The following is a 198,991-nucleotide window of genomic DNA, read 5'->3' on the forward strand; positions in this document are numbered from 1 at the left end:
ACCGAAATCGCCATTGCCGAGATCTGGAAAGGCTTGCTGCACCTGGATCAGGTCGGCCGCCACGACGGCTTCCTCGAACTGGGCGGCCACTCCCTGCTGGCCGTGCAATTGCTTTCGCGGCTGCGCCGCAAGCTGGGTGCGCGGATCAGCCTGCGCGAGCTGTTCGAAGCACCGACCGTGCGCGGCCTTGCCGCGCTGGTCAACGCCGCGTCGCCCAGCGAATCGGCATCGATTCCCCTGGCCAATCGCTCGGGACGCCTGCCGCTGTCGTTCTCCCAGCAACGCCTGTGGTTCCTCGATCATCTGGATCACGCGGCGGGCGCCGCCTATCACCTGCCGCTGGCCTTGCGCCTGAAAGGGCCGCTGGACAAGTCCGCCCTGCAGGCCACCCTGGACCGCCTGGTGGCGCGCCATGAAACCCTGCGCACCCGTTTCGAACTGGTGGATGGCGAACCGGTACAGAAGATCGCTCCAGCCGATTACCGCTTCCAACTGGAGCAACAAGACCTGCGCTCGCTGCCGGCCGACGAACGCAGCGCCACGCTGGAACGCCTCGGCCAGGTGAATGCGACGCAACTGTTCGACCTGAACCGGGGACCATTGATGCGCGGCCATCTGGTGCAATTGGCGGATGAAGAGCATGTGTTGTTCATGACCTTGCACCACATCGTGTCCGACGGCTGGTCCAACAGTGTACTGGCCCGTGAAGTGAGCGCGCTCTACAGCGCCTTCAGTCAGGGGCACAAAGACCCGCTGCCGCCCCTGGCGCTGCAATACGTGGATTACGCCGCCTGGCAGCGCAAGTCCCTGGAAGGCCCGGCGCTGCAGGCGCAGATCGATTTCTGGCGACAACACCTGGAGGGCGCGCCCGCGCTGTTGAACCTGCCGTTGGATCGCCCGCGCCCGGCGATCCAGAGCTATGCCGGCGGTATCGTCGAGTGCGCGTTCACACCGGCACTCAGTGCGCAGTTGCGCGCGTTCAGCCAGGCCCGGGGCACCACGTTGTTCATGGTGCTGCTGGGCGGTTGGGCAGTGCTGATGAGCCACCTGAGCGGCCAGTACGATGTGGTGGTCGGCACCCCTGTCGCCAATCGCCAACGCCCCGAGCTGGAGGCACTGATCGGCTTTTTTGCCAATACCCTGGCATTGCGGGTCGACACCGGGCGCGACAGCCGTGTCGAAAACCTGTTGGAACGCATCAAGCAGCAGACACTGGCGGCCTACAGTCATCAGGACCTGCCTTTCGAACAGGTGGTCAGCGCCCTGCAACCAACCCGCAGCATGAGTCACAGCCCGTTGTTCCAGGTGATGCTGAGCCTGGACAACACGCCGCCGTCACCGCTGCAACTGCCAGGGCTGGACGTGCAGACCCTGGAAAGCCCACACAACACCACTCAGTTCGACCTGTCCCTGTCGTTGATCGACAACGGCGAGCGCATCGGTGGCAGCCTGCAGTACGCCAACGACCTGTTCGACCGCGTCACCGTGCAGAACATCGCCGGACTGTTCGCCACGGTCCTGGAACAGCTGGTCGCCGATCCCCGCCAGTCCCTCGGCCAGTTGCTGGACAACCTCCCGATGCTGGTGCGCTCGGCCAGCGCCACGCAGCAGCCGGAAAGCCTCGCGGACAGCCCGGTCCAGGCCCTGCCCTACGAGGCGCCGCAAGGCGATACCGAGATCGCCATCGCGGCGCTCTGGCAGGACCTGTTCAAGCTGGAACAGGTCAGCCGGCATGACGATTTCTTCAGCCTCGGCGGCATTTCGTTGATGGCGGTGCAGATGGCTTCGCGGCTGCGCAAGGTGCTGGGCAAACCCATCGCGGTGCGTGACCTGTTCGTCGAGCCGACCATCGCCGGTTTCGCCAGGACACTCGACGGCCAGGCACGACCGGGCGCCCACGGCAATCTGGTGCCGATCCGGCGGACCGGCTCCCAGCGGCCATTGTTCCTGGTGCATCCGTTGGGCGGTGAGGTCCAGTATGCGCGGGACCTGGCGTCGGCACTCGATCCCCAGATGCCGGTCTACGGCCTGGCCGCCAGCGGCCTGGTGGCGGGGGAGGCGCCGCTGTCGGATGTCGGCGCCATGGCCACGCGCTACCTGGCCGCCATCCGCCAGGTCCAGCCGCAAGGGCCGTACCGGATCGCCGGTTGGTCGGCCGGTGGGCTGATCGCCTATGAAATGGCACGCCAGCTCCAGGCCGGTGGTGAAGCCCTGGAGTTCCTCGGCATCATCGACGCATCGGCACGCCCTGATCCGGTCCCGGCGCCGGCGGTGAGCGAGGCTCAGTTCCTGATGGCCTGGCTGCCCGAGCAGATCGACCCCGACCTGTCCCGGCAACTGACGGCGCTGGCCGAGGACTGCGCCATCGAGGCGATGCTGGCGCTGTGCACAGCCAATCGCCTGTTGCCCGAGGAGCTGCCTCACGACATCGATGCCGGCCTGTTGCGCACGCACCTGGCGGTGGCCTATGCGACACGGCAGGCCATCGGTGCCTATGTCAGCCCGCCGAGCCCGCTCAAGGTGTCGTTGTTCACAGCCAGTGACCAGCAACGCAGCGATCCGACCCTGGGCTGGCGCGCACTGCTCCAGGATCGGGTGAGCGTCACGGCCCTTCCCGGCACTCACAACACCGTGGTCAAGGCTCCCCATGTCACCGGGCTGGGCGAGGCGATTTCCCGGGAGCTGAGGACTGCCATGGCGTCATGACCCACCCAGTGGGCGTGGTCCAGCCTGCAGGGCGATGGCCCGGTCAGTCTCGACGATGACCGGGCCATCGCCGCGCGGGTTTGCCTGCGACGGCAATGGCCCAGACAGCTGCAAGGTGTCTGGCTCGACACTTTCGAAGGTCGGCCCGCCGTCACGAGGCTCCCATGGCCTGGCAACTGTCCCGGTTTTCCGCCACAGACTTTTCCCGCCGGGCCATGCTTAATAACCACCAAGGCTGAATCGTTTTAGTGGCTGGAGTCCACGAACGCTCATCCGTTGCGTAACCCACGATCACTCTGGAGGGAGCCTTATGCATGTGATCATTACGGCCGTCGGCTCAGCCGGTGACGTCCATCCTTTTGTCGGCATCGGTCGCACCCTTGCGGCGCGCGGGCATCGGATCACGTTTTGCGCCAGCGCCGCGTTCGCCCCATTGATAGAACGCTGCGGCTTCGAGTTCCTGCCCTTGGGCACCCGTGAAGAATATGACGAAGTCATGGCCGACCCGGCCCTCTGGCACCCGCGGACTTCGTTGCCGACGCTCTGGAAAACCATCGCCAGCACCCTGCGTGAACAGTATCGACTGCTGGAACAGGCCTGCGACGACGAAACCGTCATGCTGGGTTCCTTGTGGGCGTTTTCGGCGCGTCTGCTGCATGAGAAGCACGGCATTCCCCTGGTCACCGCCCAGGTCTCGCCATTCGGCTTCTGGTCCGCCGCGGCGCCTTCGACCCATCCACCAGGCACCAACCTGCCAGGCTTCGTGCCTTATCGGATGAAGCGCCTGCTGCTGGGCCTCATCGAACGAGCGTTCCTGGATCGGGTCATGGCGCCGCAACTCAACAGTTTCCGTCAGGAGCTGGGATTGCCTGCGGTCAAACGCATCATCAGCCAATGGATTTCCTCGCCGGATCGGGTACTGGGGCTGTTCCCGCAGTGGTTCGCCCCGGTGCAGCATGACTGGCCCGCGCAGACGGTGCTGACCGGCTTTCCGCTGTTCGATGAGTCGGGCTTCCAGCAGATGGACGCCGAACTGCAAGACTTCCTGGACGAGGACAATCCGGTGGTGTTCACCCCGGGCTCGACCATGGTCAACAGCGAGCAGTATTTCACTGCGGCGGTCCAGGCCCTGAAGCAAGTGAATCGGCGCGGCGTATTCCTCACCAGCCAGCCAGTCGACCCGGCGGTGTCCGCCCAAGGCCGGATCCTGGTGCGGCGCTATGTACCGATGAGTCGCATCCTGCCCCAGAGTGCGGCCCTGGTGCATCACGGAGGCGTCGGGACCACGGCGCTGGCCATGGCGGCCGGCGTGCCGCAGATCGCCACGCCGTTCGCCCACGACCAGTTCGACAACGCCGCGCGGATGGAGCGACTGGGTTGCGGTTTGCGCGTATTTCCGCCCGCCTCCGCCGAATCGCTGGCCGCGGCGCTGGACAAGGTCTTGAACAGCCCCGACGTGCGCGCCAGCTGTGATCGCTATCGCGCGCTGATCGCCAGTGGCGACAGCGCCTGTGAAGCGGCGGCGCAGCAAGTCGAAGCCCTCGCCCGCCGGGCCACGCACGGCACCGCGCCGAAACGCTACCAGGTCGCATAAGCCCACCCAGGCACAGCGTGCGCAGGGATGAACCCGCCACCGACAGCAAGCGCCCGGATGCCTGCTGTCGGCTTTGAAAAGGACAACGGACATGGACGTGCTTTACCCGCTTACCGCCCCGCAACTGGACATCTGGCTGGATCAGGTGCTGCATGGAGACAGTCCGCTGTACAACATCGGCGGCTACGCGCGCATCAATGGCGCGGTGGATGCCTCGAGACTGCGACAGGCCATCGACCAGGTGGTCGCCCGCCACGATGCCCTGCGCATCCATCTGGTGCCCGGTTCGGCCGAACATCCCATGCCGCGCCAGCGCTTCCTGGCGTCGGCGAGCGTACCGCTGGCCCTGCACGACGTGTCGACGCAAGCCGATCCGCAAGCCAGCGCCCTGGCCTTGTTGCAAGGGAACCTGCAAACGCCGTTTTCCTTCGACAGCGGGCTGCTGTTTCGCGCCGTCCTGATCAAGGTCCGCGAAGACCTTCATTACTTCTTCATCAATTGCCATCACCTGATCATCGACGGCTGGTCCTTCGCCATGATCGGCCGGGCCATCAGCCAGGCCTACACCGACCTTTCGGTGTCGCCGGCCCCCCTGGAACCAGCGCCGACCTATCAAGCGTACATCGAGCAACAGCGAGCCGACAGGGACTCACCGGCCTTCCAACGCCAACGCCAGTACTGGCTGGACAAATACAGGACGGTGCCCGAACCCTTGCTCGCGCCTCGTTACCAGGTCCAGTCCGGCCAGCGCCTGGCCCCCAGCCGAAACCATGCCTGGCGCCTGCCGCGAGCGTTGTACGACCGTCTTGGCGAGCGGGCGAAGGCCTGCGGACAAGCGACGGTGTTCCACGCCATGCTGGGCCTGTTGTACAGCTACTTTGCCCGAGTGACCCTGCGCGATGAAATCGTGATCGGGCTGCCGATCCTCAACCGCGCCAATGCCGCGCACAAGGCCACGGTGGGGCTGTTTGTCGGCATGAGCCCGGTACGCCTGAGCCTGGGTACCGAGTCAAGCTTCAGCGAGCTGGTCTCAAGGATCGCCCTGACACTCAAGCAGGACTACCGCCATCAACGTTTTCCCTTGAGCGAACTGAACCGGGAACTGGGCTTGCAGCATCAGGGCCGCCGGCAGCTGTTCGACCTGGTGGTGTCCTACGAACAGGACCAGGACACCTGGTACGCAACGGCCCCCGCGCAGCCGGTCAAGCTCAGCAACGGCTACGAACAGATGCCCCTGGCGATGCACATCCGCGAAGCGGCGCCGGACGACGATGTGTCGATGCATTTCATCTACAACGAAGCCTACTTCGATGCCACGCAGATCGAGGCGATGCAACAGCGCTTCATGCATATGCTGCAGGGCGTGGTCGATGATTTCGACGTGCCGGTCAAGGCTCTCGACCTCATGCCACCGGCCGAACACCAGTTGCTGGCGCAGTGGAACCGCACAGCCGTCGACTACCCCAGGGACGTGCTGCTGCACGGGCTGATCGAAGCCCAGGTGGCCGCGCGCCCGGAAGCGATAGCGGTACGTTTCGAGAGCCGGGCACTGACCTATGATGCGCTGAACCAACAGGCCAACCGGTTGGCCCATGCCCTGATCGAGCAAGGCATCGGCCCCGACGCCCGAGTCGCCATCTGCCTGGAGCGGAGCCTGGAAATGGTGGTGGGCCTGCTGGGGATCCTCAAGGCGGGCGCTGCCTATGTCCCCCTGGACCCCGGATATCCCGCCGACCGCCTGGACCACATGCTCAAGGACAGCGCTCCCGGCGTGCTTGTCACCACCCGGGGGTTGCTGGCGAACCTGCCCATGGTGGATGTGCCTGTGCTGTGCCTGGACACCGACCTCGACCGCCTGGCCCGGCAACCGACGCACAACCCGGACGCCAGGGCCCTGGGCCTGACACCCCGGCACCTGGCCTACGTGATCTACACCTCAGGCTCCACCGGCCTGCCCAAAGGCGTCATGAACCAGCATGACGGCGTCGTGAACCGCCTGCTCTGGGCTCGCGATACTTACCGGGTGGACGAGCACAGTCGGATCCTGCAGAAAACCCCCTTCAGTTTCGACGTCTCCGTCTGGGAATTCTTCCTGCCCTTGCTGAGCGGCGCGCAACTGGTGGTCGCGGCCCCCGGCGGTCACCAGGATCCCCGCTACCTGATGGACATCATGGCTGGCGCCGGCATCACGTTGCTGCATTTCGTGCCGTCGATGCTGCAAGTGTTCCTGGACCAGGTCGAGCCCCAGCGCCTGTCGGCCCTGCAGCAAGTGCTGTGCAGTGGCGAAGCCTTGCCCCATGCCCTGCAGGTGCGGTTTTTCGAGCATTTGCCGCAGGTGCGACTGCACAACCTGTATGGCCCCACCGAAGCGGCCATCGACGTCACTGCCTGGCAGTGCCGGCCCGACGTACACCCCGGCATCGTCCCGATCGGACAGCCGATCGCCAATATCCAGCTGTATGTCCTCGACGCGAACCTGCAACCGCTGCCGCCCGGCATCGCCGGCGAGCTGCATATCGGCGGCATCGGTGTGGCGCGAGGTTACTTCAACCGGCCGCAGCTCACCGCCGAGCGGTTCGTCGGCGACCCGTTCCAGGCCGATCCCCAGGCGCGGCTGTACAAGACCGGCGACCTGGCTCGCTGGCTGCCCGATGGCAGTCTCGAATACCTGGGGCGCAACGACTTCCAGGTGAAAATCCGCGGCCTGCGGATCGAACTCGGCGAACTGGAGGCGCGCCTCGTTACCTGCGAAGGCGTGAAGGAAGCGGTCGTGATCGCTCGCCAGGCAGGTGAAGGCGATGCGTACCTCAGCGCCTACCTGGTGGGCGAACCCGGGCACGAACTCTGCCCGCAGGCCCTGCGCGAGGCCTTGCGCCGACAGGTGCCCGACTACATGGTGCCCCGGCACCTGATCCAGCTTGAACGACTGCCCCTGAACGTCAACGGCAAGCTGGACCGAAAGGCCCTGCCCGAGCCCGAACAGACCTTCGGCAGCAGCGATGCGACGGCGCCGCGTACCCCCCTGGAACGGATGCTGGCCGACCTCTGGGCAGAGAACCTGGACCGGCCGGCGCCGGGCATCCACGACAACTACTTCATGCTGGGCGGCGACTCGCTGAAAGTCATCCATTTGCAGATCAAGGCACGTGAACAAGGGATCGGCCTGACACTGGCCCAGGTCTATCAGCACCCGACCATCGCGCAGCTGGCCCACAGCATCCAGGCCCAGGCCATCTCGCCGATCCCCCTGCTGCCGTCGATGCACGTGGCACCGTTCGCCCAGGTCCCCGAGGCGATTCGCCTGGCCCACGAAGGCGAGTTCGACGATGTGTACGCGGCCTCGCAGTTGCAGGTCGGGATGATCTATCACTCGATGATGCATCCGGACTCGGCGATCTATCACGATATCTTCCGCTATCGCCTGCGCCTGCACTGGGATCCGATGGCCTGGCAGCGTGCCTGCCAGGCGCTGATCCAGCGCCACCCGGCGTTGCGCATGTCGTTCGACATCGGTCACGCCGAAGTGCCCATGGCCCGGGTACACCCCGTGGTCGAAGCCCCCGTGCAGGTTGTCGATGCACGCTCGCTGAGCCCCGATGCCCGCGCCCAGGCCATCGCCCGCTATGTGGATGAACGCAAGCGTTATCGCGAGGATTGGCAGCAGGCCCCGTTGTATCAGTTCTGTGTCTTCGTGGCGGCGCAGGAAATCGACCTGGTGCTGAGTTTCCACCATGCGATTCTCGACGGTTGGAGCGTGGCGACCCTCATGCGCGACCTGATCACGCTCTACACCTCGACGCAAGGCTCGGACGCCCTGCCCGCGCTGACGACCACGCCGGCCGATTTCATCGTCCTGGAGCGGGAGGCCATGGCCGATGATGCCCATCGCCAGTTCTGGAGCGAATACCTGCGCGAGGCGCCCACCGCGTCCATGACCAGCTGGGTGCCCGTGGCGGCCCCGGATACGACGCCGCACCGCTCGGCCTACCGGGAGCTGCCTGGTGCGGATCTGGCGCGGCTCGAAGCGTTCTGCCGCGACCAGGACCTGCCGTTGCGCGCCGTGCTGCTGGCCGCCCACGGTTTCGCGCAAGCCATCATGTCCAACCAGAAAGAAGTGCTGTGCGGTGTCATCAGCCATGGCCGGCCGGAGTTCGAGGACGCGGCCTCGGTCCTGGGCCTGTTCCTCAACACCCTGCCCCTGCGCTTCAACGCCCAGGGCCAGAGTTGGCTGGAGATGATCCGAGGGTTGATCGGCGAGGAGCAGCAGGTCTTCCCCCATCGGCGTTATCCGTTCGCCCTGATTCATCGCGACACCGCCGTTGCGCTGAACGTGGTGTTCAACTACGTCGACTTCTATGTACTCAAGGACATGCTGACCCAGGGTGACGAGATCCTGGTGGAATGGGACACCACGGAAGCCAGCAACTACGACTTGCTGACCACCATGGGCCGCCACCCGGGCAATGGTTCGCTGATGCTGAAAATGGACTATTGCACGGCCCGCGTCGCCACGAGCCAGGTCGAGGCCTATGCCGAATACCTGTTGCGCACCCTTGAGTCGATCGTCGCCGAGCCCACTGCGGTGCCCCGCATTCCAGCCTGGCTTCCCCAGATCGAACAAGCCACGCCGGTGACCGCTCCCCGGCACAATCTGTCGACCCTGCTGCAGGAGAGCCTGGGTCGCCACGACGAGCAGATCGCCCTGAGCTTCGAGCAGACCCGCCTGTCCTACCGTGAGCTGCGCAACGGTTGTGCGCAGCTCACGCAGTGGCTGCACCGGCAGGGTATCGGCCAGGGCGATCGGGTGGCGATCATGATGCCCCGCTCCCCCGAGCTGATCGTCGCCCTGCTGGGTGTCGTCCAGGCCGGCGCGGCCTATGTGCCGATCGACCTGAGTTACCCCCACGACCGCATCCGGCTGATCCTGGAAGACTCTCAGCCCAGCCTGGTGCTGTTCGCCGACGCCTCGGCGCACCTGGCGCCCCTGGCCAGCCAGGGAGTGAAGCGCCATTGGGACAGTGTCGTCAGCGAGTTCGACGATGACCTTGCACGCCACCTCGCGCTGGTTTCCACCCTCGCCGCCACCATCGCCGACGAAGATAACGCCTACGTGCTCTATACCTCGGGCTCGACGGGACGGCCCAAGGGCGTGGCGATGCCTCACCGCGCACTGACCAACATGATCCTCTGGCAGAACCGCCGACAGGACGAGGACAGCAGCGCCGCACCGCTGAAAACCTTGCAGTACTCGCCCATTTCGTTCGACGTGTCGTTCCAGGAAATCTTCTCGACCCTGTGCTGCGGCGCGCAACTGGTCTTGATCGATGAAGGGCTGCGCTACGACTTCATCCGCCTGCTGAAATTCATCGGCGAGCACGCGGTCAATCGCCTGTTCCTGCCCTACGTCGCCTTCCAGGGCCTGGCGGAAGTGGCCCAGCAACTGGGCATTCGCCCCGTATCGCTGCGCCAGATCAGCGTGGCTGGCGAACAACTGAAGATCACCGGCGAAATCCGCGCCCTGATCGATGGCCTCGACGATTGCCGGGTGGAAAACCACTACGGCCCGACCGAAGCCCACGTGGTCACGAGCCTGAAGCTCGAAGGCGCCACCGCGACCTGGCCGAGCATGCCGCCCATCGGTGCGCCAATCGACGGGGTTCGCATGCATGTGCTGGACGCAGCGGGCGAAGCCTGCCCGGTCGGGGTCATGGGCGACCTGTACATCGAGGGCACCTGCCTGGCGAACGGCTACTGGAATCGACCCGACCTGACTGACGAGCGCTTCGTCTATCGCCAGCTGGACGGCCGGACCCGGCGCCTGTACGAAACTGGAGACATCGGTTTCTACCTGCCCTGGGGCGACCTGGTCTACCAGGGACGCAGCGACGCCCAGGTCAAGATCCGCGGCTATCGCGTCGAGCTGGGCGAGATCGAACTGGCGATGCTCGGCTCCGCCCGGTTCGGCGCGGACATTCAACAGGTGGCGGTCATCGACAAGACCGCCGCCGACGGCACGCGCTACCTGGTGGGCTTCGTCCAGGCCATGCCGGGGTGCCAGCCGGATCTCGACCAGCTCAAGGCCGAAATGCGCCTGGCCCTGCCCGACTACATGGTGCCGAACACCCTGGTCGGCATCGCCCGGATACCCCTCGGCCCCACCGGCAAGATTGACCGGCGACGCTTGCAGGAAGTCGATGTGCAGCACACCTCCCAACGTCCGTTCACCGGCCCTCGCACGGTCGCCGAGGACCTGCTGCAAGCCTACTGGCAGGAAACCCTCGGCCTGGAACGGATCAGCGTGCACGACAACTTCTTCGAGCTGGGTGGCAACTCCCTCAAGGCCGTGCAGCTGGTCGCCATGCTGACCCGGCACCAGGGCTTCGCGCCGTCGCTGTCCGATTTCATCCAGGCACCGACCATCGCCGAATTTGCCCAGGTGCTGCAACAGGCCGGTACCGCGCCCGCCGAAACCGGCGCGCTGGTGGACTTCAAGAACGCCAGCCGGGCACCGACGCTGTTCCTGGTCCACCCCATCGGCGGGCATGTGCTCTGCTATGCCGCCCTGGCCCGGGTGCTCAAGGACCAGGTCCATCTCTATGCGCTGCAGGCTCCGGGCACCTGGGATGAGCGTGGCCCGTTGCACTCGGTACGGGCCCAGGCGGTGCATTACGCCGACGCCATCGAACAGATCGCGCCCCAGGGCCCGCTCAATATCGGTGGCTGGTCCTACGGCGGGGTCGTGGCGTATGAACTGGCGAGCGAGCTGCAACGGCGCGGCCGGCGCCTGCACAACGTGTTTCTGCTGGACACCATCGTGCGCGTCAAGCAAGGCGACGTGCAGATCGAGCGCAGCGAATTCATGAACTGGTTCATGTGGGAACTGCTCAGCGGCGATGGCCAGAAAGAATACGACTACCAGGCGCTCGACTTCTCTGCCATGCAAGACCAGCAAGCCTTCGAGGCGATCAGGCGGCACGCCATCGACCGCGGCGTTTTCGACCAGACCCTGACCCTGGCCACCCTGGACCAGTTGTTCCGGGTCTTCCATGCGAACTGGCAGTCGTTGCTGGACTACCGCTTTGCGCCACTGGATCTGCCGATCACGCTGTTCGCCGCGGATGTGCAGTTGCCCGAGGTGCTGCAAGCCCCCCACGAACTGGTGGGCACCGCCTTCGACGATCCGTATCGCGGCTGGCGCTCGATCGCCCCCCAGGTACAACGGATCGCCGTGGAGGGCGACCACCTGACCATGATGCGTGAACCGCACATCGTCCGGGTCGGTGAATTCATCAAGCTACGCATGGACGCGGCCCGGACCGAGCACATCGGATCCCGGACGGCAATCGTTTGAACGCCCCTAAGCGGCTCGAGAAAGGTGAAACAGCATGACTGAACCCAGGAAAGCCATCGTGGCGGGCGCCGGCATCGGCGGGCTGACCGCCGCCATCGCCCTGCAGCGGGCCGGTTGGCAGGTCAAGGTCTTCGAAGCGGCCCAGACGCTGCGTACCGGTGGTACCGGCCTGTCCATCATGGCCAATGCCATGGCGGCGCTGCACGCCATCGATGCCCATGTCCCGGTGGAACAGGCGGGCCAGGCCATCAAACGGTTTTTCTTCAAGAAACAGACCGGCACGCCCATCACCAGCATGCCGATCCATGAGATCGGCGAACAGCTGGGCCACCCCAGCGTGAATATCCAGCGTCCCTTGCTGCTGCAGGCCTTGGCCCGCCAGCTTGCCCCCGACACCCTGACCACAGGGTTGCGCTGCGTGGGTTACGCCCATCGCCCGAATGGCGTGACGGTACGCTTCGAGGATGGCAGCAGCCAGGAGGCCGACCTGTTGATCGGCGCCGATGGCCTGAACTCGGTGGTGCGCCAGCAGATGCTGGGGAAAACACCGACACGAGCCTCGGGCTACATCGCCTGGCTGGCGGTGACGCCGTTCAGTCACCCGGTGATGAGCGAAGGGTATGTGGCGCATTACTGGGGTCGCGGCAAACGCTTCGGCTTGTGCGACGTGGGGGACGGCCAGGCTTACTGGTGGGGCACCTGCAACAGCGACAACGCGGCGGATGCCGCCTTGAACATCGACAAGCAGGAAGTGCTGGCGGCCTATGCCGGCTGGGCGCCGGAAGTCGTCGCGGCCATCGCGGCCACCCCCGAAAGTGCGCTGCTGAAAATGCATGCCCGGGATCGCCAGCCGGTGAAGCAGTTCTGCGACGGCCACGTCGTGTTGCTGGGCGATGCGGCGCATCCGATGTTGCCCAGCCTGGGCCAGGGCGCGGCGCAGGCGATCGAAGATGCCGTGGTGCTGGCCGACCGTCTGACGCAGACGCCGGACCTGCGTACCGCACTGGCCCAATACCAGGAATACCGGCTCCCACGGGCCAACGGAATCGTCAATGCCGCGCGCTTCATGAGTGGTATCGAGCAAGCCGAGTCAGCGCTCGCCTGCTGGTTCCGGGAATGGTATTTCCGCCTGGTCCCGCAAAGCAGCTGGCGCAAGAAGAACCTGGATATCCTGTCGTTCAAGGGCGGTTGACCGCAGGTTTGCACCTACGTCAATGACAAAAACGGACTCACCCATAGACAAAAAATGAAAAAAAATTCAAAAAATTGAATTGTCCTACATACTTGAACGCGCAATTCTGTGGCCATTGGGGGATAGCAAACGGCCTGCTGAGCCGCCAGAAAACAGACGGATTACTCGTAGGAGCCGCTAGCGAACTCCCTATTCGTTTGTTTTCAAAAGGGTATTTCCATCGCCGAAAAAGCAGCCATTCAGCAATGAGGATGTCGTTGACCGGAAGCGTTTTGCCAGCAAGCAGGGAAGGATCGGTTGGACAGTGCTACCCGGTTGCCCCCGGATTGTCCCTGTTTTCCCTTACAGACTTTTCCTACATGCGAATGCTTATATAGTCCTACCGGCTGAATCGTTTTTTATGTGAATGGATTCACAGGTGATATTTGATCCTCAGGTATTAATCCAGAAAGGCTTCAGCATTTTGGGAAGCGGTCGGATTTTCCTCCGTCAACGATCACTGAAATGCAGAGCAGTTTCGATATGCAGGATAAGCATATGAATCGACATGCGGTTTTTGGAGGTGCGCAAAACACGCACATCTACGCGGAGCTAGGAAGGCTGATTTCAAGTGTCGGACACGAGAGTTTCTTGACCAACATGCACCAGCTGATCGAACCCTCGGTGCCGATCGGTCGACTCGAACTGAGTGAGTGGACGGTGGACGACAACCAGACGACTGTCCTCGATGTGCAATTGCTGGGCGAGGCTGGCCAGCAGAAAAGCCCGGAGATGCAATCGGTCTGCCCTACCACGGCAATCCAGCGCAACGACCATCCCCTGGTGAAACGAGTACTGGAAGTCGATGACGCCCTGTTGATCCACCTGGGCGCCCGACTGAAGGACGAACGAGGCAATACCTGCCTGGGCACGTCCCACCAGTGCAGCCTGATTTCCCGCAAAGGCAACCGCCGCTGCGTGATCTCATTGCACCGCCCCCAGCTGCATCGCGACTTTTCCCTTCAGGAACTGTCGTTTTTGAAATACCTCTCCGAAACCCTGCTGCCCCTGGCCGAGCGCCATGCCCATCTGAACCGCCAGTCCAGTGTCAAGGCGCATGGCGGTGCATCGAGCCACGCGCTCAATGCGGCTGAGCAGACGCAGTTGCAGCGCGACTTCAACGAACGGTTGAGTCCCTGCGACGTCACCCTTTCGGTGCGGGAGAAAGAGGTGTGCCTGGGGCTGCTGGCCGGGGGTACCGTCCCGGAGATCGCGGAAAAGCTTCGGGTCAAGAACAGCTCCATCGAAACCTATCTCAAACGCGCCGCCGCCAAGCTTGGCGTCAGCGGACGCCATGGGCTGGCGAAGTGGATGATCGGATCATGACCGACCGGCGCGGGCAACCGCGCCCCCAACCGAACCCGCCTGCCCCCGCCTGTGGGCCCTGAGCAGGCATCTTGATGAGACAGGTCGATGCATAAACTCCTGAGCCCCCTGACGGCCGCGGCTTTGCTGCTTGGTGGCTGTTCGCTGATCCCGGACTACCAGCGCCCCGATGCCCCCGTCGCCGCGCAGTACTCGCAGACGTCGGCCTATGCCCCGGCCTTGCAAGGGCCCCTGGCCGCCGACCAGGGTTGGCGCGACCTGTTCCGCGACCCGACGCTGCAACAACTCATCGAGAAAGCCTTGCTCAACAACCGCGACTTGCGGGTGGCGGCATTGAATGTCGAGGCCTATCAGGCGCAGTACCGGATCCAGCGCGCGGATATGTTCCCGGCGGTCAGTGCCAACGGCTCGGGGTCGCGCCAGCGAGTGCCGGCCAGTATCACCCAGACCGGCGATTCGACGATCAGCAGCTCGTACTCCGCCACCCTGGGCATCAGTGCCTATGAGCTGGACCTGTTCGGACGCATACGCAGCCTCAGCGACCAGGCGTCCCTCATCTACCTGTCCAGCGAAGAAGCCCGTCGCAGCACCCAGTTGAGCCTGGTGGCCAGCGTGGCCAGCGCCTACCTGACCTGGCGGGCCGACCAGGAGCTGCTGAAACTGACCCAGGATACGCTCCAGTCCTTTGAACAAAGCCTGCGCCTGACCGAGCGCAGCAACCAGGTCGGCACCGCCTCGGCCCTGGACCTGAGCCAATCGCGCACCTCGGTGGAAAGCGCCAGGGCCAGCCTGGCGAAATTCCAGCGACAAGTGGCCCAGGACTTCAACAACCTCACCCTGCTGGTCGGCACGTCGGTAGACGATGAGCTGCCTGGCCTGGCGCTGGCGGACGATCTGCTGGCCGAAGTCCCGGCGGGCCTGCCCTCGGACCTGCTGCAACGGCGTCCGGATATTCTCGAGGCCGAATACCTGCTGCAGTCGGCCAATGCCAACATCGGCGCGGCCCGGGCCGCGTTCTTCCCCAGCATCAGCCTGACGGCCAATGCCGGCAGTTCCAGCAACGAGCTGTCGGGCCTGTTCAAGGGCGGCTCCGGCAGCTGGTTGTTCCAGCCACAGATCAACCTGCCGATTTTCAATGCCGGCAGCCTCAGGGCGAGCCTGGACTATTCGAAAATCCAGAAAGACATTCGCGTCTCGCAGTATGAAAAATCGATCCAGACCGCCTTCCAGGAAGTGTCCGATGGCCTGGCGGCACGCAAGACCTACAAGGATCAACTGATCGCCCAGAACGATCTGGTGCAGGCCAACCAGGACTACTACAGGCTCGCCGAGCGCCGCTATCGCATCGGCGTCGATAGCAGCCTGACGTTTCTCGATGCGCAACGCTCGCTGTTCAGTGCCCGCCAGACCCTCATCGTCGACCGCCTGGCGCAGCTGTTGGCCGAAGTCAATCTGTACAAGGCGCTGGGCGGGGGCTGGATCGAAAGCACAAACAAGATAACCGCGAGGTGACTGAAAATGGGGACGTTCGAGCCCGGGACACGGGTCCGTTTGCGCTCGGGAGGCAAGACGATGGTGGTCAAGCACGCCTCGTCGATCTCCCAACTGCCCGATACCCTGTTGCTGCTGTGCGAGTACCGGGCCAAGAAACGCCTGGTGCAGGGTTTCTATGCGATACGCGACCTGATCCCGGCCTCGACGGAGCCCGACGACGACAGGAGCTGACGGCTGGCAGCTTCCCCCACCCTCTGATGCCCCATCAGACCGTACGCGAATACTGGATCGTCGGGGCAGCCTCAAGGTAGGCATCGAAGGCCATCGCGACACTGCGCATCATCAGTTGTCCCTGGGGCAACAGCTCCAGTGCGTCAGGGCGAATCTGCAACAGCCCATCGCCCGCCTGTTCCTGGAGACGAGCCAGCGAGTCGGCGAAATATTCGTTGAAACGTATGCCATGGACCGCCTCCACCCGACCGAAGTCGACCCGGCCGTGGCACATCAGCTCGCTGATGACCTCGCGCCGCAGCCGGTCATCGTCACTCAGGCGATAGCCGCGCTGCACCGGCAGCAGGCCCTGGTCCAGGCGCGCGTAGTACTGGGAAAGCTCCTTGACGTTCTGGTTGTAGCTGTCGCCGACCTTGCCGATCGAGGACACCCCCAGGCCGATCAAATCGCAATCGGCATGGGTGGAATAGCCCTGGAAATTGCGCTGCAACGTGCCCTGGACGCGGGCGCGCACCAGTTCATCGTCCGGCAGGGCGAAATGGTCCATGCCGATGTAGACATATCCGGCCTCGGTCAGGCGGTTGATGGTCAGCTCCAGCAGTTCCAGCTTGCGCTCCGGCGGCGGCATGTCCTCGGGCCGGATCATCCGCTGCGCTCGCACCCGCTGGGGCAGATGCGCGTAGCTGTAGGCCGCGATCCGGTCGGGACGCAGCGCGATGATCTTGCTCAGGGTGACATCGAAACTGGCAATGGTCTGCAGCGGCAGGCCATAGATCAGATCGACACTGACCGACTTGAAACGCGCCAGGCGGGCCGCCGTGACCAGCTCCGCGACCTGTGCCTCGCTCTGCACCCGATTGACGGCCTGTTGCACCTGGGCATCGAAATCCTGGACACCGAAGCTCAGGCGGTTGAATCCCAGCTGGCGCAGGCCCCGGATCTGCGCGGCACCGATGGTGCGCGGGTCGACCTCGATGGAGAACTCATGTTCGTCGCTGTCGTCCATGTCGAACCACTGGTGCAGGCAGTCCATCAGCTCGGCCAGCTGCTCATGGGTCAGGTAGGTGGGGGTGCCGCCCCCCAGGTGCAACTGGGTCAGTTTGCGCGTGCGGTCGAACAGCGCCGCCTGCAAGGCAATTTCCCGCTTGAGGTACGTCAGGTATTCGGCCGCGCGATGGGTCTTGCGCGTGATGATCTTGTTGCACGCGCAGTAATAGCAAAGGCTCTGGCAGAACGGCACGTGGATGTACACCGACAATGGCTTGGGCGCCGGCGCCTGGTTACTGCGCTGCGCCGCCTGGCGGTATTCATCCATGGCAAACGCCTGGTGGAACTGCGGTGACGTGGGATAGGAGGTGTAGCGCGGTCCCGGACGATCGTATTTCTCGACCAGGGCCCGATTGAAACCGGAGGAAGGCGTCATGATGGATTCAACTTTTCAAAGGTCTGGTCAGGTATCGGCTCGAAGGGCGCGCTGCGCGCTGCGTCCGGGCGCGGATCGAACAGGTCGCAGATCGCGTCCACGTCTAGTCGCCCGGCCGGCAGGATGCCGATGAAGCGGCTCGACAAATCGATCGAGCCCTTGGCATGCAGGGCCTCCAGCTGCGGCCAGATCGAGGCGAAATGCTCGCGAAACACCAGCCCGAAGCGGGCTTCGATGGCGGGGATATCCAGCTCCAGGTCGCAGGACAGTTGTTCGGTCACGCTGGCCCGGACCAGGTCCCGGGCCTCGCAACGCCAACCCCGGTAGATGGGTAACTGTCCGGCATCCAGGGCCTGGCGGTAGTGCGACAGATCGTCGGTGTTCTGCACGTACAGGTGCTCGATCTGGGTGACGGCGGACAAGCCGAACCCCACATGATCGCAACAGCCATGCCGGGTGAACCCTTGGCAATTGCGGTGCAGGCGCCCATGTTCCTGGGCGACCGCCAGGTCGTCGTCGGTCCTGACGAACTGCCCCTGGCCAATGTAGTGATAACCCGCCGCGATCAGTTGCTCGCAGCAGATCCGGCCCATCGCATCCTTGTCGGCCTGGCTGCAAAAGGCCCCGGCGCCCGGGGCATGGGCCAGGCGGTAGCGCCAGGGGGCGCGGGCGTAATCGAACACATGCAGCCGGTCCGGCTCCAGCTCGATCAAAGTGGCCAGCTTCGCGGCGAAACTGTGGGGTGTCTGCCAGGCATGGCCGTAGCCCAGGTCAATGTTGACCGAGCGGAAACCGAAGGTGCGCGCCGCATCGATCAACGAATGGATCGGTGCCGGGTTCTGGTAGCAATCCACCGAGAGATCGGCATCGGGCCCCATATCGGGAACGCCGATGCTGACGTGGCTGAAGCCCTGGTCCCGGATCAGGCCCATGGTCGACCAATCGGTGTGATGCAGGTCCACCTCGATACTGTGGTCGCCGCTCTCACAGAAATCGAAGCGCTTGTGCAGTTCCTCCATCAGTCGTTGCAGATGGACGATCACCGGTGTGCCACCGGTCAGGTAGAACTGCTCGACTCGCCGCCCAGCCCCCAGATGGCAGCCCACCAGCCCCATTTCGTAGGTCAGGTGCTGCAGGTAGACGTCGATCTCGGCGCACCGGCAGACGCTGGCAAGGGGTGAACATGACGCCAGCCTCAGGCGCGAAGGCAGGTGCACCGACAACGACAGTGGGCGTCGCTTCTGGCGGCTGTTGCGCAAGCCCCGGAGCAGGTCGAGGGAACCGACGCCGCCGTGGAATTTATGGAACAGGTCGAACATGACGATCTCCGAGTGGCTGCCGGGCCATTGTCCGATGTGATCCGCCAGGCCACCTTGACCTGTATCAAGCGCCCGGAACACATGCCCCCATCGCTACCAGGTCACGTAGAACATGGCCTTGGCCAGCAGCACGATGGCCACCAGGTGCAGGAACACCCGGGTATGAATGATCCGTACGTAACGGGCATTCATCCGTCCACGCTTGAACAGCCACATGGCCCAGAGGAAATGCCCCAGCACGCTGGCGGCCAGCCCGATCTTGAGCCCCAGCAGCAAGCCGAACGGTGATTGCAGGGGCGACATCAGCGCCGGCCAGTAGCGCAGCCAGACCATGGCGGCGCCCGCACCGAACAGCGCCAGCAGCACCCAGGGCATCAATTGCCGGGCGCGCCGACTGATGCCCTGCTCCAGCAGCACCATGACCTTGCCGGGCAGTTGCCGGCGGATGCTTTCCAGGAACAGCACCTCGAAGAACACCGTGCCGATAAAGACCAGCGCGGCGAACAGGTGCAACGTCAGAAACAGCGGATAGCTCATGGGGCTACTTCATCACCGGGCGACCTTTGTTCGAGGCTACCGCGGGCGCTCGGCCCCGGGCTTGATGCCAATCAACAAAGGCAGCAATGGCCGCTCCAGGACGCCGCAGGCGTCAATGGACCGTTGTTTTCGTTTCGACCGTCGATCCGGTAGTCCGGCTTTTTGACACTTGCCCGATATGCGGTCACAACTTTCTCGCTCCACCGGGTCATAACTGCGTGGTTGCCGATGGAATATTGGCATTTACCGTGGTTCCAGCCCGATACGGAGATAAGCTCATGATTTTCAACGTACAAAATTTTGGCGCCAAAGGAGACGGTATTACCGATGACACCGCGGCCATCCAGGCTGCGATCGACGCGGCGGCCGCTGCGGGTGGGGGCCAGGTCTACATGCCGACCGGCACCTATATCGTTTCGGGTGGAGAGGAACCTTCAGACGGCTGCCTGATGCTCAAGAGCAACGTCTATCTGTACGGCGACGGCATGGGCGACACCACGGTCAAGCTGGCCGATGGCTCCGACACCAAGATCACCGGCATCATCCGCTCGGCCTATGGCGAGGAAACCCACGATTTCGGCGTCAGCAACCTCACCATCGACGGCAACCGCGACAGCACCACCGGCAAGGTCGACGGTTGGTTCAACGGCTATATCCCCGGCGAAGAAGGCTACGATTCCAACGTCACCCTCGACAGCGTCGAGATCAAGGATTGCTCCGGGTACGGCTTCGACCCCCACGAGCAGACCGTGAACATGGTCATCAAGAACAGCGTGTCCCACGGCAACGGCCTGGATGGCTTCGTGGCGGACTTCCTCAGTGACAGCACGTTCGAAAACAACGTCGCCTACAACAACGACCGCCACGGCTTCAACGTCGTCACCAGCACCCATGATTTCACCCTGACCAACAACATCGCCTACGACAACGGCGGCAATGGCATCGTGGTCCAGCGCGGCAGCGAGGACATCCCCTCCCCCAGCAACATCACCATCACCGGTGGCGAGGTCTATGGCAACGGCGCCGAAGGGGTGCTGATCAAGCTGTCCAGCGAAGTGACGGTCAGCGGCGTGGACATCCACGACAACGCCAGCGCCGGCATTCGCATCTACGGCAGCAACCACGTCGAGGTCATCGATAACACCCTCAACAACAACTCCCTGGGCGCACCGGTGCCGGAAATCATCATCCAGTCCTACGACGACACGCTGGGGGTCTCCGGGAAGTACTTCAACGGCAGCGACAACACGATCCAGGGCAACCTCATCACCGGCAGCGACCTGTCGACCTACGGCGTCGCCGAGCGCAACGAGGACGGCACCGACCGCAACGCCATCATCGCCAACACCATCAGCCACACCAGCAAGGGCGCCACGCTGGTCTATGGCGACGGCAGCTACGTCAGTGCTACGGTGCCCATGACCACGGTACAAGGCACTGCCGGCAACGACACCCTGCTGGGCAGCGCCGCCAGCGAGATTTTCTATGGCGGCGCGGGCAACGACACCATCAATGGCGCGGCCGGTGGCGACATTCTCGTCGGCGGCGCGGGCGTCGACAAGCTCACCGGCGGCACCGGGGCCGATACCTTCCGCTTCGGCAGCCAGTCCGACAGCTATCGCAACGCCACCACCAGCTTCGACGACACCATCACCGACTTCGACGTCACCCAGGACAAGATCGATCTCGCCGGCCTCGGTTTCACCGGCCTGGGCAACGGTCGTGGCGGCACCTTGCAAGTCAGCTACAACGCCAGCAGCGACCGCACCTACATCAAGGACTTCGACGCCGATGCCAGCGGCAATCGCTTCGAGCTGATCCTTTCGGGCAACCTGGCCAGCACCCTGACGGCGAGCAATTTCATCTTCAATCGCGTAATCACCGGTACCAGCGCCAGCGACTCGTTGCTGGGCAGCGATGCGGCCGACACCCTGCTGGGCCTGGCCGGCAACGACAGCCTCAGCGCCGGCGCGGGGGACGACAAGCTCGACGGCGGCGCCGGCATGGATACCCTCAGTGGCGGTACCGGGGCGGACACCTTCGTGTTCGCCAACCGCCTGGACAGCTACCGCAACTACAACACCGGCGGCGCCAACCTGGGAGACCTGATCACCGACTTCAACGTCAGTGCCGACAAGCTCGACCTCTCGGCCATGGGCTTCACCGGCCTGGGCGACGGCAAGAACAACACCGTCTATCTGGTGCTCAACAGCGCCGGCACCAAGACCTACGTCAAATCCCTGGAGGCCGACGCCAACGGCAACCGCTTCGAAGTGGCGCTGGAGGGTAACTACCTCAACACCTTGACCAGCGCCAATTTCGTCTTCGCCACGACCTCACCGACCAACCAGGCCCCTGTGCTGGCCACGCCCTTGCTGGACCAGAACGCCACCGAGAACACCCCGTTCAGCTACGTCGTACCGGCCACCAGCTTCACCGACCCGGACAACGACAGCCTCAGCTACACCGCCAGGCTCGCCAATGGCAACCCGCTGCCCGCCTGGCTGACCTTCGATGCCGCCACACGCACCTTCAACGGCACGCCTCCCGATACGGCATCGGGCACCTACTCGATCCAGGTCACCGCCACCGACGGCAGCAACGCCACGGTCAGTGACAGCTTCACCCTCGCCGTACAGGACGTGCCCACCGCCATTGTCATCAATGGCACGCCGAACAACGACACCCTGACTGGCACAGCGGCCAATGAACAGCTGTTCGGCGGCGCGGGCAACGACACCCTCAATGGCGGTGCCGGCAACGACATCCTGGTGGGCGGCACTGGCGTCGACAAACTCACCGGCGGCACAGGGGCCGATGTGTTCCGCTACACCTCGAAGCTCGACAGCTACCGCACCAGCTCCACCAGCGCCAGTGACCAGATCCTCGATTTCGACGTGGCCGCCGACAAGATCGATGTATCGGCCCTGGGCTATACCGGCCTGGGCAACGGGCTCAACGGCACCTTGCAGGTCACCTACAGTTCCTCCACCAACCGGACCTATCTCAAGGACCTGACGGTCGACGCCAACGGCAACCGGTTCGAGATCTCCATGGCGGGCAACCTCGCCAGCAGCCTGACGGCCAGTCACTTCGTCTTCGCCGACCAGACCACCCCCACCAACGTGGCGCCGGTGGTGGCCATCCCGCTCCTGGACCAGACGGCCAGTGAAAGCACGCCATTCACCTACACGGTGGCGAACAACAGCTTCACCGACGCCAACCAGGATGTGCTGACCTATACCGCCACCCTGGCCAACGGCAGCGCCCTGCCCGCCTGGCTGACATTCAATGCCACCAGCCTGACCTTCAGCGGTACGCCCACCAGTACCGCCGCGGGGACCTACGACGTACTGGTCAAGGCCACCGACCCGGCGGGCGCATCGGTCAGCGACAACTTCAGCCTGGCAGTGGCGGATGCCCCCGCCAACACCATCACCGGCACCAGCAATGGCGACAGCCTCAACGGTACGGCGGGCGCGGACCTGATCCTCGGCCTGGGCGGCGCCGACACGATCAAGGCCGGGACCGGTGCGGACATCATCGACGGTGGCGCCGGACGGGACTCGCTGTACGGTGGCGATGGGGTCGACACCTTCCGCTACAACAACCTGTCCGACAGTTATCGCGACTACGACACCGGCGGTGTCACGGCCACCGACACGATCTATGACTTCACCGTGGGCGTCGACAAGATCGACGTTTCGGGGCTGGGTTTGCTCGGCCTCGGCGATGGCAGCAACGGCACGCTGTACATGACCCTGAACGCGGCCGGCGACAAGACCTACATCAAGTCCGCCGAAGCCGACGCCGATGGCAATCGCTTCGAGATCGCCCTCAACGGCAACTACCTCAACACCCTCACCGCCAACGACTTCGTCTTCGGCGAGCGTGCCCAGCAGGACATCCTCTACCTGCCCACCCTTGGCCAATCCAATGCGCGCCTGCTGCGCATGACCGAGGACGACGACCAGTCCGGCACCTCGATGCTGGTCAATGACCTGAACCGCTACACCACCTACGACGTGCGCAGCCAGTTCACCGATGCCGATGGCAACGGCATCGACATCGCGGTCGGTGGCAGCACGGTCAACGGTCTGTCCACACTCAGCCCCGAGGAACTCCAGCTGTGCTGGTGGCTGACAGACACCAACCAACCCGGGCCGGCACTGTTGCGAGCGGTGACGTTGCTGCGCGACCAGCGCACCGAACTGCAGGCGATCGACAACGTCACCATGGGCATCATCTGGGGCCAGGGCGAGGAAGCCGCCCAGGAGATCGCCCGTTCCACCGACAAGGCCGCGGCGGCTGCGGCGTACAAGGCCGCGACCTTGAAAGTCTTCGATTACCTGCACGCCCAGTTCGGCAATTTCAATGTGTACCTGATGGAGACCGGCCACTACGAGCAGGACGCGGCCCGGGCCCGCGGCTATTCGCAAGAGAAGATCGCTTCCATCGTCGAAGGCGTCGGTTATGTCCGCGCCGCCCAGGAAGCCATCGCCGCCGAACGTGCCGACGTCAAGCTGGCGGTGGACTACAACGATCTGCCCCTGCGCTATGAAGTCGATCCACTGGTGTACCCGGACGATGTCTGGCACCTGCACGAGGAATCGGCGGAGATCGTCGGCCAGCGCCTGGCGGATTACATTGCCAATGACCTGGGCTTCCAGGGCAACCCCAACGACAACAACAGCGTGCAGGACATTTTCGACGGTGCCCAGAACGAAGGCGGGATGATCTCCGGCACTGACCAGGACGACACCCTGGTGGGCAGCTCGGGCAATGACACCCTCGATGGCGACCTGGGCGCCGACACCCTGACCGGGGGCGATGGCAACGACATCTATGTGGTCGACAATGCCCTCGACAGCGTGGTGGAAACCAACACCTCGACCGCGCAGATCGATACAGTGCAGGCCTCGGTCAGTTGGACCCTGGGAGCCAATCTCGAGAACCTGGTGCTCACCGGTGTGTCGCAGATCGACGGTACCGGCAATGAACGCCGCAACTTCATCACCGGCAATGCCGCCAACAACGTGCTGGACGGCGCCGCCGGGGCCGACAGCATGAGCGGTGGCGACGGCAACGACGGTTACTTTGTCGACAACGTCGACGACAGCGTGATCGAGACCAACGGCAATGCGCTGACAGGCGGGATCGACAGCGTGCACAGCAGCCTGGCGACCTATACCTTGGGCAACAACGTCGAGAACCTGTATGTCGATGGCACCGGCGCCGCCAACGGCACCGGTAATGCCCTGGACAATACGCTGTTCGCTGGCGCCGGCAACAACGTCCTGGATGGACGCGACGGCAATGACACGGCCAGTTTTGAACGCACCTTGTCCGGCGTAACCGTCAACCTCTCGACGTCTGCGCAACAGAACACCGTGGGCTCGGGGCTCGATACCTTGAAATTCATCGAGAACCTGAAAGGAAGCGCCTACGCCGACACGCTGTCGGGAAACAGTGCGGCGAACATCCTGGATGGAGGGGCCGGCAACGATACGCTGGTGGGCGGTTCGGGCGATGACCGGCTGATCGGCGGCGCGGGCACCGACAACCTAACCGGTGGCACGGGCGCCGACACCTACGCGTTTGGTGCGCTGTCGGACATGGGCGTCGGGGCTCTGCGCGATGTGATCAGCGGCTTCAAGAGCGCGGAGTTCGACAAGTTGGACCTCACCGGCCTGGACGCCAATCCGTTGACCGCCACGGTCGATGCCTTCACCTTCATCGGCAGCAATGCCTTCGATGCCAGCAACGCCACCGGCCAATTGCGCTTCGCCGATGGCATTCTCTACGGCAGTGTCGACGCCGACGCCACCGCCGAGTTCGAGTTCGAACTGGTGGGGGTCAAGGAGCTGCATGCCAGCGACTTCACCGCCTGAATCAAGCCCCCAGGTCAAACGGTGGGGCGAGCTTGCTCGCAATGAACGGCGGCAGATCCAGCATGGATGCTGACTGACCCACCGCTATCGCGAGCAAGCTCGCTTCCACAGGGGGCCTGCTGTGCCTGAAAACCTGAAGGCAGGCACGGCGCCTGGACGGTTTTCTTGTGGCGAACCTGACCCCTGGACTGTCTAGAACAGGCCTTGCACCTGCGCCAGTACCGCGCGATTCATCTGGCCGGTATGGGTGTGCAGGCTGACGTAGCTTTGCAGCATGTCGAGCTTGGTGTCGAGCAGGTCTCGACGGGCCTGGAAGACGCGCTGCTGGGCATCGAGGATGTCCACGGTGGAACGCACGCCGCCCTGGAAACCTTTTTCTGTCGAGGTCAATGCCCGCTGGTTGGACTCCACCGCCCTTTGCATCGCCTTGCTCTTGGCGAACCCGGCCACCACGCCCATGTAGTCGGTTTCGATATCCTCGGCCAGTTGCTGGCGCTGTACGTCATAGTCCGACTGGGCGCCGGCCAGTTGCGCTTCGGCCTTGGCCACCGAGGCGCGTACCGCGCCGCCGCGATACAACGGGATATCCAGCTGCACACCAACGTAATAGGTGTCCTGGCGAGGATCGAGCTCCTGGTATTGACGGGTTTCCCGACGGGTCAGCTGAGTGGTCAGCGACAAGGTCGGATAATGCCCGGCGCGCTGGCTCTCGGCCTGCGCCTCGGCCACCTTGACCGCCGCCAGCCGGGCCGCCAGCTCGGGGCTGGCCTGGCGGGCGATGGCGGTCCAGTAGCCCAGGTCCTGCTCGGGCGGCAGCGGGCTGCTGGCGGCCAGCTCCTCGCGCATCGGCTGGATGTCTTCGATGGGCACGCTGGCCCGGCCCGACAACGCCCGCAGCGCAGCCACCCGTCGTGCCTGTGCCTCGGCTTCCTGGGCCTCGACCAGGTCCAGGCGGGCCTGGGCTTCATCGATATCGGTCACCGCCCCCTGCCCCCCCTGGAACAGCTTCTTGCTCTGTATGACCAGCCCATTGATGGCGGCCTTCTGCTGGGCGATCAGCTTGATTTCGTTCTCGGCCCGGGCGACGTCGAAGTAGGCCTTGGCGACCCGGTCGTACAGGGCCTGGTCAGCGACATCGAACTGTTGGCTGCCCAACTGACCACGGGCCTTGCCTTCCTGGTAGGCCGCCCAGCGGGCCTTGTCGTAGAGCGGCTGCTGCGCCGCCAGGGTGACGTTGTTGGCCTGGTAGTCGTTGCTGTTGACGTAGGTGCTGTCATCGCCACCATCGGTGCGTCCGCCATAACCATAACGGGAAGTCAGGGACACCTGCGGATAGAGCCCGCCACGCCCGATCGCCTCTTCATGGCGCGAGGCTTCGAATGCGTGGGCCGCCGACTGCACGGTCGGATCGTTGAGACGCGAAGCATCGTACGCCGCGATCAGGCTCAGGCCGTCCTCGGCGGCCCACGAGGGGCTGATCGCCGCCCAACCGCTGCACCACAGGCTCAACAGCATCCGGCGACGATAAAGCCAACGGTCAGTCATGCTCATTCCTCCTTGAAGGCCGCCAGCAAGCGTTCGCGCAAAGGTTTCATCAGGTAATTCATCAGGGTTCGCTCGCCGGTCACCACGGTGACGTCGGCCAGCATGCCGGGGCGCACCTGCAACCCGGCGGCCTGCAGCGCGGCGACCGTGTCGGCGGCGATCTCGACCTTGGCGGAGAAGTACGGCAGGTGCGTCTGCTCATCGATCAACTGGTCCGCCGACACCGTACTCACCGTGCCCGTCACCGTCGGGGTGTCCACCCGTTGCAGGGCGGTGAAATGCACATGCACCGGCAAGCCCGGTCGCAGCTTGTTGGCCATCAGCGGCTCGAAGCGGGCAGTGATGGCCATGGGCGCATCCAGCGGTACCACCTGCATCAGGGTCTGGCCGGCCTGGGCGACGCCACCGACCGTGTGAATGTTCAGGTCCATGACCTGCCCGGCCGCCGGCGCGCGGATGGCACCGTTATCGACTTCGAACTGCAAGGCACGGATCTGGTCGGCGTATCCCGCGACTTCGGCAGACACTTCGCTGAGCTGGGTCTCGGCGTCGCGACGAAACTCCTGTTGCGCCTGCAAGGCCTTGAGCCGACTCTCGTTGATGGCCTGCCGGGTCCTGCCGATGTCGCCGACCCCGGAGGCGATCTGGCCGGCCAGTTGCGCCGCGTTGCGCTCGGCCTCGAAGAGTTTGTTGCGCGGGACATAACCTTCACGGGCCAGGTCACGCAGGCCTTCCAGTTCCTGTTGCTGGAACCGCATCTGCGCGTCGTAGTTGCGCTTCACGCCCTCATAGCCGAGCAATTGCTGCTGCAACGCGGCCACTTCGTGTTCGATGATCTGCAAGCGGCTGCCCAACTCTGCGCGACGGGTCAGGAACAACTGGCTCTGCAGTGCCATGGCGGCCTTGACTCGAGGCTCTTCGGCGCGCTCCAGCAATTGCGTCGGCCATTGAATCTGCGAAGCGCCCAGGCGCTCGGCGATCAAGCGTGCCTCGATGCTCCGGCCGTTGAGCAGCTTGCCCAGGGTCACGTCCAGTTGCGACTGCGCCTGCACCGTGTTGAGCTGCATCAGCAATTGGCCCTGGCTGACACGATCGCCATCGCTCACCAGCAGTTTTTCCACCACGCCCCCCACCAGCGACTGCACCGCCTTGCGCTCGCCCGCCACCACCACGGTGCCGCTGCCCACCACGCCCTGGTCCAGCGGTGCCAGGCAGGCCCAGAGCAAGGCGCCGCCGAGTGCCAGCACCAGGAACCCCATGCCATATCGCGCCGCCGCACCGGCATCGGTGCTGGCGCCGGGCAGCACACTGACGTTGCGCACGCTCATCCCATGCTCGCTGTACACCTGTTTCCCCGGAGTCAGATCACGCATCTTCGCCGGCCTCCTTGACCGGGGCCGGTCGCGGCCCCGGCATCAGCGCCTTGAGCACCCGGTCACGGGGCCCGAACGCCTGTTGGATCCCGTCCTTGAGCACCAGGATGTGATCGACCACCGCCAGTACGGTGGGTCGATGGGTGATCAGCACCACGGTGCTGCCGGAAGACTTCAACGCGTTGATGGCCTGCACCAGCGCCAGCTCGCCGGCTTCATCGAGATTGGAATTGGGTTCGTCGAGCACGACCAGGGACGGGTGCCCATACAATGCCCGGGCCAGGCCGAGGCGTTGTTTCTGTCCACCGGACAAGCCAAGCCCGCCGGGGCCCAGCGGCGTGTCATAGCCCAGGGGGAATCTCAGGATCATTTCGTGGATGCCGGCGTGGCGGCTGGCGGCGATGATCTTGTCGGCGTCCTGCTCGCCGAAGCGCGCGATGTTGTCCGCCACGCTGCCGTCGAACAGTTCGATGTCCTGCGGCAGATAACCCAGGTGCGGGCCCAGGGCGTCGGCGGACCACTGACTGATCTCGGCGTTGTCCAGGCGCACCGAGCCGCCCAGGGGCGGCCATACTCCAACCAGTGCCCTGGCCAGGGTCGACTTGCCGCTGGCGCTGGGCCCGACCACCGCGAGCACGTCCCCTTTGTTCAAGCTGAAGTTGATCCCCCGCACTATCGGCTGAGAAGCCCCGGGCGCCCCGACATACAGTTGCTCCAGGCGCACCGCGCCGGTCGGCGGTGGCAACGGCATGCGCAGGCGCTCGCGCGGATGCTGGGCCAGCAACTGGCTCAGGCGCTGGTAGCTCTGGCGTCCGGCATTGAACTGCTTCCACGAACCGATGGCGATTTCCACCGGTGCCAGGGCTCGACCCAGCAGCAGCGACATCGCGATCATCATGCCCGCCGACAGTTGCCCTTCGAGCACCAGCAACGCGCCCAGCCCCAAGGCCAGGGACTGTCCGGAGATGCGCACGAAACGGGTTGTCGATGTGATACGGGCACTGCGGTCGCTGGCGTGGGCCTGGGCGGCAATGATGCGTTGCTGCAACAGGCTCCAGCGCTGACGCAATGGCCCAAGCATGCCCAGGGCCTGGATCACTTCGGCGTTATGCAGCGTGCTGTTGACGTAGACCGCCGACTGCACGCCCAGCCGGTTGGCTTCGCCCAGGCGCGCCCGCGTCGCCAGTTCGCCCCACAGCGCCAGACCGATGAGCACCAGGGCCAGCACCAGCGTGAGCACGCCGAACCAGGGATGGAAGATGAACGCCACCAGCAGGAAGATCGGCAGCCAGGGCGCATCGAGCAAGGCGATCAGCCCCTGGCCGGTAATCAGCTGCCGCAGCGTGGCCAGGTCGCTGAGCACCTGGGCCGGGTTGGCGTTGTGCTCGCGCAGGCTACGGGCGAACGCGGCGTCGAAGATCCGCTCGCCCAGGGCATCGTCGAGCCCGGCGCTCATGCGGATCATCACCTCGCCGCGGACCCACTCGATCAAGGCACTGAACATGAACAGCCCCAGGGCGATCAGGGTCAGCATGAACAACGTGGTTTCGTTGCGACTGGTCAGGACACGGTCGTAGACCTGCATCATGTACAGCGAAGGCACCAGTACCAGCAGGTTGATCACCCCACTGAACAGTGCCAGAGCCCAGAACACGCGGCGATAACTCAACAAGGCGGCATCGATGTCATGCCGCGGATCGAGAAGCAAACCCATAGTTGTGCAACCCGCAAAAGGAATAGTCGGTCCAGGACGCAATCCATCGCGAGTTATTTGCCCGAAGGCGCGTGTGCCCCATGCAGCTGACGTGCCGCCATCAGGCGCGATCCTCATCGCCATAGGCGCCAATTACTGACAACGCAAGCACGGGTTAGTGCCGGTTCGCAGGGTGGGGTTTCAAATGCGGGTGACGGGCGGATGCCGGGCACCCGAGAGCTGTTTCAGGGTTGAAACAGCTTGGGGACGAAGGCCCCGACAGGGCCTTCGCAGTGTGTAGGTTACGAACCCAGGGAAACGGCGCCTTTCGCCTGGGAATGCTGCCGCGATGTCACCAGCCCGATGAAGGAAATGGCCAGCGCCAGGCCCAGGGTCGTGCTCACTTCGCTACGGTGTTCTGGGGTGATCATCATGACGGCCAGCGCCGCCGAGATGAACACGATGACCAGCCAGGTCAGCCAGGGAAACAACCACATGCGAAAGGACAACTCGACGTTCTGGCGACGCAGCATGCGGCGCATGCGCAGTTGCGAGATGGCGATCACCAGGTACACCAGCAAGGCGATGGCCCCGGAACTGGCGAGCAGGAACTGGAACAGCCCGGCGGGCATGAAGTAGCTGAACAGCGTGATGCCGGCGCCCAGCACGGTGCTGGCAATGACTGCCGCCCTCGGCACGCCCTGGGAGGATGTCACCTTCAGCGACTTCGGCGCATCGCCGCGCCGGCCCAGGGAGTACAGCATGCGCGAGGCAATGTAGATCGAGGAATTCATGCAACTGGCCACGGCGATCAGCACCACCGCATCCACCAGGAACTTGGCATGGGGAATGTTCATCAGCTCCAGGGCGCGTTGGTAGGAACCCACCGAAGCCAGCTGCGGATCGTTCCAGGGCACCACGGAGATGACCACGAAGATCGACAGCAGGTAGAACACCCCGATGCGCCAGATCACCGAGCGGGTCGCCTTGGCGATGTTCTGCGCGGGATTATCGGATTCGGCCGCGGCGATGGTCACCGCCTCCGTGCCGATGAAACTGAACATGATGGTGATGAAAGCCCCTACCACCGCCGACAGGCCGTTGGGGGCGAAACCGCCGTGCTCCTGCATCAGACGACTCAAGCCGCTGGCTTCCCGCTCCGGGATCCAGCCCATCAGCACGGCGAACCCCAGGGAAATGAAACCGATGATCGCCACGACCTTGGCCATCGCGAACCAGAACTCGAACTCGCCATACTTGGATACGCTGAACAGGTTCGTCACCGCCAGCGCGACAATCGACACCGAGGCGAAGAACCAGGCGTCGATGGAGGGAAACCATTGGTTCAATACATGCCCGGCGGCCAGGGCCTCGATGGGGATCACCAGCACCCAGAACCACCAATAGAGCCACCCGATGGTGAACCCCGCCCAGCGCCCGATGGCCTGGTCGGCGTAGGTTGAAAAGGAGCCGGTGTCCGGGCGTGCCACCGCCATCTCCCCGAGCATCCGCATCACCAGTACCACCAGCAGGCCGGAAAACAGATAGGCCAGCAGGACGGCGGGCCCCGCCGCCGCGATGGCGTGTCCCGATCCCACGAATAAACCGGCGCCGATAATCCCGGCGATGGAGAGCATGGTGACGTGACGAGGCTTGAAGCCCTGCGCCAGGTGGCCGTTCGAATCCTTGAAACTGGGGCTGGTCATTTTCTTATTCTCTTGTGGCGGCATGAGGCGTGCAGGGCAATGGTCGGTGCCTGAGTACTCGCTCCTCCTGAAAAGCGGCACCTGAATGAGTATTCGCCACCGTCTCGTACGGGCGCACGGCGGTGGAAGCTGCGCCACGGTACCTGTCTTTCCTCACCAGTCAGTTAGCTGTATGCGTCGGGTTTGTGCCTGTTCTCGCCACTCAATACATGGCATTTTGCCCCGGCTGGTAGGGTCGAATGCCCCTATAATCCCCGTGGCCGGCGGGCTCGTGTCGAAATAATCGCTTTAAATACTTTATCGGGTTAAGTATTTTGAAAAGATCCCCGGGGCCATTCGATGCCAGTCTCGCGTCCACAGGTTGCGCAAATCCCGACTGACCATCGCACCACCCTGCTCTACCCAACGACAAGGATTCTTCGTGAGCGGATTGCGTGAACGACAAAAAGCCGAACGACGCCAGGCCATCAGCAAGGCGGCCATCGAACTGTTCGAGCGCCAAGGCTTCCAGGACACCACCATCGAGCAGATCGCCAGCCAGGCCGGCGTGTCGGCCCCCACGGTGTTCAAGTACTTCGGCAACAAGCAGGAGATCATCCTCGAGATCCTGCACGAGGCCGACCAGCGAGCCCTCAAGGACACTCGCAGCCGGATGCCTGAAATAGAGGATCCGGTGGAAGCCCTTTGTTATCTGGAACGCTTGCTGACCGGGTACGCCCTGGAAGTCATGCACCCCAGCCTCTGGCGCGAATTGCTGCCACTGATCCTGTTCGGTGGTGACAACGGATTGCCGGAAGGCTATCGAGCCATGAACGACGCGCTCAGGGCCGAGATCAGCGGGCTGATCAGGGCGTTGCAGCAGGCCGGCAAGCTGCGCGCCGACCTCGACGTCGAACTGGCCGCCTTCCTGCTGAACGACTATTCGCACCTGCAATTGTACCGACTGGTCAACCAGGAGCAACCGGATGTCGAGGCTCATTCCACCCAGGTCAGGCGCATCACCGAACTGCTGTTCCAGGGGATGCGCGCCTGAAGCGGGATGATCCGCGGGGTCATGGCGGGCCCGGCGGTACAAGCCGGGCCGCGGGGCTCAACGCCGGGTCTTGATGGCGGTCCAGGTGCGAGTGCGAATCCGCTCCACCGCTGCCGGCACGGGCTCCAGGGCGAACAGGGTCTTGCGCGCGTCGTCCGGTATATACATCGCCGGGTCGTTGCGGATTTCGGCATTCACCAGCGCCGTGGCGTCCTTGTTGGGGTTGGGGTAGCCGATCTTGTTGCTGATCCGGGCGATGACATCCGGGCGCAGGATGTAGTTGATGAAGGCGTAGGCTTCCTGGGTGTGGGGAGCGTTGGTGGGCACCATCATCACGTCCGACCACATCGGCGCGCCTTCCCTGGGCAACGCCATTTCCACCTTGACCCCTTTGCCGGCCGCGTCGGCCAGTCGCCTGGCCAGGGCGACACCACCCGACCAGCCCACCCCGACGCAGATTTCACCATTGGCCAGGTCCATGCCATAGCGCGATGAATTGAAATAGGTGATGTAGGGACGGACCTTGAGCATTGCCGCCTGGGCCCGTGGGTAGTCCTCGCGTTTCTGGCTGTTGGGATCCAGGCCCTGGTAGTGCAGGGCAATCGGTACGATTTCATTGGCGGCGTCGAGCAACCCGACACCACAACTGGCCAGCCTGACCATATTCTCTTCCTTGAAGAGGATGTCCCAGGTGTTCATCTGCACGTCAGCACCCAGTACTTTGCGGACCATGTCGACGTTGTAGCCGATCAATGTCGTGCCCCACAGGTACGGCGTCGCGTAACGGTTGCCCGGGTCACCCACCGCTTCGAGGGACTTCATGAATTCCGGGTCCAGGTGCTGCCAGTTCGGCAATTGGCTGCGATCCAGGGGCTGGACCGCTCCGGCGGCGATCAGGTGACTGATGTTGGAACTGCTCGGGTACACCACGTCGTACCCGGAGTTGCCGGTCAACAGTTTCGACTCCAGGGTCTCGACGCTGTCGAAGACGTCGTAGATCGGCCGAATCCCGGTTTCTTCCTGGAAGCTCTTCAGGATTTCGGGCGGCAGGTACTCGATCCAGTTGTAGATCCGCACCGTCCGTTCCTCGGCAAGGGTCGCCCCACATACCGACAAGGAAACGGCTGCACCCAGCAAGGTGTTACGCAAAAATCTGTTCATGATCAGACACTCCAACGCGGCCCCGGGGCTCGCGGCACTTAATAGCGATAGGTGAGATAGAGTTCCAGCGCGCTGAATTTGCGGTCGTCTCCGAACACTTGCCTGGCCGCGGCCATTGGCTTGACCCAGTTATAGGAGAGCGAGGTGGAGAGCGATTTCGACGCCGCCCAATCCAGGAACACGACGCTCTCGTCGGCGAAGCGCCGATCACTGACCGCGGCTCCCATGTAGTTTTTTTCGTCCAGCCAGAACTGGTAGTGAATCGCCCCGAGCGTCAGGGTTTCGTTCAGATGCGTCTTGAGGGAAAACTGCTGGACGTTTTCGTTGCTGTTGAACAGCAGGTAATTGCCGACGACATCTCCCACCAGCCACGTCCCCCAGTCGATGAAGCCTTTGCTGAGGGGATCCCAGGACGCCTGGCGGTTATCGGTGAGGTCGCTGTCACCGGAAAAGCTGGCGTAGCGATAACCCAGGACCGGCGTCAACGGCAAGGTGTCGAAGGCATAGTCCGCCTGGCCATACCAGGCCTTGGCGGCGTAATCGACCCCGGCCCCGCTGCCGCGCTGCAGTGCGTATTCGGCATTGAGCGTCAGCGCTGGCAGGCCCGGCACCTTGGCATTGAGCGTCCGGACGTTGTAGACCCGCATGCCATCCCGGCTCAAGGGCGTCGAACCCTGGGGGGCCAGGGAGTCGATCTTCATGGCCATGGCGCCCAGCGTCACCCGGTCATCGAGGTTGTAGTCCAGGTTGACGCCGGTCATCCGCAAATCACCCATGTCATCATCGGTGCGCAAGGTGAATGCCTGGGTTTTCAACGCACCGTGATCCCAGGCCAGGATCGCGGAATCCTTGAAGGCCGTCCTGGGGGCGAGCCAATAGGCACCGTCCTCGAGCTGGTCGAGATTACCGTCCATGACAATGAAGCCATTGCCGATCATGTAGTTCTGCCGGCCAGCGGTGAATGTCCACTCCCCGGCCCGGAAACCGCCGTACAGTTCCTCGAGGGCCACATCACCATCGGAGCTGCGGGTGAAACCGCCGGCATCGCCATCGCCAAGGGTGGTGGCCGCCACGAGCGAACCACCGGCCAGCAGGCTGAAGTCCGGCTGCAAGGCGTAGTCCAGCGTGGCACCGGGCTTGACGTAGAACTCCTGCCAGTCGATTTTCGTGCCGCCGTTGCTTCGGCTGCGCATGTCCACCCGGCCACTGCCGAAGTTGACGTTGCGCGTAGAGAGGGTCGCCGCACCGGCGGTCAGGTTGACTTCGCCCTTGAGGGCGCCCTCCTCGAAGGTATAGCCCGCCCAGGCAACCTGGGCGGCCAGGGGTAAGCCGAACGCCAAGAGCGTCCGGGACCAACGTGTCATGCAAACCATATGAAGCTCCTGTTTGATTTATTGTTGTTACAGGGCAGTGAATGGCGGCGCAGGGCCTCGCCAACACCTGGCCAGGCCAGGTGAACGGAACGCGAATTCTTGTAATAGAGGGATGTGGTCAGCGAGTCAGGTGCGCGGCGATGGCTCGCAGCATGCGCACGCTGTCCCCGTCGAACGGGCTGACGGCTTCGCTGAGGGACGATTGCTTGACGATCACCACACCGGACGGTTTGTCGACGAACAGGTACTGGCCGTGGATGCCACCGGCCATCAATGCCTGGCTGTGGTCGTTGAAGACGTACCACTGGCTACGGTAGGACGCGCCGGGGGTCCATGCGCTGAAGTCCGGGGATGTGGCGTAGACCGCGGGGTCGGCGCCAGCGAGGATGCCGGCGATGGCCTCGCTCGATAGCAGCTGTCGTCCGGCGTGGCGGCCCTCGTTGGCCAGCAATCGCCCGAACCGCGCCATGTCCCGCAACGTCGCACTGAAGCCGGCACCGGCAACATTGCGCCCCCAGGGGTCGGCCATGAAATAGCCGTCGCGCTCACAGCCCAACTGACTCCAGATGTCCTGCAACAACTCATGGCAAGCCCTGCCGCAGGCACGCTCCATGACCCAGGCCAACGCTTCGGTGGTGGCCGTCACATAGTGGAAGAAACCACCGTGGCTGCCGCGTTTGCGCAGGCTCGGCAAGTACTCGTACAAGGATTCGAACTGCCCGTACTGCACCGGTGCCGGCTGGAAACCGCAGGCATAACCGTACTGGGAACTCTCGGAATCAGGGTCTTCATAGACCTCGCTGTAATCGATGCCCACGGCCATGTCGAACAGCTGGCGCACCGTTGCATCGGCAAATGCGCTGCCGGCCAGTTCCGGTACGTAATGGGCCGCAGGCAATGCGGTATCCAGCAAACCCTCGCAGACCAGCTGTTCGCCCAGGGTGCCGATCAGCGACTTGGTCACCGAGAACATGATGTGCCGGTCCTGGGGACGCTGACCGTTGAAATAGCGTTCGTAGAGCACCGTGTCGCCCTGCATCACCAGGAAAGCGTCGGTCTGGCTGGCAAGCAGGTGCTCGATCACACTGATGCTCAAGCCGCATTCGCTGTTGAAGTGCAGTTGGTCCAGCGGCTGCGGTGCCTGCTGCAACGGACTGACCGGCGCGGCCCCTGCCTGCACGTCGATGGACGGCCGCAGACGCGCCAGGTTGCGGAAACCCCATTGATTGAACGGAGCGCGCATCCAGTTATGCCAGGTCACCCGGCGTTGAGGTTCAGGCGGAAAGCCTTGCATGAATGAAGATGTGGAACGTGGGTCGGACGATTCGATCGCCTCGACGTAGAGACTGGCCAACGAAGGCACGGCGTTCTGACTCATCGGGTTGCCCCTGAAAAGTGACTCTGCGTGAAAGCAGATGCAGGGAAATAATTACTCGGTATTTATTTTTAGTCAATAAAGTTTTTTACCGAACTTTATTTTATTTGGATCTACCCGAGAGGCCCGAATCATTCGTGTGTCGGCTTAAGCAAATGCCTAAAAGTTATTTTATCTACAATTTTTATATCATTTAGATTAGCCCTCACGCCGAATGCCTCGCGCGGTGCAGCCATCAGGGAGCGTTGGCCGGCGCCTCACTTCAGCCACTGCGAACTCATAGGAATGGGCACTCATGCAGCTTCTAACGCTTCCATCTTCTCCCGACCTGGCGACCTCGATCCGCGCCACGGCCCAGGTCTTCGAAGACGCCTCCTCCCGCGCCCTGCTGGCCCACCTGCAGCAAGTGGCCCCCAGTGACGCCAGCGTCCTGATCATCGGCCAGACCGGTACCGGCAAGGAACTGGTGGCGCGCCACATACACAGCCTCAGCGCTCGCCGCGACAAGCCGTTCGTCGCGGTCAACTGCGGGGCGTTTTCCGAATCGCTGGTGGAAGCCGAATTGTTCGGCCACGAGAAAGGCGCCTTCACCGGAGCATTGGCGGCCAAGGCAGGCTGGTTCGAGGAAGCCGACGGCGGCACGCTGTTCCTCGATGAAATTGGCGACCTGCCGTTGCCGATCCAGGTCAAGCTGCTACGGGTGCTGCAGGAACGGGAGGTGGTCCGCCTGGGCTCGCGCAAAAGCATCAGGATCGACGTGCGTGTGTTGGCTGCCACTAACGTTCAGCTGGAAAAAGCCATCGACGCCGGGCACTTTCGCGAAGACCTGTATTACCGCCTGAATGTGGTCAGCCTGGCACTCAAGCCCTTGCGCGAACGCCCCGGCGATATCCTGCCGTTGATACGTCACTTCATCGCCCAATACAGCCGCCGGTTGGGCCGTGGCGAGGCGACGCTGGATGCCGAGGCGCAGCGCAAGTTGCTCGACTATGCCTGGCCGGGGAACATTCGCGAGCTGGAAAACGTCATCCATCACACGCTGCTGATTTGCCGTAGCGACGTAATCGGCGTGCAGGACCTGCACTTGTCCAACTGGCGCATCGAGCGCCAGGACAACCCACCGCAACGCGAGCCCCAAAGCGCAGAGGCACTGTTGCAAAAAGCCCTGGAGAAACTGCTCGAACAAGAGCATGGCAAGCTGTATGAAACGGTGGAAGCCGAACTGCTGCGTGCCGCCTATCGATACGCCAACCGCAACCAAGTTCACACCGCCAGCCTGTTGGGCCTGAGTCGCAATGTCACCCGCACGCTCTTGATCAGGATTGGCGAATTGGTGGTCAACAAACGCCGCCCCGCGCTGAGCGCCCGGGACGGCCGGCTGGTCAATCTATCGACCTGATGGCTCCCTGGCCGGGGGCGCGTACGAAGGGTCGCCGAGCGACGATCCGACGAAGCGAAAACAGGCGAGCAAGCGCACTCGCGCACGAGCCTGTCTTCAACCCAGCCTGATCGTCGGGCAGGCACTTTCGTACGAAGCCTAGGCAACCGCCGCCGTTCTGGTCGCCACTTTGCCTTGCTCCAGCTCGCGTACCAACGGCAGGACCCGGCGACCGAAATACTCGACCTCCTCCTGGAAATGCAGGAAGGCGGCCAGCACCAGGTCTACACCCACGGCCTTCAAGGCAACGATACGTTCGGCAATCTGCTGGGGGGTGCCGATCAGGTTGGTCTTGAAGCCGTCGTTGTACTGCACCAGGTCTTCGAAGCTGGACCTGGCCCAGTTGCCCTCGCCTTCGGGGCTTGCCTTGCCGGCCTGCCTGGCCGCGTCACCGAACGCGTTGACGGCTTCGGGATCGGCCTGGTCAATGATCTGGGCCAGCACCGCACGGGCTTCTTCCTCGGTGTCGCGGGCAATGACGAAGGCGTTCACCCCGACCTTGACCGTGTGGTGGTTGGCCGCCGCTTTGGCCCGCAGGTCGTCGACCTGGGCCTTGACCCCTTCCACCGTGTTGCCGTTGGTGAAGTACCAGTCGGATACCCGGGCGGCCATGTCCCGCGCGGCCCGGGAACTGCCGCCCTGGAAAATTTCCGGGTGCTGCTGCAGGGGCTTGGGCTTGAGGGTGTAACCGTTGAAACGATAGAAGTCGCCGCGGAAAGTGAAGTTGTCGGTGGTCCAGATGCCCTTGAGCGTGGTGATGAATTCCTCCGAACGACGATAGCGTTCATCGTGCTCCAGCCAGGGTTCGCCGATAGCGGTGAATTCGCCCTTGAACCAGCCGGACACCACGTTGATCGCCACGCGACCGCCGGTGAGCTGATCGATGGTCGCGATCTGCTTGGCCAGCACCGAAGGCGTCCATGGTCCGGGCAACACCGCCGCAATCACTTTCAACTTCGTGGTGGCCGCCAGCAAGGCGTGGCTGAACGCCACCGATTCATGCTGGTACTCGGCGCCATAGCCGGCGGTAAAACGAATCTGGGTCAGGGCGTAGTCGAAGCCGGCATCCTCGGCGATCTGTGCCAGCTTACGGTTGTAATCGATTCCCCAGTCGGTGCGTTGCGGTATCTTGCTGACCACCAGTCCGCCGCTGACATTGGGCACCCAGTAGGCAAACTTGATCGTGTCCTGGCTCATTGCGTGTACTCCCGGCTCGTTGAGATATAGGCGTGCTCGCCTCTGTACAACCGCTGGAGCAGCAACCGTGCCACTTACGTTTTTCATTTGTTTTCAATGAGTTGATTCTATCCCTCAAGTTAATACTGTCGTGCGGCGGACAGGCTGTCGGATCGCTGTTGCACAGCCGACACCCGGCGCCGCCCGGCGCAAGCTGCTTGACTGTTGCCACACCCACAGTCGCCAGGCAGATTGCCCGCAGCACGACAGCCCGACACCAGCATCAATCCGGCAAACGTCCCGTTTGCGCAGGTTTCGGCCACCGGGCATGGAGCATGCAACGGTGTCCTTGACGGCAGATCTTCGCCCTGCCGCCCTTTCGTCCTCAGAAGGAACACTGCCATGACCGCACAGCAACAACACCTGCCGCCGACCCTGTCCACCGGTACCGACTACGAAGCCTTGGCCGAACGGTTCCGGCCGATCTTCGCGCGCATCCAGGCCGGCGCGCTGGAGCGCGAGCAGACCCGCAGCCTGCCCTTCGAGCAAGTGAAATGGTTGAAGGAGGCCGGGTTTGGCGCCATTCGCGTCCCGGTCGAATACGGCGGCGCCGGCGCCTCGTTACCGCAACTGTTGCAATTGCTGATCGAACTGGCCGAAGCCGATTCCAACCTGCCCCAGGCCCTGCGCGGGCACTTCGCTTTTGTCGAGGATCGCCTCAATGCCCAGGCGACCAGCCCGCAGGACGTCTGGTTCAAGCGCTTCGTCGACGGTGAACTGGTGGGCAATGCCTGGACTGAAGTCGGCGCCGTGAAAATCGGCGAAGTCCTCACCCGGGTTTCCCGTCAGGACGATCGATGGGTGGTCAACGGCAGCAAGTACTACAGCACCGGTAGCATCTTCGCCGACTGGATCGACCTGTATGCCCAGCGTGACGACAACGGCGCCGACGTGATCGCCGCCGTACGTGTGAATCAGCCGGGTGTCAGGCAAAGCGATGACTGGGACGGCTTCGGTCAACGCACCACCGGCAGTGGTACGTCGGTGTTCGACAACGCCGTGGTGGAAGCGGAGAACCTCATCGACTTCTCCACCCGTTTCAAGTACCAGACCGCTTTTTACCAACTGGTGCTGCTCGCCGTGCAGACAGGCGCCGGACGTGCCGCCGTCCGGGACATTACCGAGCAAGTGCGCCAGCGCACGCGGGTGTTCAGCACCGGCAACGCCAGTGAAGTGAGCCAGGATGTGCAAGTTCAGCAGGTGATCGGCAAGGCATCGGCCCAGGTCTATGCCGCCGAAGCCACGACCCTGCGCGCCGCCGCTGCTTCGCAACGAGCCTATGAAAGTCGCTTCAGCCAGAACGCCGAGACCGAACACACCGCCAACATTGCCGCCGAACTGGAGTCGGCCCAGGCCCAGGTGGTGGTGGCCGACCTGGCCTTGCGCGCCACCAGCGAGGTGTTCAACGCACTGGGCGCGTCGGCCACCAGCACCAGCAAGGCCCTCGATCGCCACTGGCGCAACGCCCGGACCGCGGCTTCGCACAACCCGCTGATCTACAAGGAACGCATCATTGGCGACTGGGAAATCAACGGGACGGAGCCGCCGTATGTCTGGCAGATTGGTGGCGGGTCGAAGCAGCGTTGAATTCGCCTTGGAGCATTCATCGGTGGGGCATCAGCGATTGTTACGCAGGATGGAGAAATTCAACGTGGCGGCCACGCAAAGCCATGCCAGGTAGGGAAACAGGATCAACCCTGTGATCACGTCCAGGCGCAACGCCAACACCACCATCGCCGCGACCACCAGCCAGAGCAGCGCGATGACCACCATACCGGCGAGCACCTGGTGGGCCCCGAAGAATACCGGGGTCCACAGGGTGTTCAACGCAATCTGCGCCGCCCATAACGCCAGCGCCTGCTGGCTTCCCGGTATCATGCTCAGCCGGTAGCCCGCCCATGCGAGCAACAGGTAGATCACTGTCCAAGCCACGGGAAACAGCCAGTTGGGGGGTGTGAAACGTGGCTTGACGAGGGACTCGTACCATTGTCCTGGCTTGAAAATGATGCCGGTACTTGCGGCGGCACAACAGGCGAGAAGAAAAATGAAGAAGGTCATTGGCGGTCCTTGGCTGGGCGGATGGGGAAACATGACAGGCAGCGGATGACTACACTCCATCGCCATGTACTTCTTTCAAAGACTCGCTGGCCCTCGTATAAATTCAACGCCGATTCGTACTCCATGCGGGCGTGCGTTATCCCGAGCGTTTGACGGGCATCCATCTCAACTACATCCCCGGTGCCTATCGCCCGCCCCTTGGCGAAAACGACCCGCCGCCGACAGAAGAAGAAACGGCTTTCCTGCACCGTGCCGCGGCCTTCAGCGAAGCCGAAGGCGCCTATGCGCACATCCAGCGTACCAAGCCGCAAACCCTGGCCGTGGGCCTGAGCGACTCTCCGGCGGGATTGCTGGCCTGGATGGGGGAAAAGGTGCTGTCGTGGTGCGATACGAAACCGGCCATCAGTCACGAATGGCTCCTGACCAATGCGACGCTGTACTGGCTGACGAACTGCATTGGCTCGTCGTTCCGCCCTTATGTGGAAGGAAGCCGGCGGCCCTTGCTGTTCAAGAGCGGCGAGCGCGTGAAACCGCCGCTTGGGGTCGCGGCGTTTCCCAGGGAGCTGCCGCTGCCGCCACGTAGCTGGGTGGAGCGCTGCTACAACGTGCAGCGCTGGACCCAGATGCCACGCGGTGGCCACTTTGCCGCGCTGGAGCAGCCGGCGTTGCTGGCAGAGGATATCAGGGCGTTTTTCCGGCCATTGCGTGCGGTGTGACGGCACGCACTGCCTGTCCCTGAAACGTTCACGAAGCGGCCCGGGCAGCGCTTCCCGCAGGCTCGTGGGAGGGATCGATACGGCGTGATCCCTCCCTCGAGCCAACGATCCGCTCGCTAGGCGGGCTCTCGAAACGCCGTCAGTGCCTCCACCACCAGTGGGTGGAGGGCCGCATCCGGATGTTTCTCCTGCCACTCGGCCAGTTCCCGGCGCATGCCCGGGGTCCAGAAGCTCTTGATGTGCTGACGCACGCCATTCACCGCCAGCGTGTGATCCGGTTCGCTGGCGAAGTACTGGGCGATCTGGTTGGCCATCTTGATCAGGCTTTCGCAACTCATCGGCGCACCTCGGCGGTTTCGGCATGGCGGCGCTCGCGCAGCAGGCGGCTTTGTTCGTCACTGAACGCCTGGTAGCGCTTCTGCCATTCCGAAGGCTGGCTGACCCGCACGATCTCCACCGCCGTGACCTTGTATTCCGGGCAGTTGGTGGCCCAGTCGGAGTTGTCGGTGGTGATCACGTTGGCCCCCGATTCAGGGAAGTGGAACGTGGTGTAGACCACGCCCGGCGCCACCCGCTCGGTGACCCTGGCCCGCAGCACCGTCTGCCCGGCGCGGCTGCCGATGCCGACCCAGTCGCCATCGACGATGCCGCGACTCTCGGCGTCGGTCGGATGGATTTCCAGGCGGTCCTCTTCGTGCCACGCCACGTTCTCGGTCCGGCGGGTCTGGGCACCGACGTTGTACTGGCTGAGGATTCGTCCGGTGGTCAGCAACAACGGGTAGCGGCTGTTGACCTTCTCCTCGGTCGGCACGTAGCCGGTGAGCATGAAACGCCCCTTGCCGCGCACGAACTCATCGATGTGCATGGTTGGCGTGCCATCCGGCGCGGCGTCGTTGCAGGGCCATTGCAGGCTGCCATGACGCTCCAGCTCGGCGTAGCTGACACGGTGGAAGGTGGGCGTCAGGCGGGCGATCTCATCCATGATCTGCGAAGGATGGCTGTAGTTCATCTTGTAGCCCAGGGCATCGGCCAGGGCGATGGTGGCTTCCCAGTCGGCCTTGCCGGCCAGCGGCTCCATCACCTTGCGCACCCGGGATATACGGCGCTCGGCGTTGGTGAAGGTGCCGTCCTTTTCCAGGAAGGAGCTGCCCGGCAGGAACACGTGGGCGAACTTGGCCGTCTCGTTGAGGAAGATGTCCTGCACGATCACGCATTCCATCGCCGACAGGGCCGCCGTCACGTGCTGGGTGTTGGGATCGCTCTGGGCGATGTCTTCCCCTTGGCAGTACAGCGCCTTGAAGGAGCCGTCCAGGGCCGCCTCGAACATGTTCGGGATCCTAAGGCCCGGGTCGGGTTGCAGGGTCACGTTCCAGGCCTGCTCGAACTGGGCCCGCACCGCTTCGTTGGAAATGTGCCGGTAGCCGGGCAACTCGTGGGGGAACGAGCCCATGTCGCAGGAGCCCTGGACGTTGTTCTGTCCACGCAGCGGGTTCACCCCGACGCCTTCCCGACCGATGTTGCCGGTGGCCATCGCCAGGTTGGCGATGCCCATCACCGAGGTACTGCCCTGGCTGTGCTCGGTGACCCCGAGGCCATAGTAGATGGCCGCGTTACCGCCGGTGGCGTAGAGCCGCGCGGCAGCGCGGATCTGTTCGGCGGGCACGCCGCAGACCGGGCCCAGGACCTGCGGGGCATTCTCCGGCAGGCTGACGAAATCGCGCCAGCGCGCGAAATCCGCCGGCTCGCAGCGCTCGTCGACAAAGCGCTGGTTCACCAGCCCTTCGGTGACGATCACATGGGCCAATGCGTTGAGCATCGCCACGTTGGTGCCGGGACGCAGCTGCAGGTGCAGTTCGGCCCGGGCATGGGGCGAGTCCACCAGGTCGATGCGCCGTGGATCGATGACGATCAGTTGGGCGCCCTGGCGCAGGCGGCGCTTGAGCTGGGAACCGAAGACCGGGTGGGCATCGGTGGGGTTGGCCCCCATCACCAGGATGACGTCGGCCTTCATCACCGAGTCGAAACTCTGGGTACCGGCGGACTCACCCAGCGTCTGCTTGAGGCCATAGCCCGTGGGCGAGTGGCAGACCCGGGCGCAGGTGTCGACGTTGTTGTTGCCAAAAGCCGTGCGCACCAGCTTCTGCACCAGGTAGGTTTCTTCGTTGGTGCAACGACTGGAGGTGATGCCGCCGATGGAGTCGCGTCCGTACTTGAGCTGGATGCGCCGCAATTCGCTGGCCGCATAGGTTACTGCCTCGTCCCAGCTGACCTCCTGCCATGGATCGTTGATGTGCTTGCGGATCATGGGCTTGGTGATGCGGTCCGGGTGGGTCGCGTAGCCCCAGGCGAAACGCCCCTTGACGCAGGAGTGGCCATGGTTGGCCTGGCCGTTCTTGTCCGGGACCATGCGCACCAGTTGCTCGCCCTTCATTTCGGCACGGAAGGAGCAGCCCACACCGCAGTAGGCGCAGGTGGTGATGACGCTGCGTTCCGGCTGGCCGATCTCCACGACGCTCTTGTCGATCAGGGTCGCTGTCGGACAGGCCTGCACGCAGGCACCGCAGGACACGCATTCGGAATCGAGGAAATTGTCGCCGCCGGCCGCCGCCACCCGGGAGTCGAAACCGCGCCCGCTGATGGTCAGGGCAAAGGTGCCCTGGACCTCCTCGCAAGCCCGTACGCAACGACTGCAGACAATGCATTTGCTCGGGTCGTAATCGAAGTACGGGTTGGAGACGTCCTTGGCCTCGGTCAGGTGGTTGGCGCCTTCATAGCCGTAGCGTACTTCGCGCAGGCCCACCTGCCCCGCCACCGTCTGCAGTTCGCAGTTGCCGTTGGCCGGGCAGGTCAGGCAGTCCAGCGGATGGTCGGAAATGTACAGTTCCATCACGTTGCGGCGCAGCGTGGCGAGCTTGGAGGTCTGGGTACGCACCACCATGCCTTCGGTCACCGGCGTGGTACAGGAAGCCGGATAGCCGCGCATGCCCTCGATCTCCACCAGGCACATGCGGCAGGAGCCGAAGGCCTCCAGGCTGTCGGTGGCACAGAGTTTGGGGATGGTGGTACCGAGCAGCGCCGCGGCGCGCATCACCGAAGTACCGGATGGGACGCTGACTTCGCGGCCATCGATGGTCAGGCTGACTTGCACCTCGCTGTCCCGCGCCGGGGTGCCGAGGTCGATATCCGTTTTAGGGTCGAAGACAGTGATCATTGGTCGGCCTCCAGGGGCGCCAGACCGAAGTCGGCGGGAAAGTGCTTGAGGGCGCTGGCGACGGGGTAGGAGGTCATCCCACCGAGGGCACAAAGCGAACCGTATTGCAGGGTGTCGCAAAGGTCTTGCAGCAGCAGGGCCTGTTCCTGTCGGGCCCCGGCATCGGTACTGGCGATCAGGCGATCCACCACCTCGACCCCACGGGTCGAGCCGATCCTGCACGGCGTGCATTTGCCGCAGGACTCCTCGGCGCAGAATTGCAAGGCGAAACGGGCCATGTGGGCCATGTCCAGGCTGTCATCGGCAACCACCACGCCACCGTGGCCGAGCATCGCGCCCATGGCGGCGAACGCTTCGTAATCCAGCGGCGTGTCGAACTGCGCGGGTGGAACCCAGGCGCCCAACGGGCCGCCCACCTGCGCGGCCTTCAGCGGACGGCCGCTGGCGGTGCCGCCGCCGTAGCCTTCCACCAGCTCCCGCAGGCTCAGGCCGAAGGCGCGCTCCACCAGGCCGCCATGGCGAACGTTGCCGGCCAGCTGGAACGGCATGGTGCCCAGGGAGCGGCCCATGCCGAAGTCGCGGTAGAACTGCGCGCCCTTCTCCAGGATGATCGGCACCGACGCCAGGGTCAGCACGTTATGCACCAGCGTCGGCAGCCCGAACAGGCCTTGCAGGGCCGGCAGCGGCGGCTTGGCGCGCACCGTGCCTCGCTTGCCTTCGAGGGACTCCAGCAGAGCGGTTTCCTCGCCACAGATGTAGGCACCGGCCCCCACCCGGACGTGCAGCTCGAACGTGCGGCCACTGCCGCCCACGTTCGTGCCCAGGTAACCGGCCTCCCGGGCGATGACCAGGGCTTTGTTCAGCGTCGCCACGGCGTCCGGGTATTCCGAACGCACGTAGATGTAGCCCAGGGTGGCGCCCACGGCGATGCCGGCGATGGTCATGCCTTCGATCAACAGGAAGGGATCGCCTTCCATCAGCATACGGTCGGCGAAGGTGCCCGAGTCGCCCTCGTCGGCGTTGCAGACCACATACTTCTGTGGCCCCTGCGCTTCACGCACGGTGCGCCACTTGATGCCCGCCGGGAATGCCGCCCCGCCCCGGCCTCGCAAGCCCGAATCGAGGACGCTGGCGACCACGTCGGCGCCTTCCATCTGCAGGGCCCGGGCCAGGCCCTGGAAGCCGCCCTGGGCACGATAATCGTCCAGCGACAGCGGCCGGGTGATACCGGCGCGGGCGAACAATAGCCGCTGCTGGGTCTTGAGATAGGGGATCTGCTCCACCGGCCCGAGGGCCAATGGATGACTGGCGGGATCGCCGGCCAGGGCATCGAGCAGGCTGGGCACGTCCTGGGGCGTCACGGGGCCGAAGCCCCAGCGTACGCCGCCGCTGTCCAGCTCCACCAGCGGCTCCAGCCAATAAAGGCCACGGGAGCTGGTCCGCCGCAGCTGCAGCGGCACCTGACGACGTTCGGCCTCCTGGGCCAGGGCGGCCGCCACCTTGTCCGCGCCCACGGCGCGGGACACCGAGTCCTGAGGAATATGGAGGTTCAGCATGCGCCGTCCTCCAGGCAACCGGTCACCAGCTGGCGCAAGCGCTCGGGCGTGACCCGAGCATGCAGTTCACCATCCAGTTCCAGGGCCGGCGAACAGACGCAGGCCCCCAGGCAATAGACCGGCCGCAGACTGATCCTGCCGTCGGCGCTGGTGCCGTGGTCGTCCAGGGACAGGTGTTCGCGCAACTGGGCGGCCAGGCCTTCGGCGCCCATGCTCTGGCACGACTCGGCCCGGCACAGACGCAGGGTATGGCGCGCGGGCGGCGTTGTACGGAAATCGTGGTAGAAGCTGATCACACCGCGCACTTCAGCCTGGCTGAGGTTCAGGGCATGGGCGATTTCAGGGACGGCGGCGTCAGGTACATACCCGCAACCTTCCTGAATGGCGTGGAGAATCGGCAGCAAGGCACCGGGGGTGTCCTTCTCGCGTTCCAGAACGCTGTGGATCAAAGGCAGGTGAAGCGTCTCATCAGGCATAAACGTACCTCGGCATCTCGAACGATACCGCCGCCTGGCGGCAGCCGTCCGGAGTCTTGGCTGCGGCGTCCGGTCCACGTCACGGTAGCGTGGCAAATCCGGTCGCCCTCCTTGCTCTCCGGTCGGGTGTCTTGGCGCACCTGATCCGGGGGCATCTTTACAGCTTGCCACTCCCAAGGGGCGGCGATTGCACGTGGACGACTCAACGTGTCCTGAAAGCGACGACTTTTGCGCAGGGTCCTCGCGGCCCGGCACTACCTTAAGAATAGACGATGCGCAGATCCGGGCTCACCGGTCGCCGCCCGGCCCATGGGAGCCCTCGATGGGTTTGCGCAGCGCGTTGGCAACCAGGGTGAACGCCGGCGAGGGTTGTCGTCGGCTGGGGTAGTACAGATAGTAGCCTGGAAACGGTGGGCACCAGTCTTCCAGCACCCGAACCAGCCGACCTTCTCGAAGGTGCGGTTCAAACTCTTCTTCAGGCAGGTACGCGACCCCCAGCCCCGCCAATGCTGCCTCCACGATATGGGTGGAGGTATTGAAAATGAGCTGCCCGTCCACCCTCACGTTGACGGGTTCGCCTTGTCGCTCAAAATCCCAGACATAGAGCCCGCCTGACGTCTGCATGCGCTGGTTGATGCAGCGATGATCGATCAGGTCCCGGGGATTTGCGGGTATCGCGCGGCTGGCGAAATACCCTGGCGACGCAACGGCGGCCATGCGCAACGAGGGACCGATGGGAACCGCGACCATGTCCTTGTCGATGGTATCGCCCAGGCGTACGCCTGCATCGAAGCGGTCCGCGACGATATCCCGAAATCCGTAGCTCACGTCGAACTCGACGTTGATATCCGGGTACTGGTGCAGTAATCCGGTGAGCTTGGGCAGCAATGTCGTACGCAAGACATGGTCGCCGCAGGTGATGCGAACAGTGCCGGCGGGCTTGTCGCGCAGCTCCGTGAGCCTGTCCAGCTCGGCTTCTATCTCATCGAAGCGGTTACCGATGGCTTGCAGCAGCCGCTCCCCGGCGACCGTCGGCGAAACGCTGCGGGTATTGCGCGTCAGTAACCTGATCCGCAAACGCGCTTCCAGACCACTGATTGCCTGGCTCAGTGCCGATTGGGTGACCCCCAGCGTCCCGGCGGCGCGGGTAAAACTGCCTTCCCGGGCCACCGTGACGAAAGACAGCAGATCGTTGAGATTTCTTCTGACCATGGCGCAAGCACTTCGACAGGGATTGATTAGTCATGCTTATAGCCCTGTTAAGCATCCATTAGCTAGTCGCATCAGCCTTCCCCCGTCACCATTACGCCACGTAAAGAGCGAAGGCGCAGTTGCGATGAAAGGCTCAAGGCGGTGCGGGCTGTCGGTGGTGCTCACACTGGCCAGTCACCTGGCCATGAACGGTGCTGCAGCGGCAGCTTCGACAATGGAGAAACCCGACATGTGGATGACCGTCGGCGAACAACGTTTCGCCATCACCCTGGCCGACAACGCGGCGGCTCGCGCGTTTGTCGCTTCACTGCCACTGACGCTGGACATGAGCGATCTCAACCGCAACGAGAAATACGCCACCCTCCCCCAGGCGTTCCCGGCCCAGGAGAGCAAGCCGGGAGCGATCCGCAACGGGGACCTGATGCTGTACGGCACGGACACCCTGGTCCTCTTCTACCTGGATTTCCAAACCGCCTACGCCTACACGCGCCTGGGTCGGGTGGAAGACACCGCGAAGCTGGCCCAGGCACTCGGCCGTCGGGGTGTGCAAGTGACGTTTCACCGCAACCGATAAACCCGAATCGACAGGATTGCCCATGAAAAGACTCATCGCCTCAATGACATTGCTGCTCAGCTCGTTGTCCGCCACTGCGGCCGATATGTCTGACGGCGCCGATAACTTCTACACCAGCAAGGAGGTGATCGTGCGCAAGGTCAGCTTCAAGAACCAATATCAGATGAAAGTGGCAGGCAATCTGTTCATTCCAAGGAAACTCAATGACCAGAGCCGGCATCCTGCAATCGTGGTAGGCCACCCGATGGGCGCGGTCAAGGAACAGAGCGCCAATCTGTATGCCACCAAGCTGGCGCAAAGAGGTTTTATCACCCTGTCCCTGGACCTTTCGTTCTGGGGCGAAAGCGAGGGGCAGCCGCGCAATGCGGTCTCGCCGGACCTGTACGCCGAAGACTTCAGTGCCGCGGTGGATTTTCTCGGTGTCCAGCCCAATGTCGACAAGGAACGGATCGGCGCGCTCGGCATCTGTGGCAGTGGCAGTTTCGTGATCAGCGCAGCCAAGATCGATCCGCGCATGAAAGCCATCGCCACGGTCAGCATGTATGACATGGGCGGCGTCAATCGCAATGGACTGAAGCACTCCCAGACGCTGGAACAACGCCGGGCGATCATCGCCCAGGCCACCCAGCAGCGTAGCGTGGAGTTCGCGGGCGGTGAAACGCTCTACACCAGTGGCACGGTGCATCAACTGGATGAAAATACCCATCCGATCCAACGCGAGTTCTTCGACTTCTACCGCACCCCGCGTGGGGAATACACGCCACCGGGTTCGTCCAGGGATCTCACTACGCACCCGACGCTGACCAGCAACATCAAGTTCATGAACTTCTACCCACTCAACGACATCGAGACGATCTCGCCCCACCCCATGCTGTTCATCACTGGCGCCGATGCGCATTCCAGGGAGTTCAGCGAAGAGGCTTACAAACTTGCGGGGCAACCGAAAGAACTGGTCATCGTCCCCGGGGCCGGCCATGTCGATCTTTACGATCGGGTCGATCTCATCCCTTTTGACAAGCTCACCACCTTCTTCCAGAGCAATCTGAAGTGACAATTGCGCCAACCGGCCATTCACCGATGACATAATCCCGCCCTGCTCATACCAGAGACGGATCGATGACCACCGAGCGCTACGACCAACTCGCCATTTTCGCTGCCGTGGCCCGGGAGCGCAGCTTCACCCGGGCCGCAGCCAAGCTTGGCCTCTCGCAACCGGCCCTGAGCCGGGCGATGCGCCAGTTGGAGCAACGGCTGGGAGTCAGGCTGTTGTCGCGTACCACGCGAAGTGTCGCGCCGACCGAAGCGGGCGAACATCTGCTGCGGGTGGTGGCACCGCGGTTCGAAGAGATCGACAACGAAATGGCGATGCTCAGCGAGTATCGCGATAAACCGGCCGGGAAATTGCGCATCACCGCCGGCGAGCATTCCGCTATCAAGGTCCTGCAGCCTGCTCTCGCCAGGCTGCTGCCTGACCACCCCGACCTGAGTATCGAAATCATCGTCGACTACGGGTTCGTCGACATCGTCGCACAGGGGTTCGATGCTGGGGTGCGGCTCGGCCCGCAAGTGGCCAAGGACATGATCGCCATGCGCATCGCTGCGGACATGCGCATGGCCGTCGTCGGCTCCCCGGCGTATTTCGCTCGGCATGCCAAGCCTCTCATCCCTGACGACCTCACGGCACACAACTGCATCAACCTTCGCATGCCGACCCACGGCGGTCTCTACGTCTGGGAATTCGAAAAGGACGGACAGGAGCTGAACGTCCGGGTAGAAGGCCAACTGGTCTTCAACACCATTGCCATGCGCCTGGAGGCTGCGCTGGCAGGGTTGGGGCTGGCCTTCATGCCCGAGGACCTGGTGCAGGACGCCGTAGCGCAAGGCCGGCTGATCCGGGTACTGGAAGATTGGTGCGAACCGTTTTCCGGCTACCACCTCTACTACCCAAGCCGACGCCAGAACTCACCGGCCTTCACGCTGCTGCGCGAAGCCTTGCGCTACGACGGTTGACGGGGCTGGACAGCGTCCAGCGCTTCGGTGGCACGCCTGGCCGCAGCGGCGTTCCCTTGCTCACCCAGCAGCCCTATCAATTGTCGCAACTGCGTGACGCTCAGACCGACTCGCAGGCTGGCCGCCATGTGCGAACGCAGCTGCGACTCCACGCCGGGGGTGACGGCCAGCGCGGCAACCGTCGCCAGCTCACGACTTTGCCAGTCCAGGTTGTCGCGCTCGAAAATGTCTCCGAACAGATGCGTCTGCAAGTACTGGTTGATCACCGGGACGAAGTCGAACAAGGGCCCCTGGACGGGAGCGCCGGCAATCCGCGTCTGATTGGCCCGCCCCGCTGCCAGCAGCGCATCGCCAGTGGGAATCGCGCGGGCGGGCTCACGCCCCGGGTCATCCTGTACGCCGTCTTGCTTGCGCGCCTCCACCACCTTCATCAGTTCGCCAAGCGCATTGAGACTGCGGGGAAACCCGCTGTAGGCGTAGAGCTGCACCAGGATTTCCCTCGCCTCGCTGATGGTCAGGCCCGCATCCAGTCCTCGGTTCAAGGCCGCATCGAGGCCCGGCATGTCGCTCGTCGCCATGGCAGCGGCGATCAGCGGGATGGCCTGTTGCTTGGCCGATAGCGTTGCCGAAACCGCCTGGGCATCCGACCTGGGGGGTGACGTCAGCGTTGCGCCGGCATTGTATTGCTGGTCGCTGACCTGCTCCATCCACTCCACGTTCTTGCCATCCACCGTGCCGGTGATAGCCAGGTGGGTCATGGCGCTCATGGGTGCGGCACCGTGCCAATGCTTTACGCCCGGCGGACAGACGATCACGTCACCCGGGTGGATTCTCTGCACCGGCTTGCCCCATTCCTGGGTCAGCCCCACACCGGAAACCACCACCAGGCGTTGTCCTGCGGGATGGGTGTGCCAGGCCGAACGCGCGCCCGGCTCGAAGCTGACGTAAGCGCCGGACGCATCGATATCCGCTGCCGCGGGAAACAACGGTTCGACACGTACCTGCCCGGTGAAAAACTCTCCAGGGCCCGCCACCACCGCCTGGCTGCCCGCCCGGCTGATCTGCTGCGACATCCGGGATTCCCCGGCACTGTCCGAACCGACGGCACCGGTGAAAGGCGCGGCGGCACATACCGCAATACCTATCAGGGTCTTTTTCATGGCCGACGGCTCCTTGGGATCCGGGTGCCCTGGAGAAGACGACGGGGCCGGGGTGCAAAACAGGAGATACCCACCGCCGCTTCGACGGGCATGCTGGGTGGGTCAAGACGCTGTGTCATTGGCTTGCCTCTCGAATTGATTTCACAGAAGCACGTTACCCTCGGGTGATTGATCGATAAACCGCGTCAATTGCATAGCACTCATATCGCAAGCGCATCAATCCGGGACGCGCCCGCGCAGGCAGTAAACGCTGGTTTGCCGCGCCTGCCGGACGTGACCTATCACTTGTGGATTCGGCCCGATACTGTCAATCCCCTGGTGCGCCGGGCCTATGAATTGATTCGCAACAGCCAGGGGCTTGGAAACTGATGGGACCCACGGCGGGGAGTCAGTCAGTGTCGCTGCTTTCGCCAGCGCCCTTCAGCGCAAGGGCTATGCAATGCTGCAGCTGGCTTTCCGAGAACGGCTTGCGCAGCACAGGGTATCCGGCGTATTCGGCAGGGACGCCGCTGGGACCGTAGCCGGTGCTGAACAGCAAGGGAATATCGCGACTGCGCAGGATGTCGGCCACCGGAAAAACCCGCTCTCCCGCCAGGTTGACATCCAGGATGGCCAGGTCGACCTGCGCCGTCGCCGCTGCATCGAGCGCCTGTGCGAACCGGGCGACTGACGCCACCACTGCACAACCGAAGTCTTCCAGCATCTCTTCGATCAACAGGGCGATCGTACCCTCGTCCTCGACAAGGAGCACCCTGACCCCGGCGAATGGTGTCATGCCTAGGCTCCGATCAGGAACGAGAAACGACAGGACACGCCCTCCGGGACGAAGCGCAGGTCAAAGTGGCCTCCCAGATCGCGCTCGATACAACGCTTCATCAAGCGCGACCCCAGCCCCTCTCGCTCCGGCCCGGAGACCGGAGGCCCGCCGGATTCTTGCCAGTCCAGGGTAAACAGCGTGCCATCGGCCTGGGGCTGCAGGTCCCAGGTGACGGCCACCGTGCCGGTCTCGACCGACATGGCACCGTATTTCAGGGCGTTGATCGCCAGTTCGTTGAGGGTCATCGTGAGGTTCAGCGCAACCCGGGTACCGACATCGATGGACTCGCCCTTGACCGTGACACGGTCGGGCTCATGACCGAATACCGGCATGAGCACCTCCTGGGCCAGGGAATCGAGGGGCGTATTGCCCCAGTGCCGTCTCGTCAGCAGGTCATGCGCCCGCGACAGCGCCAGCAGCCTTGCTTCGAAGCGCCTGTAGCCGTCCTTCGCATCGCTTGCATCGCGGGCCGTCTGCACCGCCAGGGATTGCACCGTGGCCAGGGTGTTCTTGACCCGGTGATTGAGTTCGTCGATCAGGGTTTTCTGCCGGTTTTCCGCCTGCTTGCGCTCGGTGATGTCCACCAGCATGTTGATCGCCCCCACCAGGTTCCCCTCGGCGTCGTGCAGGGGCGTGGGATACGGGGTGAACGGTACGAGGCTGCCATCGGGACGCTGGGCGACGGCCTCCACGCCTCGTATCGGGCGGTTTTCCTTCAGGGCCACCGCCATGGGGCACTGGTCGTGGGCAAGGGGTGTGCCGTCGGTGTTGAACAGCTTCCAGGTGACGCACCACATATCGCCCAATTGCGGCGTGCGGCCCGACAGCTCGACCGCCGCCCGATTGTAGAACGTGATGCGGCCCTGCGCGTCGGTGGTATAGACCGCCGCTGGCAAGGCCTCGAGCAGATTGCGCATGTGCCGCTCGCTCTCGCGAACCTGGATCTCCATTCGACGAGCTGCCGTGACATCCTGGATCACTCGCACGCCGTAGCAGAACCCACCGTTGGCATCCCGGACCGACGAGCTGTAGACGTCCAGATAGATGATCTCGCCGTCCGGCTTCAAGGCCCGCTTGCGCACGACGTAGCTGTCCAGCTCGCCGGCCACCTGCCGCTCGTATTGGGCGGCATCCTCTTCGACGCTGTCCGGGTGGGTATAGTCCAGAAAGGTCATCGCCAGCAGCTCTTCGCGAGACCGGCCCAGCATGGTGCACAGGGCATCGTTCACACGCAGCAGACGGCCATGGATATCGGCCTCGGCAATTCCGATGGTGGCCGCTTCGTAGGTCGCCGACAGCCTGTCATCGCTCTGCTGGCGCGCCGTCTCGGCAGCGTACACACCGGTCAGGTCGATGGTGAAGCAGCGGGTATTGAAGAGTTTTCCTTCCTCGAACCGACCGTTGGAGGTGATCGCCACATGCTTGATCGAGCCGTCCTTGGCCATAAGTCGCGCCGGATAACGATCCAGGCAATGGCCGCTGGCGAGTTTATGGAGGATGTCGCCGATGACCGGCTCGTCGACATGGAAGTCGGTGATATGACGGCCGATGTACTCCTGCTCGGAGTAGCCCAGCAGCGCCAGCTCGGCCTTGTTGGCACGCAGGATGATCCCGTCGCCACTGACAATATGCAGGCCCACGGCGCTGTTTTCGAAGAAGTCCTCGAGGTCGGCGCTCTTGCGCCGCAACTCCTCGGCCATGGCGTGATGGGCCGAGACGTCCTGGAAGCAGTTGATGGCCCCCTGGATGACGCCCTGCCGGTCCCTCAGGGCCCGGATGTTCACCAGCGCCACGAATCGCGAGCCATCCGGGCGCTGGATGATGATTTCCTGGTTGCGCGTCACGCTGCCTTCGCTGAGGGCCTGGGCCATGGGGCAATCCCCGGGCGCCAGGGGGGTGCCGTCAGTGAGGAACAGGCGATGGGAACCACAGAAACGGTCGCCGTTATCGCCCAGCACAGGCGTGCGGCCCCAGAGCTGGGCGGCCTCGCTGTTGTACCGCACGAGCCAACCCTGGTGATCGCACAGGTACACCGCGCCGGGAATGGCTTCGAGCGCGTTCGCGCCTATCGACACAAGGCTTTCGTATTCACTCGGCGCCAGTGCTTCCCTGGGTAGCTCTTCAACGTTCGACACGGGTCATCCTCGATCTTTTCGCACTGACGCAATTGACTCTAGATCCCCATCGCCCTCACGAGTTCAGGAAAACCGGGATCTATCGTCCTGGCCTCTCAAAAACCGAATAATACCCGAGGCGCCTGCACCATTAACGCATGTCTCAGCGGCGCTGGACACGCCAATGTGTTCAACTGCTCCAGCACCGTCGCATAATCGATGTGGCGTTCATGCTGCGTATGGGGCCAGTCGCTGCCCCACACCAGGCGATGCGGGCCGAAACCCTGCTCCAGCAGGGCCAGCGCGGCCCGGGCGAAGGCCATGTTCTGCGGATCCGTCCCGCCCAGTCGATAGATGCCGGACACCTTCATCCACACCTGACCGGTCGACCCCAGCTCCAGCAACTCGGCAAAACCCGGTTGAGCGGTGTCCAGGCGTGCATCCGGACGGCCGAAATGGTCGACCACCAGCTTGACGCCGAACGGCAACAACTGACGGATCAGGCCCGGCAACGCCTCCACGCCGGCATGCAACTCCACATGCCAGTCCAATTCAGCGACGTGGCCGAAGAACGCCTTCCAGGCAACGTCACGCAAATCGGGCAAGGCCCTGCCGATCAGATTCAGGCGTACGCCCACCACGCCCTGCCCGGCCAGGTCGTCCAGCGCGGCGCGACTGACATCGCGCTCCAGCACGACCACGCCTCGCAACCGCTCCGGCGCCTGCCGCAGCGCCGCCAGCAGGTAACTGTTATCGGTGCCCAGGAAACTGGGCTGCACCAGCACACCATGGCTCAGGCCATGGGCGTGCAAGTGCGCCAGGTACTGCGCCAGCGTGGCGTCGTAATCCGGTGTGTACCGCCGGCCAGGGACCAGCCGCAGTGAACGGCTGAACACATGGGCATGGGAATCGATGCCGGTAAGCGGCGTGGAACAGGTCTCGAACATGGGTTTCATCTATCAAGGGCGGGCCTGTCAGGCCCGGACGCTCTGGTTATCGATCTCGGCGGTTTTCGCTGGTGCGGCCGCAGCTTCCAGGCTGCGGCCACGGGTTTCCGGCAGGCAAAGGGCTGCGATCACTGCCACGCCGTAGGCAATTCCCGCATCGATGCCGATGGCCGAGCCCAGGGACATCGAGTCACTCATGTGACCGACCAGGAACGGAAACACCGCCGACAGTACCCGGCCGAAGTTGTAGCAGAAACCCACACCGGCGCCGCGCACGTCCGCCGGGTACAGTTCGTTGAACAATGCCCCGAGGCTCGCCGGGATACCGGCTGCGAAGAAACCGAGGGGGAATCCCAGGAACAGCATCTGGGTATTGCTCAGGGGCAGGAATACGTAGCACTGCACGGTCACCACACAGCACAGCGCGAACAGCACGATGTTCCTGCGCCGGCCGATGCGATCGATCAACAGGCCGCTGACCACGCACCCGCACCAGAAGGCCAGGATGATCACTGCCAGGTAGCCGCCGGAATTGAGCACCGACAGGTTGCGCTCGGTCTTGAGGAAAGTCGGCAGCCAGGTCATCACCGCGTGGTAACCGCCGTGGGCGCCCAGCCCCAACAGACCGCCGAACAAGGTTACGCGGATCAGCTCGGGACGAAAGATCCCGCCCAGGGACTTGAAGAAACTCTGTGGAATGGCCCGTTCCTTCCGCAGCCGCTGGAAGGTGTCCGGCTCCTCCACGTTACGCCGCACCCAGATGATCAAAAGCGACGGCAACAGGCCGACGATGAACATCACGCGCCAGGCCATGTCCTGGGGCACCAGGGAGTAGATCAGCGTGAAGACGCCGACCGCCAGCCCCCACCCCACCGCCCAGGCACTCTGCACCGTACCCATGACCTTGCCGCGGTATTTGGGATTGATGGTTTCGGCCATCAACACCGCACCGGCGGCCCACTCCCCGCCGATGCCGAAGCCTTGCAAGGCCTTGACGATCAGCAACTGGTGGAAGCCGGTGACGAAGGCCGACAGGAACGTGAAGAACGAGAACCACAGGATCATCCACTGCAGCGTGCGCACCCGACCGTAACGGTCCGACAGCGTCCCGCCGACCCAGCCACCCAGGGCCGAAGTGACCAGGGTGACACCGCTGATCAGCCCCGCGTCGCCCTTGCTCAAGGCGAAGGCGGCAATCAGCGCCGGTATCGCCAGGCCGAACATCTGTACTTCCAGCGCGTCCAGCGACCATCCGCCGAAACAGGCCCAAAACGTTTTGCGCTCGCGCGCAGTGATCTGGCGATACCAACTGAACATGATTCTTGTCCTTATAGGTGGAACGAAAGGCAGCCGAGAGCGAACCGCGCCGCTGCTGGGCCAGTCATGGCAAACAAAACGATCGAGACAGCGGCGACCGATACGCCGCCGAGCGCCCCGCTAATCCGGCGGGGTCAACGGATTTCCACGCTGTAGCGGAAATGCTCGGCATGCCCGCGAGAGCGTCGCCACTCCAGGGGGTTGCCGGCGTAGTCGCGGGCCAGGCGCTCGATCACCACTACCGGACTGTCGACCGGCACGTGCAGCAACCGCGCGTGTACTTCATTCACCGATTCGGCGGTGAGGGTTTCCTGGGCATAGGCGACCACCTGACCGCAGGCTTCTTCGTAGATGGGATACAGCAACGGCCCTTTCTGGTTCAGGTCGAGTTCGAGCAACGGCTGAAACCGGCTGCGGGGCAACCAGATCTCCTCGGCGAGCACCGGTTTCACATCCAGCAGACGCACCCGGACAATACGAATCACCGGCGCATCGGCCGGCAGCCCCAATGCCTGGGCCACCGCCGACGGTGCGGTCACCGGCTCGATGGACAGGATGCGACTTTCCGGCACCCGACGTTCGCCCGATGCACTCTGGAAACGGAAGAAGCGGAACAGCGACGACTGGAACTGCGGCCGACGAATGAACGTCCCGCGGCCCTGCTGGCGCTCGAGGATGCCCTCGCTGACCAGGGCATCGATGGCTTTGCGCACGGTGCCCGTGGACAACTGGTGCTCCGCCGACAGCGCCGCCTCGGTGGGGATCGCCTCCCCCGGACGCCAACGGTTATTGGCGATCTGCTCAGCCAATTGGTCTCGCAGACGTTGATAGAGCGGCAGGCGGACATCGCTGGGAAGAGATTTCATCGACCTTATTCACCTTGTTATCTAGTCATATATATGAATCTTGGCGGCGAGTATTTGCTTCCCGATGGTTTGTTGTCAAGAATGGAAACAGAGGCTGGCTGACGAACGGAGCGACCGAGGCTGCTGTCAGCGTCGCCATCGAACATCCACCCCCAAGGGGATGACGATATGACCACGCCCTCGCAAGACGCACCGCAAGGCCCCCACGGCTCCCCTCTTCCCGACGGGAAGACAGTCATCGCCTCGCTCCTGCAGCGATACGCCGAACCGCTGCCCGATCCGGACTCACCTGACTTCGCCCCGATGTTCGACCGTTACGCCGACGCCCGGGTAGTGATGATCGGCGAGGCCAGCCATGGCACCAGCGACTTCTATCGACTCAGGGCGGCCATCACCCGACGCCTGATCGAGCGGCACGGCTTCAACATCGTCGCCGTCGAAGCGGACTGGCCGGACGCGGGCCATCTGGACCGATACGTCCGGGGACTGGCACCCTCGGCGTGGAAACGGCACATCTTCAGCCGATTCCCGACCTGGATGTGGCGCAACACCGATGTGAGGGCGTTTGCCCACTGGCTGCATCGCTACAACCAGCGGCTGGCCCCGGACAACCGCGTCGAATTCCGCGGGCTGGATATCTACAGCCTGCGCAACTCCATCCATGAAGTGTTGGCCTACCTGGAACGGGTCGATCCCCGACTGGCCCAGGAAGCCCGACGGCGGTATGGCTGCCTGACGCCCTGGCAGGATGAGCCTGCGTTGTACGGCCACTTCGTCGAGCGCGATGGCTTGATGCCCTGTGAAAATGCGGTGGTCGAGCAGCTCAATACCCTGTTGGCCGAACGGCTGGCCGGGTTGGTCAAGGACGACGAGGCATTTTTCAATGCCGCGCAGAATGCACGGGTCGTCCAAGCGGCCGAGCATTATTACCGGGCGATCTATCGTGGATCGACCACCTCCTGGAACCTGCGCGACCAACACATGTTCGACACCTTGCAGGCTCTGCTGGAACACCGCGGCCCCCAGGCGAAAGCAGTGGTATGGGCACATAACTCCCATATCGGCAACGCGGCCGCCACAGAGATGGGTTGGCAGGGCCAATTCAATATCGGCCAGCTCTGCCGCAACACCCATGGCCACGACGCGGTGCTGATCGGCATGGGCACCGACCGTGGCCAGGTGGCAGCGGCCGATGACTGGGACGGCGACATGCTCATCAAGGATATCCGGCCGTCCCGCCCCGACAGTTGGGAACATCAGTTCCTTGAGACCGGCATCGCGGTGTCATTGACCGACTGGCGAGACCCGCGACGCACCGAGCTGCGCCACGCTCTCTCCAAGCCCCTGCTGCAAAGGGCCATCGGCGTGATCTACCGCCCCGAAACCGAGCGCCACAGTCATTACTTCGAGGCCGTGCTGGCCGAGCAATTCGACGCCATGATCTGGGTCGAACAGACGCAACCGTTGACCGCACTGGCATTGCCCGAGGGCCAGGCAATCGAATCGGAAGACGAAACCTTTCCGTTCGGCGTGTAGCCGGCCAGCGCAAGCCTGACCCTACGCAAGGAGGTCGCCCGTCGACTCTCGTTGCCAGGCACGCTGCAACAGATCGATGACGACTTCATCCGGAGTCTGGGAAAAGTCCTCGTACCAGTGACCGATCGAGATCATCCACTCAGGCACCAATGGGCAAATCACCTCGTCCACCTCGCTGCGCAAGGCCTCCAGGGTTTCCAAGGGGGCAACCGGTACGGCGACGACGATGCGCGAAGGTGCCTGGATTCGCACCGCATGGATCGCCGCCATCATGGAGGCTCCCGTCGCCAGGCCATCGTCGACCAGGATCACCACCTGGTCCTTGAGCGGCAGCGGCGCGCGTGCGCCCCGGTACGCCTGTTCACGACGCATCAGCTCGCGAGATTCCTGCTCGACCACCGCGTCGAAGCGGTCCTGGTCGATCGGATGCGCACGCAGGACATCGTCATTGAGGATTCTGATCCCGCCGCTGGCGATGGCGCCCATGGCGAACTCCGGATTCGACGCCATGCCCAGCTTGCGCACCAGCATCAGGTCCAGGCGCACTCGCAGGGCGGTGGCGACTTCATACGCCACCGGAACCCCGCCGCGAGGCAGGGCCAGCACGACAACATCCGGTCGATGGGCGTACTCGAGCAAATGGTTCGCCAGCCCTTGTCCTGCGGCGTGCCGGTCCTTCAAGACGGTTTGCAGCGAGGGACTCTGACCCATTGGAAACCTCCCCAGGCGACGACGCCTGCCCGTTCGTGATGAATTCGCCGAACCCAGCCTGTCGGCTCGATCCAGCGTCCTCCGATACCGCGGCCCTGGCATTGATTGATGTCAATTGCCGGCCCGAGACCTGCAGCCACGACAACCTGCGCGAGAAATACCTGCCTCAGGCTCCGCCAATCGACCGTCGGTACGGCATCGGCTGACAAAAAACAGGCGTGACCTGGTCAAGCATCTATGCTTGCTCCATCGGAGGACCACTTCCATGGCCGATCATGAAGTCCAGCTCCTGCACGTGCACGCCCTCAAGGCCGCCTGCTCCAATTGCAGCGTGCTTGAACTGTGCCTGCCCATTGGCCTGACGGGCGGTGAAGTCGAACGCCTGGACACCTTGATCGCCCAGCGCGTGAAGGTCAAAAAGGGAGCGGCGCTGTACCGCACCGGTGATCCGCTGCGCTCGTTGTATGCGGTGCGCCTGGGGTTCTTCAAGACCAGTGTGCTCTCGGTAGACGGTCGCGAACAGGTCACCGGTTTCCAGATGCAAGGGGAAATGCTCGGCCTCGACGCCATCAGCACCGAACATTACGCCTGTAATGCAATCGCGCTGGAAGACAGCGAGGTGTGCCCTATCCCGTTCGGCACCCTGGAGAAGCTGGCACGGGACCTGCCGTCGTTGCAGCACAACCTGAACAGGCTCCTGAGCCAGGAAATCGTACGCGACCACAGCATGTTGCTGATGCTCGGCAACATGAATGCCGATGAGCGCCTGGCGGCGTTTTTCCTGAACCTGTCTCAACGGCTGAACCAGCGTGGCTATTCCTCCCGGGAATTCGTCCTGCGAATGAGCCGCGAGGCCATCGGCTCGTACCTGGGGCTGCGCCTGGAAACCATCTGTCGCAGCATCGCTCATCTTCGCCAGGAAGAACTGGTGGATATCCAGGGACGCAATGTCACGATCCTGGACTTGCCCGGCCTCAAGCACAAAGTCGCCGGCTGCCATCGTCACGTCGAGCTGTGATGCCTGCCTCGCCGCACATCTGATCTACATCAATACCCTCCCACGCCTGCAGGCCGACATTAAGTCACAGCGTTCGAAGCCTCTTCGACGAGGGTTACAGAACCTCGTCCTGTGAAGGCTTTCGCCAATTTCCAGTGTAGAAGTTGCAAGCGTGCATTGAACCGCCCGTAGACCGGTCCCCGGCGATCACGCCAGGGACCGTACGGACATCACCAAAGAGGAAGATCTCATGTCCAATTCAGTGAAAAAAATGCCGGTCAATACCGAAGAAAACGCTCCACATCGCGCCCGGACCGACTTCTGGCATCCGCTGGAGAAGCTCCGCCAGCAAGTCGACCACCTGTTCGACGATTTCAACCGAGGAACCGGGCTCTCCCCCTTCAACCAGGGACTGTTCGATGTGGAGCCCTTCTGGCGCCGCGAGTTTTCCACGAGCCTGCCGGCCGTGGACATCAGCGAAAAGGAAAAAAGCTTTGAAATCACCGCCGAGCTGCCCGGCATGGACCAGAAAGACATCGAAATCCGCCTGGCCAACGGCAACCTGATCATCAAGGGGGAGAAAAAAGAGGACAAGGAAGAAAAAAGGAAGGGGTATCACCTGTCCGAGCGCCATTACGGCTCGTTCGAGCGCGTGTTCAACCTGCCAAAAGGGATCGATACCGACAAGGTCGAGGCACAGTTCAGCAAAGGCGTGCTGACGCTGACGCTGCCGAAAAAGGCCGAAGCACTGAAAGCGGAAAAAGTCGTGCAGATCAAGGCTGATTGAACGCTTCGAACCTCGCCCCTCGCCGGCCAACGACGAGGGGCTTTTTTCCTGCCGGCTGTTCATCTGCGAATATAAACAGTCTGCCCGGGTTGTTCGCCCCCGGCGCCAGCCCTTCAGAGTTCGACGCTGTCGCGGTACTCCGGCACCGACACCGACCAGCCAAGCTCGTCGCGAATGCGATGACGCAGCACATCGGATGCGTTGGGCTCCCCATGAACGACATAGGTGTGCCGGGGCGGTGTCTTGAAACCACGCAGCCACTGCATGATTTCGTCCGCATCGGCATGGGCCGACAGCGTTTGCATGGGCACCACTTCGGCATTGATCGGCACATCCTTGCCATGGATCCGCACCGAAGGCTCCCCGGCCACGATCCTTGCGCCTCGCGTGCCGCCCGCCTGGAAACCGGGCATCAGCAAGGTGTTGATGGGATTGGGGGCCAGACTCTTGAGATGGTGCAGCACCCGGCCGCCCGTGGCCATGCCACTGGCAGCGATGATCACCGCCGGGGTGCGTTGCAGGTCCAGGGCCATGGAGTCCTTGGCCGAGCGCACCGGATGCGCGATGCGACACATGCCTTCGCACTCCTCCCTGGACAGGCGATGTTCATTGCCAAAACGTTGATATAGCCGCGTGACGTCGATGGCCATGGGACTGTTAAGGTAGATCGGCAAGTCCGGGATCGCCCGACGCTGCTTGAGGCGATACAAGTGATACATCAGCAACTGAGCGCGGCCGACCGTGAACGAGGGCACCAGGGTGATGCCCCGGCGCAACGCCGTGCGGGTGATCACCTCGGCCAATTGGTCTTCCGGGGAGTCACGGGGATGCAGGCGATCCCCATAGGTGGACTCCACCAGCAGATAGTCCGCCTGTTCGATCGCCTGGGGCGCGAACATGACCGGGTCCTCCGGCCGCCCCAGATCCCCGGAACAGACCAGAGTCACGCCGCCAGCCTGTACCTGGACGGTGGCGGCACCCAGGATGTGTCCGGCGCGACGCAACAGGATGTTAATGCCCCGGGCAATGTCCACGGGATGGTCGAACGCTATCGGGCGCAGCAGTTTCAGCGCCCGCTCGGCATGTTCCACGGTATACAGGGGCAGCGCCGGCTCATGCTTCGAGAATCCCCTGCGATTGGCGTACTCGGCTTCCTCCTCCTGCAATCGCGCACTGTCGCGCAAAAGGATCTTGAGCAGCTCGCACGTTGCAGCCGTGGCATAGACCGGTGCGCGATAACCGTTGCGCACCAGCACCGGCAGATAGCCGCTGTGGTCCAGGTGGGCGTGGGTCAGCACAATCGCATCCAGGTCACGTACCGGCAGTTGGAACGGGTCCCAGTTGTGCAGGCGCAACTGCTTGTAGCCCTGGAACAGCCCGCAATCGACCAGCACGCGCTGCTCGTCATGCTCCAGCAGGTATTTACTGCCGGTGACGGTGCCAGCCGCTCCCAGAAATGTCATGCGCATGGCGATGCCCCTGAACGTTCGATAGATGCGCTATCGGTCATGGTGTCGGCCCTGGCCAGTGCCGTTTCGTTCAACGACGCGGCCGGGGCCCGCCTGGTCATACCGCCAGGACACTGCATTGCACCTGGTAGAGGATGTGTTCCGTGGTGCTGCCCAGCAGGCCGAGAGGATCGCTGCGTTGGGATCGCCCCATGACGATCACGTCGACCTCATGCTCCAAAGCGAATTCACTGAGGGCAGGGACCGGTTGCCCGAGCAGGAAATGCCTGCGTTCGGCGGGTACCCCGAAGAGATTGGCCAGCTCCAGGAACGATCTTTCCAGGGCCCGGCGCAGCTCCTTGCTGAGCTGCGAAAGCGCCAGGCCGCCGCCTCCCGCGTCGCCCAGGTAAACGGACGACACGTCGAAAGCATGGACCAGGTGCAACTCGGCATCGCATTGCAACGCCAGCCCCAGGGCCTGGCGGATAATCCGGTCGTTGAGCCCGCTGTTGTGTGCAAATGTGCTGGAAGGGTCCACTGCCGCGATGACTTTGCGGGGCAAGGCGTGGCCGGTGGCTCCCACCAGGTATGACGGAACGGGGCATTCGCGCAGCAGATGCCAGTCCAGGGGCGTGAAGAAAGCGCGCTTGAGCAAGGATTCATGCTGGACCTGCTTGATCAGCAGGTCGGGCTGGAACTGGGTGACGTGCTCCAGGATCTGTTGGCGCATGGCCTCGGCCCATGCCACCTCGGTGGTGATCCGCAAACCTCGATGACGCATCTGCTCGGCCTCGGTCTCCAACCAATTGCGCTGGTCCTGGAAATAGTTCTGGCGCGCTTCTTCACGCGGCTCTTCCTCGAGCAACGAGAGCACGCCCAGCGAAGGGATCAAGGCGGTGACATGCAGGTGCGCCTCGCTGGCGGCCGCCAGGGCAGCGGCGTGATGGAGCGCGGGAGAATGCCGTTGTGCCGGGTTGAGGATCAGCAACAGGCGTTGGTATTGGCTCATGATGATGGATCTCCAGAGTCGGGCGCGGCTGCCACGGCGCAGAGTTCGTCTCCAGCGCCACGATCCACCGGGCCGTTGCGAACGGCACGTCATGGAACGATTGTGGAGCGCGGTACCGAGCCCGACTTGATTTACATCAGATCCCGGGCTCGCCGGTGCTGCAACAGGCCAGCAGCGCAACCGGGGGCTGGCCGACGGGGCCACGGCTCACTTGACCGCCAACAGACTGCCCGGCACCGAATACAGCGCCCGCTCCGTCGTACTGCCGATCAAGCGCTCCAGGCCGACGCGCTGCGTGGTCCCCATGACCACCACGTCGGCCTCGAACGCTTCGATCAACTCGTGGATCACCGGTACCGGCTGGCCGACGACGAAGTGCCGTCGCTCGGCTGGCACGCCTTGGCTCTGGGCAAGGTTGATGAACGCCGCGTGCAGCGACTCGCGCAGGGCGTCGGCGAAATCCTCGTCCCAGGCCCCGGCCAGCAGCGACGCCTCACCGTTGAAAGCCGGCGTCAGGTCGCAGGCGTACAGCAAATGCAACGAAGCATCGCATTGCAGGGCCAAGGCGCCGGCCGTCCGGACGATCTGCTCGTTCAAGGCATTGGCCTGGGGGTCGGAGGGGTCCACGGCAGCTACCACCTGGCGCGGCAAGCCATGCACCGCCTGGTTGACCAGGTGCACCGGCACCGGGCAGTCGCGCAGCAGATGGCAATCCAGCGGCGTGACGAAGACCCGCTTGAGCAAGGGTTCGAGGGTGACATCCTTGATCAGCAGGTCTGGCTTGAAGGTTTCGACATAGTGCAGGATTTCAAGCAGCGGATGCAGGGTCCAAGTCACATGAGTCGTCACCTCCAGCCCCTCCTCCCGGAGCAGCGCCGCCTCCTCCACCATCCAGCGACGGTAGCGGTGCAGATAACGCTGCACCGTCGCCTGGTCGATCTTTTCACCCCACAGGTGCGTGCGCGGCGGTGGCTGGACAAAGGCACACAAATGCAGCAGCGCGCCGCTGGCCCTGGCCAGGGCACAGGCTCGGCGCATGGCGGCAGAGGGATGCAGGTCGGGTTCGACGATCAATAGCAGACGCTGGTATTGCCCCATCGCACACCTCCATCGGGCCGTTCGACTCCGACTGTGAAAGGTGCTTCAGTCGGTTTGCAGCACGATCTGCAGCGTGCACCCATCGAGCCCCCAAGCGGTTTGATCTGAATCAAGCGCAGGGCAATCGACAGATGGGAACACGAGCACTGATCCAGATCAGAATCGGCCGGCGCGGTCAGGGTAGAACGGTTCGCAATGCGCATGCTTTTGCGGCGCACCGCTCGTTCCCATCCGATGGAGGATCGCATCATGCTCACTGCCAAAGACCACAACGAACGCGCTGCCGCCCTGTACGCCAGTATCAGCGGCAAACACTGGGTACAGGCCCTCAAGGACGGCCGGCACGTCTTGATCAGGCCTCTCAGGGACGAAGATCGCCAGCGTGAATATGATTTCATCAAGCGCCTGTCACCCGAATCGCGGCACATGCGTTTTCTGGCGCAAGTCACCGAGCCGGGCACGGCATTGCTCGATCAGTTGATGGATGTCGATTGCAAGGCGCGCATGGCCTATATCGCCCTGGTCCATGACAACGGCCAACTGGTCGAGATCGGAGTCAGCCGCTATTGCGCGACCACGGAACATGAATGCGAATGCGCGGTGACCGTGGCCGACGCCTGGCAGCACCTGGGACTGGGAACATTGCTGATGGAGCATCTGATCGACGCAGCGCGCAAGAACGGCTTTCGCCAGATGTATTCGGTCGACGCTGCCAGCAATGCTGCGATGCGTGATCTGGCCCATGGCCTGGGGTTCGAAACCCGCACCGATCCCGACGATACCCGGCAGGTCATCCACCGGCTCTATCTGTAGCCCTGGACGCTGGCGCGAGGTCCGCAGGCGGCCTCGCGCAGCGCCCGCCTCGTCACGCCTGCGGCTTGACCGCCCAGATGCTGCAGGGTGCCCGCTGCAACAGCAGTTCGGCGGTGGTGCCCAGGCGTCTGTCCAGGCCACGATGCTCGGTGGTGCCCATGACGATGACATCGATCTGTTGGTCGGCAGCGAAGGTGCAGATACTGTTCACTGGCGAGCCTTCGATGAAATGACGTTGCTGCGGCGCGACCCCGTGGCGCTCGGCCAGATACCCGAACACGTCGTGTTGTGCCTCGCCCAGCGCTTCGTAGAGTCCGGTGGCCAGGGGGAGCGTGCCAATGCCCATGTCCGAGGCATAAACGGCCGTCCAGTCGAAGGCATGCAACAGCTCGACCTGGGCATTGCATTGCTCGGCCAGCTTGACCGCGGCGTCGACGATCCGGTCGTTGAACACCCTGTCTTGCTCCTCGCTGCGCAGCACGTCGACAATCGCCAGGATTCGCCGTGGCCGAGGGTGGCGCGGGTCGGTGACCAGATGCACCGGCACCGGGCAGTCGCGCAGCAGGCGCCAGTCCAGCGGGGTGAAGAAAATTCGCTTCAGCGCCGGTTCCGGCTGGGCATCCTTGATGATCAGGGCCAGTGGCATCTCTTTGACGTATTGCTGCAAGGCCTGGTAGGCCTCCTTGCCCCAGATCACCTCGCACGTCACTTCAACCCCATGCCGACGCGCCAGCTCGGCCTGCTGCCATAGCCAGTGTCGATGGGTCTCGAGGTAACCGTCACGCGCCCGCTTGACCTGATCCGGGGCGAAAAGGCCGGCCATCGAAAGCACTTCCAGATAATCGATGGCCACGATATGCAGGGGCAGGTCCAGCGCCAGGGCCAGTTCGGTGGCGCGGTCGAACGCTGGCGTACGAATCATGGCGTCAGGCGCCACCAGTAACAATCGTTGAGTCTGGGACATGGAAGACCTCGGCACGTGGCGTCAGCCACTCAAGGGATGGAGGACTCCAGCATGATCGCCTGCCGCAGACACGCCTTGATCTTCATCAAAGGGCCATCGATCAGCCTCACAGGCTGGGGAGCAAGAGTCCGCTCCACCACGCCAAGGTCACCAGGACCTGGCCGGGAATGACGTATCCGGCGAACCGTCGTCCGCCGCTGAGCCAGGCCACCGCGCACTTGCTCAGCGAGTTGGTGCTCAGGGCCATCAGGACTGGCACGGCGCTGCCGTCGAGAGACAACAAGCCGGCCTTCGCCAGGGATGCGATGGAGGCTATCGAGGCATGGGCGTCGGCCAGCCCGCTGAAGATGGCGGTCAGGATCACCCCTGTCTGCCCGAAATGGTCGAGCATCGCCGAGGACAGGAGCGCGATCCCCGTCATCGCCAGCGTCACCAGGAGCGCCAGCTTGAGGTTGAACGCACCGCCCACCCTGATCGGTTCATCGACCTGCCCCTTGGGGCGGGGAAACATCAGCAGACCGGCATACAGCAGGGTCATCGACACGCCGCACAGTATCGGCCCCCATATCCAGCGCAACAACGCCGGCTCCACGGCGCCGAGGATCAATGCCATCTGCGCCAGCGTGGCCAGGTTCGACAGTATCGCGGCGGCGCTCAGCGCCTTGATGTCGTTCGGCTGCCGGGCGGCGATGTCCCCCATGGCGGCGATGGTCGCCGTAGCGGAGGCAAACCCCGAGGCAATGGCGCTGACCGCGTAACCGTAGCGGGCACCCAGGGTACGGACCGCGACATGCCCCAGCGCGCCCACCGCCATCAGCATGACCGTCAAGGTGCAGATGGTGCGCAGGTTGATGGCATTGAAGGGCCCGAGGAAACGATCCGGCGCCAGCGGCAGCACCACCAGCGCAGCGATCAACAGCACCAGGCCGTCGCGCAGTTCGGCGGCGGTCAACTGGCTGCGGGCAAAGTGGTGCAACGCCTGGCGACTGGCGAGCAGCCCCACCATCACCACCCCGATCGCCGTCGCCAGGGCCGGGGCACTCACACACAACGCGCCCAGCACCAGTACTGCGAACAACGCCACTTCAGTGGTGATACCCGGGTCCTTGTCGAGGCTTTTCCAATGCGCCGCCGTGACCAAGGCGCCCAAGGCCAGCATCACGAACCCCAGCAACAGGGGCCCGCCCACCTGGACCGTGAGGTAGCCCAGCAATGAAGTAACGGCAAAGGTGCGCAAACCGGCGAAATCACGCTGGTCGCCCTCGCCCTTGCGCCGCTCGCGCTCCAGCCCGACCAGCAGGCCGATACCCAGCGCTGCCGCAGCATTGGCGAAGACCAGGGGCTCGGTCATGGGAACGACTCGATGGCGATTGCTCCGCTGATGTCTGGGGCCAGCCCCAAGCCTGCCTCATGCGGGCCCGGGAACGACTGTTCATGATCAACCATAGCGCCATTGCCTGGCCCTTGCCGCTCTTCAAGCAACGCTTTCAACCGAGGTTGATACAAATCAAGTTCTTCAGGCCCGAGGCGCTCATGATCGAACCAGACACCACGCCGAGCGAAGGGTCGCCCGGTGCCTACAGGTCCTTCCGGGAGGTTTGTCATGTCTACGCAACCACGTCTGATGCTGGTCGTTTCGCCGCTGATGGAACACAGCCCCGCCTTCGATCGCGCGGCCGCCCTGGCCAAGGCCGAAGGTGCCGCGCTGCACATCGTGGCTTTCGACTACCTGGAAGGCCTGGCCACGGCCGCGCTGGTCAATGAGCAGGCGCTGGAGCAGATGCGCCTCGGCTATATCGAACGCCATCGCCAGTGGCTGGAGGAACAGGCCAGGCCGCTGCGCAAGCTCGGTATCGAAGTCACCACGGAGGTGGCCTGGGTCGAGCGCCCCCTGCAGGAAATCCTGATCCATCTCAAGGAACAGCCGATGGACGCGCTGATCAAGTCGGTGGACGCGCAGTCCTGGTTCACGCGCATGATGTTCACCCCGCTGGACGTCCACCTGCTGCGCGAGTGCGAAGTGCCGCTGCACTTCGTCAACAAAGCCACGCATGCGCGCCCGCGCAAGATCCTGGCCGCCATCGATCCGTTCCATCACGACGGACGCTACGAAGGCCTCAACGACCGGATCCTGAACGAAGCCAACAAGCTGGCGACGGCCTGTGACGCAACGCTGGAGGTGGTCTACGCCTACGACCTGTCATCCATCACCGCCGCCGAATACGGCTTTGGCAATGGGTCGGTGTTCTTCTCCTCGACCCTGGCCCGGCAACTCTACGAATCCCAGGGCGCGGCATTCGATGCCCTGGCCGAACGCAATGGCATTGCCCCGCAACAGCGGCGCATGATCATGGGCGACCCGGCCAAGGTCCTGACCAGCTACGCAGCCTCCCATGACATTGACGTCATCGTCATGGGACGAGTGCGCTACAGCGGCCTGGACAAGCTGATCGGCAGCACCGTCGAGGCGTTGCTCTACAAGATGCCCTGCAGCGTATGGGTCATCGCACCGCAGCAGGTCGACTGAATGTCGGAACGTCAGCCTGGGTGGGCGGTTCAACTGAGCGCCGCAAGCGCAGACAGCGTAAGCGCGCCGTCGGGCGATGCAGCGGCCGAGCGCGTGCCTGGCACCGCCGATGCCGTAGCCTGGCACACGCTGCCCGCCGAACAGGTATTGAGCCGGCTCCAGGTCAACGGGCGTGCCGGGCTCGGCCCCGACGAGGTTGGCGCCCGGCGCGAGCGCAGCGGCTTGAATTGCCTGCCCGCCGCCCCCCCTCGACCGGCATGGCGGCGGTTCCTGCAGCAATTCAACAATATCCTGATTCATGTGCTGCTGGGCTCAGCGCTTATTACCGCGGTGTTGCAGCACGTGTGGGACACGGTGGTCATCCTCGCCGTGGTCATCGCCAATGCGATCATCGGTTTTGTCCAGGAGGGCAAGGCGGAGAAGGCCATGGATGCCATCCGTCAGATGCTGGCGCCCCGGGCGGCGGTGATTCGTGGCGGCAAACGGATCAGCATCGCAGGCGAAGAGCTGGTACCGGGCGACATCGTTTTGCTGGAGGCCGGCGACAAGGTCCCGGCCGATCTGCGCTTGCTGCACGCAAACAGACTCCAGGTCCACGAAGCCATCCTGACCGGTGAATCCGCCCCGGCCGAAAAAAATACCGGGCCCGTGAGCCTGGACGCCGCCCTGGGCGATCGTGCCTGCATGGTCTTCAGCGGTACCCTCGTCACCTGTGGCCAAGCCACCGGCGTGGTCGTCGCCACCGCGACCTCGACTCAGATCGGTCGGATCAGCGACCTGCTGTCCGGAGTCGCTCCCCTGACCACTCCCCTCGTGCAGCAGATGAACGTCCTGGCTCGCTGGCTGACGATACTGATCCTGTTGATCGCCGGCCTGCTGCTGGTCTACGGACACTTCGCAGGCCACTATCGGTTCACTGAAATATTCATGGTCGTGGTGGGCATGTCGGTGGCGGCGATTCCCGAAGGGCTGCCCGCCGTGCTGACCATCACCCTGGCGGTCGGGGTTCGCGCGATGGCCCGCCGCAACACCATCGTGCGACACCTTCCCACCATCGAGACACTGGGTTGCGTATCGGTCATCTGCACGGACAAGACCGGCACCCTCACTCGCAACGAGATGATGGTGACGTCCGTCGTCACCAGCGACTTCACCTTCACCGTCGATGGTGCGGGTTATCGGCCAGAGGGCGGCATGAGCCTGGCCGACCAGTTGATCGACACCTCCAGTCATCCGGTGCTGGCCGAGTTGGCCCTGGTCGCCAGCCTGTGCAACGACGCCATGTTGAGCCAGCGAGAGGATGACTGGAAAGTCGAGGGCGACCCCATGGAGGGTGCGCTGCTGGTCTTTGCCGCAAAAGCCGGCATCGACAGTGAAGAAGAACGTCGCACCTGGACCCGTACCGATACCATCCCGTTCGACGCAAGGCATCGCTTCATGGCGACACTGCATCACAACCACGCGCGACAAGCCTCGATCCTGGTAAAGGGTGCCCCGGAGCAGATGCTCGGCATGTGCTCCCGGCAGCGTGGCGCCAACGGTGACGGCGAGCCGCTGGACGCAGGGTATTGGCGTGCACAGGTGGACACCCTTGCCCGGCAGGGCCAGCGGGTACTGGCATTGGCAAGCCACACGGTACGCCCCGAGCACACTGTCCTGGAACTGGCGGACATCCAGGGTCCCCTGACCCTACTTGGCATGGTTGCCATGATCGATCCACCTCGATCGGAAACCCTACAAGCCATCAAGCAATGCCAGGGAGCCGGTATCGTGGTGAAAATGATCACCGGGGATCATTCCGGCACCGCCTGCGCCATCGGTCACCAGATCGGCCTGCGCAACCCCGACAAGGTCCTGACGGGCCTCGACCTGGACGCCATGGACGACGTCGCCCTGAAGGAAGCCGTGAAAGCGGTGAACATCTTCGCCCGCACCAGTCCCGAACATAAACTCCGGCTGGTGATGTCGCTGCAGTCCAACGGCATGACGGTGGCAATGACAGGAGATGGGGTCAACGATGCCCCCGCCTTGAAACGCGCGGACGCCGGTATCGCCATGGGCGAAAAAGGCAGCGAGGCGGCCAAGGAAGCCGCGGACCTGGTGCTGGCCGATGACAACTTCGCTTCCATCGTCGCCGCCGTGCGCGAGGGCCGGACGGTCTACGACAACATCAAGAAAGTGCTGAGCTGGACGTTGCCGACCAACGCGGGCGAAACCATGACCATCGTGGTTGCCTTGCTGCTGGGCATTACCCTGCCAGTGACGCCGATACAGATCCTGTGGATCAACCTGATCACCGCTGTCACCCTGGGCATCGCCCTGGCCTTCGAACCGACCGAAGAGAACACCATGCGCAGGCCGCCACGACCAAGGCAGGCACCTCTGATCAGCGGTGCGCTGATCTGGCATATGGTGCTGGTTTCCATACTGTTCCTCTGCGGTGTCTACGGGATCTTTTCCTATGCCCTGAACCGCGGTTATTCCGTGGAGCTGGCGCGGACCCTCGCCGTGAACACCCTGGTCGTCATGGAGATCTTCCACCTGTTCTTCATCAGAAATCTCTACGGTACCTCGCTGACCTGGAAAGGCGTCCGAGGCACCAGGGTCGTCTGGACGACCATCGCCGCGGTCAGCCTTGCCCAGCTAGCCATTACCTATGTACCGGCGCTGCAGGCAGTATTCGCGACACAGGCGATTGCCTGGATCGACGGGTTGCTGGTCATCGGGGTGGGCATGGCCCTGTTCGCGATCATCGAGATTGAAAAACAGATCCGACTGCGCCTGACCGAGTCCAAGCGCGCAACGCCACTGGACGAATGAAGCCTGTCGCTGTACAGAGTTGACCGACGTCGCCTGCAATCAACGGATGTACCGGAGAACGCCCATGAATATAGACTGGCTCAACTTCACGCCGTGGTCATCCCTGGCCGGAGGGATGTTGATCGGCCTGGCGGCCAGCCTGTTCGTCGTCGCCAATGGCCGGATCGCCGGCGTCAGCGGACTGATCGCCAGTCTGCTGGAGCGTGGGGAAGGCTTGAGCGAGAAGGCCCTGTTCATCCTGGGTCTGCTCGTCGCACCACTGTTCTGGGGTCTGTTCACCTCGTTGCCGGCAATCGAATTCCAGAGTGGTTGGTTCGGCCTTATCGTCGCGGGCCTGTTGGTGGGGGTCGGCACCCGCTACGGTTCAGGATGCACGAGCGGCCATGGGGTGTGCGGCCTATCGCGACTCTCGCCGCGCTCGATGATCGCCACGGCGTGCTTCATGTTCAGTGGCTTTGCCACGGTGTTTGTCCTGCGCCACGCAACAGGAGCCTGAACATGCCCAAGCTCACCGCATTCATTGCCGGGTTGCTCTTTGGCCTGGGCCTTCTCCTGGCCGGCATGGCCAACCCGAAGAAGGTACTGGCGTTCCTCGACCTGGCCGGCGCCTGGGATCCGTCCCTGGCATTGGTGATGACAGGCGCGATCGGCACGGCCATCGGCCCATTGGCCTGGGCACGCCGACAGTCCCGCTCACTGCTGGGCAACCCCATGCAACTGCCGGTCAAGCGTGAGCTGGATCGCCGCCTGGTCGGTGGCAGCCTGATATTCGGCATCGGCTGGGGCATCGCCGGCATTTGCCCCGGGCCTGCGGCTGCGGTCTTGCTGACGGGACGCTGGCAGGCCCTTGTGTTCACCCTGGCGATGCTGGCGGGCATGTTGCTGTTCATGGCCCTGGAGGCCCGGCGCAACCGCCCCACGCTCAACGCCGGCACCCCGCGTCATGAGCGGCCATAGGTACCTGCCCGTGGCGCTTTTCCATTCTCGCTACAGGTATGGCCGTCATGTCCCGTTCACAGCCTGATCGTTTCGATGTCGTCATTATCGGCGCAGGCCAGGCTGCCCTGGCGACAGCCTATTTCCTGCGCCGCACGCCGTTCTCGTTCGTCATGCTCGACGCCCAGGAAGGACCGGGAGGCGCGTGGCGACATGGCTGGAACTCGCTGCGACTGTTCTCCCCCGCGACCTGGAGCTCGCTCCCCGGCTGGATGATGCCCCCCACGCAGGACGGCTATCCGTCGCGCAACCATGTGATCGATTACCTCGACCGGTACGAGCAGCGCTATGGATTGGAGGTGGTGCGACCGGTGCGGGTGACCGCTGTGGAGCGTATCCAAGGCGGTTTACGGGTCAGCGCCGCGGACCGGCAATGGGAGGCACGGGTGGTGGTCAGTGCGACAGGTACCTGGAGCAATCCCTATATCCCCCGCTACCCTGACGCCGCCCTGTTCGCCGGCCAGCAACTGCATTCGGCCCATTATGTCGAGGCGCGGCCGTTCGCCGGCAAGAACGTCCTGGTGGTGGGAGGCGGCAATTCCGGCGCGCAGATCCTGGCCGAGGTATCCAGGGTCGCCAGGACCACCTGGGTCACTCCCCAGGCCCCGCTGTTCCTTCCCGACGAGGTGGATGGGCGTGTGCTGTTCGAACGTGCCACCGAACGCTGGAAGGCTCAACAGCAAGGGCGTGTGATCGACCAGCCCGTGGGTGGTTTGGGGGACATTGTCATGGTGCCGCCGGTGGTCGAGGCACGTGAACGCGGCGTCCTGCAGTCGGTACGACCTTTTGAGCGCTTCAGCCGCAACGGTGTGATATGGGCCAATGGCAGTGAGTCGCTCGTGGACGTGGTGATCTGGTGCACCGGGTTCAGGCCCGCCTTGCAGCACCTGGAGACCCTGGTACCCATTGACCGCGAGGGGCGTGTCGAAGTCCAGGGGACCCGCTCGATTCAGGAGCCCAGGCTATGGCTGGTCGGTTATGGCGAGTGGACCGGTTCGGCTTCCGCGACCCTGATCGGCGTCACGCGCACGGCACGCAGCACTGCCAGCGAAATAGCCGCCTTTCTCAGCGCACACCCCACCGACAACGGGCCCGGGTAGCTCAACCCGCTACACGGAAGGCACATTCCTCTGGCGCTGGCCGATCTCCAGGGTCGCGCACAATCCGCCCTCCGGTCGATTTTCCAATCGGATGCGCCCTCCCAGACGCTCTGCGATGGTCCGTACGATGGTCAGTCCCAGACCGGCGCCCTGATCGTTGCCGCGGCTGTAGAAGCGTTCGAAAAGCCGTTCACGCTCGGCTTCATCGATGCCGGGCCCCTGGTCCTCGACCGACAGTTCGTAATGATCCTCCTTGCGCACGAGGCGTACGGTGATCTGTCCGTGGGCGGGAGAGAAATTGGCGGCATTGGTCACCAGGTTGTTCAGGGCGATATGAACCGCCACCGGGTCGATGTCCACTGGTGCGATGTCGTCACCGACCTCCAGAACCAGTTCCAGTCCTTTGCTCAATAGCCATGGCGTCAATTGGACCAGGCCTTCACGAACCGTGGCGGGCAGGTCGATCGCCTTGGACATGGCAGCGCCGGTCTGCGGTTCGAGGCGTGCCATGGTGAGCAATTGATTGACCAGGCGCGTGGTGCGATCGACACCGGCCAGCAGATGCTCGAGGGATTCGCGGCGGCTTTGCTCGCTACCCGCTTCCATCAGGTTCTGCGCATGCACCCTGAGCACGGCCAGGGGCGTGCGCATCTCATGGGCGGCATCGGCGATGAAGCGTCGCTCGCGGCCCATCACCTCCTGGATTTGCGCCAGCACGCGGTTGAGCGCCGCCTGCATGGGCTCAAGCTCCGTCGGCAACGGCACCATCCGCAGCGGTTCGAGCGAGCCTGGGTGCCGGGCCCGCAATGTCGCCGCCATGTCCACCAGGGGCTTGAGTCCCCAGCCGATGGCCAGCCAGATCACCGTGGCCAGGAGCACGCTGCCGATCAGGTTCGGCAGCACGGTATGACGAACGATACGGTCCACCAGGTCGGCGCGCACATCGTCGCGCTCCCCTACCCAGATCTTCAGGCCGTACTGCGGGTCGTCCAGCACGAATGCCCGCCATGTGTGGTTCTTCTGGTCCACCACTTCGCTGAAACCGGCGGCGGTCGGTGGCGAAGCGAGGGACGGCGCGCTGGACGTGTGAACCAGCACGGCACCTTGTGAATTCCAGACCTGGAACGCGATCTTGCTTTCGTAGGGGTGACCATCGACCTTGGGCACCGCCAGCCCCAGCGCCGAATTGAATGCCTGGTACAGCTCGGCGTGTTCCTTGCTCGCCATGGGCATGCGCATGACGCCCTGCAGCAGCCGGGCATTCTGCGCCAGTTGCGCATCATAGACTTCAGCGATTTCGTGGTTGCTGTCATGCAGGTTGAAGACCGTGATGATCATCAGGCCAAGGAACAGGAGCCCGAGGATCAGCGTCAGGGTACGGCGGCGGATCGAACTCATCGACACTCCTCCACCAGATAGCCGACACCGCGGATGGTGCGGATCAGGTCGCTGGAGAATTTCTTGCGCAGATGATGAATATGCACTTCGAGGGTGTTGCTCTCGGCCTCCTCGCTCCAGCCGTACAGCAGCTGCATCAGGTGATCGCGGGTCATGACCCGTCCCGGGGGCGAGAGCAGCTCGTGGAGCAACTGATACTCCTTGGGCGTCAATGCCACCGGTTTGCCCTGGTAGCTGACCTGCTGGGTACCGGGATTCAGGCTGATGCCGGCGTGCTCGATCAGCGCCTGGGCACGGCCGGCGCTGCGGCGCAGCAAGGCCCTCAGCCGGGCCTTGAGCTCCGCCAGGTCGAAGGGCTTGATCAGGTAATCGTCCGCCCCGGCATCCAGCCCGGCGATCCGGTCTTCGGTGGCGTCGCGGGCGGTGAGAATCAGTACCGGCAGGTTGGATCCGCTGTCGCGCAAGCGGCGCAGCACCTGCAGGCCGTCCATGCGCGGCAGCCCCAGGTCGAGGACCGCCAGGTCAAAGGTTTCACTGCGCAGTGCATGCAAGGCACTGCTCCCATCCTGCAGCCAGTCGACGGTATAGCCCTCGCGGCCCAGCGCCTGACGAATGCCCTCGCCCAGCGCCACATCGTCCTCGATCAGTAATAAGCGCACGCGCACTCCCGTCAGTCGAGTTTCCTGTTTACATCCGCCAGCAGCGTTTCGATGTCCTTTCGGCGTCCTGCATCAGCGCTTTCCCGGCCAGGCCGGGGCGCGGCCAGCAAGGCTTTCTGCAGGGCCGCCCTGGCTTCACCATAGCGCTTTTGACGGTAGAGGTGATCGCCCCAGAAGTACAGGCTATCGATACCGTCGGGATTGAGTTGCAATGCCTGCTTGAGCAACTGTTCGGCCTTGTCCGGGTCGCCGAATCCCAGGGGCCAGCCCGGCACCCGATCATACAACGCGCCAAGACTGGTGTAGGCCGAGCCTTGCAGGGCCTGGGGATCAAGGGCCAGGGCCTTTTCCAGATCGGCTCTGGCCTCCTTGACCTTGCTCAGCGCACCCAGCCCGCCCTGGGCGCCGGCCCAACTGCTGTTGACGATTGCGGACCAGATCCAGGCCTCGGCCACGGACTGGCGTTCCTGCTTGAAAGCCGAAGACTGGACGGCGAGCTTTTCGAAAGCTTCGGCCCGCTGGCCTTCAGGCAGATCGTATTGAATGTGCGCCCAGCGCTGCTGGATATCATGCAGGCGTTGCTGGTCGGCGCTGTCCAGGGCCCAGGCGCCTTGACCCAAGGCGCCCAACAGGAAAGCGAGAAGGATTCTTTTCATGGCTTGAGGTGCTCGTTCACAGGTTTATGACTCAGGCGGCGAATCAGCGGCAACTGCTTGCGCAGACCGCGATCCACCAGATTGGGCAACAGACTGTTGAGGCCGACGAAGAACCGCTCGGGCCATCCCAGGTACAGTTCGCGACGATCACCGGTTATGGCGTGGATCACCGCCGACGCCACCGTTGCCGGGTCGTCGACATTGGCCTTGAGCGCCTGGTTGAGGGCGTCGGCCGCCGGGGTGTTCATCGCGGTACGGGTGGCCCGGGGCGCCACGTAGAGCACACCGACACGGGTATCGGCCAGTTCCCGGCGCAAGGCTTCGGAAAACCCGCGCAAGGCGAACTTGCTGGCGCAATAGCTGGCATAGCCGGGGTAGCCGATGGACCCGTAGGTGGAACCGACATTGACCACCATGGCGCTGTCGGCTTGCTTGAGCAACGGCAGCAACAGTTTGGTCAGGCAGATCGGCGCAGTGACATTCAACGCCAGCATGGCGCCGATCTCGCTGTCGTCGAGCTGTTCGAGCATGGCGAAGTGGTTCACGCCGGCGGCGTTGATCAACAGGTTGATGCCTCCCAGGGCCTCCGCGCAGGCCAGGACCTTGCGCCGGTCGGCCAGGTAGGTCAGGTCCGCGCCGACCCAGAACAGATGCTGCGGGTAGCGGGAGATCAAGGGTTGCAAGGTTTCGCGATGCCTGGCCACGGCCAGCACCCGGGCGCCACTGGCGCACAGGGCGGCGGCAATCGCCAGCCCGATCCCACCGCTGGCCCCGGTCAACACCACCCGGGCATCACACAGGCGCATGTTCATGCTCCCCGTCGCGGGGCAGGCCCCGGAACATATCGGTATAGAGCCGGTACACCACCCGGGAGGCATGAATCACCGCAGCCTGGTCCTGCGGGTCGTCCAGCCTGTTCATCAGGCCGCGATAGGTCTGCATGTGCTCGATGTCCAGAGAACCGTGGGAGCTGAGGTAACTGAAGGCCGTGGCCGGCAGTTCCAGGCGCTGGCGGATGCTGTCGGCGGCGTGGGTCGCCAGGGCGATGCTGGTGCCTTCGAGCACGTTGACCATGCCGAACAACCCCACCGGATTGCCCCGTGCGATCAGGTCATAGAGGTAACCGACCATCAGTTCGATGGGCAACGACGGCTGCCCGTGACGCACGACCTGCGGATCGCCACCACAGGCCGCGATGTCGTCCAGTATCCACTGCTCATGGCCGTATTCTTCTTCGATGTACTCGCATACGGCTTTGCGCAGCCACTCCAGGCGCGTCGGCAATCGCGCGCCACAAGCCATCATCAACGGCACGGTGTGGCGCACGTGGTAATAGGCCTGGATCAGGAACGCCCGGTAAGCGGCCAGACTGACCTGCCCTTCGAGCGCATCGCGAATGATCGGCAGGTTGAACAAGGTATGGCGTTCTTGCTGGGTAGCTTCTTGCAGGGTATCGAAAAAACTCATGGAGCAGACTCCTCGGACAGAACGGATTCGGTGAGCAAGGCACGGTAATGCTCGACAATGGCTTCCCGGCGCTGGCGCCCATTGGCGGTGAGCAAACCATTGGCCGGGGTGAAGGGATGCTCCAGTCGCGTCCAGCGATGGACCCGAGCGTAATCGGGTAACGTGGCGTTGACCCTGGCCACTGCCAGTTCCAGCGTTTGCCGGGTGCAGTCGCCGTGGGCCGGCCAGAGCAACGCATGGTTGTACGGCAAGGCTTCGCCATGGACGAAGGCCTGGGCGATATCGCCGCCCTGGGTCAGTTCGGCTTCGACCCACTCGGGATTGACGTTGCGACCGAAACTGGTGACGAACTGGTGTTTCTTGCGCCCGTGCAGATAGAGGAAGCCATCGTCGTCGAACGCCCCCAGGTCGCCGCTGGGCCACCACGCCTGCGTGCAGGGCGCCTCCCCCAGGTACCCGAGCAAGGTCGATCCCTTGATCATGACTTCGCCGTCATCGGCCAGGCGAAGCTGCACGTGGGGCAACGGCTGGCCGACACTGCCGGGGCGATGTGCGTTTGGCCGGTTGAGGCACACCACCGACGCGCATTCCGACAGTCCGTAGCCTTCGAATACCGGCAAACCCACCCGCTCGGCCCGCAGCAGCAGATCGCGGGATACCCGCGCCCCGCCCACCGCGGCGAACCGGACGACGTGTGGGTTGAACGCCTTTCGTTCGGCGGCCATGACCAGCATCGACAGCAACTGTGGCACCAGGATCAGGCTCTGCGCCCGGCGCTCGGCCAGGCATCCCAGCAGGCGCGTCGGGTCGGCCCCGCTGGCACCCTGGATACCGAGGGCCTTCTGGCTGGGCAGGCTGAGCATGGCGCCGGCGTACAGAGCCGCGTAACAGCCGAGGTTCTCCAGGAGAATCGCCAGGGGCAACAAAGCCAGATGGTGCCTCGCCCCGACCGGTTGACTGGCCTGTTCCAGTTCATGGACGACCCGCAGCAGGCTCTCGGCGCCAAGGCAGACTCCCTTGGGCGTACCCGTGGTGCCGGACGTGAAGGTCAGCTTGGCGGTGCCCGCCGGCAAGACGTTCGGCCCGAGATAGTCTCGCCGCCAGAATTCGCCACTGTGCTGGTATCCGGCGGCTTGAAGTTCGTCCGCGTAGGCGGGCTCTGCTATCACCCGCGCGGCCTGGCTCTGCTCCAGGCAGTGGCGCCGCTGGGCCGGGCTGAAGAATCCGGGCAGGATGACGCACGCCAGTCCTTCGAACAGTGCGGCCAGGTCCCAGAGCATGATTTCGATGCCGTTGTCCAAGGCCAGCGCGACAACGCTGACGCACTCATCGCGCAAGCGTTGCTGGCGATACCGCACTTCGGCGAAAAGCGTGGCGTAATCCATCTGCGAGCCATCCCCCCAGAGAGCAATGGCATGCCCCCGGCGCTCGGCATGCCCACGCAGGGCTTGCTTGAATCGTTGCATTTCAGGCGACATGGCTTGCCTCCCCAGGCGTGATCGACAGCCCCAGGCGATTGAACAGGCCGGTATTGCGCAGATGAATGAAACCGGCGCGGATGTTTCCGACATGGACCCATGGTTGGCTGTCGTAGTAGCGCCCCCAGAGGTGGCGTTCCTCGCCCAGGCGCTGTGGATCGGCCTGGCAAAGGGTCACGGGCTTGAGGCCCAGGCGATGGAAGCTGTTGACCAGGCCGACATTGCCGGTGAACGCCACCCACTCCAGGCCGGCGACAGCCAGCAGGTAAGTGATGGAAATGATGCTCAGCCGGGCGTTGCCGGTGTCGCTGGCGGCCAGGTTGCCGACCTCGACGATGCTGGCACGCTCCACCGGCCGACCGGTCGTAGCCGTGATCAACGGCTCCACAGGCCCGTCCAGGTAACGCTCGAGGAACAACGCCTCTTGCGCGGCCAGGCGCACGCCGGCCACCGCGCCAAGCACGCCCTGGCCGTCATCGAAGCCGAACAGTTCGGGCATGAAATGACGAATGTCGGCGCCGTGTACCTGGCGAAAACGTTGCTGGATAAACGCTTCGAATTCAGTGCGCCGGGGTTCTCCTGACGAAGCCTTGTGCAGGCGACGAAGCGGCTGGCCGGCAACGCCGAAGGCCAGCGGCAGATGAATGTTCCAATCAATATCGGGCATGGATCGACAGTCTCCCCCAGGGCTAGTGGGAGAAAGTATCCAGGCCGTTTCTTAACGAAGTCTGAAGGCGATCAGGCGCTGGCCGCCGGGTCGGCATGCCGGGGCAACCCTACCGACACCACGGCCGCCACCACCACGAACAGGCTGGAGATCCACAGGCACGCCTCCAGGCCATGCACCTGGTACACCCAGCCGGAAAGCAGCGTTCCGATCAACCGCCCCATGGCGTTGGACATGTAGTAGAACCCCACGTCCAACGAAACGCCGTCCTCCTTGGCGTAGGAAACGATCAGGTAGCTGTGCAGGGACGAGTTCACGGCAAACAGCAAACCAAATGCCATGAGCCCGCCGAGCAGCACCCCCTGGGACGGCCCGCTGCCCAGCCCCAGCGCGATGGCCGCCGGCAGGCCCGCCAGGGCAAGGGCCCAGAGAAACGCCGTGCGGCCATCCGGCACATGGCCCCGTTTCCTGCCGGTGATGTACGGGGCGAAGGATTGCACGATGCCGTAGCCGATCACCCAGGCGGCGAGGAACCCACCCACCTTCCAGAAGTCCCAGCCCAGGACGCTGCTCAGGTAGACCGGCAAGGCCACTACGAACCAGACGTCGCGGGCACCGAACAGGAACATCCGCGCCGCCGACAACAGGTTGATCGCCCGGCTCTTGGACAGCAGGTCGCGAAACCTGGGCTTGGCCCTGGCCTTGCCCAGGTCCTTTTTCAGCAGGATCAGGCTACCCAGCCAGATCAGCCCCAGTACGCCAGCCATCGCCAGCAGCGAGCCCTTGAAACCGATCAACGCCAGCAAGGCCCCGCCGAGAAAGAAGCCCACCCCCTTGAGGGCATTTTTCGAACCGGTGAGGATGGCCACCCAGGTGTAGAGCCTGCCTTGCTGCCCATCCGGAACGAGCAGCTTGATAGCGCTCTTGGCGCTCATCTTGTTCAAGTCCTTGGCGATACCGGACAGGGCCTGGGCGCCCATCACCCAGTGCACGGTCAGCCAGGCCGATGGCACCGTCAGCATCAGCAATGCCAGGACCTGCATGCCCAATCCGATGTTCATGGTCCGGTTCAGACCCAGTCGAGCGCCGAGATACCCTCCCACCAGGTTGGTGACGACACCGAAGAGTTCATAGAACAGAAACAACGCCGCAATCTGCAACGGGCTGTAGCCCAGCGCATGGAAATGCAGCACCACCAGCATGCGCAAGGCGCCATCGGTGAGAGTGAATGCCCAATAGTTGCCCGTCACCAGCAGGTATTGCCGCACCGGGGCCGACAGGGTTTTCATGGCTGCTCCTCAGACCGCCAGGCCGACCATCCGGGCCAGTTCGACGGTGCGATTGGCATAGCCCCATTCATTGTCATACCAGGCGTAGACCTTGACCTGGGTGCCGTTGACGACCATGGTCGACAGCGCATCGATGATCGATGAACGCGGATCGGTACGGTAATCGATGGACACCAGGGGGCGCTCTTCGTAGCCGAGGATGTCTTTCAACTCCCCCTCGCAAGCGTCCTTGAACAGCTGGTTCACTTCCTCGGCCGTGGTGGCTCGCTCGACCTCGAAGACGCAATCGGTCAGCGAAGCATTGGCCAGCGGCACGCGCACGGCGTGCCCGTTCAGGCGTCCATGCAACTCGGGAAAGATTTGCGCGATGGCCGTGGCCGAGCCGGTGCTGGTGGGAATCAGGCTCATGCCCGAAGCACGGGCGCGACGCAGGTCCTTGTGGGGTTGATCGAGGATGCTCTGGGTGTTGGTCAGGTCATGGATGGTGGTGATCGAACCGTGGCGGATGCCCAGTTTCTCGTGAATGACCTTGACCACCGGTGCCAGGCAATTGGTGGTGCAGGACGCTGCCGTGACGATGGCGTGTTCGGCGGGTTTGAACAGGTGATGGTTGACGCCCATGACGATGTTCAGTGCGCCCTTTTCCTTCACCGGGGCGCTGACCACCACGCGCTTGACGCCTTGATCGAGGTAAGCCTGGAGCACCGCCACGGTCTTCATCTTGCCGCTGGCCTCGATCACCAGGTCGCAACCCGACCAGTCGGTGTCGGCGATCGCCTTGTTGGCCGTGACCCTGATCGACTTGCCGTCGATGACTATGCTCTCGCCCTGGGCCTCGGCCTGGCGCTGCCAACGGCCATGCACCGAGTCGAAGTTCAGCAGATGGGCATGGGTGGCGGCGTCACCTGCCGGATCGTTGATCTGCACGAACTCCAATTCCGGCCAGTGCCAGGCAGCCCGCAGCGCGAGACGACCGATGCGTCCGAAACCGTTGATACCCACTTTGATCGTCATGACGCCTGCCCCCATATGCGAAAAAACGAATATATGTTTTTACAGATATAAAGGAAAGCCATGGGCCGAAATTCCTGTGCCGGCGGGCGGGCTCCCCCTTCGGTTTGCGAGCAGCCGTCCGGCTTGCGGCGCCTGCCGGCCGGGTCCTGGCTTCACGGGTGGGCAATTTTGCAGACCCTCGACCGGCCGTCCCGTAGTACAGTGCACGGCATGAAATCGACGGTCCACTTCCAGACGCCTGAAGTGGCCACGAACCCTCTCACGTCATCTCCAGCGATAACAGCATGATCGAAATCACTGAAGTTTCCATTGCCCAACTGCGCGCCGCGCTCGAGTCCGGCCAGACGACCGCGGTCGAGCTGGTCCAGGCCTACCTTGCCAGGATCGATGCCTACGATGGACCCGATACGCCCACCGCCCTCAATGCGGTCGTGGTGCGAAATCCCGAGGCGCTCGCCGAGGCCCGGGCGTCCGATGCCCGTCGGGCCAAGGGCCAGGCGCTGGGCCCCCTGGACGGCATTCCTTATACGGCGAAGGACAGTTACCTGGTCAAAGGGCTCACCGCCGCTTCCGGCAGCCCGGCGTTCGCCAACCTGATGGCCTGCCGGGACGCGTTCACCATCGAACGGCTTCGCGCCGCCGGGGCGATCTGCCTGGGCAAGACCAACATGCCGCCCATGGCGAACGGCGGCATGCAACGCGGCGTGTACGGTCGCGCGCAAAGCCCGTACAACGCCGACTACCTCACCGCCCCATTCGCCTCCGGCTCGTCGAACGGAGCAGGCACTGCCACCGCCGCCAGTTTCGCGGCCTTCGGCCTGGCCGAAGAAACCTGGTCCAGCGGACGCGGGCCGGCCTCGAACAACGGCTTGTGCGCCTATACCCCTTCTCGCGGTGTGATCTCGGTCCGTGGCAACTGGCCGCTGACGCCCACGATGGACGTCGTCGTGCCCTACGCCAGGACCATGGCCGATCTCCTCGAAGTGTTGGATGTGGTGGTGGCAGAGGACCCGGATACCCGTGGCGACCTGTGGCGCCTGCAACCCTGGGTGCCCCTTCCGAGCGTCGACTCCGTCCGCCCCGCCTCTTATCCCGGGCTTGCCGCCAACGCCGGTGCCCTTGCCGGCATCCGCTTCGGTGTGCCGCGCATGTACATCAACGCCGATCCCGAGGCCGGCACGGCCGAAGCCCCGGGCATCGGTGGCCCGACGGGGCAACGCATCATCACCCGGGCCTCGGTGATCGACCTCTGGGAGCAGGCCCGCCAGGCGCTGCAAGCCTGCGGCGCCGAAGTCATCGAGGTCGACTTCCCGCTGGTGTCCAACTGCGAGGGTGATCGCCCTGGTGCGCCGACGGTGTTTACCCGCGGCCTGGTGTCCAGGGAGTTCCTGCACCACGAGCTGTGGGACCTTTCGGCCTGGGCGTTCGACGATTTCCTGCGGGCGAACAATGATCCGAACCTCAATCGCCTGGCCGACGTGGATGGCCCGCTGATCTTCCCGCACGATCCGGGAACCCTGCCCAACCGGGAGGATGACCTGGCCGCCGGCATGGAGAAGTACGTGGAGATGGCCAAGCGCGGTATCACCCCCTGGGACCAGATCCCCACCCTGCCCGACGGTCTTCGGGGGCTCGAGGAAACGCGCCGGATCGACCTCGAGGACTGGATGGACCGGCTCGGGCTCGACGCGGTGATCTTCCCCACCGTCGCCGATGTCGGGCCGGCGGATGCCGATGTCAATCCGGTGTCTGCCGATATCGCCTGGAGCAACGGCGTCTGGGTCGCCAACGGCAACCTCGCCATCCGGCACCTGGGCGTCCCCACCGTCACCGTGCCGATGGGCATCATGGCAGACATCGGCATGCCCGTCGGGCTGACGTTCGCCGGCCGTGCCTATGACGACTCGACGCTGCTGCGCCTGGCCGCGGCATTCGAATCGCTGGGCTCCAAGCGACGCATCCCGCCCCGCACGCCACCGCTGTCGACCGTTGGCAAATAGACAGGCAGCGGGGTCCGCCCCGCTCCCGCTACAGTCGAAAGTGCTGCTGCAAGGTCCGGCAAAGCAGGCTCACCGCCTCATCGGCGTGTGACGCCTGGGAGCGCATGAACACCACCTCATGCTCCGGTATCACCGCCAGGTCGTCGAGGATCTGCATGCGCGCCGTCACCCGCGCCCGGTCGATCAGGCTGATGGCCAACCCGGCCTCCACGCAGGCCTTCACGGCCTGGTTGGAGGGACTTTCCAGCACGATGCGCACCCTGCGGCCGCTTTGCCTGAGGCCCTGCATCATGGCTTGCCGATAGGGACATTGCGGCGCATGCACCGCCAGCGGAAGCGGGTCCAGGGAGCTGGCCGCCAGGTTGACCGGCGCGACCCAGACCGGCGTGGTGCTCACCAGGACCTGCGCCTGAGGGCCGGGCTGGCCTTTCGGCTGGGCGATCACCGCCGCCTGGAGCTTGCCACGCAGCACCTGGTCCCGCAGCGCGTAGCTTGGCGCCGTCTTGAGCTCCAGCACCACGTTGGGCCATGCGGTGGAAAAAGTCGGAAGGATGTCGCGGATGACATGCTCGGCGTATTCGTCCGGTACGCCGAAGGTGACGCGCCCGGCCAGGTGGGTACCGTGCAGATCCGCCAGCACCCGGTCATGGATACTCAGCAGCTCACTCGTGGACAGGAGCAGGCGCTTGCCCAGTGCGGTGAGGGAAACGGACTGGTTGTCACGGTTCAACAAACGCCCCCCGGCCACCGTCTCGAGGCGCTGGATGTGCACACTTACCGCCGCCGGGCTTTTGTGGAGCTGCTCGGCCGCCGCGCTGAACTTTCCGATTCGCGCGACGCAATGGAAGGTGCGTATCAGCTCGATATCGAGAATGGCGGACATGATTCAATCCTCCTGAATCACTGCTGCAGGATATTTTGATTTATTAGATTACGCTGCTTTCGTAGCCTGTGGTCATGAACCCTGATAAATCGATGTCTTGCGAGGCCCTGCCCAGACCTGACTGGCGCCAGGCAATTCCACTTCCGATCCTGGAGGCCGGCTTGCTGCTGGCCTGGAGCTCCGGATTCATCGGCGCGCGGTTCTCGGTGGACTACGCACCGGCCCTGCTGGTGGTGTTCTGGCGCTGCGTACTGGTCACGCTCCTGCTGTTTCCCTTCGCCCTTCCGGCGTTGCGACAGGCACCCGTTGCGGTGCTGCTGAAAAACGCAGGCATCGGCCTGCTGGCCATGGCAGGGTACCTGGCCGGTATCACCCAGGGGATCGCCCTAGGCGTGCCCGCCGGCCTTGCCGCGCTGTTCGCCGACCTGCTGCCGATAGGGCTGGCGCTGTTGAGCGCTGGCGTGCTCGGGCGGCGCCTGGCCTGGCCGATCTGGATCGGATTGATGGTCGGACTGGCCGGAGTCGCCTTGGTGACCCAGAGCGCGATGACCTGGGGCGATGCTCCTGCGTGGGCATATGCCTTGCCGTTGCTGGGCATGCTGTCGCTGGCGATCGCGACACTGTGGCAGAAGGCCCTGGCCCCTCGCGAGCAGTTGGGCCTGCTGCCCAATCTCTGGCTGCAATGCGCGGTCTCCGGGCTTGCCTTCGGCATCCTCGAGGGGACGCAGGGCAGCCTGGCGCCGATCCCCAGCGTCGGGTTCGCCCTCAGCGTGGCATGGACAGCCGGGTTGTCGACGATCGGAGGGTATGGGCTCTATTGGCTGTGCCTGCGTCGCGCATCCGCCACCCGGATCACCAGCCTGCTTTACCTCAGCCCTCCCATCACGATGCTGTGGGCCTGGGCCATGTTCGACGAGCCGCTGTCGTGGCAAATGGCAGCAGGCCTGGCGGCTTCCGGGCTGGGCATCTGGATGGTGGTGCGCACGGAGGCCGCCACGCGGACGTCGTGACGCCTTGCCTGACGCACCTGCGCTACGCCGGCGCGGGATACGTCAGTTTCAGCCCCTGTACCCGCGCAGCGGGATTCAATACCGCTTTGTTCGACTTGTTCCGGTCCATGATGTGAATGACGTCGACGCCACGGACCAACAGATAATCGGCGATGATCCTGCGATGACATCGCCACCAGACCGCTTCGGCGCACATGATGGCGCAGCAGTGGTATTCACTGAGTGCCAGGAGGCGCTGTAGCCCCTCCTCGAACGCCTCCGACAGCGCGTAGTCCGCGTAGTTATGAAAGCTGCGGTTGTCCCAGAACCCATTGGTTTGCTCGGGGATGGTCCTGGATTTCTTCCGCAGGCCTCCAAGCGCCAGGATCCGCTCATGGCGCAGGCCGTACCCCGCCAGCTGTCCGGGCAGCGTATCGAGGTTGTAGTGGGGGTTCGTCCGTGAGCGGGGAACCGTCCTGACATCGACAAGCGTATCGACCTGGAAGCCTTCGAGCATCTCGACGAATTGCTCGAGGGTCCGGGTCGAATGACCGATGGTGTAGACGACTTGGCTCATGGACGGCCCTCGACTCGTGCGATCACCGGGCGCCGGCTCCCGCATTTTCGCCATATTTCTCCAGCAGTTTCAACGTCACGCCATTGGTCCAACCGAAGCCGTCCTGCAGCTCGTACTCACCTCCGCCGCCACCCTGCCCGGCTCCCGACACGTCGTATTTTTCCACCAGTTTGTCTTCGGCGTCATAGAGCTTGCGGACCTGCTGCAGGAATCGCTGGCCGATCTGCCCGGCCAGCGCGGTCTGCCGGTAACGGTCCAGCCCTTGCACCGCCACCCATTGCAGCGGTGCCCAACCATTGGGCTCGTCCCACTGCTGCCCATTGTCGACCTGGGTCGTGGCGATGCCGCCGGGACGCAACAGCCCCTTGCGCACGGCCTCCCCGGTACGATGGCCGCGCTCGGCGCCAGCCAGGCCCGTGTACAGGGGGAACAGTGTCGCGGCAGTGAGGTCCGGCCGCTGACGGTTTTCCTGCCAGTCGTAGTCCACGTAGTAACCAGCCACTTCATTCCACAGGTGTTTTTCGATGGCTCGCTGGCGCTGCTCGGCGCGCTGGCCATAGGCCTGGACGCACGGTGCGTTTCGCGTGGTTTCACAGGCCTTGGCGATGGTGCGTTCCAGGTGGTAGAGCAGACTGTTCAGGTCCACCGGCACGATGGAGGTGGTGCGGATGCTGGCCAGGTCCTTGCCGTCGCCCAGCCAGCGGGAACTGAAATCCCAGCCGCTTTCGGCGCCCGCCCGCAAGTCGCGCCACACCTCTTCCCGAGGCCTGTCGGGCGCTTGTGCGGCGGTCTTGACGTCCTGCAGCCAGGATTCCTGGCGTGGCGTCAGGCTGGCGTCCCAGTAGCGATTGAGCACACTGCCGTCGGCGAGCTTGACCACGTGGCGGGCGGCCGTGCCGGGCTTGAGCGTCTGGCTGTCCTGCATCCAGTACGCATATTCCTTTTGCAGTTGAGGAAGGTATCGGCCATAGGCCTGGCTTCCTTCGATATGGGCCTGCAACTCCACCATGTAGGCAAAGAACGGCGGCTGTGACCGGCTCAGGTAGTAGGTACGGTTGCCATTGGGAATGTGGCCATAGGTGTCGATCATGTAGGCAAAGTTATCGGTCATGTGGCGAACCTGGGCCTTGTCGCCACTTTGTTCCAACCCCAGCATGGTGAAGTAGGAGTCCCAGTAGTACATCTCGCGAAAGCGCCCGCCCGGGACCACATAGGGTTCCGGCAAGGGCAGCAGGCTGCTGTATGGCGGCACTTGCCGATACGTTCGGCTGAGCACCGGCCAGAGCTTGTCGATGTGTTCCTTGATAGGCGCCCCGGGCTTGGGCGCCGGGCTCTGGGCTTCGCCGGACTCGATGAAGTTGTCCTCGACGAAAGCCTTCAGGTCGAAGCCGGCGGCGTCGCGACGGGCCAGGTAATCGGCGCGGATCGTCGCCGGATCACGCTTGGGCAGTGCGTCCACGAAGTGCTTCTGGTCGGTGAAGATCGCGCCACGCTGCACTGCCTCGAACAGTTCGGGATAGGCCTGGTCGGGCGTCTGGGTGACGCGATCCCGGGCATCCATGTAGCTCCAGGTCGCAGCGGGTTGGCTTGAGCAGGCCGCGCAGAGCACGGCGGTGAAGCAAAGGCTGGTGAAGGGCAAAGGTCGCATCGGCGGCTCCATGAGTTGTCGTTCCTGACCCAACGAATGACAGGGCTCTTGCGGGCACGGTTCATTTAAATGAACGTGGGGAGGGTCGGATGGCGGTCGCGCTTTGACAGGTGACCCTCAAGCAGGCGCCCGCCCAGCCGATAACAATCGAGTAGAAGGACTCCAAGCCTTGCCGGGCTCTGCTGGTCGTATAGGTAATCATCGATGGTCTTGCCGCTTAACCGTTTACTGATGCTTGGCGTCCTGCTGCTCATGGCCGTCAGCGCACTCTCGCCGAACGCCGCGGCAGAGGCTCCGCTGCGTATCGTCACGGAGGAGCTGCCGCCCTACAACATGACCCAGGATGGCCGGGTGACCGGCATGAGCACCGAGGTGGTCCAGGCGGTGCTCAAGGAAATCGGCGTGGAGGCGCCAATCCATGTCATGCCCTGGGCGCGGGCCTACGAGCTGGCGCTCAACGAAGGCAATGTCCTGATCTATTCCATCTCCCGCACGCCGGCCCGCGAGCCGCTGTTCCACTGGGTGGGCGCCATTGCACCGACCCGCTGGTTCCTGTATTCGCTGGCCGAGCGGCCGGTGAAGCTCAGTTCCCTGGACGATGCCCGTCATTACCAGATCGCCACCGTCAACCAGGACGTCGGCGAGCAATACCTCATCGCGAAGGGATTCCGCATTGGCGAGCAACTGCAGTCGAGTACCAAGTACGAGCATAACTACCGCAAGCTCAAGGTCGATCACGTGGAAATGTGGATTTCCAACGAGCTCAACGCACAATACCTGGCCCGCCAGAATGGCGAGGACCCGGCCAAGGTGCTGATTCGTTCGCTGCCGATTCCCGACCTCAGCAGCGAGGAAGGCCTGAGCATGGCGTTCAGCCGCAAGACACCGGCCGAGACGGTGGAGAAATTCCGCGCGGGCCTGGAGGCGATCCAGCGCAACGGCGTCTACGATGCCATCTTGCGCAAATGGCTGTGACATGGCGCGCAATTCAGAGACATCGTCCGCGAAACAGCCACGTATCAAGGCATTCAGCTCGCTAGGCCGTCGGCTGGTACTGGCGACGCTGCTGTTCTGCCTGCTTTTCACCCTGGCGATGGTCACCTTGCGGACCTGGCTGGCGTGGGAAAACAACCTGGCGGAAATGAACTCCGAACTGGTACTGATCGACCAGGTGTTCCAGAACACGCTGGCCCATGCCATCTGGGAAATGGATCGCGAATCGCTGGGCAAGCAACTGGCCAGCGTCGCAAAGGCCGCGCCGGTGGGCCGATTGCTGCTCACTATCCCACGTCCCGGCCAGCCCCCTGAAATCATCGAACTCAACCGATACGCCAACGTGGCCCCGGGGCCTGCGCCTGTGTTGCGTCGCGAGCTCGTCGCGCAGCCCTATGCCGGGGCGAACGAAAAAGTCGGCGAGCTGATCATCGAAGGCGACAGCAACCTGTTGTGGGAGCGCCTCTGGGGCGAGGCCCGCAGCATCGTCATCACCCAGCTTGTCCAGTCGCTGCTGCTGGCCGGCCTGGTCATGACCATGTTCAATCGCCTGGTGACCGTGCATGTGGTCCATATCGCCCGGCACCTGGGCCAGCTCACGCCCGATACCCTCAAACGGCACTTCAAGCTGCAGCGCTCGGTACGGCGCCAGGACGAGTTGAGCCTGCTGGAGTCCCAGGTCAATGAATTGCAGGACAACCTCCACGCCCACCTGGAACGCCAGCGCCTGGATGAACTGGCCATGGCAGCCAGCCGCGACCAGTTGGCCGAGCTGGTCGAGGCACGTACCGCGGAACTGAAGGCAGCCAACCAGTCCCTCGAAGCGTTGTCACGCCACGACGCATTGACGGGACTGCCCAACCGCCGCTACTTCGACGAACTGAAGGAAATCGAATTTCGCCGCGCGCTGCGCCACGGCACGCCGCTGGCGGTGCTGATGTGCGATGTCGATTTCTTCAAGACCTACAACGACACCTACGGCCATATCAAGGGCGACGAGTGTCTGCAGCAGATCGCCGAAACCCTGCGCAGTGTCTTCGGGCGCTCGGGGGAACTGACCGCCCGGGTTGGCGGCGAAGAGTTCGTCGTGGTACTGCCCAACGTCGACGCCAGCCAGGCTTACGAGGCGGCCCAACGGGTCCGCGCGCACCTGGCCGAACGCCAATTGCCCCACAGCGGCTCGACGGTGTCGCCCTTCGTCACCCTGAGCATCGGTGTGGCCGAACTGGATCCTCGCACCATGAATCACTTCGACCTGTTGCTGCAATGCGCCGACCAGGCGTTGTACCGAGCCAAACACCAGGGACGCAATTGCGTCGCCTTCTGACACCCGTGAGGCCTATATGCACCGTCGTCTGCCGCTCTGCCTGTCGTTGTTGCTGGCCCTGGCCTGCCTGGAAAGCCGTGGTGCGGGGATCGAAGTGGTCACCGAGGATTCACTCTACGCATACCCCCGCGAAGGCAAGCTGGTCGGGCCGGGCACCCGCGTCGTCGAGGAAACCCTGAACAAGGCCGGCCTGACCGATCACCGCATCCTGCTGTATCCCTGGGCCCGGGCCTACGAGAAAGCCCTGCACGAGCCCAACGTGCTGATCTATCCCATGGATCGTACCCCCTTGCGCGAATCGCTGTTCAAGTGGGTTGGGGAGCTGGAGCGAGTCACGATCAAGCTCTACAAGCTGCGCGAGCGCCACGACATCGTCCTGGCCAGCCTCGAGGATGCCAAGCGCTACAGCGTGGGCGTGGTGCGTAACGACTCCAAGCAACTGCTGCTGCAGCAGGCAGGCTTCACCCGGCTGGTGGTCTCGGGCGATCGTCGCGACAACTTTCAGAAACTGCTCAACCATCAAGTCCAGCTGATCCCGATGCCCGAGAAGGCTGCGCGAGTGATCTGCGAAGACGAGCATGTGGATTTCGCCATCCTGCAAGAGGTGTTTTCGATCGACGACCGCCCCGCCCGGGTGTCCATGGCCTTCAGCCTGAGCACGCCGGACGAGATCGTCGCCAGGGCGCGACAGGCCTTCGAGCAATTGGAGGCTGCGGGAGAAGTGGCGCGGATCATGCGGGAAGAACGCTAGGCTCTGTCCGGAAAGCCTTGAGACTCGATGATGCTGCGTGAAAGCGCCGAGCAAGCGCCGTTGCCCGACTGACAATGGGCACTGTCCAGGCTTTTTTTCGTATCAGGCCGAGCCTGAAAAGGCCCTGTGAAGGGCTTCCCAGCCGGCGACGGGACTCGCCCACGGGCAGCTCGGCGATGGATTGTGCTGCATGAAATCCGACGGTTTTCCCGATCAAGTGGATTCATCTCTGCTAGGCTGGCCGGCTCGCAGGTAACGCCAAGGCGCGAAAAGTAAGGGAGGCTTAACGGACATGATTGTCGGCATTGACCTGGGCACCACCCATAGCCTGATTGCGGCATGGCGCGATGGCGCTGCGCAACTGGTGCCCAATGCCCTCGGCGAGTGGCTGACCCCCAGTGTGGTGGGCCTGGACGATGAAGGCCGGATGATGGTTGGTCGCGCGGCACTGGAACGCTTGCAGACCCATCCGCAAGCGACCACCGCTCTCTTCAAGCGCTACATGGGCAGCGCCCGACTCACCGCCCTTGGCAATCGTCAGTTCCGCGCCGAGGAGCTTTCGGCCATGGTGCTGCGCAGCCTGCGCGAGGATGCCGAACGGCACTTCGGCGAGCCGGTGGAGGAAGCCGTCATCAGCGTCCCGGCCTACTTCAACGACGCCCAGCGCAAAGCCACGCGCATCGCCGGCGAACTGGCCGGCTTCAAGGTCGAGCGACTGGTCAACGAACCCACGGCGGCGGCGCTCGCCTATGGCCTGCATCAACGCGACAACGCCAGCACCTTCCTGGTCTTCGATCTTGGCGGCGGGACCTTCGACGTGTCCATCCTGGAGCTGTTCGAAGGCGTGATGGAAGTCCGGGCCAGCGCCGGCGACAACTACCTTGGCGGGGAAGATTTCGACACGCTGCTGCTCCAGGCCTTCGTCAGCGCCCAGGGCAAATCGGCTGCCGGCCCTGTCCCCCTTGGCGATGCGCAACTGTTCAGTCGCCTGCATCGGGAAGCCGAACGGGTGCGCAGGGCCCTCGGGCATGAGCCCAGCGCGACGTTCTCGGTGCGCCAGGGCGACCGCGAGTGGCATCAGCCATACACCCAGGCGGAAATGGCCGGTCTCTATGCGCCGCTGTTCGCCCGGCTGCGCGCCCCCATCGAAACGGCCCTGCGCGATGCCCGCATCCGCGCCAGCGAGCTGGACGAGGTGCTGCTGGTGGGCGGCACCACCCGCATGCCCCTGGTGCGAAAACTGGTCGCCAGCCTGTTCGGCCGCTTTCCGTCGATCCAACTCAACCCCGACGAAGCCGTGGCGCTCGGCGCCGCCGTGCAAGCGGGCCTGAAAAGCCGTGACGCGGCGCTCGAAGAAGTGGTGCTCACGGATGTCTGCCCCTACTCCATGGGCATCGAGATATCGGTCGACTACGGTGGCAAGCTCGAGTCGGGCCATTACCTGCCGATCATCGAACGCAATTGCGTGGTCCCCGTGAGCCGGGTCAAACGCGTGGTGACCCTGCGCGACCAGCAGAAGATGGTTCTGCTGAAGGTCTATCAGGGCGAGAGCCGCCAGGTCAGCGAAAACATCCTGCTCGGCGAGCTGGAAATCCCCGTGCCCCCCATGCCCGCCGGTGAGGTGAGCATCGACGTGCGCTTCACCTACGACACCAACGGCCTGCTGGAAGCCGATGCGCAGACCGTCCAGACCGGGGAGCGGCACAAACTGGTGATCACCAACAACACTGGCCTGCTGGACGAAGCCGACATCGCCCGTCGGCTCGAAGCGCTGGCGGCGCTGAAGGTCCATCCGCGTGACGAGCAGCCCAATACCGTGCTGATCGCCCGCCTCGAACGCCTCTACCAGGAAAGCCGCGGTGACCTTCGCCAGCGGGTCGACGATCTGGCCACGCGTTTTGCCCAGGTGCTCGAAACCCAGGAACTGCACGACATCCGCGCCCTGCGAATGCAGATTTCCGAACAGCTCGACACCTTGGAACGGGACGTCTGGCGATGAGTTGCTGGGTGGTCCTGGATCTGCCGGAGGATGCCGACAAGCGCAGCATCAAGCGCCAGTATGCCAGCCTGCTCAAGCGACACCGGCCCGACGAAGACCCCGAGGGCTTCCAGCGACTGCGCGAGGCTTATGAGCAGGCGATGGCATGGGCCGATTGGCAGCGTGAGGAGCCCGTCGACACCTCGCTGCCTGAGCCCATCGAGTCGCCTCGGGTGCAACAACCGTCCCCTCGGCAGACCGATGAAGGAGCTTGCCCGGCCGAAGGCCTGGCGGCGCAATGCCTGGAAGGAATCAGCGCGACCAACCTCGCCGACCGCGTGGCCCAGGCACGCCTGCTTGGATGCGAAGCGGCGTTCGAACAAGGCCTGCTGCTGCGCTGCCTGCCAGACGACCGCTACGAACTGGCCGAGGCGGCCATCGAGCAATTGCACTGGCTCACCCCTTGGCAACATGAAGGCTTGCCGCGAACCACCCTCGAACACCTGCGCAACACCCTCATGGAGCAGGCCTCGTCGCGCCTGACCGAGGCCCGGCAGGATAGCGGGCGATTCCTCGAACTGGCCCGCAAGCTGGCCGCAAGCCCCTGGCTGCAAACCCTGGATGCGCGCCAGTGGCTGAACCAGAGCCTGGCCCTGGTGCTGCTACAGTCGCCGAACTGGTCGCAGAGGCTGTTCGAAAGCATTTGCACGCAACAGGGCTGGACCCGCAGCGGTCATCATAACGCCTGCCCCGAGCCCTGGTGGAGCCAACTGCTGGCTCGCAGCGACTGTGCCATGTTCGTGCAGGAACAGACCCGCCTCACCCAGTTCTATGACAGCAGCGAATCCCAGGCAGCGCGCATGCTGTTCGGCACCCTCGACGAAGACGCCCGGGTGCGCCTGAGCATCACCTTCAGCGCCGCCGACTGGGATGCCTGCGAGGCGTTGTATCGCACCGTGCAGCTTCGCTATCCGCAGTTGCTGTACCAGATGCCGCAGTTGGCCCCGGACAACTGGCGCGCGCTGCGTCGTCGGCCGCCGGCCATGGCGGTGCCCCTGGCCATTGTCGGCGCTTCGGCCAGCATGAGCTGGCTGCTGGAGTATCGCCTCGGCGGGACGTTCTACATCAGCGTCATCGACATGTTCCTGCGCGCGCTGTTTCTAGGCGCCGCTGCATGGGGGCTCAACGCGGCATGCAAGACCCTGAGCCGGGCATGGCGCCTCGATCAATGGCTCCATGACCGCTACGGGCGCTGGCTGAGCCTGCGACGCCCCACCCCGCTGCCGATACGCGAAAGCCTCTGGGTCGGACTGCTGGGCGGCGTCATCTACCTGGCGGGTGGATTTGCCGGAGCGGTTGCCTACTTCGGCATCCTCGCCACGCTGGCGATCCTGAGCCGAGGCAATCTGACCAAACGCGCCGCCGCCCTGTATTCCCGAGTCTATGAGCGCTTGCCGGACGATGTCCTTGTCGGCCTCTCGCTGGGCATCCTCATCCCGCTGCTCCTGCTGGGCAATACCCTCGCGGGCAATGCGCCGCTCGCCCCGAACGAGGGGCTCCAGGCCTGGCCACAGCGAACCTGCGCCGCACGCCAATCCACCTCGACGCCCTGCCCGACCGAATTGTCCGCGCAGCAGTGGCATGTACCCACGTCCTCCCAGGCAGGAAAGCCATGATCAGTAATCGAGCCTTCGCGATTGCTGTGATTGCACTGCTGGGCCTGACCTGGCTGGTGCTGCAGCTGGACCCTCGCAAGCACATCGACCCGCAGACCCGCTCGCGCTGGCAGCAAGTGCAGCAGATCAACACCTGCCTGTTGAATGGCGCGGAGCTCCTGGAGCGACGCTACGCCGAATACCGTGACCTGGTCGCTTCATCGACGCAGCACGATGCCTACCGACATTTCTTTGCCGGCTTCGGCATGGGCTCCGGTGAAATCGTCCCCGGCAACGATGCACCGCCATCGCCCTGTTACCGATGGCTCGGCGCAGGAACACCGGAAGGCCTGCAAGCGCTAGCCAGAAACTACGTCACGGCCTACGACCAACTGCGTCCGGACGCCGAGGCCGTCGAGCGCTGGCTGGCGCAGCGGCCGATGGATCGGGATCCCCTCGAACTGGCCCGGCTTGAACAAGCCCTGAGCGCGCGCCTGCAAGAAGCACGCACCCGGGCGATCCCTTTGCGCCAGGCGTTCGAGCAGCCGCAACTGGAGGCGCGACAGCAGCAACTGGCCTCCATCGAGCAACGCCTGGGGCATGACCAGCATTGGTATACGCTGCGCTTCATGATCGATGCCCGCCAGACCATGGATGCCCTCGATGCCATGACCACCGGCGCGGCGCTGACGCCCCGTCAGTTGCTCGACCTGCATCAGTCATTGATGACCCGTTGGGCGGACGCAGAGACCTTCATCCAGGCACTGCCCCGCTTGCGCTCGGCAGATGGCAACCTGCCCGTGTGGAGCGTCATCAGCTCGCAGGCCTGGGAATGGTTGACGTACCTCGAACGCCTGCAACAGCACTGGGCCGCCGGGGCGGACGCCGCGCAACTGAACCAGGACCTCGCCGCTGCACGGGCAGGTTACGACGAGTTGCAACGGCGCTACAACGCCGTGGTCGTGCGCCAGTATTGATGAGCTTCTGCACGGTGGAACGAGCCATCGTCACGTTGCGCCTTGCTGATACTCGCGCGGTGTGCAGCCGAACTCCCGACGAAACACCGTGTGCAGGTATTGCGCCGACTTGAAGCCGCACTGACGGGCGATGTCGGCAATCGGCGAATCGGTTTTCTCCAGTCCGCTGGCAGCGGCGGCCAGTTTGAAGCGCAGGATTTCGTCGTGCACGCTGCATCCGCGCACCTTGCGAAAATGCGCTTCCAGGGATGAGCGGGACACACCGACATAGGCCGCCACCTGGGCAGTCTTGATGCCCTGGCAGGCGTATTGGCGGATAAACAGCAAGGCCTGCATGACGTAAGGGTTGCCCAGGGGTTGATGCAGGCTCGACGCCTGGACATTGATCGCATCCGGCGGGATCAACACCTGAGTGCCCGTGGAGGGCATGCCGTGCAACATCTGGTGGAGCAGGCGCGCGGCAGTGCGGCCCATGGTCTCGGTGCCTTGAATGACCGAGCTGAGGGGCACCCGGGTCAGGCTGCGGGTCAGCGGGTCGTTATCGATGCCGATCAGCGCCACCTGTTCCGGCACAGCGATGCCAGCGGTCAGGCAGGCTTGCAGCAACTGCCGTGCCCGCGCATCGCTGACGGCAATGATACCGATGGGTTTGGGCAGGCTTTGCAGCCAGGCGATCTGCTGTTCCACCGCGCTGTCCCAGAGCGGCGCGCTGGTGCCCATGCCGCGATATACCTCCACATGCAAGCCGTCGCGCTGCAGCAGCGAGCGAAAGGCTCTTTCACGCTCCTGCGCCCAGCGATTGGCTTGCGCCACGGGCAGGCTGAAACAGGCAAAGCGTGTCAGTCCGGCCTCGATCAGATGCTCGTAGGCCAGCTTCATCAACGCAAAATTATCCGTGGCGACATAGGGAATGCCCTTGGGATAGGCACGCTCATCCTCATAGGAGCCCCCCACCGCCACCACGGGCAGGCGGATCCCGGCCAACGCCTCGCCGATCAGTGGGTCGTCGAAGTCGGCGATGATCCCGTCGCCCTGCCAGCGCTCGATGCCTTTCAAGCGACAGAGGAAATCCTCTTCCAGGAACAGGTCCCAGGACGCGCGGGTGCTGCTCAGGTAATTGCCGATGCCGCTGATGATGCCGCGGTCGTAGATCTTGCTGCCGTTGAAAAGCAGTGCAATGCGGTGGACGGGAGGGACGGTTTTCATTGTTGTGGTCCTGGGCCGGTCGACGTCGAGGCGGTTGCCACAGACTAGTACTCAAAATCGAACCATGCATTGGTGATTTTCATAATCAGCGGCCGGCGGGCCGTTGCTAGTATCGGGACACCGCCAAGAACAACAAGGAAACCTGCAAATGCCCTACTTTCCCGTTGTCGACAAGATTCGCTACGAAGGGCCTGCCAGCGACTCGCCCCTTGCCTTTCGCCACTACGACGCCAACAAACTCGTGCTCGGCAAGCCCATGCGCGAGCACCTGCGCATGGCGGTCTGCTATTGGCACTCCTTTGTCTGGCCCGGTTCTGACGTATTCGGCGCCGGCACCTTCAAGCGCCCTTGGCACCAGCCCGGGGACCCCATGGCAGTGGCCATCGGCAAGGCCGAGGCGGCCTTCGAATTCTTCTCCAAGCTGGGTGTCGACTACTACTGCTTCCACGACACCGATGTCGCCCCGGAAGGCAACTCGTTGAAGGACTATCGCAACCACTTCGCACAGATGATCGACCACTTGGAACGCCACCAGGAGCAGACCGGGGTCAAGCTGTTGTGGGGCACGGCCAATTGCTTCAGCAACCCGCGTTTCGCCGCGGGCGCCGCCACCAACCCGGACCCGGAAGTGTTCGCCTGTGCCGCCGCCCAGGTGTGCAGCGCGATGAACGCCACCCAGCGTCTCAAGGGCGAAAACTACGTCCTGTGGGGCGGTCGCGAGGGTTATGAAACCCTGCTCAACACCGACCTGAAGCGCGAGCGCGAGCAACTGGGCCGGTTCATGGCCATGGTGGTGGAGCACAAGCACAGGATCGGTTTCAAGGGCGACCTGCTGATCGAACCCAAGCCCCAGGAACCGACCAAGCATCAATACGACTACGACAGCGCCACGGTCTTCGGCTTCTTGCAGCAGTTCGGCCTTGAGAAGGAAATCAAGGTCAACATCGAGGCCAACCATGCGACCCTGGCCGGCCACAGCTTCCATCACGAGATCGCCACGGCCGTTTCACTGGGAATATTCGGCAGCATCGATGCCAACCGGGGCGATCCGCAGAACGGCTGGGACACCGACCAGTTCCCCAACAGCGTCGAGGAAATGACCCTGGCGATCTACGAGATCCTCAAGGCCGGTGGCTTCGGCAATGGCGGCTTCAACTTCGACGCCAAGGTGCGTCGCCAGAGCGTGGACGAACTCGACCTGTTCCATGGCCACGTCGCCGCCATGGACGTGCTCGCCGTGTCCCTGGAGCGTGCAGCGGCCATGGTGCGCAACGATCGGCTCCAGCAGTTCAAGGACCAGCGCTATGCCGGCTGGCAGCAACCTTTCGGGCAAGCGGTGCTGGCGGGGGAATTCAGCCTCGCCGCCCTGGCCGAACATGCATTTGCCCACGAACTGAACCCGCAGGCGGTCAGCGGTCGCCAGGAGATGCTCGAAAACCTGGTCAATCGGTTCATCTATCCCTGACGGCCAGGAGAGCCGACGGGCGCCGCGAGGCTGTTACATTCTCGCGACAAATCTCCGCTCGCCGCGCCCCGAGACTCTCTACAGTTCTACCGGCACCACGTTCACCGTCAGGCAGTGTCTTTCAAAAAACAATAAAAGGACGCACCCATGAAAACAGTCAAACGCACCTTGCTCGCCGGCGCCCTGGCCCTGCTGTCGCTTCCGGTCATGGCCGACGCCACCCACCCGAAGATCGGTTTCTCCATCGATGACCTGCGCCTGGAACGCTGGTCGCGGGACCGGGACTACTTCGTCGCCGCAGCGGAAAAACTCGATGCCAAGGTCTATGTACAGTCGGCCGATGCCAACGAGCAGAAGCAGATTTCACAGATCGAAAACCTCATCTCCCGTGGCGTCGATGTGATCGTCATCGTGCCGTTCAACGCCACCGTGCTGACCAACGCCGTCGCCGAGGCCAAGAAGGCCGGGATCAAGGTGGTGTCCTATGACCGGCTGATCCTCAACGCCGATATCGACGCCTACATTTCCTTCGATAACGAAAAGGTCGGAGAGATGCAGGCCAGCGGCGTGCTGAAAGCGGCCCCCAAGGGCAACTACTTCCTGCTCGGCGGCGCGCCCACCGACAACAACGCCAAGGTCCTGCGCGAGGGCCAGATGAAGGTGCTGCAACCGGCCATCGACAAGGGCGACATCAAGATAGTCGGCCAGCAATGGGTCAAGGAATGGAACCCCACCGAAGCCCTGAGCATCGTTGAAAACGCCCTGACCCGGAACAACAACAGGATCGATGGCATCGTCGCTTCCAACGACGCCACCGCCGGCGGCGCCATCCAGGCCCTGGCCGCGCAGAAGCTGGCTGGCAAGGTGCCGATCTCCGGGCAGGACGCCGACCTGGCGGCGGTCAAGCGGGTGATCGACGGCACCCAGACCATGACCGTCTACAAGCCCCTGAAGCTGATCGCCTCCGAAGCCGCCAAGCTCTCGGTGCAACTGGCACGCAACGAGAAACCCAACTTCAGTTCGCAATACGACAACGGCAGCAAGAAAGTCGACACCATCCTGCTCACGCCAACGCCGCTGACCAAGGACAACATCGACCTGCTGGAAAAGGACGGGTTCTATACCAAGGCGCAGATCGCCGGGCAGTGACCTGGATGCACATCCCGGGTTAAGCAAAGTCCCTGTGGAAGCGAGCTTGCTCGCTCCCACAGGGGCCTGACTGACACCAGAAATTCTTGCCCCCTGCGTCTGTGTGAGCCCTTTTTCACGAGCCTTCACCATGTCCGACTACCTGTTGCAAATGAATGGCATCGTCAAGACTTTCGGCGGTGTCAAAGCGCTGAACGGTATCGATATCAAGGTCAGGCCCGGCGAATGCGTCGGCCTGTGCGGCGAGAACGGTGCCGGCAAATCCACGTTGATGAAGGTCCTGTCGGCGGTCTATCCCCATGGCACCTGGGACGGCGAAATCCTCTGGGATGGCCAGCCGCTCAAGGCCCAATCGATCAGCGAGACCGAAGCCGCCGGCATCGTCATCATCCACCAGGAACTGACCCTGGTGCCCGACCTGTCGGTGGCCGAGAACATCTTCATGGGCCATGAGCTGACGCTGCCCGGCGGACGCATGAACTACCCGGCGATGATCCACCGCGCCGAAGCCCTGATGCGCGAACTCAAGGTGCCGGACATGAACGTCTCGCTGCCCGTCTCCCAGTATGGCGGCGGCTACCAGCAACTGGTGGAAATCGCCAAGGCCCTGAACAAACAGGCGCGCCTGCTGATCCTCGACGAACCGTCATCGGCCCTGACCCGCTCGGAAATCGAAGTGTTGCTGGACATCATCCGTGGCCTCAAGGCCAAGGGCGTCGCTTGCGTCTACATCTCCCACAAGCTCGATGAAGTCGCAGCCGTCTGCGACACCATTTCGGTGATCCGCGATGGCAAACACATCGCCACTACCGCAATGGCGGACATGGACATCCCCAGCATCATCGCCCAGATGGTGGGACGGGAAATGAACAACCTCTACCCCACCGAACCCCATGACATCGGCGACGTGATATTCGAGGCTCGCCACGTCACCTGCTACGACGTCGACAACCCCAGGCGCAAGCGGGTCGACGACATCTCCTTCGTGCTCAAGCGCGGGGAGATCCTTGGCATCGCAGGCCTGGTGGGGGCCGGCCGCACGGAACTGGTGTCGGCGCTGTTCGGCGCCTACCCCGGGCGCTACGAAGGCGAAGTCTGGCTGGACGGCAAGCCGATCGACACGCGCACGCCCCTGAAATCGATCCGCGCCGGCCTGTGCATGGTCCCCGAGGACCGCAAGCGCCAGGGCATCATCCCGGACCTGGGCGTTGGCCAGAACATCACCCTGGCCGTGCTGGAGAACTATTCGAAGATGACCCGCATCGACGCCGAAGCGGAGCTGGGCTGCATCGACAGGGAGATCTCGCGCATGCATCTCAAGACCGCCAGCCCGTTCCTGCCGATCACCAGCCTATCCGGCGGCAACCAGCAGAAGGCCGTGCTGGCGAAGATGCTCCTGACCAGACCCCGCGTGCTGATTCTCGACGAGCCCACCCGGGGCGTGGACGTCGGCGCCAAGTACGAGATCTACAAACTGATGGGCGCCCTGGCGGCCGAAGGCGTGTCGATCATCATGGTGTCGTCGGAACTGGCCGAAGTGCTGGGGGTTTCCGACCGCGTGCTGGTAATCGGCGACGGCCAATTGCGGGGGGATTTCATCAACCAGGGCCTGACCCAGGAACAGGTGCTCGCCGCTGCGCTCAGCCATCCCGATGGCCATGACAATAACGATCGGAAGTCTGCGTAGATGAATCAGGTCAAACAACTTTTCAGCCGCTACAAAATGCTCGCGCTGGTGATCGCCGTGGCGGTCATCTGGCTGTTTTTCAGCTGGCAGACCGATGGCGGGTTCCTGACCCCGCGCAACCTGTCCAACCTGCTGCGGCAGATGTCCATCACCGGAATCCTCGCCTGCGGCATGGTGCTGGTGATCATCAGTGGCGAGATCGACCTGTCGGTGGGCTCGTTGCTCGGCTTGCTGGGAGGACTGGCGGCGATCCTGGACGTGGTCTATCACATCCCGCTGCTGGCGAACCTGAGCCTGGTCGCCTTGTGCGGCCTGATGATCGGCCTGGGCAACGGCTACATGACGGCCTACCTGCGCATCCCCTCGTTCATCGTCGGCCTGGGCGGCATGCTGGCCTTTCGCGGCATTCTGCTGGGCGTCACCGGCGGCACCACCATCGCCCCGGTGTCGCCGGAACTGGTCTACGTCGGCCAGGGATATCTGCCCCACACCGTAGGCACGGGCCTGGGTGTGCTGCTGTTCGCCCTGACGCTGTTCCTGACCTGGAAACAACGCCGCAACCGCGCCCTCCATGGCCTGGCCGCCCATTCACGGGTGCGTGACGTGCTGCGCGTGGTGCTGATCGGCGTGGTGCTGGCCGGGTTCGTCTACACCCTGAACAGCTACGACGGCATTCCTGTGCCGGTACTGCTTTTGCTGATTCTGCTGGGGGTGTTCAGCTACGTCACCAGCCAGACCGTATTCGGTCGCCGGGTCTACTCGGTGGGCAGCAACATGGAAGCCACGCGCCTGTCCGGCATCAATGTGCAGGCAGTGAAGCTGTGGATCTTCGGCATCATGGGGGTGATGTGCGCCCTCGCCGGCGTGGTCAACACCGCGCGCCTGGCGGCGGGCTCGCCCTCGGCCGGCAACATGGGCGAACTCGACGCCATCGCCGCCTGCTTCATCGGTGGCACCTCCATGCGCGGCGGCTCCGGCACCGTCTACGGAGCCCTGCTCGGCGCGCTGGTCATCACCAGCCTGGACAACGGCATGTCCATGCTCGATGTCGACAGCTACTGGCAGATGATCGTCAAGGGCAGCATCCTGGTGCTGGCGGTGTGGGTGGATGTGAGTACGCGGGTGGGGCGGCGTTGAGTTCGCAGTGACGTTGATCGGCTCGATCGGCACCGCAACGGCATCGACCTGGGATCAAGGGTGCGGACGGCGCAAGGAAGACGCAGGCTCGTGCAGGCAGTTGAATCACGAAAACGGGCGCCCCAAAGTCGCCCGTTCAGTTAGCTCAACATGATTCAAGGAGCCTCTATTTGGCCGGGATATAGAAATACCCTTTCACCATGGCCTTCCCTTCCTTGGGATCGCGTACCCGGATCATCTCGGCCGCATATTCCTGCGTATATTCTATGAAGTACTCTTTGCCCGACTCGACCGGCAGGTTCAGGAATACGTTCCTGGGATGCGGACGCGGCCCCGCCGATACCTTGTACAGGCCCGGACTCACCTGTACCCAGGAATAGGTCTTGTTATTGAGTCCCACCACGGCACTGTCGTCGATGCTGAACACGCTGTCATAAAAACTGCCTTGCAGGACCTGAGTCCGCATCAGGTACACCAATGCCTTGCCTGGTGGCAGTGGCGGCGGTTCGAAATAGGGCTGATTGGAGCTGGTGTGAGCGCAGCCGGCCAAGACGAGCATGAGCAACAGGGCCGCGATACTTTTGAATGAACTCATTGGTCTTGACCTAATAGTTGGTTGATTACCAGCGCCATCTTCTGCTCGAGCGGAGCGACCTTGGTTGGATCGAGACCGCCTTGGCCTGTCAGATGATAATGCCCAAAACCGATCTGCTGCCCGCCCTTGAAGAGCCGGGCACTGGCATCGGATAGATAGGGAGAAACGCCCCAGGATCGAATGGCGGTGTAAGTGAGACGGTACTCACAACGCTGCGGAACGGCCTGACCGCGTATTTCCCGATGACGCCCCTGCGCGCCGCCATCCGAAAAATGCATTCCATGCCACCACTGACCCACCAAGGCGCCACTCACCACTTTATCAAGCCTTGCAAGCTCAACCCTTCGGGTTCATAGCGGGCCAATCCCCAGGGTCACCGTCTTGCCCCGCCTCTTCGGACGGGCTCGGTGAGGCAAGGAGGCGGTCGCGGCACACACTCAGGATTTCGTCGGCCAGCGGCGAATCGTCCGGACAGGCTCGCGACATGACCATTGCACCGATGACATGCGCCAGCGTGCTGAGGGACTCGGCTCGCACCTGCGCGGGGTCAGCTTCGCTCGACTCCCCTGCCTCATGGCTGAGCGCGTCCAACAGGCTTTCGATGCCCGCCGCGAAGGTGGCCCGGACAGCCTCTGGTTGACGCGCGGCATCCCCGCCCAGCGCCGCCATGGTGCAACCGGTGGCACGGGCGTCGCGATGCTGGCGCGACAGGTAATACCGAACGAAATCCTGGATGTTGATGCCGTCGCTCAGCGCAACGGTCTGTGCGATACCGCAGGCCGCCGACTCCGCCATCAGGTCGGCCTTGGAGTTGAATTGCTTGTAGAAACCGCCGTGGGTAAAGCCGGCCGCCGCCATCAGGTCAGCGACGCCAACGCCGTCGTAGCCGCGTTCACGAAACAGCGTGGACGCCGTCTCGACAACCCGCGCCCGGTTGGCCTGTGCCTGTGCTTTAGAGACTTTCATAACGCATCCAGGTGGATATCTGCCTGCTGGGGAAGCCTCACTATACATTGATGTCGATCATCATCAAAGATTTGACAATTTAGATTATGATCGTAATCATAAAGCCTTTCCCCATCCTGGAATCTGAAAGGAATGTCCGGAAAAACGCTTTTCGAACCCGGCCACGCTTTATGGCGGCGGCGCCGCGGGCTACACCGATTACCCAACCCTCGCCGGCTGAGGCGAGCCCTCCCTGCCTGACCGACTCTCCCGTAAAGGAAAGACTCATGACCACGCTTCCAACCGTCTTCATCACCGGCGCTTCCACCGGCATCGGCGCGACTTACGCAGAACGTTTCGCCCGCCGCGGCCACGACCTGGTGCTGGCCGCACGCGACAAGGCCCGCCTGGACACCCTGGCGCAACGCCTGCGGGCGGACCACGGTGTCGCCGTCGAGGTGCTGCAAGCGGACTTGACCGAATCCGCCGACCTGGCCGCGCTTGAGACTCGTCTGCGCGATGACGCTCGCATCGGCGTGCTGATCAACAACGCCGGCATGGCCCAGTCAGGCGGCTTCGTGCAGCAGTCTTCCGACGCCATCGAACGCCTGATCACTCTCAACGTCACCGCTCTGACCCGGCTGGCCTGCGCAGTCGCCCCGCGCTTTGCGCAGGCTGGCAGCGGCGCGATCGTGAACATCGGCTCGGTGGTGGGTTTTGCGCCCGAGTTCGGCATGTCGGTCTATGGCGCCACCAAGGCCTTCGTGCTGTTCCTCTCCCAGGGGCTGGACCATGAACTGTCGTCCAAGGGTGTCTATGTGCAGGCGGTGCTACCGGCATCGACTCGCACGGAGATCTGGGAACGCGCCGGCATCGACATCAACATCCTTGCGCAAGTGATGGAGGTGGGTGAACTGGTGGATGCGGCCCTGGTCGGCTTCGATCGTCGCGAACGGGTCACCATTCCCCCCCTGCATGTCGCCGAACGCTGGGACGCCCTGGATGGCGCGCGCCAGGGACTCATGTCGGACATCCGCCAGGCCCACGCGGCCGAGCGCTACCAGCCTCAAGCCTGAGGTTCTGCCGATGTGGATACCGTGCGGTGGCGACAGTCCTGTCGTCGCCGCATCGTCGCATCGAAGCCCCGCCAAGCCCAACCTGCCCCGACCAGGATAAAGGAATGAAAGCACTCACCTTCAAACGCTACGGCAGATCGCCCGACATCGGGTTTGCCGAAGTCCCACGCCCCACGCTCAAGCCGGACGAACTGTTGGTCGAGGTTCATGCCGCCGCCTTGAACCCCATCGACAACATGATCATGACCGGCCTGTTCAAGCCGGTGCTCAAGCTCCAGCTACCGGCCGTCATCGGCAGCGACCTGGCCGGGGTCGTCGTGGAGGTGGGCAGCCGCGTGACACGTTTCAAGGTCGGTGACGCCATCTTCGCCAGCCTGTTCGACCGGGGTACCGGGTCACTGGCCGAATTGGCCGCGGTACCCCAGGACGTGGCGGCGCCCAAACCGGCCAACCTGGATTTCGTCCAGGCAGCGTCGATACCCATGGTCGGCCTCACCTCATGGCAAGCCCTGAAGGAACGCGCCCATCTGCAGGCGGGGCAGAACGTCTTCATCCCCGCAGGTTCGGGTGGCATCGGCAGCTTTGCGATCCAGCTGGCCAAACACTTCGGCGCGAAGGTGGCCACCACCACCAGCACGGCAAATGTCCAATGGGTCAGCGACCTGGGGGCCGACGAAGTGCTGGACTATAAACAGCTAGCGTTCGAGAAGGTGCTGCGCGGCTACGACAGTGTCCTGGGCACGCTCAGAGGCGACACGATTGAAAAGTCCCTCGAGGTACTCAAGCCGGGAGGCAGGATCGTTTCTCTCGTCGGCCCCCTGGACAAGGCATTCGCCCGCGCCCGCGGGCTCAATTTCTTCCTGGCCTTCGTATTCGGCCTCATGAGCCGCCGCATCATGGGCCTGGCGAAAAAGAAGGGCGTCAGCTATTCGTTTCTTTTCGTCCGTCCCGATGGCGCTCAGCTCGAGGAGATCGGCGGATTGCTCGAGTCGGAGCGCATTCGTCCGGTGATCGACAAGGTCTTTGCCTTCGAACGCGCGACAGAGGCACTGCAATACCTGGCGCAGGGCCGCGCCAAGGGCAAGGTCGTGGTTCAGCTCAAATGAAACCGCCATGGCCTTGGTCTCTCAGCTTTGTGACCATTGACAATATTGGTCACAAGACTAAAACTGGCCTCCCGTCGATCCTGGCCGGCATATGGATCGGTGCGATCCGACGGGCGCCGAATCAGTAATGACGAGGGTCAAATGATCAATTCCAAAGGTCGCAAGCGAATAGTAGTCACGGGAACCGGTATCGTCGGCCCGCTGGGGTGTGGCGTCGAAGAAGTGTGGCGTCGTCTGCTTGACGGGCGCTCGGGCATCCGCAGGCTTCCAGACGAAATGGTCGAGGGCACGGGAATCGCGGTAGGCGGCCAGGTGCCGACGCTGGAAGAAGATGCCGTTGCCGGTTATGCGCCTGACCGGATCATCGCGGCGAAAGAACGCAAGAAGATGGATCGCTTCATCGAATTCGCAATGGTCGCCGCCCATGAAGCACTGGAGCAGGCAGGCTGGCACCCAGCGCAAGCGCACCAGCAAGAGCGCACGGCCACCATCATCGCCTCGGGCGTCGGAGGTTTCGGCGCGATCGCCGAGGCCATTCGCATCACCGACAGCCGCGGCCCTCGCCGGCTGTCCCCGTTCACGGCCCCCTCCTTCCTCGCGAACATGGCGGCAGGCAACGTGTCGATCCAGAACGGTTTCAAGGGCCCTCTCGGTGCTCCGGTGACGGCCTGCGCCGCCGGCGTCCAGGCCATCGGCGACGCAGCCCGCCTCATCGCCAGCGGTGAAGCGGACATCGCCATCTGCGGCGGTACGGAAGCCGCGATGGATCGGGTGACCCTGGGTTGCTTCGCCGCCGCCCGGGCACTGTCCACGCACCCGGCCGAGGCTCCTGAAACCGCCTCGCGCCCGTTCGATCGCGACCGCGATGGTTTTGTCATGGCAGAAGGCGCCGGGCTGCTGGTCATCGAGTCGCTGGAACATGCCCTCGCCCGGGGCGCGACACCCTTGGCGGAACTGGTGGGCTATGGCACAAGCGCCGACGCCTATCACCTCACCGCCGGCCCCGAGGATGGCAACGGTGCAAGACGGGCCATGGAGCAAGCCTTGCGCCAGGCCGATGTGAGCGCAAGCGAAGTCCAGCATATCAACGCCCATGCCACGTCGACCCAGGTGGGCGACAAGGGCGAGCTGGCCGCGATCAGGTCGGTGTTCGGCACCGGCTCAGGCGTGGCGATCACTTCCACGAAATCCGCCACCGGTCACCTGCTTGGCGCCGCCGGAGGCATCGAAGCGATCTTCACGGTATTGGCGCTACGCGACCAGGTCGTGCCACCCACCCTGAACCTGGTCAGCCCCGACGAGGCTGCCGAAGGGCTGGACCTGGTTGGCCTCGATGCGCGGAAAATGCCCCTGACCTATGCCTTGTCCAATGGCTTTGGATTCGGCGGGGTGAATGCCAGCGTATTGTTCCGCCGCTGGGAAGCCACACCATGATGGCCGAACCGCGAACGCCTTCGCTGCAACCAGCCGAGGGCGGGACTGCGGGAACCCTCGTCGCGTCTTCCGCCCCCGGGCAGCCGATACTGAGCGCCAGGATCGTGGTGCTGCTGGCCGGCCTTGCCGCCATCAGCATCCTGTCCACCAACATCATCCTCCCGGCCTTTGCCGACATCGGGCAGGAACTCGGCGTGCCGACCCGGGCGCTGGGCCTGACCCTCTCCAGTTTCTTCATCACCTTCGCCTTGGCCCAACTCATCGTCGGGCCGCTGGCGGATCGGTACGGACGCAAGAAACTGGTACTGGGCGGTTTGTCCCTGTTCGTGGCGGGCACGGCTGTCGCGGGTTTCGCCACCACCCTGGAAACGCTCCTGCTCGGGCGTATTATCCAGGCCCTGGGCGTTTGTGCGGCGGCGGTGCTTTCCCGTGCCATCGCCCGCGATCTGTTCGAAGGCGAGAACCTGGCCCGGGCCTTGTCGCTGACGATGATCGCCACGGCAGCCGCGCCAGGGTTCTCGCCGCTGATCGGTAGCCTGCTGACCTCGACGCTGGGCTGGCGGGCGATCTTCGCCCTGGTCGCTCTGGCGGCCATCGCCATTGCGATCTTCTATGCCCGTGGCCTGGGGGAGACACACCCGCCCGAGCGCCGGGCCCCGCATTCGCCGCTGAGTGTCCTGCGGGCCTATGGCGGCTTGCTGCGCGACCGCCGGTTCGTGCTTCCCGCCGTGTCGGTGAGCCTGTTGATGAGCGGGCTGTTCGCCTCGTTCGGCGCCGCCCCGGCGATCCTGATGAGCGGGATCGGCCTGACATCCCTGGAAGCCGGGCTGTACTTCGCGGCCACTGTGTTCGTCGTGTTCGCGGCGGGCATGGCGGCCCCGCACCTGGCTCGACGCTACGGCAGCCGGAAGATCACAGCCCTGGGCTTCGCCACGGCCCTGACGGGCGGACTGGTGCTCATCGTCGGTCCCGCCGATCCGGGCCTGGCCTGGTATTCCCTGTCGATGGTGATTTTCCTGTGGGGCATGGGCCTCGCCAACCCTCTGGGAACAGCCATCACCCTGAACCCTTTCGGTAAAGAGGCCGGGCTGGCGTCAGCGCTGCTTGGCTTCCTGACCATGGGGGCGTCGGCGGTAACCACCTGGCTGGGGTCCGCATCGGACTTCGCCCCCGTCACCACCCTGGGTGTCACACAGGCCAGCGTCTGCCTGGTGGCGATCATCCTGTTTCTCTTCACCCATCGCACCTGAGCGGCAATCACCGCTCACCCGTGCCCTTGCTCGAAAAAGAACGATACGGATGACGTTCGGCCTCCTCGAGCAAGGCGGGTGGATTGTGCGGGGAACTCGAGCGCTGGAATCCCCACGCTCGACTTGCCGGATAAAAATCCTGGGTTCTGTAAGAAAAGCCTTGAGACGAAGGTCAGGCGAGGCTGTTTTCAACGCAACATGAGCGAGTATCAAGGCCTCTCGTACAGAGCCTAGATAAAGACCGCCACGGTCTGGCGTGCCCAAAGCACCCTGCGGCCGCTCTCGTCCCAGATTTCCATGTCTTGCAGGGAATAACCTTCCAGGGCCTGTCGGCTGAAGGCATTGATCAGGAACCAACGGCCAGCGGTCGCAGGCTGGGGCAAGTCGATCATCCATGACGCGGAACTGATGGCAGCCGGCTCGGTGAAGCAGGTCATGGCCGCAGGTGGCAGGCTGTCAGCCAATGCAATCAAGGCGACAGCCGGATCCACGCCTTGCGCATCCAGGTGGCGCACCCACATCAGCAACTCGGGATGGTCGGCTCCGGTCATCGGAAGGGAGCCTCCCGCCGGGCGCATTTCGAAATTGAAGGCACATGCCGGGGCAATCTGCCTGTCCAGATGCAACACCGGGTATCGGGTTGGCCCCGCGACGGCCGGGCGTCCCCATGCCTCATGGACGATCCGGCTGGTGCGGGGCAAGGCGAACGACAGCGTTGTGCGCAGCGCCAGGTCATTGCCCGACATGCAATCCACCGCGACCGAGGTCATCGAGCGACCACGGCGCAAGACGCTGGTGTTGAATGTCTGGGCGTCCGTCACCGGGCCGATGAAGGAAACCTGCGCCGATTTGAAGGGCGGCAGGTCCGCGCCGGTCTCGAGCAACACTGTCTGCAACGACAAGGCCGCGGACAAACCGCCGAAGACCGTTCGGCCCTGGCGCCAGTTGTCCGCTGCCACAAACGGTACAGCGGGATCGAACCGCTGGATGACCCCGGCCAACGAACTCATGCGGATCTCCTCTTTTCACGCACACGGACCGTTCAGCGCGATACGGCGTGCGCCTCCAGGACGGGTTGGTGGGCAGGCCCGGGCTTGATCTTGAACCAGAGCGAATACATCGCAGGCAGGAATATCAGGGTCAGCACGGTACCGGCGAAGGTCCCGCCGATCAGCGTGTAGGCCAGCGTTCCCCAGAACACCGAATGGGTCAGCGGAATGAATGCCAGCATCGCCGCCAGCGCGGTGAGGATCACCGGTCGCGCACGTTGCACCGTGGCTTCGACCACCGCGTCGTAAGGCGACAGGCCGGCCTGTTCGTTCACGTGGATCTGGCCGATGAGGATTAGGGTGTTGCGCATCAGGATGCCCGACAGCGCAATCAGGCCCACCAGGGCGTTGATGCCGAACGGCTGCTGGAACAGCAGCAGGATCGGCACCACGCCGATCAACCCCAGGGGCGCGGTGGCGAACACCATCAGCATGGCCGACATCGAGCGTACCTGGACGATGATGGTCAGCAGCATCAGCGCGATCATGATCGGGAACAGGGGCAGCAATGCCTTGTTCGCCTTTCCCGACTCCTCGACAGCCCCGGCCATCTGGATCCGGTAGCCGGGCAGCAGTCGCTCGATGATCGGTTGCAGCTGAGCCATGACCGCATTGGACACATCCGGCGGCTGGAGCCCTTCGGCGACGTCGCCGCGCACGGTGATGGTGGGCGTACGGTCACGGCGGCGCAGGAGCGAATCCTCCATGCGCGTCCCCACCGTGCCGACCTGCAACAGCGAGACTCGCTGGCCCTGGGCACCGGTCAAGGTGAAGGCACCGATCTGCGACGGATCCAGGCGCGTGTCGCCTGCCGAACGCGCGATCACCTGGACCGAACGGATATCCTCGCGAACCTGCGTGACGGGGGCGCCAGTGAGCAAAAACTGAAGTTGCTGGGCAACGTCCGTGGAAGTCAGGCCGAAAGCCTGCAGGCGATCCTGGTCCAGGGTGAGGTGCAACGTCGGGACACGTTCGCCCATGTCCGTATTGACGGTTCTCATCATCGGGCTGGCAGCCATTACTTCGCGCACTTGCGCGGCGATATCGCGCAGCACAGCGCGGTCCGGGCCCATGACCCGGAAGGCCACCGGGAACGGCGAATAAGGACCGAACACCAACTGGGTCACACGAACCCGGGCTTCAGCGGCCAGGCCGTCGGCCGCCGCTTGTCGAAGCCGTAGCTTCAGCGCGTCACGCTCCTCCTGGCTGGCGGTCAGGACAACGATTTTGGCGAACGAAGGATCAGGCAGTTCCGGTGCCATCGCCAGATAGAAACGCGGTGCGCCCTGTCCTATGTAGGCCGTGACGATGCGCGCTTCCGGCTGTTTCGCCAGCCAGGCCTCCACCTTGGCCGTGGCCGCATCGGTCTGCTCGATCGAGGTGCCGTAGGGCATCTGCACCTCCACCAGTACCTCGGGCCGGTCCGAGGTCGGGAAGAACTGCTTCTTCACCACCCCCATGCCCAGCACCGCCACGACGAACAGGCCGACGACGGATAACGCGACCAGGCCCTTGCGGCGAATGACACCACCCAGCAGGCGCCTGAAACGCTGGTAACGAGGCGTACCGTAGATAGCGGCGTGGCCGCCCTCCGGGGCCTTGATCGAAGGCAACAGCCTGACCCCCAGGTACGGCGTGAACACCACCGCGACGACCCACGAGGTGATCAGGGCAATGCCGACGATCCAGAACATGTTGGCGGTGTACTCACCCGCCGTGGACTTGGCAAAACCGTTGGGCATGAAGCCGATCGCCGTGACCAGCGTGCCCGACAACATGGGCGCCGCGGTATGGCTCCAGGCATAGGCGCTGGCCTTGATCCGGTCATAGCCCTCCTCCATTTTCACCACCATCATCTCGATGGCGATGATGGCGTCGTCCACCAGCAGCCCCAACGCCAGGATCAGCGAGCCCAGGGTGATCCGGTCGAAATCCTTGCCCGTCGCAGCCATCACGATGAAGACCGCGGCGAGGGTCAACGGCACCGCCGCCGCGACGACAATGCCCACGCGCCAGCCCATGCTCAGGAAGCACACCAGCAGCACCACGCCCAGGGCGGCGAAGAACTTGACCATGAATTCATTGACGGACGCGCTGATGTTGACCGCCTGATCCGTGACCTTGGTCAGCGTCAGGCCCAAGGGCATCTGCTCATTGATGGCCGTCGCCTCGGCATCGAGCGCCTTCCCCAGGTCGAGGCCGTTCCAGCCGTCGCGCATGACCACGCCCAGCAGCAGGGCCGGCTCGCCGTTATTGCGTACCAGGAAGGTGGCGGGGTCTTCATAACCGCGCCGGACTTCGGCCACATCGGACAGCTTCAGGGTCCTGCCCTGCACCACCAGCGGCGTATCGCGGATCTTCTGCAAGTCATCGAATGCGCCGTCCAGGCGGATGAAGACCTGGGGCCCCTTCGCTTCCACCGAACCGGCCGGCGTCATCAGGTTCTGGGCATTGAGCGCGTTGAAAATGTCCCGGGCAGAGATACCCAGCGTCGCCAGGTGCTCGTACGACAGCTCGACATAGATCCGCTCGGCCTGCTCGCCAATGATATTGACCTTCTTGACACCCGCCACATGCAGCAGGCGCTGGCGCAGGCCTTCGGCCTCCCGCACCAGCCTGCGCTGCGGTTCGCCCTTGGCCTTCAGGGCATAAAGGGCGAAGGTGACGTCGGCATACTCGTCGTTGACCATCGGGCCGATCACACCCGGCGGCAAGCCGTTCTCTTCATCATGAATCTTCTTGCGCGCCTGGTAGAACTCGTCCGCGACAGCCGAAGGCGGTGTGCTATCGAGCAGGTAGACGGTGGTGAAAGCCAGCCCCGGACGGGTGAAGGTTTCGGTGCGGTCGTACCAGCGCAGTTCCTGCATGCGCTTTTCCAGCTTCTCGACGACTTGATCCTGCATCTCCTGGGCCGTCGCACCGGGCCAGGCCGTGATCACGGTCATCTGCTTGATGGTGAATGCCGGGTCTTCCGCACGCCCAAGCTTGAAGAAAGCGTAGAGCCCGCCTATGGAAATCAGCAGGATCAGGAACAGCGTGATCGAGCGCTCCCGCACCGCCAGTGCCGACAGATTGAAGCCACTCATCGAGCCACCTCAGCCACAGGCGTGCGAAGGCTGACGGGCGACTCGGACCTGACCTGCTGCCCCTCGCTCAGAAGATGGGCACCCAGCGCAACGATCCGCTCACCGGCCTGCAGCGCGCCTGTCACCCGAGCGGTCTCGGCATTGTTCAAGGCCTGGATCGTGACGGGTCGCCAGGTCACCTGCCCCGGGTCGCCGGCCACGACCCAGACACCCGGGCCTTTTCCGGCATCATGGAGGGCGGCGATGGGTACTTGCACGTCATTGCCGTTGACCGCCTGGCCATCGGCGATCGCCACCGTGATGGTCGAACCCAGGGTTGCGTTGGCCAGCGCGCCGTCCAATACGTAGCGCGCCTCGAATGTCCGGGTCTGCCGGTCCGCCGAATCGGACAACTGGCGCAGGTAGGCGCTGGCACCGCTGCGGTGCTGGCCATAACGCTCGACCGTCGCCGGCGAGCCCAGCGCCGGGCGCAGCGTTTCGGGCAACTGGATCACCGCCTCGCGCTGGCCCGAATGGGCGACGCGCACCACCACCTGGCCCGCACTGACGACCTGCCCGGGCTCGGCCAGGGTGTCGACCACCACCCCATCGGCATCGGCCACCAAGGTCGAATAGCTCGTCGCATTGGCTGCCACATCGGCCTCGGCCTGGGCCGCGTTGAGCTGGGCCTTGGCCGAATCGGCGGTCGCCTTGATCGCTGCATAGGCTGAAGCGGACACCGCTCCGATCGACACCAGGTCACGGTAGCGAAGTTCATCGTCAGCGGCCTGGCGGGCCCGTGCCGTGGCTGCCAGCACTGCCTGCTGCTGTGCACGGGCGGCCAGCCTCAAGTCATTGGCATCGATGCGCATCAGCGGCTGCCCGCGCTTGACGCTCTGGCCGGTATCCACCAGCCGCTCCAGCACTTTGCCGGAGACCCGGAAACCGAGGTCACTCTGCACCCGTGCCGCGACGATACCGGTGAATACCCGTTTCGCGGGATCGGCCGGCTGCACCACTTCGACCCGTACGAGAGGCGTTTGCAGGCGCGGATCGGGCGGCGCGGTCTCACTGCAGGCCACCAGGGCACATGACAACAAACCAAGCAGCATGAATGACAGGGAATGGCGCGGGATCATAACGACCTCTCGATAGCGGATGCGTTATGCTCATTCAAGTGACCAATTCTGTCAATGGTCACAAAACATCGACAAGGAAGGGCTCCTGCCCGTCAGCAAAGGCGAAGGTTCATGAATGGGGCTGGAACGGGCGATGGATGCCAGCGCACCCACCGCCGCGCCTTATGGCATCAGGCTGCGCAGGATCAGGTTGGAGATCAGGGTGGGGGCTTGCTCGACGTAGTCGAGGTTGTACTGCAATAACAGCGGGTTGGTGAACGGACGCAGCGACAGATGGATCGCCTCGACGGTTTCGTCCAGGGGGGTCTTGCGCTCGAATTCACCCGATTCCCGCCCTTCGCGCACGATATCCAGCACGAAGCGCCTGATCCGGGCGCTATAGACCTGCGAGCTGGGCCAGCGCTCCATCGCGGAAAACGCCGCGATGTCGTAGAGCTTGCGCTCATTGAAAAACAGGCTCACGCCCGTCTCGACCAGGGCCTTGACCAGGCGCCGCAGACGTTCGGTGCTGGACAGGCCTTCAACCTCGATGGCCTGTTCCACGGCGTCGACGATCTTCCCCAGGCAGTTGGAGCAGATGGCTTCGCCGATCGCCTGCTTGGAGTCGAAGAATTTGTAGATATAGGCCTTGGAAAAGCCGATGGCCTTGGCCAGGTCGGACACCGTGGTCTTGCCGTAGCCATACTGGCTGAAGTGCTCGTTGGCCGCCGCGACGATCTGGTCTCGAATGTCGTGATCGGCAGGGCCGCGAACGCTGGGCGATGGGGGGGATGGCTGGTTCATGGGGGCCAGCTTACTCATCCCGGGCCAGCTTGACAACTTGTGACCAAATCGTAATATCGTCACAAACCCCTCCCCTTTGCGAAGGTATTGCATGCCCCCTACTCCCCGTTTTGCCGTCATGCTGTGCTTCGGTATGGTCGCGGGCTGCGCGGCAGGTCCCGACTACTCCGAGCCCGACCTGCAATTGCCGGCGCATTTTTCCACCCAGGCGCCCGCACCGGGGCCGGATAGCGTTGCAAGAACCGACCTCGCCCGTTGGTGGGGCGCGTTCAACGACCCGCTCCTGAACCAGCTGGTTCGCCAGGCACTCGAGCAGAACCTGGACCTGGCCCAGGCCAGCGCAAGGATCGAACAGGCTCGCGCCGGACTGGGCGCCGCCAACGCAGCGCTGCTGCCGTCGGCCACCGTCGATGCCCAGGCCGCCCGGTCTCGCCAATCTTTGGAGACGCCGCTGGGCCAGGTGTTGAATTCAACCCCCTCCTACAACCGTTATGGCAACGCCTATGAGGCAAACTTGAACGCGGGCTGGGAACTCGACATCTCCGGTGGGCTGCGCCGCGGCAAAGAGGCCGCCCTGGCCGAGTACCAGGCCTCCCAGGCCGCAGCGGTGGCGACCCGCCTGGCGGTCGTGGCGCAAACGGCGGACCTCTATGTCAGCATCCGCGGCCTGCAGACACGCCTGGACATCGCCCGGCAGCAAGTCAAGACCCGGGAACAGCTTCTTTCCACCATCGAGCACTTGTATGCAAAGGGCCTGGCGCCCGAATTGCAGTTGCACCAGACCCAAGGATCGCTGACCCAGGCCCAGGCCAGCGTACCGGTCCTGCAAGCGGGCCTCGATGCAGCCATGAACGCACTGGACGTCCTGCTGGGCAAGCCACCGGGCACCTACCGCGGACAGTTCACCGAACCTGGCGCCATTCCGGGCGTGCCGAACCTGGCGGACATGGGCGCCGTGGCCGATCTCTTGCGGCGACGCCCGGACCTGATCGTCGCCGAGCGTCGCCTTGCGGCAGCCAACGCACGCATCGGGCAAGCCACTTCCGAGTACTACCCGAAACTCTCCCTGGGTGCGTTGCTGGGCACTGCCACGGCGGTGTCCAGTGGCAACCTGTTCAGCAATGACGCCAGCCAGGCTTCGGCGGTGCTGGGATTGCGCTGGAGGCTGTTCGACTTCGCCCGCATCGATGCCCAGATCGACTTGGCGAAAGGCCAGGAAGCCGAAGCCCTGGCGGCCTATCGGCAGTCCGTCCTGCGGGCTTGCGAAGATGTCGAAACCTCCCTCTCGGCCTTGATCAATCGACAGCAACAGTCGATTCACCTGGTCCAGGGCGAATCCGCCTATGCCAAGGCTCGCTCGACCTCATTCGCAGCCTATGAGAAAGGCGTGGTCAGCCTGATCGAAGTGCTGGACGCCGACGAGCACCTCCTGGCGGCGGCGGATGGCAGGGCCCAGGCGCAAACCGAATCGGCTCGCGCCGCGATCGCCACCTTCAAGGCACTGGGTGGAGGCTGGCAACACGACGGCGTCGATGCCCGTTTCATTTCGAAAGCCCCCTGAGGGAACGCGGCACGACAACGCCCAGCGGTGCGGGCTGTGGCCTCAAGACCGATCAAGCCTCGACCATCAGTTCTCGCCGCGCCTGCGCGATCCCGTGCAGCAGCTCGATCACCCAGTCGATGAATACCCGTACCCGGGGCGAGAGCTGGCGGTGCGGCGGGTACACCACCGAAATCGGCCAGGCCGGTACGGCAAAGGCCTGCAGCACCTCCACCAGGCGCCCCTCGGCCAGTTGCCGTTGCACGTGGTACCGCGGGGCCTGGATCAGGCCAAAGCCGGCTTCACACGCTGTCACGTAGGCATCGGCATTGTTGACCGTCAGCTCACCCGGCACTTGCCACTCACGCACCTGCCCTGCCATCTCGAATTCGAACGGGAAATACCGCCCATTGCCCGCCCCGAAGCTGACAGCGCGATGTTCCGCCAGATCCTCCAGCCGGCGTGGCGTGCCGGAACGGGCGAGATAGTCCGGGCTGGCGCACGTCAACTGGCTCAAGCGTACGACCGGCCGCGCCACCAGCGCCTGGTCCGTGATATTGCCGGCCCGGATAGCACAATCCACCCCTTCTCGCTGCAGGTGCACCTGGTGGTCATGAAAGCCCAGGTCCAATCGCAACAGCGGGTATCGCTGATAGAAGTCTTGCAGGTGCGGCAGGATCCAGGTGCAGCCAAAGGCAATCGGCATGTCCACTTTCAACGTGCCGCGAGGCTGACTGCGTTGCGCCGACATCGAGCCTTCCAGATCGTCCAGATCGTCCAACAGCTGGCCGCAACGCTGATAGTAGGCCTCCCCGTCGAGTGTCGCCCGCACCTGCCGGGTGGTGCGCTGGAGCAATTGCACCCTCAGGTGCGCTTCCAGTTGCTGGATCAACAGGCTGACCGTGGCCCGTGGCAATCCCAGATCGTCCGCAGCCTTGCCAAAACCGCCCAGCTCGACGATACGTCGGAACACTTGCATTGCCTGTAACCGGTCCATCTTCGCCCCTCATTATTCGTGATTCACGAATAGTTAAACCAAATATCGCCACTTTATCCACTTCACTGTTCGCTGGAAACTGAACGGGTCATCCATGAACCAGGAGTCAATCTTATGAAGACCCGCCAATTAGGCCAGCAAGGCCCCTTCGTTTCCGCCATCGGCCTGGGCTGCATGGGCATGTCGGATTTCTACACCACGGGCGTGGACGAACCAGAGGCCATCGCCACCCTGCATCGTGCGCTGGAACTGGGAGTGACGCTGTTCGACACGGCTGACATGTATGGGCCGTACACCAATGAGGAGTTGCTCGGTCGTGCCCTGCGCGGCAAGCGCGAGGGCATCTGCCTGGCGAGCAAGTTCGGCCTGGTGCGCAGCGACGATCCCCATGCCCGGGGCGTCAATGGTCGCCCCGAATACGTCAGGCAATCGGTCGAAGGCAGCCTCAGGCGCCTCGGCACCGATTATCTCGACCTGTACTACCAGCACCGCATTGACCCGCAGGTCCCGGTCGAGGAGACGGTCGGCGCCATGGCCGAACTGGTCAGGGCCGGCAAGGTGTGCCACATCGGCATTTGCGAAGCCAGCGCCGAAACCATCCGCAGGGCCCATGGGGTGCATCCCCTGGCGGCGGTCCAGAGCGAATACTCGTTATGGTCCCGCGACCCGGAACACAACGACGTGCTGGAGACATGCCGACGCCTGGGCATCGCGTTCGTTGCCTACAGCCCTTTGGGCCGTGGTTTCCTGACAGGGGAATTGAAGAGCCCGGACGACTTCGCCGCCGATGACTATCGCCGCTTCAGCCCACGGTTCCAGGCAGACAATTTCAATCGCAACCTGGCGCTGGTGGATCGGGTCAAGTCCATGGTCGCGAGCAAGGGCATCAGCGCTTCGCAACTGGCCCTGGCCTGGGTACTGGCCCAGGGCGAACATGTGATCCCTATCCCGGGCACCAAGCAACGCAAATACCTGGAAAGCAACGTGGCGGCGGCAGCGGTCGCATTGAGTGCTGCCGAACTGGGCCAGCTCGATGAGATTTTCGGCGCCGAAGGCGTGGTCGCGGGTGAGCGGTACGGTGCCCAGACGATGAGCTTGCTCAATGGTTGAACCGCCTTCGCGGGCAAGCCCGTTCTGTCTGGGGGTGGGCTGTCATTTGGCCGGGATGCTTTGTGAGAGCGGGCAAGCCCGCTCCCTACAGGCGACCGTCGTGCCAGGCTCTGTACGAACGTATTGAGACGAAGGTCAGGCAGTTTTCAACGCTGCCTGAACGAGCATCAAGGCTTTTCGTACAGAGCCTAGCGGCGCTGGGCCTGCTTATGGGCATACATGGCCGCGTCCGCATCGGCCAGCAGGGTGTCGATGGACCCATGGCGCTGCGGCTGATACTCGATCTGGCCCACGCTGAAGCGGATGTCATAGCCGCGCTGCAGCATCGCATTGCGCTCATCCAGGATTTCCTGGAGCCGCGCCATGATCGACGTGATTTCCACATGAGAAGCCCCGGTGAGCAACGCCACGAACTCATCCCCGCCCAAACGGCCGATCACGTCGCTTTCGCGAAAGGCGATGCGCAGCACGTCGGCGAAGGTCTTCAGGGCATGGTCGCCCTCGGCATGGCCGAAACGGTCGTTGACGGCCTTGAACTCGTTGAGATCGAAGAACAGCAATGTCGCCGGGCGCCCCAAGCGATCACACACACTCAAGGCATGCTGGGCCAGGGTCTTGAACCCGCGTCGGTTGGACAGCAAGGTCAGTTCGTCCATGCTCGCCATCTGCACGGCGATCAATTCCTGCTCGGCCATGCGAGCCAGGTCGCGCAGTAATTGGCGCTCCTCGCCATCGAGCTTGCGCGGCCGGGTGTCGATCAGGCACAACGTGCCCAGCTTGCTTCCATCTTCCAGCCCCAACGGTTGCCCGGCATAAAAGCGAATGCCCGGCTCACTTACGACCAGCGGATTGTCGCTGAACCGCTCATCCTGCTCCGCATCGCAGATCTCCAGGATCTGGTCCTGCAGAATCGCGTGCCCGCAGAAAGAAATCTCCCGCGGTGATTGGCTCGCATCCAGCCCGGCGTTGGACTTGAACCACTGGCGATTGGCGTCCACCAGGGACACCAGCGCAATGGGCACGTCGAACAGGCGTCGGGCCAGTCGGGTCAACCGGTCGAACCGCTCCTCGGGCGCGGTGTCGAGCAGCTTGAGCGCTTGCAGATTCTTGAGGCGGGTAGCTTCGTTGTCAGGTTTACCTGGCGCGAGCATTGGAAACTCCATTGGCGGGACTTTTCGCAGTCTGGTCCAGGAGCAGTCTAGTCCAGCCCGTCGCCCCTTCCACTGCCGACCCAGCCGAACGGTAAATCCCGCGGATATCTACGGGCCAAGCCCTGGCCCTGTACGAATAATCTTGATACCAGTGCAGATTGCATCGAAAACCGCCTCGCAATGCGCATGTACTCCAGTACACTGCGACGCAGGTCCAACACGAGGATGCCAGCCGATGAAGCCCGCCCCCCAAGATGACGCCCCGCACTTCTGGCGTGACGCGGCGCTGCCTTTCATCGAAGCCCGGGCCATCGCCGACGGACGCAAGGTCTGTTATTCGCGTCATTCCCACGATCATTTCTCCATCGGGGCGATTACCGCCGGGTGCAGCACCTATCTTCACGAACAGTCGGCCTTGCGGGTGGAAAGCGGCACGGTGGTGCTGATGAACCCCGGCGACGTCCATGCCTGCAACCCGATCGACGATCAACCCTGGTCCTATGTGATGCTCTACGTCGATACCCAGTGGCTGAGGGACTTGCAACAGCGTATCGGCTTTGACCAAACCACGGATTTCCAGGGTTTCGCCACCACCCATAGCCGCGATGCCGAGCTGTTCGCCGCTTTGCAGGCGCTGTATGGGCTGCTGGTGGATGAACGGATCGACATCCGGCACAAACAGGCCGCCGCCGAGGCGTTCTTCACCGACCTGCAACAGCGCCTCAACCCGGCGGGTCGTCCGGACCGGGGCAGCCATCCGGGCCTGATGCGGGCGGCGCAATTCATCCACGATCGCTGCACCGAAGCCCTGAGACTGGAAGACATCTGCAGCGCCGCGCAGCTTTCGCCGTCCTACCTGAGCCGGGCCTTCAAGCGCCATTACGGGATGACGCCCCATGCATTCCTGGTCAATCGCCGGATCCAGTTCGCCCGCCGCCAACTGCGCGAAGGCCGGCTGATCGCCGATGTGGCGCTGGACAGCGGGTTCGCCGACCAGGCGCATTTCCAGCGAGCCTTCAAGCAGCACCTGGCGGCGACACCCGGCCAGTATCGCGGCTGACGGCCAGGCCGGTTCAAGGCAGCAGCAGGTACACCGCGCTGGCCACCAGCAGCGCCGCCATCGACCGATTGAACAGACGCATGGCGGCCGGGTTGCCCAGCCAGGCCCGCAGGAAACTGCCGGCATAGGCCCAGCAACCCACCGAAACGTAGCAGATCACCAGGTAGATGGCTGCGAACTGCCACACCAGCCGCGCTTCGCCATCGGCCACGAAGGCACCCATGCCCGCCACGCAGGCCAGCCAGGCCTTGGGATTGAGCCATTGCATCAACGCGCCATGGAACATCGAGGGCGCACGCCCCTCCTGCGCTGCGCCGAGCTCTCCATCATCCATCGCCAGCTTCCAGGCCATGAACAACAGAAATCCCACGCCCCCCAGCTGAACCACCCGCGTAAGGCCGGGCCAGCGCTGCAACACTTCGTGCAATCCCAGGCCCATCAGCACCAGCAGCAACACGAACCCCAGGGTGGCACCGGCCACATGGCGCAAGGTGGCCCGGAACCCATAACGGGCCCCGGAACTGAGGGCCACGATATTGACCGGCCCCGGCGTAATGGAAGCCACCAGGGCAAAAGCCGCCATGGAAATAATCAGATTCATCGCATACCTTCTTCATGTCTGTGGGGTAGCGACCAGGGTAAATGCCGTGCTGGGCGGGGTATTGAACAAAACTGCCCAAGTGCGACGCGGCCAGCCGCCAGCCTTGGAACAGGCCCATCACTGTTGATTTTTTACGCAAACTTTACGCCGAACCTCTACGGAGAAATCGATACTCGGCGGCTCACTCAACCGGGCGCGCGCCATGTCTTTTGCGGTACTGCGGTTCATTGGTTTCATCCTCGGCATTTTCCTGATCACCCTGGCCGCCAGCATGGCGATCCCGCTCCTGACGCTGATGTGGTATGAGCGAAACGATGACCTGTCGGCCTTCCTGTGGTCGAGCCTGATCACCTTTGTCTGCGGCATTGCCCTGGTGGCCCGTGGCCGCCCGGCCCATACGCAGATACGCCCCAGGGACATGTACCTGCTCACCACCGCCAGTTGGGTCGTTGTCTGTGCGTTCGCCGCCCTGCCCATGGTGCTCATCCAGCACATCAGCTACACCGACGCCTTTTTCGAGACGATGTCGGGCATCACGACCACTGGCTCGACCATCCTGACCGGCCTCGACAATGCGTCCCCGGGCCTGCTGGTCTGGCGTTCGATGCTGCACTGGCTCGGCGGCATCGGCTTTATCGGCATGGCCGTGGCGATCCTGCCGCTGCTGCGGGTCGGCGGCATGCGTCTGTTCCAGACCGAGTCGTCGGACTGGTCGGAAAAAGTCACGCCGCGCTCCCACGTCGCGGCGAACTACATCCTGTGGATCTACACCGGATTGACTGCCCTGGCGGCCCTGGCCTTGTGGGGAGCCGGCATGACGCCCTTCGAAGCGATCAATCATGCGATGTCGCTGATTTCCACGGGCGGGTTTTCCACCTCGGATTCTTCCCTGGCTCATTGGCCTCAACCGGCCGTCCATTGGGTCTCGGTCGTCGTGATGATGGCCGGCTCCTTGCCCTTTACCCTCTACGTGGCCACGTTGCGCGGCCACAGGCGTGCATTGCTCAAGGATCAGCAAGTCAGGGGATTCGTCGGTTTCCTGGTCATTACCTGGCTGCTGGTCGGCACCTGGCTGAGCCTGAACAGCGATCATTCGTGGTGGGATGCGGTGCGTATCGTGGCGGTCAATGTGACTTCGGTGGTCACCACCACAGGCGTTGCGCTGGGCGACTACACCCTCTGGGGCAGTTTTGCCCTGTTGCTGTTCTTCTACCTGACCTTCGTCGGCGGTTGTTCGGGCTCAACGGCCGGCGGGTTGAAGATCTTTCGCTTCCAGGTGGCCGGGGCCTTGCTGATGGGCAGCCTGAAACAGCTGATCCACCCACGGGCGGTGATTCAGAAAAAGTACAACGACCATCCCATCGACGAAGAGATCGTCCGCTCGCTGCTGACCTTCTCGTTTTTCTTCACCATCACCATCGGTGGCATCGCCCTGGGCCTGGCGCTGATCGGCCTGGACTGGACAACGGCCTTGACCGGCGCAGCCACTGCCGTGTGCAACGTGGGACCGGGACTGGGGCCGATCATCGGGCCGGCGGGCAATTTCTCGACGTTGCCGGACGCGGCCAAATGGCTCTTGACCCTGGGCATGCTGCTGGGCCGACTGGAGATCCTGACCGTCCTGGTACTGTTCACGCCCGTGTTCTGGAAGTACTGAACGCTTCGTTTGCTGCTGGGTAACCGACCAATAAAAAGCCGCGACACCTCGATAGAGGCGCCGCGGCTTTTCATTGGCGATCAGCGATCGTTCTTGATCGAAGAGCTGGTCGCGTTGGTCAGGCCTTTGGTGTTGTGGGTGCCAGGGGTGGTGGCGGAGATTGCCGAGGCCTTGGTCAGGCCACGGGTGTCACGATCCTGCGCGACGCTCGAGGTCACCGAAGCGTGTGTCTTGCCGGCACGGTCGGTGCGGGTGGTACCGGTGTGATTGCCGCTCAGGCCATGGTCACGGGTACGGGTGGCCTTGCCGGCATGGTCGCTGCTCAAGCCGAAACCATGGCCGCTGGAGTCGCCGGACTTGCCATTGCCCTTGCCGCCGGCATGGCCGCCGCCATTGCCGGCCCCATTGCCTCCTCCGTTGCCGCCGCCATTACCTCCTCCGTTACCGCCGCCACCGCCACCACCATTGCCGCCACCTGCGGCATAACTGGCGCCAATGGGCGACAGATCCGCTGGCAGCAAGGCCGAAGCACCCAGCATCAGGGTGCAGACCGCAACGGCGATAAGGGATTTGTTATGTTTGGACATGATGTCTCCGAAAGACAAAATCAACGGTTGAGCCTTTAAGACTCAAAGGTTCATTTTTTGTTCGCGCAAATCCGACCGGCGACCGGAAATTCACTGTCGATTTTTCGGTGGAGCCGACCCGGGCGCGGATCTATGCTCAGCCCCATGAACCGACAAGACTCGCTGCTCCCACCCCACGCCGAGATGGTCCGCGCCATGCTCGAACGAGACACCGCCTACGAGGGGGTGTTCTTCACGGCCGTCAAGACCACCGGCATTTTCTGTCGCCCCGCTTGCACGGCGCGCAAGCCGAAGCCGGAGAACGTGGAATTCTTCGCCCATGCCGACGAAGCCATGTCCGCCGGCTACCGCGCCTGCCTGCGCTGCAAGCCGCTGGACGCCGCCGCCATCGCACCGGACTGGATCCAGGGCCTGCTCAAGGCCGTGGACGCCGAACCCGACCTGCGCTGGACCGACGCCCTGCTGTTGGAGCGTGGCATCGAGCCGCTGAAGCTCCGGCGCTGGTTCAAGCAGCATTTCGGCATGACCTTCCACGCCTACCTGCGCACCCGACGCCTGGGCATGGCGCTGGGAGGCATAAAGGAGGGAGCCTCCATCGACAATGCCGCGTTCGATTCAGGCTACGAGTCCCTGAGCGGATTTCGCGATGCCTTCGTCAAGTCTTTCCACATCACACCAGGTCGCGCCGCCCTCAGCGAACCGCTGCTGTTCACCCGCCTGACCACGCCATTGGGTCCCATGCTGGCCATGGCCGAACGACGCGGCCTGGTGCTGCTGGAATTTCTCGACCGCCCGGCCCTGACCCGGGAAATCGAAGAGCTGCAACAGCGCTACGGCTATACCGTCGCGCCGGGGCACAACCCGCACCTGCGGCAGATCGAAACCGAACTGGCCGACTATTTCGCCGGCAAGCTCACCACCTTCACTGTCACACTGCACATGCCCGGCAGTGCTTTCGCTGTACGGGTCTGGGCCGCGTTGCAAGACATCCCCTATGGCGAAACCCGCAGCTATGGCACCATCGCCGCCCGGCTCGGCAGCCCTGGCGCCAGCCGCGCCGTGGGCCTGGCGAACGGACAGAATCGCCTGGCCATCGTCATTCCCTGCCATCGGGTGATCGGTGCGGACGGCTCGCTGACCGGCTATGGTGGCGGGCAGCCACGCAAGGCCTTTCTGCTGCGGCTGGAACAAGCCGCGGTACAGGTCTCGTTGCCCCTGGCCTTCTGATCAGCCCGAACAGTGAACAGCCGATGCCCGTGCCCTACCACGAAGCCAGCGCCTTTCTGGCAAACCTCGACGAAGACTGGCGACAGCACGTCGAAACGGTGGGCCCCTGCCTGCTGCAACCCAAGCCGGCTCGCGATCCTTACGAGGCGCTGATGCGAGCCATCGCCTACCAGCAGCTGCACGCCAAGGCCGGCGATGCCATTCTCGGCCGGTTGCTGGCCCTGTTTCCGACGCAGGCCTTCCCTCGTCCCGAACAGATCCTGGCCACCGACTTCGAACGGCTGCGGGCCTGCGGTTTTTCCGCCGGCAAGATCGCCACCCTCCAGGGCATCGCCCAAGCGGCGCTGGACGGCGTGGTACCGGATTACCCGACGGCATTGGCCATGGACGATGAAAACCTGATCGAGCGCCTGGTCACGCTGCGCGGCGTCGGCCGCTGGACCGTGGAGATGCTGCTGATCTACAGCCTGGAGCGGCCGGACATCCTGCCAGCCGACGACTTTGGCGTTCGCGAGGGGTATCGGCGGATGAAAGGACTGGAGCGACAACCCGGTCGTCGGCAGATGATCGACATCGGCCTGGCCTGGAGCCCGTATCGGACCGTGGCGGCATGGTACTTGTGGCGAGTGCCCGGCCGCGGGAGCGCCTGATGCTTTTTTCCCACCCCGTCCGCTCACGCCCGGGACTGCCGGCCACTGCAAAGGGAGGCCTGCTGGCGAAAGCGTTCGAACGTCCAGCCTCGATCGGCTGTCAAAAACCCCGACGTCTCAAGCCAGCCGACGGAGGTCCCCATGCAGCTCGAAGGTTCCTGCCACTGCGGCGCGGTGTCATTCAGCCTGACCTGCGCCCACCCCTACCCTTACCAGCGCTGCTACTGCTCGATCTGCCGCAAGACCCAGGGCGGCGGTGGCTTTGCCATCAACCTGGGCGGCGACGCGCAAAGTCTCAAGGTGCGTGGCCGCCAGCACATCACGATCTACCATGCACGACTCAAGGAAGAAGGCGACAAGCGCGCCCACCGCAGCAGTGCCGAACGGCATTTCTGCTCCCTGTGCGGCTCGGGGCTGTGGTTGTTCAGCCCCGAATGGCCGGAACTGATCCATCCCTTCGCCTCGGCCATCGACACCCCGCTGCCGGTCCCGCCGGAGCACACTCATCTGATGCTGGGGTCCAGGGCGCCTTGGGTGGAAGTCGAAGCGCATCCGGGCGACCAGCGGTTCGATGTCTACCCCGAGGAATCGATTGCCCAGTGGCATGAACGCCTGGGCCTGACCGATGGCTGATGGTGTGCAGGGGCTGCGTCTATAGCGTCGGCACACCACTGTGGAAGCGCAATTCCACGTCCGGCGATTCGATCAGTTCCCGCTCCGCCTCACGCACCCTGTCGATCACCAGGGCAACGTCATCGGCATCACCGTACTGGTAGGCCAGCTTCAGGTAGCCCTGGAAATGCCGGGCCTCGCTTTTCAGCAGGCCGAAATAGAACTTGCCCAGTTCCTCGTCCAGATGCGGAACCAGGGCCTCGAAACGCTCGCAGCTGCGGGCTTCGATGAAGGCACCGACCACCAGGGTGTCCACCAGCTTGACCGGCTCGTGGCTGCGCACCACCTTGCGCAGCCCCGAGGCATAGCGCCCGGCGGAGAGCTGGCGCAGGCCGACCTTGCGCTTCTTCATCAGGCGCATGACCTGCTCGTGGTGCACCAACTCTTCCCGGGCCAGGCGCGACATCATGTTGATCAGGTCGACATGGGAATGGTACTTGGCGATCAGGCTCAGGGCGGTACTGGCGGCCTTGAACTCACAATTCTTGTGATCGATCAGCAAGGTTTCCTGATCCGCCAGCGCGGCCTGGACCCAGGCATCGGGCGTGCGGCAGCCGAGGAATTCATGAATGTCGGGAAGGGTCATGGGGCTCACGGAAAAAAGGTAGACCAGCAAAGGGCGCCGATTATACCGGCCTGCTCCCAGACCACCAGCCATTGCCGTTGATATGCATCAAGTCCACGACTGACCGGCAACAACTATAGTTGAGCAACACCCTGCCTTTTCATTGCTGGAGACGCCGATCATGCAAGCCATTCGCAGCATTCTGGTGGTCATCGACCCCGAACACTCGGAAAGCCTGGCGCTCAAGCGCGCCAAGCTGATCGCCGGAGTGACCCAGGCCCACCTGCATCTGCTGGTCTGCGATAAAAAGCATGACCACGGCGGCATGCTCAGCGTGCTCAAGGCCGGCCTGGCAGCCGATGGCTACAGCGTCACCACGGAACAGGCCTGGAACGAGAGCCTTCACGAGACCATCATCGATGTGCAACAGGCCGAAGGTTGCGGCCTGGTCATCAAGCAGCACTTTGCCGACAGCCCGCTGAAAAAAGCCCTGCTCACCCCGGCGGACTGGAAACTGCTGCGCCACTGCCCGACCCCGGTGCTGCTGGTGAAAACCGCAGGTTCCTGGAAGGACAGAGTGATCCTGGCCGCCGTCGACGTGGGCAATGCCGACGAGGAACATCGGCACCTGCACAACACCATCATCGATCATGGCTATGACATTGCACTCCTGGCCAAGGCGCACCTTCACGTGATCAGCGCCCATCCCACCCCGATGCTGTCGTCCGCCGACCCGACGTTCCAGCTCAAGGAAACCATCGAAGCCCGTTATCGCGAACAATGCCGGGCATTCCAGGCCGAATTCGATATCGACGATCAGCACCTGCACATCGAAGAGGGCCCGGCGGACGTCCTGATCCCTTACATGGCACGCCGGCTCGAAGCGGCCGTGACGGTGATCGGCACCGTGGCGCGCTCGGGATTGTCAGGGGTCCTGATCGGCAACACCGCCGAAGCGGTGCTCGACACGCTGGAAAGCGATGTGCTGGTGCTCAAGCCCCAGGAGGTGGAGGATCACCTGGTGGAGCTGGCGGTCAAGGAATGAATAGCTGTGGTGAGGGGATTTATCCCCTCGCCACAGCTCCCTGGCCAAATGCTTTTTTTCACAAATGGGGGATCAACCGCCCATTGCATCCTTGAGGAAACCCGGCGCGATGTAGCGCTGGTAGTGGGCTTCGGACAGCAGGAAGAATTCCCGATCGATGGCATCGCGCAAGTCGGGCAGTTCCCAGTCGCGAAACTCCGGCAACAGCACCATGCCGTAGGCTTCCAGGTTGTTGATCACCCGCGCGCCCCGGGCGATCAGTTGATAAGCCCAGCAGTACTCCGACTGCTGCGGCACGAAGCGGATCTGCCGTGTCACCAGTTGCTGGCGCAGCAGCTCCGGGTCGAAGACCTCCAGCTTGGCCACCATCACTTGCACCAGCAGCTTTTCCAACCGCAGCCACACCGCCCGTTTCTCATCCTCGTTATAGCCGTTCCAGTGGATCACTTCATGGTGGAACCGCTTGCAGCCACGGCACACCAGGTCACCATAGACAGTGGAGCAGAGGCCGACGCAGGGGGTCTTGATGAGCTGGTTGGGCATAGGACACGCACACGCAAAAGCAGGACAGGCCGGCATGTTAGCCCTTTGTCTAAGATTGATCACCCCTTCAAACTTGCTGGCCCAACTTACCTTTAATCTTTTTTTCCCGTAGAATCAGCCAGCCTTTTAAGGCGCCAAATGTCCGTTAGAAGCTGTTTTCAAAGCGTCACGAGCACAGTCGTTCCTTCAGAACGGTGTTGGCGGAGGGTCTTTCCAGCGGGGAAAGCCCGACGCCAACCCTCATCAGCTCCCCGTTCTGCAGGCGTAAAACTTTGAAAGCAGCTTCTGTGAGGAACCCCGGTAACGCTGGCGTGGTGGCTCAAAAAGCCTCCTAGGCTTTGTACGAAAAGTCGCCGAGCGGCGATCAGGCAAGGCGAAAACAGGCGAGGAAACGCAGTTGACTGGTTGTCAATGAGCATTCCGGGCCTGTTTTCAAAGCAGCATGATCGTCGCGCAGGCACTTTTCGTACAAAGCCTGAAGCGCATGGATACCGCGGGTTTCTGGATGAGCGTCCCGGACACCCATTTGGGACCACTGATGAGGGTAATACTGTGCTTGAAGCCTACCGCAAACATATCGAAGAGCGCGCAGCACTGGGTATCGTTCCCCAGCCGCTTAACGCCGAACAAACCGCAGGCCTGGTCGAGCTGCTGAAGAATCCCCCGGCTGGCGAAGAAGCTTTCCTCGTTGACCTGATCACCAATCGCGTTCCACCAGGAGTCGACGAAGCCGCCTACGTCAAGGCCGGCTTCCTGTCCGCCCTGGCCAAGGGCCAGGCCCAATCCCCCCTGCTGGACAAGAAGCGTGCCGTCGAACTGCTCGGCACCATGCAGGGTGGCTACAACATCGTGACCCTGGTAGAGCTGCTGGACGACGCCGAACTGGCCCCGGTAGCCGCCGAAGAGCTCAAGCACACCCTGCTGATGTTCGACGCCTTCCACGACGTGGCTGAAAAAGCCCGCAATGGCAACGTCCACGCCAAGGCCGTCCTGCAATCCTGGGCCGACGGCGAGTGGTTCAAGAAGCGTCCCGTACTGGCCGACAAGATCAGCCTGCGGGTCTTCAAGGTCACCGGCGAGACCAACACCGACGACCTGTCCCCTGCCCCTGATGCCTGGTCCCGCCCGGACATCCCGCTGCACGCCCTGGCCATGCTGAAAATGGCCCGCGACGGCATCGTGCCCGACGAGCAAGGCAAGACCGGCCCGATGAAGCAGATCGAGGAAATGCGCAACGGCGGCTTCCCGATCGCCTACGTTGGCGACGTGGTCGGTACCGGTTCGTCGCGTAAGTCGGCGACCAACTCGGTCCTGTGGTTCTTCGGCGACGACATCCCGTACGTACCGAACAAGCGTGCCGGCGGTTTCTGCTTCGGCAGCAAGATCGCCCCGATCTTCTACAACACCATGGAAGACGCCGGCGCCCTGCCGATCGAATTCGACGTGTCCAACATGAACATGGGCGACGTGATCGACCTGTACCCTCATGCTGGCAAGGTCTGCAAGCACGGCACCGATGAAGTCCTGACCACCTTCGAAATGAAGACTCCGGTCCTGCTGGACGAAGTCCGCGCCGGTGGCCGTATCCCGCTGATCATCGGCCGCGGCCTGACCGAGAAGGCCCGCGCCGAACTCGGCCTGCCACCTTCGGACCTGTTCAAGAAGCCAGAAGCACCGGCCGAAAGCACCAAGGGCTACACCCTGGCGCAGAAAATGGTCGGCAAGGCCTGCGGCGTGAAGGGCGTTCGCCCTGGCACCTACTGCGAGCCGAAGATGACCACCGTCGGTTCCCAGGACACCACTGGCCCGATGACCCGTGACGAGCTCAAAGACCTGGCTTGCCTGGGCTTCTCCGCCGACCTGGTCATGCAGTCGTTCTGCCACACCGCGGCCTATCCAAAGCCGATCGACGTCACCACCCACCACACCCTGCCTGACTTCATCATGACCCGTGGCGGCGTGTCCCTGCGTCCAGGTGACGGCATCATCCACAGCTGGCTGAACCGCATGCTGCTGCCGGACACCGTCGGCACCGGTGGCGACTCCCACACCCGCTTCCCGATCGGCATCTCCTTCCCGGCCGGTTCCGGCCTGGTAGCCTTCGCTGCCGCCACCGGCGTCATGCCGCTGGACATGCCGGAGTCGATCCTGGTTCGCTTCAAGGGCAAGCTGCAGCCAGGCGTCACCCTGCGTGACCTGGTTCATGCCATCCCTTACTACGCGATCCAGAAAGGCCTGCTGACCGTCGAGAAGAAAGGCAAGAAGAACGCCTTCTCCGGCCGTATCCTGGAGATCGAAGGCCTGGAAACCCTGACCGTCGAGCAAGCCTTCGAACTGTCCGACGCTTCGGCAGAACGTTCGGCAGCCGGTTGCACCATCAAGCTGTCCAAGGAATCCATCGCCGAATACCTGAAGTCGAACATCACCCTGCTGCGCTGGATGATCGGCGAAGGCTACGGCGATGCCCGCACCCTGGAGCGTCGTGCCCAGGCGATGGAAGCCTGGCTGGCCAACCCGGAACTGCTGGAAGCCGACAAGGACGCCGAGTACGCCGAAGTCATCGAGATCGACCTGGCCGAGATCAAGGAGCCTGTGCTCTGCGCGCCGAACGACCCGGACGACGCCCGCCTGCTCTCCAGCGTCGCTGGCGAGAAGATCGACGAAGTCTTCATCGGTTCGTGCATGACCAACATCGGCCACTTCCGCGCGGCCGGCAAGCTGCTGGATCAGGTCAAGGGCCAGCTGCCGACCCGTCTGTGGCTGTCGCCGCCGACCAAGATGGACGCTCACCAGCTCACCGAGGAAGGCTACTACGGCATCTACGGCAAGGCCGGTGCACGCATGGAAATGCCAGGCTGCTCGCTGTGCATGGGTAACCAGGCACGCGTCGAGCCGAACTCCACCGTGGTGTCCACCTCGACCCGTAACTTCCCGAACCGTCTGGGTGACGGCGCGAATGTCTACCTGGCTTCGGCCGAGCTGGCATCCGTGGCATCCATCCTGGGTCGCCTGCCGACCGTCGAGGAGTACATGGAATACGCCGGCAAGATCGACAGCATGGCGGCGGACGTATACCGCTACCTGAGCTTCGACCAGATCGCCGAGTTCCGTGAAGCGGCTGCAAACGCCAACATCCCGGTCGTTCAAGCCTAAGGCTTCAACGCTCGACTAAAACGCCGCCCTTCTTGCGAGGGGCGGCGTTTTTTTATGCCTGTAATTTCGATGCAACCTGAACTGACGCCATCGCGAGCAGGCTCGCTCCCACAAGGAATCCAGTCAGGATGTCAGGGAATAGACCAGCGCGGTAATTGCCACGACCCCTACCAGCGTCACGAACACATTGGACGCCTGGCCGCGGTAACGGGCCATGGCCGGGACCTTTTGGATGGCGTACATCGGCATCAGGAACAGGATCGCCGCAATTACCGGGCCGCCCAGGGTTTCGATCATGCCCAGGATGCTCGGGTTGAGCGTGGCGACGATCCAGCACACCACCAGCATGAACATCGCCGTCAGGCGATCCAGGGTCTTGGGCGCCGGACGGCGGCCGCTCTTGACGATCAGGCCCTTGAGCCCCTCGCTGGCACCGATGTAATGCCCCAGGAACGATTTGGAAATCGCCACGAACGCGATCAACGGCGCGGCGAAGGCAATGGTCCGATTGCTGAAGTGATTGGCCAGGTACGACAGGATCGACAGATTCTGCGCCTTGGCTTCGGCCAGTTGCGCCGGCGACAGGGTCAGCACGCAACTGAATACAAAGAACAGCACCATCACCACCATCAGCACATGGGCGCGAGACAGGATCTGCGAGCTGCGCGCCTGGGCGTTCACACCGTAGCGACGCTTCTGGTCCACCGCAAACGCCGAGATGATCGGCGAGTGGTTGAACGAGAACACCATCACCGGGATCGCCAGCCACAGCGTGTGCAGCAAAGCCGACGGCTCGGGCAACGTGGACGCCGTGGTCAGGATGCCACCGTTCCAGTGGGGAATCAGGAACACTGCCAAAAACAGCAACGCAACGATGAAGGGATAGACCATCAGGCTCATGGCCTTGACGATGGCCTGCTCGCCACACCGCACCACCGCCAGCAGGCCCAGGATCAACACCAGGGACAACACCGCCCGCGGCGGCGGCTGGATGTGCAGCTGGTGCTCCAGGAAACTGCCCACCGTATTGGTCAGCGCCACACTGTAGATCAGCAGGATCGGGAAGATCGCAAAGAAGTACAGCAAGGTGATCAGCGCGCCCGCCTTGATCCCGAAGTGCTCTTCCACCACCTCGGTGATATCCGCGCCGTCTCGACCGGACAACACGAAACGGGTCAGGCCCCGGTGCGCATAGAACGTCATGGGGAACGCCAGCAATGCCAGGATCAGCAGTGGCCAGAAACCGCCCAGTCCGGCATTGATGGGGAGGAACAGAGTGCCTGCTCCGATGGCGGTGCCAAACAGGCCCAGCATCCAGGTGGTGTCGTGGCGACTCCATTGACTGAGGGTGGCTGGGGCTGTCGCTTCAAAGCGCTCTTCGACGCTATTGGCCTGATCATTCATCCGGTCGGATCTCCGCTGTCCGGTCACGTGCACCCGGCCAGGACGAGTCGGAAAAGCCCGACAGGCAGCGCCCTGGCCGAAACAGGGGCGCGATTGTCCGGGATTAGCGAGCAGAAGCAAAGACTTAGCTGAGGAGCGGTGGTGCGGATCAGCACATGGGTTGTGGGTAATGCCCGTGAGCAGGCTGGCGGCCCTATCGCCACATTGCGCCAGCTCCTACACTCAGGACAGATTGAAACGATTCCAGAGCACCATGAGCCATACTGCACAAAACCCCGTCGCCGCAGGCTCGCCCACACTTTTTTCTCAGCCCGATTGCCCACAGGAGCACAGCATGCCCGCAACCGTCCTGGTACTGGTTGAAACCGTCAATGAATACCTGCCGATTCTCGAGCGCCAGGGCTATCACCTGGAACTGGCGCCGACGCCTGCCGAACGCAGGGCGGCGATCTTCGAGCATGGCGAGCGGTTCAACGCGGTGCTGACGCGCGGTCCCCTGGGCCTGACGGCGCAGGAGATTGCCGCACTGCCCAACCTGCAGATCATTTGCGTGATCGGCGCCGGCTACGAGCAGGTGGACCTGCAGGCCGCCCGGGAGCGCGGCATCGTGGTAACCAATGGTGCCGGGGTCAACGCTTCATCGGTGGCCGACCATGCCATGGCGCTGCTGCTGGCGCTGGTGCGCGATATTCCTCGCGCCGACGCCTGCGTGCGCCGGGGCGAATGGGCGAAGGTCATGCGCCCCTCCCTGGCCGGCAAACGGCTGGGGGTGCTGGGCCTCGGCGCGGTAGGGATGGCGATCGCCAAGCGGGGCGCCCTCGGTTTCGACATGAGCGTCAGCTACCACAGCCGCCGGGTGCGCAACGACGTGCCCTACGCCTACTGCGCCACGCCTACGGAACTGGCCAGGGTTTCGGATTTCCTGGTGGTCGCCACACCCGGTGGCCTCGACACCCGGCAGTTGATCAACAAACAGGCCCTCGATGCCCTGGGGCCCAACGGTTTCCTGGTGAACATCGCCCGGGCCAGCGTGGTCTCGACCGCCGACCTGATCAGCGCCCTGGAATATCGACGCATCGCCGGAGCGGCCCTGGACGTGTTCGACCACGAGCCTGAAGTGCCTGACGCCTTGAAGCACCTGCCCAACGTCGTCCTGACGCCCCATGTCGCCGGCCTTTCACCGGAGGCGACCCGGGGCACCGTGGAACTGGTGGGCCAGAACCTGAACGCATTCTTCGCCGGCAAGCCGGTACTGACGCCGGTGCCGTTGCCCGAGCCGCTACCTTAGAGCACTCCCAGCAGGGTCCACACCCGCCGGGACTCGGCATCGGCGCTGATCAATTCCCCCAACAGCTCGCTCAGCGGCTTGTTGCCCCATTCCACGCCGCGCCGGATCAGGTATGGCACCGGGCTGTGGGGCTCGGTACGCGCCAGGTAGGCAGCGATGACCAGCAATTGTCGATAGGCTTCCTCGCGGCTGGCCGGTTCCTGGAAAGCCTGGAGCACAGGGCTTTGCGCATCGGACGTCGACGGCGCAAGCGTCGGCGGCGCCTGCACCGGTACCGTGGAGGGTTGTTGTGGATGCATCGCAATGAACTCCTCTACCAGTGCCAGCAGGGCCTGGATCACGTCCTGCAAGGATTTGTAGCCCGGCGCCAGTGAGCCCAGGTAAGTATCGCTCCAGGCTTCGAGCCGCTGCAGGTGTTGCAGGCTCAACATCAGGGTGCCCTGGCGATGCAACCAGAACGACAACGGCGTGCTGCGAATCAACTCACTGAGTTTCTTCTGGTCGCTGCGGGCGGCTTCCGCCGATGCCTTGGCGTTCTTGCTGTCGTTGACCTGCACTTGCTGGCGCTGCAGGCGTTGCCAGTCATCCAGGCAGAAGCGGTCGAAGGACGGGTCCCGGCCATCGAACAAGGCCACCCGGGTCAACAGCACCTCGCCATAACGACGAGCCAACCACTCCAGCGGAATCACCCGCCATGACTGGTCGCCCTCATCGGCCATGGGGTGCAGTTGCTCGGGATACCGCTCGCACAGGCCCGCCACCAGGGCCAGGCTGCCTGGCAGGCCGTCCAGCCCGCTCAGGTGCAGCCAGGCCTCCCCCAGCCAGGCGCTGATCATCAAGTCCTTGCTGCGCTCGAGCAGCAGCGCCGTGGCGAGTCTTTCCAGCTCCGGCCAGTGGGCGCGCTTGACCGAGGCTTGCCAGACGCCAGTGGGCAGGCTGGTGTCGTCCTCACGGCGCAACTCCCGCAGTTGGTCGTATTCCGCTTCGTAGCGCAGGTCCTGGCCGCAAGGCGATTCGGCGCCAATGGGCTCGAGCAAGCGAGCGATCAGATCAGGCAGAGGGGATATCGGTACGCTCACAGGCCCTCCTCACGGGTGGCGACGGCGGGGCTCGACGAGGTCGCCATGAAAGGTGAACGGGGTGCCCGGGTCGGCGGTGGCACAATCGACAGGGGCAGCTTCGACCCCTGGCTCATCAACGACAGGCGCAGGAACATCAGGGTCTGCTGTGTGGTGCGGGCCTGGGTCTGGAGCTGGGCGGTCACCGGCAACTGCAGGGTCAGCGGGAAATCGGTGTAATCGACGTTCGGCTGGCGCTGGGCCGACACCTGCGCACGCATCAGGCGCAGCAACGACCACGGCCCCTGGTATTCCCAACCGGCTTCCAGGTCGCGTACCACCAGGTTGGGCTGCAACGGGTCATTGGCCGGCCGCTGGTAACCGTTGCGGGCCCAGCGCAGGGTCAGCCGCACGGGTTGCCCGACCATCCAGCGCAGGTTCTGCTGGGGTTCGCCGGGGTAGCCGATCTGCTGGTTGCCAGTGTTCAGCCCCCAGGCGATCACCTGGTCGGCACCGCGCTCTTCGTCGCGATCGGTGCGCCAGCGTACATCCATCTCCACACCGAGGATCCCGCTCTTGTCCCGCACGAACAGCGGTCCCAACCAGGTCCCGGCCTGTTTCAGCCGGTTGAGGAAATCCTCCGCGGCCAGCCGCTCCGGCGTCTGGCTCAGCGCCAACCCGGCCTGGGCCAGGGGCAGGCGCGTGTCGATCAGCTCCAGCAAACGCTGCACCCGCGCCGGATCGGCGTCACTGGCCCGCGCGTCCTGGGAAAACGGAAAACGCCCGGCCAGGTACTGGTTGAAGTAATCGGCCACATCGTTCCAGGCGGCCGCCGCCTGGCTTTGCTGCAGATACAGGCAGCGCTGCAGGGCGCTCTGCTGCAACGCCACGGCACGCCGGGCCAGGTCGCCGCGCCCGCCGGACAGTTGGGTGGTCTGCAGGATCTGCCCGCAGGACGCCGTATCCATTTCGATGAAATCCCGGCTCACCAATTGCGTCAGTTGCGCCGCCGAACTGGCCGGATTCTGGTTCTTGTATTTGAGCAACTCGTCGTTCATCGCCATGAAGCGCGACACCTGGTCATGCTCCGAGGCCGACAGGTTGTCCTGCTGGACAATCAGCCATTCCAGGGCCGGCATGCGTTGCTCGGCAATCTGCAGCATGGCGTCGAACTGCTGGTTCAGGCTCAGCTTCAGCCCTTGCGGATCGCTGGCACCATACAGCTGCAGGCCGAAGTTCTTCGAGCCGTCCCAGCGCTGGATATCGGCCCGCTGGCTGAACAGCGGCTGGGCATCGATTTCCTGCAGGCCGCTGTTGATCTGGGCCAATGCACGGCGATTGAGCAGGCGCTGGAAACGCACCGCCAGGTCGCCACGATTGACGTCCATGAAGGCTTTCTGCAGTGCGACGGCCTGGGAAGCCTGCACGTTGAAGCCCATGCCCGGCCATTGCTCGTCGCTCTCATCCAGGCTCAGCCACATGGCCCGCGCCGCCGCGCCTTCGGCGGCCTGGATCAGCGCGTCGCGGTACGCCGGCGGAATGCGTGGCAGCTCGTCATTGGCGTAGCTCTTGTAGCTGGCGAAGTAGTTCAGGGCCACGCTGAAGTCGTCGCTGCCGCTGCCCATGCCATCGGCGGTGCCGACGGACGGGGCCTTCTGCAAGGCCAGGGCGACGAAGTCACGCTTGAACAGGGCCTGCACCGCGTCGTCCAGGGCCGTGACATGTTCTTGCAGCACCAGCAGGCCGCTGCCCTGCTGGACCAGCAGGTTGTCCCGGGACCCGCTCTGCACGATCCACTGGTCGCGAAAGCTCTGCTGCAACTTCGCCGCCTGGCTTTGCAGATCCTGTTCCAACTGCGGCCCAAGCAGCGCGCTGTGGCTGACCTTGTCCATCAACTGGCTGTAGCCCGGCACCAGGTCCTGGCCCTTGCCCCGGCTCCAGGCCGCATTGGTCAGGCTGACCAGGGTCTGCAGGTCATCGATCAGCGCCATCAGGTCTTCCAGCTCGCTCAACGAGTTGCCACCGCCCGCCTCCAGCCGTTGCAGGTGCAGCTTGAGGTAACCGGCCTGGCGCACGAAGTTGTCGGCGAGAAAATAATGATCGAGCCAGCGTTGCATCAGGCCGGTGAAATTGTCGGAGACCACCGGGCGCGCGGCGTTCAGGTCCAGGCCCTTTAGGTCGGAGTTCTGTGCATCGAACAGCACCCGGTTGTAGAACCGCGCCCGGCCCAGGGTGCCAGGGTTGAGGTTCAACGACAGGGCGTTGTTGCTCAGTTGCACCAACTCGTCCAGCGGCGCCTTGGGGTTACTGATGACCTGGTTGAACAACTGGTTGTGCTGTTCGAGGCGGACCGCGCGCTCCACCAGGTCCCTGGCCTTCACATAGCTCTGCCACTGGGCCGGGTCATCGCTCTGCACGTTGCCGCGACGCTCGGTGTTGCGGATGGACTTGAGTTTCTCCAGGTCCGATACCAGCAGGTCACGCAACGGCAGGATCCAGTGGTGCCGCGCGGTCTGGCGCAGACCCTGTTCCAGTTGCGTGTCCACGGAGGAAAACCACGAGGTGGGAAAGACCACCGAGACGAAGCGCCAGCGCGGGGCTGTTTCCAGCACGTTCCAGTAGTTCAGTACATTGAACCGGGTCGGCTCCAGTTGCGGTTCGTCAGGATCGACCACCATGTGGTTCTTGTGGGCGCGCAGCACCAACTGCGACAAGCCCTCGGCTTGCTCCACCGAATCGTGCCAGACCCAGAGCATGCCCCCCAACCAGACCAGCCCGACCACCAGCGCGACCGCGCCGGCCAGCCGATGCCAGCGCTGGCGCAAGCGCAGCAGCCGCGGCACCGGCTGGGCCAGGCCGCGCTCAGCCACCAGCCGGCGGGTCCACAGCTGCCGGGCGAACACCGTTTGCCGCAAGACTTTGTCGTCGGCAGGAAAGCCGTCCCCGATGGCAGCCGGTGCCTGGCTGGCGGTGAAATACACGCCGCGAAAGCGTGGGGCTTCACCCTGGACATTGCCCTGGAACACCGGCTCCAACAGCACCTGCAAGGCCCGGCGCAAGCCTTCGAAGCGCTCCGGCAGAGCATACAGGTCGCCACTCAACTGCCCCGACAGGGCGCCGATTTCAATGATCGACTGCGACAACGCGGCATGGACCTGATCCAGGGCCTGGTCGCTCCAGTGCGACTGCCACGCCGCCTCCGGCGAGTACGGCGAGGACCAGCCCACTATCGATTCACGGGCGTCGCCCGGCAGCGCGCTGACCAATTCCTGGAAGCCGGGCATTTCTTCCATGCCGGTGATCACCACATACACCGGAAGGCTCAGGCCGAAGCGCTGCAACAGGTCGATGAAACCTCGCCGGACCTTGAGGCTCAGCTCGGTGGTGTGCTCGATATCGTCGAGCTTGTCGAACGGCACCGTCCAGATCACCGCGTCCAGCGGGCGCCGACTGCGCAAGCGCAGGATCAGTCCCAGCAAACGCCACCAGTTGCCCCGTTGCCGGTTCATGCCTTCGTCGGGCAGGAACAGCGCCTGAGGCACCACCAGCACCGCGCCTTCGGCATCCGACCACCAACGCCCGAACCACGCCACCCTGTCCGTCGGTTGCAAGCGCCACTGGCTGCACAACCGGGCTGCATCGGTTTCGTTGCCCAGCATCATCAGCCAGGGCATCTGGTAGCGGTCGCGGGTGCCTTGCTCCTGCTCCATGTGGCGCACCGAGCCATAGAAGCTGCGGATGGCGGCTCCGCCCTGGGTCCGCAGCCACCAGACCAGCGCCGCGACCAACACCACCAGGACAATGGCCAGCAACACCAGCGCGACGATGCTCAGGGGGCTCATGAATCCTGCTCCTGGACCACCGACTCGTTCAGTTGCAGCACCGGTTCGAGCTCCGAACGGATGTCACGCCAGAACACCTGCCCCAGCCCGGTCAGCAGCAGGACCATCGCCAGGATCGCCAGCCCCAGGCGAAAGCCGTCCGGCAACGATGTCTGCGCCGGCATGCGCATCGGTGGCGCCGCCGCGGACATCGCCAGGCGTTCGCTGACCTCCTCGTAGTCCGCATCGTACTGCCAGGCAAACGCGAAGAGTGCCAGGCGCCATTTTTCATGCTGGACCTGACCGGGTTCGCCACGCAGGCGCCCCTGGAAACCGAGGATCAGGCATTGCAGGTAGACATTCGCCAGGTCCCGGGTACCGGGCATCTGCTCGTCCAGCAGCTTCTTGATGGCCGAAGGCAAACGCTCGCCGGCCTGGCGGCTGGAATACATGCGCGATTCCAACGGATGCTGTTGCCAGGCGAGCTGCCCCGGCCAGGGGCTGAACAGCAGGGTTTCGTCCACCAGTGCGACGAAGGCATAGACCAGCGCCTTGACCTGCTCGGTGGCGGAGTCACCGACGCTGGCGAAGGCCGTCCGCCACAGGCGCTGGGCACTGCGTCCGGAAAACTCCACCACACGACTGACCAGGGCCGCGGAGTCGCTGTCCTTGGGCAGGTCCTGCCATTGCTGGGACCATTTCAGCCAGGCCTGTCGGAAAGCGCTGCTCAGCGGCGCCTCATGCAGACTCCGAACCGCCCCGCCACTTCCGTCAGGCATACCACTCCCCTTCTGCGATCAGGCACTTTCACCGACTTGCGCCACGAACAGCACCACTTGCCACGGGCTGCTGACCTGGGCCGATGCCGGGGCGACGATGTGCAACGGCAACTGCCCGTCGAACCATTGGCCGCCGGCGTTCACCACAAACAACCGGGTATCGTCGCCCACGCTGTAGGCCACCTGTTCGTTGCGACTCATGGCCTGGTGAGGCAGACCGCTCATGCGCTGGCGGCTCAGCAATGGAATATGCGGTGCGGATGCGATGATCGCCCCGCGCAACCAGTCGGCCGCGGCCTGCTCGCTGGCACCGTTGGGCATGCGCAGGCCGATGACCAGGCGCTGGCTCGGCTGGTCGTCGGGCAACTGAATGGAAAAGACCTGGTCGTTGCGTTCGAAAGCCAGGCTGCGATAGCCGGCACGGACCCGTTCCAGGGTGTCTTCCAGCCAGTCGAGCAAGGGTTCGTAGCCGCGTTGCAGTTCGACGAAATCCAGCGGGGCGAAAGCCGGAACACCGGCCAGCGGATCGAGGGCCGACCAGGCACCGGCCAATCCCAGCAACAAGCCGTGCATCGCCTGGGGCGTCGTCACGCGGGTATTCAACGCGCCTTCCACTTCCGGCAAGCGCGCCCACAACGCCGTCATCTGCCGGCGGATTTCCGCCGCGTCGTCCTGGTTACCGGCAGCCTGGGCCTGACGCAACCGGCCGGCGAGAAACATGCATTTCTCCCGCGCCCGGGCGCACAGCCCGGCGACCCGCCGCCCCAGCATCGACTCGGGCAACAGCACGGGCGTGGGTGGGGTGTAGGGCACGCGCAGGAACCCGCCGCCTTCCTTGCGGATACGCAACAACGGCAGGCAGATCGAATCGGCCTTGCTCAGCTGCGTGCACAACCGCGGGTTCGGCCGCCAGACGGTGATGGATTCCGGGAACTCGCCACTGGTGAGGTCCGGCAGCGCATCGCCGACCACCGATTGCAGGCGTCCCTTGAGAGGCAGCAATTGCCCGGCGCGCCAGAGCGGACTGATGGCCAGGTACACGGTCACCGTGGCGTCGTCGGTCTTGTTGACCGCCTCGGTGATATCCAGCTCCAGGGTCGGGCCGACACCGGCCTGCAGGTTGACGGGCAACCCGTCCGGCAAGGTGCCTTGCAACTGCAGCAGCCGCACCTGGCCGGCGGCGAGGGCCGAAGGGTCGACTTCCAGTTGGCTGACACCCCAGAACCAGGGGTTGCAGGCAGTGGCGACATGCGCGGCCAGGGCCTCGGCGCGCAACCCTTGCAATTGGAAATGCTGGGGCAGCAACTGCATGCCCTCGTGCCAGCACACCGCGTCAGGTAACAGACTCATACGACTCCCTTCGACATCCCAGTGTCGCCGCGCCAGGCGGCCCGCGGTCATTCAAGGCTGACTGGCATCGACCTTCCCATCGTTCACGAGGGTCATCTCCCGGCTGTCGAACCTGAGCCAGGCCTCGCGCTGATCGTCCAGCCGGAGCCGGTGGGCTCCGGGAGTGTTATAGCTGGCGAAGACCAAAAGTCCAGCGGCCCGGCGGCCCTCCAGCGGGAACGGCTGGCGGTCGATGAACTGGCCGGGGACCAGCTCCAGCCCCCACACCGACATCAGCTGACGATAGTCGCGCTGGAACTGCTCGCGCTCGGCGAACCACTGCCTGGCGGTGATCCCCGACAGCTGCTTGAGCAGGTCCGGGTCGTTCACGGCAATGAAATCCACGGCGATCGGCGTGTCGTCATTGGCCCGGGGCGCGACGTCCAGAGTGAGGCTGTCCAGGTCGACGCTGGGGGCAAAGAGCGAGCAACCGGTGAGGGCCAGGCTCAAGAAAAATCCGAAAAAAAACTCACGCAAAATGAATCTTCCTTCTCACAGCGGTCAAAAATTGTTTTTGCTTGCATTTTTATAGACCTGTTCTAGCGTCTTGGATAGTTCGGCCAGCACGGTCGAATGCGCCAGGTTCGTCAAGGGAATGACAGGTCTACTGCCCCCCATTTGCAACCTGTGGATCAGCAAGGGAATGCGATGAGCGGGCCTCCCGATGCATTGCTTCCACTCATGCATCGGAGTCGGCCGCCATGGCAGAAAGTACCCAGCACAAGCTCGACAGAGTCCGCCCTCCCCGCGTCCAGATCACCTATGACGTGGAAATCGGCAATGCCATCGAAAAGAAAGAGTTGCCACTGGTCGTCGGCATCCTGGCCGACCTTTCGGGCAAGCCGCTGGAGCCGCTGCCCAAGCTCAACGAACGGCGCTTCACCGAAATCGATCGCGACAACTTCAACGAGGTGCTCGCCTCCATCGGCCCCCGCGCCACGCTCCAGGTGAACAACACCCTGAGCGGCGACGACAGCAAGCTGAACATCGAACTCAAGTTCCGCCACATCGACGATTTCGACCCGGTCAAGGTCGTGGAGCAGATCACGCCTCTGCGCCGGCTGTTCGAAGCCCGCCAGCGCCTGCGCGACCTGCTGACCAAGCTCGATGGCAACGATGACCTGGACAAGCTGCTGCGCGACGTCATCGCCAACACCGAGGGCCTGCAAGAGATCAAGTCGGCCCGGCCCCAGGACGCAGCACCGCAGGAGCTGCCCACCGTGGCCGCCAACGATGACCCGGCCCCGGCCGACGAACCCAAGGCCTGATCGTGCCCATCACTCAAGGGAGATAACGCCATGCCCGCTTCATCCAGCGCTCAAACCAGCGAGAGCACGACCCAGACCCTGTCGCTGCTGGACAAGATCATCGCCGAAGGCCGCATGGCCCACGATGACAGCCAGCAGGACTACGCCCGCGACATGCTGGCCGAATTCGCCACCCAGGTCCTCGACGAAGGCATGGCCATCGACAAGGACACCGTGGCCATGATCAACGACCGCATCAGCCAGATCGACCAGCTGATCAGCGCCCAGCTCAACGAAGTGCTGCACCACCCGGAACTTCAGAAACTCGAGGCATCCTGGCGTGGCCTGCACATGCTGGTGCAGAACACCGAGACCAGCACCCGCCTCAAGTTGCGCCTGCTCAACGTGACCCAGAAAGAGCTGCAGAACGACCTGGAAAAAGCCGTCGAATTCGACCAGAGCGCCCTGTTCAAGAAAATCTACGAGGAAGAATACGGTACCTTCGGCGGGCACCCGTTCAGCCTGCTGGTGGGCGACTACACCTTTGGCCGGCACCCGCAGGACATCGGCCTGCTGGAAAAACTGTCGAACGTCGCCGCCGCGGCGCACGCACCGTTCATTGCCGCGGCCAGTCCGCGCCTGTTCGACATGAGCAGCTTCACCGAACTGGCGGTACCCAGGGACCTGTCGAAGATCTTCGAGAGCCAGGAACTGATCAAATGGCGCGCCTTCCGTGAAAGCGAAGACTCGCGCTACGTGTCCCTGGTGCTGCCGCACTTCCTGCTGCGCCTGCCCTACGGCCCGGACACCCTGCCGGTGGAAGGCATCAACTACGTCGAGGACGTCAACGGCACCGACCACAGCAAATACCTGTGGGGCAATGCCGCCTGGGCGCTGTCGCAACGCATCACCGAAGCCTTCGCCAAGTACGGCTGGTGCGCGGCGATTCGCGGCGCCGAGGGCGGTGGCGCGGTCGAAGGCCTGCCGGCCCATACCTTCCGCACCAGTTCCGGGGACCTTTCCCTCAAGTGCCCGACCGAAGTGGCGATTACCGACCGCCGCGAGAAAGAGCTCAACGACCTCGGTTTCATTGCCCTGTGCCACAAGAAAAACAGCGACATCGCGGTGTTCTTCGGTGGCCAGACCACCAACAAGGCCAAGGTCTACAACACCAACGAAGCCAACGCCAACGCACGGATCTCGGCGATGTTGCCGTACGTCCTCGCGGCCTCGCGTTTTGCCCATTACCTGAAGGTCATCATGCGCGACAAGGTCGGCAGCTTCATGACCCGCGACAACGTGCAGACCTACCTCAACAACTGGATCGCCGACTATGTGCTGATCAACGACAACGCGCCGCAAGAGATCAAGGCGCAGTACCCCCTGCGCGAAGCACGGGTGGACGTGACCGAGGTGGCCGGCAAGCCCGGGGCCTACAAGGCCACGGTGTTCCTGCGGCCGCACTTCCAGCTTGAGGAGCTGACCGCCTCGATCCGCCTGGTCGCGACCCTGCCGCCGCCGGTCGCTGCCTGACCCGGGAATCCTGTGGCGAGCGAGCTTTTGTGGCGAGGGGATTTATCCCCTCGCCACAGCTTCGGCGGTCGTTCTAACGGTATCGGGCACCACCACCCCTTTGTCTTTTTCAGGAGTTCAAAACAATGGATGCGATCATTCTCGACCTCGGCGGCGACATCAAGGGCGACAGCCTGCTGGAGGGTTTCACGGACAAGATCGAAGTCATGTCCTACAGCCACAACGTGGCGATGCAAGTCACCAACGACGTCAGCAACTCGGAGCGGACCTCCGGCAGACCCCATGTCGGGGAATTCACCCTGACCAAGTTCATCGACAGCTCCACCCCCTCGCTCAACGAGTATTGCTGCGCCGGCAAACCGATCCCGCAAGCCGTCATCACCATTGGCCGCAACGCCGCCGAAGGCAGCGGCCAGCTCATGCCCTTCATCGTCTACACCCTGTCCAACGTCGTACTGTCCAACGTCAGTGTCAGCGGCGGCACGGGCGGCAAGCCAGTGGAGACCCTGTCGCTGAACTTCACCAAGATCAAATGGGAGCTCACCGCCCAGAAAGACGACGGCACCAAGGAAGGCACGGCGGGCACCACCTGGGACCTGGCCGCCAACAAGATGAGCAAGTGACGGAGCCGCGCCATGGCTGGCCAGGGATTTCGCCCGCCGTTGTTCGAACGCCTGGCCGACCTGCCGGAGGAACATGGCCGGGTGTTCGACCGCCAGGCGTTGCAAGAGTCGGTCCACGCCGAACTGCACCGTCTGTTCAACACCCGCCGCGGCCCCCGGGCCCTGACCGAACCGCCGAGCATCCTGGACTACGGCATCGCCGACTGGACCGCGTTGCAGCAGCAGCGCAGCGATGACCGTCGCCTGTTGACCCGGGAAATCCGCCAGGCCATCACCTGCTTCGAGCCTCGCCTGCAACTGGGCGAGGTCCAGGTCATCCCCGTACCCGGCCATCCGCAGCAATTGAGCATCCGGCTGCTGGGGGAACTGCGCGGCGACTCGCGCTCCTGGCCCGTAGCCTTTGTCATCGAGCACGCCGGCGACGGCCTTGAGGTACGACATGAGCGACTCGATTGACCCGCAACTGCTGGACTATTACCAGCGTGAACTGACCTGGCTGCGACATGCCGGCAGCCTGTTCGCCGAACGCTACCCCAAGGTTGCCCGGCGCCTGGAGCTGTCTCCCGGTGAATGCCCGGACCCCCACGTCGAACGGCTGCTGGAAGGTTTCGCATTGCTCGCTGCACGGTTGCAACGCAGGCTGGATGACGACTATGCCGAGTTCAGCGATGCCTTGCTCGAACAGTTGTACCCCCTGGCCATGCGCCCGCTGCCGTCCTGCGCGATCGTGCAGTTCGAGCCCGACCCGAGCAAAGGCAACCTCGACGAGGGCTATCCCCTGCCCCGGGATACGCCCCTGTTCGTGACCACGGACAAAGGCCAGAGCATTCACTTGCGTACCACCGCCGCAGTGCACCTGTGGCCGCTGCAAATCTGCGAAGCCGTGCTGCTGGGCAGCGATGAGGCCCAGGCGCTGACCGGTGTGGTACAGGCACGCTCGGCCTTGCGCCTGGAGCTGCGGTGCCTGGGGGAACGCTCATGGGCGACGCTGGGGATCGATGAACTGCGGGTGCACCTGGCGGCTTCACCGATGATCAACGCCTGGCTGTACGACCTGCTCGGCGCCCATGCGGTCAAGGTCCTGGCCGGCGCTCCGGGCAGCGTGCCGGAACCGCTGGCGGGCTTGCCCCGGATCGTCGGTTTCGCCAGCGACGAAGCCCTGCTGCCGGACGAGGACGGTGTGCACCCGGGCATGCGATTGCTGGCCGAATATTTCGCCTTCCCCGACAAGTTCGGCTTCTTCGACCTGCCATTGGCGGGCGCCACCAGCGACCAACCGTCCCTGTATCTCTATATCGTTTTCGACCGCGCCCCCGTCAGTCGCCTGCCGCTCCAGGCCAGCGACATCGCCCTGGGCTGCGCGCCGGTGATCAACCTGTTTCCCAGGACCAGCGAACCATTGCGCCCGGACGGCACCCGCAGCGAATACCGGCTGGTGGCCGACAGTCATCGCGAAAACAGCGTCGAGATCCACAGCATCCGCGCCATGCGGGCCAGTTCCAGCCAGGGCGTGCGCAGGGTGCCGGCCTATTACGGCAGCCAGCACGGCAACGACCAGGCCTGTTACTGGCATGCGCGTCGGGTCAGTGGCATGAGCCCGAACCGGCTGGGCACCGACCTGATGGTCAGCCTGGTGGACACCCAGCTCGATCCCCTGAGCGATCCCCGGGACTACAGCCTGACCGCCGAGTTGCTGTGCACCAACCGGCACCTGGCCCAGAGCCTGCCGGCCGGCACGCCGCTGGGTTTCGAGCGTCCCGGCCCGGTGGCCTGGGCCCGCCTGCGCAACCCGCCCAGCCCCCAGAGCCTGCCGCGCCTGGACGGTGAGTCGCGCTGGCGGCTGGTGTCCCAACTGACCCTCAATCATCTTTCACTGGTGGAAGGTCCCCAGGCGCTGGATGCGCTGCGCGAGATTCTCGAACTGCACAACCTGCGGGACGAAGCCAGCGCCCGGCGCCAGATCGAAGGCGTGCTGGGGCTGGCCTGCGAGCGGGTGATCGCCCATGTGGGCGAAGATGCCTGGCGTGGCTGGCGCAACGGCCTGGAGGTACGCCTGCAACTGGATCCGCAGCATTTCGTCGGCAGCAGCGCCGTACTGTTTTCCGGCGTACTGGCGCAGTTCTTCTCACTCTATGCCACCGCCAACCGCTTCGTGCGCACGGTCCTGGTCCAGTCCGACAGGGAGGTGAAGACATGGCAACCCCAGGCCGGCAAACCCCTGAGTCTCTGAACCTCAGCCAGCGACTGCGGCGCGATCCGCAGCGCTTCGAATGGCTCCAGGCATTGCTGTTGCTCGAGCGCGAGCACCCCCAGGCCGAATCCCTGGGCAGCGGCACCGCGCCCCACGCCGAAGCCCTGCGCCTGCGCGGCCCATTGACGCCACTGTTCGCCGCCAGTGAGGTCGAAAGCCTGAGCCAGGAATCCGGCCAGGCGCCAGTGCTGAGCACGCCGATCTTCGGTCTCGGCGGTCCCGACGGTCCATTGCCCTATGCCTATCAGGAATGGCTGCAACAACGGGCGCGTGCCCGGGATCACGCACCAGCGCAATTTCTCGACCTGTTCCAGCATCGCTTGCTCAGCCTGCTCTACAAGGTCATGCGCAAGCACCGCATCGCCCTGGGCTTCACCGCCCCGGGGGCGTCCGCCGTCCAGGCACAACTGCGGGCACTGACCGGCCTGCTGCCCAGGGCCCTGCAGGAACGCCAGGCTGCGCCCGACTCTGCCGTGCTGGCCTGCACAGCCCTGTACGCCGATGGCCGACGCTCCCTGGCCGGCTTCGCGGCGATCGTCCGCGAGCAGTTCGGGTTGCCGGTGGAACTGAGCGCGTATGAAGGTGGCTGGCGGCAAATCCCGGCCGCCAGTCGCAGCCGCCTGCAAGCAGGTGGCCGCAACCTGTGCCTGGGACGCAGCGCAGTGGCCGGTACGCGGGTCTGGGATGAACATGCCGGCGTGCGCCTGACCCTCGGACCGCTGAGCACGACCCAGGCCAACGGCTTGCTGCCCGACGGCGAAACCCATCCGCTGCTCGCCAGCCTCTATGCCCTGTATTTCGGTCCCGACCTGGACTGCACGCTGGTGTTGCTGGTCCGTGGCGCCAGCCCACTGCAACTGGGCCATCAGGTACCGCCACGCCTGAGCTGGAATGGCGGCCTGCAACGCAGGCCCAGCCTGACCGTACAACGGATCGAAACCCGCCTTCGCCAGCCGGAGATCGCCTGAAATGGAACTGGCCAGCCTGATCGGACGCCTCAACCCGGACAACCGTCGCGCCCTGGAACGGGCCGCGCAACGCTGTCTGCAGCGCAGCCATCATTACGTGGAAATCGAACACCTGCTTCTGGAACTGCTCGACATCGAAGGGGGCGATTTCGCTTGCCTGTTGCCGCGCTTCGGCCTGGAGCGCGATGCGGTGGCGGCGGAAATCAACAAGGCCCTGGACCTGTTCAAATCCGGCAGCACCCGCACTCCTGCCCTGTCGGCGCAAACCATCGGGCTGCTGGAGGACGCCGTGGTCCAGGCCAGCGTGTTGGGCCTGGACAGCATCCGCTCCGGGCTGTTGCTGCTGGCCCTGCTGGACCGCGACGAGCGCCGCAGCCTGCTGCTCAACAGCGCCTCGTCGTTGCTGCGCATTCCCAAGGAAGCCTTGCGTACGCACTGGCTGGAATGGACCGAGAACTCCCGGGAGCATACCGGCGGCGCACGCCCGGCCAACCCCGGTGAGGCGTCCCGCAAACAGGACCCTGTACTGGACCAGTACACCCAGGACCTGACTGCCGACGCCCGCGATGGACGCATCGACCCCATCGTCGGGCGCGACGGCGAGATTCGCCAGTGCATCGACATTCTGCTGCGACGTCGGCAGAACAACCCGATCCTGGTGGGCGCGCCGGGCGTGGGCAAGACCGCCGTGGTGGAGGGCCTGGCCTTACGCATCGCTGCGGGGGATGTGCCGCCATCCTTGCAGGAGGTCACGCTGCGGGTCCTCGACCTCGGTCTGCTGCAGGCCGGCGCCGGCGTCAAGGGTGAGTTCGAGCAACGCCTCAAGGGGGTGATCGACGCGGTCCGCAGCGCGGAAAAACCCATCATCCTGTTCATCGACGAAGCCCACACCCTGATCGGCGCTGGCGGCGCAGAGGGCGGCAGCGACGCCGCCAACCTGCTCAAACCAGCCCTGGCCCGGGGCGAACTGCGCACCCTGGCCGCCACCACCTGGCTGGAATACAAGAAATATTTCGAGAAAGACCCGGCCCTGGCCCGTCGCTTCCAACTGGTGCAAGTCGAGGAGCCGGACGAAGTGACCGCCGTGGAAATGCTCCGTGGCGTGGCCGCCAAACTGGAACAGCACCATGGCGTGCAAGTGCTCGATGCCGCCATTCATGAAGCGGTGAAGCTGTCGCACCGCTACATCTCCGGCCGTCAACTACCGGACAAGGCCATCAGCGTGCTCGACACCGCCTGCGCCCGGGTCGCCCTCGGCCAACACGACGTGCCGCCGCCCCTGGAAAGCCTGCGCCACCGCCAAAACAGCCTCAAGGACGAGCTCGAACGCCTGCGCCGGGAACAGGCCACCGGCCTGGATCACCGCGAACGCATCACCCTGCTGGAAGATGAATCCGCCAGCAACGTGCAGGCCATCCGCGAGCTGGAGACCCGTTGGGGCGAAGAGCGCGAAGCGGTGCGCGAACTGCTCGACACCCGCCGCGAACTGCTGGCCTTGAGCGAACGCGCCGACAGCGAAAAGCCCGACATCGAAGTCGACAATCGCATCGACCACCTGGCCGCCGAACTGCTGCGCCTGGAGGCCGGTCTCGATGCCATCCGCCAGGACGATCCCCTGGTGCCGGAGCAAGTGGACAGCAAGACCGTCGCCGCCGTGATCGCCGGCTGGACCGGCATCCCGGTGGGCAAGATGCTCGCCGACGAAGCCCATGCCGTGCGCACCCTCGGCCAGCGCATGGGGCTGCGAGTGATGGGCCAGGGCACCGCGCTCGATACCATCGCCCAACGCCTGCAAGCCTACCGCGCCGGCCTCACCGACCCGCAAAAACCAGTCGGCGTGTTCCTGCTTGTCGGCCCCACCGGCGTGGGCAAGACCGAAACCGCCTACGCCCTGGCCGATGCCTTGTATGGCGGCGAACGCAACCTGATCAGCATCAACCTCTCGGAATACCAGGAAGCCCACACCGTCAGCCAGCTCAAGGGCGCCCCGCCCGGCTATGTCGGATACGGCAGCGGCGGCGTGCTCACCGAAGCGGTGCGACGCAAACCCTATTCCGTGGTGTTGCTGGATGAAATCGAAAAAGCCCACCCCGATGTGCTCGAAGCCTTCTACAACGTCTTCGACAAAGGCCTGATGGAAGACGGCACCGGGCTGGTGGTGGATTTCAAGAACACCGTGATGCTCGCCACCAGCAACGTCGGCGCCGAACTGCTGCTGGATACGCCCGCCGCGCAACTGGGCACCGATGCCTTCAACGAAGCCCTGCACAAAGTCCTGCTGCAAGCGTTTCGCCCGGCATTCCTGGCGCGCATGACGGTGGTGGCGTACCGGCCCCTGGATGAGGCGACGCTGGAGGGGATTGTGCTGGCGAAGCTGGAGAAATTGCGCGGGCGCTACAAGGCCGCGACCGGCAAGCAGTTCGAGTTCGACGCGGGGATCGTCAAGGCCGTACTCGCCAAGTGCAGCGCGGCCGGGGCACGGGATGTCGAGAATGTATTGATGACACAGGTGACTGGGAAGCTGGCGGAGTGGGTGCTGGAGTGATGCTGTACACCAAAAAATATTAAACAGAAGCGATTGGAGCAGATCGTGGGTAAATTCCTTTCTGGTGGTTCATCGGGTCAGGCAAAAAAGCTGGAGCTGCGCTGGACAGACAATACCGTTCATAACGAAGTAAAAAAACTGGTGACCAGCGGGAAGTCAGTCACTACGGAAAAACTCATCACTTTGGCTTCCGACGATGGCTGGAGGACAACAGTGATGATTGATCTGGTTTCGCGCCTCAATCCGATACCCGGTGGAAAGTACTATCCGGGCCATGCGGGCTTGATACTTTGGCATACCTCTGGGCCTAAAACGCAATTTTACTCAGTCGGAATTGTGATGGAGGGCGAACTGGACCCTGAAGGTGTATTGACGACAGATTTAAGCGAATCAAAAACGCTGGATTTGTGGTTCTTCACAAAAAAAGTCAGCAAAAGCAATATCGAAAAAATGACCAATAGGATCACGGCTCTTTCGTCAAAGACACTGACGTATAAAGAATTTGATGGAAATCGTTATAACGACGCCTACAACTGCCACACCATCGTCGACGACATCTTGAATGCGGGAGGTCTGTCAGGCTGGAGCGGACGACCCTGGAGCTGGCTTACGCCGTGGGCGTACAGCCTATCCTTCGGCGTCACCGGTTGGCATTCAAGTGTCATGTACAACACGAAGAATCTTTGAGTCATGCGTCGTTGGCATGGGGCGCGCTTGGCCTCGCATCTCTGAACGGGCTGTTCGAAAAGGAGATTTACATGACGGAAGTGCATAAAGTGGGTCGCTACTCTGGCGGCAATATTGCGATGACTGGGGCAAACCCTTTATATGCCTCATGGCTGGCAGCCAATCAGGCTACTAATGGCGGCACCATTCCCGACTTGGCCAGTATCTGTCACGAATCCTCCTCCAATCGCCGGGCCTTGGCTGGTTCGGGAGCATCTCATGGAACCTGCTTCGCGCTAATCGAACATTTCGATGCCGCTCGAGGCCTGTTGATGTACAAGTTCGGCGACAGCGCGTTAAAACTGGATTTGCTTGGAAACTACACTACGACAACCAAAAAAGTTGTCACGACATTACGAGGACACGCGGAGATCAGCGCGTTGGTCCAAGCAATAAATAGCGTCACGCTTCCCGACGGTGATTACAGTAATTTCGTTACCCGCATTTATATCGAACTCAGTCCCTGCCCACTCTGTGGTCCGCAATTGTCGCCCTATGTTGAAAACTCGGTATTGATGTACAGCTACACCTATGGAAACGATAACGAGATGGGAGGATGGGTCAGTGACAATCAGGCAGCGATCCATTCAAAAGGTGGAACATTCAAATGGTAAGTGTGACCTCGACTTTTACCTGAGGATGTCCAATGGCCCGCTCCACCGACAGCAACACGACCCTATCCCTCACCGCCGCCTCGCTCTCGGCGCTGTACCCTGAATCACTGTCCGGCGAAGAAAGCCTCAATGCCCTGGGCTTGCATATCCTCAATGGCGTCGTCGATGGCGCCCCGCTGACACTCGCCAGCGCGGTCGCCAGCCACGTCACCACCACCCTGCACAAGGACGCGCTGTTGCGCCCGATGGATTGGCTGGTCGCCGAGATCCGCCAGCTCCCCGCCGACGCCACCGCAGAGCGTTATCAACTCCTGCTGCGCCCATGGCTCTGGTGGCTGGGCCTGGCCAGCAACAACCGCGTGTTCCAGAACCTGGCTACCTCGGACATCGTCACCACGATTTTCAAGGCCCATGGTTTCACCGACTTCCAGCTCAAGCTCACCGGCAGCTACACCCCGCGTGAGTACTGCGTGCAATACGGCGAAACCGATCTGGCCTTCGTTTCACGCTTGATGGAGGAAGACGGGATCTTCTGGTTCTTCAGCCACGAGGACAGCAAGCACACCCTGGTACTGGCCGACAGCAACGACGCCTTCGCGCCGATTCCCAATGGACCAACGGTGAACTATCTCGGGCAGAAAATGGGCGCTCGGGAACTGCATGGCATTCGCTCGGGGCAAGTGTGTCTGCAGGCAGTGGCCGGGGTTTACCAGGCGACCGATTACGAGTTCACCACGCCGACAACGTCGCTCTTCAGCCAGGCCGAAGCCGTGGCTGGGCCGAACTCGATGTATGAACATCCGGGCGGCTATACCGCCAAGGCCCAGGGCGATGCCCTGACCAAGCAGCGGGTGGACGGCCTGCGCAGCCAGGAGAAGCGTTTTGTCGGTGAAAGCGATTGCCGTTGGCTGGTGCCGGGGTATTGGTTCACCCTCGCCGGCCATGATGACTCGACATTGAACATCGACTGGGTCGTGACCTCGGTCAGCCACGAAGGCAGCCACGACAGCTATCGCAACCGCTTCGAAGCGATTCCCAAGGCCACGGCGTATCGGCCGGCCCGCATCACGCCAAAACCGCGCATGCATACCCAGACGGCGCTGGTGGTGGGCAAGGCCGGCGAGGAAATCTGGACCGACGAATACGGGCGGATCAAGTTGCAATTCCCCTGGGACCGCACCGGCAAGAACGACGAAACCTCGTCCTGCTGGGTGCGCGTCGTGCTGCCCTGGAGCGGCAAGGGGTTCGGCATGCAGTTCGTGCCGCGCATCGGCCAGGAAGTGATCGTGACCTTCATCGACGGCGACCCGGACCGTCCGCTGGTGACCGGCTGCGTCTACAACGGCGACAACGCCCTGCCCTACGCATTGCCGGCGAACCAGACCCAGTCCGGAATCAAGACCAATTCCTCCAAGGGCGGCGGCGGTTTCAACGAGCTGCGTTTCGAAGACAAGAAGGACGCCGAAGAGGTATTTCTCCAGGCCCAGAAAGACTTCAACATCAACGTGCTCAACGACACCACCGCCACCGTCGGCCATGACGAAACCCTCACGGTACAGAACGCCCGTACCCGCACCGTCAAGGATGGCGACGAGACCGTCACCCTGGAGAAAGGCAAGCGCAGCGTGACCATCCAGACCGGCAGCGACAGCCTGGATGTGAAGGACACCCGCACCGTGACCGTGGGCTCGGACCAGAACCACAGCACCGGGGGCAACTACGCGCACAAGGTCAGCGGCAACTACGACCTGACGGTGGACGGTAACCTGACCATCAAGGTCAGCGGCACCCTGACCCTGCAAAGCGGCGGCAGTTTCGCCATCAAGAGCGGCGCCGACCTGGCCGCCCAGGCCAGCACCTCCATCAGCCAGAAGGCCGGCACGGCCTTGAGCAATCAGGCCGGTACGTCGCTGGAAAACAAGGCCGGCACCACCCTGACCAACGATGCCGGCATCAGCCTGGTGAACAAGGCGGCGGCCGAACAGACCGTGGATGGCGGTGGCATGCTGACGATCAAGGGTGGCCTGGTGAAGGTCAACTGACAGGAGTGTTGATGGCTTCGAGAAAACTGGACCTGGAGCGAGACGACAGCCAACTGCAGGGGCAACTGGTCGATGGCCGCCTCGACGGCATGCTCAAGATCGAAGAAGCCCAACGTCCGCAGGCCAGGCTCAACTACAGCCAGGGTGAACTGCAAGGCAGCAGCACGCTGTATCACCCCAATGGCAAGGTGTCGGCGGTGCTGCCCTTCGTGAATGGCAGGTTGCAAGGCGTGGCGAGCTTCTACGCCGCCGAAGGCGGGTTGCAGCGCCAGGCCAGCTACCGTCGCGGGTTGCTGCACGGCGAAGCGAACAATTACTTTCCCGATGGGCAACTGGCCGAAGCCGAGTGCTATCGCGACGGGGTGCGTGACGGTCGTTATCGGCGAATGCACCCCAATGGCAATCCGGCAGTCGAGGCCCGCTACCTTAATGGCCAACTGTTGGAGCCGGCGCAAGCCTATGCCGAGGATGGCCGGCCGCTGGATGCCGACGGCAAGCCGATCTCCCGGCTGCGCTGGTGGTTCAGGCGCTGGAACGATCCGGCCCAGGCGTGACGATTGTCTTACCCCCAGTGAGCGCGAGCTTGCTCGCGATGACGGCCTCACAATCAACCTCACCACCCACTGACCCACCGCTATCGCGAGCAAGCTCGCTTCCACAGGGGCGGTGCAATGCCTGCTGGATTGCCCATCAGGGAATCAACATCTGCACCTGCCCTGGTACAACGATCTTGATCACCCCGGCCCAGGTGCACATCAAGGTGCTATTGGCATCGATGGCCGGCATGTTGCCCAGCAACAGGGTCGGGGCGCCGCCAGGGATCCACGGGGTGGCAGTGGCGGGAATGCACGGCATGGGGGTCAGTACGCCGAGTGCCGCCGCGGTGGCGGCGGCCACGGTCGGGTTCGCCAGGCTCATGCACATGCCAAACGTGGTGATATTCACCAGCGGGATGTGGTCCATGATATTGGCCGCCGGCATCCCGCCGGTCAGCAGGCGATTGACCGGCAGCACATTGAGCACCGCCGGGGCTGCGCCGAAGCTGCATTGCAGGGTTGCGGTCGCACAGACTTGCGGACATCCCATCGCGGTGGCTCCTTTGACAGCGACTGTCCCGAAACCATAGCTCGCCAGCTTCCGAGGCGCACGCCGCCATGCATCAAGCCCGCTGATTATCCGGCAACACGCTAACCTATAAGACCCTGGCGTGCTTGTGACGCCTCCCACGCGCCATTAGATTAGCCAATGATCGATGGCCTCCAAAATAAGCAGAAGGGATAAGCATGGCGTTTACAGATCAGTCCACCCGCGTGCGCGACGGTGAAGAACTCGATGCCAATCTGATCGACCCGTACCTCAAGGCCCACATTCCCGGCCTCACCGGCCTGCCACGGATCAGCCAGTTTCCCGGTGGCGCATCGAACCTGACCTACCTGCTGGAATACCCCGAACAGGAATTCGTCCTGCGTCGCCCGCCGTTCGGCCACAAGGCCAAATCCGCCCATGACATGGGCCGTGAGTTCCGTATCCTCAATCAATTGCGCGACGGCTTCCCGTATTGCCCGAAAGCCTACGTGCATTGCACCGACGAATCGGTAATAGGCGCCGAGTTCTATGTGATGGAACGGGTCAAGGGCATCATCCTGCGTTCCGACCTGCCGCCGGAACTGGGTTTCGACGCCGCCCGGACCGAGGCGCTGTGCAAAAGCTTCATCGATCGGCTGGTGGAACTGCATCGGGTCGACTATCAGGCCTGCGGCCTGGCGGACCTGGGCAAGCCCGAAGGCTACGTGGCGCGGCAGATCCGGGGCTGGAGCGATCGTTATGAAAAAGCCCTGACGCCCGACGCGCCGAAATGGGAGGCGGTCAAGGCCTGGCTCAACGACAAGATGCCCGCCGACCATCCGACGTCGAGCATCGTCCACAACGATTACCGCTTCGACAACGTCATCCTCGATCCGGACAACCCGATGCAGATCATCGGTGTACTGGATTGGGAGCTGACTACCATCGGCGACCCGTTGATGGACTTGGGCAACAGCCTGGCCTACTGGATCGAAGCCGGCGACCCGGCGCCCGTGCAACTGATGCGCCGCCAGCCCAGCCACGCCCCAGGCATGCTGACCCGCCGCGAATTCGTCGATTACTACGCCGAGCGCGCCGGGATGCGCATCGACAACTTCGACTTCTACTACACCTACGGCCTGTTCCGCCTGGCCGGCATCGTCCAGCAGATCTACTACCGCTATTTCCACGGCCAGACCCAGGACAAACGCTTCGCGCAGTTCGTTCAGATGAACGCGCTGCTGGAGCAGATGAGCCTGCAAGTCATCAAAAAATCCACGCTCTGAGCGCACCTATAACAAGGAAACAGCATGTCCAAGACCCAGTTGTTCGACCTCGACGGTAAAATCGCCTTCGTTTCCGGCGCCAGCCGTGGCATCGGCGAAGCCATCGCCAAACTGCTGGCCCAGCAAGGCGCCCACGTGATCGTTTCCAGCCGCAAGCTCGACGGTTGCCAGCACGTCGCCGATGCGATCATCGCCGCTGGCGGCAAGGCCACCGCCATCGCCTGCCACATCGGTGAAATGGAACAGATCAGCCAGGTGTTCGCCGGCATCCGCGAACAGTTCGGGCGCCTGGACATCCTGGTGAACAACGCGGCCACCAACCCGCAGTTCTGCAACGTGCTGGACACCGACCTGGGTGCGTTCCAGAAAACCGTCGATGTGAATATCCGCGGCTATTTCTTCATGTCGGTGGAAGCCGGCAAGCTGATGCGCGAGAACGGTGGCGGCAGCATCATCAACGTCGCGTCGATCAATGGCATTTCCCCGGGCATCTTCCAGGGCATCTATTCGGTGACCAAGGCGGCGGTGATCAACATGACCAAGGTCTTCGCCAAGGAATGCGCGCAATTCGGCATCCGTTGCAACGCCCTGCTGCCGGGCCTGACCGACACCAAGTTCGCCTCGGCACTGGTCAAGAACGACGCCATCCTGAAAACCGCCCTGGCGCAGATCCCCCTCAAGCGCGTGGCCGACCCGAGCGAAATGGCCGGCGCGGTGCTGTACCTGGCCAGCGATGCGTCGAGCTACACCACAGGTGTGGCGTTGAATGTGGATGGTGGGTTCCTGTCCTGATAGCGAGCGCGCCATGCAAGACCTGTGAGAACCCCCCTGTGGGAGCGAGCATGCTCGCGATGGCGTCGCATCAGTCACACCAGTACTGCTGACCCACCGCTTATCGCGAGCTAGCTCCTCCCACAAGTAATCCTCTGCGATCGCACAAATGAATATTTATTCCAGTATTTGCAATTTGAGAATATTTATTCCATAAAGAGCCCTTCTGAAAATAACAATTCAAAGGGCTCTTTCTCATGCGCGAACTCGGCATCGGTCTGATTGGCACCGGCTTCATGGGCCGTGCCCATGCCTTGGCGTTCCACAATGCCAAGGCAGTGTTCGACCTCCCCCTGAACCTGACACTCGCGGCCCTGGCCGACGCCGATCCACAGCGTGCCCGGCAGTGCGCCCAGAGTTGGGGGTTCGAGACGGCCCACAGCCACTGGCAGCGGCTGATCGACGACCCGAAGGTTCACCTGATCGCCATTACCACACCCAACCACCTGCACTTCCCGATGGCCATGGCGGCGTTGGCGGCGGGCAAGCCGGTCTATTGTGAAAAGCCCCTGGCGGTGTCCCTGGAACAGGCCGAGCAGATGCGCCAGGCGGCCAAGGGCGCAGGGGTGGTGACGCGGGTCGGCTACAACTACCAGCACAATCCGATCATCGGGCTGGCCCGGGACATGATCCAGCGCGGCGAACTGGGACAGATCATCAGCTTCCAGGGTGAGTTCAGCGAAGATTTCATGGCCGACCCGACCTCGCCGTGGTCATGGCGTTGCGAAGCGGCCCACGCTGGTGGCGCACTGGCAGACCTGGGCAGCCACTTGCTGGCCATGGCCCGGTACTTGTTGGGCGATGTCGAGGCCGTGTGCGCCGACAGCCAGACCGTGCATCACCAGCGCCCTGCCAGCGCCGGCAATGCCGAACAACGGGCCATCGCGGTGGACGACCATGTCCACGCACTGCTGCGCTTCGCCAATGGCGCCCGAGGCACGGTGAGCAGCAGTTGGCTCAAACATGGCTACAAGAACCACCTGAGCTTCGAGATCAGCGGCACCCTCGGCACGCTGGCATTCGATCAGGAGCGACTCAATGAGCTGCGCCTGTGTCGCGTCGGCCAGCCAGGCTTCCAGCGCCTGCTGGCCGGTCCGGACTTGCCCGGCTATGCCGCATTCAGCCCGGCCGCCGGACACCAGTTGGGCTACAACGAATTGAAGACGCTGGAGGTGCAGGAACTGATCATGACGCTGGCCGGCGAAGGCGGCAGCGGCACGGACTTCGACGAGGCCTGGGAAGTGGAGCGGCTGGCGGCGGCGATTCGGGTGGCGGCGCGGGAGCAGCGTTGGGTGAAGGTCAGCGAGCTATAACCCCTGACTTCAGTCCCCCCTGTTTGGTCCGGAGACATGGTTAACCGTGTGGCGAGGGGATTTATTCCCGTTGGGGTGCAAAGCGCCCCTAAAAATGCGTCCTTGGTGTGTCAGGCTAAATTTGGGGCCGCTGCGCGACCCAACGGGAATAAATCCCCTCGCCACAAGGGACCGTGTTCAACTCAAACCTGGGTTTGCAACTCAACCAACCGCGCCGCCAGCGCCTTGGCCTGGCTCGCCACGTCGGTCACGGCAGTGCTTTCCCACCACATCCCCCGCAACGGCGGCCCCATGGCGAACAGCCGCCGGGCGGGCGCTCCTTGGGCGTCCAGCACCGCACCGTCAGTCCGGGCGGCAATGCCCAGGGCCAACGGCCCCGGCTGGATCAGTCCGCGAGCCAGCAGCTGCTGCGGCAACGGTCGCGCCACGCGGCGCCAGTCATATTCAATACCGCTGGAGTTGATCAATGCCGCGCCCTGCACCACTGTCAGGCCGGCTTGTCCCCGGTGGCGGATGTGAATACCCACTGTGCCCTCGGGAGACGACGCCAGGCCCTTGAACGACGCCGCCTGGATCCGCAATCGCCCTTCCCCATGCAAACGCGCCACCAGCTCCGCGCTCAACGGCGGCGAACGATGGTGATGACTCTCCCACCATGGCCGGACATGCCGCACGAACTGCCGGCGCTGCACGTCACTGGCCTGGTTCCACAAACGCCCGATATGCGCACGCACCGTGTCCAGCGGCGCTTGCCAATCGATCCCCAGGGCCTGGGCCTGACGGCATTGCTCGCGCAGGGCCCGCATCAGTTGGCGGGGCGAACGCAGGCTGTGATCTTCAGCGAGGAAATCCACCCAGGCCGGTGGCTGGCGGCGCACGTGGGGCAGCAGGCCATGCCGGGAAAACACTTCGATCGGCCCCCGGTGCCCGGCCTGCTCCAGGGAGACCACGGCGTCGACCATGGTCAGTCCCGAGCCGATGATCAACACCGTGGACTGCGGGTCGAGCTGGCGCATCGCGGCCACATCCCAGGGATCCAGGGCCGCGGCATTCAAGCCGCTGGATTCGGTCTGCGGAGTGCGCGCCGCCGGGAACATGCCGGTGGCGAGCACGGCGAAACGGCCACGCAAGAGTTGGCCGTCGTCCAGCGTCACCATCACGGTATCGTCGGCAAGCCGCAGGTCCACGGCCTCCCCGCGCACGTGCTCGGCAGTCGAACCGTTTTGTGCGCCCAACTGGCGAGCCTCGGCCAGGCGCTGCTGCACATAGAGGCCGAATATCCCCCGGGGTGGGAACAATTCGCTGATCGGCACATGCTGTAGGCCCGACTCGGGCCAGCCGCCGGCTTCGATGAACGCGGTGAGCCATTGGGTCAGGTCATCGGCGTTGTCCGGGTCGACACTCATGCGCGCCGCGTTGCCGTTCAAGGTATGGCCCGGTTCCACGGCACTGTAGGCTTCGCCCCGGCCCAGTTCACTGCGCGGCTCGACGATCAGCACCTCGCGCCGGCCCGGCAGGCGCAGTAACTGCGCGGCCAGCATGGCACCGCTCAGGCCGCCGCCAATGATCAGGATCTCGGCTTCGCGGATGAGGTCGCGCCCCTGTCGCTCCAACGTTGTGTCCATACCGATCTCCAGGGTCAAATCACCACGTTGCGTACGAATCTCGCCGCCACCGGGCCATCGTTTCGATAGGCATGGGGCTGGTTGCTGGCGAACATGAAAAACTCACCGGCACCGATCCGGCGTTCATCACTGCCCAACAGCAGCGTCAGGCATCCCTCGAATACGTAGAGTTGCTCGCTCCAGCCATCGTTGTCGGGCTCGGACTGATAAGACTCGCCGGGCTCCAGGCGCCACTCCCACAGTTCCACCTCACGGGTGGCCGTGGCCTTGGCCAGGAGCACGGCCTTGCTGCCGGGGATCGCGCCGGCCCAGGCCAACTCATCGATCCGGCTGGGATCCCGGGCATCGGGGGCCTGGATCAGATCGCTGAAGGCGACGTCCAGGGCTTCGGCGACCCGGTCCAGGGTGGTCAGGCTGACATTCTTTTCCCCGGCCTCGATGGCGACCAGCATCCGCCGGCTCACCCCGGACAGTTGCGCCAGCGCGGTCTGGCTGAGTTGCGCGGCATGGCGCAAGCGCCGGACATTCTGGCTGACGTGTTGCAGGACGGATGCCCGCTGGCCGTGATCTTTATGCACTGGGATTGCTCGTTCCATGGGGTTGCGCACTATACTGCTCAACTTTCGGACGCATTGTGCGTCCGCCTCCATTGGCGCGCAAGGTCATGACATCGGTGAATTCCCCACAGGCTCCCTCCCGTTTCCTGCAGCTCAGCAAGGCTGAATGCGTGCTGGTGCTGATCACCATGATCTGGGGTGGGACCTTCCTGCTGGTCCAGCACGCCATGACGGTCAGCGGCCCGATGTTCTTCGTCGGCCTGCGATTCGCCGCCGCGGCGGCATTCGTCGCCTTGTTCTCCTGGCGTCACCTGCGCGACCTGACTCTGTTCGAACTCAAGGCCGGCGCTTTCATCGGCGTGGCGATCATGCTCGGCTACGGCTTGCAGACCGTGGGCCTGCAAAGCATTCCCAGCAGCCAGTCGGCGTTCATCACCGCGCTCTATGTTCCCTTCGTGCCGCTGTTGCAGTGGCTGGTGCTGGGCCGCAGGCCAGGCTTGATGCCCAGCATCGGCATCATGCTGGCGTTCACGGGGCTTTTGCTGGTATCGGGCCCCGCCGGTGCCTCGCTGAACTTCAGCCCCGGAGAGATCGCCACGCTCATCAGCGCCATCGCGATTGCCGCCGAAATCATCCTGATCAGCACTTACGCCGGCCAGGTCGATGTGCGTCGCGTTACCGTGGTGCAACTGGCGAGCACGGCGGTGCTGGCATTTTCGATGGTAGTACCGACCCAGGAAACGATCCCGGACTTTTCCTGGTTCCTGCTGTTCAGTGCAGCAGGGTTGGGCGCGGCCAGCGCGGCGATCCAGGTGGCGATGAACTGGGCGCAGAGAAGCGTCTCGCCTACCCGTGCCACATTGATCTACGCCGGTGAACCGGTGTGGGCCGGCATCGCCGGGCGCCTGGCGGGCGAGCGGTTGCCGGCGATTGCGCTGGTGGGTGCCGGGCTGATCGTGGCGGCGGTGATCGTCAGCGAACTGAAGACCCGGAACAAGGATGCCGTCGTGGTGGATGAGGTGCCCGAGGGCGAGAGTTGAGGCATCGCCCGAACGTCGGAAAGACCTGTCCAAGGCGCAAGCGTCTTCTACGCCAGGCTCGGACCATCCCCGGCGATCATTGAACGGGGATGAGGCACTCCGGGGCCGGAGTGCGGATTCTTTTCAAGGCGCCTGCCCTGGCAACGCTCACCGCTTCCAGGCTGAAACACCACAAAACAGGAAAACTCCGTCTACCTTGTAGGATTCTGCGACACCCTCGCGGTTGGTGATCCGGGATGCGCCACGTATGATCCCAACCTGAACCCGCCGAATAGAAGCCTATGTCTCTGATAGTTCTATTACTTTTGCCCTTCATCGGCAGCTGTGTCGCGGCGCTGCTGCCGCACAACGCCCGTAACGCCGAATCGGTGCTGGCTGGCCTGGTGGCCCTGGTCGGTACTGTCCAGGTGGCACTGCTGTATCCGCAGATCGTCGACGGTGGCGTGATCCGTGAGCATTATTCATGGCTGCCCAGCCTGGGCCTGGACTTCGTGCTGCGCCTGGACGGTTTCGCCTGGCTGTTTTCCCTGCTGGTACTGGGTATCGGCACGCTGGTTTCGCTGTATGCCCGCTATTACATGTCGCCGGATGATCCGGTGCCGCGCTTCTTCGCATTCCTGTTGGCGTTCATGGGCGCCATGCTCGGACTGGTGATCTCCGGCAACCTGATCCAGATCGTGTTTTTCTGGGAGTTGACCAGCCTGTTCTCGTTCCTGCTGATCGGCTACTGGCACCACCGCGCCGATGCCCGGCGCGGCGCCTACATGGCCTTGATGGTGACAGGGGCCGGCGGGCTGTGCCTGCTGGCGGGAGTGATGCTGCTCGGCCATGTGGTCGGCAGCTACGACCTGGACAAGGTCCTGGCCGCCGGCAATATCATCCGTGACCACGCTCTCTACCCCATTCTCTTGCCGCTGATCCTGATCGGCGCCCTGAGCAAAAGCGCTCAGTTTCCCTTCCATTTCTGGCTGCCCCACGCCATGGCCGCGCCCACGCCGGTATCGGCCTACCTGCACTCGGCGACCATGGTCAAGGCCGGGGTTTTCCTGCTGGCACGGTTGTGGCCGTCGTTGTCGGGCAGCGAAGAGTGGTTCTACATCGTCGGCGGCGCGGGGGCCTGCACCTTGCTGCTGGGCGCCTATTGCGCGATGTTCCAGAACGACCTCAAGGGACTGCTGGCCTATTCCACCATCAGCCACCTGGGGCTGATCACCCTGCTGCTGGGCCTGAACAGTCCGCTGGCCGCCGTGGCGGCGGTCTTCCATATCCTCAACCACGCCACCTTCAAGGCCTCGTTGTTCATGGCCGCCGGGATCATCGACCACGAAAGCGGCACCCGGGATATCCGTAAGCTCAGCGGCCTGGTCCGGCTGATTCCGTTCACCGCCACCCTGGCCATGGTGGCCAGCGCGGCAATGGCCGGGGTGCCATTGCTCAACGGCTTCCTGTCCAAGGAGATGTTCTTCGCCGAGACGGTGTTCATTTCCGCCACGGCCTGGATCGAACTGTCGCTGCCAATCATCGCCACCATTGCCGGTACCTTCAGCGTCGCCTATTCCTTGCGCTTTACCGTGGACGTGTTCTTCGGGCCCACCGCCACCGACCTGCCCCATACCCCCCACGAACCGCCGCGCTGGATGCGGGCGCCAGTGGAGCTGTTGGTATTCACCTGCCTGCTGGTGGGAATCTTCCCGGTCCAGGTGGTCGGTTCGCTGCTTGCCGCGGCCGCGTTGCCGGTGCTCGGTGGCCCGCTGCCCTCGTACAGCCTGGCGATCTGGCATGGCCTGAACGCGCCGATGATCATGAGCCTGGTGGCAATGTCCGGCGGCATCGTGCTGTACCTGCTGCTGCGCCAGCAACTCAAGCGCGGGCAGATCAAGCGACCGCCCCTCATCGGCCGGCTCAGCGGCAAGCGCTTGTTCGAACGCAGCCTGGTGCTGATGATGCGCCAGAGCCGTCGGCTGGAACGGAAAATCAGTACCCGGAGGCTGCAGGCGCAACTGTTCCTGCTGGTGCTGGTCGCGGTGTTGGCCGGACTGATTCCGATGTCGCACGGCACGCTGGTCTGGGGCGACCGGCCGAAGATTCCCGGCTCCATCGTCTTCGTCACCCTGTGGTTGCTGGCAATCGCCTGCGCCTTGGGCGCGGCCTGGCAAGCCAAGTACCACCGGCTCGCGGCCCTGACCATGGTCAGCGTCTGCGGCCTGATGACCTGCGTTACCTTTGTCTGGTTCTCGGCGCCCGACCTGGCCTTGACTCAACTGGTGGTCGAGGTGGTGACCACGGTGCTGATCCTGCTCGGCCTGCGTTGGCTGCCCCGGCGGATCGAGGACGCATCGCCCCTGCCCAACAGCGAACGACGCGCGCGGGTGCGCCGTTTGCGCGACCTGTTGCTGTCCATCGCGGTAGGCGGCGGCATGGCCTTGCTGTCCTATGCGATGCTGACGCGCCAGACCCCCAACGACATTTCCTCGTTCTACCTCAGCCGGGCCTTGCCTGAAGGTGGCGGCAGCAATGTGGTGAACGTGATGCTGGTGGATTTCCGCGGCTTCGATACCCTGGGCGAAATCACCGTACTGGTGGCGGTCGCCCTGGCCGTATTCGCGCTGCTACGGCGGTTCCGACCACCGAAGGAAAGCATGCAGTTGCCGGCGCAACAGCGCCTGCTGGCGCCGGACGTGGTCACCGACCTGGTCAACCCACGGCATGCCAGCGACACCGCGCTGGGCTTCATGATGGTGCCGTCGGTGCTGGTGCGCCTGCTGCTGCCGATTGCCCTGGTGGTGTCGTTCTACCTGTTCATGCGCGGCCACAACCAGCCGGGAGGTGGCTTCGTCGCCGGGTTGGTGATGTCGGTGGCGTTCATCCTGCAGTACATGGTGGCCGGCACCCAGTGGGTCGAGGCCCAGATGAGCCTGCGGCCATTGCGCTGGATGGGCACCGGGCTGCTGTTCGCCACGACCACCGGCCTTGGGGCGATGCTGGTCGGCTACCCCTTCCTGACCACCCACACCTGGCACTTCGAACTGCCGCTGCTGGGGGATATCCACCTGGCCAGTGCCCTGTTCTTCGACATCGGCGTGTATGCCGTGGTGGTCGGTTCGACCCTGTTGATTCTCACTGCCCTGGCCCACCAGTCGGTGCGGGCCCATAAACCGGGCCTGCAGCCCAAGCCCGTGGCACACACCGGAACAGGAGCCGCCTGATGGAAGAAGTCATCGCAATCGCAATCGGCGTATTGGCCGCCTCCGGAGTCTGGCTGGTATTGCGGCCCCGGACCTTCCAGGTGGTCATGGGGCTGTGCCTGCTCTCCTATGGCGTCAACCTGTTCATCTTCAGCATGGGCAGCCTGTTCATCGGCAAGGAGCCGATCATCAAGGACGGCGTGCCCCAGAACCTGTTGCACTACACCGACCCGTTGCCCCAGGCCCTGGTGCTGACCGCCATCGTGATCAGTTTCGCCATGACTGCGCTGTTCCTGGTGGTGTTGCTGGCTTCCCGGGGCCTGACCGGCACCGACCATGTGGACGGCCGGGAGCCCAGGGAATGATGTTGACGCCTCACCTGATCGCCGCCCCCATCCTGCTGCCGCTGCTGACCGCCGCATTGATGCTGATGCTGGGCGAGAAGCATCGCCCGCTCAAGGCCCGGATCAACCTGTTCTCCAGCCTCCTGGGCCTGGGTATCGCCGTGCTGTTGCTGGGCTGGACCCAGGACCAGGCCCTGCCCGCCTCCATCGGCGTGTACCTGCCGGGCAACTGGCAGGCGCCCTTCGGTATCGTGTTGGTGGTCGATCGGCTGTCGGCCCTGATGCTGGTGCTGACCGGCATCATCGGCGTATGCACCCTGCTGTTCGCCACGGCCCGCTGGCACGGCGCTGGCGCAAGCTTCCACGCGCTGTTCCAGATCCAGCTGATGGGCCTCTACGGCGCCTTCCTCACGGCGGACCTGTTCAACCTGTTCGTGTTCTTCGAAGTGCTGCTGGCCGCGTCCTACGGTTTGCTCCTGCACGGCTCGGGACGGGCACGGGTGTCGTCGGGGCTGCATTACATTTCCATCAACCTGCTGGCCTCCTCGCTGTTCCTGATCGGTGCGGCGCTGATCTATGGCGTCACCGGCACCCTGAACATGGCCGACCTGGCCCTGAAAGTACCGCTGGTACCGGAAGCCGATCGAGGCCTGCTGCATGCCGGCGCGGCGATCCTGGCCGTGGCGTTCCTGGCCAAGGCCGGCATGTGGCCGCTGAACTTCTGGCTGGTGCCGGCCTACAGTGCCGCCAGCGCTCCGGTGGCGGCACTGTTCGCGATCATGACCAAGGTGGGCATCTACACCCTGCTTCGCCTGTGGACACTGCTGTTCTCCGGCCAGGCCGGTGCCTCGGCCTATTTCGGCGGCGACTGGCTGATCTACGCAGGCATGGCCACCATCGTTTGCGCGGCCATCGCCATCCTCGCGGCCCAGCGGCTGGAGCGCATGGCCAGCCTGAGCATCCTGGTATCGGCCGGCATCCTGCTGTCGGCCATCGGGTTCGCCCAGCCCAACCTGGTGGGCGCGGCGCTGTTCTACCTGGTGAGCTCGACCCTGGCGCTTTGTGCGCTGTTCCTGCTGGCCGAACTGATCGAACGCTCGCGTTCGGCCAACGAACTGCCCCTGGAAGACGAGTTCGATACGTTGCCTCGGCCGCTGGAATCCCTGCAACCGCCCAAGGGCACCAACCTCGATGACGAACAGAAGGCCGTGGTCGGGCAAGTGATACCCTGGACCCTGGCGTTCCTCGGTTTGAGTTTCATCGCGTGTACCTTGCTGGTGGTGGGCATGCCGCCGCTGTCGGGCTTCATCGGCAAGCTGGGCCTGTTGAACGCACTGCTCAATCCCCAGGGTCTTGGAACCAGTGGCGGCCCCATCTCGTATCAGGCATGGGGGCTGCTGGCCTTGCTGATCCTGTCCGGCCTGGCCTCGCTGGTCGCCTTCTCGCGCCTGGGGATCCAGCGCTTCTGGACGCCCAAGGAGCGGCCATCGCCGTTGCTGAGGCCGTTCGAATGCCTGCCGATCATCGTTCTGCTGGGCCTGGGAATCGGACTGACCTTCAAGGCCGAGGCGCTGTTGCGCTACACCCAGGAGGCTGCCCAGGCACTGAACAATCCGGAACATTATGTGATGTCGGTGCTTTCCACCCGCGCCATTCCCAGCCCCGACGCCAGCACGGCGTCACGGGAGGTGCAGCCATGAAACGCCTGTTTCCCGCACCCTGGCTGTCCCTGGCACTCTGGGGACTGTGGCTGGCGTTGAACCTGACGGTCAGCCCCGGCCATCTGCTGCTGGGGGCGGCGCTGGGCTTTCTCGCGCCGCTGATGATGCGTCCGCTGCGCCCGCGGCCCATTCGTATCCGACGCCCCGGCACGGTGCTTCGGCTGTTCCTGCTGGTGGGCCGCGACGTGCTGCTGTCCAACCTGGCAGTGGCCTGGAGCGTGCTGAACGCCGGACGGCGCCCACCTCGCTCGTGCTTCGTCAAGGTGCCGCTGGATCTGCATGACGCCAATGGCCTGGCCGCGCTGTCGATGATCACCACGGTCATCCCCGGGACAGTCTGGTCGGAACTGGCACTGGACCGCAGCATCCTGCTGATGCACGTGTTCGATCTGCAAGACGAAGCGTCGTTCATCGCCCACTTCAAGGCCACCTATGAGCGCCCCTTGATGGAGATTTTCCAATGAGCCCGTTCCTGTCCAACTCGATCCTGTTGAGTCTTTTCCTGTTCTCCCTGGCGATGGTGCTGACCCTGGTGCGACTGTTCAAGGGCCCATCGGCACAGGATCGGGTACTGGCCCTGGATTATCTCTACATCATTGCGATGCTGATGATGCTGGTGCTGGGCATTCGTTATGCCAGCGACACCTACTTCGAAGCGGCGTTGCTGATCGCCCTGTTCGGCTTTGTCGGTTCGTTCGCCCTGGCCAAGTTCCTGCTGCGTGGGGAGGTGATCGAATGAATGGCCAATTGTCGATGTGGGTCGAAGCCGCAGTGGCGATCCTGCTGGTGCTCAGCAGCCTGTTCGCCCTGGTCGGAGCCGTTGGCCTGGTGCGGCTCAAGGATTATTTCCAGCGCATGCATCCTCCGGCGCTGGCTTCGACCCTGGGCGCCTGGTGCGTGGCACTGGCCTCGATCCTGTATTTCTCGGCGCTCAAGTCCGGGCCGGTGCTGCATGCCTGGCTGATCCCGATCCTGCTGTCGATCACCGTACCGGTGACCACCCTGCTGCTGGCCCGGGCGGCGTTGTTCCGCAAGCGCATGGCCGGGGATGATGTGCCGGCGGAAGTGAGCAGCAGGCGGACAGGATCCGACAGTTAGCCGGTGACCCGACTCAGGCCCAGGCCACCGTCAACAACCCGGCCCCGAGCACGACGCACAAGGGCGAGTAGATCCAGGTGTCGAGCCTGGCGAACGTCGAATCCTTGACCTCCTTGAAGAAGCCCACCAGGTTCGACTCGCCAATGGCCCGGGCGAACATCAGCAAGGCGATCGCGCTGATCAGCCACTGGAGCGCCCGATGAGTGACCGGCGGCGCCAGCAGACCGACCCGCAGGCTTACCAGCAGCGCGATCAACAGCAGTCCCAGGGCGACCAGCAGCGTCAACCAGCCCGATGGATCGAACGCCGGGCGCAGCGCCTGTCCGTGCTGCACCGGCACCTGGGGCACCACCGCCAGGGCGGCCCAGCGTCCGCCCAGGGCCCAATACATATGGATCAAGCTGATGGCCGCGAAAACCGCGACCAGCGACCGAGCCAATAACAGCGTCATTCGCCAGTCTCCTGGAAAAGGTTGAACATTCATCCTAGCTCGAATTTGATATTTCGCTGGACCGGCGCAGATTGCCAGCTTCGCGCGAAACCCTCATTGCTCAGGATCAAGAGTTCAACCCGCCGCCAGGCGAATGCCTACAGCCCCGCCGCCACCTTGTCCGCCACATCCTTGGGCAGCCAGGCCTGCCAGACCTGTGGATGGGCCTTGAGGAAAGCCTCGGCGGCTTCGCGCGGGGGCATGCGTTTTTCGCTCATGTCCGCCAGGGCCTTGTTCAACGGATCGATGGGCAGGTCGACCTTGCTGAAGAACTCGGCGATGTCCGGATACTGTTTCTGGAACGGGGTCGATACGCCGATGGACAGTTTCGAGGCCAGGGAGCGGGTCGGCCTGGGATTGGGGTTGTCGGCATCGGTCAGGGTTTTCCAGGCCTCGGCATCGAATGGCGGCTCCTCCAGCTGCACCAGCTTGAACTTTCCAAGCAGGGGCGTGGGCGACCAGTAATAGAACAGGATCGGCTTGCCTCGGCGAATCGAGGACGTGATCTCCGCATCCAGCGCCGCACCGGAACCGCTGCGGAAGTTGACGAAACTGTCGGCCAGGCCATAGGCCTTGAGCTTCTGTTTGTTGACCACCTCGGAAGTCCAGCCGATGGGGCTGTTGAGGAAACGCCCCTTGTCCGGACTCTCCGGATCCTTGAACACATGTTTGTATCGCGCCAGGTCGCTGACGCTGCGCAGGTCCGGCGCCAGGGGCTTGATACCCTTGGCCGGGTCGCCCTTGATGACGTACTCGGGTACCCACCAGCCTTCGGTCGCGCCTTTGACCGTATCGCCCAAGGCGACCACCTTGCCTTCGGCCTCGGCCTTGACCCACACAGGACTGCGTCCGGCCCATTCTTCCCCGATCACCTGGATGTCGTTGTTGGCCAGGGCGGTTTCCAGGGTAATGGTGGTGCCCGGCAATGTATCGGTTTTCAGGCCGTAGCCCTTCTCCACGATGATCCGCAGGATATCGGTGATCAGGCTGCCACTTTCCCAGTTCAAGTCGGCGAAGTGGATCGGCGCGGATGCGGCCGATGCCGGGAGTGGTGAAACCAACACAGCGAAGGTGGCCCAGGCAGCCAGCCACTGTCGAACTCGTTTCATGCATTGCACCTCATGCCAGACACAGCGATAGCTGAACGATCCTGCGTAACCGAACGCAAGCGTGTGAATAGTTCAGTCAACTGACTGTAGCCGAGGTTCCAGCGAGATCTTGTGAAAACTGTTACCGGCGTGGAAGTTGGGAACTTGCGCAGCCCCGCTTCCTACATTTTTTCACCGGCCTTGCATCTGTCATTCACTGGCCTTGAATGTCACGAGTTCACCCTTGCGCCACTTCGCGGCTTTGGCGGTGACGGCCTTCAGGGTCTTGGTCAAGCCTTCCTGCAATTGTTCGCGCGCCGCGAACACGGTGACCACGCTATGGCCTTCCTTGAACAGGATCGCCTCGCCCCCCGGCGTCGTTACAAACGCATAGTCGCCAAGTCCATAGACCGTGAGCTTGATCTCGCGAAACCTGATTTCAAACTTGCCGCCTTCACGACTTGGCAACACCGCCGCGCGAAAATGGTCACCGACCTTGAGCTCGAGCCTTTGCTTGTCATCGACCACCAGGGCCGATTCGGTATCGATTTCGGCGACATAGATACCTTCGGCGGTCTGCTCGGTGATGTAGACGAAACGCGACTGAAAGAGTTTGACCAGTTTTGCCCGAAGGTCACCCAGTACAAATAACGCATGCATGTCGAGATTACTTACTGCCAAGGAAACATCCCCATCTTTGAAAATGGTCCGTTCCACACAACGGACGGACCACAAGAACCCGTGCCGACTGTATCGTCGCAATGGACCTGTCACTGAAATTCGAAGTGAACGGCGTACCCTGTCCCAGGGCGAGAGAAGACTAAAGGATTGCCACTCTCGCCGCCTTTCCCAAGGAGCGTCAGGGGCTGAAGGAAATCTCCACTCTGCACATCGGAAAAGGTCGGACTACTAACTTTAGGGAAATTTCAGACTTAAAAAAGCATTTTTCTGACATCGAGCCTGAAAAAAATTGCTTTAGATAGGCACCACCGTCCATACGGTGCTGCCGATTCTAGAGCAGCCGTGGGCACGGAGACTACTTGAAATACCCGGCAATTCGTCGGTAAGCCATAGAAAAGGAATTCACATGGACGCCTTCACAACCCCGATCCAACCCGCCACGCCTCGCAACCTCGCCCCCCATGAGCCCCTCGGCGGGGCCGATGACCTCAAGGTTGGCCTGTTTCAACCGCGTTATCGGGTCGTCCTGGCCGGCAAGTGTTTTTTCCATATTGAAGAAACATCAACCGGACGTGTAAGAGGTTTCCGCGCTGATCATAACGAAGCCTGCTACCTGGCCAGGCACCTCGAACAGAGCGCTTGAACATCGGGACACAAGCGATAGAACTCCTGGCGCCCGCTTGCCTCAGATAAAGGAGTGCAACCCAGCGCCATCCCGGCGCACGCCCAAAGGAGAATCCCATGGAACAGCCCTCTCACGAACTTTCGACCCTGTTCGATCAACTGGGCCTGCCCTCGGACGGCAAAGCCATCGACGATTTCATCATGGCGCATCCGCTGGCGCCGGAGACCAAGCTGGTGGAAGCCGACTTCTGGTCGGATCAACAGAAAGACCTGCTCAGGGAGTGGTTGCTGGCCGATGGCGAAGAGGCCGTGCTGGTGGACCAACTGAACGTGCGCCTGCATGACGGCAAATAATCACGACGCCAACTGAATGAAGCGCCCCGTGGGAGCGAACGTGCTCCCACTTCCTTACTCCGCCCGGGCTCTGTACCAGAGTCCTGAAACGAAGGCCAGGCGCGGCTGCTTTCAACGCAGCATGAACGAGTATCAAGGTTTTCGTACAGCGCCTAGCGCGGCTTCTCGGGTTTATACCCCAGTCGCAGTCCACCCCAGTGACGCCCCTTGATCATGATCGGCACGGACAAGTCGTGCATCAGTTCGCCGGTATCACGGGTGTAGGTCTGCAACAGTACCGGCTGCTGGTGGCTGCCGCAGCGGATCCCGGTACGATCGGAAAACTTGCGTTTGGTGCGGTTGTTCAGCGTGTCCACCTGGGGATCCCCGGTCAGCGGCTGGCTGAAGACCTTGTTATGGGTCGGCACATAACCCTGTTGGGTGCAGGCGATTGCGAAGACCAGGCCCTCGTGCCGGGCCAGCAAGGGTTCCTGGATGGCCGGCAGGACCTGGTCGGTGTAACGGTCGAAACGGGTCTGGTACTTGGCCGGTTGGGTATTGGGGATGGGCTGGTAGCTGCGGTCGAACAGGTCGTCCAGGCTGATCCGTCCCTGGTCGACATCCTCCTCGAACTGCGCGGCGATCTGGCGCGCTCCTTCCCGGGCCAGGTCATAGATGCGCTGGTGATAATCGTCCAGGCCAACCTCGGCCAGACGCTCGCTGATGGTCTCGGCCTGGCCTTCCATCTGCACGGCCGCCTCGGCCAGACGCTGGGTCTGCTGGTCGCTGACGGACAGGTCGCTGCGCATCTGCTCGATGGCATGGAACAGGCTGTCGAGCTGCTCGCGGTTGGTGTCGGTGCCTTGGGCGATGGCACTGACCTGATTCTCGACACCGGCGGCCAGCCGGGCGATGTTCTCCAAGTGCTGTCCGGTGTGCTCGACCTGCTGGACGCCGCTGTCCAGGTCACCGGCCAACTGGCGGATCTGCTCGACCACCTGGGCCGTGCGTTGCTGGATATCCGCCACCATGACCCCGACCTCGCCAGTCGCGGCGGCAGTGCGGCCAGCCAGGCCACGGACTTCGTCGGCGACCACCGCGAAGCCACGGCCATGCTCACCGGCCCGTGCCGCCTCGATGGCCGCGTTCAGTGCCAGCAGGTTGGTCTGGCTGGCGATGGACTGGATCACCAGGGTGACCCGTTGGATTTCATCGCTGCGTACGCTCAAGGCCTCGATCAGCTCGCGACTGTCGTTCGCGCGCTGGCTGAGCTGGTGCATACGGCTGATGGATTCCACCAGTTCGCTGCGCCCGGCCACGCTGCTGCGATGGGCCTCGCTGGCGGCTCCCAGGGCCTGCTGGCTGAGTTGCGAGGTGGCTTGTTCGGTGGCGATCATCGCTTCGGCATTGCTGACGATCTGTGCCGCGGCATCGAGTTGCGACTGGACTCTACCGGCCAGTTGCTTGACCGAATAGGCTACGCCCGCCGCCGACAAGGCGTTATGGCTGGTGGTATAGGACAGGTCGCGGGTCAGCCCGGCCAGGGCGTCGGCATCGGTGTCGGCCGCAGGCGTGGTGGCCAGCCGCGAACGCAGGCGCGGTAACCAGACAATCACCATTGCCAGGGGCAGGACCAGGTACAAGGACCACCCGCCCAGCGCCATGCCACACAGCAGTGCACTCAGGGCGAGGCTCTGCAGGGTCGGCATCAGCCAGCGCGCCGGGCCCTTGGTATCCGATACCGAGGCAGGCACAGCACCCGCCAGAGATCCGTCTGTCGCCATGTTCGTCACCCACACTTCTCATTGTTATGCCTGCATTAAACGCCACTACAGAGCCATTATCCATGGTCCATTAGTAGGGTTCTTGCAGCAGGTCAACGGAAAGGAGGATGAGAAAAAGCAAAAGATCGCCGCCCGGGGGCCTCTACGGCCGTGGACGGCGATCTCTCGGAAGAAAAATCAGGCCTGACGCTGGTGCTTGTCGATCTGCTCGTGACGTTCCTGGGCTTCGATGCAGTATTTGGTGGTCGGGCTGATCAGCAGGCGCTTGAGGCCGATCGGCTCGCCGCTGTCATCACACCAGCCGAAGCTGTCGTCGTTGATACGGTCCAGGGCTTGCTCCAGCTGGGGCAGCATGCGCTGGTCACGGTCGATGGCGTTGACCAGCCAGGTACGCTCTTCTTCTACGGAAGCAGCGTCTGCGGGGTCAGCCGGGGAATCCAGACTTTCAATGGCGATTCGGTTCTGTTCGATGCGCTCGTGGGTTTCGACTTTCATGTTCTGCAACAGCTTGGTGAAGAAAGCCAGCTGCTCGGCATTCATGTAGTCATCCGCCGGCATGGCCAGCAACTTTTCCTTTGTCATTGATTTCTCTATAAAAAAACGTGCATTAAGGCGAATTATGGAGCGTCCCGCACTAAGCTGCCACGCTCATCGGGAAGGCGCCGTTTATTCCAAGCGCCACCCGGCACTCAATTTACGAGGGGCGGCAGTCTAAGGCCGAGTCGAAGCCTCAGCAACTGAAAACATAGGGAAAATATCCGACACCCCCTTTAAAAGCCGTCTGACAGGCGCCAGGCGGTTATCGGAATGCGTTTATAACAAGAAATTCGGTGCCGTGGCTGTATTGAGAAGACAAATGGCAACGCCACGCGGTCAGGCGTGGCGCTTTGTCGCAGGGCCCGGGACGGAGGCGGGCCCGTTCCCTGGCCTCAGCGCTTGAGCTTGCGCTTGTTGCGGTACTGGTCGATGACCACCGCCACCACGATGATCACGCCCTTGATGATGTCCTGGATGTAGGCATCGACCCCCACGAAGGTGAAGCCGCTGGCCATGACACCGAGGATCAGCGCTCCGATCACCGTCCCGGTGATGCGCCCCACCCCACCCGCCAGGCTCGTGCCGCCAATGACCGCTGCGGCAATCGCATCCAGCTCGTAGGACATGCCCATGCCCGCCTGGCCGGTTGCGGCCCGTGCCGAGGCGACCACGCCGGCCAGCCCCGCCAGCAACCCGGCGATGCTGTAGACGATCACCAGGTGACGCTTGACGTTGATCCCCGAGGTCCGTGCCGCCTGCATGTTGCCACCGATGGCGTAGGTGTATTTGCCGTACTTGGTGTAGCGCAGGGCAATATGAAAGATCACCGCCACCACCAGGAAAATGATCACCGGCATGGCCCCGTGGCCGATGGCGGTGTAGGAATCCGACAGCATGCTCACCGGCTGGCCTTCCGTGTAGTAACGCGCCAGCCCACGGGCCGACACCATCATGCCGAGGGTGGCGATAAAAGGCGGGATGCCGGTGATGGCGATGATGCTGCCGTTGATCGCACCGGCCAGCAGGCCTACCCCCAACCCCGCCACTACGGGGATCCAGGCCGGCAGGTCAGTCAGGGAAGGAAACACCGCCCGGGCGAAATCCGAGGTCTGGGCCAGGCTCGCGGCGATCATCGCCGACAGCGCCAGCACTGAGCCGGACGATAGGTCGATACCGGTGGTGATGATGACCTGGGTCACCCCGATGGCCAAGAGGCCAATGATCGACACTTGCAGGATCATCAACACCAGGCGCTGGGAGTTCATCAGGAAACTCTGGTCGCGCATGATCCAGCCAAACAGTTCGAACACCAGGCCGATGCCGATCAGCACCAGGAAGATACTCAGCTCCGTTGGCAACCGCCGACGCGTCCTGGCCGGCGCCGCCGCGGGTTTGTTTTCCAGTATCGCGTTCATAGCCATTCACCTTTTTCATGACATGTCGACGGCATGGGGATCGCTGTCGAACCGTTTGATCGCAAGGGTTTGTACGAAAAGTCGCCGAGTGGCGATCAGGCAAGGCGAAAACAGGCGAGGAACGCGCTCGACTTGGCGAGCTGTCTATGATCATTTCGAGCGGACTCGCACGAGCCTGTTTTCAATGCAGCCTGATCGTTGCGCAGGCACTTTTTGTACAAAACCTAGTGGACCGCGGACAAACCCGAGGCCAGTTGCATGACCCGTTCCTGGGTCGCTTCGCTGCGGTCGAGGATGCCCATCTGGTCGCCCTCGTGCATGACCAGCACCCGGTCGCTCATGCCCAGCACCTCAGGCAGCTCCGAAGAAATCATGATCACCGCCATGCCCTCGCTGGCGAGGAAGGCAATCAGCCGGTAGATCTCGGCCTTGGCGCCGACGTCGATGCCCCGGGTCGGCTCATCGAGGATCAGGATGCGTGGGTTGGTCATCAGCCAGCGGGCCAGCAGCGCTTTCTGCTGGTTGCCGCCGGACAGGGTGTCGATGCACTGCTCCAGGGACGGGGTCTTGACCCTGAGTTTCTTGCACATGTCTTCGCACAGGGCTCGCAGGGCCTTCTGCTGGATGAAGCCGTTGCCGACGTAATGGGGCAACACCGCCATTTCCATGTTTTCCAGTACCGACAGGCACGGGAACAGCCCACTGAGCTTGCGGTCCTCGGTCAACAGCGCAAAACCTTTCTCGATGGCCATGTGCGGGTCACTGATGCGCACCGGTTGGCCGTCGAGCAGAATCTGGCCGCCGGTCGCCGGGGTCACGCCAAAGATCGCCTCGGCCACATTGGTCCGCCCCGACCCCATCAACCCGGCGATCCCCAGGATCTCCCCGGCATGCAGGTCGAAGGACACCCCCTTGAAGACACCGTCCAGGCTCAGGTCGCGTACCGCCAGGACCTGTTCGCCGATGGGCGTTTCCCGCTCCGGGAAAAGCTGGCTCAACTCACGCCCGACCATCATCGAAATCAGGCTGTCGCCATCCATGCTGTCGGCCCGTTGCAGGCCGATGTAGGCACCATCGCGGAACACCGCCACCTCGTCGGCGATGGCAAACACTTCGTTCATCTTGTGGGTGATGTAGATGATGCCTTTGCCCTGGGACTTGAGGTCGGCAATGATGGAAAACAGATGGGCGACTTCCGTTTCGGTGATGGCCGAGGTCGGTTCATCCATGATGAGAATGTCGGAGTCGTAGGACACGGCCTTGGCGATTTCCACCATCTGCCGCTCGGCAATGCTGAGGTTGCCTACCTGTTCCTCGGGATCGAGGTTGATGCGCAGGCGCTCCAGCAACCTGGCGGTGCAGCGGTGCATTTCCCCGTGATCGATCATGTGCAGGCCGTTGAGCTGTTCGCGGCCGATCCAGATGTTTTCGGCGATGCTCATGTGGGGCATCAGGTTCAACTCCTGGTGGATCATCGCGATGCCGGCCTGCAACGCGGCCAGGGGCGTGTCGAACGCCACCGGCTTGCCTCGCAGGCGCAATTCACCGGCATCCGGCTGGTAGATGCCGGCGATGATCTTCATCAGGGTGGACTTGCCCGCGCCGTTTTCCCCCATCAGGGCCAGCACGGAACCGGGACGTACCCGCAATTGCACGTCGGACAGGGCCACCACGCCAGGGAACCCCTTGCTGACATTGACGACCTCCAACAGGTAGGGCTCGTCAGGTAGTGTGCCCGGCTGGACAGTCATTGCCGGGGCGCTCGAAGCAGTCGCTGAGGCGAACATGATCAGGTACTCCCTCGGCAAGATCGGCGTGGCGACCTTGCCTGCTGATTAGTGTGGTCGGACCGAGGCTGCGCTGGACGTCACTTGAACTGGGCGACGTTTTCCGGGGTGATCAGGCGATACGGCACCCACACCGCCGGCTCCACCGCTTGTTTCTTGACCATTTTCACGGCTGTATCGATGGAGCCATCCGCCTGGCCCTTGGCGTCCTGGAACACCGAGACCGCCATGTCGCCCTTCTTGATGGCGTTCAAGCCGTCCGGCGTGCCATCGACCCCGGCGATCAAAACGCTGCCTTTTTTCTGGCCGGCCTGTTTCAGGGCCATCGAGGCGCCAATGGCCATCTCATCGTTGTTGGCCACCACCGCCTGGAACTCGCGCCCCTGGGTCAGCCAGTCGTTGACCAGGGTCATGCCCTTGTCGCGCAACCAGGTCCCGGTCTGTTCCTGCTCGATCTTGATATCGGGGTATTTGGCCAGTACTTCCTTGACGCCCTTGGTGCGGTTGGTGGTGGAGTTGTTGGCCAGGTCTCCCAGCAGGATCACGATATTGCCCTTGCCGCCCATCTTTTGCGCCAGGTACTGCATCTGCATCCGCCCGGCTTCCAGGTCGTCGGAGGCGACGGTCACCACGCCCGCCGGCAATTTCAGGTCATCGGGCCGACGATTGACGTAGACCAGGGGAATGCCCGCGGCCACGGCGGCCTTGGTGATGCGCTGGGTCGCGGCGGTGTCCACCGGGTTGACGATGATGGCGTCGACCTTCTGGCTGATGAAGCTTTCCACCTGGCTCAGTTGCTTGACCACATCGCTGCGGGCGTCCTCGAATTGCAACGTGACGCCGTCCGGCATGGACTTGGCTTTCTTGTCCATGGATTCGCGCAGGTAGGTCAGCCAGGTGTCATCGAACTGCGACATGCTGACGCCGATCTTCAGGTCCGCCAGGGCAGCACCGCTGGCGAACATCAACGACAGGGCCAGCGAGGCGATACGGGTCTTGATCTTCATGAACGGTCTTTCTCCACATTCTTGTTGATTTTATGGATAAGGCGAGACGGCTCTCAGGAACGGGGCAGGCGCACGATGGGCGCCCCCGGCACGCAACACACCACGGCGCCTTGGCGCTGGATGCACAGGGATTCGAACAGAGGAAGAATTGCGGACAGGCGCAACGGACGGGGCAGGTGAAACGCAGAACGGTTGAAGGTTTTCATCGACGGTACCTGGCTGTGTTTCTTGTTTTTGTTGAGTTCGTCATCCGTTCAGGACAGGCAACGGATGGGAACAGGGTGTCGGTAACCTGGAAACGACTTTATTGGAAAATATTTTCCACATCAACTTATTTTAGAATTTTATTCGTCTTTTATTCCATGGCCGACAGGCGTGGGCAATACCTGCACTTCGCCCCCCTCGGCGCTCTGCCGGGCGGCGTCCAGGATAGAGGTCGTCGCCCAGGCGTCACGGGCCTGGACCGGCAGCGGGCCAGCGCCCTGCAAGGCGAGCTGCAGGCGTTGGTAGAACTCGATCCAGCAACCCCGCTCCGATGCCACGCGCTCGCGCTCGCCACCCTGTTCGAACCACCCCCAGCGTCGATGTTCCTCGGTACCCCAGCGTTCCCCCTCCGTCGCCGGGCTCAACCCGGCAAGCGCCAGGGCTTCCTGGCCATCGAGGCCTTCGACGGTATAACTGCCCTCGCTGCCGCTGACCCGAAAGCGCGGCCGCGGTGCGTTTTGCAGGCAGTTGCCGCTCAGGTGGGAAACCACGCCGTTGGCATGGGTCAGGGACACAAAGAAGCCGTTGTCGAATACCTGGCCTGGCTGGCGGTAGTCCAGCTCGGCGTAGACCCTGGTCACCGGCCCGAACAATTGCAGCGCCTGGTCCACCAGATGGCTGCCCAGATCGCGCAGGAAACCACCACCGCTGCCTTTGCCAACCGATGTCGGTGAATAGCGCTCGACACTGGACTCGAAACGAATGACCTGCCCCAAGGCTCCGGACGCCAGCAGTTTGCGCAGGGTCAGGTAATCCGAATCCCAGCGACGGTTCTGGTACACACAGAGCGGCACATTGCACCGCTCGGCCGCCACCACCATTGCCTCGGCCTGCGCGGCGTCCCGGGCAAAAGGTTTGTCGCTGACCACCGCCACACCGAGTTCAATCGCCTCCATCACCACCGCCGGGCGGCCGTCCAAAGGCGTGGACAACACCACCGCGTCGATGCCCGCCGCCACCAGTTCGGCGAGGGTGTCAAAAGCCTGGACGTGTGGGTAATCACTCGCCAACTGCTGGCGTCGCTCGACGGACCGGGTCACCACGCCGACGAACGTAGCCCCCGGCAGGCTGCTGATCAGCGGCGCGTGAAAAAACCGCCCACCCTTGCCGTAGCCGACTAGTCCGATTCGCATGAAAGCTCCTTGTCTGGATATGACACTGTCCTCTGTGGGAGCGAGCTTGCTCGCCATGGCGTCGGATCAGCCAGTATTAATGTTGCCTGACCCACCGCTATCGCGAGCAAGCCCGTTCCCACAGGGGATTGGGGTTAACCGTAGAAGGGCGGACGCTCGGGCAAGCTGACCTTGACGATCTGCCCACTCTGCTGCGCCTCAATACAGGCATCCGCCGCCACCGCCGCCGCAAACCCATCCCAGGCCGACGGTCCACCCACCTGGCCGGCGCGCACGCCATCGATGAATGCCTGCAGCTCGACGTCATAGGCGGCGATGAAACGGTCCTTCCAATCCATCAGGATGGCATTGGACAGTTTGGCCTCACTGCGCAGCTGGACCTGGGACGGTTCCGCAAGCCGGGCGATGCCGGTCTCCCCCACCACTTCGCACTGGATGTCGTAGCCGTACTGGCAATTGACGAACACCTCCACGTCGATGCGAGTGCCCCTGGCGGTCTCCAGCAGCACCACCTGCGGGTCACGCAAGTGAGCCAGGGCCTTGCTGGTCTTGCGTGGAAACACCACCTGCACCGAGACGTAGTCGTCGGCCAGCAACCAGCGCAGCACATCCAGCTCATGGATCAGGGTGTCGGTGATGGCCATGTCGGTCTTGTAATTCTCCCCCACCCTCGGGTTGCGGTGAGCGCAGTGCAGCATCAGCGGCTCGCCGATCTGTCCGCTGTCGATCACCCCCTTGAGCGCCCGATACCCCTGGTCGTAAGGCCGCATGAAACCCACCTGCACCAGGCGCTTGCCATGGGCCACCTCGGCGTCGACGATCCTGCGGCAGCCTTCGGCCGTCACCGCCAGGGGTTTTTCGCAGAACACCGGCTTGCCGGCCGCGACGGCCGCCAGCACGAATTCCTCGTGGCTCGGTCCCCAGGAGGTGACCAGGATCGCCTCCACTTCCGGGGCCTTGATCAATGCATGTCCATCGGGGTACACCTCGGCGGTGAGGTTCAGGTCGGCCACGACCTTTGCCGCTTGGGAGAGGTTGATGTCAGTCACCGCCACCACCTGGCTGTTGAGCAAGGTCTGGCTGCAACGACGGATATGATCCTGGCCGATGGCCCCGGTGCCGATGACGCCCAGCTTCAAAGACATTTGCAACTCCTTGTGTTGTTTGGGTGGGGCAATCAGTACTGACGGGCCTGGGCCAGTCGTTCATTGAGGGTGCGGGCGACCTCATCGGTACGGGTGCTGGTGGAGACCTGCGCCACGCCGACACGCCACCATGACAAGTACTTGTGGATCATGGTCTTGGGCAGGACCTTGATGTCGATCAGGGTCGAGACGGTCTGCCGTCGCGCATCGGCCAGGGCCGCGTGCAGTTCCTCGAGGGTCTTGACCCTGTAGGTCTTGCAGCCATAGGCCGCCGCGCTCATGGCGAAATCCACCGGTACGAAGCCGCCGTCGAGCTTGCCGGTGTCCGGGTTGCGGAAGCGGAATTCAGTGCCGAAGCTGTCCATGCCATGTTCCATCTGCAGGTTGTTGATGCAGCCGAAGGTCATGTTGTCCAGCAGCACCACATTGATCTTGCGCCGTTCCTGGATCGAGGTCGCCAGCTCCGAATGCAACATCATGTAGGAGCCATCGCCCACCAGGGCATATACCTCTTTTCCAGGCTCGGCGAGCTTCACGCCCAACGCCGCATTCACCTCATACCCCATGCAGGAATACGCGTACTCGACGTGGTAGGTGTTCACGCCCTTGCTGCGCCAGCTGCGCTGCAAGTCGCCAGGCAGGCTGCCAGCGGCGGCCACGATGATGGCGTCGTCGTCCAGGGTTTCGTTGAGGGTACCCAGTACACGACTCTGGGTCAGGCAGGAGCCGGTGAGTTCGATGAATTCGCGCAACACCGCCGGGTCCGTGCGGTCGTTGATTTCCGGGACGAAATTCTCGGTTCGATAGTCGGCCTGGTAGACCCGATCCACCTCGGCATCCAGCCGAGCCCTGGCTTCGGCGATGCGCCCGCCCCATTCGGCGCGATAGTCGCCCAGGGCGCACGACAAGGCCTCGAGTCCCGAACGGGCATCGGCCACCAGTTGCACGCCATCGAGCTTCAACGCGTCGCATGGGCTGATGTTGAGATTGAGGAACTGCACCTCCGGGTGCTGGAACAGCCATTTCGAGGCGGTGGTGAAATCGCTGTAGCGAGTACCGATACCGATGATCAGGTCCGCTTCCTTGGCCAGCAGGTTCGCCGCCAGGCAGCCGGTTTCGCCGATACCGCCCACGTTCAGACGATGGCTGGACACCACCGCGCTCTTGCCGGCCTGGGTCTCGGCGAAGGGGATCTCGAAGCGTTCGGCGAACCCCTGGAGGGCGGCGTTGGCGCCGGCATACTTCACGCCCCCGCCCGCGATGATCAGCGGCTTGCGCTTGCCCTTGAGCAATGCCAGGGCATCCCCCAGCATCGCCTCGGTGGCCGGCCGGCGGTCGATCCGATGCACGCGTTTTTGCAGGAAATAGTCCGGGTAGTCGTAGGCCTCGGCTTGTACGTCCTGGGGCAGCGCCAGGGTCACCGCACCGGTCTCGGCAGGGTCGGTGAGCACGCGCATGGCGTGGATCGCGGCGGTCATCAATTGTTCGGGGCGATTGATCCGATCCCAGTATTTGCTCACGGCCTTGAACGCATCGTTGGTGCTGATGCTCAGGTCGTGGAACTGCTCGATCTGTTGCAGGACCGGGTCCGGCTGGCGGCTGGCATAGACATCGCCGGGCAACAGCAGCAACGGGATACGGTTGGCGGTGGCCGTGGCGGCAGCGGTCAGCATGTTCGCCGCGCCGGGGCCGACCGATGAGGTGCAGGCATAGATTTTCCGACGCAGGTGCTGCTTGGCGAAGCCGATGGCGGCGTGGGCCATGCCCTGCTCGTTACGCCCCTGGTGCACCACCAGGTCGCCGCTGTCCTGCTCCAGCGCCTGGCCCAGGCCCAGCACGTTGCCGTGACCGAATATGGTAAAGACGCCGGCGATGAACTTGCTCTGGACGCCGTCGACCTCGACATACTGGTTATCGAGGAATTTCACCAGGGCCTGGGCCATGGTCAGTCGTGTTGTGGACATGCTTGCACCTTTTTCAAACGCAACTCGATCGAGCGTGGAAGCCGGCCTGCCCCGGGCAGGCGCCGTGCCAGCGACATCGATGCGATGCCGACGCCTGGACGGGCGAGCCCGCTCCCACATGAAAAGTTTCCCGACACGGCAGTCAGGCCTGGGAGTTCTGCAGGTGATTCATGCTTGCTCCCAGCGCCTGGCGCAGGTCAGCCAACTGATGGACGCTTTCGGCGAACGGTTCGAAGGACAGGTAGCCGTCATACCCGCCGGCCCGCAACGCTTCGATCTGCGCGGCATTGCCGAGGATATCGCCCTCGCCCACCAGCACCCGGTGACCGTCCCGGATCGTCGCCAGGGGCGCCAGGGCATCTTCGACGCCGGAGATGTGCACCAGGCCGGTCAACTCGGCAAAGCACTCCCGCTCCCCCGCCAGATGATGGTGAAGGGTGTCATGCACCAGGCGAAACACATCCTGGGTATCGGTGTCCGCGATCGCTTCCACCGCCGTGCGCTTGAGGCGCAGCGAGCACTCCTCGAACCCCAGGGGCTCGATATAGCCGTAGACACCGAAGGCCCGCAGGATCGGCGCCAGCTCACCCAGGGCGGTACGCAGCCCCGCCGAACGTTCGGCCTCGCTGCGCGGGTCGGCGCGATCGTTCAATGGACACATCACCAGCCCCTGGGCACCACATTCGCGGGCGTAGTCGGCCAGCCTCACGGCCTGGACACGGCGCTCTTCGTTCCACACATCGAAAGGGTAAAGGGCATTGATCGACAGCACCTTGATGCCCCGCGCCTCGCATAACTGGCGCACGCTGGCCGGTGCCATGCCGTTCTCGATCTCGACGCCCTGCAGATCGTTGCGGATTTCAATGGCATCGGTTTTCAAGGCCAGGGCCAGGTCGATGAACTCAGGCAGTGACAGGCGTGGCGCAACCATTCGGTTCAAGGCAAAACGCAGGGGCTTGTTCATTGTTATTCCTCCGGCATTCGTGCAAAACGGGCGATGGGACGTTCAGAGGTCCAGCAGCCAACTGTGCTGCGGGTCGTTATGGAACTGCCAGACCCGCTTCGGGCCGGCCATGACATTCAGGTAGTACGACTCGTACCCGTAGGGCACGCTGACCGGGTGGTACCCCTTGGGCACCACGACCAGGTCGCTGTTTTCCACGGCCATGGCCTGGTCGATGCTGCGATCGTCGGTATAGACCCGTTGGAACACGAAGCCCTGGGGCGGACTGATCTGGTGGTAATAGGTTTCTTCCAGGAAGCTCTGGTGCGGCAGGTCGTCGGTGTCGTGCTTGTGGGGCGGGTAGCTGGACGAATGGCCCGAAGGCGTGCGCACCTCCACCACCAGCAGCGAATGGGCTGGCTCGCTGTCCGGCAGGATGTCGCAGACATACCGGGTGTTGGCACCCTTGCCGCGAACGCTGCGCTTCATGCTGTCGGGCAGGATCAGGCGCGGGCCGTACTCGTTTCCGGCCGAACCCGGGGCGGCACATACCGCCAGTTGCACGTCGCTCAAGGCGGTCACCAGGGCCTGGCTGCCGGGGGGCAGGTAGGCGGCATAGGGCGACTTGTCCTCGAACACCGACTGGCGATCACCCAGGTTGTCCCAATCGAAAACGCCCTGCCCCGGCGCCTCGCCCTTCAGACCGATACGCCCGCTGAGCAGCACCAGGCACAGCTCCTTGTCGGCCGCGGCCACCGGCAGGGTTTCGCCGAGGCTCAGGCGACAGGCCGTGAAGCCGACGTATTCCAGCTCGCCCGGGGGCAACGCCACCACGGTCCGGCCGCTGGCTTGACTCTTGATCAACAGGCTCATGCCGGGATCCTCTCTTGCAGCAAGGCGCGCAGGGTGTCGTAGCCCTTCTTGGCATACACATAGCTCGGCGCCACGGCGGGATCCTGCTCGGCCTCCACCACCAGCCATCCCTGGTAGTCGGCGGCCAACAGGACGTCGAGCAACGCGGCGAAGTCGATGTCGCCATCCCCCGGCACGGTGAAGGTGCCGTTGATGATGCAGTCGGGAAAGCTCCACAGGTTGTTGCGCGCCAGCTGCACCACCGGCTTGCGCACATCCTTGAAATGCACGTGGCAGATCCGCTCGATGTGCTTGCGCAAGACTTGCAGCGGTTCGCCGCCGCCCATGTAGCAGTGTCCCGAGTCGAACAGCAGGCCGACTTCGCTACCGGTCAGAGCCATCAACTTGTCGATGTCCGAAGGCGACTCGACATAAGCGCCCATGTGATGGTGATAGGCCAGACGCACCCCCTGGGACAACGTGAAGCGGGCCAGTTCGGTCAGCTTGTCGGCATAGGCCTGCCAGGCCTCGTCGGTGTGAAAGCGCGGCCGCTCGATCAGGGGAATCCGCTGGCCTTGGATGGAGTCGGCGACTTCCCCGTAGACCAGCACCGTGGCGCCATTCTGCGCCAGCAACTCGACATGGCTGGCAATGGCGTCGATTTCCTCGGCTGCCGAGCGTCGGGCCAGACGACTGGAATACCAACCCGAGACCAGTGCCAGGTCATAGGGGCGCAGCACATCGCCCACACCCTTGGCGTCCTTGGGAAACTTGCCGTTGAGCTCGAAACCTTCATAGCCGATGGCCTTGCCCTCGCTCAGCGCGGTGCTCAACGGTGTCTCGCCGCCCAACGAGGGCAAGTCGTCGTTGCTCCAGGAAATCGGGTTGATGCCAATTCGAATCGCGGGCATGGCTGCACCTTTTATTGTTTTCAAACTGAATGCATGGGTGAACGCAACACTACTGTGGCAAGGGGGGTTATCCCCTCGCCACGGATGCTTGTTCCATCGGTCACGCCCGGGCCGCTCGCCACGCGTCGATCAGTTCCACGAACGTGCCCTGTACCTGCCTGATCAGCGTTTCGTCATCGATCTCCCCCGCCAGCCAGGCTCGGCTCGGTTCCTGGAAGATCGTGCGCCCCACGGCAAAACCCCGGCAGGTAGCGCTCTGGCTGGCCTGGCGAAAACCTTCGGCCAGGGCCGAGGCCGGAGCATTGAGGCCCAGCAGCACCACACCACGGCAGTACGGATCGCGCTGCTGGATCAACTCATCGAGTTGCTTCCACTGCTCTGCGGTCTGGGCTTCGATCTTCCACCAGGCCGGAAAGATCCCCAGGTTGTAGAGGCGCTTCAAGGCGCGATAGAGCACGTCCGGATGCGGCGATGGATGATCCTTGGGCGGGATGACTTCCAGCAGCAGTTCATGGCCACTGACCTGGGATGCCTTGTACAACCCCATCAACTGCGCCTCCTGCTCCAGGCGCAGCAGCGGCTCGTCATCGGGATGAAATTGCACCAGACACTTGATGATCTGCTCGCCTGGCCAGGCGATCAGGTTGCTGCCGATGGAGCGGCCATGCTCGAAAGCCAGCGGCCGCGAGCCTTGCACCTCCACCGGGCGCGCCACCCACCAGCCGCGTCCGGTGGCGGCATTGAGGGAATCCTGGCCGAAACGTTGATCGGCCAGCAACCCGACGTCCGCCTCGATGCCCTGGCGACGCAGATCGACTTCGACTCGCTCCACCGCCTGGATGAACAGTTGCTTGAGCGCGCCGATGCTGCTCAGGTCCCGGTCGCCTTTTTGAGCCAGTTCCACCAGTTGCCAACGGTGATCGAAGGCAAAGATGAACAGTTGTTTCCAGGCCCTGCGAGGCACACTGACCTGATGAAGCCGTTGCAATGCGACATCCTGGTCCGGCCGGGTGATGGGCACCGGGCTGTCGAACAGGTAATCGAGTTCGGCCCGGGTCGGCATCGCCGGGGCACAGGCATGGCGCGACACCACCAGGCCGCCACAGGCATTGGCCAACTGGCAGCAGCGCGCATCGTCGGCTTCCTCCAGCCAGCCGGCGAGAAAGCCCGACATGAAGGCATCGCCGGCCCCCAGGACATTCAGGACCTCCACCTTGACGCCCGGATAGATCGCACCGTCTTCAAGCCGGTCGGGGATGGCGCCGTGGATCACCGTGCAACCCTGCGGGCCGAGCTTGACCACCAGGGTCGCCGCCGTCAGCGAACGCACGGTGCGCAGCGCGGCCAGCAGATCCGTGCTGCCACCGGCGATCAGGAATTCCTCCTCGGTGCCGACGATCAGGTCAAAACGCGGAAGGATGCCTTGCACATGCCGGCTGACGGTCTGGTCGGCCACGAAACGGGTCTCGCCATCGGCCTTGCCGGCCAAGCCCCAGAGCACCGGGCGATAATCGATGTCCAGGATCCGCCTGACGTTGTGCTTCTGGGCATGGTCCAGCGCCTGGATACTGGCCTTGTAGACGCTGTCGGTGGAGAAATGAGTGCCGGTGATCAACAGGGCCTTGCTGGAGGCGATAAAGGCCTCGTCTATGTCTTCGGCGCGCAACGCCATGTCGGCGCAGTTTTCCCGGTAGAACACCAGGGGGAAGGTTTCCCGGTCCTTGATACCCAGCAGCACCAGGGCGGTCAGGCGTTGCGGATCGACCTTGATGCCGCTGACATCGCAGCCCTCACGGGCCAGGGACTCCACCAGGAAGCGTCCCATGTGGTCGTCCCCTACCCGGCTCAGCATGGCGGACCTGAGCCCGAGCCGAGCGGTGCCGAAAGCGATATTGGCCGATGAGCCACCCAGGTATTTGGCGAAGCTTGTGACATCTTCCAGCCGCGCCCCGACTTGTTGCGCGTACAGGTCGACACCCAGGCGTCCCAGGCAGATCACATCCAATTGACGCCCACTGGCAAAACGAGTCTGGCCCATGCTGGCTCCTGTTATTTTTATCAGCCTGCGTTCGCCGCCGGAGCGGTGCCAACGCGTTGGTGGATGCAGACTAAAACGAGCCACGGGCAAATATCAATAATTATTCTATAAATTTTTTACGTGGAATATTTTTTCCAATACCCTGTGCTCGGAACCGCGACAGGCGCAGTGCATCGTTTCAGCAGGTCACGTCGCCTGCCGCGCTCATTATTTTCCTTGCGCCTACGCTGTAGACTGCGACCAGCCAACCTGTTGTCGAGGGCCGGGACGTTATCGGACCGCCCTATAAGAACAAGCCAGAAGGATTTTCTATGACCCGCCCCGATCTGCCGGAGCCGTCCGAGCGCGCGTCCGCCCTCGCAACCCCACCGATCAATGCCGAACGCCTGTTGCAACTGATCACCGAGGAATATGAAAGCCTGCCGCGCCAGCTCAAACGCATCGCCAGCTACATGAGCCAGCAAAGCGACCGCATCATGGTCGACCGTATCAGTGATATCGCTCGCGAATGCGAAGTGCATCCGTCGGCCATCGTGCGTTTTTCCCAACGCTTCGGTTTCAGCGGGTTCAGTGAAATGCAGGCGCTGTTCCGGGAGGCCTACACCCACAAGACCACGCCGGTACAGAACTACCAGCAGCGCATTCGCAGCATGATCGCCAACAAATCCCAGAAGGCCTGCGGCGGCGACCTGGCGCGCGAATGCATCAACGCCACACTCTCGGGCATCGAGCGATTGGGGCTGGAACTGGACGACCAGGCGTTCGACAAGGCCGTGGACCTGGTGGTCAATGCCGACAATATCTATGTGGTGGGCGTCCGGCGTTCCTTCGCGGTAGCCGATTACCTGGTGTACAACCTGCAACACACCAACAAGCGCATTCACCTGGTGTCCGGGCTCGGTGGCAGCTATCGCGAGCAGATGCGCAGCGTCCGGGCCAACGACCTGGTGATCGCCATCAGCTTCACCCCGTACGGCAAGGAAACCCAGCATTGCCTGCGCATCGCCCAGCATCACCAGGCCAAGACCCTGATCATCACCGACAGCAACCTGTCGCCCCTGGCCAAACGGGCCAATACGGTGTTGCTGGTAAACGAAGGCAGCTCGTTCGCGTTTCGCTCCCTGAGCGCTACCCTTTGCCTGTGCCAGGCATTGTTCATTGCCGTGGCCTACCGGCTGGAGCTCAAGGTCGATGAAATCCACGAACAGGCAGGATTCGAGGACTAGAAACCCGGACCGTCCAACCACAGAAGGAAGCACCATGAAACTGATCGGCATGCTGGACTCGCCATTCGTACGACGCGTCGCCATTTCCGCCAAATGCCTGGACATTGCCCTGGAACATGAATCGATTTCGGTGTTCAGGCAGTTCGAACAGTTCCAGCGCATCAACCCGGTGGTCAAGGCGCCGACCCTGGTGCTCGACGATGGCGCGGTGCTGATGGACTCCACGTTGATCATCGACCACCTCGAGGTCTTGGCCACACCGGGCAAAAGCCTGATGCCGGTCGACAGCGGGCAACGGCTGCGCACCCTGCGCCTTATCGGCCTGGCCCTGGCGGCGTGCGAGAAGTCGGTGCAGATCTACTACGAACGCAACCTGCGGCCGACAGAAATCCAACACGCCCCCTGGGTCGAACGGGTTGAAGGCCAACTGGCGGCGGCCTATGGCATGCTCGAACAGGAACTGGTGAAACAGCCCCTGATCACCGACGGCTCACTCGATCAGGCAGGCATCACCCTGGCAGTGGCCTGGAGCTTCACCAACCTGGTGGTACCGGATCAGGTGCAGGGCAAGTCCTTTCCTTCGATCAGCGCGTTCACCGCCTATGCCGAAGGGTTGGAGGCGTTTGTCAGCACGCCGATGGAATAACCGGCGATGGCGGTCGAGCGCAGGATTCTGATTCACCCCGGATCCCTGTGGGAACGAGCTTGCTCGCGATGGCGGGGTACCAGCCAACATGGATGCTGACTGACCTTACGCTATCGCGAGCAAGCTCGCTCCCACAGTTTGTTTTCGGGTGACGGCGGGATATGTATTCGCCACAGATCCCAAACAGGATTTGCTCAGGCCGGTTCCACTTCCTTCGGCTCCACGAACGCTGGTGCCACCTCGAACCGATCCGCCAGGAACGGCGTGATGTCCAGTGGCAACGGCTCGTCGTTCACCAATTTGTCCAGCAATACCCCGGTGATGGCCGAGGTCAGGATGCCGGTGCGGAAATGCCCGCAGGCATTGAGGTAGCCTTCCACGCCCCGCATCGGCCCCAGGATCGGCAACTCGTCGGGAGATCCAGGGCGCAGGCCGGCCCAGGTCCGCTTCAGGTTGATGTCGGCCAATTGCGGGATGCACCGCACTGCACCCTGGACCAACCCCTCGATTTCCGGGTACGTGGTGGTCACGTCAAAGCCTTTGTCTTCGGTGGTGCTGCCAATCAGGATTTCGCCGTTGTCCTTCTGGGCCACATAACAATCGCTGGTGGTCAGGCAGCCCTTGAGGATCTTCGGCATGCGTTCGGTCAACAGGATCTGGCCCTTGACCGGCTTGACCGGAATCCGCACGCCGGTGGCCTGCTCACTCAGGTCCGCCGCCCAGGCACCGGCGGCGTTGATCAGGGTCCGGCAATTGAAGGTGCCCGCCTCGGCGGTCTTCACCCCGGTGACCCGCATGCCCTTGCGCAGGACCTCGGTGACGTTGGTGTTGAAGAACAGGTCGACGCCGTTCTGTCGAGCGCCTTCGGTATAGGCGTCCGCCAGGCGGAACGGACTGACCTGATGATCGCACAGGAACTCCAGCGCTCCCCGGGCCTCGTGGCTGACATTCGGCTCGGCCTCGCGCAGGGCGGCCTGGTCGAGCCAGCGGACCTGGTCCGCCAGGTGCGGGATGCAGGCGACGATATGCTCGGCGTACAAGCGGTCCTCATCGTCATAGATCACGAATTTGAGCCCGGTCTCCTCGAACTTGAAATCCATGCCGTGGTTGTCCATCAACTCCCGGTGCAATTGCGGATACAAGGCGTTGGACTGCAAGGCGAAGTCGAAGAACGATTGCGGCAGGATGTGCGGCGTACTGGCGTCCACCGCCACGGCGGCGCCCTGGGCCTGGCGCTTGCGGTTGGCCGACATCATGCGAAAGAAAATCACCCCGCACCCCAGCCCCACGGACTCGCCGATGGCCCACAGGCCTCCCGCGGAAGCCCGGGTGGCATTGCCCGGGCGCTTGGCATCGATCAGCGCGATCTTCAAGTGCTTGCGCTTGGACAACTGATAGGCACACGAAGCCCCGATCACACCGCCACCGGCGATGACCACGTCGTAATCCTTCAGGCTCTGATACTCAGTCATGCCGTACGCCCTCCTGGCCTACGTTCTGGAACGCTGAAAAGGGCACCGGGTCGATGGGGAAGCGCGGTCGCAACCAGCCCACATCCCCACGTCCGGTGGCTTCGCGCAGCCGGTCGCTGCAATAGCCGACGCACATCCGCCCCTGGCAGTCGCCCATGCTCACCCGGGTGCGCATTTTCAGGCTGGCCATGTCCTGCACGCCCTGCTCCAGGGCCCGGTCGATATCAGCGCGGGTGGCGTGCTCGCAGCGGCAGATCACCGTATCGGCGGCGGGCAGCGCGGTTTGCCCGGCACCGCGGCGAGTGTATCGGTCCACGGCGGCGCGGAAGCTCACGATGCGGTCCAGTTGCGCCTGGTAGCGCTCGCGGCGCTCAAGGGCGGTACGAGGGTCGAGCACATTGCCTTGCATCAGGATCGATAGCGCGGCGATGCGCCCGCTCAGCATGGCCGCTTCACCGCCACGGATCCCGCCCATGTCGCCAGCCAGGTGGATATGGGCCTCGCTGCTTTGCTGCCAGGCATCGGACACCGCCCTGAGGTAGCCGTCGTCGCTGAAGCCATGCTCCAGGCCCATCTGCTGGCTCAACTGGGTGCGTGGAATGAAGCCGTAGCCGACCGCCAGGGTCTGGGCCGGCACTTGTTCGGCACGGGCCAGGTCCGGCTCCCAGTCGCTGGAATAAGGCGCGACGGTGACACAGCTCAGCTCACCGTCGCCATCGGCCCGCACCACGCCCCAGCCATAACGCACCGCAATGCCGTGCAGCTTGAGATAGCCCAGCATGCTCAGGCCGTCGAGAAACAGCTGTGGCTTGTTCAGCAAGGCCAGGCTTTCCTTGGCGATCCTGCCCAATGCGCACGCCTCGTACACGCCGGCCACGGCCACGCCTGAAGCATGCAGCTGGCAGGCCACCAGGGGCAGCAGCGGGCCGGTGCCCGCGATCACCACCGGACTGGGCGGCTTGACCACCCCGCTCTTGATCTGTAGCTGCAACCCACCCAGCATCATCACCCCGGCAAGCGTCCATCCGGGAAACGGCACGCTGCGCTCATGGCAACCGGCCGCCAATACCAGATGGGAATAGGCGACTTCCCGCAAACGCTCGTCGGCATCCAGCAGCATCAGCGCCCGGAACCCTTCGGCTCCGACGACGCGGCTGTCGAGCCGAACGTCGATCAGCCCGGCGTACTGGCGAAACTCACCGTGAAGCCTGTTCAGGGTCTGGCTATAGCGGGAACCCAGGTAGTCCAGGCTCACACCGTCGCGCAACGGCCCACGATAGACCACGCCACCCAGGCGCGGCGCCTCTTCGAGCAAAGTGCTGCGCACCCCATGGGCCGCCAGCTCGATGGCTGCGGCCATGCCCGCCGGCCCACCGCCGACAATCACCGGATCGAGGCTCATGGCGCCTCCGTTTCGGCGATGCGGTTGGCCCGGGTCTCGATCTGCATGCCGGGACGCACCCGGGTCTGGCAGGCGCGGCGCTTGTGACGCCCATCGATCTTGACGAGGCAGCAATGGCACACGCCCATGCCGCAATACGCGCCGCTGATCTGCTGGTGATCGTTGCGGGCCACCTGGCGCTGGCCCAGGGACTGGATGACGGTAAGAACGGTTTCGCCGTGGGCGGCGTCGACGATCCGCCCGTCCAGGCACACCGTCATGTCGGCCCTGGCCAGGGGCTGGATGTCGAATTTTCGGCGTAGAAGGTCTTGAGACTGCATGATGCTGCTCTTCCTTGATGCTTTTATTGAAGGACCAGTGAGGTCTCGGCTCCTTGCAGCACACCATCACCGGTTGCGTCGGTGCCTGCGTCAGCGCGAGCGCGCCAAGGCGGGGCAATCGATGCCACATGATAGTGCGGGCGAAACGCATGTTAGGGATAATTTGTGACCAAGTGTTGATCCAGGCCAGGGAAATCGCTGGCGGCTTCGATGAACTTTTTTTCAGAAAGCCGACAGGTAATCTTTGGCAGAATGCCGCGCAATGGCATCATTTTCTCAACCCGGTACCGCCCATGAACCGCATCCTGACCATCGAAGACGACGCCGTGACCGCCCGTGAGATTGTCGCCGAGCTGACCCGCAACGGCCTGAGCGTCGACTGGGTCGACAATGGCCGCGAAGGTCTGGAACGCGCGGTGAGCGGCGATTACGACTTGATTACCCTCGACCGCATGCTGCCCGAGCTCGACGGCCTGGTGATCGTCACCACACTGCGCAACATGGGCGTGGCGACGCCGATCCTGATGATCAGCGCCCTGTCCGATGTGGATGAACGGGTACGCGGTCTCCGGGCCGGCGGCGACGACTACCTGACCAAGCCCTTCGCTACCGACGAGATGGCGGCTCGTGTCGAAGTGTTGCTGCGCCGCAACAACGGCGCCCAGGAAACGCAAACCGCCCTTCGGGTCGCCGACCTGGAACTGAACCTGATCAGCCGCGAGGCCAGCCGCAACGGGCAACTGCTCAGCCTGTTGCCCACCGAGTACAAGTTGCTGGAATTCCTGATGCGCAACAGCGGACAGATCCTTTCGCGCATGATGATTTTCGAGGAAGTCTGGGGCTATCACTTCGACCCCGGCACCAACCTGATCGACGTGCACATTGGTCGTCTGCGCAAGAAGATCGACCCGCCGGGCCTGGAACCCCTGATTCGCACCGTGCGAGGTTCCGGCTATGTCATTGCTGAACCCCGCTAAGGGCTGGCGCTCCTCCAGCAGCCGCCTGCTGGCGCTGTACAGCGCGCTGTTCGTGATCTGGAGCGCTCTGTTGATGGGGGTGATGTATTACGAAGTGTTCGGCTACCTCGACAGCCTGGCCAAACACTCCCTGATGCAGCGCCAGCACCTGTTTGCCCGCATCCATGCCGACCAGCTGGAGGACGCGCTCATGGCCAGCCTGACCCTGGACGAGCGCGGGGTCGATGCCTACGGCCTGTTCGATCCGCAACTGCGGCACCTGAGCGGGCCGATCCAGCGGATTCCGGCCGACCTGCCGCTGGACGGCAAGATCCACATGCTGGGCGGCTGCGTCGACTCCGACGCCCCCGGCGTGCCCTCGGACAGTTGCGATGCGGTGGCGACCCGGACCCAGGACGGACGCTGGCTGGTGTTGGCACGGGACAACGGTTCGCTCTTCGCCGTCACGCACATCATCCTGCGGGCATTGTTCTGGGGCGTGTCGCTGACCATCCTGCCGGGCCTCGCCGGTTGGCATCTGCTGCGCCGCCGACCACTGCAGCGCATCCGCAAACTGCAGGCCAGCGCCGAGGCCATTGTGGCCGGCGACCTCACCCATCGCCTGCCACTGTCGAGCCGCCGCGACGAACTGGACATGCTGGCGGCGATCGTCAACGCCATGCTCGATCGCATCGAGCGCCTGATGAACGAGGTCAAGGGCGTGTGCGACAACATCGCCCACGACCTGCGCACGCCCCTCACCCGCTTGCGCGCCCAGCTTTACCGGATCCAGCAGGAAGCGGCAGAGGGCTCGCCCGAAGCCTTGCAGATGGATCAGGTGATTGCCGAGACGGATACCCTGATGGCTCGGTTTCGCGGGCTGCTGCGGATCTCCGAACTGGAAGACCAGCAGCGCCGTTCGGGTTTCGTGCGCCTGGACCCGTTGCAACTCTTGCAGGAACTGCACGACTTCTACCTGCCCCTGGCCGAAGAACGCGAACTGACCTTCCGCCTCGACGTGCCCGAGACCTTGCCCCTGCTCAATGGCGACCGGGCGCTGCTGTTCGAAGCCGTGTCGAACCTGCTGAGCAATTCCATCAAGTTCACACCGCCGGGAGGCGAGGTCGTCCTGCGGGGCGTGGACCAGGGCGACAGCACGCGCATCGAAGTACTCGACTCCGGCCCCGGCATCCCGGAGGCGGAACGCAAGGCCGTGTTCCGGCGTTTCTATCGCGCAGAGGGCAGCAGCCAGCACGGTGGATTCGGCCTGGGCCTGTCCATCGTGGCGGCGATTGTCAATCTGCACGGATTTACACTTGAGGTGGACAGCAGCGAACAGGGCGGAGCCCGCCTGGCGCTCGATTGCCGAGCGACGCTGCTGTAGCGATCAACCAGGACGTGGCTTTGCAATGAAGGGGGTGGTGAAGGGAGTTTCAGGTGGGATCACCGCGATACAGCGGAGTGTTGCCCAGCTCATAACGCAGTTCTTCGATCAGCTTTGCAATGCTTTCTTCCGACCGGACGCTGTCGATGCTCATGCCGCTTACTACCAGATCGACTTCACCGCTTTCACGGTGATAGAGGCGCACGGTCAGGGTGCCGTCGCCATTGAGGCTGCATTCGCAGGCCAGGGGCGTAAAATTCTCTTCGAGACGAGCACGCAAGGGAGCCAGGTGAGTCATGCGCTGCACCTCAGGTCCACGGGTTCGAATGAATGGCGGACAGCTGCGGCTTCCGGACCCGCGTAGACGTCCTGTCAATCCCGCATTCGATTGGCTTGCTGCACATGTGGCGTATTCCTTGACTGTTTCGTGGGGGACGCGACATCACCGACGACGTCGCACCCCGACAGCGTAAGGAAGCCTGGCTACAGGCAAAACCCGAATTTGCACCAACGGGCCAGGTACATTTGCACTGGCTATCATGGTGCCTTCATGCGCCACTCATTGGCGAACAGACCCCGTTCCCGCGCCCACACTATCGCCTCGCTACGGCTATGGACGTCCAGCTTCGAATACAGCGTCGCCACATGATTGCGCACGGTATTGGGGGCCAGTTTCAAGCGTGCGGCGATTTCCTTGTCGGCCAGTCCCTGGCAGATCAGCCCCAGCACATCACGTTCCCGGGCGGTCAGCTCGGTGAACGACACGCTGGGGACCGGTGCGTTGATGCTTTTCACATTGGCCAGTTTTTCAATCAGGGTCCGGCTGAACCAGGAAGCATCCTTCATCACCTCTTCGATGGCAGCCACCAGCTCCAGCTCCGAGCGCTTGCGTTCGGTGATGTTCATCAGCACCAACAGGTAGCAAGGCTTGTCCTGTATCAGCACCGTATCGGCGGCCACTTCACAATCGATGAGCTCACCACCTTTTTTCTGCACCTTGACGTCGATCCTTGAAACCGTGGCGGCCTTCTCCAGCTTGGCGAACAGGGCGGCGCTGGCTTCGCTGTCGATAAAGCCGATTTCTTCAACGGTCTTGCCCAGCAGCTCTTCGCTGGCATAACCGGTGGTTTCCAGGAACGCTTCGTTGATTTCCAGCAACTGTTGCTCGGCGCTGCATACCAGGGTAGGCACGGGAGACAGTCGGAACGACTTGGCGAAGCGCTCTTCGCTCTGGCGCAACGCAGTCTCGGCCTTGCGGCGCGGCTCCATGTCCATGAAGGAAAACAGCATGCAGTCTTCGTCCTGCAGGTCCAGTGGCTGGCCGGCGACGATCACCTGTTTGCTGCCGCCATCGGGCAGTCTCAGCTCGGCCTGCATCTGCGGAATGGTCGCGCCCTGCCCCAGGCGCTCGACGGCCAGGTCACGTTTTTCCGCGGCTTCCAGCACGTCCAGTTCATAGACTGAACGACCGATCACCTGGTCGCGACTGTAGCCGGTCATCTCCAGGAAACCCGGATTGACCTTGATATAGCGCAGGTCACTGAGACGGCAGATCACCGCCGGCGCCGGGTTCGCGGCAAAGGTTTTTTCGAAACGCTGCTCGGCGCTGGCCCATTCGGTGGCATCACTGAGGATCAACACCAGGTATTCCGGTTCACCGCCACGGTCGGTCAGCACCATGCTGCGGATCCGATGGACCCAGGTGCGATCGGGATCGGCCTTGGGGGTGACTTCCACCAGCACGTCGCTGAACTCATCGCCACGGGCCACCCGGGCGATGGGGTAGTTGTCCTCGGGCAACGCGTGATTGTTGCGATAGCGCAGGTTGAAACGCTGGGCGTACCCCTTGGCGTTGCCACCCAGGTCATTCAGATCGCTGACGCCGTGCATGGTCAATGCGGCCTCATTGGCCCACGCGATCGTCTGGTCGACTTCGATCAGCATCACCCCGTCCGACAGCCCGGCGATGATCTGCAGCAACTGGCGACGGTTGGTATCGGCATTGGGGACGTCTTGGTTCATTGGGTCTCCATGTGATCGACAAGGCATGGTGGTACGACCCTTCCCGAGGGTGACGCGTTCCCTGGAGAAAGGTGCCCGACAGGGACGATGCCGATGATGTTCGTTCGGGTGCCAGGCAAATCATCAAGATGCCGGCCTTCGACTAATGTCTTAGACCAGTCATCGCACAACCGTAAACGCAACCATCGCCCCTTTCGCCACGCACGATGTCCTTATCGTCACGGCTGTCACTCGCTCTGCCCTTGACGAGAGCCCCATTCACAAGGTGCATCCACTGGTAGAAATCAAATAATGGCCAGTTGACAAGGAGTCGGCGGCCACAAATAATCTCGCCATGTTGTACGACGACGTATGACAAAAATAAAAACAACAAAAAAGTAGGGAGCGTTACTGTGAGCACACGTGTCCGTTTTTCCCCCAGCCGTCCTTCTCGCCATACCCTTTCCAGCACCAGCCATGCCCTGACCCTGCTCGGCTGCAGCAGTCTGGCAGCCTTGCTGCCCACCGTCGCCCAGGCCGAAGGCTTCGTCGAGGATGCCAAGGCCACGCTGAACCTGCGCAACGCCTATTTCAACCGCAACTTCACCAACCCGAACAATGCCCAGGGCAAGGCCGAGGAATGGACCCAGAGTTTCATCCTCGACGCCAAGTCCGGTTTCACCCAGGGCACGGTGGGGTTCGGCGTGGACGTGCTGGGCCTGTACTCGGTCAAGCTCGATGGTGGCCGTGGCACGGCAGGAACGCAGTTGCTGCCGGTGCACGACGACGGTCGCCCCGCCGATGACTTCGGCCGCCTGGGCGTCGCGCTCAAGGCCAAGGTCTCCAAGACCGAGCTGAAGGTCGGCGAATGGATGCCGGTGCTGCCGATCCTGCGTTCCGACGACGGGCGCTCCCTGCCGCAGACCTTCCGCGGCGGCCAGGTCACTTCCACCGAGATCGCCGGCCTGAGCCTCTATGGCGGCCAGTTCCGCGGCAACAGCCCGCGCAACGATGCGAGCATGGAAGACATGTTCATGAACGGCCGCCCCGCCGCCACCTCCGACCGCTTCAACTTCGGCGGCGGCGAATACGCCTTCAACGAAAAACGCACCCAGGTGGGCGTGTGGTACGCGGAACTGTCCGACATCTACCAGCAGCAATATTTCAACCTGACCCACAGCCAGCCCATGGGCGACTGGACCCTGGGCGCCAATCTCGGCTATTTCATCGGCAAGGAAAACGGCAGCGCCCTGGCCGGTGACCTGGACAACAAGACCGCCTTCGCCATGCTCTCGGCCAAATATGGCGG

162 protein-coding genes and 3 pseudogenes are annotated in these 198,991 nt (G+C 63.4%); 80 read left to right on the forward strand and 85 right to left on the reverse strand.

Annotated elements, in window-relative coordinates; genetic code table 11:
* The 7 genes from BT179_RS19535 to BT179_RS19565 form a co-directional block, all read left to right on the forward strand.
* A partial coding sequence (locus BT179_RS19535; protein ID WP_256343855.1) for a condensation domain-containing protein occupies window positions 1–2,706 on the forward strand: 2,706 nt, incomplete at its 5' end.
* Between the two features lie 310 nt (window positions 2,707–3,016).
* Window positions 3,017–4,300: a glycosyltransferase gene (locus BT179_RS19540; protein ID WP_072431537.1), complete on the forward strand. Its 1,284-nt coding sequence runs from the start codon at window positions 3,017–3,019 to the stop codon at window positions 4,298–4,300.
* A 91-nt stretch (window positions 4,301–4,391) separates the two neighbouring features.
* Complete coding sequence (locus BT179_RS19545) at window positions 4,392–11,651, forward strand: amino acid adenylation domain-containing protein (RefSeq protein ID WP_072431536.1); 7,260 nt, start codon at window positions 4,392–4,394, stop codon at window positions 11,649–11,651.
* Between the two features lie 34 nt (window positions 11,652–11,685).
* Window positions 11,686–12,843 carry an FAD-dependent monooxygenase gene (locus BT179_RS19550; RefSeq protein WP_072396698.1) on the forward strand — a complete coding sequence of 386 codons (1,158 nt, stop codon included), beginning with the start codon at window positions 11,686–11,688 and terminating at the stop codon, window positions 12,841–12,843.
* Window positions 12,844–13,380: 537 nt separating this feature from the next.
* Complete coding sequence (locus tag BT179_RS19555; protein ID WP_072431542.1) at window positions 13,381–14,208, forward strand: helix-turn-helix transcriptional regulator; 828 nt, start codon at window positions 13,381–13,383, stop codon at window positions 14,206–14,208.
* A gap of 87 nt (window positions 14,209–14,295) precedes the next feature.
* The gene (gene adeC, locus BT179_RS19560; protein ID WP_072431535.1) at window positions 14,296–15,720 is read left to right on the forward strand and encodes an AdeC/AdeK/OprM family multidrug efflux complex outer membrane factor; all 1,425 of its coding nucleotides are present in this window, start codon (window positions 14,296–14,298) and stop codon (window positions 15,718–15,720) included.
* Window positions 15,721–15,726: 6 nt separating this feature from the next.
* Window positions 15,727–15,933, forward strand: coding sequence for a YodC family protein (locus BT179_RS19565; RefSeq protein WP_072396694.1), 207 nt, complete (start codon window positions 15,727–15,729; stop codon window positions 15,931–15,933).
* Between the two features lie 34 nt (window positions 15,934–15,967).
* On the opposite strand, the gene hemN is transcribed toward BT179_RS19565, so the two are convergent.
* The 3 genes from hemN to BT179_RS19580 form a co-directional block, all read right to left on the reverse strand.
* Window positions 15,968–17,356, reverse strand: a complete 1,389-nt coding sequence (hemN, locus tag BT179_RS19570; RefSeq protein ID WP_072431534.1) for an oxygen-independent coproporphyrinogen III oxidase — start codon at window positions 17,354–17,356, stop codon at window positions 15,968–15,970.
* Window positions 17,353–18,675 (reverse strand): oxygen-independent coproporphyrinogen III oxidase, encoded by a 1,323-nt coding sequence (locus BT179_RS19575; protein WP_072431533.1) that lies wholly within the window; start codon window positions 18,673–18,675, stop codon window positions 17,353–17,355. The genes hemN and BT179_RS19575 overlap by 4 nt, the downstream gene beginning before the upstream one ends.
* A 93-nt stretch (window positions 18,676–18,768) precedes the next feature.
* Window positions 18,769–19,212, reverse strand: a complete 444-nt coding sequence (locus BT179_RS19580; protein ID WP_072396688.1) for a CopD family copper resistance protein — start codon at window positions 19,210–19,212, stop codon at window positions 18,769–18,771.
* Between the two features lie 278 nt (window positions 19,213–19,490).
* Here BT179_RS19580 and BT179_RS19585 point away from each other — a divergent pair, with 278 nt between their 5' ends.
* Complete coding sequence (locus BT179_RS19585) at window positions 19,491–25,103, forward strand: putative Ig domain-containing protein (protein ID WP_072431532.1); 5,613 nt, start codon at window positions 19,491–19,493, stop codon at window positions 25,101–25,103.
* A gap of 192 nt (window positions 25,104–25,295) precedes the next feature.
* Here the strand turns inward: BT179_RS19585 and BT179_RS19590 are convergent, their stop codons facing one another.
* The 4 genes from BT179_RS19590 to gabP all read right to left on the reverse strand — a co-directional run bounded on the left by BT179_RS19590 (window position 25,296) and on the right by gabP (window position 31,420).
* Complete coding sequence (locus tag BT179_RS19590) at window positions 25,296–26,648, reverse strand: TolC family outer membrane protein (RefSeq protein ID WP_072396684.1); 1,353 nt, start codon at window positions 26,646–26,648, stop codon at window positions 25,296–25,298.
* Between the two features lie 2 nt (window positions 26,649–26,650).
* Window positions 26,651–28,021, reverse strand: coding sequence for an HlyD family type I secretion periplasmic adaptor subunit (locus BT179_RS19595; RefSeq protein ID WP_072431531.1), 1,371 nt, complete (start codon window positions 28,019–28,021; stop codon window positions 26,651–26,653).
* Window positions 28,014–29,735, reverse strand: a complete 1,722-nt coding sequence (locus BT179_RS19600; RefSeq protein WP_072431530.1) for a type I secretion system permease/ATPase — start codon at window positions 29,733–29,735, stop codon at window positions 28,014–28,016. Before BT179_RS19600 ends, BT179_RS19595 begins: the two co-directional genes overlap by 8 nt.
* Before the next feature lie 281 nt (window positions 29,736–30,016).
* Window positions 30,017–31,420 (reverse strand): GABA permease, encoded by a 1,404-nt coding sequence (gabP, locus tag BT179_RS19605; protein WP_072396667.1) that lies wholly within the window; start codon window positions 31,418–31,420, stop codon window positions 30,017–30,019.
* A 421-nt stretch (window positions 31,421–31,841) separates the two neighbouring features.
* Here gabP and BT179_RS19610 point away from each other — a divergent pair, with 421 nt between their 5' ends.
* Complete coding sequence (locus tag BT179_RS19610; RefSeq protein ID WP_072396665.1) at window positions 31,842–32,453, forward strand: TetR/AcrR family transcriptional regulator; 612 nt, start codon at window positions 31,842–31,844, stop codon at window positions 32,451–32,453.
* A gap of 57 nt (window positions 32,454–32,510) precedes the next feature.
* Here BT179_RS19610 and BT179_RS19615 read toward each other — a convergent pair whose 3' ends face one another.
* The 3 genes from BT179_RS19615 to BT179_RS19625 all read right to left on the reverse strand — a co-directional run bounded on the left by BT179_RS19615 (window position 32,511) and on the right by BT179_RS19625 (window position 36,365).
* On the reverse strand, window positions 32,511–33,614 hold the full coding sequence (locus tag BT179_RS19615) for a polyamine ABC transporter substrate-binding protein (protein ID WP_072396663.1): 1,104 nt from the start codon (window positions 33,612–33,614) through the stop codon (window positions 32,511–32,513).
* Between the two features lie 38 nt (window positions 33,615–33,652).
* Window positions 33,653–34,987, reverse strand: coding sequence for an alginate export family protein (locus BT179_RS19620; protein WP_072431529.1), 1,335 nt, complete (start codon window positions 34,985–34,987; stop codon window positions 33,653–33,655).
* 118 nt (window positions 34,988–35,105) lie between these two features.
* Window positions 35,106–36,365: a serine hydrolase domain-containing protein gene (locus BT179_RS19625; RefSeq protein WP_072431528.1), complete on the reverse strand. Its 1,260-nt coding sequence runs from the start codon at window positions 36,363–36,365 to the stop codon at window positions 35,106–35,108.
* 292 nt (window positions 36,366–36,657) lie between these two features.
* Between BT179_RS19625 and BT179_RS19630 the strand changes: the two genes are divergently transcribed.
* A complete protein-coding gene (locus BT179_RS19630; RefSeq protein ID WP_072431527.1) occupies window positions 36,658–37,761 on the forward strand; it encodes a sigma-54 interaction domain-containing protein in 1,104 nt (367 codons plus the stop codon).
* Window positions 37,762–37,899: 138 nt separating this feature from the next.
* On the opposite strand, the gene sfnG is transcribed toward BT179_RS19630, so the two are convergent.
* Complete coding sequence (gene sfnG, locus BT179_RS19635; RefSeq protein WP_072396656.1) at window positions 37,900–38,997, reverse strand: dimethylsulfone monooxygenase SfnG; 1,098 nt, start codon at window positions 38,995–38,997, stop codon at window positions 37,900–37,902.
* Between the two features lie 381 nt (window positions 38,998–39,378).
* On the opposite strand from sfnG, the gene BT179_RS19640 reads away from it, so the two are divergent.
* Window positions 39,379–40,623, forward strand: coding sequence for an acyl-CoA dehydrogenase family protein (locus BT179_RS19640; protein WP_072431526.1), 1,245 nt, complete (start codon window positions 39,379–39,381; stop codon window positions 40,621–40,623).
* Between the two features lie 30 nt (window positions 40,624–40,653).
* Here BT179_RS19640 and BT179_RS19645 read toward each other — a convergent pair whose 3' ends face one another.
* Window positions 40,654–41,094 carry a tryptophan-rich sensory protein TspO gene (locus tag BT179_RS19645; RefSeq protein WP_072431525.1) on the reverse strand — a complete coding sequence of 147 codons (441 nt, stop codon included), beginning with the start codon at window positions 41,092–41,094 and terminating at the stop codon, window positions 40,654–40,656.
* Window positions 41,095–41,225: 131 nt separating this feature from the next.
* Here BT179_RS19645 and BT179_RS19650 point away from each other — a divergent pair, with 131 nt between their 5' ends.
* Window positions 41,226–41,810 carry an alpha/beta fold hydrolase gene (locus BT179_RS19650; protein WP_256343856.1) on the forward strand — a complete coding sequence of 195 codons (585 nt, stop codon included), beginning with the start codon at window positions 41,226–41,228 and terminating at the stop codon, window positions 41,808–41,810.
* A gap of 116 nt (window positions 41,811–41,926) precedes the next feature.
* Here the strand turns inward: BT179_RS19650 and BT179_RS19655 are convergent, their stop codons facing one another.
* From BT179_RS19655 to BT179_RS19675, 5 genes are all read right to left on the reverse strand, one after another.
* A complete protein-coding gene (locus BT179_RS19655) occupies window positions 41,927–42,148 on the reverse strand; it encodes a formate dehydrogenase subunit delta (protein ID WP_072396650.1) in 222 nt (73 codons plus the stop codon).
* Complete coding sequence (gene fdhF, locus BT179_RS19660) at window positions 42,145–45,021, reverse strand: formate dehydrogenase subunit alpha (protein ID WP_072431524.1); 2,877 nt, start codon at window positions 45,019–45,021, stop codon at window positions 42,145–42,147. Before fdhF ends, BT179_RS19655 begins: the two co-directional genes overlap by 4 nt.
* Complete coding sequence (locus BT179_RS19665; RefSeq protein ID WP_072396646.1) at window positions 45,018–46,577, reverse strand: formate dehydrogenase beta subunit; 1,560 nt, start codon at window positions 46,575–46,577, stop codon at window positions 45,018–45,020. Before BT179_RS19665 ends, fdhF begins: the two co-directional genes overlap by 4 nt.
* On the reverse strand, window positions 46,571–47,053 hold the full coding sequence (locus BT179_RS19670) for a formate dehydrogenase subunit gamma (RefSeq protein WP_072431523.1): 483 nt from the start codon (window positions 47,051–47,053) through the stop codon (window positions 46,571–46,573). The genes BT179_RS19665 and BT179_RS19670 overlap by 7 nt, the downstream gene beginning before the upstream one ends.
* Window positions 47,054–47,341: 288 nt before the next feature.
* The gene (locus tag BT179_RS19675) at window positions 47,342–48,265 is read right to left on the reverse strand and encodes a LysR family transcriptional regulator (RefSeq protein WP_072431522.1); all 924 of its coding nucleotides are present in this window, start codon (window positions 48,263–48,265) and stop codon (window positions 47,342–47,344) included.
* Window positions 48,266–48,389: 124 nt separating this feature from the next.
* Between BT179_RS19675 and BT179_RS19680 the strand changes: the two genes are divergently transcribed.
* The 3 genes from BT179_RS19680 to BT179_RS19690 all read left to right on the forward strand — a co-directional run bounded on the left by BT179_RS19680 (window position 48,390) and on the right by BT179_RS19690 (window position 50,849).
* Window positions 48,390–48,839 carry a cyclophilin-like fold protein gene (locus tag BT179_RS19680; RefSeq protein WP_072431521.1) on the forward strand — a complete coding sequence of 150 codons (450 nt, stop codon included), beginning with the start codon at window positions 48,390–48,392 and terminating at the stop codon, window positions 48,837–48,839.
* Window positions 48,840–48,861: 22 nt separating this feature from the next.
* On the forward strand, window positions 48,862–49,890 hold the full coding sequence (locus BT179_RS19685; protein WP_072396640.1) for an alpha/beta hydrolase: 1,029 nt from the start codon (window positions 48,862–48,864) through the stop codon (window positions 49,888–49,890).
* Window positions 49,891–49,955: 65 nt separating this feature from the next.
* Window positions 49,956–50,849: a LysR family transcriptional regulator gene (locus BT179_RS19690; RefSeq protein WP_072431520.1), complete on the forward strand. Its 894-nt coding sequence runs from the start codon at window positions 49,956–49,958 to the stop codon at window positions 50,847–50,849.
* On the opposite strand, the gene BT179_RS19695 is transcribed toward BT179_RS19690, so the two are convergent.
* Window positions 50,837–52,009 carry a (R)-mandelonitrile lyase gene (locus BT179_RS19695; protein WP_072431519.1) on the reverse strand — a complete coding sequence of 391 codons (1,173 nt, stop codon included), beginning with the start codon at window positions 52,007–52,009 and terminating at the stop codon, window positions 50,837–50,839. The two genes, BT179_RS19690 and BT179_RS19695, sit on opposite strands and share 13 nt — an antisense overlap.
* 246 nt (window positions 52,010–52,255) lie before the next feature.
* Between BT179_RS19695 and BT179_RS27025 the strand changes: the two are divergent.
* Window positions 52,256–52,378: pseudogene (locus BT179_RS27025) on the forward strand (LysR family transcriptional regulator); the annotation flags it as partial.
* Between the two features lie 19 nt (window positions 52,379–52,397).
* On the opposite strand, the gene BT179_RS19705 reads toward BT179_RS27025, so the two are convergent.
* From BT179_RS19705 to BT179_RS19725, 5 genes are all read right to left on the reverse strand, one after another.
* Window positions 52,398–52,784 (reverse strand): response regulator, encoded by a 387-nt coding sequence (locus BT179_RS19705; protein WP_072396612.1) that lies wholly within the window; start codon window positions 52,782–52,784, stop codon window positions 52,398–52,400.
* 2 nt (window positions 52,785–52,786) lie between these two features.
* Window positions 52,787–54,961, reverse strand: coding sequence for a PAS domain-containing sensor histidine kinase (locus BT179_RS19710; RefSeq protein ID WP_072431518.1), 2,175 nt, complete (start codon window positions 54,959–54,961; stop codon window positions 52,787–52,789).
* Window positions 54,962–55,056: 95 nt separating this feature from the next.
* The gene (locus BT179_RS19715) at window positions 55,057–55,887 is read right to left on the reverse strand and encodes an amidohydrolase family protein (protein WP_072431517.1); all 831 of its coding nucleotides are present in this window, start codon (window positions 55,885–55,887) and stop codon (window positions 55,057–55,059) included.
* 27 nt (window positions 55,888–55,914) lie between these two features.
* Window positions 55,915–57,204: an MFS transporter gene (locus BT179_RS19720; RefSeq protein ID WP_072431516.1), complete on the reverse strand. Its 1,290-nt coding sequence runs from the start codon at window positions 57,202–57,204 to the stop codon at window positions 55,915–55,917.
* Window positions 57,205–57,338: 134 nt separating this feature from the next.
* Complete coding sequence (locus BT179_RS19725) at window positions 57,339–58,070, reverse strand: GntR family transcriptional regulator (protein WP_072431515.1); 732 nt, start codon at window positions 58,068–58,070, stop codon at window positions 57,339–57,341.
* A gap of 168 nt (window positions 58,071–58,238) precedes the next feature.
* Between BT179_RS19725 and BT179_RS19730 the strand changes: the two genes are divergently transcribed.
* Window positions 58,239–59,606, forward strand: a complete 1,368-nt coding sequence (locus tag BT179_RS19730; protein WP_072431514.1) for an erythromycin esterase family protein — start codon at window positions 58,239–58,241, stop codon at window positions 59,604–59,606.
* Between the two features lie 21 nt (window positions 59,607–59,627).
* Here the strand turns inward: BT179_RS19730 and BT179_RS19735 are convergent, their stop codons facing one another.
* Window positions 59,628–60,317: a phosphoribosyltransferase gene (locus BT179_RS19735; protein ID WP_072431513.1), complete on the reverse strand. Its 690-nt coding sequence runs from the start codon at window positions 60,315–60,317 to the stop codon at window positions 59,628–59,630.
* Here BT179_RS19735 and BT179_RS19740 point away from each other — a divergent pair.
* The 3 genes from BT179_RS19740 to BT179_RS19750 all read left to right on the forward strand — a co-directional run bounded on the left by BT179_RS19740 (window position 60,317) and on the right by BT179_RS19750 (window position 62,101).
* On the forward strand, window positions 60,317–60,523 hold the full coding sequence (locus BT179_RS19740; RefSeq protein ID WP_072431512.1) for a hypothetical protein: 207 nt from the start codon (window positions 60,317–60,319) through the stop codon (window positions 60,521–60,523). The genes BT179_RS19735 and BT179_RS19740 overlap by 1 nt on opposite strands.
* Window positions 60,524–60,582: 59 nt before the next feature.
* The gene (gene fnr, locus BT179_RS19745) at window positions 60,583–61,335 is read left to right on the forward strand and encodes a fumarate/nitrate reduction transcriptional regulator Fnr (RefSeq protein WP_072431511.1); all 753 of its coding nucleotides are present in this window, start codon (window positions 60,583–60,585) and stop codon (window positions 61,333–61,335) included.
* 229 nt (window positions 61,336–61,564) lie between these two features.
* Window positions 61,565–62,101, forward strand: a complete 537-nt coding sequence (locus tag BT179_RS19750) for an Hsp20/alpha crystallin family protein (RefSeq protein ID WP_072431510.1) — start codon at window positions 61,565–61,567, stop codon at window positions 62,099–62,101.
* A gap of 113 nt (window positions 62,102–62,214) precedes the next feature.
* Here the strand turns inward: BT179_RS19750 and BT179_RS19755 are convergent, their stop codons facing one another.
* From BT179_RS19755 to BT179_RS19765, 3 genes are all read right to left on the reverse strand, one after another.
* Window positions 62,215–63,570 (reverse strand): MBL fold metallo-hydrolase RNA specificity domain-containing protein, encoded by a 1,356-nt coding sequence (locus tag BT179_RS19755; protein WP_072431509.1) that lies wholly within the window; start codon window positions 63,568–63,570, stop codon window positions 62,215–62,217.
* Window positions 63,571–63,667: 97 nt separating this feature from the next.
* On the reverse strand, window positions 63,668–64,558 hold the full coding sequence (locus BT179_RS19760; RefSeq protein WP_072431508.1) for a universal stress protein: 891 nt from the start codon (window positions 64,556–64,558) through the stop codon (window positions 63,668–63,670).
* A gap of 207 nt (window positions 64,559–64,765) precedes the next feature.
* Entirely contained in the window at window positions 64,766–65,656 is an 891-nt protein-coding gene (locus BT179_RS19765) for a universal stress protein (RefSeq protein WP_072431507.1), read from the reverse strand.
* A 249-nt stretch (window positions 65,657–65,905) separates the two neighbouring features.
* Between BT179_RS19765 and BT179_RS19770 the strand changes: the two genes are divergently transcribed.
* On the forward strand, window positions 65,906–66,469 hold the full coding sequence (locus tag BT179_RS19770) for a GNAT family N-acetyltransferase (protein WP_072431541.1): 564 nt from the start codon (window positions 65,906–65,908) through the stop codon (window positions 66,467–66,469).
* A 52-nt stretch (window positions 66,470–66,521) separates the two neighbouring features.
* Here BT179_RS19770 and BT179_RS19775 read toward each other — a convergent pair whose 3' ends face one another.
* Entirely contained in the window at window positions 66,522–67,433 is a 912-nt protein-coding gene (locus tag BT179_RS19775; protein WP_072396540.1) for a universal stress protein, read from the reverse strand.
* A 106-nt stretch (window positions 67,434–67,539) separates the two neighbouring features.
* The gene (locus BT179_RS19780; RefSeq protein WP_072431506.1) at window positions 67,540–68,784 is read right to left on the reverse strand and encodes an MgtC/SapB family protein; all 1,245 of its coding nucleotides are present in this window, start codon (window positions 68,782–68,784) and stop codon (window positions 67,540–67,542) included.
* 252 nt (window positions 68,785–69,036) lie between these two features.
* Here BT179_RS19780 and BT179_RS19785 point away from each other — a divergent pair, with 252 nt between their 5' ends.
* The 5 genes from BT179_RS19785 to BT179_RS19805 all read left to right on the forward strand — a co-directional run bounded on the left by BT179_RS19785 (window position 69,037) and on the right by BT179_RS19805 (window position 74,876).
* Window positions 69,037–69,960, forward strand: coding sequence for a universal stress protein (locus tag BT179_RS19785; protein WP_072431505.1), 924 nt, complete (start codon window positions 69,037–69,039; stop codon window positions 69,958–69,960).
* A complete protein-coding gene (locus tag BT179_RS19790; protein WP_072431504.1) occupies window positions 69,961–72,780 on the forward strand; it encodes a cation-transporting P-type ATPase in 2,820 nt (939 codons plus the stop codon). It abuts the gene before it with no gap.
* Window positions 72,781–72,844: 64 nt separating this feature from the next.
* Complete coding sequence (locus BT179_RS19795) at window positions 72,845–73,276, forward strand: YeeE/YedE family protein (protein WP_072396524.1); 432 nt, start codon at window positions 72,845–72,847, stop codon at window positions 73,274–73,276.
* Between the two features lie 2 nt (window positions 73,277–73,278).
* Window positions 73,279–73,737, forward strand: a complete 459-nt coding sequence (locus BT179_RS19800; RefSeq protein WP_072431503.1) for a YeeE/YedE family protein — start codon at window positions 73,279–73,281, stop codon at window positions 73,735–73,737.
* 47 nt (window positions 73,738–73,784) lie between these two features.
* Entirely contained in the window at window positions 73,785–74,876 is a 1,092-nt protein-coding gene (locus tag BT179_RS19805) for an ArsO family NAD(P)H-dependent flavin-containing monooxygenase (protein WP_072431502.1), read from the forward strand.
* A gap of 9 nt (window positions 74,877–74,885) precedes the next feature.
* Here the strand turns inward: BT179_RS19805 and BT179_RS19810 are convergent, their stop codons facing one another.
* From BT179_RS19810 to BT179_RS19850, 9 genes are all read right to left on the reverse strand, one after another.
* Entirely contained in the window at window positions 74,886–76,274 is a 1,389-nt protein-coding gene (locus tag BT179_RS19810) for a sensor histidine kinase (protein ID WP_072431501.1), read from the reverse strand.
* Window positions 76,271–76,933: a response regulator gene (locus BT179_RS19815; protein ID WP_072396710.1), complete on the reverse strand. Its 663-nt coding sequence runs from the start codon at window positions 76,931–76,933 to the stop codon at window positions 76,271–76,273. The genes BT179_RS19810 and BT179_RS19815 overlap by 4 nt, the downstream gene beginning before the upstream one ends.
* Before the next feature lie 11 nt (window positions 76,934–76,944).
* A complete protein-coding gene (locus BT179_RS19820; RefSeq protein ID WP_072396498.1) occupies window positions 76,945–77,589 on the reverse strand; it encodes a tetratricopeptide repeat protein in 645 nt (214 codons plus the stop codon).
* On the reverse strand, window positions 77,586–78,395 hold the full coding sequence (locus BT179_RS19825; protein ID WP_072396496.1) for an SDR family oxidoreductase: 810 nt from the start codon (window positions 78,393–78,395) through the stop codon (window positions 77,586–77,588). Before BT179_RS19825 ends, BT179_RS19820 begins: the two co-directional genes overlap by 4 nt.
* On the reverse strand, window positions 78,382–79,056 hold the full coding sequence (locus BT179_RS19830; RefSeq protein WP_072396494.1) for an iron-containing redox enzyme family protein: 675 nt from the start codon (window positions 79,054–79,056) through the stop codon (window positions 78,382–78,384). Before BT179_RS19830 ends, BT179_RS19825 begins: the two co-directional genes overlap by 14 nt.
* Window positions 79,053–80,534, reverse strand: a complete 1,482-nt coding sequence (locus BT179_RS19835) for an AMP-binding protein (protein WP_072431500.1) — start codon at window positions 80,532–80,534, stop codon at window positions 79,053–79,055. The genes BT179_RS19830 and BT179_RS19835 overlap by 4 nt, the downstream gene beginning before the upstream one ends.
* Complete coding sequence (locus BT179_RS19840) at window positions 80,524–81,201, reverse strand: thermostable hemolysin (protein WP_072396490.1); 678 nt, start codon at window positions 81,199–81,201, stop codon at window positions 80,524–80,526. Before BT179_RS19840 ends, BT179_RS19835 begins: the two co-directional genes overlap by 11 nt.
* A 71-nt stretch (window positions 81,202–81,272) precedes the next feature.
* Window positions 81,273–82,490, reverse strand: a complete 1,218-nt coding sequence (gene arsJ, locus BT179_RS19845) for an organoarsenical effux MFS transporter ArsJ (RefSeq protein WP_072396488.1) — start codon at window positions 82,488–82,490, stop codon at window positions 81,273–81,275.
* Between the two features lie 9 nt (window positions 82,491–82,499).
* Window positions 82,500–83,504, reverse strand: a complete 1,005-nt coding sequence (locus BT179_RS19850; RefSeq protein WP_072431499.1) for an ArsJ-associated glyceraldehyde-3-phosphate dehydrogenase — start codon at window positions 83,502–83,504, stop codon at window positions 82,500–82,502.
* Between the two features lie 284 nt (window positions 83,505–83,788).
* Between BT179_RS19850 and BT179_RS19855 the strand changes: the two genes are divergently transcribed.
* The gene (locus BT179_RS19855) at window positions 83,789–85,504 is read left to right on the forward strand and encodes an amidase (protein WP_072431498.1); all 1,716 of its coding nucleotides are present in this window, start codon (window positions 83,789–83,791) and stop codon (window positions 85,502–85,504) included.
* 28 nt (window positions 85,505–85,532) lie between these two features.
* Here BT179_RS19855 and BT179_RS19860 read toward each other — a convergent pair whose 3' ends face one another.
* Window positions 85,533–86,387: a LysR family transcriptional regulator gene (locus tag BT179_RS19860; RefSeq protein WP_072396482.1), complete on the reverse strand. Its 855-nt coding sequence runs from the start codon at window positions 86,385–86,387 to the stop codon at window positions 85,533–85,535.
* 74 nt (window positions 86,388–86,461) lie between these two features.
* On the opposite strand from BT179_RS19860, the gene BT179_RS19865 reads away from it, so the two are divergent.
* Window positions 86,462–87,397, forward strand: a complete 936-nt coding sequence (locus tag BT179_RS19865; RefSeq protein WP_072431497.1) for a DMT family transporter — start codon at window positions 86,462–86,464, stop codon at window positions 87,395–87,397.
* Window positions 87,398–87,419: 22 nt separating this feature from the next.
* Here BT179_RS19865 and BT179_RS19870 read toward each other — a convergent pair whose 3' ends face one another.
* Together BT179_RS19870 and treA are read right to left on the reverse strand one after the other, a co-directional pair.
* Window positions 87,420–87,953 carry a DUF488 domain-containing protein gene (locus BT179_RS19870; protein WP_072431540.1) on the reverse strand — a complete coding sequence of 178 codons (534 nt, stop codon included), beginning with the start codon at window positions 87,951–87,953 and terminating at the stop codon, window positions 87,420–87,422.
* Between the two features lie 22 nt (window positions 87,954–87,975).
* The gene (treA, locus tag BT179_RS19875) at window positions 87,976–89,601 is read right to left on the reverse strand and encodes an alpha,alpha-trehalase TreA (RefSeq protein WP_072431539.1); all 1,626 of its coding nucleotides are present in this window, start codon (window positions 89,599–89,601) and stop codon (window positions 87,976–87,978) included.
* A 204-nt stretch (window positions 89,602–89,805) separates the two neighbouring features.
* Here treA and BT179_RS19880 point away from each other — a divergent pair, with 204 nt between their 5' ends.
* From BT179_RS19880 to BT179_RS19905, 6 genes are all read left to right on the forward strand, one after another.
* Window positions 89,806–90,576, forward strand: coding sequence for a substrate-binding periplasmic protein (locus BT179_RS19880; protein ID WP_072431496.1), 771 nt, complete (start codon window positions 89,806–89,808; stop codon window positions 90,574–90,576).
* Between the two features lies 1 nt (window position 90,577).
* Window positions 90,578–91,921, forward strand: a complete 1,344-nt coding sequence (locus tag BT179_RS19885; protein ID WP_072396475.1) for a GGDEF domain-containing protein — start codon at window positions 90,578–90,580, stop codon at window positions 91,919–91,921.
* 16 nt (window positions 91,922–91,937) lie between these two features.
* Window positions 91,938–92,672, forward strand: coding sequence for a substrate-binding periplasmic protein (locus BT179_RS19890; protein ID WP_072396473.1), 735 nt, complete (start codon window positions 91,938–91,940; stop codon window positions 92,670–92,672).
* Between the two features lie 292 nt (window positions 92,673–92,964).
* Complete coding sequence (locus BT179_RS19895) at window positions 92,965–94,671, forward strand: molecular chaperone HscC (protein ID WP_072431495.1); 1,707 nt, start codon at window positions 92,965–92,967, stop codon at window positions 94,669–94,671.
* Window positions 94,668–96,326: a J domain-containing protein gene (locus BT179_RS19900; RefSeq protein ID WP_072431494.1), complete on the forward strand. Its 1,659-nt coding sequence runs from the start codon at window positions 94,668–94,670 to the stop codon at window positions 96,324–96,326. Before BT179_RS19895 ends, BT179_RS19900 begins: the two co-directional genes overlap by 4 nt.
* On the forward strand, window positions 96,323–97,282 hold the full coding sequence (locus BT179_RS19905) for a DUF3829 domain-containing protein (protein WP_072396467.1): 960 nt from the start codon (window positions 96,323–96,325) through the stop codon (window positions 97,280–97,282). The genes BT179_RS19900 and BT179_RS19905 overlap by 4 nt, the downstream gene beginning before the upstream one ends.
* Before the next feature lie 30 nt (window positions 97,283–97,312).
* Here the strand turns inward: BT179_RS19905 and BT179_RS19910 are convergent, their stop codons facing one another.
* Window positions 97,313–98,488 (reverse strand): XylR family transcriptional regulator, encoded by a 1,176-nt coding sequence (locus tag BT179_RS19910; protein ID WP_072431493.1) that lies wholly within the window; start codon window positions 98,486–98,488, stop codon window positions 97,313–97,315.
* Window positions 98,489–98,636: 148 nt separating this feature from the next.
* Here BT179_RS19910 and xylA point away from each other — a divergent pair, with 148 nt between their 5' ends.
* From xylA to BT179_RS19930, 4 genes are all read left to right on the forward strand, one after another.
* Window positions 98,637–99,953 (forward strand): xylose isomerase, encoded by a 1,317-nt coding sequence (gene xylA / locus BT179_RS19915; RefSeq protein ID WP_072396463.1) that lies wholly within the window; start codon window positions 98,637–98,639, stop codon window positions 99,951–99,953.
* A gap of 147 nt (window positions 99,954–100,100) precedes the next feature.
* Window positions 100,101–101,102, forward strand: coding sequence for a D-xylose ABC transporter substrate-binding protein (gene xylF, locus BT179_RS19920; RefSeq protein ID WP_072396461.1), 1,002 nt, complete (start codon window positions 100,101–100,103; stop codon window positions 101,100–101,102).
* 130 nt (window positions 101,103–101,232) lie between these two features.
* Window positions 101,233–102,789 (forward strand): D-xylose ABC transporter ATP-binding protein, encoded by a 1,557-nt coding sequence (gene xylG, locus BT179_RS19925; RefSeq protein WP_072431492.1) that lies wholly within the window; start codon window positions 101,233–101,235, stop codon window positions 102,787–102,789.
* Entirely contained in the window at window positions 102,790–103,926 is a 1,137-nt protein-coding gene (locus BT179_RS19930) for a sugar ABC transporter permease (RefSeq protein ID WP_072396456.1), read from the forward strand.
* 166 nt (window positions 103,927–104,092) lie between these two features.
* On the opposite strand, the gene BT179_RS19935 is transcribed toward BT179_RS19930, so the two are convergent.
* The 3 genes from BT179_RS19935 to BT179_RS19945 are packed head-to-tail and all read right to left on the reverse strand — an operon-like array spanning window position 104,093 to window position 105,487.
* Window positions 104,093–104,521: a DUF2846 domain-containing protein gene (locus BT179_RS19935; RefSeq protein WP_072431491.1), complete on the reverse strand. Its 429-nt coding sequence runs from the start codon at window positions 104,519–104,521 to the stop codon at window positions 104,093–104,095.
* Complete coding sequence (locus BT179_RS19940) at window positions 104,518–104,799, reverse strand: hypothetical protein (protein ID WP_256343857.1); 282 nt, start codon at window positions 104,797–104,799, stop codon at window positions 104,518–104,520. The genes BT179_RS19935 and BT179_RS19940 overlap by 4 nt, the downstream gene beginning before the upstream one ends.
* Window positions 104,800–104,857: 58 nt before the next feature.
* Window positions 104,858–105,487, reverse strand: coding sequence for a TetR/AcrR family transcriptional regulator (locus tag BT179_RS19945; protein ID WP_072396452.1), 630 nt, complete (start codon window positions 105,485–105,487; stop codon window positions 104,858–104,860).
* 266 nt (window positions 105,488–105,753) lie between these two features.
* Between BT179_RS19945 and BT179_RS19955 the strand changes: the two genes are divergently transcribed.
* The 4 genes from BT179_RS19955 to BT179_RS19970 all read left to right on the forward strand — a co-directional run bounded on the left by BT179_RS19955 (window position 105,754) and on the right by BT179_RS19970 (window position 110,332).
* Complete coding sequence (locus BT179_RS19955; protein WP_072396447.1) at window positions 105,754–106,542, forward strand: SDR family NAD(P)-dependent oxidoreductase; 789 nt, start codon at window positions 105,754–105,756, stop codon at window positions 106,540–106,542.
* Window positions 106,543–106,646: 104 nt separating this feature from the next.
* Window positions 106,647–107,648 (forward strand): NADP-dependent oxidoreductase, encoded by a 1,002-nt coding sequence (locus BT179_RS19960; protein ID WP_072431489.1) that lies wholly within the window; start codon window positions 106,647–106,649, stop codon window positions 107,646–107,648.
* Window positions 107,649–107,789: 141 nt separating this feature from the next.
* A complete protein-coding gene (gene fabF / locus BT179_RS19965; protein ID WP_072396442.1) occupies window positions 107,790–109,082 on the forward strand; it encodes a beta-ketoacyl-ACP synthase II in 1,293 nt (430 codons plus the stop codon).
* The gene (locus BT179_RS19970) at window positions 109,082–110,332 is read left to right on the forward strand and encodes a multidrug effflux MFS transporter (RefSeq protein ID WP_083568906.1); all 1,251 of its coding nucleotides are present in this window, start codon (window positions 109,082–109,084) and stop codon (window positions 110,330–110,332) included. Before fabF ends, BT179_RS19970 begins: the two co-directional genes overlap by 1 nt.
* A 230-nt stretch (window positions 110,333–110,562) precedes the next feature.
* Here BT179_RS19970 and BT179_RS19975 read toward each other — a convergent pair whose 3' ends face one another.
* The 4 genes from BT179_RS19975 to BT179_RS19990 form a co-directional block, all read right to left on the reverse strand.
* Window positions 110,563–111,342 carry a thioesterase family protein gene (locus BT179_RS19975; RefSeq protein WP_072431488.1) on the reverse strand — a complete coding sequence of 260 codons (780 nt, stop codon included), beginning with the start codon at window positions 111,340–111,342 and terminating at the stop codon, window positions 110,563–110,565.
* 32 nt (window positions 111,343–111,374) lie between these two features.
* Window positions 111,375–114,467 (reverse strand): efflux RND transporter permease subunit, encoded by a 3,093-nt coding sequence (locus tag BT179_RS19980; protein ID WP_072431487.1) that lies wholly within the window; start codon window positions 114,465–114,467, stop codon window positions 111,375–111,377.
* Window positions 114,464–115,585: an efflux RND transporter periplasmic adaptor subunit gene (locus BT179_RS19985; RefSeq protein WP_072431486.1), complete on the reverse strand. Its 1,122-nt coding sequence runs from the start codon at window positions 115,583–115,585 to the stop codon at window positions 114,464–114,466. Before BT179_RS19985 ends, BT179_RS19980 begins: the two co-directional genes overlap by 4 nt.
* Before the next feature lie 162 nt (window positions 115,586–115,747).
* Complete coding sequence (locus BT179_RS19990) at window positions 115,748–116,368, reverse strand: TetR/AcrR family transcriptional regulator (RefSeq protein WP_072396434.1); 621 nt, start codon at window positions 116,366–116,368, stop codon at window positions 115,748–115,750.
* Between the two features lie 91 nt (window positions 116,369–116,459).
* On the opposite strand from BT179_RS19990, the gene BT179_RS19995 reads away from it, so the two are divergent.
* Window positions 116,460–117,929, forward strand: coding sequence for an efflux transporter outer membrane subunit (locus tag BT179_RS19995; RefSeq protein WP_072431485.1), 1,470 nt, complete (start codon window positions 116,460–116,462; stop codon window positions 117,927–117,929).
* Between the two features lie 52 nt (window positions 117,930–117,981).
* Here the strand turns inward: BT179_RS19995 and BT179_RS20000 are convergent, their stop codons facing one another.
* Complete coding sequence (locus BT179_RS20000) at window positions 117,982–118,905, reverse strand: LysR family transcriptional regulator (protein ID WP_072431484.1); 924 nt, start codon at window positions 118,903–118,905, stop codon at window positions 117,982–117,984.
* 114 nt (window positions 118,906–119,019) lie between these two features.
* On the opposite strand from BT179_RS20000, the gene BT179_RS20005 reads away from it, so the two are divergent.
* Entirely contained in the window at window positions 119,020–120,015 is a 996-nt protein-coding gene (locus BT179_RS20005) for an aldo/keto reductase (protein WP_072431483.1), read from the forward strand.
* A 188-nt stretch (window positions 120,016–120,203) separates the two neighbouring features.
* Here BT179_RS20005 and BT179_RS20010 read toward each other — a convergent pair whose 3' ends face one another.
* Complete coding sequence (locus BT179_RS20010; protein WP_072396408.1) at window positions 120,204–121,166, reverse strand: sensor domain-containing diguanylate cyclase; 963 nt, start codon at window positions 121,164–121,166, stop codon at window positions 120,204–120,206.
* 235 nt (window positions 121,167–121,401) lie between these two features.
* On the opposite strand from BT179_RS20010, the gene BT179_RS20015 reads away from it, so the two are divergent.
* Window positions 121,402–122,226: a helix-turn-helix transcriptional regulator gene (locus BT179_RS20015; protein WP_072431482.1), complete on the forward strand. Its 825-nt coding sequence runs from the start codon at window positions 121,402–121,404 to the stop codon at window positions 122,224–122,226.
* Window positions 122,227–122,239: 13 nt separating this feature from the next.
* Here the strand turns inward: BT179_RS20015 and BT179_RS20020 are convergent, their stop codons facing one another.
* Complete coding sequence (locus tag BT179_RS20020) at window positions 122,240–122,827, reverse strand: LysE family translocator (protein WP_072396404.1); 588 nt, start codon at window positions 122,825–122,827, stop codon at window positions 122,240–122,242.
* A gap of 202 nt (window positions 122,828–123,029) precedes the next feature.
* On the opposite strand from BT179_RS20020, the gene BT179_RS20025 reads away from it, so the two are divergent.
* Window positions 123,030–124,484: a TrkH family potassium uptake protein gene (locus BT179_RS20025; protein ID WP_072431481.1), complete on the forward strand. Its 1,455-nt coding sequence runs from the start codon at window positions 123,030–123,032 to the stop codon at window positions 124,482–124,484.
* An 80-nt stretch (window positions 124,485–124,564) separates the two neighbouring features.
* On the opposite strand, the gene BT179_RS26800 is transcribed toward BT179_RS20025, so the two are convergent.
* Window positions 124,565–125,071: a hypothetical protein gene (locus tag BT179_RS26800; protein ID WP_072431480.1), complete on the reverse strand. Its 507-nt coding sequence runs from the start codon at window positions 125,069–125,071 to the stop codon at window positions 124,565–124,567.
* A gap of 144 nt (window positions 125,072–125,215) precedes the next feature.
* Between BT179_RS26800 and BT179_RS20035 the strand changes: the two genes are divergently transcribed.
* From BT179_RS20035 to BT179_RS20045, 3 genes are all read left to right on the forward strand, one after another.
* A complete protein-coding gene (locus BT179_RS20035) occupies window positions 125,216–126,298 on the forward strand; it encodes a bifunctional transcriptional activator/DNA repair enzyme AdaA (RefSeq protein WP_072431479.1) in 1,083 nt (360 codons plus the stop codon).
* 23 nt (window positions 126,299–126,321) lie between these two features.
* On the forward strand, window positions 126,322–126,948 hold the full coding sequence (locus BT179_RS20040) for a DNA-3-methyladenine glycosylase family protein (RefSeq protein WP_072396395.1): 627 nt from the start codon (window positions 126,322–126,324) through the stop codon (window positions 126,946–126,948).
* A 141-nt stretch (window positions 126,949–127,089) separates the two neighbouring features.
* Complete coding sequence (locus BT179_RS20045; protein WP_072396393.1) at window positions 127,090–127,581, forward strand: GFA family protein; 492 nt, start codon at window positions 127,090–127,092, stop codon at window positions 127,579–127,581.
* Window positions 127,582–127,600: 19 nt separating this feature from the next.
* Here BT179_RS20045 and BT179_RS20050 read toward each other — a convergent pair whose 3' ends face one another.
* Window positions 127,601–128,206: a MiaE family protein gene (locus tag BT179_RS20050; RefSeq protein WP_072431478.1), complete on the reverse strand. Its 606-nt coding sequence runs from the start codon at window positions 128,204–128,206 to the stop codon at window positions 127,601–127,603.
* A 160-nt stretch (window positions 128,207–128,366) separates the two neighbouring features.
* Here BT179_RS20050 and BT179_RS20055 point away from each other — a divergent pair, with 160 nt between their 5' ends.
* On the forward strand, window positions 128,367–129,230 hold the full coding sequence (locus BT179_RS20055; protein WP_072396371.1) for a universal stress protein: 864 nt from the start codon (window positions 128,367–128,369) through the stop codon (window positions 129,228–129,230).
* Between the two features lie 72 nt (window positions 129,231–129,302).
* Here BT179_RS20055 and BT179_RS20060 read toward each other — a convergent pair whose 3' ends face one another.
* Window positions 129,303–129,773, reverse strand: a complete 471-nt coding sequence (locus BT179_RS20060) for a DUF1289 domain-containing protein (RefSeq protein WP_072396369.1) — start codon at window positions 129,771–129,773, stop codon at window positions 129,303–129,305.
* A gap of 552 nt (window positions 129,774–130,325) precedes the next feature.
* Here BT179_RS20060 and acnB point away from each other — a divergent pair.
* On the forward strand, window positions 130,326–132,926 hold the full coding sequence (gene acnB, locus BT179_RS20065) for a bifunctional aconitate hydratase 2/2-methylisocitrate dehydratase (RefSeq protein ID WP_072396367.1): 2,601 nt from the start codon (window positions 130,326–130,328) through the stop codon (window positions 132,924–132,926).
* 123 nt (window positions 132,927–133,049) lie between these two features.
* Here the strand turns inward: acnB and BT179_RS20070 are convergent, their stop codons facing one another.
* On the reverse strand, window positions 133,050–134,330 hold the full coding sequence (locus BT179_RS20070) for a serine/threonine transporter (RefSeq protein WP_072396365.1): 1,281 nt from the start codon (window positions 134,328–134,330) through the stop codon (window positions 133,050–133,052).
* 334 nt (window positions 134,331–134,664) lie between these two features.
* Here BT179_RS20070 and BT179_RS20075 point away from each other — a divergent pair, with 334 nt between their 5' ends.
* Entirely contained in the window at window positions 134,665–135,618 is a 954-nt protein-coding gene (locus BT179_RS20075; RefSeq protein WP_072431477.1) for a 2-hydroxyacid dehydrogenase, read from the forward strand.
* Here BT179_RS20075 and tssA read toward each other — a convergent pair.
* Genes tssA through BT179_RS20100 form a run of 5 tightly spaced genes read right to left on the reverse strand, consistent with a single transcriptional unit; the run spans window position 135,615 to window position 143,142 of the window.
* A complete protein-coding gene (gene tssA, locus BT179_RS20080; RefSeq protein WP_072396361.1) occupies window positions 135,615–136,697 on the reverse strand; it encodes a type VI secretion system protein TssA in 1,083 nt (360 codons plus the stop codon). The genes BT179_RS20075 and tssA overlap by 4 nt on opposite strands.
* Entirely contained in the window at window positions 136,694–140,518 is a 3,825-nt protein-coding gene (locus BT179_RS20085; RefSeq protein ID WP_072431476.1) for a type VI secretion system protein, read from the reverse strand. The genes tssA and BT179_RS20085 overlap by 4 nt, the downstream gene beginning before the upstream one ends.
* Window positions 140,515–141,276, reverse strand: a complete 762-nt coding sequence (locus BT179_RS20090) for a DotU family type IV/VI secretion system protein (protein WP_072396357.1) — start codon at window positions 141,274–141,276, stop codon at window positions 140,515–140,517. The genes BT179_RS20085 and BT179_RS20090 overlap by 4 nt, the downstream gene beginning before the upstream one ends.
* 18 nt (window positions 141,277–141,294) lie before the next feature.
* Complete coding sequence (tssK, locus tag BT179_RS20095) at window positions 141,295–142,626, reverse strand: type VI secretion system baseplate subunit TssK (protein ID WP_072396355.1); 1,332 nt, start codon at window positions 142,624–142,626, stop codon at window positions 141,295–141,297.
* Window positions 142,627–142,677: 51 nt separating this feature from the next.
* Window positions 142,678–143,142 carry a type VI secretion protein gene (locus BT179_RS20100; protein WP_072396334.1) on the reverse strand — a complete coding sequence of 155 codons (465 nt, stop codon included), beginning with the start codon at window positions 143,140–143,142 and terminating at the stop codon, window positions 142,678–142,680.
* Window positions 143,143–143,366: 224 nt separating this feature from the next.
* Here BT179_RS20100 and tssB point away from each other — a divergent pair, with 224 nt between their 5' ends.
* The 11 genes from tssB (at window position 143,367) to BT179_RS20160 (ending at window position 155,768) form a co-directional block, all read left to right on the forward strand.
* Window positions 143,367–143,933 carry a type VI secretion system contractile sheath small subunit gene (gene tssB / locus BT179_RS20110; RefSeq protein ID WP_072396330.1) on the forward strand — a complete coding sequence of 189 codons (567 nt, stop codon included), beginning with the start codon at window positions 143,367–143,369 and terminating at the stop codon, window positions 143,931–143,933.
* Window positions 143,934–143,963: 30 nt separating this feature from the next.
* Entirely contained in the window at window positions 143,964–145,445 is a 1,482-nt protein-coding gene (gene tssC / locus BT179_RS20115) for a type VI secretion system contractile sheath large subunit (protein ID WP_072396328.1), read from the forward strand.
* Window positions 145,446–145,570: 125 nt separating this feature from the next.
* The gene (locus tag BT179_RS20120) at window positions 145,571–146,068 is read left to right on the forward strand and encodes an Hcp family type VI secretion system effector (RefSeq protein ID WP_072431474.1); all 498 of its coding nucleotides are present in this window, start codon (window positions 145,571–145,573) and stop codon (window positions 146,066–146,068) included.
* A 12-nt stretch (window positions 146,069–146,080) separates the two neighbouring features.
* Window positions 146,081–146,524, forward strand: a complete 444-nt coding sequence (gene tssE / locus BT179_RS20125; RefSeq protein ID WP_072431473.1) for a type VI secretion system baseplate subunit TssE — start codon at window positions 146,081–146,083, stop codon at window positions 146,522–146,524.
* Complete coding sequence (gene tssF, locus BT179_RS20130; RefSeq protein ID WP_072431472.1) at window positions 146,508–148,298, forward strand: type VI secretion system baseplate subunit TssF; 1,791 nt, start codon at window positions 146,508–146,510, stop codon at window positions 148,296–148,298. The genes tssE and tssF overlap by 17 nt, the downstream gene beginning before the upstream one ends.
* Complete coding sequence (gene tssG / locus BT179_RS20135) at window positions 148,262–149,287, forward strand: type VI secretion system baseplate subunit TssG (RefSeq protein ID WP_072431471.1); 1,026 nt, start codon at window positions 148,262–148,264, stop codon at window positions 149,285–149,287. Before tssF ends, tssG begins: the two co-directional genes overlap by 37 nt.
* A 1-nt stretch (window position 149,288) precedes the next feature.
* The gene (tssH, locus tag BT179_RS20140; protein ID WP_072431470.1) at window positions 149,289–151,832 is read left to right on the forward strand and encodes a type VI secretion system ATPase TssH; all 2,544 of its coding nucleotides are present in this window, start codon (window positions 149,289–149,291) and stop codon (window positions 151,830–151,832) included.
* 45 nt (window positions 151,833–151,877) lie between these two features.
* Complete coding sequence (locus tag BT179_RS20145) at window positions 151,878–152,519, forward strand: hypothetical protein (RefSeq protein ID WP_143148720.1); 642 nt, start codon at window positions 151,878–151,880, stop codon at window positions 152,517–152,519.
* 71 nt (window positions 152,520–152,590) lie between these two features.
* Window positions 152,591–153,172, forward strand: a complete 582-nt coding sequence (locus BT179_RS20150; protein WP_072396261.1) for a hypothetical protein — start codon at window positions 152,591–152,593, stop codon at window positions 153,170–153,172.
* Window positions 153,173–153,204: 32 nt separating this feature from the next.
* Entirely contained in the window at window positions 153,205–155,214 is a 2,010-nt protein-coding gene (gene tssI / locus BT179_RS20155; RefSeq protein ID WP_072396259.1) for a type VI secretion system Vgr family protein, read from the forward strand.
* Between the two features lie 11 nt (window positions 155,215–155,225).
* Window positions 155,226–155,768: a toxin-antitoxin system YwqK family antitoxin gene (locus BT179_RS20160; protein ID WP_072431468.1), complete on the forward strand. Its 543-nt coding sequence runs from the start codon at window positions 155,226–155,228 to the stop codon at window positions 155,766–155,768.
* Window positions 155,769–155,904: 136 nt separating this feature from the next.
* Here BT179_RS20160 and BT179_RS20165 read toward each other — a convergent pair whose 3' ends face one another.
* On the reverse strand, window positions 155,905–156,300 hold the full coding sequence (locus BT179_RS20165) for a DUF4280 domain-containing protein (protein WP_072396255.1): 396 nt from the start codon (window positions 156,298–156,300) through the stop codon (window positions 155,905–155,907).
* A gap of 197 nt (window positions 156,301–156,497) precedes the next feature.
* Here BT179_RS20165 and BT179_RS20170 point away from each other — a divergent pair, with 197 nt between their 5' ends.
* From BT179_RS20170 to BT179_RS20180, 3 genes are all read left to right on the forward strand, one after another.
* On the forward strand, window positions 156,498–157,565 hold the full coding sequence (locus BT179_RS20170) for a phosphotransferase family protein (RefSeq protein ID WP_072431467.1): 1,068 nt from the start codon (window positions 156,498–156,500) through the stop codon (window positions 157,563–157,565).
* Between the two features lie 24 nt (window positions 157,566–157,589).
* Complete coding sequence (locus BT179_RS20175; RefSeq protein WP_003180553.1) at window positions 157,590–158,357, forward strand: SDR family oxidoreductase; 768 nt, start codon at window positions 157,590–157,592, stop codon at window positions 158,355–158,357.
* A gap of 236 nt (window positions 158,358–158,593) precedes the next feature.
* Entirely contained in the window at window positions 158,594–159,709 is a 1,116-nt protein-coding gene (locus tag BT179_RS20180; RefSeq protein WP_072431466.1) for a Gfo/Idh/MocA family protein, read from the forward strand.
* Between the two features lie 182 nt (window positions 159,710–159,891).
* On the opposite strand, the gene BT179_RS20185 is transcribed toward BT179_RS20180, so the two are convergent.
* Window positions 159,892–161,334, reverse strand: a complete 1,443-nt coding sequence (locus tag BT179_RS20185) for an FAD/NAD(P)-binding protein (protein WP_072431465.1) — start codon at window positions 161,332–161,334, stop codon at window positions 159,892–159,894.
* A gap of 14 nt (window positions 161,335–161,348) precedes the next feature.
* A complete protein-coding gene (locus BT179_RS20190; RefSeq protein ID WP_072396247.1) occupies window positions 161,349–161,912 on the reverse strand; it encodes a helix-turn-helix domain-containing protein in 564 nt (187 codons plus the stop codon).
* A gap of 16 nt (window positions 161,913–161,928) precedes the next feature.
* Here BT179_RS20190 and BT179_RS20195 point away from each other — a divergent pair.
* The 7 genes and pseudogenes from BT179_RS20195 to BT179_RS20225 all read left to right on the forward strand — a co-directional run bounded on the left by BT179_RS20195 (window position 161,929) and on the right by BT179_RS20225 (window position 169,279).
* Window positions 161,929–162,931, forward strand: a pseudogene (locus BT179_RS20195) (DMT family transporter).
* Window positions 162,932–163,212: 281 nt separating this feature from the next.
* The gene (locus BT179_RS20200) at window positions 163,213–166,137 is read left to right on the forward strand and encodes a monovalent cation/H+ antiporter subunit A (protein ID WP_072431463.1); all 2,925 of its coding nucleotides are present in this window, start codon (window positions 163,213–163,215) and stop codon (window positions 166,135–166,137) included.
* A complete protein-coding gene (locus BT179_RS20205) occupies window positions 166,137–166,481 on the forward strand; it encodes a Na+/H+ antiporter subunit C (RefSeq protein WP_030141296.1) in 345 nt (114 codons plus the stop codon). Before BT179_RS20200 ends, BT179_RS20205 begins: the two co-directional genes overlap by 1 nt.
* Window positions 166,478–168,160 (forward strand): monovalent cation/H+ antiporter subunit D, encoded by a 1,683-nt coding sequence (locus tag BT179_RS20210; RefSeq protein WP_072431462.1) that lies wholly within the window; start codon window positions 166,478–166,480, stop codon window positions 168,158–168,160. Before BT179_RS20205 ends, BT179_RS20210 begins: the two co-directional genes overlap by 4 nt.
* The gene (locus BT179_RS20215; RefSeq protein WP_072431461.1) at window positions 168,157–168,645 is read left to right on the forward strand and encodes a Na+/H+ antiporter subunit E; all 489 of its coding nucleotides are present in this window, start codon (window positions 168,157–168,159) and stop codon (window positions 168,643–168,645) included. Before BT179_RS20210 ends, BT179_RS20215 begins: the two co-directional genes overlap by 4 nt.
* Window positions 168,642–168,920: a K+/H+ antiporter subunit F gene (locus BT179_RS20220; protein WP_072396188.1), complete on the forward strand. Its 279-nt coding sequence runs from the start codon at window positions 168,642–168,644 to the stop codon at window positions 168,918–168,920. Before BT179_RS20215 ends, BT179_RS20220 begins: the two co-directional genes overlap by 4 nt.
* Window positions 168,917–169,279, forward strand: a complete 363-nt coding sequence (locus BT179_RS20225; RefSeq protein ID WP_072396186.1) for a Na+/H+ antiporter subunit G — start codon at window positions 168,917–168,919, stop codon at window positions 169,277–169,279. Before BT179_RS20220 ends, BT179_RS20225 begins: the two co-directional genes overlap by 4 nt.
* A gap of 13 nt (window positions 169,280–169,292) precedes the next feature.
* Here BT179_RS20225 and BT179_RS20230 read toward each other — a convergent pair whose 3' ends face one another.
* The 3 genes from BT179_RS20230 to BT179_RS20240 form a co-directional block, all read right to left on the reverse strand.
* Window positions 169,293–169,730 carry a DUF3995 domain-containing protein gene (locus BT179_RS20230; RefSeq protein ID WP_072396184.1) on the reverse strand — a complete coding sequence of 146 codons (438 nt, stop codon included), beginning with the start codon at window positions 169,728–169,730 and terminating at the stop codon, window positions 169,293–169,295.
* A gap of 137 nt (window positions 169,731–169,867) precedes the next feature.
* The gene (locus BT179_RS20235; protein ID WP_072431460.1) at window positions 169,868–170,878 is read right to left on the reverse strand and encodes an ABC transporter substrate-binding protein; all 1,011 of its coding nucleotides are present in this window, start codon (window positions 170,876–170,878) and stop codon (window positions 169,868–169,870) included.
* A gap of 189 nt (window positions 170,879–171,067) precedes the next feature.
* Window positions 171,068–171,517, reverse strand: a complete 450-nt coding sequence (locus tag BT179_RS20240) for a hypothetical protein (protein WP_072431459.1) — start codon at window positions 171,515–171,517, stop codon at window positions 171,068–171,070.
* A 427-nt stretch (window positions 171,518–171,944) separates the two neighbouring features.
* Between BT179_RS20240 and BT179_RS20245 the strand changes: the two genes are divergently transcribed.
* A complete protein-coding gene (locus BT179_RS20245) occupies window positions 171,945–172,181 on the forward strand; it encodes a hypothetical protein (RefSeq protein WP_072396178.1) in 237 nt (78 codons plus the stop codon).
* A 98-nt stretch (window positions 172,182–172,279) separates the two neighbouring features.
* Entirely contained in the window at window positions 172,280–172,516 is a 237-nt protein-coding gene (locus BT179_RS20250) for a DUF2789 family protein (protein ID WP_072396176.1), read from the forward strand.
* Between the two features lie 152 nt (window positions 172,517–172,668).
* On the opposite strand, the gene BT179_RS20255 is transcribed toward BT179_RS20250, so the two are convergent.
* The 13 genes from BT179_RS20255 to iolC all read right to left on the reverse strand — a co-directional run bounded on the left by BT179_RS20255 (window position 172,669) and on the right by iolC (window position 188,275).
* Window positions 172,669–174,279 carry a methyl-accepting chemotaxis protein gene (locus tag BT179_RS20255; RefSeq protein WP_072396174.1) on the reverse strand — a complete coding sequence of 537 codons (1,611 nt, stop codon included), beginning with the start codon at window positions 174,277–174,279 and terminating at the stop codon, window positions 172,669–172,671.
* A 177-nt stretch (window positions 174,280–174,456) separates the two neighbouring features.
* Window positions 174,457–174,861, reverse strand: coding sequence for a TraR/DksA family transcriptional regulator (locus tag BT179_RS20260; protein ID WP_072396172.1), 405 nt, complete (start codon window positions 174,859–174,861; stop codon window positions 174,457–174,459).
* Window positions 174,862–175,208: 347 nt separating this feature from the next.
* Window positions 175,209–176,231, reverse strand: coding sequence for an ABC transporter permease (locus BT179_RS20265; RefSeq protein WP_072396170.1), 1,023 nt, complete (start codon window positions 176,229–176,231; stop codon window positions 175,209–175,211).
* 224 nt (window positions 176,232–176,455) lie between these two features.
* The gene (locus BT179_RS20270) at window positions 176,456–178,018 is read right to left on the reverse strand and encodes a sugar ABC transporter ATP-binding protein (RefSeq protein WP_072431458.1); all 1,563 of its coding nucleotides are present in this window, start codon (window positions 178,016–178,018) and stop codon (window positions 176,456–176,458) included.
* A gap of 80 nt (window positions 178,019–178,098) precedes the next feature.
* Window positions 178,099–179,025 (reverse strand): sugar ABC transporter substrate-binding protein, encoded by a 927-nt coding sequence (locus BT179_RS20275; RefSeq protein ID WP_072396167.1) that lies wholly within the window; start codon window positions 179,023–179,025, stop codon window positions 178,099–178,101.
* A 53-nt stretch (window positions 179,026–179,078) separates the two neighbouring features.
* Window positions 179,079–179,231, reverse strand: coding sequence for a hypothetical protein (locus BT179_RS26805; RefSeq protein ID WP_165887479.1), 153 nt, complete (start codon window positions 179,229–179,231; stop codon window positions 179,079–179,081).
* Between the two features lie 138 nt (window positions 179,232–179,369).
* Window positions 179,370–180,422 carry a Gfo/Idh/MocA family protein gene (locus BT179_RS20280; protein WP_072431457.1) on the reverse strand — a complete coding sequence of 351 codons (1,053 nt, stop codon included), beginning with the start codon at window positions 180,420–180,422 and terminating at the stop codon, window positions 179,370–179,372.
* A 134-nt stretch (window positions 180,423–180,556) separates the two neighbouring features.
* Window positions 180,557–181,567 (reverse strand): bifunctional inositol 2-dehydrogenase/D-chiro-inositol 1-dehydrogenase, encoded by a 1,011-nt coding sequence (locus tag BT179_RS20285; RefSeq protein WP_072431456.1) that lies wholly within the window; start codon window positions 181,565–181,567, stop codon window positions 180,557–180,559.
* 32 nt (window positions 181,568–181,599) lie between these two features.
* Window positions 181,600–183,531 (reverse strand): 3D-(3,5/4)-trihydroxycyclohexane-1,2-dione acylhydrolase (decyclizing), encoded by a 1,932-nt coding sequence (gene iolD, locus BT179_RS20290; protein ID WP_072431455.1) that lies wholly within the window; start codon window positions 183,529–183,531, stop codon window positions 181,600–181,602.
* A gap of 142 nt (window positions 183,532–183,673) precedes the next feature.
* Complete coding sequence (locus tag BT179_RS20295) at window positions 183,674–184,495, reverse strand: TIM barrel protein (RefSeq protein WP_072431454.1); 822 nt, start codon at window positions 184,493–184,495, stop codon at window positions 183,674–183,676.
* Window positions 184,496–184,537: 42 nt separating this feature from the next.
* On the reverse strand, window positions 184,538–185,347 hold the full coding sequence (iolB, locus tag BT179_RS20300) for a 5-deoxy-glucuronate isomerase (protein WP_072396148.1): 810 nt from the start codon (window positions 185,345–185,347) through the stop codon (window positions 184,538–184,540).
* Complete coding sequence (gene iolE, locus BT179_RS20305) at window positions 185,344–186,237, reverse strand: myo-inosose-2 dehydratase (RefSeq protein WP_072396146.1); 894 nt, start codon at window positions 186,235–186,237, stop codon at window positions 185,344–185,346. The genes iolB and iolE overlap by 4 nt, the downstream gene beginning before the upstream one ends.
* A gap of 100 nt (window positions 186,238–186,337) precedes the next feature.
* A complete protein-coding gene (gene iolC / locus BT179_RS20310) occupies window positions 186,338–188,275 on the reverse strand; it encodes a bifunctional 5-dehydro-2-deoxygluconokinase/5-dehydro-2-deoxyphosphogluconate aldolase (protein WP_072396144.1) in 1,938 nt (645 codons plus the stop codon).
* Between the two features lie 311 nt (window positions 188,276–188,586).
* On the opposite strand from iolC, the gene BT179_RS20315 reads away from it, so the two are divergent.
* A complete protein-coding gene (locus BT179_RS20315) occupies window positions 188,587–189,501 on the forward strand; it encodes a MurR/RpiR family transcriptional regulator (RefSeq protein ID WP_072396142.1) in 915 nt (304 codons plus the stop codon).
* A 34-nt stretch (window positions 189,502–189,535) separates the two neighbouring features.
* A pseudogene (locus BT179_RS27280) lies at window positions 189,536–189,784 on the forward strand (glutathione S-transferase N-terminal domain-containing protein); the annotation flags it as partial.
* A gap of 557 nt (window positions 189,785–190,341) precedes the next feature.
* Here the strand turns inward: BT179_RS27280 and hcnC are convergent.
* Genes hcnC through hcnA form a run of 3 tightly spaced genes read right to left on the reverse strand, consistent with a single transcriptional unit; the run spans window position 190,342 to window position 193,341 of the window.
* Window positions 190,342–191,619 (reverse strand): cyanide-forming glycine dehydrogenase subunit HcnC, encoded by a 1,278-nt coding sequence (gene hcnC / locus BT179_RS20325; protein ID WP_072431452.1) that lies wholly within the window; start codon window positions 191,617–191,619, stop codon window positions 190,342–190,344.
* Window positions 191,612–193,021: a cyanide-forming glycine dehydrogenase subunit HcnB gene (gene hcnB, locus BT179_RS20330; RefSeq protein WP_072431451.1), complete on the reverse strand. Its 1,410-nt coding sequence runs from the start codon at window positions 193,019–193,021 to the stop codon at window positions 191,612–191,614. Before hcnB ends, hcnC begins: the two co-directional genes overlap by 8 nt.
* Window positions 193,018–193,341: a cyanide-forming glycine dehydrogenase subunit HcnA gene (hcnA, locus tag BT179_RS20335; protein ID WP_072396115.1), complete on the reverse strand. Its 324-nt coding sequence runs from the start codon at window positions 193,339–193,341 to the stop codon at window positions 193,018–193,020. Before hcnA ends, hcnB begins: the two co-directional genes overlap by 4 nt.
* 293 nt (window positions 193,342–193,634) lie before the next feature.
* On the opposite strand from hcnA, the gene BT179_RS20340 reads away from it, so the two are divergent.
* Entirely contained in the window at window positions 193,635–194,318 is a 684-nt protein-coding gene (locus BT179_RS20340) for a response regulator transcription factor (protein WP_072396113.1), read from the forward strand.
* Complete coding sequence (locus tag BT179_RS20345; protein WP_072396111.1) at window positions 194,296–195,681, forward strand: sensor histidine kinase; 1,386 nt, start codon at window positions 194,296–194,298, stop codon at window positions 195,679–195,681. Before BT179_RS20340 ends, BT179_RS20345 begins: the two co-directional genes overlap by 23 nt.
* Before the next feature lie 49 nt (window positions 195,682–195,730).
* Here BT179_RS20345 and BT179_RS20350 read toward each other — a convergent pair whose 3' ends face one another.
* Together BT179_RS20350 and BT179_RS20355 are read right to left on the reverse strand one after the other, a co-directional pair.
* Window positions 195,731–195,979 carry a DUF1652 domain-containing protein gene (locus tag BT179_RS20350; protein WP_072431450.1) on the reverse strand — a complete coding sequence of 83 codons (249 nt, stop codon included), beginning with the start codon at window positions 195,977–195,979 and terminating at the stop codon, window positions 195,731–195,733.
* Between the two features lie 239 nt (window positions 195,980–196,218).
* Entirely contained in the window at window positions 196,219–197,703 is a 1,485-nt protein-coding gene (locus BT179_RS20355; RefSeq protein ID WP_072396106.1) for a helix-turn-helix transcriptional regulator, read from the reverse strand.
* A 461-nt stretch (window positions 197,704–198,164) separates the two neighbouring features.
* Between BT179_RS20355 and BT179_RS20360 the strand changes: the two genes are divergently transcribed.
* The coding region (locus BT179_RS20360) for an OprD family outer membrane porin (RefSeq protein WP_371264413.1) at window positions 198,165–198,991 on the forward strand (827 nt) is incomplete at its 3' end.

It is taken from the genome of Pseudomonas sp. NFACC43 (assembly GCF_900119645.1).
GTDB lineage: Bacteria > Pseudomonadota > Gammaproteobacteria > Pseudomonadales > Pseudomonadaceae > Aquipseudomonas.

Coding starts and splice junctions, on each gene's coding strand:
- BT179_RS20180 (WP_072431466.1), top strand. CDS start 158,594: ATGCGCGAACTCGGCATCGGTCTGATTGGCACCGGCTTCATGGGCCGT.
- hemN (WP_072431534.1), bottom strand. CDS start 17,356: ATGACGCCTTCCTCCGGTTTCAATCGGGCCCTGGTCGAGAAATACGAT.
- BT179_RS20015 (WP_072431482.1), top strand. CDS start 121,402: ATGAAGCCCGCCCCCCAAGATGACGCCCCGCACTTCTGGCGTGACGCG.
- BT179_RS19865 (WP_072431497.1), top strand. CDS start 86,462: ATGAACCCTGATAAATCGATGTCTTGCGAGGCCCTGCCCAGACCTGAC.
- BT179_RS19705 (WP_072396612.1), bottom strand. CDS start 52,784: ATGACACCATTCGCCGGGGTCAGGGTGCTCCTTGTCGAGGACGAGGGT.
- fnr (WP_072431511.1), top strand. CDS start 60,583: ATGGCCGATCATGAAGTCCAGCTCCTGCACGTGCACGCCCTCAAGGCC.
- BT179_RS20050 (WP_072431478.1), bottom strand. CDS start 128,206: ATGACCCTTCCCGACATTCATGAATTCCTCGGCTGCCGCACGCCCGAT.
- BT179_RS20020 (WP_072396404.1), bottom strand. CDS start 122,827: ATGAATCTGATTATTTCCATGGCGGCTTTTGCCCTGGTGGCTTCCATT.
- BT179_RS19900 (WP_072431494.1), top strand. CDS start 94,668: ATGAGTTGCTGGGTGGTCCTGGATCTGCCGGAGGATGCCGACAAGCGC.
- BT179_RS19785 (WP_072431505.1), top strand. CDS start 69,037: ATGTCTACGCAACCACGTCTGATGCTGGTCGTTTCGCCGCTGATGGAA.
- BT179_RS19685 (WP_072396640.1), top strand. CDS start 48,862: ATGAAAAGACTCATCGCCTCAATGACATTGCTGCTCAGCTCGTTGTCC.
- BT179_RS19880 (WP_072431496.1), top strand. CDS start 89,806: ATGGTCTTGCCGCTTAACCGTTTACTGATGCTTGGCGTCCTGCTGCTC.
- BT179_RS19690 (WP_072431520.1), top strand. CDS start 49,956: ATGACCACCGAGCGCTACGACCAACTCGCCATTTTCGCTGCCGTGGCC.
- BT179_RS19835 (WP_072431500.1), bottom strand. CDS start 80,534: ATGTCGCCTGAAATGCAACGATTCAAGCAAGCCCTGCGTGGGCATGCC.
- gabP (WP_072396667.1), bottom strand. CDS start 31,420: ATGACCAGCCCCAGTTTCAAGGATTCGAACGGCCACCTGGCGCAGGGC.
- BT179_RS19615 (WP_072396663.1), bottom strand. CDS start 33,614: ATGAACAGATTTTTGCGTAACACCTTGCTGGGTGCAGCCGTTTCCTTG.
- BT179_RS19850 (WP_072431499.1), bottom strand. CDS start 83,504: ATGACGATCAAAGTGGGTATCAACGGTTTCGGACGCATCGGTCGTCTC.
- BT179_RS20085 (WP_072431476.1), bottom strand. CDS start 140,518: ATGAGCCCCCTGAGCATCGTCGCGCTGGTGTTGCTGGCCATTGTCCTG.
- BT179_RS20090 (WP_072396357.1), bottom strand. CDS start 141,276: ATGCCTGACGGAAGTGGCGGGGCGGTTCGGAGTCTGCATGAGGCGCCG.
- BT179_RS20355 (WP_072396106.1), bottom strand. CDS start 197,703: ATGAACCAAGACGTCCCCAATGCCGATACCAACCGTCGCCAGTTGCTG.
- BT179_RS20045 (WP_072396393.1), top strand. CDS start 127,090: ATGCAGCTCGAAGGTTCCTGCCACTGCGGCGCGGTGTCATTCAGCCTG.
- BT179_RS19960 (WP_072431489.1), top strand. CDS start 106,647: ATGAAAGCACTCACCTTCAAACGCTACGGCAGATCGCCCGACATCGGG.
- BT179_RS20215 (WP_072431461.1), top strand. CDS start 168,157: ATGAAACGCCTGTTTCCCGCACCCTGGCTGTCCCTGGCACTCTGGGGA.
- tssF (WP_072431472.1), top strand. CDS start 146,508: ATGAGCGACTCGATTGACCCGCAACTGCTGGACTATTACCAGCGTGAA.
- BT179_RS19795 (WP_072396524.1), top strand. CDS start 72,845: ATGAATATAGACTGGCTCAACTTCACGCCGTGGTCATCCCTGGCCGGA.
- BT179_RS19590 (WP_072396684.1), bottom strand. CDS start 26,648: ATGACTGACCGTTGGCTTTATCGTCGCCGGATGCTGTTGAGCCTGTGG.
- BT179_RS19860 (WP_072396482.1), bottom strand. CDS start 86,387: ATGTCCGCCATTCTCGATATCGAGCTGATACGCACCTTCCATTGCGTC.
- BT179_RS20120 (WP_072431474.1), top strand. CDS start 145,571: ATGGATGCGATCATTCTCGACCTCGGCGGCGACATCAAGGGCGACAGC.
- BT179_RS20175 (WP_003180553.1), top strand. CDS start 157,590: ATGTCCAAGACCCAGTTGTTCGACCTCGACGGTAAAATCGCCTTCGTT.
- BT179_RS19870 (WP_072431540.1), bottom strand. CDS start 87,953: ATGAGCCAAGTCGTCTACACCATCGGTCATTCGACCCGGACCCTCGAG.
- tssC (WP_072396328.1), top strand. CDS start 143,964: ATGCCCGCTTCATCCAGCGCTCAAACCAGCGAGAGCACGACCCAGACC.
- BT179_RS20315 (WP_072396142.1), top strand. CDS start 188,587: ATGACCCGCCCCGATCTGCCGGAGCCGTCCGAGCGCGCGTCCGCCCTC.
- BT179_RS20240 (WP_072431459.1), bottom strand. CDS start 171,517: ATGCATGCGTTATTTGTACTGGGTGACCTTCGGGCAAAACTGGTCAAA.
- hcnA (WP_072396115.1), bottom strand. CDS start 193,341: ATGCAGTCTCAAGACCTTCTACGCCGAAAATTCGACATCCAGCCCCTG.
- tssI (WP_072396259.1), top strand. CDS start 153,205: ATGGCCCGCTCCACCGACAGCAACACGACCCTATCCCTCACCGCCGCC.
- BT179_RS20185 (WP_072431465.1), bottom strand. CDS start 161,334: ATGGACACAACGTTGGAGCGACAGGGGCGCGACCTCATCCGCGAAGCC.
- BT179_RS26800 (WP_072431480.1), bottom strand. CDS start 125,071: ATGTCCAAACATAACAAATCCCTTATCGCCGTTGCGGTCTGCACCCTG.
- BT179_RS19670 (WP_072431523.1), bottom strand. CDS start 47,053: ATGCCTGATGAGACGCTTCACCTGCCTTTGATCCACAGCGTTCTGGAA.
- BT179_RS20230 (WP_072396184.1), bottom strand. CDS start 169,730: ATGACGCTGTTATTGGCTCGGTCGCTGGTCGCGGTTTTCGCGGCCATC.
- xylG (WP_072431492.1), top strand. CDS start 101,233: ATGTCCGACTACCTGTTGCAAATGAATGGCATCGTCAAGACTTTCGGC.
- BT179_RS20340 (WP_072396113.1), top strand. CDS start 193,635: ATGAACCGCATCCTGACCATCGAAGACGACGCCGTGACCGCCCGTGAG.
- iolD (WP_072431455.1), bottom strand. CDS start 183,531: ATGTCCACAACACGACTGACCATGGCCCAGGCCCTGGTGAAATTCCTC.
- BT179_RS20235 (WP_072431460.1), bottom strand. CDS start 170,878: ATGAAACGAGTTCGACAGTGGCTGGCTGCCTGGGCCACCTTCGCTGTG.
- BT179_RS20055 (WP_072396371.1), top strand. CDS start 128,367: ATGCAAGCCATTCGCAGCATTCTGGTGGTCATCGACCCCGAACACTCG.
- BT179_RS19645 (WP_072431525.1), bottom strand. CDS start 41,094: ATGACCTTCTTCATTTTTCTTCTCGCCTGTTGTGCCGCCGCAAGTACC.
- BT179_RS19665 (WP_072396646.1), bottom strand. CDS start 46,577: ATGCTGAACCTCCATATTCCTCAGGACTCGGTGTCCCGCGCCGTGGGC.
- BT179_RS19940 (WP_256343857.1), bottom strand. CDS start 104,799: ATGCATTTTTCGGATGGCGGCGCGCAGGGGCGTCATCGGGAAATACGC.
- BT179_RS19980 (WP_072431487.1), bottom strand. CDS start 114,467: ATGAGTGGCTTCAATCTGTCGGCACTGGCGGTGCGGGAGCGCTCGATC.
- tssG (WP_072431471.1), top strand. CDS start 148,262: ATGGCAACCCCAGGCCGGCAAACCCCTGAGTCTCTGAACCTCAGCCAG.
- BT179_RS19620 (WP_072431529.1), bottom strand. CDS start 34,987: ATGGTTTGCATGACACGTTGGTCCCGGACGCTCTTGGCGTTCGGCTTA.
- BT179_RS19910 (WP_072431493.1), bottom strand. CDS start 98,488: ATGAAAACCGTCCCTCCCGTCCACCGCATTGCACTGCTTTTCAACGGC.
- BT179_RS20225 (WP_072396186.1), top strand. CDS start 168,917: ATGAATGGCCAATTGTCGATGTGGGTCGAAGCCGCAGTGGCGATCCTG.
- BT179_RS19680 (WP_072431521.1), top strand. CDS start 48,390: ATGAAAGGCTCAAGGCGGTGCGGGCTGTCGGTGGTGCTCACACTGGCC.
- BT179_RS20010 (WP_072396408.1), bottom strand. CDS start 121,166: ATGCTCGCGCCAGGTAAACCTGACAACGAAGCTACCCGCCTCAAGAAT.
- BT179_RS19595 (WP_072431531.1), bottom strand. CDS start 28,021: ATGCGTGATCTGACTCCGGGGAAACAGGTGTACAGCGAGCATGGGATG.
- fabF (WP_072396442.1), top strand. CDS start 107,790: ATGATCAATTCCAAAGGTCGCAAGCGAATAGTAGTCACGGGAACCGGT.
- BT179_RS19600 (WP_072431530.1), bottom strand. CDS start 29,735: ATGGGTTTGCTTCTCGATCCGCGGCATGACATCGATGCCGCCTTGTTG.
- BT179_RS20270 (WP_072431458.1), bottom strand. CDS start 178,018: ATGTTCGCCTCAGCGACTGCTTCGAGCGCCCCGGCAATGACTGTCCAG.
- BT179_RS19565 (WP_072396694.1), top strand. CDS start 15,727: ATGGGGACGTTCGAGCCCGGGACACGGGTCCGTTTGCGCTCGGGAGGC.
- BT179_RS20245 (WP_072396178.1), top strand. CDS start 171,945: ATGGACGCCTTCACAACCCCGATCCAACCCGCCACGCCTCGCAACCTC.
- BT179_RS19830 (WP_072396494.1), bottom strand. CDS start 79,056: ATGAGTTTTTTCGATACCCTGCAAGAAGCTACCCAGCAAGAACGCCAT.
- BT179_RS19820 (WP_072396498.1), bottom strand. CDS start 77,589: ATGAAAAGAATCCTTCTCGCTTTCCTGTTGGGCGCCTTGGGTCAAGGC.
- BT179_RS19805 (WP_072431502.1), top strand. CDS start 73,785: ATGTCCCGTTCACAGCCTGATCGTTTCGATGTCGTCATTATCGGCGCA.
- BT179_RS19625 (WP_072431528.1), bottom strand. CDS start 36,365: ATGAGTCAGAACGCCGTGCCTTCGTTGGCCAGTCTCTACGTCGAGGCG.
- BT179_RS19970 (WP_083568906.1), top strand. CDS start 109,082: ATGGCCGAACCGCGAACGCCTTCGCTGCAACCAGCCGAGGGCGGGACT.
- BT179_RS20250 (WP_072396176.1), top strand. CDS start 172,280: ATGGAACAGCCCTCTCACGAACTTTCGACCCTGTTCGATCAACTGGGC.
- BT179_RS20040 (WP_072396395.1), top strand. CDS start 126,322: ATGCCCGTGCCCTACCACGAAGCCAGCGCCTTTCTGGCAAACCTCGAC.
- BT179_RS19890 (WP_072396473.1), top strand. CDS start 91,938: ATGCACCGTCGTCTGCCGCTCTGCCTGTCGTTGTTGCTGGCCCTGGCC.
- BT179_RS20060 (WP_072396369.1), bottom strand. CDS start 129,773: ATGCCCAACCAGCTCATCAAGACCCCCTGCGTCGGCCTCTGCTCCACT.
- BT179_RS19975 (WP_072431488.1), bottom strand. CDS start 111,342: ATGAGTTCGTTGGCCGGGGTCATCCAGCGGTTCGATCCCGCTGTACCG.
- BT179_RS20165 (WP_072396255.1), bottom strand. CDS start 156,300: ATGGGATGTCCGCAAGTCTGTGCGACCGCAACCCTGCAATGCAGCTTC.
- tssB (WP_072396330.1), top strand. CDS start 143,367: ATGGCAGAAAGTACCCAGCACAAGCTCGACAGAGTCCGCCCTCCCCGC.
- hcnC (WP_072431452.1), bottom strand. CDS start 191,619: ATGACTGAGTATCAGAGCCTGAAGGATTACGACGTGGTCATCGCCGGT.
- BT179_RS20005 (WP_072431483.1), top strand. CDS start 119,020: ATGAAGACCCGCCAATTAGGCCAGCAAGGCCCCTTCGTTTCCGCCATC.
- BT179_RS19790 (WP_072431504.1), top strand. CDS start 69,961: ATGTCGGAACGTCAGCCTGGGTGGGCGGTTCAACTGAGCGCCGCAAGC.
- BT179_RS20150 (WP_072396261.1), top strand. CDS start 152,591: ATGACGGAAGTGCATAAAGTGGGTCGCTACTCTGGCGGCAATATTGCG.
- BT179_RS20265 (WP_072396170.1), bottom strand. CDS start 176,231: ATGAACGCGATACTGGAAAACAAACCCGCGGCGGCGCCGGCCAGGACG.
- BT179_RS19580 (WP_072396688.1), bottom strand. CDS start 19,212: ATGAGCTATCCGCTGTTTCTGACGTTGCACCTGTTCGCCGCGCTGGTC.
- BT179_RS19995 (WP_072431485.1), top strand. CDS start 116,460: ATGCCCCCTACTCCCCGTTTTGCCGTCATGCTGTGCTTCGGTATGGTC.
- BT179_RS19555 (WP_072431542.1), top strand. CDS start 13,381: ATGAATCGACATGCGGTTTTTGGAGGTGCGCAAAACACGCACATCTAC.
- BT179_RS20070 (WP_072396365.1), bottom strand. CDS start 134,330: ATGAATGATCAGGCCAATAGCGTCGAAGAGCGCTTTGAAGCGACAGCC.
- BT179_RS19735 (WP_072431513.1), bottom strand. CDS start 60,317: ATGGGTCAGAGTCCCTCGCTGCAAACCGTCTTGAAGGACCGGCACGCC.
- BT179_RS19725 (WP_072431515.1), bottom strand. CDS start 58,070: ATGAAATCTCTTCCCAGCGATGTCCGCCTGCCGCTCTATCAACGTCTG.
- BT179_RS19765 (WP_072431507.1), bottom strand. CDS start 65,656: ATGGGGCAATACCAGCGTCTGCTATTGATCGTCGAACCCGACCTGCAT.
- BT179_RS20205 (WP_030141296.1), top strand. CDS start 166,137: ATGGAAGAAGTCATCGCAATCGCAATCGGCGTATTGGCCGCCTCCGGA.
- BT179_RS19780 (WP_072431506.1), bottom strand. CDS start 68,784: ATGACCGAGCCCCTGGTCTTCGCCAATGCTGCGGCAGCGCTGGGTATC.
- BT179_RS19855 (WP_072431498.1), top strand. CDS start 83,789: ATGATCGAAATCACTGAAGTTTCCATTGCCCAACTGCGCGCCGCGCTC.
- BT179_RS19775 (WP_072396540.1), bottom strand. CDS start 67,433: ATGTCCCAGACTCAACGATTGTTACTGGTGGCGCCTGACGCCATGATT.
- hcnB (WP_072431451.1), bottom strand. CDS start 193,021: ATGAGCCTCGATCCGGTGATTGTCGGCGGTGGGCCGGCGGGCATGGCC.
- BT179_RS19540 (WP_072431537.1), top strand. CDS start 3,017: ATGCATGTGATCATTACGGCCGTCGGCTCAGCCGGTGACGTCCATCCT.
- BT179_RS19935 (WP_072431491.1), bottom strand. CDS start 104,521: ATGAGTTCATTCAAAAGTATCGCGGCCCTGTTGCTCATGCTCGTCTTG.
- BT179_RS19545 (WP_072431536.1), top strand. CDS start 4,392: ATGGACGTGCTTTACCCGCTTACCGCCCCGCAACTGGACATCTGGCTG.
- xylF (WP_072396461.1), top strand. CDS start 100,101: ATGAAAACAGTCAAACGCACCTTGCTCGCCGGCGCCCTGGCCCTGCTG.
- BT179_RS19655 (WP_072396650.1), bottom strand. CDS start 42,148: ATGAGTTGCGAAAGCCTGATCAAGATGGCCAACCAGATCGCCCAGTAC.
- BT179_RS20075 (WP_072431477.1), top strand. CDS start 134,665: ATGCCCGCAACCGTCCTGGTACTGGTTGAAACCGTCAATGAATACCTG.
- BT179_RS19715 (WP_072431517.1), bottom strand. CDS start 55,887: ATGTTCGAGACCTGTTCCACGCCGCTTACCGGCATCGATTCCCATGCC.
- BT179_RS20295 (WP_072431454.1), bottom strand. CDS start 184,495: ATGAACAAGCCCCTGCGTTTTGCCTTGAACCGAATGGTTGCGCCACGC.
- BT179_RS26805 (WP_165887479.1), bottom strand. CDS start 179,231: ATGAAAACCTTCAACCGTTCTGCGTTTCACCTGCCCCGTCCGTTGCGC.
- BT179_RS19905 (WP_072396467.1), top strand. CDS start 96,323: ATGATCAGTAATCGAGCCTTCGCGATTGCTGTGATTGCACTGCTGGGC.
- BT179_RS19585 (WP_072431532.1), top strand. CDS start 19,491: ATGATTTTCAACGTACAAAATTTTGGCGCCAAAGGAGACGGTATTACC.
- BT179_RS20000 (WP_072431484.1), bottom strand. CDS start 118,905: ATGGACCGGTTACAGGCAATGCAAGTGTTCCGACGTATCGTCGAGCTG.
- BT179_RS19885 (WP_072396475.1), top strand. CDS start 90,578: ATGGCGCGCAATTCAGAGACATCGTCCGCGAAACAGCCACGTATCAAG.
- iolB (WP_072396148.1), bottom strand. CDS start 185,347: ATGAGCCTGTTGATCAAGAGTCAAGCCAGCGGCCGGACCGTGGTGGCG.
- iolE (WP_072396146.1), bottom strand. CDS start 186,237: ATGCCCGCGATTCGAATTGGCATCAACCCGATTTCCTGGAGCAACGAC.
- fdhF (WP_072431524.1), bottom strand. CDS start 45,021: ATGATCACTGTCTTCGACCCTAAAACGGATATCGACCTCGGCACCCCG.
- BT179_RS20210 (WP_072431462.1), top strand. CDS start 166,478: ATGATGTTGACGCCTCACCTGATCGCCGCCCCCATCCTGCTGCCGCTG.
- BT179_RS20170 (WP_072431467.1), top strand. CDS start 156,498: ATGGCGTTTACAGATCAGTCCACCCGCGTGCGCGACGGTGAAGAACTC.
- BT179_RS20345 (WP_072396111.1), top strand. CDS start 194,296: ATGTCATTGCTGAACCCCGCTAAGGGCTGGCGCTCCTCCAGCAGCCGC.
- tssE (WP_072431473.1), top strand. CDS start 146,081: ATGGCTGGCCAGGGATTTCGCCCGCCGTTGTTCGAACGCCTGGCCGAC.
- BT179_RS19770 (WP_072431541.1), top strand. CDS start 65,906: ATGCTCACTGCCAAAGACCACAACGAACGCGCTGCCGCCCTGTACGCC.
- BT179_RS19930 (WP_072396456.1), top strand. CDS start 102,790: ATGAATCAGGTCAAACAACTTTTCAGCCGCTACAAAATGCTCGCGCTG.
- BT179_RS19955 (WP_072396447.1), top strand. CDS start 105,754: ATGACCACGCTTCCAACCGTCTTCATCACCGGCGCTTCCACCGGCATC.
- BT179_RS19640 (WP_072431526.1), top strand. CDS start 39,379: ATGACCGCACAGCAACAACACCTGCCGCCGACCCTGTCCACCGGTACC.
- BT179_RS20255 (WP_072396174.1), bottom strand. CDS start 174,279: ATGGCGACAGACGGATCTCTGGCGGGTGCTGTGCCTGCCTCGGTATCG.
- BT179_RS19630 (WP_072431527.1), top strand. CDS start 36,658: ATGCAGCTTCTAACGCTTCCATCTTCTCCCGACCTGGCGACCTCGATC.
- BT179_RS19895 (WP_072431495.1), top strand. CDS start 92,965: ATGATTGTCGGCATTGACCTGGGCACCACCCATAGCCTGATTGCGGCA.
- adeC (WP_072431535.1), top strand. CDS start 14,296: ATGCATAAACTCCTGAGCCCCCTGACGGCCGCGGCTTTGCTGCTTGGT.
- BT179_RS20220 (WP_072396188.1), top strand. CDS start 168,642: ATGAGCCCGTTCCTGTCCAACTCGATCCTGTTGAGTCTTTTCCTGTTC.
- treA (WP_072431539.1), bottom strand. CDS start 89,601: ATGCGACCTTTGCCCTTCACCAGCCTTTGCTTCACCGCCGTGCTCTGC.
- BT179_RS20160 (WP_072431468.1), top strand. CDS start 155,226: ATGGCTTCGAGAAAACTGGACCTGGAGCGAGACGACAGCCAACTGCAG.
- sfnG (WP_072396656.1), bottom strand. CDS start 38,997: ATGAGCCAGGACACGATCAAGTTTGCCTACTGGGTGCCCAATGTCAGC.
- BT179_RS19840 (WP_072396490.1), bottom strand. CDS start 81,201: ATGCCCGATATTGATTGGAACATTCATCTGCCGCTGGCCTTCGGCGTT.
- BT179_RS19800 (WP_072431503.1), top strand. CDS start 73,279: ATGCCCAAGCTCACCGCATTCATTGCCGGGTTGCTCTTTGGCCTGGGC.
- BT179_RS19990 (WP_072396434.1), bottom strand. CDS start 116,368: ATGAACCAGCCATCCCCCCCATCGCCCAGCGTTCGCGGCCCTGCCGAT.
- BT179_RS20025 (WP_072431481.1), top strand. CDS start 123,030: ATGTCTTTTGCGGTACTGCGGTTCATTGGTTTCATCCTCGGCATTTTC.
- BT179_RS19575 (WP_072431533.1), bottom strand. CDS start 18,675: ATGTTCGACCTGTTCCATAAATTCCACGGCGGCGTCGGTTCCCTCGAC.
- BT179_RS19695 (WP_072431519.1), bottom strand. CDS start 52,009: ATGAAAAAGACCCTGATAGGTATTGCGGTATGTGCCGCCGCGCCTTTC.
- BT179_RS19755 (WP_072431509.1), bottom strand. CDS start 63,570: ATGCGCATGACATTTCTGGGAGCGGCTGGCACCGTCACCGGCAGTAAA.
- BT179_RS19945 (WP_072396452.1), bottom strand. CDS start 105,487: ATGAAAGTCTCTAAAGCACAGGCACAGGCCAACCGGGCGCGGGTTGTC.
- BT179_RS20275 (WP_072396167.1), bottom strand. CDS start 179,025: ATGAAGATCAAGACCCGTATCGCCTCGCTGGCCCTGTCGTTGATGTTC.
- BT179_RS19550 (WP_072396698.1), top strand. CDS start 11,686: ATGACTGAACCCAGGAAAGCCATCGTGGCGGGCGCCGGCATCGGCGGG.
- BT179_RS19810 (WP_072431501.1), bottom strand. CDS start 76,274: ATGAGTTCGATCCGCCGCCGTACCCTGACGCTGATCCTCGGGCTCCTG.
- BT179_RS19730 (WP_072431514.1), top strand. CDS start 58,239: ATGACCACGCCCTCGCAAGACGCACCGCAAGGCCCCCACGGCTCCCCT.
- BT179_RS19825 (WP_072396496.1), bottom strand. CDS start 78,395: ATGCGCCTGTGTGATGCCCGGGTGGTGTTGACCGGGGCCAGCGGTGGG.
- BT179_RS19720 (WP_072431516.1), bottom strand. CDS start 57,204: ATGTTCAGTTGGTATCGCCAGATCACTGCGCGCGAGCGCAAAACGTTT.
- tssH (WP_072431470.1), top strand. CDS start 149,289: ATGGAACTGGCCAGCCTGATCGGACGCCTCAACCCGGACAACCGTCGC.
- BT179_RS20285 (WP_072431456.1), bottom strand. CDS start 181,567: ATGTCTTTGAAGCTGGGCGTCATCGGCACCGGGGCCATCGGCCAGGAT.
- BT179_RS20350 (WP_072431450.1), bottom strand. CDS start 195,979: ATGACTCACCTGGCTCCCTTGCGTGCTCGTCTCGAAGAGAATTTTACG.
- BT179_RS20200 (WP_072431463.1), top strand. CDS start 163,213: ATGTCTCTGATAGTTCTATTACTTTTGCCCTTCATCGGCAGCTGTGTC.
- BT179_RS20035 (WP_072431479.1), top strand. CDS start 125,216: ATGAACCGACAAGACTCGCTGCTCCCACCCCACGCCGAGATGGTCCGC.
- xylA (WP_072396463.1), top strand. CDS start 98,637: ATGCCCTACTTTCCCGTTGTCGACAAGATTCGCTACGAAGGGCCTGCC.
- BT179_RS19675 (WP_072431522.1), bottom strand. CDS start 48,265: ATGGTCAGAAGAAATCTCAACGATCTGCTGTCTTTCGTCACGGTGGCC.
- tssK (WP_072396355.1), bottom strand. CDS start 142,626: ATGAGTCTGTTACCTGACGCGGTGTGCTGGCACGAGGGCATGCAGTTG.
- BT179_RS19985 (WP_072431486.1), bottom strand. CDS start 115,585: ATGATCCCGCGCCATTCCCTGTCATTCATGCTGCTTGGTTTGTTGTCA.
- BT179_RS19750 (WP_072431510.1), top strand. CDS start 61,565: ATGTCCAATTCAGTGAAAAAAATGCCGGTCAATACCGAAGAAAACGCT.
- iolC (WP_072396144.1), bottom strand. CDS start 188,275: ATGGGCCAGACTCGTTTTGCCAGTGGGCGTCAATTGGATGTGATCTGC.
- BT179_RS19760 (WP_072431508.1), bottom strand. CDS start 64,558: ATGAGCCAATACCAACGCCTGTTGCTGATCCTCAACCCGGCACAACGG.
- arsJ (WP_072396488.1), bottom strand. CDS start 82,490: ATGAAAACCCTGTCGGCCCCGGTGCGGCAATACCTGCTGGTGACGGGC.
- BT179_RS20260 (WP_072396172.1), bottom strand. CDS start 174,861: ATGACAAAGGAAAAGTTGCTGGCCATGCCGGCGGATGACTACATGAAT.
- BT179_RS20280 (WP_072431457.1), bottom strand. CDS start 180,422: ATGCGAATCGGACTAGTCGGCTACGGCAAGGGTGGGCGGTTTTTTCAC.